214 protein-coding genes (2 of these 214 only partly in view) are annotated in these 221,296 nt (G+C 69.8%); 104 read left to right on the top strand and 110 right to left on the bottom strand.

Annotation, left to right across the window (positions count from 1 at the left end):
* Positions 1-740, bottom strand: partial view of an aldo/keto reductase gene (locus JUB13_RS03485; RefSeq protein ID WP_207477248.1) — the 5' portion only. Its footprint begins 310 nt before the window's first position; only the first 740 of its 1,050 coding nucleotides appear in the window; its start codon is at positions 738-740; its stop codon lies off the left edge, out of view.
* Positions 741-891: 151 nt separating this feature from the next.
* A complete protein-coding gene (locus JUB13_RS03480) occupies positions 892-1,743 on the bottom strand; it encodes an SDR family oxidoreductase (RefSeq protein WP_328702856.1) in 852 nt (283 codons plus the stop codon).
* 17 nt (positions 1,744-1,760) lie between these two features.
* On the opposite strand from JUB13_RS03480, the gene JUB13_RS03475 reads away from it, so the two are divergent.
* A complete protein-coding gene (locus JUB13_RS03475) occupies positions 1,761-1,925 on the top strand; it encodes a hypothetical protein (RefSeq protein WP_207477246.1) in 165 nt (54 codons plus the stop codon).
* A gap of 414 nt (positions 1,926-2,339) precedes the next feature.
* Entirely contained in the window at positions 2,340-3,365 is a 1,026-nt protein-coding gene (locus JUB13_RS03470; RefSeq protein ID WP_328702855.1) for an AraC family transcriptional regulator, read from the top strand.
* 405 nt (positions 3,366-3,770) lie between these two features.
* Here the strand turns inward: JUB13_RS03470 and JUB13_RS03465 are convergent, their stop codons facing one another.
* From JUB13_RS03465 to JUB13_RS03455, 3 genes are all read right to left on the bottom strand, one after another.
* On the bottom strand, positions 3,771-5,765 hold the full coding sequence (locus tag JUB13_RS03465) for a methyl-accepting chemotaxis protein (protein WP_207477242.1): 1,995 nt from the start codon (positions 5,763-5,765) through the stop codon (positions 3,771-3,773).
* 64 nt (positions 5,766-5,829) lie between these two features.
* Positions 5,830-6,273, bottom strand: coding sequence for a bacteriohemerythrin (locus JUB13_RS03460; protein ID WP_207477240.1), 444 nt, complete (start codon positions 6,271-6,273; stop codon positions 5,830-5,832).
* Between the two features lie 836 nt (positions 6,274-7,109).
* Entirely contained in the window at positions 7,110-7,619 is a 510-nt protein-coding gene (locus JUB13_RS03455; RefSeq protein WP_207477238.1) for an oxidoreductase, read from the bottom strand.
* 141 nt (positions 7,620-7,760) lie between these two features.
* Here JUB13_RS03455 and JUB13_RS03450 point away from each other — a divergent pair, with 141 nt between their 5' ends.
* The gene (locus JUB13_RS03450) at positions 7,761-8,573 is read left to right on the top strand and encodes a class I SAM-dependent methyltransferase (RefSeq protein ID WP_207477236.1); all 813 of its coding nucleotides are present in this window, start codon (positions 7,761-7,763) and stop codon (positions 8,571-8,573) included.
* A 3-nt stretch (positions 8,574-8,576) separates the two neighbouring features.
* Here the strand turns inward: JUB13_RS03450 and JUB13_RS03445 are convergent, their stop codons facing one another.
* The gene (locus tag JUB13_RS03445) at positions 8,577-10,025 is read right to left on the bottom strand and encodes a sensor histidine kinase (protein ID WP_207477234.1); all 1,449 of its coding nucleotides are present in this window, start codon (positions 10,023-10,025) and stop codon (positions 8,577-8,579) included.
* A 914-nt stretch (positions 10,026-10,939) separates the two neighbouring features.
* Here JUB13_RS03445 and JUB13_RS03440 point away from each other — a divergent pair.
* Positions 10,940-11,425, top strand: coding sequence for a response regulator (locus JUB13_RS03440; RefSeq protein WP_207477231.1), 486 nt, complete (start codon positions 10,940-10,942; stop codon positions 11,423-11,425).
* 944 nt (positions 11,426-12,369) lie between these two features.
* Positions 12,370-13,047, top strand: coding sequence for a DTW domain-containing protein (locus JUB13_RS03435; RefSeq protein ID WP_207477229.1), 678 nt, complete (start codon positions 12,370-12,372; stop codon positions 13,045-13,047).
* 17 nt (positions 13,048-13,064) lie between these two features.
* On the opposite strand, the gene JUB13_RS03430 is transcribed toward JUB13_RS03435, so the two are convergent.
* Positions 13,065-14,732: an isovaleryl-CoA dehydrogenase gene (locus tag JUB13_RS03430; RefSeq protein WP_207477226.1), complete on the bottom strand. Its 1,668-nt coding sequence runs from the start codon at positions 14,730-14,732 to the stop codon at positions 13,065-13,067.
* A 214-nt stretch (positions 14,733-14,946) separates the two neighbouring features.
* Between JUB13_RS03430 and JUB13_RS03425 the strand changes: the two genes are divergently transcribed.
* From JUB13_RS03425 to JUB13_RS03415, 3 genes are read left to right on the top strand one after another with little or no spacing between them, the layout of a single operon-like run.
* Positions 14,947-15,423: a (2Fe-2S)-binding protein gene (locus tag JUB13_RS03425; RefSeq protein ID WP_207477224.1), complete on the top strand. Its 477-nt coding sequence runs from the start codon at positions 14,947-14,949 to the stop codon at positions 15,421-15,423.
* On the top strand, positions 15,420-17,735 hold the full coding sequence (locus JUB13_RS03420; protein ID WP_207477222.1) for a xanthine dehydrogenase family protein molybdopterin-binding subunit: 2,316 nt from the start codon (positions 15,420-15,422) through the stop codon (positions 17,733-17,735). Before JUB13_RS03425 ends, JUB13_RS03420 begins: the two co-directional genes overlap by 4 nt.
* A 17-nt stretch (positions 17,736-17,752) precedes the next feature.
* Entirely contained in the window at positions 17,753-18,166 is a 414-nt protein-coding gene (locus JUB13_RS03415; RefSeq protein WP_207477220.1) for a hypothetical protein, read from the top strand.
* An 81-nt stretch (positions 18,167-18,247) separates the two neighbouring features.
* Here the strand turns inward: JUB13_RS03415 and JUB13_RS03410 are convergent, their stop codons facing one another.
* Positions 18,248-19,810 (bottom strand): sensor histidine kinase, encoded by a 1,563-nt coding sequence (locus tag JUB13_RS03410; RefSeq protein WP_207477219.1) that lies wholly within the window; start codon positions 19,808-19,810, stop codon positions 18,248-18,250.
* 208 nt (positions 19,811-20,018) lie between these two features.
* Here JUB13_RS03410 and JUB13_RS03405 point away from each other — a divergent pair, with 208 nt between their 5' ends.
* The 4 genes from JUB13_RS03405 (at position 20,019) to JUB13_RS03390 (ending at position 23,605) form a co-directional block, all read left to right on the top strand.
* A complete protein-coding gene (locus tag JUB13_RS03405) occupies positions 20,019-20,639 on the top strand; it encodes a phosphatase PAP2 family protein (RefSeq protein ID WP_207477217.1) in 621 nt (206 codons plus the stop codon).
* An 88-nt stretch (positions 20,640-20,727) separates the two neighbouring features.
* Positions 20,728-21,993 (top strand): GAF domain-containing sensor histidine kinase, encoded by a 1,266-nt coding sequence (locus JUB13_RS03400; protein WP_207477215.1) that lies wholly within the window; start codon positions 20,728-20,730, stop codon positions 21,991-21,993.
* The gene (locus JUB13_RS03395) at positions 21,981-22,727 is read left to right on the top strand and encodes a response regulator transcription factor (protein WP_207477213.1); all 747 of its coding nucleotides are present in this window, start codon (positions 21,981-21,983) and stop codon (positions 22,725-22,727) included. Before JUB13_RS03400 ends, JUB13_RS03395 begins: the two co-directional genes overlap by 13 nt.
* Before the next feature lie 5 nt (positions 22,728-22,732).
* A complete protein-coding gene (locus JUB13_RS03390) occupies positions 22,733-23,605 on the top strand; it encodes a glycosyltransferase family 2 protein (RefSeq protein WP_207477211.1) in 873 nt (290 codons plus the stop codon).
* Between the two features lie 28 nt (positions 23,606-23,633).
* Here JUB13_RS03390 and JUB13_RS03385 read toward each other — a convergent pair whose 3' ends face one another.
* Entirely contained in the window at positions 23,634-25,094 is a 1,461-nt protein-coding gene (locus JUB13_RS03385) for an MFS transporter (RefSeq protein WP_207477209.1), read from the bottom strand.
* 69 nt (positions 25,095-25,163) lie between these two features.
* On the bottom strand, positions 25,164-26,156 hold the full coding sequence (locus JUB13_RS03380) for a magnesium transporter CorA family protein (protein ID WP_207477207.1): 993 nt from the start codon (positions 26,154-26,156) through the stop codon (positions 25,164-25,166).
* Between the two features lie 273 nt (positions 26,157-26,429).
* On the opposite strand from JUB13_RS03380, the gene JUB13_RS03375 reads away from it, so the two are divergent.
* The 7 genes from JUB13_RS03375 (at position 26,430) to JUB13_RS03345 (ending at position 34,512) form a co-directional block, all read left to right on the top strand.
* A complete protein-coding gene (locus tag JUB13_RS03375; protein ID WP_207477205.1) occupies positions 26,430-27,548 on the top strand; it encodes a sugar ABC transporter substrate-binding protein in 1,119 nt (372 codons plus the stop codon).
* Positions 27,549-27,653: 105 nt separating this feature from the next.
* Positions 27,654-29,270: a sugar ABC transporter ATP-binding protein gene (locus tag JUB13_RS03370; RefSeq protein WP_207477204.1), complete on the top strand. Its 1,617-nt coding sequence runs from the start codon at positions 27,654-27,656 to the stop codon at positions 29,268-29,270.
* A complete protein-coding gene (locus tag JUB13_RS03365; protein WP_207477202.1) occupies positions 29,263-30,327 on the top strand; it encodes an ABC transporter permease in 1,065 nt (354 codons plus the stop codon). Before JUB13_RS03370 ends, JUB13_RS03365 begins: the two co-directional genes overlap by 8 nt.
* Positions 30,328-30,374: 47 nt before the next feature.
* Positions 30,375-31,325: an ABC transporter permease gene (locus JUB13_RS03360; protein ID WP_207477200.1), complete on the top strand. Its 951-nt coding sequence runs from the start codon at positions 30,375-30,377 to the stop codon at positions 31,323-31,325.
* Between the two features lie 2 nt (positions 31,326-31,327).
* Positions 31,328-32,284: an SMP-30/gluconolactonase/LRE family protein gene (locus JUB13_RS03355; protein WP_207477199.1), complete on the top strand. Its 957-nt coding sequence runs from the start codon at positions 31,328-31,330 to the stop codon at positions 32,282-32,284.
* Between the two features lie 54 nt (positions 32,285-32,338).
* A complete protein-coding gene (locus JUB13_RS03350) occupies positions 32,339-32,887 on the top strand; it encodes a GNAT family N-acetyltransferase (protein WP_207477198.1) in 549 nt (182 codons plus the stop codon).
* Between the two features lie 566 nt (positions 32,888-33,453).
* Positions 33,454-34,512: a glycosyltransferase gene (locus JUB13_RS03345; protein WP_207477197.1), complete on the top strand. Its 1,059-nt coding sequence runs from the start codon at positions 33,454-33,456 to the stop codon at positions 34,510-34,512.
* 148 nt (positions 34,513-34,660) lie between these two features.
* On the opposite strand, the gene fabI is transcribed toward JUB13_RS03345, so the two are convergent.
* From fabI to JUB13_RS03325, 4 genes are all read right to left on the bottom strand, one after another.
* Complete coding sequence (fabI, locus tag JUB13_RS03340; RefSeq protein WP_207477196.1) at positions 34,661-35,437, bottom strand: enoyl-ACP reductase FabI; 777 nt, start codon at positions 35,435-35,437, stop codon at positions 34,661-34,663.
* On the bottom strand, positions 35,434-36,651 hold the full coding sequence (locus JUB13_RS03335; protein ID WP_207477195.1) for an acetate/propionate family kinase: 1,218 nt from the start codon (positions 36,649-36,651) through the stop codon (positions 35,434-35,436). Before JUB13_RS03335 ends, fabI begins: the two co-directional genes overlap by 4 nt.
* A 129-nt stretch (positions 36,652-36,780) precedes the next feature.
* Complete coding sequence (locus tag JUB13_RS03330; RefSeq protein WP_207477194.1) at positions 36,781-38,205, bottom strand: bifunctional enoyl-CoA hydratase/phosphate acetyltransferase; 1,425 nt, start codon at positions 38,203-38,205, stop codon at positions 36,781-36,783.
* A 621-nt stretch (positions 38,206-38,826) separates the two neighbouring features.
* Positions 38,827-39,798 carry a 2-hydroxyacid dehydrogenase gene (locus JUB13_RS03325; protein ID WP_328702854.1) on the bottom strand — a complete coding sequence of 324 codons (972 nt, stop codon included), beginning with the start codon at positions 39,796-39,798 and terminating at the stop codon, positions 38,827-38,829.
* A 533-nt stretch (positions 39,799-40,331) separates the two neighbouring features.
* On the opposite strand from JUB13_RS03325, the gene JUB13_RS03320 reads away from it, so the two are divergent.
* Positions 40,332-40,532, top strand: a complete 201-nt coding sequence (locus JUB13_RS03320; protein WP_207477192.1) for a hypothetical protein — start codon at positions 40,332-40,334, stop codon at positions 40,530-40,532.
* A gap of 94 nt (positions 40,533-40,626) precedes the next feature.
* On the opposite strand, the gene JUB13_RS03315 is transcribed toward JUB13_RS03320, so the two are convergent.
* The 9 genes from JUB13_RS03315 to JUB13_RS03275 all read right to left on the bottom strand — a co-directional run bounded on the left by JUB13_RS03315 (position 40,627) and on the right by JUB13_RS03275 (position 50,726).
* Positions 40,627-41,205: an ABC transporter permease gene (locus tag JUB13_RS03315; protein ID WP_328702853.1), complete on the bottom strand. Its 579-nt coding sequence runs from the start codon at positions 41,203-41,205 to the stop codon at positions 40,627-40,629.
* A 156-nt stretch (positions 41,206-41,361) separates the two neighbouring features.
* Positions 41,362-42,240 carry an AEC family transporter gene (locus JUB13_RS03310; RefSeq protein WP_207477190.1) on the bottom strand — a complete coding sequence of 293 codons (879 nt, stop codon included), beginning with the start codon at positions 42,238-42,240 and terminating at the stop codon, positions 41,362-41,364.
* Positions 42,241-42,324: 84 nt separating this feature from the next.
* Positions 42,325-43,068 carry an SDR family oxidoreductase gene (locus JUB13_RS03305; protein ID WP_207477188.1) on the bottom strand — a complete coding sequence of 248 codons (744 nt, stop codon included), beginning with the start codon at positions 43,066-43,068 and terminating at the stop codon, positions 42,325-42,327.
* A 34-nt stretch (positions 43,069-43,102) separates the two neighbouring features.
* Positions 43,103-44,248, bottom strand: a complete 1,146-nt coding sequence (solA, locus tag JUB13_RS03300; protein WP_207477186.1) for an N-methyl-L-tryptophan oxidase — start codon at positions 44,246-44,248, stop codon at positions 43,103-43,105.
* 134 nt (positions 44,249-44,382) lie between these two features.
* Complete coding sequence (locus JUB13_RS03295) at positions 44,383-46,059, bottom strand: methyl-accepting chemotaxis protein (RefSeq protein WP_236024673.1); 1,677 nt, start codon at positions 46,057-46,059, stop codon at positions 44,383-44,385.
* A 364-nt stretch (positions 46,060-46,423) separates the two neighbouring features.
* The gene (locus JUB13_RS03290) at positions 46,424-47,512 is read right to left on the bottom strand and encodes a methyl-accepting chemotaxis protein (RefSeq protein ID WP_207477184.1); all 1,089 of its coding nucleotides are present in this window, start codon (positions 47,510-47,512) and stop codon (positions 46,424-46,426) included.
* A 299-nt stretch (positions 47,513-47,811) separates the two neighbouring features.
* Complete coding sequence (locus JUB13_RS03285; RefSeq protein ID WP_207477182.1) at positions 47,812-49,407, bottom strand: alpha-amylase family glycosyl hydrolase; 1,596 nt, start codon at positions 49,405-49,407, stop codon at positions 47,812-47,814.
* A 32-nt stretch (positions 49,408-49,439) separates the two neighbouring features.
* Positions 49,440-50,225 (bottom strand): SDR family oxidoreductase, encoded by a 786-nt coding sequence (locus JUB13_RS03280; protein WP_207477180.1) that lies wholly within the window; start codon positions 50,223-50,225, stop codon positions 49,440-49,442.
* Positions 50,226-50,312: 87 nt separating this feature from the next.
* Positions 50,313-50,726 carry a hypothetical protein gene (locus JUB13_RS03275; RefSeq protein WP_207477179.1) on the bottom strand — a complete coding sequence of 138 codons (414 nt, stop codon included), beginning with the start codon at positions 50,724-50,726 and terminating at the stop codon, positions 50,313-50,315.
* A gap of 101 nt (positions 50,727-50,827) precedes the next feature.
* Here JUB13_RS03275 and JUB13_RS03270 point away from each other — a divergent pair, with 101 nt between their 5' ends.
* The 4 genes from JUB13_RS03270 (at position 50,828) to JUB13_RS03255 (ending at position 53,642) form a co-directional block, all read left to right on the top strand.
* The gene (locus JUB13_RS03270; protein ID WP_207477177.1) at positions 50,828-51,016 is read left to right on the top strand and encodes a hypothetical protein; all 189 of its coding nucleotides are present in this window, start codon (positions 50,828-50,830) and stop codon (positions 51,014-51,016) included.
* 59 nt (positions 51,017-51,075) lie between these two features.
* Positions 51,076-51,798 carry a carbonic anhydrase gene (locus JUB13_RS03265; protein ID WP_207477174.1) on the top strand — a complete coding sequence of 241 codons (723 nt, stop codon included), beginning with the start codon at positions 51,076-51,078 and terminating at the stop codon, positions 51,796-51,798.
* Positions 51,799-51,880: 82 nt separating this feature from the next.
* Positions 51,881-52,804 (top strand): diacylglycerol/lipid kinase family protein, encoded by a 924-nt coding sequence (locus tag JUB13_RS31975; protein ID WP_207477173.1) that lies wholly within the window; start codon positions 51,881-51,883, stop codon positions 52,802-52,804.
* The gene (locus JUB13_RS03255) at positions 52,791-53,642 is read left to right on the top strand and encodes an inositol monophosphatase family protein (protein WP_207477171.1); all 852 of its coding nucleotides are present in this window, start codon (positions 52,791-52,793) and stop codon (positions 53,640-53,642) included. Before JUB13_RS31975 ends, JUB13_RS03255 begins: the two co-directional genes overlap by 14 nt.
* A gap of 65 nt (positions 53,643-53,707) precedes the next feature.
* Here the strand turns inward: JUB13_RS03255 and JUB13_RS03250 are convergent, their stop codons facing one another.
* From JUB13_RS03250 to JUB13_RS03240, 3 genes are all read right to left on the bottom strand, one after another.
* Entirely contained in the window at positions 53,708-54,913 is a 1,206-nt protein-coding gene (locus JUB13_RS03250) for an ABC transporter substrate-binding protein (protein ID WP_207477169.1), read from the bottom strand.
* A gap of 238 nt (positions 54,914-55,151) precedes the next feature.
* Positions 55,152-56,399, bottom strand: a complete 1,248-nt coding sequence (locus JUB13_RS03245) for an MFS transporter (protein ID WP_207477167.1) — start codon at positions 56,397-56,399, stop codon at positions 55,152-55,154.
* Positions 56,400-56,552: 153 nt separating this feature from the next.
* On the bottom strand, positions 56,553-57,407 hold the full coding sequence (locus tag JUB13_RS03240) for an oxidoreductase (protein ID WP_207477165.1): 855 nt from the start codon (positions 57,405-57,407) through the stop codon (positions 56,553-56,555).
* Between the two features lie 174 nt (positions 57,408-57,581).
* Between JUB13_RS03240 and JUB13_RS03235 the strand changes: the two genes are divergently transcribed.
* Positions 57,582-58,538, top strand: a complete 957-nt coding sequence (locus JUB13_RS03235) for a cation diffusion facilitator family transporter (protein WP_207477163.1) — start codon at positions 57,582-57,584, stop codon at positions 58,536-58,538.
* Between the two features lie 16 nt (positions 58,539-58,554).
* On the opposite strand, the gene JUB13_RS03230 is transcribed toward JUB13_RS03235, so the two are convergent.
* Positions 58,555-59,532, bottom strand: coding sequence for a helix-turn-helix transcriptional regulator (locus JUB13_RS03230; protein ID WP_236024672.1), 978 nt, complete (start codon positions 59,530-59,532; stop codon positions 58,555-58,557).
* Positions 59,533-59,556: 24 nt separating this feature from the next.
* On the opposite strand from JUB13_RS03230, the gene JUB13_RS32180 reads away from it, so the two are divergent.
* Entirely contained in the window at positions 59,557-59,754 is a 198-nt protein-coding gene (locus JUB13_RS32180) for a TOBE domain-containing protein (protein ID WP_207477161.1), read from the top strand.
* Here JUB13_RS32180 and JUB13_RS03220 read toward each other — a convergent pair.
* Genes JUB13_RS03220 through JUB13_RS03210 form a run of 3 tightly spaced genes read right to left on the bottom strand, consistent with a single transcriptional unit; the run spans position 59,705 to position 62,039 of the window.
* Positions 59,705-60,550 (bottom strand): substrate-binding domain-containing protein, encoded by an 846-nt coding sequence (locus tag JUB13_RS03220; RefSeq protein WP_207477159.1) that lies wholly within the window; start codon positions 60,548-60,550, stop codon positions 59,705-59,707. The two genes, JUB13_RS32180 and JUB13_RS03220, sit on opposite strands and share 50 nt — an antisense overlap.
* A gap of 50 nt (positions 60,551-60,600) precedes the next feature.
* On the bottom strand, positions 60,601-61,326 hold the full coding sequence (locus JUB13_RS03215) for an ATP-binding cassette domain-containing protein (RefSeq protein WP_207477157.1): 726 nt from the start codon (positions 61,324-61,326) through the stop codon (positions 60,601-60,603).
* An 8-nt stretch (positions 61,327-61,334) separates the two neighbouring features.
* The gene (locus JUB13_RS03210) at positions 61,335-62,039 is read right to left on the bottom strand and encodes an ABC transporter permease (RefSeq protein WP_207477155.1); all 705 of its coding nucleotides are present in this window, start codon (positions 62,037-62,039) and stop codon (positions 61,335-61,337) included.
* A gap of 295 nt (positions 62,040-62,334) precedes the next feature.
* On the opposite strand from JUB13_RS03210, the gene JUB13_RS03205 reads away from it, so the two are divergent.
* From JUB13_RS03205 to JUB13_RS03180, 6 genes are all read left to right on the top strand, one after another.
* Positions 62,335-63,387, top strand: coding sequence for an ABC transporter substrate-binding protein (locus tag JUB13_RS03205; protein WP_207477153.1), 1,053 nt, complete (start codon positions 62,335-62,337; stop codon positions 63,385-63,387).
* Positions 63,384-64,448 carry a FecCD family ABC transporter permease gene (locus JUB13_RS03200; protein ID WP_328702852.1) on the top strand — a complete coding sequence of 355 codons (1,065 nt, stop codon included), beginning with the start codon at positions 63,384-63,386 and terminating at the stop codon, positions 64,446-64,448. The genes JUB13_RS03205 and JUB13_RS03200 overlap by 4 nt, the downstream gene beginning before the upstream one ends.
* Complete coding sequence (locus JUB13_RS03195; RefSeq protein WP_207477151.1) at positions 64,445-65,227, top strand: ABC transporter ATP-binding protein; 783 nt, start codon at positions 64,445-64,447, stop codon at positions 65,225-65,227. Before JUB13_RS03200 ends, JUB13_RS03195 begins: the two co-directional genes overlap by 4 nt.
* A 392-nt stretch (positions 65,228-65,619) precedes the next feature.
* A complete protein-coding gene (locus JUB13_RS03190) occupies positions 65,620-66,543 on the top strand; it encodes a calcium-binding protein (RefSeq protein WP_207477149.1) in 924 nt (307 codons plus the stop codon).
* A 158-nt stretch (positions 66,544-66,701) separates the two neighbouring features.
* Positions 66,702-67,973 (top strand): MFS transporter, encoded by a 1,272-nt coding sequence (locus JUB13_RS03185; protein ID WP_207477147.1) that lies wholly within the window; start codon positions 66,702-66,704, stop codon positions 67,971-67,973.
* Between the two features lie 342 nt (positions 67,974-68,315).
* Positions 68,316-70,235: a calcium-binding protein gene (locus JUB13_RS03180; RefSeq protein WP_207477145.1), complete on the top strand. Its 1,920-nt coding sequence runs from the start codon at positions 68,316-68,318 to the stop codon at positions 70,233-70,235.
* Positions 70,236-70,362: 127 nt separating this feature from the next.
* Here the strand turns inward: JUB13_RS03180 and JUB13_RS03175 are convergent, their stop codons facing one another.
* The 3 genes from JUB13_RS03175 to JUB13_RS03165 all read right to left on the bottom strand — a co-directional run bounded on the left by JUB13_RS03175 (position 70,363) and on the right by JUB13_RS03165 (position 72,315).
* Positions 70,363-70,806: an SRPBCC family protein gene (locus tag JUB13_RS03175; protein ID WP_207477143.1), complete on the bottom strand. Its 444-nt coding sequence runs from the start codon at positions 70,804-70,806 to the stop codon at positions 70,363-70,365.
* 50 nt (positions 70,807-70,856) lie between these two features.
* Positions 70,857-71,342: a VOC family protein gene (locus JUB13_RS03170; RefSeq protein ID WP_207477141.1), complete on the bottom strand. Its 486-nt coding sequence runs from the start codon at positions 71,340-71,342 to the stop codon at positions 70,857-70,859.
* Positions 71,343-71,409: 67 nt separating this feature from the next.
* Positions 71,410-72,315 (bottom strand): LysR family transcriptional regulator, encoded by a 906-nt coding sequence (locus JUB13_RS03165; protein ID WP_207477139.1) that lies wholly within the window; start codon positions 72,313-72,315, stop codon positions 71,410-71,412.
* A gap of 105 nt (positions 72,316-72,420) precedes the next feature.
* On the opposite strand from JUB13_RS03165, the gene JUB13_RS03160 reads away from it, so the two are divergent.
* From JUB13_RS03160 to JUB13_RS03150, 3 genes are all read left to right on the top strand, one after another.
* Entirely contained in the window at positions 72,421-73,602 is a 1,182-nt protein-coding gene (locus tag JUB13_RS03160) for an MFS transporter (protein WP_207477137.1), read from the top strand.
* Between the two features lie 12 nt (positions 73,603-73,614).
* Positions 73,615-74,649 (top strand): aldo/keto reductase, encoded by a 1,035-nt coding sequence (locus JUB13_RS03155; RefSeq protein WP_207477135.1) that lies wholly within the window; start codon positions 73,615-73,617, stop codon positions 74,647-74,649.
* Between the two features lie 149 nt (positions 74,650-74,798).
* A complete protein-coding gene (locus JUB13_RS03150; RefSeq protein WP_207477133.1) occupies positions 74,799-74,972 on the top strand; it encodes a hypothetical protein in 174 nt (57 codons plus the stop codon).
* A 71-nt stretch (positions 74,973-75,043) separates the two neighbouring features.
* Here JUB13_RS03150 and JUB13_RS03145 read toward each other — a convergent pair whose 3' ends face one another.
* Complete coding sequence (locus tag JUB13_RS03145) at positions 75,044-75,934, bottom strand: NAD(P)-dependent oxidoreductase (protein ID WP_207477131.1); 891 nt, start codon at positions 75,932-75,934, stop codon at positions 75,044-75,046.
* A 204-nt stretch (positions 75,935-76,138) separates the two neighbouring features.
* On the opposite strand from JUB13_RS03145, the gene JUB13_RS03140 reads away from it, so the two are divergent.
* Positions 76,139-77,131, top strand: coding sequence for a C-terminal binding protein (locus JUB13_RS03140; RefSeq protein WP_207477129.1), 993 nt, complete (start codon positions 76,139-76,141; stop codon positions 77,129-77,131).
* A gap of 34 nt (positions 77,132-77,165) precedes the next feature.
* On the opposite strand, the gene JUB13_RS03135 is transcribed toward JUB13_RS03140, so the two are convergent.
* The 5 genes from JUB13_RS03135 to JUB13_RS03115 are packed head-to-tail and all read right to left on the bottom strand — an operon-like array spanning position 77,166 to position 82,275.
* Positions 77,166-78,239 (bottom strand): malate/lactate/ureidoglycolate dehydrogenase, encoded by a 1,074-nt coding sequence (locus JUB13_RS03135; RefSeq protein ID WP_328702851.1) that lies wholly within the window; start codon positions 78,237-78,239, stop codon positions 77,166-77,168.
* A 1-nt stretch (position 78,240) separates the two neighbouring features.
* Positions 78,241-79,515: a threonine synthase gene (locus JUB13_RS03130; RefSeq protein ID WP_207477127.1), complete on the bottom strand. Its 1,275-nt coding sequence runs from the start codon at positions 79,513-79,515 to the stop codon at positions 78,241-78,243.
* A gap of 60 nt (positions 79,516-79,575) precedes the next feature.
* The gene (locus JUB13_RS03125; RefSeq protein WP_207477125.1) at positions 79,576-80,460 is read right to left on the bottom strand and encodes an ABC transporter permease; all 885 of its coding nucleotides are present in this window, start codon (positions 80,458-80,460) and stop codon (positions 79,576-79,578) included.
* Positions 80,453-81,235: an ABC transporter ATP-binding protein gene (locus tag JUB13_RS03120; protein WP_207477123.1), complete on the bottom strand. Its 783-nt coding sequence runs from the start codon at positions 81,233-81,235 to the stop codon at positions 80,453-80,455. Before JUB13_RS03120 ends, JUB13_RS03125 begins: the two co-directional genes overlap by 8 nt.
* 35 nt (positions 81,236-81,270) lie before the next feature.
* Positions 81,271-82,275, bottom strand: coding sequence for an ABC transporter substrate-binding protein (locus JUB13_RS03115; protein ID WP_207477121.1), 1,005 nt, complete (start codon positions 82,273-82,275; stop codon positions 81,271-81,273).
* A 565-nt stretch (positions 82,276-82,840) separates the two neighbouring features.
* On the opposite strand from JUB13_RS03115, the gene JUB13_RS03110 reads away from it, so the two are divergent.
* From JUB13_RS03110 to JUB13_RS03100, 3 genes are all read left to right on the top strand, one after another.
* A complete protein-coding gene (locus JUB13_RS03110) occupies positions 82,841-83,434 on the top strand; it encodes a helix-turn-helix domain-containing protein (RefSeq protein ID WP_207477119.1) in 594 nt (197 codons plus the stop codon).
* 15 nt (positions 83,435-83,449) lie between these two features.
* Positions 83,450-84,004, top strand: coding sequence for a GNAT family N-acetyltransferase (locus JUB13_RS03105; protein ID WP_236024671.1), 555 nt, complete (start codon positions 83,450-83,452; stop codon positions 84,002-84,004).
* Positions 84,005-84,118: 114 nt separating this feature from the next.
* Complete coding sequence (locus JUB13_RS03100; protein WP_207477117.1) at positions 84,119-85,189, top strand: serine hydrolase domain-containing protein; 1,071 nt, start codon at positions 84,119-84,121, stop codon at positions 85,187-85,189.
* Positions 85,190-85,211: 22 nt separating this feature from the next.
* Here the strand turns inward: JUB13_RS03100 and JUB13_RS03095 are convergent, their stop codons facing one another.
* From JUB13_RS03095 to JUB13_RS03070, 6 genes are all read right to left on the bottom strand, one after another.
* On the bottom strand, positions 85,212-85,697 hold the full coding sequence (locus JUB13_RS03095; protein WP_207477115.1) for a PAS domain-containing protein: 486 nt from the start codon (positions 85,695-85,697) through the stop codon (positions 85,212-85,214).
* Between the two features lie 65 nt (positions 85,698-85,762).
* Positions 85,763-86,761, bottom strand: a complete 999-nt coding sequence (dctP, locus tag JUB13_RS03090) for a TRAP transporter substrate-binding protein DctP (protein ID WP_328702850.1) — start codon at positions 86,759-86,761, stop codon at positions 85,763-85,765.
* Between the two features lie 126 nt (positions 86,762-86,887).
* Positions 86,888-87,433: a ribosome recycling factor gene (gene frr / locus JUB13_RS03085; protein WP_207477113.1), complete on the bottom strand. Its 546-nt coding sequence runs from the start codon at positions 87,431-87,433 to the stop codon at positions 86,888-86,890.
* 46 nt (positions 87,434-87,479) lie between these two features.
* The gene (locus tag JUB13_RS03080; protein ID WP_207477112.1) at positions 87,480-87,695 is read right to left on the bottom strand and encodes a SlyX family protein; all 216 of its coding nucleotides are present in this window, start codon (positions 87,693-87,695) and stop codon (positions 87,480-87,482) included.
* Positions 87,696-87,771: 76 nt separating this feature from the next.
* The gene (locus JUB13_RS03075; RefSeq protein ID WP_207477111.1) at positions 87,772-88,509 is read right to left on the bottom strand and encodes a phosphodiester glycosidase family protein; all 738 of its coding nucleotides are present in this window, start codon (positions 88,507-88,509) and stop codon (positions 87,772-87,774) included.
* 5 nt (positions 88,510-88,514) lie between these two features.
* Positions 88,515-88,706: a hypothetical protein gene (locus JUB13_RS03070; protein ID WP_207477110.1), complete on the bottom strand. Its 192-nt coding sequence runs from the start codon at positions 88,704-88,706 to the stop codon at positions 88,515-88,517.
* A 141-nt stretch (positions 88,707-88,847) separates the two neighbouring features.
* On the opposite strand from JUB13_RS03070, the gene JUB13_RS03065 reads away from it, so the two are divergent.
* From JUB13_RS03065 to JUB13_RS03055, 3 genes are all read left to right on the top strand, one after another.
* Positions 88,848-89,042, top strand: a complete 195-nt coding sequence (locus JUB13_RS03065) for a hypothetical protein (RefSeq protein ID WP_207477109.1) — start codon at positions 88,848-88,850, stop codon at positions 89,040-89,042.
* An 82-nt stretch (positions 89,043-89,124) separates the two neighbouring features.
* Positions 89,125-90,075, top strand: coding sequence for an aminotransferase class IV (locus tag JUB13_RS03060; protein WP_236024670.1), 951 nt, complete (start codon positions 89,125-89,127; stop codon positions 90,073-90,075).
* Complete coding sequence (locus JUB13_RS03055; protein ID WP_207477108.1) at positions 90,075-90,809, top strand: sulfotransferase-like domain-containing protein; 735 nt, start codon at positions 90,075-90,077, stop codon at positions 90,807-90,809. The genes JUB13_RS03060 and JUB13_RS03055 overlap by 1 nt, the downstream gene beginning before the upstream one ends.
* A 52-nt stretch (positions 90,810-90,861) precedes the next feature.
* On the opposite strand, the gene JUB13_RS03050 is transcribed toward JUB13_RS03055, so the two are convergent.
* Positions 90,862-91,983, bottom strand: coding sequence for a branched-chain amino acid ABC transporter substrate-binding protein (locus tag JUB13_RS03050; protein ID WP_207477106.1), 1,122 nt, complete (start codon positions 91,981-91,983; stop codon positions 90,862-90,864).
* 271 nt (positions 91,984-92,254) lie between these two features.
* Here JUB13_RS03050 and JUB13_RS03045 point away from each other — a divergent pair, with 271 nt between their 5' ends.
* Positions 92,255-93,475: an epoxide hydrolase family protein gene (locus JUB13_RS03045; protein ID WP_207477105.1), complete on the top strand. Its 1,221-nt coding sequence runs from the start codon at positions 92,255-92,257 to the stop codon at positions 93,473-93,475.
* 84 nt (positions 93,476-93,559) lie between these two features.
* On the opposite strand, the gene JUB13_RS03040 is transcribed toward JUB13_RS03045, so the two are convergent.
* Positions 93,560-95,722: a methyl-accepting chemotaxis protein gene (locus JUB13_RS03040; RefSeq protein WP_207477103.1), complete on the bottom strand. Its 2,163-nt coding sequence runs from the start codon at positions 95,720-95,722 to the stop codon at positions 93,560-93,562.
* Between the two features lie 341 nt (positions 95,723-96,063).
* On the opposite strand from JUB13_RS03040, the gene JUB13_RS03035 reads away from it, so the two are divergent.
* Positions 96,064-97,074 (top strand): zinc-dependent alcohol dehydrogenase family protein, encoded by a 1,011-nt coding sequence (locus JUB13_RS03035; RefSeq protein WP_207477101.1) that lies wholly within the window; start codon positions 96,064-96,066, stop codon positions 97,072-97,074.
* 7 nt (positions 97,075-97,081) lie between these two features.
* Here JUB13_RS03035 and JUB13_RS03030 read toward each other — a convergent pair whose 3' ends face one another.
* Positions 97,082-97,711, bottom strand: a complete 630-nt coding sequence (locus JUB13_RS03030; protein WP_207477099.1) for a DsbA family protein — start codon at positions 97,709-97,711, stop codon at positions 97,082-97,084.
* Between the two features lie 144 nt (positions 97,712-97,855).
* Here JUB13_RS03030 and JUB13_RS03025 point away from each other — a divergent pair, with 144 nt between their 5' ends.
* Positions 97,856-98,761: an arginase family protein gene (locus JUB13_RS03025; RefSeq protein ID WP_207477097.1), complete on the top strand. Its 906-nt coding sequence runs from the start codon at positions 97,856-97,858 to the stop codon at positions 98,759-98,761.
* On the opposite strand, the gene JUB13_RS03020 is transcribed toward JUB13_RS03025, so the two are convergent.
* The 5 genes from JUB13_RS03020 to JUB13_RS03000 are packed head-to-tail and all read right to left on the bottom strand — an operon-like array spanning position 98,758 to position 103,013.
* Positions 98,758-99,279, bottom strand: coding sequence for a GNAT family N-acetyltransferase (locus JUB13_RS03020; RefSeq protein WP_207477096.1), 522 nt, complete (start codon positions 99,277-99,279; stop codon positions 98,758-98,760). The genes JUB13_RS03025 and JUB13_RS03020 overlap by 4 nt on opposite strands.
* Positions 99,276-100,079, bottom strand: coding sequence for a hypothetical protein (locus JUB13_RS03015; RefSeq protein ID WP_207477095.1), 804 nt, complete (start codon positions 100,077-100,079; stop codon positions 99,276-99,278). The genes JUB13_RS03020 and JUB13_RS03015 overlap by 4 nt, the downstream gene beginning before the upstream one ends.
* Positions 100,076-101,134 (bottom strand): GNAT family N-acetyltransferase, encoded by a 1,059-nt coding sequence (locus tag JUB13_RS03010; protein ID WP_207477094.1) that lies wholly within the window; start codon positions 101,132-101,134, stop codon positions 100,076-100,078. The genes JUB13_RS03015 and JUB13_RS03010 overlap by 4 nt, the downstream gene beginning before the upstream one ends.
* Positions 101,134-102,192 (bottom strand): glycosyltransferase, encoded by a 1,059-nt coding sequence (locus tag JUB13_RS03005; RefSeq protein ID WP_207477093.1) that lies wholly within the window; start codon positions 102,190-102,192, stop codon positions 101,134-101,136. The genes JUB13_RS03010 and JUB13_RS03005 overlap by 1 nt, the downstream gene beginning before the upstream one ends.
* Complete coding sequence (locus tag JUB13_RS03000) at positions 102,183-103,013, bottom strand: PIG-L deacetylase family protein (protein WP_207477092.1); 831 nt, start codon at positions 103,011-103,013, stop codon at positions 102,183-102,185. The genes JUB13_RS03005 and JUB13_RS03000 overlap by 10 nt, the downstream gene beginning before the upstream one ends.
* 198 nt (positions 103,014-103,211) lie before the next feature.
* Between JUB13_RS03000 and JUB13_RS02995 the strand changes: the two genes are divergently transcribed.
* The 3 genes from JUB13_RS02995 (at position 103,212) to JUB13_RS02985 (ending at position 105,049) form a co-directional block, all read left to right on the top strand.
* Positions 103,212-103,460 carry a DoxX family protein gene (locus tag JUB13_RS02995; protein WP_328702849.1) on the top strand — a complete coding sequence of 83 codons (249 nt, stop codon included), beginning with the start codon at positions 103,212-103,214 and terminating at the stop codon, positions 103,458-103,460.
* Positions 103,461-103,486: 26 nt separating this feature from the next.
* On the top strand, positions 103,487-104,494 hold the full coding sequence (locus JUB13_RS02990) for an LLM class flavin-dependent oxidoreductase (RefSeq protein WP_207477091.1): 1,008 nt from the start codon (positions 103,487-103,489) through the stop codon (positions 104,492-104,494).
* A 111-nt stretch (positions 104,495-104,605) separates the two neighbouring features.
* The gene (locus JUB13_RS02985) at positions 104,606-105,049 is read left to right on the top strand and encodes a GNAT family N-acetyltransferase (protein ID WP_207477089.1); all 444 of its coding nucleotides are present in this window, start codon (positions 104,606-104,608) and stop codon (positions 105,047-105,049) included.
* Positions 105,050-105,056: 7 nt separating this feature from the next.
* Here the strand turns inward: JUB13_RS02985 and JUB13_RS02980 are convergent, their stop codons facing one another.
* Positions 105,057-105,632 (bottom strand): hemerythrin domain-containing protein, encoded by a 576-nt coding sequence (locus JUB13_RS02980; protein WP_207477087.1) that lies wholly within the window; start codon positions 105,630-105,632, stop codon positions 105,057-105,059.
* 128 nt (positions 105,633-105,760) lie between these two features.
* Between JUB13_RS02980 and JUB13_RS02975 the strand changes: the two genes are divergently transcribed.
* A complete protein-coding gene (locus tag JUB13_RS02975) occupies positions 105,761-106,042 on the top strand; it encodes a DUF427 domain-containing protein (RefSeq protein WP_207477085.1) in 282 nt (93 codons plus the stop codon).
* Between the two features lie 31 nt (positions 106,043-106,073).
* Here the strand turns inward: JUB13_RS02975 and JUB13_RS02970 are convergent, their stop codons facing one another.
* Entirely contained in the window at positions 106,074-106,949 is an 876-nt protein-coding gene (locus tag JUB13_RS02970) for a LysR family transcriptional regulator (RefSeq protein WP_207477083.1), read from the bottom strand.
* 104 nt (positions 106,950-107,053) lie between these two features.
* Between JUB13_RS02970 and JUB13_RS02965 the strand changes: the two genes are divergently transcribed.
* Entirely contained in the window at positions 107,054-108,181 is a 1,128-nt protein-coding gene (locus tag JUB13_RS02965) for an alkene reductase (RefSeq protein WP_207477081.1), read from the top strand.
* 116 nt (positions 108,182-108,297) lie between these two features.
* Positions 108,298-109,146, top strand: coding sequence for an SDR family NAD(P)-dependent oxidoreductase (locus JUB13_RS02960; RefSeq protein WP_207477079.1), 849 nt, complete (start codon positions 108,298-108,300; stop codon positions 109,144-109,146).
* Here the strand turns inward: JUB13_RS02960 and JUB13_RS02955 are convergent.
* The gene (locus JUB13_RS02955; RefSeq protein ID WP_207477077.1) at positions 109,133-110,353 is read right to left on the bottom strand and encodes an MFS transporter; all 1,221 of its coding nucleotides are present in this window, start codon (positions 110,351-110,353) and stop codon (positions 109,133-109,135) included. The two genes, JUB13_RS02960 and JUB13_RS02955, sit on opposite strands and share 14 nt — an antisense overlap.
* A 210-nt stretch (positions 110,354-110,563) precedes the next feature.
* Between JUB13_RS02955 and JUB13_RS02950 the strand changes: the two genes are divergently transcribed.
* Positions 110,564-111,028, top strand: a complete 465-nt coding sequence (locus JUB13_RS02950) for a PaaI family thioesterase (protein ID WP_207477075.1) — start codon at positions 110,564-110,566, stop codon at positions 111,026-111,028.
* 10 nt (positions 111,029-111,038) lie between these two features.
* Here the strand turns inward: JUB13_RS02950 and JUB13_RS02945 are convergent, their stop codons facing one another.
* From JUB13_RS02945 to JUB13_RS02925, 5 genes are all read right to left on the bottom strand, one after another.
* The gene (locus JUB13_RS02945; protein ID WP_207477073.1) at positions 111,039-111,344 is read right to left on the bottom strand and encodes a DUF1289 domain-containing protein; all 306 of its coding nucleotides are present in this window, start codon (positions 111,342-111,344) and stop codon (positions 111,039-111,041) included.
* A complete protein-coding gene (locus JUB13_RS31130) occupies positions 111,341-112,498 on the bottom strand; it encodes a DUF2325 domain-containing protein (RefSeq protein ID WP_236024668.1) in 1,158 nt (385 codons plus the stop codon). The genes JUB13_RS02945 and JUB13_RS31130 overlap by 4 nt, the downstream gene beginning before the upstream one ends.
* A 157-nt stretch (positions 112,499-112,655) precedes the next feature.
* Positions 112,656-113,051: a YgaP family membrane protein gene (locus JUB13_RS02935; protein ID WP_236024667.1), complete on the bottom strand. Its 396-nt coding sequence runs from the start codon at positions 113,049-113,051 to the stop codon at positions 112,656-112,658.
* Positions 113,052-113,223: 172 nt separating this feature from the next.
* Positions 113,224-114,270: a metal-dependent hydrolase gene (locus JUB13_RS02930; RefSeq protein ID WP_207477071.1), complete on the bottom strand. Its 1,047-nt coding sequence runs from the start codon at positions 114,268-114,270 to the stop codon at positions 113,224-113,226.
* A gap of 38 nt (positions 114,271-114,308) precedes the next feature.
* Complete coding sequence (locus JUB13_RS02925) at positions 114,309-115,253, bottom strand: MBL fold metallo-hydrolase (protein ID WP_236024722.1); 945 nt, start codon at positions 115,251-115,253, stop codon at positions 114,309-114,311.
* 307 nt (positions 115,254-115,560) lie between these two features.
* On the opposite strand from JUB13_RS02925, the gene JUB13_RS02920 reads away from it, so the two are divergent.
* Both JUB13_RS02920 and JUB13_RS02915 read left to right on the top strand, forming a co-directional pair.
* Positions 115,561-116,517 (top strand): aldo/keto reductase, encoded by a 957-nt coding sequence (locus JUB13_RS02920; RefSeq protein ID WP_236024666.1) that lies wholly within the window; start codon positions 115,561-115,563, stop codon positions 116,515-116,517.
* A 28-nt stretch (positions 116,518-116,545) separates the two neighbouring features.
* A complete protein-coding gene (locus JUB13_RS02915; protein ID WP_207477065.1) occupies positions 116,546-117,382 on the top strand; it encodes an aldo/keto reductase in 837 nt (278 codons plus the stop codon).
* Here JUB13_RS02915 and JUB13_RS02910 read toward each other — a convergent pair.
* Entirely contained in the window at positions 117,379-118,524 is a 1,146-nt protein-coding gene (locus JUB13_RS02910) for a class I SAM-dependent DNA methyltransferase (protein WP_207477063.1), read from the bottom strand. The genes JUB13_RS02915 and JUB13_RS02910 overlap by 4 nt on opposite strands.
* 178 nt (positions 118,525-118,702) lie before the next feature.
* On the opposite strand from JUB13_RS02910, the gene JUB13_RS02905 reads away from it, so the two are divergent.
* Positions 118,703-119,140, top strand: coding sequence for a PRC-barrel domain-containing protein (locus JUB13_RS02905; protein WP_207477061.1), 438 nt, complete (start codon positions 118,703-118,705; stop codon positions 119,138-119,140).
* Positions 119,141-119,208: 68 nt separating this feature from the next.
* Here JUB13_RS02905 and JUB13_RS02900 read toward each other — a convergent pair whose 3' ends face one another.
* Positions 119,209-121,041, bottom strand: coding sequence for an FAD/NAD(P)-binding protein (locus tag JUB13_RS02900; protein WP_207477060.1), 1,833 nt, complete (start codon positions 121,039-121,041; stop codon positions 119,209-119,211).
* A 470-nt stretch (positions 121,042-121,511) separates the two neighbouring features.
* On the opposite strand from JUB13_RS02900, the gene JUB13_RS02895 reads away from it, so the two are divergent.
* Positions 121,512-122,075, top strand: a complete 564-nt coding sequence (locus tag JUB13_RS02895; protein WP_207477058.1) for a type 1 glutamine amidotransferase domain-containing protein — start codon at positions 121,512-121,514, stop codon at positions 122,073-122,075.
* A 71-nt stretch (positions 122,076-122,146) separates the two neighbouring features.
* Here JUB13_RS02895 and JUB13_RS02890 read toward each other — a convergent pair whose 3' ends face one another.
* The 3 genes from JUB13_RS02890 to JUB13_RS02880 form a co-directional block, all read right to left on the bottom strand.
* Entirely contained in the window at positions 122,147-122,323 is a 177-nt protein-coding gene (locus JUB13_RS02890) for a hypothetical protein (RefSeq protein WP_207477056.1), read from the bottom strand.
* Between the two features lie 54 nt (positions 122,324-122,377).
* Complete coding sequence (locus tag JUB13_RS02885; RefSeq protein WP_207477054.1) at positions 122,378-122,806, bottom strand: hypothetical protein; 429 nt, start codon at positions 122,804-122,806, stop codon at positions 122,378-122,380.
* Between the two features lie 106 nt (positions 122,807-122,912).
* Positions 122,913-123,362, bottom strand: a complete 450-nt coding sequence (locus JUB13_RS02880) for a hypothetical protein (RefSeq protein WP_207477052.1) — start codon at positions 123,360-123,362, stop codon at positions 122,913-122,915.
* A gap of 102 nt (positions 123,363-123,464) precedes the next feature.
* On the opposite strand from JUB13_RS02880, the gene JUB13_RS02875 reads away from it, so the two are divergent.
* Entirely contained in the window at positions 123,465-125,159 is a 1,695-nt protein-coding gene (locus tag JUB13_RS02875; protein ID WP_207477050.1) for a phospholipase D-like domain-containing protein, read from the top strand.
* 4 nt (positions 125,160-125,163) lie between these two features.
* Here the strand turns inward: JUB13_RS02875 and JUB13_RS02870 are convergent, their stop codons facing one another.
* The gene (locus JUB13_RS02870; RefSeq protein WP_207477048.1) at positions 125,164-126,399 is read right to left on the bottom strand and encodes a flavin monoamine oxidase family protein; all 1,236 of its coding nucleotides are present in this window, start codon (positions 126,397-126,399) and stop codon (positions 125,164-125,166) included.
* A gap of 146 nt (positions 126,400-126,545) precedes the next feature.
* Here JUB13_RS02870 and JUB13_RS02865 point away from each other — a divergent pair, with 146 nt between their 5' ends.
* Entirely contained in the window at positions 126,546-126,920 is a 375-nt protein-coding gene (locus JUB13_RS02865; protein WP_207477045.1) for a response regulator, read from the top strand.
* 192 nt (positions 126,921-127,112) lie between these two features.
* Positions 127,113-128,093 carry a HEAT repeat domain-containing protein gene (locus tag JUB13_RS02860; RefSeq protein ID WP_207477043.1) on the top strand — a complete coding sequence of 327 codons (981 nt, stop codon included), beginning with the start codon at positions 127,113-127,115 and terminating at the stop codon, positions 128,091-128,093.
* Between the two features lie 43 nt (positions 128,094-128,136).
* On the opposite strand, the gene JUB13_RS02855 is transcribed toward JUB13_RS02860, so the two are convergent.
* Complete coding sequence (locus tag JUB13_RS02855; protein WP_207477041.1) at positions 128,137-129,021, bottom strand: SMP-30/gluconolactonase/LRE family protein; 885 nt, start codon at positions 129,019-129,021, stop codon at positions 128,137-128,139.
* Positions 129,022-129,208: 187 nt separating this feature from the next.
* Between JUB13_RS02855 and JUB13_RS02850 the strand changes: the two genes are divergently transcribed.
* Together JUB13_RS02850 and JUB13_RS02845 are read left to right on the top strand one after the other, a co-directional pair.
* Entirely contained in the window at positions 129,209-130,144 is a 936-nt protein-coding gene (locus JUB13_RS02850) for an aldose 1-epimerase (RefSeq protein WP_207477039.1), read from the top strand.
* A 153-nt stretch (positions 130,145-130,297) separates the two neighbouring features.
* The gene (locus tag JUB13_RS02845; RefSeq protein WP_207477037.1) at positions 130,298-132,025 is read left to right on the top strand and encodes an IlvD/Edd family dehydratase; all 1,728 of its coding nucleotides are present in this window, start codon (positions 130,298-130,300) and stop codon (positions 132,023-132,025) included.
* Positions 132,026-132,037: 12 nt separating this feature from the next.
* On the opposite strand, the gene JUB13_RS02840 is transcribed toward JUB13_RS02845, so the two are convergent.
* Entirely contained in the window at positions 132,038-133,099 is a 1,062-nt protein-coding gene (locus JUB13_RS02840) for a LysR family transcriptional regulator (protein WP_207477035.1), read from the bottom strand.
* Positions 133,100-133,354: 255 nt separating this feature from the next.
* Here JUB13_RS02840 and JUB13_RS02835 point away from each other — a divergent pair, with 255 nt between their 5' ends.
* Both JUB13_RS02835 and JUB13_RS02830 read left to right on the top strand, forming a co-directional pair.
* Positions 133,355-133,714: a hypothetical protein gene (locus JUB13_RS02835; RefSeq protein ID WP_207477033.1), complete on the top strand. Its 360-nt coding sequence runs from the start codon at positions 133,355-133,357 to the stop codon at positions 133,712-133,714.
* Positions 133,715-133,873 (top strand): DUF6726 family protein, encoded by a 159-nt coding sequence (locus JUB13_RS02830; protein WP_207477031.1) that lies wholly within the window; start codon positions 133,715-133,717, stop codon positions 133,871-133,873.
* A gap of 36 nt (positions 133,874-133,909) precedes the next feature.
* Here the strand turns inward: JUB13_RS02830 and JUB13_RS02825 are convergent, their stop codons facing one another.
* The gene (locus JUB13_RS02825; RefSeq protein ID WP_207477029.1) at positions 133,910-135,238 is read right to left on the bottom strand and encodes a lipopolysaccharide biosynthesis protein; all 1,329 of its coding nucleotides are present in this window, start codon (positions 135,236-135,238) and stop codon (positions 133,910-133,912) included.
* A gap of 137 nt (positions 135,239-135,375) precedes the next feature.
* On the opposite strand from JUB13_RS02825, the gene JUB13_RS02820 reads away from it, so the two are divergent.
* From JUB13_RS02820 to JUB13_RS02810, 3 genes are all read left to right on the top strand, one after another.
* Entirely contained in the window at positions 135,376-136,989 is a 1,614-nt protein-coding gene (locus JUB13_RS02820; protein WP_207477027.1) for an FAD-dependent oxidoreductase, read from the top strand.
* Between the two features lie 22 nt (positions 136,990-137,011).
* Positions 137,012-137,779, top strand: coding sequence for a phosphocholine cytidylyltransferase family protein (locus tag JUB13_RS02815; RefSeq protein ID WP_207477025.1), 768 nt, complete (start codon positions 137,012-137,014; stop codon positions 137,777-137,779).
* A 139-nt stretch (positions 137,780-137,918) separates the two neighbouring features.
* Positions 137,919-138,812: an alpha/beta hydrolase gene (locus JUB13_RS02810; RefSeq protein ID WP_207477023.1), complete on the top strand. Its 894-nt coding sequence runs from the start codon at positions 137,919-137,921 to the stop codon at positions 138,810-138,812.
* Between the two features lie 190 nt (positions 138,813-139,002).
* Here the strand turns inward: JUB13_RS02810 and JUB13_RS02805 are convergent, their stop codons facing one another.
* The 3 genes from JUB13_RS02805 to JUB13_RS02795 all read right to left on the bottom strand — a co-directional run bounded on the left by JUB13_RS02805 (position 139,003) and on the right by JUB13_RS02795 (position 143,247).
* Positions 139,003-139,689 (bottom strand): nucleoside/nucleotide kinase family protein, encoded by a 687-nt coding sequence (locus JUB13_RS02805; protein ID WP_207477021.1) that lies wholly within the window; start codon positions 139,687-139,689, stop codon positions 139,003-139,005.
* A 215-nt stretch (positions 139,690-139,904) separates the two neighbouring features.
* Positions 139,905-142,130, bottom strand: coding sequence for an SF1B family DNA helicase RecD2 (recD2, locus tag JUB13_RS02800; RefSeq protein ID WP_456237104.1), 2,226 nt, complete (start codon positions 142,128-142,130; stop codon positions 139,905-139,907).
* A complete protein-coding gene (locus JUB13_RS02795) occupies positions 142,123-143,247 on the bottom strand; it encodes a competence protein CoiA family protein (protein WP_207477019.1) in 1,125 nt (374 codons plus the stop codon). Before JUB13_RS02795 ends, recD2 begins: the two co-directional genes overlap by 8 nt.
* A 488-nt stretch (positions 143,248-143,735) precedes the next feature.
* On the opposite strand from JUB13_RS02795, the gene JUB13_RS02790 reads away from it, so the two are divergent.
* Positions 143,736-144,083 (top strand): hypothetical protein, encoded by a 348-nt coding sequence (locus JUB13_RS02790; protein WP_207477017.1) that lies wholly within the window; start codon positions 143,736-143,738, stop codon positions 144,081-144,083.
* Positions 144,084-144,142: 59 nt separating this feature from the next.
* Here the strand turns inward: JUB13_RS02790 and JUB13_RS02785 are convergent, their stop codons facing one another.
* Positions 144,143-145,075, bottom strand: a complete 933-nt coding sequence (locus tag JUB13_RS02785; protein ID WP_207477015.1) for a LysR family transcriptional regulator — start codon at positions 145,073-145,075, stop codon at positions 144,143-144,145.
* A 137-nt stretch (positions 145,076-145,212) separates the two neighbouring features.
* Here JUB13_RS02785 and JUB13_RS02780 point away from each other — a divergent pair, with 137 nt between their 5' ends.
* Complete coding sequence (locus tag JUB13_RS02780; RefSeq protein ID WP_207477013.1) at positions 145,213-146,709, top strand: MFS transporter; 1,497 nt, start codon at positions 145,213-145,215, stop codon at positions 146,707-146,709.
* A gap of 9 nt (positions 146,710-146,718) precedes the next feature.
* Here the strand turns inward: JUB13_RS02780 and JUB13_RS02775 are convergent, their stop codons facing one another.
* From JUB13_RS02775 to JUB13_RS02745, 7 genes are all read right to left on the bottom strand, one after another.
* Complete coding sequence (locus JUB13_RS02775) at positions 146,719-147,603, bottom strand: nucleotidyltransferase family protein (RefSeq protein ID WP_328702848.1); 885 nt, start codon at positions 147,601-147,603, stop codon at positions 146,719-146,721.
* The gene (locus tag JUB13_RS02770) at positions 147,600-148,754 is read right to left on the bottom strand and encodes a dATP pyrophosphohydrolase (protein ID WP_236024665.1); all 1,155 of its coding nucleotides are present in this window, start codon (positions 148,752-148,754) and stop codon (positions 147,600-147,602) included. The genes JUB13_RS02775 and JUB13_RS02770 overlap by 4 nt, the downstream gene beginning before the upstream one ends.
* Positions 148,751-149,509, bottom strand: coding sequence for a sterol desaturase family protein (locus tag JUB13_RS02765; RefSeq protein ID WP_236024664.1), 759 nt, complete (start codon positions 149,507-149,509; stop codon positions 148,751-148,753). Before JUB13_RS02765 ends, JUB13_RS02770 begins: the two co-directional genes overlap by 4 nt.
* A gap of 70 nt (positions 149,510-149,579) precedes the next feature.
* Positions 149,580-150,683: an LptF/LptG family permease gene (locus JUB13_RS02760; protein ID WP_207477011.1), complete on the bottom strand. Its 1,104-nt coding sequence runs from the start codon at positions 150,681-150,683 to the stop codon at positions 149,580-149,582.
* Positions 150,680-151,867 (bottom strand): LptF/LptG family permease, encoded by a 1,188-nt coding sequence (locus JUB13_RS02755; RefSeq protein WP_207477009.1) that lies wholly within the window; start codon positions 151,865-151,867, stop codon positions 150,680-150,682. The genes JUB13_RS02760 and JUB13_RS02755 overlap by 4 nt, the downstream gene beginning before the upstream one ends.
* A 31-nt stretch (positions 151,868-151,898) precedes the next feature.
* Positions 151,899-152,354 (bottom strand): HIT family protein, encoded by a 456-nt coding sequence (locus tag JUB13_RS02750; RefSeq protein WP_236024662.1) that lies wholly within the window; start codon positions 152,352-152,354, stop codon positions 151,899-151,901.
* A 76-nt stretch (positions 152,355-152,430) separates the two neighbouring features.
* Positions 152,431-153,387: a metallophosphoesterase family protein gene (locus tag JUB13_RS02745; RefSeq protein ID WP_207477005.1), complete on the bottom strand. Its 957-nt coding sequence runs from the start codon at positions 153,385-153,387 to the stop codon at positions 152,431-152,433.
* Here JUB13_RS02745 and JUB13_RS02740 point away from each other — a divergent pair.
* From JUB13_RS02740 to JUB13_RS02730, 3 genes are read left to right on the top strand one after another with little or no spacing between them, the layout of a single operon-like run.
* Positions 153,367-154,539 (top strand): CDP-alcohol phosphatidyltransferase family protein, encoded by a 1,173-nt coding sequence (locus JUB13_RS02740; RefSeq protein WP_328702847.1) that lies wholly within the window; start codon positions 153,367-153,369, stop codon positions 154,537-154,539. The two genes, JUB13_RS02745 and JUB13_RS02740, sit on opposite strands and share 21 nt — an antisense overlap.
* Positions 154,539-155,492 carry a diacylglycerol kinase family protein gene (locus JUB13_RS02735; RefSeq protein ID WP_207477002.1) on the top strand — a complete coding sequence of 318 codons (954 nt, stop codon included), beginning with the start codon at positions 154,539-154,541 and terminating at the stop codon, positions 155,490-155,492. The genes JUB13_RS02740 and JUB13_RS02735 overlap by 1 nt, the downstream gene beginning before the upstream one ends.
* On the top strand, positions 155,489-156,418 hold the full coding sequence (locus JUB13_RS02730) for a hypothetical protein (RefSeq protein WP_207477000.1): 930 nt from the start codon (positions 155,489-155,491) through the stop codon (positions 156,416-156,418). Before JUB13_RS02735 ends, JUB13_RS02730 begins: the two co-directional genes overlap by 4 nt.
* Positions 156,419-156,465: 47 nt before the next feature.
* Here JUB13_RS02730 and spt read toward each other — a convergent pair whose 3' ends face one another.
* From spt to JUB13_RS02705, 5 genes are all read right to left on the bottom strand, one after another.
* On the bottom strand, positions 156,466-157,683 hold the full coding sequence (gene spt, locus JUB13_RS02725; protein ID WP_207476998.1) for a serine palmitoyltransferase: 1,218 nt from the start codon (positions 157,681-157,683) through the stop codon (positions 156,466-156,468).
* 10 nt (positions 157,684-157,693) lie between these two features.
* The gene (locus JUB13_RS02720; protein WP_207476996.1) at positions 157,694-157,939 is read right to left on the bottom strand and encodes an acyl carrier protein; all 246 of its coding nucleotides are present in this window, start codon (positions 157,937-157,939) and stop codon (positions 157,694-157,696) included.
* 173 nt (positions 157,940-158,112) lie between these two features.
* On the bottom strand, positions 158,113-159,057 hold the full coding sequence (locus JUB13_RS02715) for an NAD-dependent epimerase/dehydratase family protein (protein WP_207476994.1): 945 nt from the start codon (positions 159,055-159,057) through the stop codon (positions 158,113-158,115).
* Positions 159,054-160,772 (bottom strand): fatty acyl-AMP ligase, encoded by a 1,719-nt coding sequence (locus JUB13_RS02710; RefSeq protein WP_207476993.1) that lies wholly within the window; start codon positions 160,770-160,772, stop codon positions 159,054-159,056. Before JUB13_RS02710 ends, JUB13_RS02715 begins: the two co-directional genes overlap by 4 nt.
* A gap of 205 nt (positions 160,773-160,977) precedes the next feature.
* Entirely contained in the window at positions 160,978-161,700 is a 723-nt protein-coding gene (locus tag JUB13_RS02705) for an aspartyl/asparaginyl beta-hydroxylase domain-containing protein (protein ID WP_207476992.1), read from the bottom strand.
* 534 nt (positions 161,701-162,234) lie between these two features.
* Here JUB13_RS02705 and chvE point away from each other — a divergent pair.
* From chvE to JUB13_RS02685, 4 genes are all read left to right on the top strand, one after another.
* Positions 162,235-163,329 (top strand): multiple monosaccharide ABC transporter substrate-binding protein, encoded by a 1,095-nt coding sequence (gene chvE, locus JUB13_RS02700; protein WP_328702846.1) that lies wholly within the window; start codon positions 162,235-162,237, stop codon positions 163,327-163,329.
* 85 nt (positions 163,330-163,414) lie between these two features.
* A complete protein-coding gene (mmsA, locus tag JUB13_RS02695) occupies positions 163,415-164,950 on the top strand; it encodes a multiple monosaccharide ABC transporter ATP-binding protein (protein ID WP_207476990.1) in 1,536 nt (511 codons plus the stop codon).
* A complete protein-coding gene (gene mmsB, locus JUB13_RS02690) occupies positions 164,947-166,146 on the top strand; it encodes a multiple monosaccharide ABC transporter permease (protein WP_207476989.1) in 1,200 nt (399 codons plus the stop codon). The genes mmsA and mmsB overlap by 4 nt, the downstream gene beginning before the upstream one ends.
* A gap of 3 nt (positions 166,147-166,149) precedes the next feature.
* Positions 166,150-167,103, top strand: coding sequence for a Gfo/Idh/MocA family protein (locus JUB13_RS02685; protein WP_207476988.1), 954 nt, complete (start codon positions 166,150-166,152; stop codon positions 167,101-167,103).
* Positions 167,104-167,107: 4 nt separating this feature from the next.
* On the opposite strand, the gene JUB13_RS02680 is transcribed toward JUB13_RS02685, so the two are convergent.
* Entirely contained in the window at positions 167,108-168,877 is a 1,770-nt protein-coding gene (locus JUB13_RS02680; RefSeq protein WP_207476986.1) for a sodium:solute symporter family transporter, read from the bottom strand.
* A gap of 152 nt (positions 168,878-169,029) precedes the next feature.
* Positions 169,030-169,929, bottom strand: coding sequence for a DMT family transporter (locus tag JUB13_RS02675; protein WP_207476984.1), 900 nt, complete (start codon positions 169,927-169,929; stop codon positions 169,030-169,032).
* A gap of 262 nt (positions 169,930-170,191) precedes the next feature.
* Between JUB13_RS02675 and ettA the strand changes: the two genes are divergently transcribed.
* Positions 170,192-171,877, top strand: coding sequence for an energy-dependent translational throttle protein EttA (ettA, locus tag JUB13_RS02670; RefSeq protein WP_207476982.1), 1,686 nt, complete (start codon positions 170,192-170,194; stop codon positions 171,875-171,877).
* Between the two features lie 105 nt (positions 171,878-171,982).
* On the opposite strand, the gene JUB13_RS02665 is transcribed toward ettA, so the two are convergent.
* The 3 genes from JUB13_RS02665 to JUB13_RS02655 all read right to left on the bottom strand — a co-directional run bounded on the left by JUB13_RS02665 (position 171,983) and on the right by JUB13_RS02655 (position 174,506).
* Entirely contained in the window at positions 171,983-172,804 is an 822-nt protein-coding gene (locus JUB13_RS02665; protein ID WP_207476980.1) for a flagellin, read from the bottom strand.
* 172 nt (positions 172,805-172,976) lie between these two features.
* Positions 172,977-174,008 (bottom strand): Gfo/Idh/MocA family protein, encoded by a 1,032-nt coding sequence (locus JUB13_RS02660; RefSeq protein WP_207476978.1) that lies wholly within the window; start codon positions 174,006-174,008, stop codon positions 172,977-172,979.
* A 135-nt stretch (positions 174,009-174,143) separates the two neighbouring features.
* Positions 174,144-174,506 carry a hypothetical protein gene (locus JUB13_RS02655; protein WP_207476976.1) on the bottom strand — a complete coding sequence of 121 codons (363 nt, stop codon included), beginning with the start codon at positions 174,504-174,506 and terminating at the stop codon, positions 174,144-174,146.
* 76 nt (positions 174,507-174,582) lie between these two features.
* On the opposite strand from JUB13_RS02655, the gene thyA reads away from it, so the two are divergent.
* The 3 genes from thyA to dut are packed head-to-tail and all read left to right on the top strand — an operon-like array spanning position 174,583 to position 176,575.
* Positions 174,583-175,506: a thymidylate synthase gene (thyA, locus tag JUB13_RS02650; protein WP_207476973.1), complete on the top strand. Its 924-nt coding sequence runs from the start codon at positions 174,583-174,585 to the stop codon at positions 175,504-175,506.
* A 2-nt stretch (positions 175,507-175,508) separates the two neighbouring features.
* Positions 175,509-176,057: a dihydrofolate reductase gene (locus JUB13_RS02645; protein ID WP_207477430.1), complete on the top strand. Its 549-nt coding sequence runs from the start codon at positions 175,509-175,511 to the stop codon at positions 176,055-176,057.
* Positions 176,054-176,575: a dUTP diphosphatase gene (gene dut, locus JUB13_RS02640; protein WP_207476971.1), complete on the top strand. Its 522-nt coding sequence runs from the start codon at positions 176,054-176,056 to the stop codon at positions 176,573-176,575. Before JUB13_RS02645 ends, dut begins: the two co-directional genes overlap by 4 nt.
* A 9-nt stretch (positions 176,576-176,584) precedes the next feature.
* Here dut and JUB13_RS02635 read toward each other — a convergent pair whose 3' ends face one another.
* Complete coding sequence (locus JUB13_RS02635; RefSeq protein ID WP_207476969.1) at positions 176,585-177,256, bottom strand: response regulator; 672 nt, start codon at positions 177,254-177,256, stop codon at positions 176,585-176,587.
* The gene (locus JUB13_RS02630) at positions 177,253-178,692 is read right to left on the bottom strand and encodes a histidine kinase (protein WP_236024715.1); all 1,440 of its coding nucleotides are present in this window, start codon (positions 178,690-178,692) and stop codon (positions 177,253-177,255) included. Before JUB13_RS02630 ends, JUB13_RS02635 begins: the two co-directional genes overlap by 4 nt.
* 451 nt (positions 178,693-179,143) lie before the next feature.
* Between JUB13_RS02630 and JUB13_RS02625 the strand changes: the two genes are divergently transcribed.
* The 3 genes from JUB13_RS02625 to JUB13_RS02615 are packed head-to-tail and all read left to right on the top strand — an operon-like array spanning position 179,144 to position 181,907.
* Positions 179,144-179,581 (top strand): cupredoxin domain-containing protein, encoded by a 438-nt coding sequence (locus JUB13_RS02625; RefSeq protein WP_207476965.1) that lies wholly within the window; start codon positions 179,144-179,146, stop codon positions 179,579-179,581.
* Positions 179,578-180,819, top strand: coding sequence for an ABC transporter substrate-binding protein (locus JUB13_RS02620; protein ID WP_207476963.1), 1,242 nt, complete (start codon positions 179,578-179,580; stop codon positions 180,817-180,819). The genes JUB13_RS02625 and JUB13_RS02620 overlap by 4 nt, the downstream gene beginning before the upstream one ends.
* A gap of 44 nt (positions 180,820-180,863) precedes the next feature.
* Positions 180,864-181,907, top strand: coding sequence for a PQQ-dependent catabolism-associated beta-propeller protein (locus tag JUB13_RS02615; RefSeq protein WP_328702845.1), 1,044 nt, complete (start codon positions 180,864-180,866; stop codon positions 181,905-181,907).
* A gap of 106 nt (positions 181,908-182,013) precedes the next feature.
* On the opposite strand, the gene JUB13_RS02610 is transcribed toward JUB13_RS02615, so the two are convergent.
* On the bottom strand, positions 182,014-182,649 hold the full coding sequence (locus tag JUB13_RS02610) for an MlaC/ttg2D family ABC transporter substrate-binding protein (RefSeq protein WP_207476961.1): 636 nt from the start codon (positions 182,647-182,649) through the stop codon (positions 182,014-182,016).
* A gap of 31 nt (positions 182,650-182,680) precedes the next feature.
* Positions 182,681-183,481: an MlaA family lipoprotein gene (locus tag JUB13_RS02605; RefSeq protein ID WP_236024661.1), complete on the bottom strand. Its 801-nt coding sequence runs from the start codon at positions 183,479-183,481 to the stop codon at positions 182,681-182,683.
* A gap of 269 nt (positions 183,482-183,750) precedes the next feature.
* Between JUB13_RS02605 and JUB13_RS02600 the strand changes: the two genes are divergently transcribed.
* The 5 genes from JUB13_RS02600 (at position 183,751) to JUB13_RS02580 (ending at position 191,087) form a co-directional block, all read left to right on the top strand.
* Positions 183,751-184,734: an ArsR/SmtB family transcription factor gene (locus JUB13_RS02600; RefSeq protein ID WP_207476959.1), complete on the top strand. Its 984-nt coding sequence runs from the start codon at positions 183,751-183,753 to the stop codon at positions 184,732-184,734.
* Positions 184,731-185,663, top strand: coding sequence for a methylenetetrahydrofolate reductase (gene metF / locus JUB13_RS02595; RefSeq protein ID WP_207476957.1), 933 nt, complete (start codon positions 184,731-184,733; stop codon positions 185,661-185,663). Before JUB13_RS02600 ends, metF begins: the two co-directional genes overlap by 4 nt.
* A 34-nt stretch (positions 185,664-185,697) precedes the next feature.
* Positions 185,698-189,186: a methionine synthase gene (metH, locus tag JUB13_RS02590; protein WP_207476955.1), complete on the top strand. Its 3,489-nt coding sequence runs from the start codon at positions 185,698-185,700 to the stop codon at positions 189,184-189,186.
* 98 nt (positions 189,187-189,284) lie between these two features.
* Positions 189,285-189,791: a pentapeptide repeat-containing protein gene (locus JUB13_RS02585; RefSeq protein ID WP_207476953.1), complete on the top strand. Its 507-nt coding sequence runs from the start codon at positions 189,285-189,287 to the stop codon at positions 189,789-189,791.
* A 210-nt stretch (positions 189,792-190,001) separates the two neighbouring features.
* Positions 190,002-191,087 (top strand): GGDEF domain-containing protein, encoded by a 1,086-nt coding sequence (locus JUB13_RS02580; protein ID WP_207476951.1) that lies wholly within the window; start codon positions 190,002-190,004, stop codon positions 191,085-191,087.
* A gap of 23 nt (positions 191,088-191,110) precedes the next feature.
* Here JUB13_RS02580 and JUB13_RS02575 read toward each other — a convergent pair whose 3' ends face one another.
* Positions 191,111-191,497 carry a hypothetical protein gene (locus JUB13_RS02575; protein WP_207476949.1) on the bottom strand — a complete coding sequence of 129 codons (387 nt, stop codon included), beginning with the start codon at positions 191,495-191,497 and terminating at the stop codon, positions 191,111-191,113.
* A 52-nt stretch (positions 191,498-191,549) separates the two neighbouring features.
* Positions 191,550-191,933: a hypothetical protein gene (locus JUB13_RS02570; protein WP_207476947.1), complete on the bottom strand. Its 384-nt coding sequence runs from the start codon at positions 191,931-191,933 to the stop codon at positions 191,550-191,552.
* Between the two features lie 242 nt (positions 191,934-192,175).
* Here JUB13_RS02570 and JUB13_RS02565 point away from each other — a divergent pair, with 242 nt between their 5' ends.
* Positions 192,176-194,488, top strand: a complete 2,313-nt coding sequence (locus JUB13_RS02565; protein WP_207476946.1) for an ATP-dependent helicase — start codon at positions 192,176-192,178, stop codon at positions 194,486-194,488.
* Between the two features lie 42 nt (positions 194,489-194,530).
* On the opposite strand, the gene JUB13_RS02560 is transcribed toward JUB13_RS02565, so the two are convergent.
* From JUB13_RS02560 to crtI, 4 genes are all read right to left on the bottom strand, one after another.
* Entirely contained in the window at positions 194,531-195,643 is a 1,113-nt protein-coding gene (locus tag JUB13_RS02560) for a glycosyltransferase (RefSeq protein ID WP_207476944.1), read from the bottom strand.
* Positions 195,643-196,434, bottom strand: a complete 792-nt coding sequence (locus JUB13_RS02555) for a lysophospholipid acyltransferase family protein (protein WP_207476941.1) — start codon at positions 196,432-196,434, stop codon at positions 195,643-195,645. The genes JUB13_RS02560 and JUB13_RS02555 overlap by 1 nt, the downstream gene beginning before the upstream one ends.
* A gap of 81 nt (positions 196,435-196,515) precedes the next feature.
* Entirely contained in the window at positions 196,516-198,045 is a 1,530-nt protein-coding gene (locus tag JUB13_RS02550) for a phytoene desaturase family protein (RefSeq protein ID WP_207476940.1), read from the bottom strand.
* The gene (gene crtI, locus JUB13_RS02545) at positions 198,042-199,583 is read right to left on the bottom strand and encodes a phytoene desaturase family protein (protein WP_207476938.1); all 1,542 of its coding nucleotides are present in this window, start codon (positions 199,581-199,583) and stop codon (positions 198,042-198,044) included. Before crtI ends, JUB13_RS02550 begins: the two co-directional genes overlap by 4 nt.
* Before the next feature lie 118 nt (positions 199,584-199,701).
* On the opposite strand from crtI, the gene JUB13_RS02540 reads away from it, so the two are divergent.
* The 3 genes from JUB13_RS02540 (at position 199,702) to JUB13_RS02530 (ending at position 201,648) form a co-directional block, all read left to right on the top strand.
* Positions 199,702-201,171 carry an aldehyde dehydrogenase family protein gene (locus JUB13_RS02540; RefSeq protein WP_207476936.1) on the top strand — a complete coding sequence of 490 codons (1,470 nt, stop codon included), beginning with the start codon at positions 199,702-199,704 and terminating at the stop codon, positions 201,169-201,171.
* A gap of 85 nt (positions 201,172-201,256) precedes the next feature.
* Entirely contained in the window at positions 201,257-201,445 is a 189-nt protein-coding gene (locus JUB13_RS02535) for a hypothetical protein (RefSeq protein WP_207476934.1), read from the top strand.
* A 2-nt stretch (positions 201,446-201,447) separates the two neighbouring features.
* Positions 201,448-201,648, top strand: coding sequence for a hypothetical protein (locus tag JUB13_RS02530; protein WP_207476932.1), 201 nt, complete (start codon positions 201,448-201,450; stop codon positions 201,646-201,648).
* An 81-nt stretch (positions 201,649-201,729) separates the two neighbouring features.
* Here JUB13_RS02530 and JUB13_RS02525 read toward each other — a convergent pair whose 3' ends face one another.
* The 3 genes from JUB13_RS02525 to JUB13_RS31970 form a co-directional block, all read right to left on the bottom strand.
* Positions 201,730-202,158: a DUF2141 domain-containing protein gene (locus JUB13_RS02525; protein WP_207476930.1), complete on the bottom strand. Its 429-nt coding sequence runs from the start codon at positions 202,156-202,158 to the stop codon at positions 201,730-201,732.
* Complete coding sequence (locus tag JUB13_RS02520; RefSeq protein WP_207476928.1) at positions 202,155-202,685, bottom strand: DUF1499 domain-containing protein; 531 nt, start codon at positions 202,683-202,685, stop codon at positions 202,155-202,157. Before JUB13_RS02520 ends, JUB13_RS02525 begins: the two co-directional genes overlap by 4 nt.
* Positions 202,686-202,843: 158 nt before the next feature.
* Positions 202,844-203,434 (bottom strand): cold-shock protein, encoded by a 591-nt coding sequence (locus tag JUB13_RS31970; protein ID WP_207476926.1) that lies wholly within the window; start codon positions 203,432-203,434, stop codon positions 202,844-202,846.
* Between the two features lie 142 nt (positions 203,435-203,576).
* Between JUB13_RS31970 and JUB13_RS02510 the strand changes: the two genes are divergently transcribed.
* The 5 genes from JUB13_RS02510 to JUB13_RS02490 all read left to right on the top strand — a co-directional run bounded on the left by JUB13_RS02510 (position 203,577) and on the right by JUB13_RS02490 (position 206,867).
* A complete protein-coding gene (locus tag JUB13_RS02510) occupies positions 203,577-204,350 on the top strand; it encodes an enoyl-CoA hydratase/isomerase family protein (protein WP_207476924.1) in 774 nt (257 codons plus the stop codon).
* Positions 204,351-204,395: 45 nt separating this feature from the next.
* A complete protein-coding gene (locus tag JUB13_RS02505) occupies positions 204,396-204,974 on the top strand; it encodes a tyrosine phosphatase family protein (RefSeq protein WP_207476922.1) in 579 nt (192 codons plus the stop codon).
* 163 nt (positions 204,975-205,137) lie between these two features.
* Complete coding sequence (locus tag JUB13_RS02500; RefSeq protein WP_207476920.1) at positions 205,138-205,506, top strand: response regulator transcription factor; 369 nt, start codon at positions 205,138-205,140, stop codon at positions 205,504-205,506.
* A gap of 71 nt (positions 205,507-205,577) precedes the next feature.
* Complete coding sequence (locus JUB13_RS02495) at positions 205,578-205,997, top strand: response regulator (protein ID WP_207476918.1); 420 nt, start codon at positions 205,578-205,580, stop codon at positions 205,995-205,997.
* A gap of 75 nt (positions 205,998-206,072) precedes the next feature.
* Positions 206,073-206,867, top strand: coding sequence for a M48 family metallopeptidase (locus JUB13_RS02490; protein ID WP_207476917.1), 795 nt, complete (start codon positions 206,073-206,075; stop codon positions 206,865-206,867).
* Here the strand turns inward: JUB13_RS02490 and JUB13_RS02485 are convergent.
* Positions 206,849-207,229: a response regulator gene (locus tag JUB13_RS02485; protein WP_207476916.1), complete on the bottom strand. Its 381-nt coding sequence runs from the start codon at positions 207,227-207,229 to the stop codon at positions 206,849-206,851. The two genes, JUB13_RS02490 and JUB13_RS02485, sit on opposite strands and share 19 nt — an antisense overlap.
* A gap of 466 nt (positions 207,230-207,695) precedes the next feature.
* Here JUB13_RS02485 and JUB13_RS02480 point away from each other — a divergent pair, with 466 nt between their 5' ends.
* The 7 genes from JUB13_RS02480 (at position 207,696) to JUB13_RS02450 (ending at position 215,951) form a co-directional block, all read left to right on the top strand.
* Positions 207,696-208,913 (top strand): hypothetical protein, encoded by a 1,218-nt coding sequence (locus JUB13_RS02480; protein WP_207476915.1) that lies wholly within the window; start codon positions 207,696-207,698, stop codon positions 208,911-208,913.
* Between the two features lie 17 nt (positions 208,914-208,930).
* Positions 208,931-209,914, top strand: coding sequence for a 50S ribosomal protein L11 methyltransferase (locus JUB13_RS02475; protein WP_207476914.1), 984 nt, complete (start codon positions 208,931-208,933; stop codon positions 209,912-209,914).
* 45 nt (positions 209,915-209,959) lie between these two features.
* The gene (locus JUB13_RS02470) at positions 209,960-211,981 is read left to right on the top strand and encodes an aminopeptidase P family protein (protein ID WP_207476913.1); all 2,022 of its coding nucleotides are present in this window, start codon (positions 209,960-209,962) and stop codon (positions 211,979-211,981) included.
* Between the two features lie 240 nt (positions 211,982-212,221).
* Positions 212,222-212,587, top strand: a complete 366-nt coding sequence (locus JUB13_RS02465; protein WP_207476911.1) for a chemotaxis response regulator CheY — start codon at positions 212,222-212,224, stop codon at positions 212,585-212,587.
* Positions 212,588-212,591: 4 nt separating this feature from the next.
* On the top strand, positions 212,592-213,851 hold the full coding sequence (locus tag JUB13_RS02460) for a protein phosphatase CheZ (RefSeq protein ID WP_207476909.1): 1,260 nt from the start codon (positions 212,592-212,594) through the stop codon (positions 213,849-213,851).
* Between the two features lie 78 nt (positions 213,852-213,929).
* Positions 213,930-214,688: a hypothetical protein gene (locus tag JUB13_RS02455; protein ID WP_207477427.1), complete on the top strand. Its 759-nt coding sequence runs from the start codon at positions 213,930-213,932 to the stop codon at positions 214,686-214,688.
* A 39-nt stretch (positions 214,689-214,727) separates the two neighbouring features.
* Entirely contained in the window at positions 214,728-215,951 is a 1,224-nt protein-coding gene (locus JUB13_RS02450) for a TCR/Tet family MFS transporter (protein ID WP_207476907.1), read from the top strand.
* A gap of 10 nt (positions 215,952-215,961) precedes the next feature.
* On the opposite strand, the gene JUB13_RS02445 is transcribed toward JUB13_RS02450, so the two are convergent.
* From JUB13_RS02445 to JUB13_RS02430, 4 genes are all read right to left on the bottom strand, one after another.
* Positions 215,962-217,062, bottom strand: a complete 1,101-nt coding sequence (locus JUB13_RS02445; RefSeq protein WP_207476905.1) for an ABC transporter ATP-binding protein — start codon at positions 217,060-217,062, stop codon at positions 215,962-215,964.
* On the bottom strand, positions 217,055-217,723 hold the full coding sequence (gene modB, locus JUB13_RS02440) for a molybdate ABC transporter permease subunit (protein ID WP_207476903.1): 669 nt from the start codon (positions 217,721-217,723) through the stop codon (positions 217,055-217,057). The genes JUB13_RS02445 and modB overlap by 8 nt, the downstream gene beginning before the upstream one ends.
* 8 nt (positions 217,724-217,731) lie before the next feature.
* Positions 217,732-218,553: a molybdate ABC transporter substrate-binding protein gene (gene modA, locus JUB13_RS02435; protein WP_207476902.1), complete on the bottom strand. Its 822-nt coding sequence runs from the start codon at positions 218,551-218,553 to the stop codon at positions 217,732-217,734.
* A gap of 187 nt (positions 218,554-218,740) precedes the next feature.
* Positions 218,741-218,956: a hypothetical protein gene (locus tag JUB13_RS02430; RefSeq protein ID WP_207476901.1), complete on the bottom strand. Its 216-nt coding sequence runs from the start codon at positions 218,954-218,956 to the stop codon at positions 218,741-218,743.
* 159 nt (positions 218,957-219,115) lie between these two features.
* Here JUB13_RS02430 and JUB13_RS02425 point away from each other — a divergent pair, with 159 nt between their 5' ends.
* Positions 219,116-220,021 (top strand): LysR family transcriptional regulator, encoded by a 906-nt coding sequence (locus JUB13_RS02425; protein WP_207476900.1) that lies wholly within the window; start codon positions 219,116-219,118, stop codon positions 220,019-220,021.
* A 9-nt stretch (positions 220,022-220,030) separates the two neighbouring features.
* Here JUB13_RS02425 and ligA read toward each other — a convergent pair whose 3' ends face one another.
* Positions 220,031-221,296: the 3' portion of an NAD-dependent DNA ligase LigA gene (gene ligA, locus JUB13_RS02420; protein ID WP_207476899.1), read on the bottom strand. It continues 834 nt past the right edge of the window; 1,266 of the gene's 2,100 nt are visible here — the last part of the coding sequence; its start codon lies off the right edge, out of view; its stop codon occupies positions 220,031-220,033.

The following is a 221,296-nucleotide window of genomic DNA, read 5'->3' as shown; positions in this document are numbered from 1 at the left end:
GCGACGGGCGGAAAGTCGAAGGTCGTGCGTCGGCTGCCTTCTTCGGCTTGCTTTTTGCGACCGAACTTGCCACTGAGCAGGCCGCCGGCCAGCGGGCTCCACACGAGCAGGCCAAGCTTCTCAGCCTTGATGAGTGGAACGATTTCGCGTTCGAGATCGCGGCCGGCGAGTGTGTAGTAGTTCTGCGTCGTGGCGATCTTGGCGAGATTCAGGCGTTCGCTGTGCCCGAGCGCACGGGCCATCTGCCAGGCCGACCAGTTCGAGACGCCGACATAGCGGACCAGGCCCTGCCGAACGAGCGTGTCGATCGCGGCAAGGCTTTCCTCGATCGGCGTCACGGTGTCGATGTTGTGGAGCTGATAGAGATCGATGTGATCGACCCGAAGTCGCTTGAGGCTCGCCTTGACGCTGTCGAGAATGTGCCCCCGCGAATTCCCGTGGTCGTTCGGGCCGGGACCGACCGGGCCGCACACCTTCGTGGCGATCACCACGTCCTCGCGCCGGACGCCGAGGTTCTTCAACGATTGGCCGACCATCTCCTCCGAGGCGCCGTTCGAATAGATGTCGGCAGTGTCGATGAAGTTGATGCCGTGCTCGAAGGCACGGGCAATGAGCGCCTGTGCGTCTTCCTGTTGGACATTGCCCATATTCGCCCAGACGCCCTTGCCTCCGAAGGTCATTGTCCCCAGGCAGATTTCGGAAACGAATAGGCCCGTATTGCCAAGTGTCTTGTACTTCACGAAATTATCCTTTCCTGGATGGTGGGTGTATGGATCGAGACGCGCCTCCTCACGTTGGTTGAGATCTGCGCGTCCGAATTCTGATCACTGATGGTGATGCAAGAGCGGCGCTCTACCGCATCGGCGGCGTGAGCAAGCCAGTTGCTCCCATTCAGCCGAGACCACCGTTTGCGAAGACGTTCTGGCCGTCGATCCAGGCACCGTCCTGAGAGCAAAGAAGAGCGATGACGTTGGCGATGTCTTCCGGCAGGCCCAAGCGACCGAGCGGCGTCTGCTCGGGAATTCCTCGAAGTGCTTCTTCTCCATGCTGACGGAGGAGCTGAGTGTCGACGGCGCCGGGCGCTATGGAATTGACTGAGATGCCGCGGCCTGACAGCTCCTTCGCGAGGACGCTCGAAAAGAGCACTTGGGCACTTTTTGTGGCTGCATATGCGGCCGTAGCCGGCGGCGGCGTCTTTATGATGCTCGAACTCAGGCTGATGATCCGGCCGCCGACACGAGTGCGCCGCGCCGCTTCGCGCAACACGTTGAAGCTGCCCTTCACATTTGTGGCCATCATTCGATCGAATGCTGCGTCGGTCATTCGAGCAAAGGGGCCGACAATCATGATCCCGGCGTTGTTGACCACCACATCAACCCCGCCGAAAGCCCCGTCATTGGCATCGAAAAGGGCCTTGACCGCTGCGGGATCAGCGACGTCCGCTTGGCGAAGGATGGCGCGACCGCCTTCCGCCTCGATGTCGCGGACGACTTGGGCGGCGAGATCTCGGTTGGTGAGGTAGTTCACCGTCACGGCGTAGCCGTCGCGCGCCAGACGCTTGGCGGTGGCGGCGCCGATGCCCCGCGACGAGCCGGTGATGACGGCGGCCCGGCCGGCGCCAGGCAGGGGGAGCGGTCGGGCCGTGGAAGTCTGGGCCGAAGCCGCGCTCGTCAGCGCGAGAGCCGCCGGCGCGGCGACAGCGAGGGCCATGAACGTGCGGCGAGAGCTATCAGTATCGGGCACTTCGAAGATCTCCGTTCTTGAGGCTGTTGCATGACGTGCTCGAGTCGGCTGCGCCGGCGTTCGGCGCGTGGTGCGCCACTGCCGGGTTATCTGCTTGTGCGGAGCTGCCGCTGGTGCTGTCGAAGGACGACGAGGACGCGTCGGCTTGCAATCGGCAGGGCAATTCCGATCAGGACAAATGAGACTGGGGCGACCAGCAGCGCGAACCCGAGGCCATTGGGGCTTACTGCGGTGGTCATCGCTTCGCTGATCACACCGACGGTGAGAGGCCCGAGCGCGGGACCAAGGGACAGAAGCGATTAGCAGGCCGCAAAGGCGAGCCCGGTGAGCAGGCCCATCTGGGTATCGCTAAGTCGAAGATCCGCTCGGAACGTCTCAAGCAGGATGGGCCGTCGTGTTCAACTGACCTGGAAAAACAGGGGATAGGGATGGTGTAATAAGTATCCCTGGACCGCGCCTCCCATATACACATTTAACTTGGGCACCTTCAAATGGGTCTGATCGACTAGTTGACATCTATTGACCGTTCGGCGATTTCTGTCATGATCGTCGCGCTCCGGGCTTGTTTGGCGCCTTCAAGCTAGATGGAGTGCCCCGTGAACAGAATACCGGAACTCTCAAAAAATCTGCCCAATCCTACAAAGGGTGATACGTTGCCAGATGTGGGCCGCTGGCCTCGCAAGCAGCCGGAGGCTCGCGTGTCGTCATCGCTTCTTGCGGCGGTTACCGCCTATATCGAAGGCCAGGATGGCGGTGAGGGCCTTTTTCCGACGCCGATCGACGGCTTCAACATCGTCCGCTCTTGTCAGGCAATGATGCCGATGCGGGCGCTCTATCGCCCGTCGCTCTGCGTCGTGATCCAGGGAGGAAAAGAAATCCTCTTTGGTGACGACATGCTCTCCTACGGGCCGATGGAGTGCCTGGTCGTAAGCGTGGAACTGCCGGCCAGCGGGCGGATCGTCAAGGCGAGCCCCGACGCGCCCTATATCGGCGTCACCATAGATCTCGACGTGACTGCGCTGCGCGACGTGGTGGAACAGTTGGATGAGCCGCCTGTCCCGCCTACCAGCCCCGGTCCCTGCATGTTCGTGAGTCAGGTCGATGAGCCTCTGGCGAACTGCATCCAGCGTCTCGTCAGGATGTCCGGGACGCCGAAGGCGATCCCCATCCTCTATCCCTCCGTCATGCGCGAGATCTACTTCTGGCTTCTGAACAGCCCGCATGGAGGCGAGCTCTACAGGCTGGCCTTGCCGGAATCGAATATTGAGCGGGTCGTGAAAGCCATCTCCTTACTGCACACGAACTTCGCCCGGACGCTGCGTGTGGAGCAATTGGCCGAAGTCGCGCGAATGAGCCCGTCCTCGTTCCATCAACACTTCAAGGCGCTCACCTCGATGACACCGCTTCAGTTCCAGAAGCAGCTGCGCCTTCTCGAGGCGAGACGGCTGATGGTGGCGGAGGCTGCAGGCGTAGCGGAGGCTGCCTATCAAGTCGGCTACGAAAGCGCTTCGCAATTCAGCCGCGAATACTGCCGGATGTTCGGGGTTGCGCCAAAGCGCGATGCAATGAATCAGCAGCGCCTGTATAGAGAATACGCCAGCCGCACGGTCCGAACCGCATAAGTCGCGCGTCTCGAAGGCCGCTCTTTACAGTCGTTGCAAGGGCGGCCTTTTTTGATGATGAGCAGTCCTCGACGAAGAGATCCGGGAGCGATTCGCCGAGATTGAATGCGTGACGTGCGAATCCCGCCCTGAGCAAGTCCTTCCCAGCCATGTGTCTCGCCGCTGCGACGAAGCGTCCCGCCGAACTGCGTCGCTACGCGCATCGTGATCGCCATGCCGATGTCGTCCGAGCCCAATTCGGTAGCATCGGGCATGCCGACCCCATCGTCCTCGACCCGAAGCGGTTTCCCTTATGCGCCTCGTCATGGGCGCCCGAGGTCGCGTGAACCCGGCTCACCGACTCGTCGAGGGCCAAGAGCGCCGGCTCTTCCACGAGCCGGCGGCGCATGGTGCGCAGGCGCCGGATCAGCCGGCGAGCCTCTGCCGGGAGGCCACCAGGGATGCAAGCCAGCTCTCGACGACGATCGCCGCGCGGGGATCCAGGTCGAACCGCACATGCGCTGCGCCATTCTCCGCCGCCCGCAGGGTGCAGGGGATCGGGACCGGGCAGCCATGGACCTGCAGCATCCCGCGGGCACCGGGATCTCCCATCGCGCCGCCGGCGACGGTGGCGCCGCCCGGGCCGATGTTCACGACCCGGCCGGCGGCCCCGTCTGTGCCCTCCACCTGGAACGTGCAGGCGAGGTCCACCTCGAAGCGGTTGTCGCGGCGGCGGTCCGCCTCGCGGGTCGAGGTGCGAACGACGCGCACGAGGATGGATCGCAGCGTCTCTATGCTCCGGTTCACCTGGCCCGAGCAGCCCCGCAGCTCGATGGCCCGATGGCCAGTCATGACGGCGTCCTCGGAAACGCGTGCGATCAGCGTCGAGACTTCCTGCGCCGCGGCGCTCGCCTCGTGGACGTTCCGGCTGATCTCCTGGGTAGCGGCGCTCTGCTGCTCCATGGCTGCCGCGATGGCGCCCGAGGTGCTGTCGATCTCCTGCACGGTCCGGCCGATCGCGGCGACCGCGTCCACGGCCGCCCGCGTCGCCTCGCGGATCGCGGCGACGCGGGCGTTGATCTCCTCGGTCGAGCGGGAGGTCTGGTTGGCCAGGCTCTTGACCTCGGAGGCCACCACGGCGAAGCCCTTCCCGGCCTCGCCGGCGCGGGCGGCCTCGATCGTCGCGTTCAGCGCCAGCAGGTTGGTCTGCCCCGCGATTTCGCCAATCAGCCCCGCCATCTCGCTGATGCGGACGACCTCCTCGGACAGGGCCTGGATCGCCTCCTGCGTGCGCCGCCCGTTCTCGACCGCCTGGCTCGTCATGGTGCTGCTGTGTGTGACCTGGGCGGCGATCTCGCAGATCGATCCGGCGAGCTGCTTGGTGGCGGCGGCAACGGTCTGGGCGCTGGTCAGGGATTCGTCCGCGGCCGCGGAGACGCCCTGGGAGTGCTGGCTGACGCGCTCGGCCGATGCAGCCATCCCCTCGGCGCTGCCGGCCATGGCGTCGGTCAGCCTGGCGACGTCCTCGACCGCATGGCGCGCTTCGGTCTCGATCGTATTCGCCATCGCCTCGAGCGCCCTGCGCCTGGTCTCGTCCGCTTGGCGCTCGAGCTCCAGTCGCTCCTGGAGCGCGTAGGCCAGCTTGGCCCTGGTCGCGCGGAGCAGGGTGGTGACGTGCCGGAACTCTGCCGTATCCGGCATCTCGATCTCGTGGCCCGTGTCGTTGCGGGCGATCGCCTCGAAATGTGTCTCCATCCGGGCAAGGGACCGGCGGACGAGGCTCGCGACGCCAAAGCCCAGCGCAGCCGCGGCCGCAGTGCCGAAGAGGCCCGTCGCGGCCGCGGCGGCAGGCGCGCCGGAGAGGGCGAGCCACAGCGCGCCGCCGGTGGTCGCGGCGGACAGGCATCCCATGATTCCGAGCCTGCCTGTGACGCTCGCCGCACCCGGGCCGAGGGCGCGGGCGAGGCCGGGCCGGACCGCCTCCCCGTCCTGAATCCTCAAGTCTCCCTTGTTCCCGTTGCGGATGCCGGCATAGGCGTTCTCCGCCGCCGCGACCTGCGCGCGCGAGGGCTTGGTCCGGATCGAGATGTAGCCCTTGACTGCGCCACCCTTGATCACCGGCGTCACGTTGGCGCGCACCCAGTAGAAGTTCCCGCTCTTCGTGCGGTTCTTCACCAGCCCTTCCCAGGGGCGGCCGTCCCTGATCGTCGCCCAGAGGTCGGCAAAGGCCTGCACCGGCATGTGCGGGTGACGGACGAGGTTGTGGGGCGCGCCCAGGAGTTCCTCCTCGCTGAAGCCGCTGATTTCCACGAAGGCCCGGTTCACGAAGGCGATCCTGCCGCCTTCGTCGGTGCGCGACATCAGGACGATGCCGTCCGTGAGCTCCACTTCGCGGTCGGTGATCGGCTCGTTCAGGCGCATGGCATCTCCGCTGCTCTCGGATGTTTCCGGAATGGGTGAACGGGGCCGCGCCGCGTGGCAGGGCTCAGGCGACGGCGGGATCGGGAAGGGCTTCCCCCTCGGCCTCGGTCGGGATCTGGTCGACCGTGTAGGCCGCAAGCCGCTTGTCGAAGCGCATGATGTGGTCCGTTAGCCAGTGCCTGAGGAAATCCAGGAGGGGCTGATCGACGGGACGGCCCATCTCGAAGTCGTAGATGATGCGCGAGAGCGAGCCGATCAGCTGCGAGTGGTTCAGCCGGTGCTCGTCGATCCCGGGATAGCGGACGCGCTCCATGAAACGCTCCTCCCGCTCGAAATGCGCGGCCGTGTAGTCCGCGAGCTCGGACAGGATCTCTCCGATCAGCCCGGATTGACGGCCCGCGGCATGCGCCTCGGCGAGCTTGTTGATGATTTCGACGAGGTGACGGTGGTCGTCATCCACGGCCGAGTGGCCGATCAGGAGATCCCCCGGCCATTGAATCAGAGACATGGAGTGCACCGCCTGCTCGCTGTCGGCTGCAGCGATCGTCCCGCTGCGATCCGCCACCATGGGCTCCGGGGGCGCAATCGTCTTTGAGATGGCTCAAATGCATGGCGTGTGACGTCACCCCCGTTGGTGATCCGGCAAACGCCTGAGTCTCAGATCGGCATGGCCGCGGGTGCGCCGGCAGACGAACAGGCGGGCGATGGAACGGGCCAGGGGTGTGCAGCTGATCGCCCATTGAGGTGAGTTCCGCGGCGAAGGCCGCCAGGGCCGACGAAGAGTCCGGCCATGGCGCCGATCGCCGCCGCGATCGAAACGGCCGCTTGGGTCCTGTCCGGCTTTCTCTGGTTTTCCAATGCGAAGGTCGTGTCCTGATGGAATCCGCGCGTCCACGTCTTGCTGCTTGTCGGCGTGGCGCCTCGATCCAGTCGAGTGCTTCTGCCGGGTCGCGAGTGGCCGGAGCCCTGTTCCCGCGACCTGGAGAGTATCCCGGGCCGACGCCGGTGCAGTATGGAAGGTGGGTTCTTTCTGAAGAAGTCAGCGTCCTCTATTTCGAACAGGAGCGCCGTTCGGCTGCCGAGGAGGTCAAACCCGGTGAATACGTCACGGGCCTTCCGCTCGACCGGAAGTGCATGCTTGTCCTCGAGAGGGGCACATCAGAGCATTCGATGCATCTTCTCAGACCACGGTGTGCTCCAGTAGCCGTTGTGCTCGAGCTTGAGCGCAAAGTATTGTATTCGAAAGTTTTGTATCCAAACTCGGCGTTCTCGTGATAAGAAAAAAACAGCGCTAGAGGAAGCCCGCTGTGGCTGGCCTCCTTCTGGCACTCCCCTGGCCCATATTCATTTGAATGTGATGCGAGTGATCTGCCAGACCATTTTCGCGTCGGTCGTAGGATTGTTCATTTCGGGGCGCTTACGGGTGTCGTAAACGAGCCATGTCGGGCCCTTGTCACGCACACGCATCGGAGCACCGTCAATTCGTGTTGCGAGCAGAACCGGAACAATTTCCGTGTCCGACATGGGGACGTCGGCCTTGTAGTCGTTCAGCGCACGCACCTCGGCGACGCGCCCCTTGGCTCCCACGGCAGCCGCGAGATCTTTTAGCAGCACGCCGGAGTATTCCGCCGTTCCTTTGGTGAAATGATAGCCGGTGGTGAATTTGTGCTGTGGCAGGGCGTCCAGCATGGCCAAATCGAAGGTCGCTCCGGAGGGGCTGTTCGTCTCGGTAATGTCCCCATCTACGACAAGGATCGGTTCCGTCTTCGGCGAATCAAGAGCTGAAGCCGAGCCCAGTCCCGCGAATAACGTTCCCAAAACCACCGCGATCATCCGGATCACTTTTGTCCCCATGTCTGCGTTCCCCTGGATGGAGGAAGGGCCCTTCCGAAAGCCCTTCACGGCATCTGACGGTCACAACTTTTATATGCAATTGGTTAACCATCCTTGCTCTACGTTGTCGCACGTCGAGCGTCGGCTGGGGTGCGATCCGCAATGCAGTGGCCACAGTGTCCTGTTTGTAGCATCGGAAAGGCCGCGCCGCTTTTAGCCAAAGACTTCAACATCTCCTGCAACGATTATTTTGAAGGGGCGCGTACATATCCGCTCAGCGGATCTCTCGTCCATTTCGTGGAATGTTCCGAGTGTGGCTTTGCCTGGATCCCGGAACTGCATCTATGGACCCATAAGCAGTTCCGAGACGCAATTTATAATGAGGATTATATCCTGTGCGATCCGCATTTTGCGGAGATCCGGCCGCGTAAGCTTGCGGCGTGGCTGGCCACGTTCGCGCGTGGAATGCGGGTGCTTGATTACGGCGGAGGGGAGGGGGCCACCGCGCGCGAGCTGCGCCGCTTCGGGGTGGATGCGGTCTGCTGGGATCCGTTTTACATTTCCGCGCCGCCACCAAAGGGGCCGTTCGATCTCGTGACCGCATTCGAGGTCGTGGAGCACGTGCCCGATCAAGTCGGCTTGTTCTCTCGCCTGGCGGAGCTCTGCGGAGACGGTCTCCTTGTGTTCTCAACCTTGCTTCGGCCGCGAACGCAGAAGGGCGACTGGTGGTACGCCTGTGCCCGCAACGGACATGTCTCGCTGCATACCGAAGAGAGCCTGAGCCACGTTGCCGGCCTGGTTGGAATGCAGGTTCATACCTTGGATGGCCATACGCATGTGGCGGCAAGGCGAGGCAAGGCCATCGCTGCCACCGACCTGCCGGCGCCGATCGCCATCGGCGACGTGCCGAGCTATCGGCTGGAGCTCGAAACTGGCAAGTTCCATTCGGTCATGGGGGCGGACCCGGTCTCGTGACTTTCAGGCCATGGCGTGCCGTTGCCGCGTTCTGGCTGCGGGGAGTACCAGCGTGACCGTGGTTCCCAGCCCGGGCCGCGAATCCAGTTCGATTGCCCCGCCATGAAGTTCCATGATGGCTTGGCTCAATGGTAGCCCCAAACCCGTTCCATCATGCTTGCGGGCGAGGCCGCGGCTGACCTGGCCGAACCGCTCCATGGCTCGCGGGAGATCCTCGGGCGCGATCCCACCGCCATTGTCCTCGACCGAAATGCAAAGCGAGGAGTCAGCGCGCAACGCGGTTGAAACCTGAACGGACGAGCTCTCGGGTGAGAATTTGATGGCATTGTCCAAGAGATGTAGGAGCGCGTGCATCAAGCGTGCACGGTCCCCGGAAATCTCAATTGGCTTCGTTGGGCCAGTGGACTTAATCTGAATACCACGTCGATTCGCGCGATCTTGAACCATCGTGACGCATCGGTGGATCAATTCCACTGGATCTAGCCACTCCTCAGAAAGGCTGACCTGACCAGCGTCGAATTGCGCCAGTTCAAGGAGATCATTGACGATGCTCAGGAGCCGCCAGCCGGAGGTTGCGATTTCAGCGACGCATCCTCGACAGACCTCATCCGCCTTTCCGAGATGGCCCTCTGCGATCGCCTCCGCGAAGCCGATGATGCCATTGAGGGGCGTCCGCATCTCATGGCTCATATTCGCAATGAAGTCCGACTTCGATCGGTTCGCGATCTCGGCGCGTTCGAGCGCTGCGTCTGCCCGGGCCCGTGCGGCGCGTTCCGCTCGCTCGCTTGCCCGACTCCGAAGAACCTCGTGCACGGTGACGCCGAGCAGAATGGCAGCCGATGCGATGATCCCGATCAGGTGCAGGAATGCGGAGAGATCGCGGTCCTTGTCGGCGGAATGCCTCCACAGATCCTCGGTGCGCTCGCCTGTGGCCATATCCTGCGTCATGTCTCGGATGTGCGCCTCCAACTGCAGGAGGGTGTCCCGAAGGCCTTGGAGTTCTACGGCGTCGCGCCGTGCGCTGAGGACGCGCGGCTCCATCGCTTTGAAGCGCTCGAAGAGATCCTCGAGAATGGGGCGCCACGGCTGGATGCGGATTGCAGATCGGCTGTCGAGGCTGATTTCGAAGCGGCTCCAGATGACTTCGTATCTCTTCACTAAATCACGGTTTGTGACGGCCGGGTCACCCGACGCAAACCTCTCCAACGCTAACGCAAGGAGGAGCGTTTCCCGCTCGAGTTGATTCGTATTCCAGAGATTGATCTCAATGGACCTGCCCAGTTTAAGGCGGTCCTGACGGGTCTGGTACTGGCCAAACGCGAAGGATCCGGTGAGCGTCGCGATCGCGAACAGCGCCGCGCCGCATGATGCCCAGAACCGACGAGACAGCCCATGGCCGTTTGTTTCGTCAATGCGGAGCAGCGGCGTATTCCTTGGCTGGAGACGGCCCAATGCCGTCCTGAAGAATCGGAAGGATAAGGCACGCCTCTTAAGCGAGGCTTAACTTTGGCTAACTATTTACTCAGATGCTCTCGGCGGAGAAAGTTGGAAATAACATCGCGGCCCGTGTGGAACTTTAATAGATCCCTTGTAAACCTTGGCCCTGCTCTTTCGAAGAGCGTCCCGCGACTGAAGTGCCACGGTTCTTCTTTGGTGCCAATTGCTTCGACGATACGCTTTTCAGTCATCCCGCCCTCAAGTAAGGCCCAGTATCCTAGTATCGTCGGTCCGGGCCCATAAGCAATGGCAGGAATTCCACATGCCGTTTAGCGGCCCGGCGCGGCATGGCGGGGAGCAGCGCCTCCCCGCTGACAATGACGCGGATAGCATGGAGAAGGGATGCAAGGGCTAGAACTTTCGGTAGAAAGGCCCGTTGCTCCAGCATCCCGGGCCGCCTCTATTCTTCGGGAGACGAGACCCCGGACTTGAGTAGAAGTCCGCCCGCAGGCCGCGGTCGTACTCGTCAGGCAGGGGGCAGGCACCGATCAGCAGGAAGAGGACGGGGCGAGACGCTTCATGCAGGCCTTCGGCCAGGTCCTCGCGATCGCGGCGAGGAACCGGGCTTTTTCCTCGCCGGCGGGCTCCCTCCGTGCCGTCTCAGCAATCTGAACCATCAATGCTGTAACTTCTGGCTTCGGAAGACGCAGGCGTTGTCATGTCTTATCTTCGTTGATGACTTATGCGTAATAGGGTGCTGCTCGGCAAATGCAACGGCATGCTGGAGGCAATTTCGTCGCGGTGCATGATCAAGAATGCCGTTGTTTGGCCCGCTGTTGCCACTGTTAGAGCCCGATTGTCGGGTCGCTGCATCAGGCTGGTTTCCTGAGGCGAGGCGTATGTCCGCGCAAAGCGTTTGATCCGAACGAATGGGTGGCGAACCGCGCATCCAGCGCGGTAAGGTTGTTGCGATTGACGGGCACCAATCGAACCCGCCCTGTGTTGCTTCGGGGATGGCTGTCGTATCCAGGATCGAGCGCATGAAAATAAGAGTGCTAATTGTTGAGGACGATGCACTCATTGCGTTGGGTCATCAGATGGCGGTGAGGGAACTTGGTGCGATTCCAGTTGGAATAGCTGACAGCTACAGAGGCGCACTTGAGCTCGCACGCAGTCAGAACCCGCATGTAGCGTTGGTTGATATGCGACTTCGAGACGGACTGACAGGAAACGACGTGGCGCTGTCCCTGCATTCGAATCTCAGAGTGCTGCCGATCTTTCTCACGGCGAATCCTGCATATGTCTCGCCAGAAGCAAAGGCAATCTGTTTGGCGCTTATCCCAAAGCCTATTCCTTCTGCGACGCTGGCGGCTGCTCTTCGTGCAGCCGCAGCAGCAATCGACACGCAGATTTGAAGCAGCCTTTCTGGTCGGTTTTCTTCTCTTCCTTGGCAGGACGGGGCAAACTGGCTTTGCCTTTCAGGGACCTGGACGGGTAATCGGACGAGGTGACCCAGCGCTCCCGAGAACGGACCGACCTCCAGAGGATGTTCGCAGCCTGCAGCAGCGTCATCCTGGCCTGCATGCCATCCGTGCCAGAATCGGTGTTCGATACGGTCCTGAAATCGACTCGGAGATACCTTGCCGCGTCGCGTCCAGAACTGCGGCGACCCTGAGCGCTGTCTTCAACGCGACGGAAATGCGTTTGCGGGATTCGCCTATCAACTCGGACAGGCTGCTCTAGCTCGGATCCTCTTCATACTTCGTGCTTGGCCCCGAACCCTTGGCGCTATACCGAGCGCCAGAGTTGTATCCGTACATTTCTACCCTAACGGTTCGGGGCCCTGTCGTCGGCTTTTAGCCGGGCAAGGGGTACAGGCCGTCGTCGCGCCCGCGGAATTCCGATGATCTGCTCTTCCATGAATTTCGACCGCTTCATCGTCCGGTCGCTCCTGGTCTGTCGGGCATCAACAGCAGACGGAGGAGCTTTCCGGGTAACGTCACGTGTTCGAACGGTGGCCTGGCGCCACCACCGCGTGACCGTAGCTCCGCGCGGCTGTTGTTCCGCCCAAAGGAGATCAGCGGTGAGAAATCCCTTTATGAGTGCCTGGCTGAGCTGGGCGAACCAGGCCACCACCATGTGGACCAGCGCCATGGTGTCGGCCACCAGGCGCAATCAGGCCGCGTTCGCCAGGGAACTGGCCCGGCCGTCCAAAGCCCCCTCCAAAACCCCTGCCAAGACGGGGGGCGCGAAGCCGACCAGGCGCCCGAAGCGCTGACGGCGCGCTGACGGCGGCTGGGGACGCGGCGCGGCGGGTCGTCTATCCTGGCCACTCCGAACCGCCTTGCCCGAGCCGTCCATGCACCCCGATACATGCCCGACCTGCGGAAAACCCGGCGACATCTGCGTCTGCGGCGCCGTCTCGCCGACTCCGAACCGGGTCTTCCTGCTGATCCTCCAGCATCCCCAGGAGAAGGTCGAGCTGCTGGGCACCGCCCCGATCTCCCGTCTGCAGTTCCCGAACTCCATGGTCAGGGTTGGGCTGAGCTGGCCGAACCTGAAGCGGATCCTGGGGCGCGACGTCGACTACAAGCGCTGGGGTGTCCTCTATCTCGGCCCGGCTCGGACAGGCGAGGGCTCGCGCGCCGAGATCGCCGCGGTGGACAAGGCCGGAAACCCTCTGCCGGACAGCGAGGCGCGACTGGCGGCGTTGGAAGGGCTGATCGTCCTGGACGGCACCTGGAGCCAGGCCAAGACGCTCTGGTGGCGCAACGCGTGGCTCTTGAAATGCCAGCGCGTGGTGCTTCACCCGCGCTTCCGCTCGCTCTACGGAAAGGCCCGGCGCGAGCCCCGGCGCGAGAGCGTTTCGACCCTGGAGAGCGCCGCATTCGCCCTCTCGCGGCTGGAGGGGCAGCCCGCCATGCTCGACAGGGCGCTCGAAACCTTCTCGCTGCTTCTCGACCGGCTCAAGGCAGCGCGCCGGCCGCCCGGAGAGCATGTGCAGGACGTCACGCCCGGCGCCGGCGCGCCGGACTGACCGCCCGGGGCCGCACGTCATGCCGCCCCGGAGAGACGATCAAGGATCGCGTCCGTCACGGTGCCGGCGGGCAGCGTCCCGAAGGCGTGGCCCCAGTCGCCGCCCAGACGCGAGGCGCAGAACGCCTCGGAGATGGCGGCAGGGGCGTGGCGCAGCAGCAGGCCGGCCTGCAGCGCCAGCGCCAGCCGCTCGACCAGCCGGCGTGCCTGAGCCTCCAGCGCCTCCGGCCGGGCGAGCAACTCGCGCGTCGTCCGCACCCAGGCGTCCAGCCGTCCGTCGAGCCCGGCCGCGGCGCCCAGTTCGGCCTCCAGGGCCTCCAAGGCCGCCGGCTCCCGCCGCAGCGTGCGCAGCACATCCAGGCAGATCACGTTCCCCGAGCCTTCCCAGATCGCGTTCAGCGGCGCCTCGCGGTAGAGGCGCGGCATCGGCCCATCCTCGACGTAGCCGTTGCCGCCGTGGCACTCCAGCGCCTCGTAGACGTGGCCAGGGCAGCGCTTGGTCGTCCAGTACTTGGCGATGGCGACCGCCAGCCGGGCGAAGGCGCGTGCGTCCGGATCGGCCTCGCCCTCGTCGAAGGCGCGGGCGACACGCATCACCAGGGTAGTCGCGGCCTCGCTCTCGATCGCCAGGTCCGCGAGCACCTGTCCCATGAGCGGCTGATCGACCAGCCGCCGCCCGAAGGCCGCACGATGGTCGGCGTGGTGCATCGCCCGCGAGACCGCTGCGCGCATCAGTCCCGCCGCCGCGAAGCCGCAGTCCAGCCGCGTGTGGTGCACCATGTCCATGATGGCGGGGATGCCACGGCCGTCTTCGCCGACCATCACCGCCCAGGTGTCCTCGTATTCGATTTCGGCCGAGGCGTTGGAGCGGTTTCCCAGCTTATCCTTCAGCCGCTGGATCCGCAGGGCGTTGCGGGTGCCGTCCGGACGCCAGCGCGGGACCAGGAAGCAGGTCAGGCCGGCGTCCGTCTGCGCCAGCGTCAGGAAGGCGTCGGACATGGGGGCCGAGCAGAACCACTTGTGCCCGGTCAGCGCGTAGCTGCGACCCGGGCCGGCGGAGCTCAGCGGGCATGCGACGGTGGTGTTGGCCCGCACGTCCGATCCGCCCTGCTTCTCGGTCATGGCCATGCCGATGGTGGCGCCGGTCTTCTCGGCCGCGGGGACGCAGCGCGGGTCGTAGGTGTCGGAAAGTAGCCGCGGCAGCCATTCCCCCGCCAGCTCCGGCTGGCGCCTCAGCGCCGGCACGGCCGCGTATGTCATGGCGACGGGGCACAGGACGCCGGCCTCGGCCTGCGTCATCAGGTATCCCAAGGCGGCATGCGCGACATGGCCGCCGGGCCGCCCGGCAGTCCAAGCAAGGGCATGGATGCGGTGTTGGAACGCCGTTTCCATCAACGCGTGATAGGCTGGGTGGAACTCGACCTCGTCGATGCGTCGCCCCCAGCGGTCGAAGGTCCTCAGGACTGGCGGGCACCGGTTCGCGACGTCGCCGAGCTCCATCACCCGCTCGCTTCCAGCTTCCGCCCCGAGATCCGCCAGCGCCGCCTCGGCCCAGGCGGCGCCCTCGCGGCGCACCGCCTCGCGCAGCGCCGGATCGGTGCGCCAGAGGTCGCGCGGCGCGTAGTCGGGCGCTTGGTTCGTCACGCTATGGGTGGACAGCACCTCCGTCGGCGCGCGGCGGGGCATGGCGATCCTCCTCCTCTTCTTTCGGACGATCGTAGCACCGACTGGCCTGTCCGGTCGAAGGAGGCCACGGCGCGCTGGGAACACTCAGATCGGGGTACGCGTTAAGGCGGAACCGGGGCAGGTGCCGACGCCCGCGGCGACACGGGTCGGGCCGGTCGCGCACGGGGATGTGGGCCGGCGGTCCTCCCGATCCTGCGGGAAAGGTCGTACTTCCATGACAAGGCTGATCGTGAACGGTGTCGAACGTCGGTACGACGGCGACCCCGACATGCCGCTGCTCTGGTATCTCCGCGACGAGATCGGGCTGACGGGAACCAAGTTCGGCTGCGGCCAGGCCCTTTGCGGCGCCTGCACCGTCCATGTCGACGGGGCCGCCGCCTTCGCCTGCATCACGCCCGTCTCGACCGTGGACGGGGCGAGCATCACGACGATCGAGGGGCTCTCGGCCGATGGCGCGCACCCGGTCCAGGTCGCCTGGCGCGAGCTCAACGTCGCCCAGTGCGGGTACTGCCAGACCGGACAGATCATGCAGGCGGCGTCGCTGCTGGCGACCACTCCCGACCCGTCCGATGCCGACATCGACGCGGCCATGAGCGGCAATCTTTGTCGCTGCGGGACCTATGTCCGCATCCGCGCGGCCATCAAGCAGGCCGCGGGATCCATCAAGCAAGCCGCGGGAGACCAGAAATGATCCGCGCCCCCTCCGGCCCATCCAAAGGGACAGGTCCCTCCATCGTCAACATCAGCCGCCGCGGCTTCCTGGCGGGCGCCGGAGCGGGCGCCCTGGTCCTGGCAGTCGGGCTTCCCCGCCTGACCAGCGCCCAGGAGCAGAAGGCCTTCGGCGTCGACGCCATGCCGAACGGCTGGCGCGACGATCCCCGGGTCTTCGTCGCGATCGCTCCGGACGGCATCGTGACGGTAACCTGCCACCGCCAGGAGATGGGGCAGGGCGTGCGCACCTCCATCGCCATGGTGGTCGCCGACGAGCTGGAGGCCGACTGGTCGAAGATCCGCGTCGCCCAGGCCCCCGCGGACGAGGCCCGCTTTGGCAACCAGGACACCGACGGCTCGCGCAGCCTGCGCCACTTCTACATGCCCATGCGGCGGGCGGGCGCCGCGGCCCGCGCCATGCTTGAGCAGGCGGCCGCCGACCGATGGGGCGTCCCTGTGGCCGAGCTACGCGCCCGCAACCACGCCGTGGTGCACGAGGCCAGCGGGCGCTCGCTCGGCTACGGCGAGCTTGCTGCCGCCGCCTCGGCGCTGCCGGTGCCCGATCGCGACAGGGTTCGCCTCAAGGATCCAAAGGACTTCCGCTATATCGGGACCCAGAACGTCGGTCTGGTCGACAACTGGGACATCACGACCGGCAAGGCGCAGTACGGCATCGACACGCGGCTGGACGGCATGCTCTACGCGGTCGTCGCGCGGCCGCCGGTCTACGGCGGCAAGGTCGTCCGCTTCGATGCGGCCGAGACCATGAAGGTGCCCGGCGTCGTAAAGGTCGTCCCGATCGACACGCCGACGATCCCCTCCGAGTTCGCGCCCGTGGGCGGCGTCGCCGTCGTCGCGCGCAACACCTGGGCTGCCATGCAGGGGCGCGAACGCCTGAAGGTCGAGTGGGATGACGGCCCCAACGCGGGGTACTCGTCCGACAGCTACAGGGCGCAGCTCGAGCAGGCGGCGCGCCAGCCCGCCAAGGTCGTGCGCGCCCAAGGCGACGTGGACGAGGCCATGGGCCGGGCCAGGAGACGCGTCGAGGCCGAGTACTACATCCCCCATCTCGCCCAGGCCCCCATGGAGCCGCCGGCGGCCGTCGCGCGCATCGTCGATGGGCGCTGCGAGGCCTGGGCCTGCACGCAGGCGCCGCAGGTCACCCGCACCCGCCTGGCCGAGCAGGTCGGGCTTCCGGAGGAGAAGGTGACGGTGCATGTCACGCTGCTGGGCGGAGGCTTCGGACGCAAGTCGAAGCCCGACTACGTGCTGGAGGCGGGACTGCTGAGCAAGGCCATGGACGGGGCGCCGGTGAAGGTGACCTGGACGCGCGAGGACGACCTGCACCACGGCTACTACCACACGGTCTCGGTCGAGCGGCTGGAGGCCGGCCTCGACGACGACGGCCGGGCGGTCGCCTGGCTGCACCGCAGCGCCGCGCCGACAATCGGCTCGATCTTCGCGCCCGACCCCAAGCACGAGCTTCCGTTCGAGCTCGGCATGGGGCTCACCAACACGCCGTTCGACCTGCCGAACTATCGTGCGGAGAACCCGGAGGCCCCGGCCCATGTCCGCATCGGCTGGTTCCGGTCGGTGTCCAACATTCCCCATGCCTTCGCGATCCAGTCCTTCGTTGCCGAACTCGCCCATGCGGCCGGGCGCGACCACAAGGATTACCTGCTGGAGCTGATCGGCCCGCCGCGCCTGCTGGACCCGGTCGAGATCGGCGACGTCTGGAACTACGGCGAATCGCCAGAGAGATACCGCATCGACACCGGCCGGCTGCGGCGCGTGGTGGAGACCGCCGCCGACGGAATCGGCTGGGGGCGCCAGGTCCCGCGGGGACGGGGGCTGGGCCTCGCCGCCCACTACAGCTTCCTGACCTACGTCGCGGTCGCGGCCGAGGTGGAGGTGGCGTCGGATGGAGGGCTCTCCGTGCCGCGGGTCGACATCGCCGTCGATTGCGGGCCGCAGGTCAATCCCGAGCGGATCCGCGCCCAGATGGAGGGCGCGGTGATGATGGGCCTCGGCCTCGTCAGCACGGCCGAGGTGACCTTCAGGAACGGCCGGGCCCAGCAGGACAACTTCGACTCGTACGAACTCACGCGCATCGACAGGGCGCCGGGGGAGATCCGGGTCCACCTGCTGCCGGCGGCGGACCCCAACATGCCGCTCGGCGGGGTCGGGGAGCCGGGTGTCCCGCCGGTCGCGCCGGCCATCGTCAACGCGGCCTTCGCGGCCACGGGCAAGCGCATCCGCAGCCTGCCCGTCCGCGGGCAGCTCGCCGTCTGATCCGAGGAGGGGTTTCCATGAGGACCATCCTGACCGCCGCGACCGCGCTCGCGGCCATGCTCGCCGCCGGCGCGGCCGCGGCCTCGCCCTGCGGGGACCGGATCGCAGCCCTGGAGACGCGACTCGACAATGCGGCGGAGACGTCGATCTCCGCCTCCTCCAGCGGGAAGGGCGTGGCCGCGGCGCGCGAGGGCCAAGCCATGCAGGCCGAGAACGGGAACGCCGGGACCGGCGAGCCCACGGTCCCGTTCCAGGACCGGAAGCAGGAGAAGCAGTCGGCCGAGCAGGCTGCCGCGGCCGGTGGCGGCGGCGACCGCATCCTGCAGGCCAAGGCCACCCTGAACCGGGCGCGCAGCTTCGACCAGGAAGGCAATGCGTCGGCTTGCCAGGACGCGCTGGCCGAGCTGGAAGGCCAGCTCGAAGGGCGCTGATCCGCCTCGTCGGCGAAGGCGGCCGTCAGGATGCGGCCGCCAGGGTACCGCACTCAGGGTAGCGCAGTCAGGGCACCGCTATCAGTGCGCCGCCGTCAGGCGCCGCACCGCGGCATCGAAGGCGTCGGCATGGCGGTCCGTTGCCGGCGCGGTCGGGGCGGCGCGGTGCGGCAGCCGGATCGAGACGCGCGTTCCGGCGCCGGGCGCGCTCTCGATGCCGAATGTGCCCCCCAGCCTTTCGACCAGCCGGCTCGCGAGGGGCAGGCCGAGACCGAGGCCGCCGTGCCGGCGCGTGGCGCTGGTGTCGGCCTGGCCGAAGGCGGACAGGCATCGGGGAAGGTCGGCCGGGGAGATGCCGGGACCGTCGTCGCAAAGCGTGATCTCGACGCCGTCCTCCGAGCCCGGCCGGATCGCGAGGGTGACCTCGCCGCCGGGGCTGGTGAACTTCACGGCGTTCTCGATCAGCTTCGAGAGCGCGACGCGCAGCATGCGGCCGTCGGTCTCCACCGGGGCGAGGTCGGGCGCGATATCGACAGTCAGCCGCAGGCCCTTGCGCAGGGCCGCCGCCTCCAGCGCCGGCAGGAGCCCTCGGACCAGTCGCGCAAGGTCCGTGGCGGCCATGTCGGGCGCATCCGCACCGCTCTCGGCCCGGACGTAATCGAGCACGTCGTTGACGAGCTCCAGCAACCCGCGCGCCGACATGATGATGTCTTCGGCGTAGTCCGGCGAAGCCGCCGGGGCCTTCGACTGCGCTCCGGCGTCGCGCATCACTTCGGCGAAGCCGATGATGCCGTGCAGCGGGGTGCGCAGCTCGTGGCTGACCTGCATCAGGAAGCTCGACTTCGCCTCGCTCGCGGCCTCGGCGCGCGCGATGTCGGCGGTCAACCGCAGCATGCTCTCGTTCTGGCGTCGGACGACCCTGCTTCCCGTGGTCACGATGACGAGCGCCAGCAGGTACATGAGCAGCAGCGTCAGTGCCGTGATGCCGGACTGGACCAGCAGGTTCCAACGGGTCAGGCGCTTGAAGGGGGTGACATCGGAGTAGATCTCGAACACGTGGGACACCGCGTCCCCGTGGGGATAGAGGCGCACCGGGACGTAGCTCGACACGATATCGCGGTCCGAGACCGCGCCCTCGAAGGCATCGAACTCGTTCCTGAAGGTCAGCGCGCTCGCCGGGCGCCCCTGCACTGCCTGCCGGAAGCCGGCATTGGCGCCCTTGTCCTCGCCGATCTGGCTGGGGTCGCTGGAGTAGATCGTCAGACCGAGGTCGTCGTAGATCTTCACCTTGACGATCGACGTCTGCTGGACGGCCTTGCGGACGAGCGCGTCGAGCGCCGCCGGCCCCACGGCACCTTCAGTGGAGCGGCGCGTATACGCGCGCAGATCGGCCTGCAGGATGTTCGACAGCGCATGGGCGAGGGCGATGTTGCTGTTCTCGGCCTGCGCGCGGAGCTGCCCGACGGCCCAGTAGTCGTGCATCGCGACGAAGGCCACGAGCCCGCAGGCGAAGACGATGCCGCCGGCGGCGGCGAAGATCCGTGGGAGCGACAGGGCGTTGCGCGCCGCCCGCGCCGGCTTTCGGCGTGCGGCGGTGCTGGCCTCGGCATTCGATCGGCCCGCTGGGGGCGCAGAAAGCCGCATGTTCGCACCACTCCGCGACAGTCAGATGGCCCGTCCCGGTGCCGGGGACACCGCCATCACACCAGCGAGTGACTAAATAAATATGAATGAAATTCAAACTTTTCCCGTCGCTCCAGCCTTGCCTGTGCCGCCGTGAACCTTCGGGCAGTCGGACGGGTTTCGCATGCTGCGGGCGGCGCCGGGCCGTCCGGAACAGGGGGCGGGATCCATGACGGCGCTGCGACGGGGCGTGGCCGGTACCGCGATTGATGCGGTCATGCGGCTCGATGCAGCGACGCGTGTCTCGTGCCTGGACAGGGCCGGCGCCCTGGGCCCGCTGATCGCCCTCGGCCGCTACGGAATCAAGCGGCACGTCCTGATGCCGGGCTTCGCTGCGCTCTGGCTGCTCGGGCGCGAGCGCAACAGGCCGAAGCTGGAGGCTGCCGGCCGGCTCGGGCTCGTCTCGGTGGTCGGCACCGCGCTGGCCATCGATGCGGTGAAGCTCGCAATGGGCCGCGAGAGGCCGGACGCGGGCGCGGGACCGGATAGCTGGCGGCGTGGCGTGCGCTCGCGGTCCTTCCCTTCTGGCCATGCCGGCACCGTGTTCGCCGCAGCCACCGTCGCGGCCATCATGGCGGAGGACGTGGCCCTGGGGGGGACCGCCTACGCCACCGCGATGCTGCTGGCCTGGAGCCGCATGCTGTGCGATCGCCACTGGCTGTCCGACGTGGTCGCGGGCGCCGCCCTGGGAACAGCGGTCACCCTGGGCGCGCGGGCGGCGCTCCCGGAGCTGGACCCTCCCGCCGGCGGGGAGGCCGGCGGCGTTGGGCGCGCCGTCCCCGTCCCCTGAAGGCCCCCTGAGGTCGCCCTCCGAGGAGGGACTATCCAGCATGCCCCTTCCGGGCGCATCATCGCGGCCAAAAGCCAGGAGGGGATTGGTGGTCTCGGCGGATCTCGACGACGCGACGGTGATCACGCGCCTGCTGGAGATCTCCCGCGCGATCGCCGGCCTGACCGATGGCGACGAGATCCTGGCCGCGCTGGCCGCCGCGATCCGGCACCTGATCCCGCACGACCATCTCGACATCGCGCTGGTCGAGGAGCGGGCCTGGATCCACCGGGTCTACGAGGCCGGGCTGAAGACCGGCTGGAGCCGTCCGGGCGCTGCACCGCAGGACATCGCCCGCAGTCCGATCCGCGCCGTGCTCTGGGGGCAGGAGCCATTCCTGCTGACCGACGACGCGCTGGAGGACCCGCGCTTCCACTTCCAGGGAGCGCATGACGAGCCGATCTTCACGCACCGCCTGCGCAGCCGCATCCACGTGCCGCTGCGCGTGCAGGGCGACATCATCGGGGCGGTTAGCATCAGCGCTCATGACTCGCACGCCTATCACGGCCGCGACCTGGTCCTGGCGCAGCACTGCGCCGACCTGATCGCGCCCTATTTCTGGGCCATGAGCCGGGCCGAGCAGGCGCGCCGCGCGGCGGTGGCCGAGGCGCAGGCACGCACCCGCAAGGAAATCCTGCGCCAGGGCGTTCTGCGCCTGACCGAGGGAATGGAGCGCGAGCGCCAGCGCATCGCCATGGACATCCACGACCAGACGCTGGCGGACCTGGCCCGGATCGCCCGGGCCGTCGCCAAGCTGCGCGAACGCGGGCCGGCGAGCGACGCGGACCTCCTGGCCGTGGAGCGGGACGTCGCCACCTGCCTGCACGAGCTGCGCCGCATCGTCGAGGACCTGAAGCCCGGCGTCCTCAATGTCTTCGGCTTTGTCGAGGCCGTCGAGGCGCTGCTGGCATGGCAAGCCGGCGATCCCGACGCCGGCGACGAGGCGGCCTGCCGGTGGGAGGTGCGGGACCACAGCGGCGGCGCCGTCGACCGCCTGCCGGACACGGTGCGCACGGCGCTGTACCGGATCGTCCAGGAGGCCATCAACAATGCCGTGCGGCACAGCGGCGGCAGCTTCGTCGCCGTCCGCGTCGCGCAGGCGGAGGACGGTATCGCGGTGTCCGTCAGCGACGACGGCATCGGCCTGCCGGACGGAAAGCTGCGCGGAGCCACCGGCGGTCTCAGCCACATGACCACACGGGCCGAGCTGATCGGGGCGGGCCTGTCCATCGGCGCGGGCCCCTCCGGTCGCGGGGCGGCTGTCACCATCACCTTGCCGAGCCGGCGCGAAGGGCCAGCACCATGCGCATCCTGATCGCCGAGGACGACCCCCTCCACCGGGCGTTCCTGCGCACGACCATCGAGCAGATGCTGCCCGACGCGGCGGACATCCGCGAAGCAGCCGACGGGCAGGCCGCCATCTCCCTGGCGTGCGAGCACGCGGCCGAGGCGGCGGTCCTGGACCTGCAGCTTCCAAGCATCTCGGGCGCCGAGGCCGCAAAGGCGATCTGGCGCAACGATCCCACGGTCCGGATCCTGTTCTGGTCGAACTACGCCGACGAGGCCTACGTGCGCGGCGTGTCGAAGATCGTGCCCGCCCAGGCGGTGTACGGATACGTGCTGAAATCGGCCTCCGAGGAGCGCATGCGCTATGCCCTGCGCGGCATCTTCCTCGAGGAGCAGTGCGTGATCGACCGTGAGGTCTGGGGCATCCAGCAGCGCACGCGCAACCGGCGCGAGGCCCTGACCGAGCTCGAATACGAGGTGCTGGTGGACGTCGCCCTCGGCCTCACGGACAAGGCTATCAGCCAGCGCCGGAACCTGTCGATCCGCGGCGTCCAGAGCCGGCTGCACAGCCTTTACGAGAAGCTCGGCCTGCATGACGCCGCGCAGGGCGAGAGCGAGGGCGACGCGGTCTTCAATCCGCGTTCCCGCGCCGTCTTCATCGCGTTCTCGCGCGGGCTTCTGAATGCCGACGCCCTCGCCAAGGAGGATGCGCGCCTCTCATCGCGCGGCGTCGCCGGGCCCAGGACCGGCGCCCGGCGGTGACCGGCATGTATGCGGGCAGCATCATCATCCCCCTGCACGACCAGGCTCCGTGGGTCGCTGCGGCCCTGGACAGCGTCGAGGCCGCGATACGCTTCCACAACGGAAGGGCCGGGCTGCCCCGCGGCCGGTTCCGCGTCGTCGTGGTGGACGATGCGTCCGGGGACGGCGGCGCCGACGCGGTCCGCGGCTGGGCGGCGGCACCGAGGGAGGACCTGGAGCTGGTCCTGCTCTCCAATGCCCGAAACCTGGGGGCCTCGGCCACCCGCAACCGCGGCGTCGCGGCCTCCATGGGCGAGCTTCTGTGGTTCCTGGACGCGGACGATGCCTATCTGCCCTGCCATCTCGCCGTCGGCGCGGCGGTGCTGGAGCGGAACGCGGATGTGGGGGCGGTGCGCTCCGGCGTCGTGGTCGAGGGCCGGTCCGTGCATCCCGGCTGGCTGCCTGCCATCGCCGCCACGATCCCGAACACCCTCTGCGTGCGGCGCGCCTGCCACGATCTCGTCGGCGGCTGGCCCGAGCATGACTGCTTCCGGCGTGCCGGCGGCGAGGACGGCGCCTTCGATGCCATGCTCTGCCGCGCCTTCACCATCGCGCGCACCGACGCGCCGACGGCGCTCTACCGCTGGCGCAGCGGAAGCAGCCTCGACCGTCAGGCTGCCAAGCTCCAGGCGCCGCCCGAGGAGCGCCAGCGCTTCATGACGGAGGAGCTGGCCGGCCCGCGCGGGCCGGACTTGGCCGAGGGCATGAGGGTCACCGCGGCGCTCGTCCAGGAGGTCGCCGGGATTTGCGCCGCCAACCCGCATTTCCGGCCGCCGACCAATCCCGGGCCGGAGCCCTATGGCTTCGCGTTCGACGTCCCTCCGGAGTGGCTGGAATGATCCGTCGGCGCGCCGAGGGGGCGAGCGCTCACTCCGCGGGGTGGGGCACGGCGCTGATGGGACGGGCGACGCTCTCAAGCGCGCGGCGCTCAGCGGATACGCCGATCAGCAACTCGATGCCCGCCGCCGCGAGCATCAGCAGCGCCGCGATCAGGTACCCGATGACGACCTGGCCCGGATCGCCGGTCTCGATCAGCCGGCCGAAGAACCACGGGGCCGCGACGCCGCCCAGCAGCGTTCCCAGCGCGTAGAACAGCGCGATGGCGGTCGCCCGGGCCTCCAGCGGGAAGCTCTCGCTGACCGTGAGATAGGCAGAGCTGGCGGCGGCCGAGGCGAAGAAGAAGATCACGCTCCAGGCCAGCGTCTGCGTCGTCGCCGTCAGGAAGCCCTGTACGAACAGGTAGCCGGTCGCGGCCAGCAGCACGCCCGAGAGGGCGTAGGTTCCCGCGATCATCGGCTTGCGGCCAACCGTGTCGAACAGCGGGCCGAGGATCAGCGGGCCCGTGAAGTTTCCGACGGCGAAGGGCAGGATGTACCAGCCCACGGATTCGCTAGCGACGCCGTAGAACCGCGTCAGGATCAGCGCATAGGTGAAGAAGATCGCGTTGTAGAAGAAGGCCTGCGCGATCATCAGCGACAGTCCCAGCAGCGAACGGCGCCTGTATTCCGTGAACAGGACGCGGGCGACCGCGAGCATCCCGGTATCCGTGCCGGTGTGCAGGCGGATCGCGCGCCCCTCCGGCCTCGGCAGGTCGCCTCCCGCTGAACGGCGGGCATGGTCCTCGATGCGCTGGACGATGTCCTCGGCCTCGGCGATGTGCCCGCGGATCATCAGCCAGCGCGGGCTCTCGGGCAGGAATCTGCGCAGGAAGATGATGACCACGGCAAGCCCGCCGCCGATCGCGAAGGACAGGCGCCACCCCATGTCGGCGGGCAGGAAGCCGGGAGCAAGCAGCACGATGGATCCCATCGCGCCGAAAGCCGCGCCGACCCAGAAGCTGCCGTTGATGCCGAGGTCGGTGCGCCCGCGGTAGCGCGCTGGGATTAGTTCCTGGATGGCCGAGTTGATGGCCGCGTACTCGCCGCCGATCCCCGCCCCGGTCAGGAACCGGAACAGGGCGAAGCTCCAGAAATCCCAGGCGAATGCGTTCGCAAGCGTCGCCGTCGAGTAGACCGCCAGCGTGATGTAGAACAGCTTCTTTCGGCCCAGCCTGTCCGTGAGATAGCCGAAGAACAGCGCGCCGAGGACCGCCCCCAGGATGTAGGCCGCGCCGATCGCCCCGATGTCGCTCTCGGAGAAGCGCAGCGCCGGACTGTCCTTGAGCGCGCCCGCGATGGCGCCGGCAATGGTGACCTCGAGCCCGTCCAGGATCCAGGTGATGCCCAGCGCCGCCACGACCAGCGTGTGGAACCGGCTCCAGGGCAGCCGGTCGAGGCGGTTCGGGATGTCCGTCTCGACGATGCCCTTGAAAGCCCGGCGCCTGTGCATCCGATTCTCCGCGTCATCGCCTTTCTCGGAGGAGCAACAACCGGTGCCGCCGCGCGTCCCGCGAACCGCCTAGAGCCACTTGCGCCATTTGAAGAACATGTATGGGCCAATGGCGGAGAGCACCATGAGCAGCAGCGCCCAGGGATAGCCGAGGTGCCAGCCGAGTTCCGGCATGTGCTCGAAGTTCATGCCGTAGATGCTGGCTACGAGCGTCGGCGGCATGAAGACGACCGCGATGACCGAGAACAACTTGACGATGTTGTTCTGCTGCATGCCGACGAGGCCGAGCGTCGCGTTCAGCAGGAAGTCGACCTTGCCCGAGAGGAAGGTGTCGTATTCCCTGAGCGCCGTGACGTCCTGCTCGAGCGCGATGACCTTCCGTCCGAGATCGCCGTCGGCCCCCTGATCGCCTTCGCTGCGCAGGAAGGTCGAGAGCCGCTGCAGCGTCTGCAGGCTCTCGCGCAGGCGGAACACGACGTCATGGGCGTGCCCGACATCGTCTATGAGATCCTCGATGCGTCCCCCGGCGCGCGCCGCCTGCCGTCCCTGAGCCTGGGCGTTCGAGTGCCGGAAGATCTCGCGGCTGAGACGGTCGAGGTCTCCCCCGACGCGCTCGAGGATGTCGGCCGCACGGTCGATGATCGTCGCGAGCAGGCCCACCGCCACCTCGGCAGGATGATGAACCTCGATGAGCCCGCTCTCGCACCGGTTGCGGAAGATCTCGATGGATTGCGGGGTATCGTAGCGGACAGTGATCAGCAGGGCCCCCGAGAGGACGAAGGTGACGGGGACCGTCGCGGGATCGCGGCTGTCGGATCGCGCGACGACGACCGCCGTCATGTAGAGGGTGCCATCCACGCGGTAGAGCCGGCTCGACGTCTCGATCTCCGCCATCTCCTCGCGCGTCGGGATGTCGATGCCGAGCGCCCGCTCGAGCGCCAGCTCCTCCTCGCGGGTCGGTCCAATCACGTCCATCCAGATCACGTTTGGCGGTATCGCCCGCGCCGGGTCGACGGAGACGGGAGCCAGGCGCCCCGCCTCCGCCGTGTAGTAGTCGATCATGCGATGTCTCCTCGTGCCGTCTGATCAACGCACGGGGTGCTTCCGGGCTCCCGAACGGGAACGGCACCGCGGCACGGGGTTTCCGACCAGCCCTGCGCAGACCGTGCGAATGCACAGTGCAACCTGTGGGATCCCGCACAGCAATTGGCGGGGATGATTGTTGGATGGCCAAGCGGCGCGTCTATACTTCACGGCGGCGAAGGAGCGAGACATCCGCCCCCGCGCGTGATGGCCGCGACCGGAGTCCTAAGATCAACGGGGAGGATACCGGCAATGCTTGGTAGACACGTCGCGCGCGCCGCCGTGGTCGCTGCGGCCCTGGCCTGGGCGGGATCGGCCGCCGCGGGCCCGAAGGTGGTCTCCGGTCCGGGCGAGGATCCCAAGTGTTTCAAGCCCTGGGACCAGAAGACCGGATACCTGCAGTGGACGGCGCGCAAGCCGCCTTTCCGGGTGGCGCTCGTCAACGGCTTCGTCGGCAACACCTGGCGCATCCAGATGGTCCAGACGGCCAAAGCCTTCGCCGAGGATCCCTCGGTCAAGCCGCTGATCAAGGATTTCCGGGTCGTCTCCACCGGCACCGATGCCGCCGCCCAGCTCGGCGCCATCGAGGATTTCATCAACCAGGGCTTCGACGCGATCATCACCATCGCCGTCAGTCCCACCGGCTTCGACCGCGTGATCCGGGCGGCCAACCGCTCCGACGTCGTCCTGGTTCCCTTCGACAACGTCCTCGACACCAAGGACGTAATGCAGGTCAACGAGGACCAGCTCGAGATGGGCCGCATCCACGGCCGCTGGATCCTCGAGCAGGCCGGAAAGTCCGGAACCATCCTGGAGGTCCGCGGTCTGCCCGGCAACTCGGTCGACCGCGACCGGCACCTGGGCTTCCGCGAGGTTCTGGAGGCCCCGGGCAACAGCTACAAGATCGTCGAGGTCGTCGGCAACTGGGACGACGGCACGGCGCAGAAGGCCGTCGCCGACGCGCTCTCGGTCCACGGCAAGTTCGACGGCATGTTCGTGCAGGGCGGCACGACCGGCGCCGTCCGTGCGCTGATCGATGCGGGCCACCCCATGATCCCGGTGTCCGGCGAGGCCGAGAACGGCTTTCGCAAGCTGATCGCGGAGAAGAACATCAAGGGCCTTTCCGTGGGGCAGTCGCCGGGCCTGGTCGCCATCGCCATGAAGGCCGCACTGTCTGCGCTGCAGGGCAAGGTGATGCCGCAGCTCGTCTCCGTGCCGATCCCCATGGAGAGCTATAAGACGCTGGCCGCCGGCAAGAACTACTGGCCCGAGCTCGGCGACAACTTCTTCACCGGCAACGCCTTCCCGGATTGTGGCGTGAACCTCTCGGCAACCGAGATCATGGCGCAGACCAAGGAAGACAAGAAGTAATCGCTGGAGCGGCGGGGCCGGCATGTCCGGCCCCGTCCCGCAGCCTCCGGCGCGGCCAGGCAGGCTGCCGCCGGCAGCAGATCTCCCGCAGCCAGCCCAGGCCAAATGACAAGCATCGCGCCGCCACTCCTCGGTCTGTCTGCCGTCTCCAAACGCTATGGCGGGGTGCACGCGCTGCGTGGCGTCGACCTGGAGGGCAGGGCCGGCAGCATCCATGCCGTGCTTGGCGAGAACGGGGCCGGCAAGAGCACCCTCATGAAGATCGTGGCGGGCGTGGTCCGGCCCGACGAGGGCCAGATCCGGATCGACGGGCGCCCGGTCGCCTTCGCCTCGCCCAAGGATGCGGCGGCCCAGGGCATCGCCTGCATCTTCCAGGAGCTGTCGCTGGTCCCGGACCTGTCGATCGCGGACAATATCAGCATCACCAACCCGCCGCGGCGCTTCGGGTTGATCGACAGGCGGGCGCAGCGCCGGCGCGCCGAGGAGCTGCTGGCGCGCGTCGGGTGCGAGGACATCCACCCGCTGTCCCTGGTCAAGGACCTGCCCCTGTCGCGCCGGCAGATGGTCGAGATCGCGAAGGCCCTCGGCCGCGACCCTCGGATCCTGATCCTGGACGAGGGCACCTCTGCACTGACCGGCGGCGACGTCGAGCGCATCTACGCGATCGTGCGCCGGCTCCGGGACGAGGGCGTCCTGCTGCTCTACATCTCGCACCGCATGAACGAGATCCGGGATCTCGCGGATCGCTGCTCGGTGTTCCGAAACGGCGCGCATGTCGAGACCTTCGACACTGACGCGCGCAGCGACGACGAGATCGTGCGCATGATGGTCGGACGGGACATCCACACGGTCTTCCCGCCCAAGCGGGCGGAGGCCCGTGCCGGCGCGCCGGTCCTGGAGGTGCGGGGGCTGACCTGGGCGGAGCGCCTGCGCGACGTGTCCTTCGCGCTCCATCCCGGAGAGATCGTCGGGCTCGGCGGGCTCGAGGGCCAGGGCCAGCGCGAGCTGCTTCTGGCGCTGTTCGGTGTGCTGCGCGGCGTCGAGGGCGAGGTGTTGGTGGACGGCGTGCCGCGCCGGATCTCTGGTCCCGGGCAGGCGAAGTCCACGCCGATCGGCATGGCCCTGATCCCCGAGGACCGCAAGACCGAGGGGCTGATGTTGCCGATGTCGGTGGCCGACAACGTCACGGCCGCCTCGCTGTCCCGGCTGCGCCGCGGGCCCTTCATCGATGCCGAGGCCGAGCGCCGCAGCGTCGAGCGCATGGTCGAGCGCCTGCGGATCAAGGTCGACGACGTCCGCCGCCCGGTCTCCACCCTGTCGGGCGGCAACCAGCAGAAGGTCGTCATCGCGAAATGGCTGCTGAACGAGCCCCGGATCGTGCTGATGAACGATCCGACGCGCGGCATCGACGTGGGCACCAAGCAGGAGATCTACCAGCTCCTGCGCGACCTCGCCGATGCCGGAGCGGCGGTCCTTCTCTTCTCCACGGACTATGCCGAGCTGATCGGCTGCTGCGACCGGGTCCTGATGCTCTACGAGGGAAGGGTGGTGCGGGTGCTCGAAGGCGGGGAGATCGACGAGATGAACCTGGTCGCCGGCGCCTTCGACCTGTCTCTCGCCGCGCCGCCGGCTGCGGCGGGCGCGGCCGACGGAGGCCGAGCCCACGTGGACGGGGCGCGGAGCGATGCCGCCCGGGTGGACGCGCGAGGATCCCATGTCTGACCTGCGCCTGCGCCTTGCCCAGAACCGGGGGCTCATCGGCGCGATCCTGATGTTCGCGCTCCTCTACGGCCTCTATTCCGTCCTGCACCCGCGGGGCGGGTCCGGGCCTCTGCTGGTCCAGAACGCCAACGAATCCTTCGCCCTGGTGCTGGCCGCCATGGCGCAGACCCTGCCGGTCCTGACCGGCGGGCTGGACCTCTCCGTCGGTCCGCTGATGACGCTGGTCAACTGCCTGGCCTCGCAAGTGCTGAACGGCGGCCCGGCCGATCTCGCGCTCGGCATCGCCCTGTGCCTCGGGGCGGGGCTGCTCGGCGGTTTCGTGAATGGCTGCCTCGTGGTCTACGGGCGCGTGCAGCCCATCGTCGCGACGCTCGCCAGCGGCGCCGTCTTCACGGGGATCGCGCTGCTGCTGCGCCCGACCCCGGGTGGCGAGATCGACAAGGACCTGTCCTTCGGCCTGACCTATGACCTTGCCGAGCTGGCCGCGACCTTCGGCCTGTTCGACGACGGCAAGGCACCATGGTTCGCGCCCTTCGCGGGCCTGCCGACGCCGGTGCTGCTGGTCGTCGCCATCGTCGTCCTCGTCTGGCTGCCGTTCCGCGCGAGCGTGACGGGGCGGGGCTGCTACGCGGTCGGGTCCTCGGAGGGGGCGGCCTACATGTCGGGCATCGCGGTCGACCGGTCGCGCCTCGCGGCCTACATGCTGGCGGGGCTCTTCGCCGCGACGGCCGGGCTCTACCTGGCGCTGCAGACGGGATCCGGTAATGCCGACGCGCCACAGGCCGCCGCCTATACCCTGAACTCGATCGCCGCGGTGGTCATTGGCGGGACCTCCCTCTTCGGCGGCTCCGGAGGGGTGGTCGGCTCCATCTTCGGTGCGCTGGTGCTGCGGGCGATCTCCTTCAATTTCCGGGTCTTCGACCCCGGCTCCTGGCTCGGGGCGCTGGCCGACCCGCTGCTGCAGCCCTTCGTCGAGGGGCTGGTGCTGCTGCTGGCCGTGTCCCTGGGCGCGGCGCGCGTCCTGCGGGTGCGCAACCGCCTGCATCTCTTCGGCTAGGGCGGATCGCGCGAATCCGCTCGGACTTCAACGTGTTGGGAACGACGATGCGCCTTGCGCTGCCCACCTTCGACAGGCCTTCGCTGCTGGCCGCCGGGTCGATCCTCGTGATCCTCCTGGCCGGCTCGGCCTATACGCTGAGCATGGGCGGCGCCGCGACCTTCCTGACGCCGGGATACCTGCTTCAGCAGCTCCAGATCGCGTCCTTCCTGGGGCTGATCGCGGGCGGGCTGATGATGGTGATCCTGCTCGGCCACATCGACCTCTCGGTCCCGTGGACGCTGACAACGGCGGCCGTCATGGCGACGGCGGTCGGCGGGCCCGCGGCCATCCCGCTGGCGCTGGCCATCGGCTGCGCGGTCGGGGTGGTCAACGGGCTCGGCGTCGCCTATCTGCGCGTGCCTTCGATGATTTTCACGTTGGGCGTGAACACGGTGCTGCAGGGGTTGATGGTGCTGCACACCGGCGGCTATGCGCCGCAGAGCCAGGCCACCCCGCTGATGGCCTTCCTCGCGACCGGTCGGGTCCTCGGCCTGCCTGCGGCCGTGCTGGTCTGGATCGCGGTCTCGGCCGTGCTGGTGGTGATCCTGACCCGCACCCCCCTGGGTCGCGCCATCTACGCCGTCGGCAACCGCGAGGCCGCGGCCTACCTGTCGGGCATCGGCACCAACGCCGTGGTGATCACCTGCTTCGCCCTGTGCGGCATCTGCGCGGCGCTCGCGGGATGCATGCTCGCCGGCTACTCGGCAAAGGCCTATCAGGGCATGGGCAACGCCTACCTGCTGCCGGCCATCGCGGCGGTGGTGATCGGCGGGACCCATGTGCTCGGCGGGCGAGGAACCTATACCGGGACAGTGCTGGGAACGATCCTGATCGTGCTGCTGCAGAGCGTGCTCTCGGTGATGCAGATGCCCGATGCCGGACGCCAGATCATCTACGGACTCGTGATCATTGCCATGCTGCTCGCCTTCCGGCGCGCCGGCGGGACGGAGGGCTGAGCATGCACGATCCCAGCATGGAGACTCCCATGGCCGAGCCGGTGACGGCAGCCGCGAACGTTGCCCTGGCGGACGACCCGCGCTTCCGCAGCCTGGTATCGCCGGAAGCCCGGCTGCGACGGCTCTTCGGCGGGCTGTCCTGGGCCGAGGGGCCGGTCTGGTTCGCCGAGCACGGGATGCTGGTCTGCAGCGACATTCCCAACGACCGGATGCTGCGCTGGATCGAGGGGGTCGGGGTCAGCGTCTTCCGAGCCTCCGCGAACTTTCCCAACGGGAACACGCGCGACCGCCAGGGGCGGCTGGTCACCTGCGAGCATGGCCGGCGCTGCGTCTCCCGCACCGAGCCCGACGGCCGGGTGGTCGTTCTTGCCGACGCCTACCAGGGCCGTCGGCTGAACTCGCCCAACGACGCCGTCGTGGCCTCCGACGGGGCCATCTGGTTCACTGATCCACCCTACGGGATCCTCAGCGACTACGAGGGCCACCGGGCCGAGCCCGAGCTGGACGGCTGCCACGTCTTCCGCCTGGATCCCGCCACCGGCGAGCTGAGGATCGTGGCGGACGACTTCGTGAAGCCGAACGGCCTAGCCTTCTCGCCGGACGAGCGGACGCTCTACGTCGCCGACAGCGCCGCATCACACGACCCGGCGGCGCCGCACCACGTGCGGGCCGTCGAGCTGATCGACGGCGTTCGGCTGGGGCGGAGCCGCGTCCTGGCCGATATCGAGCCCGGCGTGCCTGACGGCCTGCGGGTCGACCTCCAGGGCCATGTCTGGATCTCGGCGGCCGACGGTGTCCACTGCTATGCCCCGGACGGGACGCGGCTGGGCCGGATCCGGGTGCCGGAGACCGTCGCGAACCTGACCTTCGGCGGTGCTCGGCGCAACCAACTCCTGATCACGGCGACGACCAGCGTCTACGCGATCGGTCTCGGCTGCCGCGGTGCCCAGGTGCCCTGAAGACGGCAGGCGCCGGCCTTCCGGCTCCGACCGGCGATCAGGTAGGCTGGACGCATGTTGCCGATCATCAGAACCCGGCGGCTCATCCTCCGGCCGCGTGACCTGCGGGACCTGGAATCCTGCATCGCAATGGATTCCGATCCCGAGGTGATGCGCTATGTCGGAGGAATGCCGGCGGACCCGCGCACGCACGCGGAGTGGCTGGTCCGCAGGATCGGCACGGTGTTTCCCGCAGGGCTCGGCTACTGGTCGCTTGTCCCGGAGGAGAACCCCGCCGGATTCCTCGGCTGGGTCTGCCTGATCCCCGCCGACGACGCGGATTCCCGTTCACCCGCGGAGATCGGCTGGCGGGTCGTGCGGCAGGCCTGGGGCAGGGGCTACGCTCCCGAGGCCGCCGCGGCGCTGCTGCGGCACGCCTTCGGCACGCTTGGTCTCGACCGGGTGATCGCAACGGCCCATCCCAGCAACACGCAGTCGTTCCGCGTCGCCGAGAAGATCGGCCTCGCCCCCCTCGGGGATAGCGACTATTTCGGCGAGCCCTGCAAGCTGTACGAGGCTCGGCCCGATTCGGAGCCGGTGCAGCCCATCGCGCCGATCGCCTGAACTCCCGCACGTTCGATCCTCCCGGTTTCGCGGAGCACGCGGCTGTCGGGCTGAGCATGGCCATGTCCGCGCGGCGCCTGGAGGAAGACCCGAAGACAGGTCTCCGTCACCCGATGAGGCATCGGCGCCACTGTGGAAGTGTCGGTCGGAACGATGCGTTCGCGCCGGAAACGCGGCGACCGCCGCTCTACTGGCAGGGCGCCGGCAGCAACGGGAGGGCTGTGGCAGGCGCGCGGTATTGCGATGCGTGATCGGGTAGTCTTTGCGCTGGCCGGTGGGGCGCCGTTCGAACGCCAGCCAGGGCTACTCACCCAGCCGGTGCTGGCCGCGCCCATGAATACAGCGAAGGAGGCATGGAAACTTGCGGCTGCTCGGTTCCGTGCTTCCGTTTAGCCTTCTGCCGAGGTTTTTCGCATTTGCCATCATGATAATGTGACCGCCGCTCTACTTGTGGCTGCCTATGGGGGCTTTCGATGGCTGCACCCGCTGGGCCGGCGCTTGAATCCGCAATGCACTCACATGACGTGAGCGAGCCTCTGTCCGCTTTGGCTTGGCCTGCCTACTCGATGGAGAAGCTGAACCCGTACCAGGGTCTGCTTTATCGGCGGATCAGCTCGTTAGGCATCAAGGTAAAGGAGCTCTCCTACTTCAGCTTCATCAAGGAACGGCCAGATGTCATCCATCTTCACTGGCCTGAGCGTGTCACCTGGGTCCGGCGCAGCCTCAGATTTGCCCGGCCGCTCCTGGTTCCGACCCGTGCCCTGTTGCTGCTGGCGGGCCTCCTGACGATGCGGGCCCGCGGGAGCCGTGTCGTCTGGACGGTGCACAATATGTCACCTCATGATGCCGGTGCGATCGGGAACGGGCTCTGGCGTCTGTATCTGCGGCTGCTCTCGACCCAGATCGACGGCGTGATTTCGATGAGCGAGCTGGCGGCGCGCACGCTCCGCGCGGAACACCGGTACCTCGCGAACAAGCCGCATACCGTGATCTGGCATGGTCACTACCGAGAGGTGCTGGGGGCCGGCCTCGACAAGACGCAAGCCCGGCTCCGGCTCGGGCTGCCGGCCGAAGGGCGGATCGTCACCTTCGTCGGCCAGATCAAGCCCTACAAGAATGTCGACACGCTTGTCCGCTGCTTCCGTGAGATCGAGGGCGACGACCTTCGGCTCCTGGTGACCGGGCTGCCCCGGGACGACCGTCTCCGCGCCAGCCTTGTAGAGCTTTCCGCCGGGGACCCGCGCATTCGGCTCGACCTCCGCTTCGTCGGGAACGATGTTCTGGAAACCTGCGTGCGGGCCGCCGACCTCGTCGCACTTCCGTATGCCGAAGTCCTGAACTCCGGATCCGCGCTGCTGGCGCTGTCCCTCGACCGGCCGGTGCTTGTGCCGGCCGCAGGCAGCCTGGTGGAACTGGCCGAGGCGGTCGGGAGAGACTGGGTCAGAACCTACGAGGGACCGTTCACGGCCCAGCATCTGATGCAGGCGCTGGACTCGTCCGGCAGGGTCGCCGGGCGCGCAGCCCCGCTCGAGGCGTTTGAGTGGGACACGATCGGCGAGCAGACGATCCGCTTCTACCGAAGCGTCGGCGCGCGGAGCCGGCGGGGCGGCAATCCACAGAGGTAGAAGCTCTCGGGCTCATACCCGTGGCAAGCGTCCTGTCGCGGTCGCCCTGGTTCCACTTCGCAGGACCCGCGGCGGTGGCGGAGGGGGCCGGCGGTGCCGATGCCCCCTCCGCCTCTCGGTGGTCCAGGGCTCTCTCCCGTTCCCGGGCTCAGCCGACCACGTGATAGCCGCCGTCGACGTAGGTGGTCGAACCCGTGACCAGCCGCCCGGCATCGGTGGCCAGGAGCGCGGTCGTCAGGCCGACATCCTCGATCTCAACCAGGCGATGGGCCGGAGCGGCGGCCTCGACGCGGCTCATCAGCTCGTCGAAATGGTCGATGCCGCTGGCCGCGCGGGTCTTGAGCGGACCCGGGGAGATCGCGTGCACCCGGATGCCCTTCGGGCCGAGCTCGGCCGCCATGTAGCGGGTCGTCGCCTCGAGCGCCGCCTTCACCGGGCCCATGATGTTGTAGTGGGGGACCACCTTCTCCGCGCCGTAGTAGCTCATGGTGAAGAGAGTGCCGCCGTCGCGCATCAGCGGCTCCGCCAGCCGCGCCATGCGGATGAAGGAGTGGCACGAGATGTCCATGGCGGTCGTGAACCCCTCGCGCGAGCAGTCGACGACGCGGCCATGCAGATCCGCCATGGGTGCGAAGGCGATGGAGTGCAGGGCGAAGTCCAGCTTGCCCCAGCGGCGCCCGATCTCCTCGAAGACGGCTTCGAGCTGGCCTGGGGCGGAGACGTCGCACGGCATCAGGATCGGCGCGCCCAGCTCCTCCGCGAGCGGCGCCACATAGGGCTTCGCCTTCTCGTTCAGGTAGGTCACCGCGAGGTCGGCGCCCAGGCGCCGGAAGGCGCGCGCGCAGCCATAGGCGATCGAGTGCTGGTTGGCGATGCCGACCACCAGGCCCTTCTTGCCCTTGAGGTCGATGGAGAGTTCGGTCATTGGACGAGTTCCTTGACTGGCTTGTGCGTTGCGGCGGGCGCCAGGATTCCAAGTGTCTCCATGGCGATCATCCGCTCTTCGTCGGTCGGGATGACCCAGGCGGACAGGCGGCTTCCCGGCCGGCTGATCCGCGAGGAGCCCGCGAAATTGGATTCGGGACAGAATTCCAGACCCAGCCAGCCGAGCCGGCGGCAGACCTCGGCGCGGATCTCGGGCGACCGTTCGCCGATGCCCGCCGTGAAGGCGATGCCGTCGAGGCCGCCCATGGTGTTGGCCAGGGCGCCGATCTCGCGCACGATGCGGTGCACGAACAGGTCGATGGCCTGGCGTGCCTCGGGCCTGTCCGAGGCGAGCAGGTCGCGCATGTCGTTGCTGATGCCGGAGACGCCCAGCAGGCCGGACTGGTTGTAGAGCAGCTTCCGGATCGCCGCGGGTGTCATGCCCTTGGCTTCCAGCAGGTGCAGCACGACGCCGGGATCCAGGCTGCCGCAGCGCGTGCCCATGGGCAGGCCGTCGATGGCCGTGAAGCCCATGGTGCTGTCGATGCTAACGCCGTTCTCGACCGCGCACAGGCTGGCGCCGCTGCCGAGATGGGCGATCACGACCTTGCCCGAGGCCAGCTCGGGCGCCAAACGCGCCAGCTCGCGGCTGACATAGGCGTAGGACAGCCCGTGGAAGCCGTACCGGCGGATGCCGTCCTCGTGCAGGGCGCGCGGCAGCGCGAACCGGCTGATCGCGTCGGAATGGCCGCGGTGGAAGGCCGTGTCGAAGCAGGCGACTTGCGGCAGGCCCGGATGGGCGAGGGCCAGCGCCCTGATGGCCGAGAGGTTGTGGGGCTGGTGCAGCGGCGCCAGCGGCACCAGGGCCTCCAGCTCGGCCATCACGTCGGGTGTGACCAGCACGGGATCCGCGAAGCGGCGCCCGCCGTGGACCACGCGGTGGCCGGCGGCGGCGATCCGGTCGCCTTCGAGGCGGCTCTCAATCCAGGCGATCAACTCGCCCAGGAGCTCTTCCTCGGTGGGATTCGCCGGCGGGTCCCAGCTTCGCTCCTCCACCGTCCGGCCGTGATGGTCCTTGGCGGTGAAGCTGGCATGGGTGCCGATGCCCGAGATCTGCCCGCGGAGCACGGCATCAAGTTCCGCGGCGCTTTGCCGGAACACCTCGAACTTGATCGAGGAGGATCCGGAGTTCAGGACGATGATGACGTCTGCCATGGCACGCTCCTGGAGAGGCTTCTGGCCTGGAGCGATCTGAGGTTCGCCGTGCCCCCCAGAACGCTAGCAACTGATTGAAGTCAGGGCGGATTCGCGAGATCCGGTGCCCGCACCGGATCGCGATCCGCTCTAGAGGGGCTTCTGGGCGCCTGCGACCAGCGCCATGACGGCGCAGGAGGCGAGGCGCGTCTGCACGCTGTCGGCGCGGCTGGTCAGCACGACCGGGACGCGGCAGCCGAGGACGATGCCGGCGGCATCGGCGCTGGCCAGGAAGGAGAGCTGCTTGGCCAGCATGTTTCCGGATTCGAGGTCGGGGACCAGCAGGATGTCGGGATCGCCGGCGACGGGGCTCGTGATCCCCTTGGTCCGGGCGGCCGCGGCGCTGATGGCGTTGTCGAAGGCCAGAGGCCCGTCCAGCACGCCCCCGGTGATCTGCCGGCGATCCGCCATCTTGCACAGGGCGGCCGCGTCCAGCGTGGACTGGATCTTCGGCGTCACCGTCTCCACGGCCGACAGGATGGCAACCTTGGGCACGTCGACGCCCAGGATGCGGGCCAGGTCGATCGCGTTCTGGACGATGTGGACCTTCGCCTCCAGGTCGGGCTCGATGTTGATGGCGGCGTCCGTGACGATCAGCGTCTTGTGGTAGGTCGGGACGCTCATCACGTAGGCATGCGAGATGCGGCGCGCCGTGCGCAGCCCGCCGTCCTTGCGGACGACCTCGCCCATCAGCTCGTCGGTATGCAGGCTGCCCTTCATGACGGCGGCGACGTCGCCGGACCGGGCCATGGCGACGCCCTTGGCGGCGGCGGCGTGGCTGTGCTCGACATCGACCAGCGTGCAGGCCGACAGGTCGAGGCCATGCTCCTCCGCGATGGCGCGGATCTTCGCGGCCGGGCCTACCAGATGCGGCACGATCAGGCCGTTGGCGGCGGCCAGGACGGCGCCCTGCAGGCTGTCGAGATCGCAGGGATGCACGACCGCCGTCGGGACCGGCGGCAGGTTGGCGCAGAGCTCCAGCAGCTTGGCGCAGGCATCGTGCCGGATCATGCGCACTTCGGGCAGCGCCATGCGATGGCGCCTGACCTTCTCGGTCGGGGCCAGCACCTGCGCCTCGCCGAGGATCAGCTCCTTCCCTTCCTGGTTGACGCAGCGGCAATCCAGGACGACGCGCTTCTTGTCCTCGACCTTCTCGCGCACGGTCACGGTCGCGGTGACCACGTCCCCGGGCTTCACCGGCCGCCGGAATTTCAGGTCCTGGCCGAGATAGATGGTGCCGGGGCCGGGCAGCACGGTGCCCAGGATCGTCGAGAAGAGCGAGCCGCTCAGCATGCCGTGGGCGATGACGCCATGGAACATGCTGGCGTCGGCATACTCCTTGTCCAGATGCGCAGGATTGACGTCGCCGGAGACCGTCGCGAACAGCTCGATGTCGTTCTGCGTGACCTCGCGGGTGACACTCGCGGTCTGCCCGACCACCAGCTCGTCGAAGGTCACGTTCTCGATGATATCCGACTGGGCCTGCGCCGTGGGGGTATGTTCGATCATGTTCATGATGGGATCTCAGCGCTGATGGACGTGGGTGCCGGGGGCCGCAGGAGCCTGCGGGCCGCCGGCCTCGGAAGTGCCCGCGATGGGCGCGTCGGTGAGGCATTCGGGATGGCGGGCGTGCCTGGTGGCCGGCCGGGCGCCATCGTGCGGCGGGGTGCCTGCGGCGGCCGGGATCTGGCCGCGAGACACGGCACGAGGGGCGAAGCCATGCCCGGTGCCCGTCGCTGCTTCTTCTCGCGTCACGGATCAGCCTCCAGGTGCCGGCATGCGGCATGAACCGCCGCGACTGCTGCTGGCCGTCGCTGCGGCGCCCGCGATCGGCGACCCTGGAGGTAGCGGTCCCGCACTTAATAATAAATGAATTTCAGCGGTCAGATATCGGTGTACGTATTGGTACGTATAAGACTATACGTGCAAATACTTACAATCCCTTCGTGGCGATGGCGACCATTGCTAATTCCTGACGCATCGAATCACACGGCGAGCTGCGGTGTTGCTTGTCGTGGTTTCTTGGGGGATCGTTCTCGTGAATGAATATGATTTGGCAGCCAAGCAAATTGCTTGTCCTGCGGGGCTTGCCAGAAAGGATGCCGCGGGCCCACCAGCGCCCGCGGCACGTCCTGATCAGGCGGTCCGGCCGGCCCAGGGCGTCTCGGGCACGGGGGTCAGCGGACCCTTGCCGGAGAACCAGGCCGCGAGATTGTCGACGACGAGCTGGCCCATGGCATTGCGCGTGTGCACCGAGCCCGAACCGACATGGGGCAGAAGCACGACATGCTCCATCTCGACCAGCTCGCTGGGGACGCGCGGCTCGTCCTCGAAGACGTCCAGCCCGGCGCTCAGGATGGTCCCGTCGCGCAGGGCGCGGATCAGCGCCGCCTCGTCCACGACGCTGCCGCGCGAGACGTTGATCAGGATGCCGGTGGGCCCCAGCGCCTGCAGGACCGAGGCATCGACGAGGTGCCGCGTGCCCGTGCCGCCGGGCGTGACGACCATCAGCACGTCGACCGCCGCGGCCAGCTCGGCCGGCGTGCCGTAAAAGGCATAGGGCAGGTCGTCCTGCCGATGACGGCCGTGATAGGCGATTGGAAGCCCGAACGCCTCGCAGCGCCTCGCGATAGCCTTGCCGATCCGGCCGAGGCCGAGAATGCCGACCTTGCGCTCGCGCAGCGTCGCCGTGAGCGGGAAGGACTTCTCGAGCCAGCGGCCGCTGCGCAGGAAGCGGTCGGCCTGAGGGAGCTGCCGCACGGTCGCCAGCAGCAGGCCGAGGGCGAGGTCGGCGACCTCGTCGGTCAGGACGTCCGGCGTGTTGGTCACCACGATGCCGCGGCGGGCCGCCGCCGCAACGTCTATGGAATCGTACCCGACCCCGTAGCTGGCGATGATTTCGAGGCGCGGCAGGTGCGCGAGATAGGCGTCGTCGATGCGGCCATGGGAGCTGCTGGTGGCGAGACCGCGGATGCGCGGGCCGATCCCGGCCAGATAGGCCGCGGGGTCGGCTGCCTCCCAAGGGCGGTGCGCGGTGAAGCTCGTGGCCACCCCGTCCATGACGAGCGGCGGCATGGGACCGCCCAGGAGTATTTCGACGTCCTTCACGCAGGCTCTCCTTTCTGGCGGGGCGGCTGAATGGCAGCTCCCCGTGCCCCGGACCGAGGCTACGGGCACGAAGCTTCCGGGATTTCACGCACGGCGCAAGTGCCGCGGGCACGACGCGGATGCAGGGCGGCTCCCATGGTGGACGCATGGATGTTGGTTATACCGACAACGCGACAGGTATGTTAAATCTTGAATATTGACTCGTTGGCGAGGTTGTTTGACGATCCGCCTTGCGACGAAGGTCGCCGCGGGAATTTTCGGCCCCTGCTTGCGCCGCGACACCAAACGCTAAGCGCCACGATCACCGGTCGTGGAACCTTGGAGAGACCGGATGACGTCCAAAACCATTGCGCCGGCCGACCGGCCGCGCGCCCTCTTTCCCCAAGCCTGCATCGCCACCCCCTGGATGTGTCCCGGGTCCTGTCACTGACCGCTGTGGTCAGAGGTCCCGTCTGAACCGGCCGTCGCGACCGGTCTCCACGCCCTCCATACAATGAAGGACGCCCGCGCGGCGCCCTTCGCAGGGGTATGAGATGCACGATTCCAATGCCTACGCCATCGAGGTCCAGGGCCGCGCGGCCGGGATCGTCGTCGCTCAGCGCGGCGGCTACACCTTCTTTGTGGCGGACCATGCCTTCCGCGAGCTCGACGGCCGGTTCTTCCGCCGCGTCGAGCAGGCTCAGCGCGCGGTCCGGCGCCTCGCGACCGAGCAGGCGCGCCCGCAGCATCACTGAGGTGCGGCATCACTGAGGTTTGGTGCGGGCGCTGGCCGGATCCGATCCCTGCGCCGGCGGCGCAGGGATCGGATCCGGCGGCCAGGGCTGGAGATCAGGATCCAGGAAAGGCCAGCCGGTACAGCCAGCGGGCCGCGGCGTCCAGGAGGAAGCCGAGCAGGCCGATGACGATGACCATGGCCATCAGTTCGGAACAGGCCGGTCGGTCTCGCGTATCGAGGATGAAGTAGCCGAGGCCGGCCGAGACGCCGAGCATCTCGCACGGCACCAGCACGACCCACACGACGCCGATGGCCAGCCGCAGCCCGACGAGGGCATGCCCGAGCACCCCGGGCAGGATCACGTGGCGCAGCATCTCCCAGCGAGTTGCGGCCCGGCTCGTGGCGAGGGCCAGCCAGCTCGGCTCCAGGCGCCGGACTCCCTCGGCCGTGTTCAGCAGGATCGGCCAGACCGCGGCGAAGGCCAGCAGGAAGTAGATCGGCCGGTCGCCGACGCCGAAGGCCATCACGGCGATCGGCATCCAGGAGAGCGGCGAGATCATCCGCAGGAACTGGAAGGCCGGTGAGGTGGCGGCGTTCAGCGCACCGATCAGGCCCACAGCGATGCCCACCGGAACCCCGACCGCGAGTGCGATCGCCAGCCCGACGAGAACGCGGCGGAGGCTGATGGCCACGTGGACGGGCAGGTCGGACTGGCCGAGGAGATCGACGAGGCTTGCCAGGCTGCTGGCGGGCGAGAAGCGCCGTGCGAAGCTGCCGGGCTCTGCCAGGAGATACGCGGTGCGGCGTGGTGTGGGCCGATCGAGCCCACCCCGCGGTCAGCTCAGGCTTCAGCCAGGAGCGAGGAAGACCAGGAGCACGGGCAGCAGGAGCATTGCAAGGACGGTGGAGGCGATCACCATGCTCGCGACGTCCTCCGGCGCGTTGTCGAACTTCGCGGCCCAGAGATAGTTGAAAACCGCCACGGGCATGGCGCTCTGTAGGATCACCACGCTGCGCATGGTTCCCTCAAGACCGAAGGCCGTTGCTGCGGCCCAGCCGGCCGCGGCGCCGGTCGCCAGCCGCAGTGCCGAAAGGGCCAGGGCCCGCACGGTCCCCTTCAGCCGCAGCCCGGCGAGCGCCACGCCCAGCGAGACCAGCATCAGCGGCACTGCGCAGTTGCCGAGAAGCCCTGTGGTGTTGGTGAGCCAGGCGGGGAGGGGAAGCCCGGTCGCACGCACCGCAAGGGCCACGATCACCACGGGCACCAGCGGCGTGCTCAGGAGCTGGCGCAGGTCGGCGCGCCCGGCCGCGATGGCGGGCCCGAGCGTGAACTGGAAGACCGCGAGCACGGTGAAGAACACGACCGCGTAGCCTATGCCGGTCTCCCCGAACGCGAAGAGGCAGATGGGTATGCCCATGTTGCCGGCATTGGGGAAGGCGAAGGCGGGCACATAGGGGCGCAGGGGCAGCCGCAGCGCCAGCATGGCCAGGGCGCCCGAGCCGCCGGCCAGGAGCACCGCGGTGGCGGCGGCGAGCGCCAGGGCCGTGACGTCGCTGGCCTCGGCCCGAAGGCGTGTCAGGGTCGAGAAGACCAGGCAGGGTGTCGCGACATTGACCACAAAGGTCGTCACGAACGCCCGATCGAAAGGCAGGCGCGCGCGGGTCCAGCCGAAGCCGAGCGCGGCCACGATGAAGACCGGGGCCATCACCGCAGCGATGGCGGACATGGGAACGGACGCCGTCAAGCGCAGGGGCCTCGTGCAAGGGAAGGCCGGCGCCGCGGCGGGCAGCCGGCCCGGGGGCGCGGGGGCTCAGCGGCCGCCGGAGATGTCGATGAGCGCGCCGTTGGCGTAGGAGGCGGCGTCGCTGAGAAGCCAGATGATCGCCTCGGCCACCTCCTCCGGGCGGCCCGGGCGGCCGAGCGGCGTGCCGGTTCCAAGCCGCCAGGCACGGTCCGGCTGCCCGCCGCTGGCATGAATGTCGGTCTCGATCAGCCCGGGGCGTACCGCGTTCACGCGCACGCCTTCCGGGCCCATTTCCCGCGACAGGCCGCGGGTCAGCGCGTCGATGGCGCCCTTGGAGCCTGCATAGTCGACGTATTCGTTGGGCGAGCCGAGCGTCGCCGCGATCGAACCGATCAGGACGATCGATCCGCCCCGGCCGCCCCGGCTGCGTGCAAGCCGCCGCGCCGCCTCGCGCGCGCAAAGATAGGCGCCGAGCACGTTCACCTCGAACATGCGGCGCAGCCGCGCGCCGTCCATGTCCATCAGCCGCATCGGCGGCGCGACGATGCCCGCGTTCACCACGACGCCGTCCAACGGTCCCAGGCGTTCGGTCGCCGCATCAAAGACGGAGATCACCTCCTCCTCGATTGCCACGTCGCCCTTGAACGCCGCCGCGCGTCCGCCGGCAGCTTCGACCGCGGAGACCGTGTCGGTGGCGGCCTCGGCGTTGCCGACATAGTTCACGCCGACCGACCAGCCGCGTTGGCCGGCGAGGATTGCGGCGGCCTTGCCGATGCCGCGGCTCGCCCCGGTGATCAGAATCGTCTTCATCGCTTTCTCCGAATGCCGACCGCCGGGTCGCCGTTCACGGCGCCGCAGCGGTTCCCGGGAACCGTCCCATCGCGAAGAGCGACAGGTCGTGCCGGGTCCTCCCCTCCGTCGCAAGATCGGCGAGGGTCTCGCCGATCACGCTTGCGAATTTAAAACCGTGACCCGAGCAGGGTGACGCGACGACGACCTCGGGCGCACCGGGCAGCGTGTCGATCACGAAATGCTCGTCCGGCGTATTGGTGAACAGGCAGGCCGCCAGGCGGAGGATCGGCCCGTCGGCGTCCGGGAACATGTGCCGGATACCGCGGCGCAGCACCTCCTCGTCCTCCGGCGTGGGCTCGCGTGACAGGGAATCCGCGTGGCCGTGCTGGCGGAGATGATTGTAGAGCCCGATCTTGAAGCCCGGAATGCCCCAGGTCGGGAACTGGTAGAAGTGCCCGAACTCCGTGAGGATGTTCGAGACCGGGAAGACGGCCGGGGTGAAGTGGGCGGGATCCCGTGGCAGGAACCACCCGAGCACCTGCCGCTCGGGCACCGCCCGCCCCTGCAGGGCGGGGACCAGGTCCGCGATCCAGGCGCCCGCCGAGGCGATCACCGTTCCAGCCTCGTAGCGATCCCGGTCGGTCACGACGACGACTCGCCCCTGTCCGGGCTCGATGGCGACGACCCGCTCGCGGCCGTGGATCTCGGCGCCCTTGGCGACGGCCAGAGAGGCATGGGCCAGGATTGCGCGCTCCGACGCGACGAACCCCGCGTCCGGCTGATAGACCGCCGCGTAGCCGTCGGGCAGCCGGTATCCCGGGAAGCGGCGGGCGGTCTCGGCGGCCGTCAGGACCTCGTGCGGGAGATCGTGCTCGCGGCAGGCGCGCAGGGAGCCCTGGACGACGCGGCTGTCCTCGGCGCCGCCGTCGATGCCCCCGGTCACGAAGAGAAGCTGCTCGCCCGCGAGCGACTCGGTCTCGCGCCACAGCGCGTAGGCGCGCCGCAGCAGCGGGACATAGTCTGGGTGCTCGAAATAAGCCAGCCGTATGATGCGGTTGAGCCCGTGCGACGACCCCATGGCGTGGCCGAGGTCGAAGCGCTCGATCCCCAGGACTTTCCGGCCGCGGCGCGCGAGGTGCCACAGGGCGGCGGATCCCATTCCGCCCACGCCGATCACGATGGCATCGAAGCTTTTCATCCTGCCCGTCCCGATGGCTGCTCCGGAGCGTTTCCGGGAGCAGCCATCCTAGAGCAGAATCCGCCCCGCCGTGATAGCACCGCGCGCAAGCCGGCCTTGCCGCGACCGCGCGCAAGCCGGCCATGCCGCTGTGGTCAGGCCGTGCGGATGCTGGCGAGGAAGCCCGTGACCTCGGATCTCAGCTTCTCGGCCTCGCTGGCCAGGCCCGAGGCGGCGCCGAGCACGCGGCGGGCCGCCGCTCCGCTGTCGGTCGCGGCCTGGTTCACGCCTGCGATGCTGCTCGACACGGCCTGGGTCCCGCGGGCCGCGTGCAGGACGTTCCCCGCGATGTCGCGGGCAGCCGCGCCCTGCTGCTCGACGGCGGCGGCAATCCCCGCCGCGATGTCGTGGATCCTCCCGATCGTCTGCCCGATACCCTCGATGGCGCCGCGTGCGCCGCTCGTGGCGTTCTGGATCTCCTGGACCTTGGCCTGGATCTCCTCGGTGGCGCGGGCGGTCTGGGTGGCCAGCGCCTTGACCTCGCTCGCCACCACGGCGAAGCCCTTGCCGGCCTCGCCGGCGCGCGCGGCCTCGATGGTGGCATTCAGCGCCAGAAGGTTCGTCTGGCCGGCGATGGAATTGATCAGCTCGACCACGTCGCCGATCTGCCGGGCAGCCTCGACCAAGCTGTTGATGGTCTCGCTGGTGCGCGAGGCCTCCTGCACGGCCGTGGCCGAGATGTCGGCTGAGCTCGAGACCTGGCGTCCGATCTCGGCAATGGAGGCGGACATCTCCTCGGTCGCGGCGGCGACGGTGTGCACGTTGTCCAGGGCTTGCCCAGAGGCGGCGGCGACCTCCGTCGCCTGACGGCTCGTCTGCTCGGCGCTAGCGGCCATGGAGGTGGCCGAGTCCTGCATGTCGGCAGCGGCCGTGGCAACGGCCTCCACCACGCCCTTCACCTTGGCCTCGAACCGGGCCGCGAGCTGCGTCATCTCCTTCCTGCGCGCGGCCTCGGCCAGGCGCTCGGCTTCCTCGCGCTCGGCGCGCAGGCGCTCGACCGCCAGGGCGTTGTCCTTGAAGACCTGCACCGCCTGCGCCATCTGGCCGATCTCGTCGGTCCGGCGGCGCCATGGGATCTCCACCGAGAGGTCGCCTTTCGCCAAGCGCTCCATGGCGCCGCGAATGCCTTTTAGCGGGCGGAACATGGCGCGCCCGATCAGGAGGCAGGCGCCGGCCACGGCGAGCGTGATCAGCGCGCTCATCCAGGCGATCCGCTGCGTCAGCGCATCGACCCCGGCGAAGAACTCGGCCTTGGGGATGCCGACATAGAGGATGCCCACGACCTTCCCTGCGGGATCCTTGATCGGGTCATAGGCCGTGAAGAAGCGCGTGCCCAGGATGTCGGTCTCGCCGCGGTAGGGGACGCCCTTTCCGAGCACGGCGTCGTGGACTGGGCCCGGCGCCAGCTTGGTTCCGACGGCACGGTTTCCGTCCGGCTTCTTCACGTTGGTCGCGATGCGGGTATCGCCCATGAAGACGGTTGCGGTCCCGCCGACCTGCTCGCGGATGCTGTCCACGGGATCGAAGAAGTCGTTCAGCACGACCTCGCCGGCCAGGAGCTTCCCGTCCGCGATGCGGAATTCCTGCCCATACTGGCGCAGGACGTTCCAGGCGACGCGCATGTTGGATTCCTGGCGCTCCTGCGCCTGCTGCCGGGCGTGCCCCCCGAGGAGGGCATCGCTCGCGACGTAGATGGCCGAGCTGAGGATCGCGAGTGCGACCATGACCATGGTTGCGACCCTGGCCGACAGGGGAAGGCTTCGAAGCAGCAAGATCCGTCCTCTGCGTTCAAGCGCGTCGGCATGCCGCAGAAGTCATTCCGGCGAGGTCCCCCAAGGGAGATGGGGCCTCGCTCGGCTAGCTGCGATGCCAATGCGGTTATTCCTGTAGCCAACCGTTTTCAATACCAACGGATGGCGACTATTTGCCGCAAGGATAATACGAAAGATCTAAAAAACTTCCAATATCTTCCACGAGGGACGTATTCCGTCGCGCTGCCGCATTTTGAAATCAAGGGCGCGGATTCGTGCCTGCCGTGGCAATGGCGTTGTGGTCGCGGCCGGCCAGCGATGCGGGGCGTCCCTGAAACTGGGTGCAGCGCAACGCCGCGTCGGCACACCGCGGCCGAGTCGCGCCTCAGCGCCGGAGTGTGGGCTGCTGGACGATCACGCCGAACCAGCCCTGGCCGTCATAGGCCTCGTAGCCCGGGGAGCGGTGGAAGGCGACGGCACTGCCGTCAGCGCCGTGGTACATGCCCGACGGACGCCCGCCGTCCTGAAGGTCAAGCTGTTCGGAGAGGACGCCGGTGCCATCCGAGGATGCGATCACGCGGTGCGCCCGGTCGACCAGCATGACCCGGCTGCGCGCGACCTCGCCCGGGCCAAGCCGGACCCCCCGGATGATCGCTTCGGCCTGGGGGCCCCAGTCGAAATGGATTCCGAGCACGCCGATCGGCCGGCCGTCGACGCGACCCGCCTCGCGCACGGCGGCGGCGAAGGTGGCGACCGGTGCGTTGCCGAGGCGGGGCTCCGCCACGATCTCGGCCACTGCGTAGTCGTCGCCGGAAAGAGTCTCCAGAGCCTCCCGGAACCACTTCTCGTTGGCGACGGAGGTGCCGGCCGCGGCGAAGCGGTCGGGCCGTCCATGGGCGATCACCTTGCCGTCGAGGTCGCACAGCCACAGGTCCAGGTAGACCGTATAGGCGCGAAGGATGACCCCGAGGCGCTGGGACGCATGGCTCGTCAGCGCCGGGTCCCCCGGGCTGGACGCCGCGTCCACCATGGCGCTGTCGGTCGCCCACCACCGCACGTCCGCGGTCCGCTCGTAGAGGTTCCGCGTGATCAGCTCGACAGCGTTCAGCGCCAGGTCGACCAGGCGCTGGCCCCGGAGCTGCTCGAGAATGCCGGCGCCGAGCTGCTCGAGCTCGCGCACGGCCTGGGTTACCTCGCCCTCCAACTCGGCCGTCACGTCCTCGATCTGGGAGGATACGCCCTTCACCTCGTTGGCGACGACGGCGAAGCCCTTGCCGGCCTCGCCGGCGCGTGCGGCTTCGATCAGCGCGTTCAGCGCCAGGATCTTCGTCTGTGAGGTGATGGCCTTGACGCGCTTCACCTTGTCCCGCACCGCGCGTCCGACGACACCCGTCAGGTCGATGATGCGCTCGGGCTCGACCTCACCGGCCTGCGCAGTGTCGGCGACATCGACCGCGTGCGGGGTGAGCAGCATTCGGTCCTCCTCTTGGAAGCAATCGCGGTTGGCCGATCTGGGAATTGGACTCAAAGGAGGCCGCGTGCTCCCGCTCCCGGCGGCCTATTTTTACCATCTCATACTGGTCGTCATGGGTTAAAAATTTATTTAATCTTCTCTGCCCATTTTGCGGTCATTTTGCCTTCTTTTCAGCGTTCGTGTCAGGGCTCGGCATCATCTTGTTCGGTCTGCGCGACCGTTCCGTTCGCGCGAGCGGCATTTCCATTCCGCCCGACGGACAGGCCATTGCTGCATCGGCCGGTGGCCGCAAGCGCGCTTCAGCCCTCGCAGGCGATCACCAGCCCCTCGTCGGGCCCGAGGCTGATCGTCCGCCCGATGGGCTCGTTCACCCGGCCGAGGCCGGTGGAAAGGCGGATATGTCCGGTCAGGGGACCACTGGGGATCTCGCAGGGCGCGGATCCCATGTTCAGCACGATGCGGAACCGTTCGCCGCCGTGCCGGCGCTCGTAGACCAGGACGTCGCCAATGGCGCCCACCGGCACATAGTCCCCGACCGAGAGCGCGGGCTCCGCCCGGCGGAGCCGCAGCAGCGCCTTCACCAGCGCGAGCATGGAGAAGGGGTCCGCATCCTGGGCCGCGACGTTGGTCCGCGCATGGTCCGGCGGCAGGGGCAGCCATGGCGCGCCGGTGGTGAAGCCGGCCCCCGGGCCGGCTGCCCAGGGCAGGGGCGCGCGCACGGGATCGCGGCCGAGCCCGAGCCCCGGCAGGTTCCGCTCCCACGGGTCCTGGACGAGATCCGGCGGGATCGCGACGTCCAGCATGCCGATCTCGTCCCCCTGGTAGATCGTCGGCGTCCCGCGCAGGGTCAGCAGCAGCATGGACGCGACGCGCGCCTGGGCGGGGCCGATCCGGCTCGCCACGCGCGAGCGGTCGTGGTTGCCGAGCACCCAGTTGGGCCAGCCGCCCGGGGGCAGGGCGGCTTCGTATGCGTCGATGAGCGCCGCCACCGCGGCAGCTTTCCAGGGAGTGGATATCAGGTGGAAGTTGAAGGGCAGGTGGAACCCGGCGAGATCGATCCCGTAATACGCCATCAGCCGATCGATCGGCAGGTAGGCCTCGCCGATCAGCAGCCGGTCGCCGGGAAACTCCTCGACGGCCCGGCGCATGGCCGCGATTGCCTCGTGCACCTCCGGCTGGTCCATGGTGTGGGCGCGCACGAGCCTGCGTGCCGGCGACATGCCTGGGCGCCAGTCCGGGCTGGGCGGATTGTCGCGCAGCCGCTCGTCCTCGACCAAGTGGTGGATCGCGTCCACCCGGAAGCCGTCGACCCCGCGCCGGAGCCAGAAGCGCAGGACATTGAGCATGGCCTCGCGCACGGCGGGGTTCCGCCAGTTCAGGTCCGGCTGCTCCTTGAGATAGGCGTGATAGTAGTACTGGCCGGTGCGCTCGTCCCATTCCCAGGCGCTGCCGCCGAACTCGGCGACCCAGTTGTTCGGCGGTCCCCCGTCGGGCGCGGGGTCGCGCCAGACGTACCAGTCGCGCAGCGGGTCCGTGCGCGAGGAGCGGCTCGCGGCGAACCAGGGGTGCCGGTCGGAGGTGTGATTGGGCACGTAGTCCAGGATCACCCTGAGCCCGCGGCCATGCGCCTCGGCGACCAGCCGGTCGAACTCCTCGAGCGTCCCGAAGGCCGGATCGATCCCGGTGTGGTCCGCGACGTCATAGCCGAAATCCGCCATGGGCGAGGGGTAGATCGGCGAGATCCAGACGGCGTCGACGCCGAGATCCACCAGATGGTCGAGCCGCGCCGTGATGCCGCGCAGGTCGCCGATCCCGTCCCCGTCGGAATCCTGGAACGAGCGCGGATAGACCTGATAGACGACGCCGCGCTGCCACCACGCATGGCCGTCGGACATGCGCCGCTTCCTTCCGCAGGTGGGTTTCGGGTTCAGCCGACCAGGAGCGACTGCGCCCCGTCGATCCAGACCGGCGTGCCTGTGATATGGCGCGAGCGCTCCGATGCCAGGAACAGGGCCAGTTCGGCCACCTCGAAGCTGTCGCCCGGCCTGCCGTCGGTCAGCGGGATCTTGCCCTCCGGGTATTCCACGGGCTCCTTCGCCTTCTCGGTGTTGCGCGCCTGGGTGTTCTCCTGGATCTCCGTGTCAATGGCGCCGGGGCAGATGGCATTGACCCGGATCCGGTGCCGGGCGAGTTCGAGCGCAAGCATCTGCACCATCGCGACCTGGGCAGCCTTGGTGCAGGAATAGGCCGTCGCCCCGGCATTGCTGAAGACCCGCGTGCCGTTGATCGAGGCCGTCACGATCACCGATCCGCCACCTGCGCGCTTCAGATGCGGGACGGCGTGGTGGAGCGTCAGGTAGGTACCGCGCAGGTTGACCGCGATGGTGCGGTCCCATTCGGCCGGCGCCAGCTCGTCGATGGGCGCCCAGACGCCATTGATCCCCGCATTGGCGAAGACGATGTCGAGCCGGCCATGGGCCCGGGCCAGACCGGCGATCGCGGCTTTCATGGCCTCGTCGTCGGCGACGTCGGCCACCAGCGGCTCGGCCCTGCCGCCCGCGCCGCGGATCTCCTCCACGGTCTGGCGGACCTCCTGCTCGGTATGGCTCAGCACGCCGACCACGGCGCCTTCACGGGCGAAGCGCACTGCTGCGGCCTTTCCGATACCCGATCCCGCGCCGGTGATCAGCGCGACCTTCCCCTGAAGCTCCATGGCTCCGGCTCCGCTCCTGCTCTGGGCCCGAGCCTCCTCAACCGGTGCGGCACCGCTGCGTTCCGGGCCGATCCGGGGATCGCCGCCTCAGGGTCCCTGGCAGCGCCGCATGTCCTCCGTCCGGACGAGAGGCATGAGCCCGGCCCCGCACAGCATCAGCCCTCCGATGCGCCCCTGATCGTCGACCGCCAGGTAGAGGTCGAGCTGCGCCGTCTCGAACTCGGCGGAATAGAGATGCTGCCCCTGGCCGAGATAGCGGCCGTACCGTACGGTCGTGAAAGGGCCGAAGGCCGCAAGGGTGCGAAGGCGCCAGGCCTCGATTGCCGCCGCATCGCGCAGCGCGAGGATCTCCGGCGAGAACAGCTCGGCGAGACCCTCGCCCGAGTTGACGGCCTGGGCCAGTCGCTGCGCAGCCCGCGTCCTCTCGCTGAGCCCGGCGCCGGTGCACAGGATCAGGGCGCCCGCCAGTGCGAGAGTGGCTTTCGCCGGCGCTCGCTGCATGGCCATCCTCCCCGCTGGCCCCGATGGCCCGGCCCCGGCGACGGGCGCCACCGTCGCCTGTTCTTCCCTCAGAAGACCAGACCGATGCGCGGAGCGCCACCATGAACCCGGGACCCGAAGATGCGCGCGGCACCCCATCCGGCGAGGCCAGGGCGGCGCGCCGCAGCCCCGACGACCTTCCGCCCCACGCGCAGGTCGACACGCCCGCCCGGCTGCGGGCGACGCAGGCGGTGCTGCTGGCGGTGCTCGCCCTCCTGTTGATCGGGCTCGCCTTCCTGCTGCTGGACTGATGCCGTCGGCGCACGACGGATCGACACCACATGCTCCACCCGATCGCGGAGGCAACAGCATGCGATTCTCCTCGCACAAGTCACCTGCCCATCCGGCGCGCCGGGCCTTCCTCTGGCTCGCGGCCCTCGGCGGCGCGAGTCTCGCCGCGCGGCCGGGGGTCGTGCTCGCAGCGAGCGAGAAGACCGATCTGACGCCAGACCAGGCGCTGGCGCGGCTCAAGGAAGGCAATGCCAACTTCGTCACCGACGCCCCGTACCGGGCGGCGCAGGGGCGGGAGCGGCGCCTCGAGATCGCGCGCGGTCAGAAGCCCTTCGCGGTGCTCGTCGGCTGCTCCGACAGCAGGGTACCGCCCGAGCTGCTGTTCGGCCGCGGCCTCGGGGAGCTGTTCATCGTCCGGGTTGCAGGGAACACCGTGGACAGGGCGGCGCTCGGAAGCATTGAATACGCCGTCGCCGAGCTGGGCGTGCCGCTCGTCGTCGTGCTCGGCCACGAACGCTGCGGCGCCGTCATGGCTGCCGTGGAGGTGTATCAGAAGGGAACCGTCCTGCCCGGTGCGATCGGCGAGATGGTGGAGCCGATCATCCCCGCGGTCGTGCGTGCCCGGGCTCAGGGCGGCGATCTCGTCGAGATGGCCGTGAAGGAGAACGCCCGCACAACCGCCGCGCGGCTGCGGACGGAGGGGCCGATCCTGGCCGAGGCCGTGGGCACCGGAAGACTGAAGATCGTGGCCGCGAGCTACGATCTCGACGATGGGCGGGTCGACTTCCTCGACGGGGCCTGAGCTCCGGGTGCGGCGCCGCACGCCGTGACGATGCGCCCCGGTGCCGGTTTCCAGTACCCGAATTCATTCTTGGAGGCCGGTAGTGCGTGTGACCGTGATCCACAACAGCGCGGCCGGCACCGGGAAGGCCGTTCCGGAGCGGCTCTGCGATGCCTTCGCGGCGGTCGGATACGAGGCCCGGTTCCACGCCGCGGGGGATCCCGGATGGATCGAGGCGCTGGCTTCGGACACGGACCTGATCGCCGTCGCCGGCGGCGACGGCACCGTCGTCAAGGTCATCAAGGCGATGCGGCGGCGGGACGTTCCGGTCGCGGTGCTGCCGGCGGGGACGGCGAACAACATCGCCCGCTCGCTCGGGATCTCGGGCCGGCCGGAGCAGGCCATTCGTGGCTGGCGCGATGCGCGGCCACGCTGGATCGACCTTGGCGTGGTTTCGGCGCCCTGGGGCGAGGGCATCCTGGCCGAGGGTCTGGGGCTCGGATGCGTGGCCCATGCGATGGCGGAGACCGACGACATGGACCTCGACGCCAGCGACGAGATCGTCCATGCGCGGGGGCAACTGCATGGCGCTCTGCTCGGGGCGCGTCCGCGCCGCTTCGACGTCTCCGTGGACGGGGCGGCGCTGCCGACCGAAGACGCGCTGTTCGTCGAGGTGCTGAACTTCCCGCTGGTGGGACCCAGGCTGGCGCTGGCGCCCGGGGCAGATCCGGGCGACGGATTCTTCGACGTCGTCTGGCTGGAAGCCGCGAGGCGCGACGAGTTTCTCGCATGGCTGTGCAGCGGGGCCATCGACCGCACGCCCGCCCCCGTGCGCGTCGCGCGCGGCCGGGCGGTCACCATTGCCTGGCGCGGCGAGATGATGCGGGTGGAGGACGGCTTCAGGGACCCCGAGGACGGCCGGGGGACGATCGAGCTCAGGGTCCATGCCCGCGCGCTGCGGATGCTGGTCCAGGAGCCGCCTGGGCAGCCGCAGGGAGCACAGGAGGGACCGAATGGCCGGGATTGACGGACCTGCCGGCGAGCAGGAGCTCCGGGAGATCGAGCAGACGGCGGTGGAGCTGGCGCGGCTGGCCGGCACCGAGATCGTCTCGGCGCTCGGACGCATGCTCGCCGTCGCCTACAAGAACCTGTCGGGGGACGACGCGTCCCTTCGGGATCCCGTCTCCGAGGTGGACAGGCACGCCGAGGAACTGATCCGGTCGAGGCTGGGCAAGCGCTTCCCGGATCATGCGATCCTCGGAGAGGAGTTCGAGGCGCACAAGGGGACCGGGGGCGAGTTCGTCTGGGTCGTCGATCCCGTCGACGGCACGGCGAATTTTGTAAACGGCTTCCCGCTGTTCGCAGCTTCGGTCGGCGTGCTCCGGCGCGGCGTGCCGGTCGCGGGCGCGGTCTGGTGCTCGACGACCCATGCCCTGAGATCCGGCGTCTATCATGCCCATCTCGGCGGTCCGCTCTGCTTCGAGGAGGAGCCGCTTGCCAGGCAGCCCAATCCGGCCGTCCGCCGGCGCCTGGTCGGCCTGCCCGAGACGGGAGTCGGGCTCGATCCGTCCTACGACGCCCGGAAGTCCGGATCCGCCGCCGTGGAATGCGCCTTCGTGGCGGCCGGCCTGCTGGCGGCCGCGCGGTTCGAGCGGCCGAACGTCTGGGATGTGGGAGCAGGCCTGGCGCTGGTCCGTGCCGCCGGGCTGGAGGCCTGGGGCCGGAACCGGAACGACTGGATGCCGCTCGACCGGTTGGGCGATCCGGTCGCGGAGGGCGGCATCCCTAGTCTGGAGGGATGGCGCCCCACCATCGTGATCGGGGGCGCCGAAGCCGCGCGCGCACTCCGCGCGGTCGGGGCGTAAAGCGGCGGCCTCTCCCGCCGGCACCGCGCCGCACAAGCGCGGCGCGGTGCCGGCCGATCGCGCCTTCAGCCCTTTACCAGCGGGCAGCCGCTCTTCGCGGGCTCGATGAAGGCCTGGTCCGCCGGGATCGTCTTCACGATCTCGAAGTACTGCCAGGGCGTCTTGGAATCAGCGGGTGCCCGGACCCGTGCCAGATACATGTCGTGGAACATGCGCCCATTGGCCGCAATCCGGCCGTTCTTCGCGAACATGTCGTTGACCGGCGTCTCGCGCATCTTCGCCGCGACCTTGTCGGGATCGTCCGTTCCGGCCGCCTTGACCGCCTGCAGGTAGTGCCGCACGGCGGAGTAGACGCCGGCCTGCACCATGGTCGGCTTCGCACGGGCGAGCTTCTCGAACTTCTCGGACCAGGCGCGGCTGTCCGCGTCACGATCCCAGTAGAAGCCGGTCGTCAGCATCAGCCCCTGGGCGACCTGCGGCCCGAGGGCATGGACGTCCGTGATGAACAGCAGCAGCCCGGCAAGGCTCTGGCCCGACTGGGTGATCCCGAACTCGGCGGCCTGCTTGATCGCGTTCGTCGCGTCCGAGCCCGCATTGGCAAGTCCGATGACGTCGGCGCCCGAGGCCTGGGCCTGCAGCAGATAGGACGAGAAATCGGGAGTCGCCAGGGGATGCCTGACCGTGCCGACCACCTCGCCGCCCAGGGCCTTCACCATCTTGGCGGTCTCGTTCTCCAGCGAATGGCCGAAGGCGTAGTCCGCGGTCAGGATGAACCACTTCTTCTTGCCCTGCTCGACCAGGGCGCGGCCAGTGCCGGCGGCCATGGCGTAGTTGTCATAGGCCCACTGGAATCCGTAGGGCGAGCAGGCCTTCCCGCTCAGGTCCGTCGAGCCCGGGCCGGACATCAGGAAGATCCGCTTCTTGTCGCGGGTGATCTCCTGGACGGCGAGGGCGGCCGCAGAGTTCGGAACATCCGCCACGACGTCCACCTGGCTGGCGTCGATCCACTCGCGGGTCGTGTTTGCCGCGATGTCGGCCTTGTTCTGATGGTCCGCCACGACGATCTCGATCGGCTTGCCGTCGATGGCATTGCCCATCTCCTCGGCCGCCATGCGGGCCGCGATCGCGGATCCCTCGCCTGCGAGGTCGGCGTAGATGCCCGAGCGGTCGTTCAGCACGCCGATCTTGACCTTGCCATCCGAGATCTGCGCCTGAGCCGTCCCGGCCATGCAGGCAAGAGCCACGCCCGCAAGCAACATCGTCCTCAACATCCCATCTCCTCCTCGCCATGCGGCCGGAATCGCCAAGGTCCGGCTCGTCGGCATCTTCGTGCCTTGAGGCCGGTGTTCGACCGGCGCCGCGTCCCCGCAGCCTAGCGTGTTCCTCCGTCCCGTCGAAGGCTAGAAAGGTGTATGCGGCAATAGTCCGCGGCTGGATTGCGCAGAGTCATAACAAACACCGCCGGTCCGGCGCCGCAAGGACGACCGGACGCGCAGTCCGGGACCGAGCCTAGCCGCCGGTGGTGGCGTCGTTCCGGGCCGGTGCCTGGGGCACCATGGCGGCGGTGGCCGGGCTGGAGGCCGGGACATCGGAGAAGCCGCCGGGGGCCGGCAGGCGCCGAAGCCGCAGGATGCGGTGCAGGACGAACAGCCCGAGCCCAGCCGCCACCAGCGCCAGGTAAAGGAAGAAGCCCCCCGGCCCCGCATGGTCGAGGGCTGCGGCGCCGGGCACCGGCCCCAGCATGGCGCCGGCCGCCCAGGCGACGAGCAGGCCGCTGACCGTCGGCACGATGCGCTCGGGCGGGACCACGTCGCTGGCATGGGCGACGCAGATGGCATAGCCGCAGAAGGCAAGGCCGCCCCAGGCCAGGAACCCCGCATAGACCAGGGCCGGCGCGGGCGTGTCCGGAAGTCCGGCCATCAGCAGGGACACCGCGGCCGTGCCGGCCGCGATGCCCGCGAGCACCAGCCGGCGGTCGATGCGGTCCGACAGCCAGCCGAGCGGCCACTGCATCACCGCGCTGCCGATCTGGAGCGCAACCAGGAGGCCGGCTGCCAGCTCCGGCCTCAGCCCGATGCGGGTGCCGTAGACCGGAGCCAGGGCCGCCATCGGCCCGTTGATGAGCCCGATGAAGAAGCAGCCGACCAGCGCCGAGGGCGCGGCCTCGAGCAGGTCCCTGAGGCGCAGCGCCGTCAGGTTCGGCGTCGCCGGCGTCTCGCCCATTGTGAAGGCCACCGGCAGCAGCGACAGGCACAGCAGGGCATTCACCACCATGAAGAGGCCGTCGCCGCCGATCGACCCCGCCGCCACGAGGAAGGGCGACAGGATCAGCGCCACGCGCGTGCTGATCATGTACTTGCTGAGGACCTGCCCGCGGTTGCCCGCATGGGACTTCGCGCTGATCCAGCCGTCGGCTACGGTGAAGAGGCCGGCCAGGACGGTGCCCGACAGCGCGCGCAGAAGCGTCCACGAGACGACGCCCGTCGCCTGGGTGAAGGCGAGCACGATGATCCCCGCGGCGGCGGCGAGGCTCGCGAAGGCCCGGATGTAGCCGAACTGCCTGACGAAGCGCGGCACGAAGAGGCAGCCGGCCACGAAGCCCGCCCCGTAGGCGGCGGCGACGAGGCCGATCTCGGTCGAGGCCATGCCCAGGAACTGCATGCGCAGGGGGAGCAGCGCCTGGAGCAGGCCGTTCGCACCCTGCAGGATGGAGGCCCCGACGATGATCGACAGGACGGAGTCGCGCTGGTTCAGCATGGATGGACGGAAAAGGCGGGCAAGCCGGGCGGGAATGGAGGCGCGGGCACCCGACCTCAGCCGGGGCGGGTCAATGTGGCCTGCGCCGAACGGCGCGGCAAGCGCGCTCCGCTCAGGTCAGCCGCGACTCCGGACCCTCTTCCCGGGGCGCTGTCAGCGCTCGTTTTCAGGGAAGTCGGCGCCGATGGCCGTGTCCTTCCATGCCTCGATCTCTGCCAGGGTTTCGCGCAGCTTGCCGGTGACGGCACCGAAGCCGAAGGCCCCGAGCACCAGGTGCTTCGGCGGCGCCTCCGCTTCGACGGCCTTGATGATCGCTTGCGCAGCCCGGACGGGATCGCCCGGCTGCCTGCCGCTGATGTCGGCGGTCGCCTGCTGGCGCTTGCCGACGGTGTCCTGGTAGTCGGCGATGGCGGGACGCGTCCGGTGCAGCGAGCGTCCGGCCCAGTCCGTGCGGAAGGGGCCGGGCTCGACGCAGGTGACGTGGATCCCCAGCGGCGCGACCTCTCGGCCGAGGGAGTCCGAAAGGCCCTCGACCGCATGCTTGGTCGCGGCGTAGTACCCTGACCCCTCGTAACCGACGAAGCCCGCAACCGAGGACAGGTTCACGACATGGCCGCGCCGACGTTCGCGCATGCCGGGAAGCACGGCGCGGATCATCGCCGCCAGCCCGAAGACATTGGCCTCGAACTGGGCGCGGATCTCGGCGTCGTCACCTTCCTCGATGGACGACTGGTATCCGTAGCCCGCGTTGTTCACCAGCACGTCGATGGACCCGAAGCGCATCTCGGCCGCCTTCACCGCCGCCGCGATCTGCTCCGTGCGGGTCACGTCGAGCGACAGGGCGAGCGCCCGGCCCTCGTGGCCGGCGGTGAGATCCCGCACCCGGTCGGCGTCCCGCGCGGTCACGACGGCGCGCCAGCCGCGCTCCAGGACGAGCTGGGCAAGCTCCCGGCCGAAGCCGGTCGAGCAGCCCGTGATGAACCAGACGGGATCGTTGGCGGACGCCATTGCTCACTCCCTCTCGAAATACGGAAAGCTATTTGAAACAGCGCAGCCGCCCTGCCGTCGCAGCCGGGACCGCGGTAACGCTCCCCATTCCGTTGCAGGATCGCCGCTGCGCGTGGTCCTGCAACGGAATTGGGGGCGCACGGTTCAGCTAATCCTGGACCGGCGGATGAATCCATGGCAACGCAGCACTCCTCGTCGAAGACAGTCGTCTATGCCGCGCTGGCGGGGAACTTCGCGATCGCCCTGGCGAAGTTCGCGGCAGCTGGCTGGACGGGCAGCTCGGCCATGCTCAGCGAGGGCGTTCATTCCCTTGTCGATACCGGCAACGAGATCCTGCTGCTGTACGGGATGCGCCGGGCCGCGCGTCCGCCCGACCGCGCCCATCCCCTGGGCCACGGCCGCGAACTCTATTTCTGGACCTTCATCGTGGCCCTGCTGGTCTTCGCGCTGGGCGCCGGCGTGTCCTTCTACGAGGGAATCGTCCACATGCGCCGGCCGGAGCCAGTCGAGGACGTGACGGTGACCTACATCGTGCTCGGCCTGTCCGTCCTGTTCGAAGGCGGGTCGTGGCTCGTCGCCCTGCGGGCCTTCCGCACGGCCAAGGGGCGGCGCGGATACATCGAGGCGGTACGGCGCAGCAAGGATCCGACGACCTTCACCGTGCTGTTCGAGGACAGCGCGGCGCTGATCGGCCTCGCCATCGCCTTTGCCGGCATCACCGCCGCCCAGGCCCTCGACCGGCCCGAACTCGACGGGCTGGCCTCGATCGGGATCGCGCTGGTGCTCGCCGCGACGGCCACGATCCTGGCCCGCGAGACCAAGGGCCTGCTGATCGGCGAGGCAGCCGACCCGGCCGTGCAGCGCTCGATCCTCGCCATCGCCGCCGAGGACCCGGCCGTGGACCACGCCAACGGCGTGCTGACGGTGCATCTCGCGCCGCATCAGGTGGTCGCCAATCTCAGCGTCGAGTTCGGCGATGCCGTGCCGGCCTCCGCCATCGAGGCTGCGGTGGAGCGCATCGAGACCCGGGTGAAGGCCCGGCACCCGGAGATCACAGCGCTTTTCGTGAAGCCGCAGCGCTCCGCGGTGTTCCGGAGCCGGCTCGGCCATGTCCTGGAGGTCGGCGACTGACCGCCGGACGCCCGGCTCAGTCAGGAGCGTTGTAGCGAACGGCGCCCAGGGAGGAGACGTCGTAGCCGCCGAGCTCGGCCGCGCGCTGGAGCGCATCGGGGCTCCGCGCGAAATCCAGCAGCGCCTGCATCGCGGGTTCGAAATAGTCCCGCCGCCGCATCACGAGATCGAAGCGCTCGCTGTACAGCGGCAGGAAACCCAGCCGCAGGCGGCGGGCCACGGCCGCGACGGCAAGGCCCGCATCAGCCTTTCCGTCGAGCACCGCGAAGCCGACCTCCATCTCGGTGCGCACGGCCTGGCCCACCGTGGCGAGCCGGCTGGGATCGATCCCGGCGCTGTCCAGCAGGTGCTCCAGCAGGATCTGCGCGCCGGAGCCGGGCTGCCGCAGAGCCAGCCGCGCTCCCCGTTCGGCCAGGTCGCCGAGGCCGGCGATCCCCAGCGGGTTCCCGGCAGGCAGGACCAGCCCCTGCTCGCGCTCCGCCCAGGCGATCGCCACCACGCCCAGCCCGCCGAGACGCTCCTCGATCGCCGGTGTGTTGTAGGTGCCGCTGGCGGGGTCCAGGACGTGGATACCTGCGGCCAGCGCCTCGCCGCGCGCGAGCCGGTCGAGACCATCCAGGCTGCCGCCCCCCAGCAGGGCCAGCCCGCATCCGGATTCGGTCGCGCACCATTCGAGGAACGGGTCGTGGCTTCCGGCGATCACGGGCGGTGACCCGGCCCGGCCCGCAGCGGACGGGCGCCCGCCGACGCCCTCGGCCAGCCAGGCATCGATCTCGCGACGGGGAAACAGCCACTTGCCGCCGACCCGCGTGCACGGGATCAGCCCGCGGCTGACGAGGTCGTAGATCTTGCGCTCCTTCAGTCGCACATAGGTCGCGACCTCGTGCGTGTTCATGAGCTCCGGCAGCCCGCCCGGCGACATCCCCGGGGCTGTGCCGGGGACAGCCTTCCCGGCCGCCGTGCCATTGCGGGCGCCTCGCGCCATCTCGTCCATGTCCTTCACCGATCGACGTCAGACATGAAACTCGGCGCCCGCAACCAGCTCAAGGGCAAGGTCCGCACCGTCGAGCATGGGCCCGTCTCCACCAGGGTGACTGTCGAGGTCGGTGTACAGCTCACCACCTCGACCATTACCTCCAAGGCCGCCGAGGATCTGGCGCTGCGGGTCACGAGCCGCTCTTGGCGGCGTTGGGGAAGAAGAGCTGCTCGCCGTTGATCTTGTACGAGGCGATGGCCTTCTGGCCCTTGTCCGACAGGATCCAGCCCACGAAGCTCTTCCCGAGATCGGCCTTCACGTGGAGATGCTTCTGCTGGCTCACCTGCATCACGCCATACTGGTTGAAGAGCCGCCTGTCGCCCTCGACCACGATCTCGAGGTCGCGGCCGTTCTGGAAGCTTAGCCAGGTGCCGCGGTCGGCCAGCGCATAGGCGCCCATGGCGGCGGCGGTGTTCAGGGTGGGGCCCATGCCGGACCCGGTCTCCTTGTACCAGCCGGCGCCGGATGCCTTCACGTCGATTCCGGCCTGCTGCCACAGGCGCTGCTCGGACTTGTGGGTGCCGCTGTCGTCGCCGCGCGAGGCGAAGGGCGCCTTGGTTTCCGCGATCCGCTTCAGGGCCGCCGTCACATCCTTGCCGCCCTTGACCCCTGCCGGGTCCGCCTTGGGGCCGATGACCACGAAGTCGTTGTACATCACGTCGTAGCGGCGCGCGGCGAAGCCCTCGGCGACGAACTTCTCCTCGGACGGCTTGTCGTGCACGAACAGCACGTCGGCATCGCCGCGCCGGCCCGTCTCGATCGCCTGGCCGGTGCCCTGCGCGACGACGCGGACCTCGATCCCCGTCTCGGCCTTGAAGAGCGGCAGGATATGGCCGAACAGCCCGGACTGCTCGGTCGAGGTGGTCGAGGCGACCGTGATGAACTTGTCCTGCGCGCCGGCGTGGGCGGGGACGCCGGCCGCAAGGCCGGCCACCAGGACTGCGCCGAACAGGCGGCCCGCGAACGCTCGGTGCATGACTGTCCTCTCCTTTTGGCTTTGTCTCGCCTTGGCTTCGTCGGGCGTGCCTACCAGGGCAGGTCTCCGCGCAGGAAGGCTGCGGCCGCCGGCGCGTGCGGGGCCTCGAAGAAGGCGCCGGCCGGCGCACGCTCGATCAGCCGCCCGCGGTCCATGAACAGGATCTCGTCGGCGAGGCGCCGCGCCTGGCCGAGATCGTGGGTGGTCATCACCACCTTGGTGCCCTCGGCATGGAAGGCGTCGATCATGGCCTCCACGGCCCGCGTCGCGGACGGGTCGAGATTGGCCGTCGGCTCGTCGAGGAAAAGCACCTCGGGCCTCAGGGCCCAGGCGCGAGCGAGGGCAAGGCGCTGCTGCTCGCCGCCCGAGAGGATGCGCGCCGGGCGGTCGGCGAGCGCGGTCATGCCGAAGCGCTCCAGCGCCGCGCGCGCCGCCGTGCGCCGGGCGGTCCAGCCGAGGCCCGCGAGGTTGAGGGCATGGATGATGTCGCCGAGGACGGACCGGCGCAGCATGACCGGCCGCTGCGCGACCAGGAGATGGCGCCGCGCCTTGAGGGAAGCGCCGGGGCCGAGCCATTCGACCTTGCCCTGAGTCGGGCTCAGCAGGCCGTGGCACAGGCGCAGGAACAGGCTCTTTCCGGCCCCGTTGGGCCCGAGGACGATCACGCGCCCGGGCCCGGAGAGCACGAGGTCGATCCCCTCGACGAGGCGCCGGCCGCCGACGTCGTAGGCGACGCCCGAGAGGCGCAGGGGCAGGATGGTGGGGCTTGCGCGCATGCGGCGCCTCACCCGGACCTGCGTTGGCCCACGAGGGCGACGAGATGTGCCGCGATGTTGATCGCCAGCGTCAGCGAGAGCAGCACCATGCCGAGACCCAGCGCCAGCGGCAGGTTCCCCTTGCCGGTCTCGAGCGTGATGGCGGTGGTCATGGTGCGGGTGGCGCCCGCGATATTGCCGCCGACGATCATCACGGCGCCGACCTCGGCGCTGGCCCGGCCGAAACCCGCCAGGATGCCGGTGATCAAGCTGTACCGGCCGTCCCACAGCAGCGTCGGGACCGCCCGCAGCGCCGAGGAGCCCAGCGATCGCAGGTGCTCCTCGTATTCCGCCCAGAGCGATTCGATCACCTGGCGGGCGATGGACAGGACGATCGGCAGGACGAGCACCGCCTGCGCCATCACCATGCCCGTCGGGGTGAACAGGAGGCCGAGAGTGCCGAGCGGGCCCGAACGCGAGAGCAGCAGGTAGATCACCAGGCCGGCGACCACCGGCGGCATGCCCATCAGCGCATTGAACAGCACCACGAGCGCGCCGCGTCCGGGAAAGCGGGCGATCGCCAGAAGCGCGCCCGCGGGCAGCCCGATCGCCACGGCGACGGCGACCGCCGTCAGCGTCACGCGCAGCGACAGGCCGACGATCTCCAGGAAGGCCGGATCGGCGCTGAGGACGAGGGCGGCCGCAGCAGCGAAAGCGTCGACGATCTCGTTCATTGGTCTCTGTGCGAAAACCTGCAGGATTTCCGGAAATCGGGAAATCCGTGGCGATCATGCACGGGCGGGTGGCACGTGGCTAGACGTCTTCTTCGCCGGCCGAGGCAGCGCCGGGTCGCCGGCCATCATTTAGGGTAATGCCGATGCGCCATCGCCTGCCGAGCGGGATATCGCGAAATCATGGAGCGAGTAGCCGCGACCAGCGGTGACAGCCGCCGTCGGGGCGCACCAGAGTCGCCCCATGCCGCGGGCGCCGAGCTGGGCCGGCTTGCGGCACCCCGACCCCGGACATGCCATGAAACCGATCAGAAGGCGCGACGCCTTGAAGCTCCCGGCTGGCCTTTTGGCCGGCGCAGCATTCGCATGGAGCGCCCATGCGGCACCGGTGGCCTTCACCGACGACGCCGGCCGGCAGGTCCGGATCCCGGCAGCGCCGCAGCGGATCTATGCCGCGGGGCACCCGGCCTCCATTCTGCTTTATGTCCTCGCTCCCGACAGGCTGCTCGGCTGGACGCGCCGTCCCGGCGCCCAGGCCGCCGCCTTCATGCCGGAACGCTATGCCGGCCTTCCCGAGCTCGGCCGCCTGACGGGGCGGGGCGACACCGCCAATGTCGAGACGGTGCTTGCCGCCGCGCCGGACCTGATCCTGGACTACGGCACGATCGCGCCGACCTACGTCTCGCTTGCCGACCGCGTGCAGCAGCAGACGGGGCTTCCCGTCGCCCTTTTCGACGGCCGGTTCGAGACGATCCCCGCGACGCTGCGCCGGCTGGGCTCGATCCTCGGCGTCGAGGACCGGGCCGGGCGGCTGGCCGCCTATGCCGAGCGTGTGGTGACCGAGGCCGGCGCCACGGCCGCCGCGGTTCCCGAGGCCGCGCGGCCGCGGGTCTACTACGCCCGCGGCGCCGACGGGCTGGAGACGGGGCTCGACGGCTCCATCAATGTCGAGCTGCTCGAGGTCGCCGGCGCGCGCAACGTCGCGGCCGCCGCCGGCCGGGGCGGCATCGCCGCCGTGTCGTTCGAGCAGATCCTGTCCTGGGACCCCGACATCGTCCTGACGATCGACCGGGCCTTCTTCGGATCCGTCAGGAGCGATCCGCGGTGGGCTGGCCTGCGCGCCGTGCGCGAGGGGCGCGTCTACCGCTCTCCCGACCTTCCCTTCGGCTGGTTCGACCAGCCACCCTCGGTGAACCGGCTGATCGGCGTGCGCTGGCTGCAGCGCGTGCTCTATCCGGGAGCGGCCCCAGGGGACGTGCGCCGCGACGCGGCCGAGTTCCATGCGCTCTTCTACCATCAGGAGCCGAGCGCGGCGCAGCTCGACCGGCTGCTGGAGGGGGCGGGCGCGTGAGTCCGGGCGAGGCCGCCGCGGACGGATCCGTATCCCCATCCCCGCGCACCCGGGGCGGGATCGGCGCGTTCACGGCCGCGTCCGTGGCGCTCTGCCTGCTGGCGGTGCTGGCGCTCGCTGTCGGGAAGTTCCCGGTGCACCCGTTGGACGTCGCCCGTGTCCTGGCCTCGGCGGTACTGGGTATGCCCAGCGACCTCGCGCCGGCGATCGACACTGTCGTCCTCCAGGTCCGGCTCCCTCGGGTGGCGTCGGCGCTGCTGGTCGGCGCGGCACTGGCCGCCGCGGGCTGCACCTACCAGGCGCTGTTCCGCAACCCGCTGGTCTCGCCCGACATCCTCGGGGTTTCCTCGGGCGCGGCGTTCGGCGCCGTGCTGGGGATCTTCCTGTCGCTTCCGGTGGCGGCGATCCAGGGGCTGGGCTTTGCCGGGGGCATCGCGGCCGTCGCCGCCGTCCTGGCGATCACGCGCGCGGTGCGGTCGAGCCATGACGCGGCTCTGGTGCTGGTGCTGGCGGGCGTGGTCGTGGGATCGCTGCTCGGCGCGGGCGTCTCGCTGCTGACTTGGCTGGCGGATCCCTACGACCAGCTTCCTGCGATCGCCTTCTGGCTTCTTGGGAGCCTCGCCTCGGTCAAGGCGCCGGATCTCGCCTCCCTGGCCCTGCCGGTGCTCGTCGGGCTGGTGCCGCTCGCGCTGTTGCGCTGGCGCGTCAACCTGATGTCGCTCGGCGAGGAGGAGGCGCGGGCGCTCGGCGTGGAGACGGGACGGATCCGCGCGGCGCTCATCGTGGCGGCGACGCTGATGACGGCGGCTGCTGTGTCGCAGGCGGGCGTCGTGGGCTGGGTCGGCCTCGTCGTGCCGCATCTCGCGCGGATGCTGGTCGGGCCGGACTTCGTCCGGCTGCTTCCCGCCTCGGCACTGCTGGGGGCCGCCTACCTGCTGGGGGTGGATACGGCCGCCCGCATGCTCGGCGCGACCGAGATCCCGCTGGGCGTCCTGAACGCCGCGCTCGGCGCGCCCTTCTTCCTGTGGCTGCTGGCGCGCACACGGCGGCCCTGGACATGAGCCTCGTCGCGGAGCGCATCGCCTTCGGCTATCCCGGCCGCCCGGTGGGCCGAGACGTCTCGCTGACCGTGGCGCGCGGCTCGGTCACGGTCCTGCTCGGTCCCAACGGCTGCGGCAAGACGACGTTGTTCCGCACCCTGCTGGGCCTCCTGCCCGCGCAGGGCGGCGCCGTTTTCGTGGATGGCGCCCGGCTGGCGGCACTTACCCGTCGGCAGGCCGCGCGGCGCATCGGCTATGTTCCGCAGGCCTTCGCGGGCTACTTCCCCTTCACGATCCGGGACACGGTCCTGATGGGGCGCGCGGTCCATCTCGGCACCTTCTCGACCCCAGGCGCGCGCGACCGCGAGGCGGCGGAAAAGGCGATGGAGGCCATGGGCATCGCCGGGATCGCCGACCAGCCCTACACGCGCGTGTCGGGCGGTCAGCGCCAGCTCGCACTGATCGCGCGCGCCCTTGCGCAGGAGGCGCCGTACCTCGTGATGGACGAGCCGACCGCGAGCCTCGATCTCTGCAACAGGGCCCGGGTCCTGGGGCTGATCCGGCGCTTGGCCGACAGGGGCATCGGCATCGTGCTCTCCACCCATGAGCCCGACCATGCCTTCGCCTGCGGGGACCAGGTTGCCCTCATGGCCGAGGGATCCCTTGTGGGCTGCGGCTCGCCGGCCGAGACGATCACCCCGGCGGCGCTACGGCGCGTCTACGGCGTGCCGGTCGAGGTCCTGCCCGTGCCAGGGCGGGCGGGGCGGAGCGTCTGCATTCCGGCGGAGGAGGGTCTTTGAGTTCCACGTGTCCCACCGTGGCCCAAGGCGTCCGGAGGACCGCTGCTGCGTCTTCTACCCCTTCGGGGATATCGCGAAATGATAGGGGGAATAGCCGCGCCCAGCGGTGACAGCCGCGCCGGACGCACACCAGACTGGCCCCGTGCCGTGAACGTCGACCTGGATCGACCTGCGGCGTCCCGACCCCCGGACGGGCGATTGGGGAAGGGAGGGCGGGGCCGTTCCCGCCAGGCGTGACGGCGCTCCGCGCGCGAAGCCGTCCGCCCGTCCCGGACCCGTCCGCCCCCAAGCCCCGCGCCGTCGCGGGGCTGACCGACGCAAGACGCGAGATCGCCGCCGGGCCATGCGCTGCCGCGCCCGACGGTGCCGGAACCGACCACAAGGAGGCCTGAATGGCCATCAGGAAGGGCAACAACTGGGCGAACACCATCCTCGGCACTTCGGGGAAGGACGAGATCTACGGCTTCGGGGGCAACGACCGGCTCTGGGGCGGTGCCGGCGAGGACTGGCTGCACGCCGGGATGGGGAACGACCGGCTGTGGGGGCAGGCGGGACCCGACCACCTGTTCGGCGGGTCCGGCAAGGACCTGCTGACCTGGAACCCCGGCCGCATCTCCGTCAACGATCATGTTGGCGACCCGCTCGGCACCCTGGACGGCGGTACGGGGCGAGACACGCTGCGGATCGTGAACAATACGACGGTGACGACCACCGTCTTCGATCCCGAGACGGGCGAGGTCTCGCAGCGGACGGTCCCGTCAGGAACGCTGATCTACCTCGACGACGAGATCCCGGCCTTCAACGGCGAGCACCGCACCGTGATGATGGGAGACCCGTCCTGGGAGACCGAAGGCGTGACCGCCATCGGCGCGACGCTCTCCGGGATCGAGCGGATCGAGGTCTCCGGCAACGGGCCGCTGACCTATCACAACGCTACCGACATGGCCCTGACGGTTCTGGGGACCCGGTTCCACGACAGCTTCATCGGCGGCAGCGGAGCCGAGACGCTGCAGGGCAGGGATGGCGGCGACACCTACGCCAGCGGTCTTGGCGACGACACGATCATCAGCGCGCGGACCGGAAGCGACACATTCCGCTACGAGGCGTGGGGCACGGACCACGACCGCATCCTGGGGTGGAACACCGGGGACGTCCTCGAGTTCTTCGGCTTCACCGGCGAAGGGACCCCGGTTCTCGACGTGGCCGAACATGCACGGCGGACGGTCTTCTCGTGGCACGACGACAATGGCGGCGCACACAGCGTGACCGTCGACGCGGTCGGGCTAACTGCCGGCCGCGACTACCTGTTCACCTAGCGGCGGACGCGGCTCGGAACGGGGGTGGCCCTGGTCCGGGCCGCGCCCTGCGTGCGGCGCGAAGGCGCCCTGCGCAAACCGGGGAGGCGCCTTTTCCGGCATGGCGTAGGCTGGCGACCGGTATCCCGCCAGCCCACGCCACCCGGAGACCCGCCCCGATGCTGCCCGGTCCGCCACACCGGACGCCGCCCGACGCGCCCCTAGATGCGACGCTCCACGCGCCGCCCGCCTCGACCCGGATCGCGGTAGGGACGGCCGAGTACCGGCGGACCATGGCGGCCGTCTTCTCCGTGGGCTTCTCGACCTTCGCGCTGCTCTACTGCGTGCAGCCGCTGCTGCCGGTCCTTGCCGACGAGTTCGCGGTGTCGCCGGCCGCCAGCAGCCTGACGCTGTCGGCCGCGACGGCCGTGCTGGCTTTCGCCATGCTGGTGTCGAGCTCGATCTCGGAGGCGTTCGGACGCAAGCGGGTGATGGCGGCCGCGCTCGTGGCCTCGGGGCTCACGACATTGGCGACCGCGGCGGTCGACGACTTCGCCCATCTGGTGGCGCTGCGCGCCCTGCTGGGGCTGGCGCTCAGCGGCCTGCCCGCGGTCGCCGTCGCCTATCTCACGGACGAGATCGAGGCGCGCTCCATCGGCGGCGCGATCGGACTCTACATTGCCGGGACGACGGTGGGCGGCATGGGCGGCCGGCTGATCACCGCGGCGGTGACGGACCTTGCGTCCTGGCGGGTCGCGGTCGCGACTCTCGGCTGCCTCGGCCTCGGGGCGGCGGTGATCCTGTGGCGCAGCCTGCCGGCCTCGCGGCACTTCCAGCCCAGCCGCGGCGGCACGGCGGGGCTGGCGCGCATGCTGGGGGCGCACCTGCGCGACCCCGGCCTGCGGCTTCTGTTCGTCTCGGCCTTCCTGCTGATGGGCGGCTTCGTCACGGTGTACAACTACGTGGGCTTCCGCCTGCTGGAGCCGCCCTACGGGCTCAGCCAGACCCTGGTCGGCCTCGTCTTCCTGGTTTATCTCGCCGGCACCATCTCCTCGGCCTGGATGGGCGGGCTGGCCGACCGCATGGGGCGCCGCCGCGTGCTGTGGAGCGCGATCCTACTGATGCTGGCGGGCCTCGGGATCACGCTGCTTCAGCCGCTTGCCCTGGTGATCCTCGGGGTCGCGGTCTTCACCTTCGGGTTCTTCGGCGCCCATTCGGTCGCCAGCAGCTGGGTCGGGCTGCGGGCCAGGGCGGGGCGGGCCCAGGCATCGGCGCTGTACCTGCTGTCCTACTACATGGGATCCAGCATCGCGGGATCGGTCGGTGGGCTGTTCTGGACCGCCGCGGGTTGGCCCGGCGTCGTGCTGCTGGTCGGCGGCCTGTCGGCCGCCGGCCTCGTCGTCGCGGCCCTGCTGACCCGGGTGCCGCCCGTCGCGCCGCAACAGGGATAGCCGCCTCCGGTCCCTTGGATCAGCACTGCAGCATCCAGATTAAGCCACGAGGGAGGCCCCTGGTGGCCAAAGTGTTATCTGTCGGCCTCCGCGTCCGTCATATCGTGTCGTTTCCAGCCGAATGACTGGAGGCAAAGGGCACGGGCAGGAGCACTGCATCCTTGCCCGCGGGGAGGCGCATGGCGCAGGCCGATCCGCCGGCCCCGACACTGCCATGTCGGGACCCCGTGACGGACGGAGCGTCCTGGCAGGTCGTCTCGACCGGTGAGCCGCTTGGACGGTTGAACCGACGCTGATGCCATATCCGGGCGGCCTGTCGGGAGCATTCCCGAGGGGGATCGCATGGCGACCAAGATCGGCACGTCCGCGGCGGATGTGATCAACGGCACGACCGATACCGACTGGCTGTTCGGCCGCGGCGGCGGCGACCTGATCCATGGCGGCGATGGCGCAGACGCATTGTGGGGCGAGGGTGATGGCGACGTTCTGTGGGGCGACGCCGGATCCGACTTTCTCTCGGGCGGGACAGGCAACGACCAGCTTGGCGGCGGAGGCGTCAACAACATCCTCCATGGCGAGGACGGGGACGACACGCTGCTCTACAGCCCCGGCAACATCAGGCTCGTGCCCGGCACCGACTATGGCGGGCAATGGATGGAGGGCGGGCGCGGCTACGACACGCTGCGCCTGGCCTCGGACGCGTTCTTCACCGGCGACGGGGGCTCCAGGATCCCTGCGCGGCTGTACATGACATCGGGAGAAGCCGCGACATTCCTCTATTTCACCAACCCGAACGGCCTCTGGGTGCCGGGCGGGGCCTTCACGGGAATCGAGAGGGTCGAGCTGAGGACCGCGTCCGACGTGTTCCTCACCTCCGGACCAGAGGGCCACGCGATGCTCGTGGTCGGGAGCCCGGATGACGACAGGTTCGAGCTTCGCGGCCGGCCGGCGGATATCGCAGGCGGTGCCGGCGCGCTCCGCATCGAGGGCGGCGGCGGCTCCGACATCTTCGACCTTCAGGCCGGCAGCGTTTCGATCGTCCTCAATCCCGGCGAGGCCGACGAGGTCACGGTCTCGAGCCTCAGTGACGGCGTCAAGCGTGTCCATGGCTTCGGCCAGGGGGACAGGCTCGCCATCGTTTCCCAAGCGGATCCCGTTGAGATGAGGGAGGTCGGAGGCCGGACGTTCATCAGCTCCACCCTTGAAGGTGTTGCCGGCAGCATCGTCATCGACGCGACCGGCCTGGTCCGGGACGAAAACACCTTTACCTTCGGCCCAGGCTCCGTCGCGCGCGGAGCGCCACCCGCGTGGCCCCGGACAGCCATGCCGGATGCCCCTCCGCCCAGGGATTTGCGGGGAACCCCCGAGGGTGAGACGATCGACGGCGGGTCCGAGCGTGAGCGGATCTTCGCGGGCGGCGGCAACGACCATGTCCGCGGCGGGAATGGAGACGATCTGGTCTATGGCGGCGGTGGCAACGACCGTCTGCTTGGCGAGCAGGGCTACGACCGCATCTTCGCCGGCGCTGGCAACGACTGGGTAGAATTCGGCCCCGATGGCGGCGACGCACATGGAGGGTCCGGGGACGACGTACTGATCTTCGATCCCGGCGCGGTCAACGTGAACCTTGCCCGGGCCTCGGGCCGCATCGACGGCGGCGACGGCTTCGACGTGCTGCGGGTCACCAACCGTGCGTTTGCAAGCTGGGGCGACGAACCCGTCGGTCCGGCAGTGATGAGCGTCCATCTGGCCGGAGCGGGGTCAAGCAACCTGAATGAACCGACTGTGTCCATCGGGGCATACAGTGACGATGGCATCACGGGCGCCAGGCTTAGGTTCTTCTCCATAGAACGGATCGAGGTGGCGACGTCCCGGACCGTCCATTACACGGCCGACGAGGGCAGCTCCCTTCCATCCATGCATTTCGTGTCGGGCACCGGCAATGACACGATCTTCAGCGGCGCCATCGACGAGGTGCTCGATGGCGGGCGCGGCGACGATTTCTTCCGGTTCGGAGGCGGCAACGACACCTTCATCAGCCGCATGGGCGATGCCGATACCTTCGAGGTCGGCTTTCACGACGGTACCGTGAGGATCCAAGGCTTCAACGGGGCCGGGGTTGCAGGTGGCGACAGGCTGACGATCAACGGGCCTGCCACGGTGACCAGGAGCCAGGGGGCGACCGTCTTCGACTGGAGCGACGGCCAGGCCATCGTGAACGCGGTCGGGCTGGTGGAAGGGGTCGACTACTTCTTCCTCTGATGCCGGCCGCGGGTGGAGGCCGGGGTTGAGGGGCCGGAGGACCTCCGCCACCTCAACCCCGGTGCCGGGCCGCTGCTCGACGATACGGCGGCCCGTCCTTCCATTGGCTCGTCCCGGATCGACGCTTCTACTGGCTGATCTCGGGCTCGACGAGCTTCGCGAGCTTGCGCAGGGATTCCTGCCAGCCGAGATAGCAGGCTTCGCGCGGGATCACGTCCGGAATGCCCTGCTGCTCGATGCTCACTTCGGTGCCGACCGAGACGGCCTTCAGGGTCACGGTGGTCGTCATCTCGCCCGGCAGGCTGGGATCGTCGAAGCTGTCGGTGTAGACGAGCCGCTCGCCAGGAACGAGCTCCTTGTAAGTGCCGCCGAAGGAATGGCTGCCACCGGTCGTGAAATTGCGGAACGACATCCTGTGTCTGCCGCCGGCCCTGGCGTCCAGTTCGTGAACCGTGCAGAGGAAGCCGTTGGGAGGGAGCCAGCTTGCAACCGCATCGGGTTCGACGAAGGCCCTGAAGACCTTTTCGGGTTTGGCGGTCAGGACGCGGTGCAGGTTGATCGTGCTGGGCATGCTCGTCTCCTTTCCCCTGGAATGGCCGAAGAAAGACCTCGTCCTTCGGCCTACGCCGATCTGGCCGCCGCAGCTTCGAGCGCGGCGATGTCGATCTTCGTCATCGTCATCATCGCCTCCATCGCACGCCTGGCCTCGTCGCGGTCGGAACTGGTCGTCAGCTCCATCAGCCGCTTCGGTGTGATCTGCCAGGAGAAGCCCCAGCGGTCCTTGCACCATCCGCAGGCGCTCTCGCTGCCGCCGTTGCCGACGATCGCATTCCAGTAGCGGTCGGTCTCTTCCTGATCCTCCGTCAGCACCATGAAGCTGACGGCTTCGTTCGGCTTGAAGTTCGGACCGCCGTTCAGGCCCAGGTAGGACTGGCCGAGCAGGGTAAACTCGACGGTCAGCTCATTGCCTTCCCGGCCGCCGGGATAGTCGGCCGCGGCCGCGTTCACCCGGCCGACATGGCTGTCGGGAAAGGTGGCGGCATAGAATTCCGCGGCCTTGCGCGCTTCGCCATGGTCGAACCACAGGCACGTGATAAACCCGGTCATGTACGAACTCCTCCCTTCTGTGGATGCGTGCTTGCGCCCTCTCTCCTCCCACCCAAGCCAGACGAGGCTAGTCCACCCGGCCGCGCTCGGCCAGGAAGTCGAGCAGCGCCCTCACCCGTGACGGCACCAGACCGCCCTGGCCGACATAGATGGCGTGGAACGCCTCGCGATCGCCGGGATTGAGATCCTCCAGCACGGGAACGAGTCTGCCGGCTGCGACGTCCTCCCGCACCGTGAAGGCCGCGAGCCGTGCAAGGCCGCTTCCCCCAAGCGCAAGCTGACGCAGGGCCTCCCCGTCGCTTGCCTGGACCCGCCCAAGCGTGGGCACAACGACCGACTCGGCGCCTTGGCGCAGCGGCCAGCCCTCCACCGCGCGGACATAGCTGAAGCCCAGCCGGTTATGGCGTTCGAGTTCGGCGATCGTCCTCGGCTCGCCGTGCCGGCGGAGATAGGCCGGTGCCGCGACGATCACCATCGGCGTCTCGCCGAGCTTGCGTGCAACGAGGCTCGAACTCTTCAGGGGACCCGCCCGGACCGCCACGTCGGTGCGCTCCGCCAGCAGGTCGATCACGGTATCCGTCTGGATCAGGTCGAGGCTGACGCCCGGGTGATGGTCCAGGAACTCCGGCAGGATCGGCGCAAGGATGTGCGTCGCGTAGGAGGCGCTGGTGTTGAGCCGGATTCGGCCGACCGGCTGCTCGCCGACGCCCGCGGCGCGCTCCGCATCCTCCATATCGGCCAGGATGCGCGTTGCCCGCTCGTAGAAGCTGCATCCCTCGGGCGTGAGCTGGAAGCGCCGCGTCGAGCGGTTGATCAGGCGGGTTCCGAGCCTGGCCTCCAGCCTGGCGATCAGCTTGCTGACGGCCGAGGGCGTCATTCGGCAGATGCGGGCTGCCGCAGAGAAACCGCCCTGCTCGACGACTTGGACGAACACCTCCATCTCGCCTGAGCGGTTGATCTCGGTGCGCGCCATTTGGGAATTCATTTCACAGATGATGTGACAGGCGGCACTCTACATCACCGAAGGCGCAGGGGCTAGGTTACGTCCCATTGTGTTCTCGAACGCGTGGGAGCGGACGTGCCTTTTGCGATCTATGCCTTGACGGCCGGAGCCTTCGGCATCGGCGTCACCGAATTCGTCATCATGGGACTGCTGCTCGAGGTCAGCGCCGATCTCGGCGTGTCAATCGCCCAGGCGGGGCTTCTTATCTCCGGCTATGCCCTCGGGGTCGTCGTCGGCGCCCCGGTGCTGACCGTGCTGTCCGGAAACTGGCCGCGCAAGACGGTGCTGCTCGCCCTGATGGCGATCTTCACGCTCGGCAACATCGCCTGTGCCATCGCATCCACCTACGGCCTCCTGATGGCCGCGCGGATCCTGACGGCCCTGGCACATGGCACCTTCTTCGGGGTCGGGGCGGTCGTGGCGACCGGCCTCGTACGCGAGGACAGGAAGGCCTCGGCCATCGCGGCGATGTTCACCGGGCTGACCGTCGCGAACATCCTCGGCGTGCCCTTCGGGACCTGGATCGGGCAGCAGCTTGGCTGGCGCGCGTCGTTCTGGGCGGTGGCGCTGGTCGGAGCGCTCGCACTGGCCGTCATCGGCGCGCTGGTGCCGAAGGACGGCCGAGCTCCCGAGCGCGCGGACTGGCGGGCAGACCTGCGCGTGATCCTGCGGGGACCTGTCCTGCTCGGCCTGCTGACGACGGTTCTCGGCTATGCCGGCGTCTTCGCGGTCTTCACCTACATCGCCCCCATGCTGACGCATATCGGCGGATTCACCGAGAGCGCGGTCTCGCCGATCCTGCTGGTCTTCGGTGGAGGCCTGGTCGTCGGAAACCTCGTCGGCGGAAAACTGGCGGATCGGCGGCTCCTGGCGACGGTCCTCGGATCCCTCGGGGCGCTCGGCCTGGTGCTCGCGCTCATGACGCCGGGCCTGCACAGCCGGGCCTCCGCCGTCCTCTTCACGGGGCTGCTCGGCGCCGCCGGCTTCGCCACCGTGGCGCCGCTGCAGATGTGGGTCCTGTCCAAGGCCGAGGGCGCTGGGCAGAGCCTTGCATCGAGCTTCAACATCGCTGCCTTCAACCTCGGGAACGCCATCGGCGCATGGGCCGGGGGCGCGGTGATCGATCACGGTCCCGGTCTCGCCTACGTGCCGCTGGTGGCGGCGCTGTTTCCGGCCGCTGCCGTGGCGGTAGCGCTGCTCGCCATGCGCCAGGGCCGCGTGCGGCCCGGGCGTCAAGCAAACGCAACCGCTTGCTGAAGGAGTGAGATCATGGAATATCGGTCGCTCGGGTCGTCCGGGTTGAAGGTTCCCGTTCTCAGCTTCGGCACGGGCACCTTCGGCGGCTCGGGGCCTCTTTTCGGTGCCTGGGGCAATACCGATGCCGCGCAGGCGCGCCGCCTCGTCGACATCTGCCTCGATGCCGGAGTCAACCTGTTCGACACGGCCGATGTCTATTCCGACGGGGCGTCGGAGGAGATCCTGGGCGCCGCGGTAAAGGGACGCCGGGCCTCGGTGCTGATCTCCACGAAAGCGGGCCTGCCGCTGGGCGACGGCCCCAACGACGCGGGCTCGTCGCGCTTCCGCCTGATCGCAGCCGTCGAGGGGGCGCTTCGCCGGCTCGGAACGGATTATATCGATCTGTTCCAGCTCCATGCCTTCGACGCCCGGACGCCCGTCGAGGAGGTGCTTTTCACCCTCGATACGCTCGTGAGGGCGGGGAAGATCCGTTACGTCGGCGTGTCGAACTTCGCGGGCTGGCAGATCATGAAGTCGCTCGCGGTCGCCGACCGGCACGGCTGGCCCCGCTATGTCGCCAACCAGGTCTACTACTCGCTCCTCGGCCGTGATTACGAATGGGACCTGATGCCGCTGGGCGCCGACCAGGGGCTTGGTGCCCTGGTCTGGAGCCCGCTCGGCTGGGGACGGCTCACGGGGAGGATCAGGCGCGGCGCGCCCCTGCCGGAAGGAAGTCGGTTGCACGACACGGCGAGCTTCGGTCCGCCCGTCGAGGACGACCGCCTGTTCCGCGTGGTGGATGCCTTGGAAGAGGTCTCGCTGGAGACCGGCAGGTCGGTCCCGCAGATCGCGCTCAACTGGCTGCTCCGCCGTCCGACCGTCTCGTCGGTGATCATCGGGGCGCGCAACGAGGCGCAGCTTCGCCAGAACCTCGGAGCCGCGGGTTGGGCGCTGACACCAGGGCAGATCGCAAGGCTCGACGACGCCAGCGCCGTCACCGCGCCCTATCCCCATTTCCCCTACCGGCGCCAGGAGGGCTTCGCGCGCCTCGATCCGCCTATGGCCTGAATGCCGGCCCGGCAGAACGAGCCGCGGGTTGGCGGGCGGACAGCCTTCGCAGAACGCGCACGCCCGGCGGCATCAGGAACGTTTCCCGGCGGCGTCGGTTGCAGGTGTCCGGACGCAGGTTCCGTCCGGAGGCAGGAACGGAGGAGCGCATGTCCGACACGCCAGAAGGCGAAAAGCCTCGGGACGACGTCACGCGCGGCAGCCCCAACAAGCCGGGGACGGAATCTCCGCACGACAAGGCCGAGGACGACCGCGCAAGGAACGAGATCGGCCAGATGGGCGAGAAATCGCCGCAGACCGACCCGGGCGGACAAACGGCCTGACCGCCCGAAATCGCGCTCAAGGCCGATGTGACGCATGACGGCGGGCGAGCGGGACCGGTGCGGGCCCGCCTTCAGTCGAGCGGCAGGCCGTTGCGCCGCCGGATCTCGCGGATCACCGCGCTGTGGTCGAGTTCGCCGTCGCCATGCGCGACGAGATCCGCGAAGAGGCCGTCCACCAGCCGCGCGACCGGAAGCTCCAGACCGAGGCCGGCCGCCAGCTCCATCGCGGTGCGCGTGTCCTTGAGCTGGTATTTGGACGGGCCGCCGGGGCGGAAGTCGCGCGCGATCATGCGCGGCGCGTGCAGCTTCAGGATCGTCGAATCCGCGAAGCCTCCCAGCAGGGCCTCGCGCAGCTTGGCCGGATCCGCGCCGCCGCGTTCGGCCAGCAGCACGGCCTCGGCCACGACCGCGACGGTGCTGGCGACGATCACCTGGTTCACGAGCTTGGCGAGCTCGCCGGTGCCTGCGGGCCCCACGCGGGTCGGCCGGCCCATGACCTCCAGCACCGCGCGGACCCGCTCGAAATCGGCCTCGTCCCCGCCTGCCATGATGGCGAGCGTGCCCTCGCTCGCGCCCTTCTCGCCGCCGGAGACCGGCGCATCGACATAGCCGAGGCCGCGGGCGGCGGCCGCCTCGGCCTGCCCGCGCGCGGTCTCGACGGGGATCGAGCTCATGACCACGAGCACGCTGCCCGGGCGCATGGCGCCGACGGCGCCGTCCGGCCCCAGGAGCACCGCATCGCATACCGGGCCCGAACTCAGCATGCAGATCGCCACGTGGGCATCGCGCACGGCCTCGTCCGGCGACGCGGCGATCCGGACCCCGAACGGGGCGAGCCTTTCGGCCTTTTCCGGCGAGCGGTTCCAGGCCCGCACGCCGTGCCCGGCCTCCGCGAGACGGCGGGCCATCTGGAAGCCCATGATCCCGGTGCCCAGGAACCCGATCTCCTGCCGTCCCGCCATGTCCGCCCCCAACTCCTCGGTCGCCACGCCGAGGGTCGCAGGCGCGTGGCCGCCCCGCAACCGGCATTAAGTCCAGGGCCCCCCGCGGCCCCCGCGCTCACGCGATTGCCAGGGTGCGGAATCCCCTGTACCACACGGCAGTATGAAGGGATCGGCGAATATGCCGATTCGTAAATGTGAAATAGCGGTGGGCAGGAGAACGCCATGCGCTTCGTCGTCGGGATCACCGACCATATGATTCCGCCGCCGGACCTCGAGGCCGCGGTGCTGGATGGCCTGGCGGAGATCGATTTCCTGAACTCCCGGCGCGAGGACGCGCTGGATCCGGAAAGGCTGGGCCGGCTGGATGCGCTGCTGGTCTGGGGCACGCCGCTCGGCCGCGGCAGCGTGGCGAAGCTCGCGCGCTGCCGCATCGTGGTCCGCTTCGGCGTCGGATACGAGAAGGTCGACGTGGCGGCGCTCCACGAGGCCGGCATCCCCTTCTGCAACAATCCCGACTACGGCACCGAGGAGGTCGCCGACCACGCGGTCGCGATGATCCTCTCGCTGCAGCGGCGGCTCTGGGAGCACGACGCCCGGGCGCGCGGCTACGAGGCGACCTGGCAGACCAACACCCTGTCGCCGCTGCTGCGCTCCGGCGCGGCGACGGTCGGCGTCGTCGGCGTCGGCCGCATCGGCACGGCGGTCGTGAACCGGCTGAAGCCCTTCGGGCACCGCATTCTCGGCTACGATCCCTACCAGCCCGCCGGGCACGAGAAGGCGGTCGGCTACCGACGGGTCCGACGCCTGGAGGAGCTGCTGGCGGAATCGGACGTGGTGACCTTCCACTGTCCCGCGACGGAGGAGACGCGCGGCCTGATCGGCGAGGCCTTGCTGGCCGCCATGAAGCCCGGGGCGATCCTGGTCAACACCGCGCGGGGCGAGCTCTTCGCCGGGCTCGACCCGATCGACGCGGCCCTGCGCTCCGGCCGGATCGCGGCGGTCGGGACCGACGTGCTGCCGACCGAGCCACCGAAGCCGCATGCCTTGCTCGATGCCTGGCGCCGGCGCGAGGACTGGCTCGCCGGCCGGCTGGTGGTGACGCCGCACAACGCCTTCCATTCGGACCTTGCGGCCGTCGAGATGCGGCGCAACGCCGCGGAGACGGTCCGTCTGTTCCTGGAGGACGGGACGCTGCGCAACCGCATCCTGCCCTGAACCCCTGATTTCCCCCGGCCCCTGAGCCGGCCACTCAGGGGCCGAGCAGCTCCGCGAGGTCCAGACCCTGCTCGGCCCCCAGCCGGGTCAGGGCCGCCAGCGTCCCGGGGTCCAGCGGCACACCCGATGCTGCCGCTGCCGCGCGGTGCTCGGCCTCGGGCTGGCCGGCGACGCGGACCCGGTCGAAGCCCGGGGCTGCCGGCGTGTCCAGCACGTAGTCCAGGACCGCGTCGGTAAGGCTTCGCCATTCGGGACCGGAGACACGCGCCGGATCGATCACGAAGGCGAGCGCGCTGTTGGCGACCCGTCCCGGGCGCAGGTTGTCGGGCAGCGAGGGAAGGCCCGAGGCCAGCGCGCCGGCCAGGATCTCGCAGGCCAGAGCAAGCCCGAACCCCTTGTGGCCGCCGAAGGGCAGCAGCGCGCCCTGGGGCTGGCCGAACATCACGGACGGGTCGGTGGTCGGCCTGCCCTCGGCATCCAGGATCAGCCCCTCGGCCACGGTTTCGCCCTTAGCGACCGCGATGCGGCACTTGTTGGCGGCGATGGCGCTGGTGGCGAGATCCAGCAGGAAAGGCGGGTGCCGGTCGGTCGCTGGCACCGCGATGCAGATGGGGTTCGTTCCCAGTCGCGGCCGTGCCCCGCCGTGCGGCGCCACCTGGGCACGGCTGACCACGTTGACGAAGAAGATCCCGATCATTCCCGCGGCCGCGCAACGCTCGCCATAGGCGCCGACCCGCCCGATATGGTGGGCGTTGCGCAGCGCCAGGATGCAGGCCCCGCCGCTCTGCGCCCGCGAGATCGCAAGGTCCGTCGCCTCGCGCGCGATCACCTGGCCGTAGCCGAAGCCGCCCTCGACCACGAGGAAGGGCGGCTCGTCCCGGACGATCTCGGCATGCCGGTTGGGGGAGAGGTGGCCGAGCCGCAGGCTGTTGACGTAGACCTCGACCTGCGTGACGCCATGGCTGGCATGCCCCGTCACATCCGCCTCGACGAGCCTCTGGGCCACCTCCGCCGCCTCCTCGGGGGCACTGCCATGGGCCGCGATGATGCCGGTGACGAAGCGCTCGAGCCGGTCGGGCGCGACCGACACGCTGGAAGCCGCCGCCACCTCAGAACCTCGACCAGTCGATGGGATGGTGGCGGTCCAGCGTGCGCTCGACCCGCGGCAGGGGATATTTGAGCCCGGTCGCGCAGTTGAAAAGCACGACCCGGTCCGAGCGGCCGACCCGACCGTCCGCCAGGGCCTGGCGATAGGCGGCGTAGGTCGCGGCGCCCTCCGGGCACAGCAGGAAGCCTTCCTCCCTGGCGACCTCGCCGAGCGCGGCCTGGATCGCGGAATCATCGACGGCGATCGCGAAGCCGCCGCTCTCGCGCACGGCGCGCAGGATCAGGAAGTCGCCCACGGCCTGCGGAACCCGGATGCCGGAGGCGATGGTGTGCGCGTCCTCCCAGCGGGGCGCGTGCTCCTCGCCCTTCTCCCAGGCGCGCACCATGGGTGCGCAGCCCGCGGCCTGGACGGCCACCATGCGGGGCCGCTTGGAACCGATGAAGCCGATCGCCTCCAGCTCGGCGAAGGCCTTCCACATGCCGATAAGCCCGGTCCCGCCGCCGGTCGGGTAGAAGATCACGTCGGGAACGTCCCAGCCGAGCTGCTCGGCCAGCTCCAGGCCCATGGTCTTCTTGCCCTCGATGCGGTAGGGCTCCTTCAGGGTCGAGACGTCGAACCAGCCGACCTTCTCCTTGCCGGCCCCTACGATCTTCCCGCAGTCGTCGATCAGCCCGTTCACGCGGTAGACGTCAGCGCCCTGCAGCGCGATTTCCGAGACGTTCACCTCGGGCGTGTCCTCTGGGCAGAAGATCGTCGTCCGGATCCCGGCGCGTGTCGCATAGGCCGCCAGCGCCGCGCCCGCGTTGCCGTTGGTCGGCATGGCCATGTGGCGCACGCCCAGCGCCTTGGCCATGGAGACCGCCATCACGAGGCCGCGCGCCTTGAAGGATCCCGTGGGCAGCCGTCCCTCGTCCTTCACCAGGATCGCGTCGGGATCCGCGCCCAGCCCTCGCGCGAGCTTCGGCAGCGGGATCAGTGGGGTCACCGCCTCGCCCAGCGATACGATGTCCTCCTTGCGGCGGACGGGCAGCAGCTCGCGGTAACGCCAGAGGTCGGCAGGCCTGCGGGCGAGCTCGTCCTTGCTCAGCGCCCGCCGCACCCCATCGAGGTCGTAGCGCACCAGCAGCGGCTTGCCCGCCTTCGAGAGGTTGTGGAGCGTGTCGGCCTCGTAGCGCTCGCCGGTATAGGAGCATTCAAGATGGGTCACGAAGCTCGGCCGGTCCGCGGTCAGGTTGGCGTCATGGGCCGGAAAATCGCGCCGGGCGGCAGTGGTCATGTCTTTCACCAGAGAGGAATACGGAAGCCCGATCGGGGTGGGAAGAGGGGACGGGGCGGCTCAGCGCCGCATGCCCCAGCGGTCGAGGGTGCGGCGCTCGATGGTGCCGAAGACGAGGCTTTCCACCACCAGCCCGATGGCGATGACCGTCAGCAGGCCCGCGAAGACCTCCGCGATCAGGAGCTGGTTGCGGTGCTCGAAGATGAACCAGCCGAGGCCACCGCCGCTCGACGAGGCGCCGAACACCAGCTCGGCCGCGATCAGCGTGCGCCAGGCGAAGGCCCAGCCCATCTTCAGACCCGACAGGATCGAGGGGAAGGCGGCCGGGACCAGTATGCCCGCAACGTAGCGCCAGCCCGTGAGCCCGAAGGTGTGGCCGGCCTTGCGCAGGGTCGGGCCGACGCTGCGAAACCCGGCATGGGCGTTCAGGGCGACGGCCCACAGCACCGAATGGGTGATCACGAAGACGAGGCTGGGCGTGCCGAGCCCGAACCACAGCAGCGCCAGAGGCAGAAGCGCGATCGCAGGCAGCGGATTGAACATGGCGGTCAGCGTCGTCAGCAGCGCGGCGCCGATCCGCGTCGAGGTGGCGAAGGTCGTCAGGATCGCCGCGAGCGCGACGCCGCCGGCATAGCCCATGGCCAGCGTCTCGAGCGAGGCGAGGGTGCGCAACGGCAGCACGCCCGAGACGGTGGCGGTCCACAGCGCCGCGACGGTCTGCGAGAAGGTCGGGAACAGAAGGTCGTCGTCGAGCCAGCGGCCGTAGCCTTCCCAGACCAGGGCAAGGGCCACCAGCACCGCCAGCCGCCAGAAGTCTTCCCGTGCCGCCAGCCGGTGCAGCCAGGGCAGCGACTGGGATACGTCGCCGATGGCACCCGGCGGCGCGGGGCGGTATTCGCGCTCTGGCCGCCAGGCCACGGTTCCGCCTGCGCTGGTCTCAGCCATGGGCTTCGCCGAACAGCATGCCGTGGATCCGCCGCTCGAGCTGTGCGAAGGCGGGCGTGCCGCGGTCGGCCTCGCCGAGCCCGCTTGCGTCGAGCTCGGCCCGGACCTGGCCGGGATGGGGTGTCATCACCAGGATGCGGTTGCCGATGACGATGGCCTCCTCGATGGAATGGGTGACGAAGAGCAGGGTGAAGCGGGTGTCTTCCCAGAGCTCGTTCAGCTCGCCCTGCATCTTGCGCCGGGTCAGGGCGTCCAGCGCGGCAAAGGGCTCGTCCATCAGCAGCATCGCGGGCTCGAGGGCGAGCGCGCGGGCGATCGCCACCCGCTGCTTCATGCCCCCGGACAGCGTGTGGGGATGGCTGTCGGCGAAGGCCGAAAGGCCGACCTTCGCGATGAAGGCATCCGCACGCTCCAGCGCGGTCCGGCGGTCGAAGCGGCCGCTGGTGATCATGGGGTAGGCGACGTTCGCCCGCACGGTCTTCCAGGGCAGGAGCTGGTCGAACTCCTGGAACACGACCATCCGGTCGGGCCCGGGATCCCGGACCTCCCGCCCGTCCAGCGTGATCGTCCCGGCGGCGGGGTGCAGGAATCCGGCGACGGCCCCCAGCAGGGTCGATTTGCCGCAGCCGGACGGACCCAGCAGGACGAAGCGGTCGCCCTTCAGGACGTCGAAGGAGACGTCGTACACGGCGGTCACGAGCCTGTCCGGCGTGCGGTACTGGATCGTCACGTCGCGAACGGCGAGCAGGGGCGATGCAGTCCCGGCGGAGGGCATGGGCTCCCCGCGCCGGGCGGATGAGGGCAGGGCGCTCAACTTCCGGCCTTTCCATGCAGCTCGGGAACGAACAGGTCCTTCCAGCTCGCGGGTTTCTCCTTGATCAGCCCGACTTGGTGCATGAACTCGGCGAACTTCATGGTGTTCTCGGGCGCCGAGGTGAAGCGGGTGGCCTTGTCCGTCACGAGGTTCTCGACGAAGGCGGGCTCCAGCTTCGAGTTCTCGGCCTTGATGTAGAGCGCGGCCGCCTCCTTCGGGTTCCTGGCGATGAAGTCGTTGGCGGCGTCGATCGCGGCGACGAAGGCGGCGACGGTCTTGGGATTGGCGTCGCGGAACTTCCCCGTCGCGTAGACGATGTTGAAGCTGTGCGGCCCGCCCAGAACGTCGTAGCTGCTGAGAACGCGGTGCACGCGCGGGTCCTGGAGCTGCTGCTCCTGGAAGGGAGGCGACGCGAAATGCGCCGTGACCTCGGACCGGCCGCCGAGCAGGGCGATCGTCGCGTCGGGATGCGACATGCTGACGGTGATGGGGTCGAGCTTGCCGTAGTTGTCCTTCCCGAACGCCTCGGCCGCTGCCATCTGCAGCAGGACGGCCTGGAACCCCACCTTCACGGCGGGCAGCGCGATGCGGTCCTTTTCACCGAAATCCGCCAGGGACTTCACCGCGGGGTTGCTGGTGTTCAGGTAGTTCGGCATGGACCCCAGCGACGTCACGCCGCGCACGTCGAGCCGTCCCTTCGTGCGGGCCCACATGGTGATCATCGGGGCGACGCCGGCCGAGGCGAAGTCCAGGTTCCCGGTCAACAGGGCATCGTTCATGGCGGCAGCCCCACTGACCTGCGTCCAGGTCACCTTCGGCTCCGGCAGGCCGGCCTCGCGGACGAACCGTTCCAGGAGCTTCTGCTCCTTGACGACGGTCATGGGCAGGTAGCCGATCCCGAACTGCTGGGCGATCCGGACCTCCGAGACCTCCTGCGCCAGCGCGCCGCCGCTCGCCAGGACCAGCGCGGCCAATGCCGCGACATTTCTCATCACGCCCATGTGGTTCCCCAATTTTTATCTATCCACGCCGTTATGGTTTTGTATTTCACCGGCGGCGGCACGGCAATAGATTCTCCATCCACCCGTATCAACGATTTCATTCTGTTAAAAATGTAAAGGCGGTCGACGCCGGACAGATGCGTGGAAGGCCCCGCCGGCCTGCAGCCGGCGGGGCCCGGAGGGAAGAGGGTTCTTGCTTGGTATTCAGGTGAAGCTAAACCCGGGGCCTGCGGGATGGACCGGGATCAATCGACGAGGGCAGGGCGAATACGGTCTGCACCGGGCGTGACGTCAGTATCCCTGCGGAATCCCGCCCCTCCCCAAGGAGCGGGCCATTGTGCCCGTCAATGGCGGGCGCGTCGCAGCAGTTTCATGACGCTCTTTAGGATCACGATGTTGCGGATGAGCTTGAGCATGGCCGATTCCTCTGTCCTGGGACTGCGCTCTCTCGCAACGGCAACCGCGGACGCGGCCGGCCGTTCCGCCGTCGAGCCTCCTACGCCGGCTATGAACCCCCAGCCATGATCTCATTGACTCCAGTATAATGGATATTCAATCTTGGATCATGGAAGAACAGGATCGTGATCTGAACCGGATGCTGGCCGGGCGCGTACGCCGGCTGCGCAGCGCGCGCGGGCTGACCTTGGACGAGCTGGCGGACCGCTCCGGTGTGAGCCGATCGATGATCTCGCTCGTCGAGCGCGGAGAGAGCAACCCGACCGCCGTGGTGCTCGACAGGATCAGCTCCGGCCTGGGGGTGACGTTGGCCTCGCTGTTCGAGCCCGAACGCAACACTGTCTCGCCCGTCGCCAGGCGCTCCGAGCAGCCGTTGTGGCGCGATCCCCAGACCGGTTACGTACGACGGAACCTCTCGCCGCCCGGGTTCCACTCGCCTATCGAGCTCGTGGAGGTCGATTTTCCGGCGGGTGGTCGCATCACCTACGAGACGGGGGTGCGCGAGGTCGGCATCGACCAGCAGGTCTGGGTCCTGGAGGGTGAGATCGACGTAGTCCTCGGCGACGAATGCCACCGTCTCCTGGCCGGAGACTGCTTTGCCATGCGGCTCGACCGTCCCATCACCTATCACAATTCCACGGACAGCCCGGCCCGCTACCTCGTGGTCCTGACCACGGAAGACCGGGGTCGCGCCCGCCGCTGAAGAGGAGAACGCACCTTGCGCGACACAGCCACAGACGCCGTCTCCGAGACCATCGGCGTCCGCGTTCTCGACGCGGGCGAGGTCGACGGGTTCGTGCCCGCCCTGTCCGAGGTGCTGATCGACTGCGTTCACGCCGGCGCCTCGGTCAGCTTCATGGCGCCGCTCACGCGCGAGCGGGCCGATGCGTTCTGGCGCAAGGTGGCCGAAGGCGTCCGGTCGGGCGAGCGTGCGCTGCTGGTCGCCGAGGACACCCGCGGCCACGTCGTGGGCACGGTGCAGCTCGTCCTCGGCCAGCCCGAGAATCAGCCGCATCGCGCGGATGTCGCGAAGATGCTGGTCCACTCCGCCTTCCGCCGACGCGGCATCGGGGCCATGCTGATGACCGCGGTCGAGAAGGCGGCGCTTACCGCCGGCAAGACGCTTCTTGTGCTCGACACCGTGCCGGAGCTCGATGGCGAACGTCTCTATCTGCGCCTGGGATGGACACCCGTCGGGCGTGTCCCCGGTTTCGCGCTGATGCCCGACGGGCGCCCCTGCGACACGGCCTTCCTCTACAAGAAGCTGGCCTGAAGCCTCCCTGCGATATGCCGGGAGAGGCCCGTTCCGGCGCTCGGCCGTGTGGGCGGACCTTGGCGCGGCGCCATCCCTCACCACCTTTCCTGAATGCGACACGGAAGCATTCCCATGGCCTTGGGCGGTTCCGGCGGACCTGCCGACCCGCTGCGGCGTCTGGTGATCGGCGCGGGCGCGGCGGCGCCGATCGCCCTTCTGATGCCGCGGGCGGGTCTGGCCTCGGCCGCGCGCCCCTTCGACCGCGCGGGGCTGGACCGGGCGCTGGCACGTGCCGCACGCTTCGACCAGATCCACGGCCTGATCGTCGCCCGCGACGGCGAGATGGTCGTTCGCGAGGCGTTCCGTGGGCCCGGTCTGGGGCGCCCGGTCAACGTCAAGTCGGTCTCCAAGACGATTGTCGCCTCGCTCGTCGGGGCCGCCATCGACCGCGGCGTGCTGCGCGGGCCAGAGCAGCGCCTGGCCGAGATCGCGCCCGACCTGATTCCGCGGAACGCAGACCCGCGGGTGCGCGACATCACCCTGGCGCAGCTCCTGACCATGCAGGCCGGGCTCGAGCGGACCTCGGGGCCGAACTACGGCCGCTGGGTCGAAAGCCGGAACTGGGTCGCCTTCGCCCTCAGCCGTCCCTTCGTCGCGGAGCCTGGGGGTGGCATGCTCTATTCGACCGGCAGCTACCACGTGCTCGGCGCGGTGCTCGCCCAGGCCGCCGGGCGCTCGTTGCTCGCGCTCGCCCGCGACTGGCTGGGCGATCCGCTGGGGATCGAGTTCCGGCCCTGGACCCGCGATCCGCAGGGCTTCTATCTCGGGGGCAACAACATGGTGCTCTCGCCCGAGGATCTCTTCCGCTTCGGAGAGATGTGGCGCAATGGCGGCCTCCGGGACGGCAGGCGGGTGCTGAGCGCCGCCTGGATCGAGGCATCCTGGATGCCGAGGACGCGCTCGCCGTTCTCGGGGGACCAGTACGGCTACGGCTGGTTCCTGGCCGAGATGGGCGGCAGGCCGGTCGCCTATGCACGCGGCTACGGCGGGCAGATGCTCTACCTTGTTCCCACGTTGGGGCTCACGGTGGTCGTCTCCTCCGACCCGACGCGGCCTGCGAGGTCCGAGGGCTATGTCGGGGATCTCGAGGCCATCCTGGCGGAGGAGATCATTCCGGCCGCCGAGCGCGGCGCGCCGGGGTAGCGCGCCGCGGCGTAGATCCTCGTCAGCGGCAGAAGCCCTCGCGCCCCTGCAGCGTGACGGGGTGGCCCTGCGCGTTCCGGGCGAAGTCCACCGCGCCCATCACCATGTCGACAGTCCGGCCGTCCCGCGCCAGCGGGAACGCCAGGCGCTCGTAGAAGACCAGCGAATCGACGGGGCGCGTGGCCATCCAGTGGATGATGCGCTTCTCGTCGCGTGCCCGGGCATAGCTTCTCCGCAGCCCCTCCACGAAGGGCGTGTTCGGGAAGCTGGAGAAGGTATATCCCGTGTGGTCCCGGCCCCAGATGTCCACGACCCGGGTTCCGATCAGTCGGAGCCTGAAGTCGTCCTCCACGACATCAGCCAGGACGATGTGGGGCAGCAGGGTACGCAGCGCGGCCGGGTCGATGTGCTGCCGGCCCGGCAGGCCGTCTGCCGTTGCGAGCGAGCGGTAATAGGCGTGGATCGCCTTAAGGGCCGGGCTGTGGATCTCGGGAACATCCTCGGTCAAGGGCACCTCCGAAGGTATTGGTTCCCGGCAGGGCCCCGACGTCAAGGCAGAGGAACCCGGGCGCCCTACAGCCTGCCCAGGAGCTCCAGGATCCGGGGGCCGCTCTCGGGCGCGGACTTCAGGAAGGCGTCGAGCACGGGCCGCTGCATGGCGTCCTTCCAGGCGGCCGTCTCCTCGGGGGTCTGGATCCGGATCCTCATCGTTTTGTCGCGCAGGCGGCCCACCGCCTGCGCCGCCTCGGTCTCGGTGGCCTCGATGGCCTCTGATTCGAGCTTGGCCGCTGCCGCCAGGATCGCCGGCCGGTGTTCCGGCGGCAGCCCGTCCCACCAGGCGGCATTCGCGAACAGATGGAAGTAGACCGTGCAGTAGGGCGCGACGAGGCCGTATTTCTGGACCTCGTAGAGGCGCCGGCTGTAGGCCGCCGACAGGTCGGTCAGCCCGGAGTCGAGGATGTGCGCTGCCAGCGCCTCGTAGATCTCGGAGCCCGGCATCGCGGTCGGAACGGCGCCTGCGGCCTTCAGCGCGCTGTCGGTCAACGCGTTGAGGCCCCGGATCTTCAGGCCCTTCAGGTCCCCGGGACGGACGATGGGCCGCTCGTCCGAGGTGAAGATCGCCTGTCGCGTCGTGTAGATCCAGGCGATGTTCCGCACACCCCGCGCCGCGAGCCGCTCGTCCAGGAAGCGCCGGGCGTCCGATGCGGCGAAGCGCCGGATGCGGTCGAGATCGGTGAAGTAGTAGGGGATCGTCAGGGCGCTCATCTCGGGGATGAGACCGCCCCACTGAAAGTTCACGCTGAGCGCCGCGTCCATGGTGCCGCGGGCGACCGCAGGGAAGTTGTCGCCGGCCCTGGCAGCCTGCTCGGATCCGAAGATCCGGACGTCGATCCCGCCCTCGGTGCGCGCCTCGATATCGGCGGCGAAGGCCTCGATCATCCGCGCAACGTGGTGGTCCGGCGGAAGCTGGTGGCTGATCCTCATCACGACGGGCGGCTGCGACTGCGCCAGTGCCGACGTCGCCAGGGCCGCGCCGACGGAGAACAGGAGGCCGGCGAGGATCCCTTTCACGGCAAGCCCCTTCCTGTCGTTCGCCGCTCCGAGGCGGGACGTCAATCTAGGTAGGCTGCAATCCGCGATGTCAACGGGCTCGGCCCAGCCGTCGGGGCGGTCCGAAGCCTGAGCCTCCGCGCCGGCTCAGGCCTCCAGGATCGCCGCCTGCTTGCGCGCAGCCATGCCGTCGATGGTCTCGACGAAACGATCGGTCAGCTCCTGGACCTTCTTCTGGAGGCTTCCGGCCACCGGGGTCTTCATGTCCTTCGCCCGCTTGATGGCATCATTGGTGTCGCGCCGAACTCCACGCACCGCGACCCGCGCCTCCTCGGCGTAGCGTGCCGCGAGCCGTGCCATCTCGGTCCGCCGCGCGGCGTCGAGCGGCGGCAGCATCAGGCGCAGCAACGTGCCGTCGACCACGGGGCTGAGGCCTAGGCCCGATTCGCGGATAGCCTTCTCGACGGCCTTGACGTTGCTGCGCTCCCAGACCGAGACTCCGAGCGTCCGCGCGTCCAGCACCGACAGGCTGGCGAGCGCCGTCAACGGCGTCGCGTCGCCATAGGCATCGACGCGCACGGGCTCCAGCAGCGCCGTGGAGGCGCGCCCCGTGCGCAGGCCGCCGAGGCGGGAGTCGAGCCTGTCGACGACGGCCTGCATCTCCTGCTCTGTCTTCCTGAGATCAATGTACATGGCGGCTCCGCGTCCGGTCGCTGGCGTCGGCTGGATTTGGCCTCGGTCAGTAGTGCGGCGGCGGCCTGTCGTCCTGGGGCGAGCGCTCCCATCCGCCTTCGAGGGCGAGCAGCCGCTCCGTCAGCCGGCGCAGCCTGGCGGTCAGGGCGTCGATGGCGCGGTCCTGGCGCGCCAGCACCGAGGAGAGCTCCTCGATGGTCCGTTCCTGGTGCGCGGCCCGGATCTCGAGATCCACGAGCCGCTGCTCGATGGGGTCGCTCATGGTGCACCGCGCGCTTCAAAGGGGAGGGCAGGCTAGTCGCCGGCGCGCCGCGCGCCAAGCCCCTGCGAAGGGGTGCTCAGCGGGCCGAGAAGACGAGGCTGTAGGGGACGTTGCGCGCCAGAAGGCCGTTCCGGAAGGTTTCGGAACCAACGCGGATGCTCAGTCGGGCCGAGCTGCCGCCGTCCAGCATCAGAATGTCGCTCGCCGCGTGGCGCTTGGCCAGATGATCGCGGAGCCCCTCGAAGGACAGGCCGGCCCATGCCTGCGGCGGCGTCGCGAAGACCAGGACATCTCCGTGCGTCGTTATCCCGAGACCGGCGCGCGCGTCCACCACCTCGGCGCCTCTTACGCCCACGGTCGGCCGGCCGCCTGCCAGCAGACGGGGCGAGGATTGCACCGCCAGGTCACGCTGCGCCCGCGGGTCGAAGACAGTTGAGCGTTGGATCGCGCAGCGGCCGCCCGCGCACCAGAAGACGGCATTGCCGCCTCTGCGCAGGGGAGCGATCTCGCGCTCCCCGGCGCGCAACAGGTAGACGGGTCGCCGCTGCGCGTCGAAGTAGCTGCCGTTGATCGTGACGCTCCAGGCAGTGCCGACATCCTCCCCGACCTCCCCAGGGCCGGAGACGCGCGCCAGTATCCGGCCCGGCGAGATCCGCGCGAGCAGCAGCTCCGCCGTCCCGCCGTCCGCCCGCGGGATCGTTTCGCGGACGACCTCGATCCCGGGCGCCCGGCTGACCACCTCCGCCCCGGCGGGGCAGGGCACGCCCAGCAGAGCGGCCAGGGCCAGACGCGTGAATCCCGCGGCCCTGGGCATCCGCATCAGGCGCGGGGGCGGCCCGGCTGTTCTGGGTGGTCGCCCGATTCCGGTGCCGGGCGCTCCGCCTGAGGGCGCGAGGGCGCCTTTTCCGGCAGCGGGGCCTGCGGGATGATGCCGGGCGAGGTCGCGATGTCGGGGATCTGGTTGCCGTCGGGGTCGTTCGCGAAGGTGGGCTTGTCCCGCGTTCCGGCCATGGGGCTCCTCCTTGGGCTCGATATTGGCTCAACGCGCGCGGCCGTGGTTCGGCACGCTTCGGCGTGAAGCCGGATTTAACCCGCGGCGGCTAGCGTCGCCCTGCGCGGCGCCCCGGGCGGCTCTGCGGATCAGGAGGAATCATGAAGCGTTGGGCCCCTTTCTTGCTGGGATGGATCGCTGCCTGGCTGGTCTGGCGGTTCCTGGCCGGCAATCCCAGGCTGCTGTCCTGGCTCGATTGGTTGGGTGTCCAGCCGCTGCGCTCGCTGGTCATGGTGCTCTGCGTCTTTGGCGCGGGGCAGCTCGCGCTGGCTTTGGCACGGCGGGTGTTCCGCTAAGGGCGGAGCATATCCGGGGCCGTGGCGCAGGGGAGCCAGTCCCGCGCGAAGCCCTTTGACCGCCGGCGCCGGACGGGCGAGCATGCCCGCCGTCTACGGCATCGGGAGCGGGCACGGAATGTCCAAGGAGAGCGCGCAGGGCTATGTGGACGACCCGCGGAACGAATCCGTGCTGGTCTATGTGGACGGAGCGTTCGTGCCGCGTGACGAGGCCCGGGTCTCGGTCTTCGACAGCGGCTTCGTCCTCGGCGATGGCGTCTGGGAGGGGCTGCGGCTGGTCCGCGGCAAGCTCCTGGCGCTGGACGATCATCTGGACCGCCTCTACGAGGGCGCCTCGGCGATCCGCCTCGACATCGGAATGGACCGCGCAGCCCTGACGGCGGTGGTCCGCGAGACCCTGGCGCGCAACGGGATGGAGGACGGCGCTCATGTGCGCCTGATGGTGACCCGGGGACGCAAGAAGACGCCGAACCAGGATCCCCGCTTCGTGCTCGGCGGCGCCACCATCGTGGTGGTCGCCGAATACAAGCGTCCCCGCCCCGAGGCCAAGGAGAAGGGCTTGGCGCTGTTCACCTCGACCTTCCGGTGCTCGACCCCGGACGTCTTCGACCTGCGCCTGAACTCCCACAGCCGTCTGAACCTGATCCAGGCCTTGATCCAGGCGATCGATGCCGGCGCCGACGAGGCCCTGATGCTCGACCCGCAGGGCTTCGTGGCGAGCTGCAACTCGACCAACTTCTTCATCGTGCGCCGCGGCGAGCTCTGGACATCGACTGGCCGCTGCAACTTCAAGGGAATCACCCGCGGCAAGGTCCTGGCGCTGATGCGCCAGGGCGGCGGCACGGCGCGCGAGACCGATTTCACCCTTGCGGAGACCTATTCCGCGGACGAGGCCTTCGTCACCGGCACGCTCGGCGGCATCACGCCGGTGACGCGCATCGACGGCCGCGTCATCGGGACCGGCCGGCCGGGACCGCTGACCCGGGACTTGGCTGCGCGCTACGAGGCCTACATGACCGGGGAGGGCGCGTGATGCCGGACAGCATCCGGATCGCCATGTGGTCCGGGCCCCGAAACATCTCGACGGCGATGATGCGGGCCTGGGAGAACCGCCCGGACACGGCCGTCGTGGACGAGCCTTTCTACGCCTTCTATCTGGCGGAAACGGGGCTGGACCATCCCGGCCGCGACGCTGTGCTGGCGAGCCAATCGGGCGACTGGCGGGAGGTCGCCGCCTCGCTGGTCGAGGATCCGGTGCCCGGCGGGAGGCGGATCCATTACCAGAAGCATATGACGCACCACATGCTGCCGGGCGTCGGGCTGGACTGGACGGACCGCGTGCGGAACGCCTTCCTGATCCGCGATCCAGTCGAGGTTGTGGCCTCGTACGTCCAGCGCCGCGGCAGCGTGGATCTCGCCGATATCGGTGTCGAGCGTCAGGCCGAGCTGTTCGACCGGGCTGCCGACCGGCTTGGTGAGGCTCCGCCGGTTGTGGATGCGCGCGACGTCCTCGTCGATCCCGGGACCGTGCTGCGGCGGCTGTGCGCGGCGCTGGACGTTCCTTTCACGGAAGCCATGCTGCGCTGGCCTGCGGGCCGGCGGCCGACCGATGGGGTCTGGGCGCCCCACTGGTATGCCTCGGTCGAGGCATCCACCGGCTTCGGCCCGCCGCCTCCGGAGCCGCCAGCCCTCCCGGCCGGGCTCGCCCGCGTGGCCGAGGCGGCGCGGCCCTACTACGAGCGCCTGCGCCGCTGGCGCCTGGTCTGAGCGCCGCGCCCCGGGCACAAGGAGGGGCCGCGCCGCGGCCCCCCCACCGGTCTCAGTTGGACGAGCGGGCCTGGGCGGCCTGGGCGTAGTCATACTTGCCGTCGCGCCACTCGTATACGACGAAGCCCGGCAGGGTGACGTCGCCCTTCTTGTCGAAGTCGACGGTGCCGATCACGGTCTCGAACTTGCCGTTGTTCAGGGCGTCCACGACCTTTTCGTAGTCGGTCGAGCCCGCGCTCCTGACGGCTTCGGCCCAGGCCTGGATAGCCGCATAAGTGTAGAGGGCATAGCCTTCGGCGCTGCGCCCCTTCGCCTGCATCGCCGCAACGACCGGCGCCGCGGCCTTGTTCCGCCGCGGGTCGGGGGCGAAGGTCATCAGCGTTCCATCGCCGGACTTGCCGGTGATCGCCCAGTACTCGTCGGTGAACAGGGCGTCGCCGCCGATCACGACCGCCTTCAGCCCCTGCTCGCGCATCTGACGCGTGATCAGGCCGACCTCGGTGTAGTAGCCGCCGGCGTAGAGGACGTCGATGCCTGCCTGCTTCAGCTTCGTGACGAGCGCGGTGTAGTCCCGCTCGCCGGCCGAGAAGGAGTCGACCAGCGCCGGCTTCTTCCCGCCGGCCTGCAGCGTCTTCAGGACCGTGTCGGTGACGCCCTTGCCCCAGGCGCTCTTGTCGTGGATCACTGCCACCTTGGCGTTGGGGAACTGCTTGATGATGTAGTTCGCGCCGACCTGGCCCTGCTGGTCGTCGCGGCCGCAGACACGGAAGATGCCCTTGCCCGGCCGCTGGTCCGTGAAGACCGGGTTCGTGGAGCCGGGCGAGATCTGGATGACGCGCTCTTCGTCATAGACCCTGCTCGCGGGGATCGAGGACCCCGAGCAGAAATGCCCTGCCACGAAGACGGCGCCTTCGGAGGCCAGCCGGTTCGCTACCGACACCGCCTGCTTCGGATCGCAGGCGTCATCGCCGATCAGCAGCCTCAAACGCTCGCCGTTGACCCCGCCCTTGGCGTTGATGTCGTCGATCGCCTGCTCGGCGCCGGCCCGGAACTGTTCGCCAAAGGCCGCCGACGAGCCGGTCATCGGAGCGGCGACGCCGATCCGGATCTCGGCCGCAGCGACACCCGAGACCAGGGCGTTCAGCACGATGCCGAGCATGAGGGTCTTCTTCATGGCGCATTCCCGCTTTCGGTTATCGGATGGGTGCCGACCCGCGGCGGCGCGGAATGCGGCGCGACGACAGGGCGAGGTGTCTGTCGGAACGCCGCGGTGCCATCGACTGCCAGCGGGTCGGCGTGCCGAGAATTCAGCGGCTGCGTTGCACGACGATTTCGACGGGAACCGATGCGGCTACATCTGAAATCGTGTCGCGCCCGGGTGAAATGGTCATGCAATCCGCGGCTGGGAGCGTCGCAGGCCCGGATCCTGCTTCAGGAGTGAAGACATGCAAGCGACCCCGGACAGCTTCGACAGCGAGACCAGCCTCCGAACCGTCAACGGTACGACGCCGACGGATGGAGCCGAGGCCATCAGGCCGGTCAAGGTCGCGATCCCGCAGGCGGCACTCGACGATCTCAGGCGGCGGCTCTCGGCGACGCGTTGGCCCGACAGGGAGCCGGTCGAGGACTGGAGCCAGGGCGTTCCGCTCGCGAGGGCGCAGGAGGTCGTGGCTTACTGGCGTGACCGCTACGACTGGCGCCGCTGCGAGGCGGCGCTGAATGCCCATCCCCAGTTCCGCACGCAGATCGACGGGCTGGGCATCCACTTCCTGCACGTGCGCTCACACCACGAGAATGCCCTGCCCATGCTCCTGATGCATGGCTGGCCGGGATCGGTGCTCGAATTCATGAAGATCATCGGGCCGCTGACCGATCCCGTCGCCCATGGCGGCCGCCCCGAGGACGCGTTCGACGTCGTTGTCCCGTCGCTGCCTGGCTTCGGCTTCTCGGACCAGCCTCGGGAGCCAGGCTGGGACCTGGTGCGGACGGCCAATGCCTTCGGCGTGCTCATGCAGCGGCTGGGATACCGTCGCTGGGTCGCGCAGGGCGGCGACTGGGGCGCTGCGATCGCCACGGTTATGGCGCAGCTCCGGCCCGCCGGGTTGCAGGCGGCGCATGTGAACTTCCCGCTTGTCTTCCCCGAGAAGCTGCCGGAACGGCCCACGCCCGAGGAGCAGCGCGCCATCGACGCCTGGAATGCCTTCTCGGGCGAACACTCGGGATATTTCCGCCAGCAGTCGACCCGCCCGCAGACGCTCGCCTATGCCCTGGCGGACTCGCCGGTCGGGCAGGCCATGTGGATCTACGAGAAGTTCCATACCTTCACGGACAACCGCGGCAATCCCACCGATGCCGTCCCGCTGGACGATATTCTGGACGGAATCACGCTCTACTGGCTGACCAACACGGCGGGATCCTCGGCCCGCACCTACTGGGAGAACATGCGCGGGGGGCCGACCATGCGCAGCTTCGGAAACATCGACCTGCCGATGGCGGGATCGCTCTTCCCTCGCGAAGTCCTGCAACCACCCCGCGCCTGGGCCGAGGCGGCCTGGACGAACCTGCTGCACTGGGGCGTGCTCGACCGCGGCGGCCACTTCGCCGCCATGGAGCAGCCCGGCCTCCTCGTCGACGAGCTGCGCGTGTCCTTCCGCAGCCTGCGCTGAATTCCGGAGCCCCAGAAGCGAGACGGCCCGCGCGGAGGGGCCACCCCCGCGCGGGCCGCCGGTGCCGGACCGTCCGTCCCGGGATCAGGCTGCCCTGACGCCCTCGACGAAGCGCGTCGACTCGTCGCGCAGCAGGGTCGACTGGGTGGTCAGGGCATTTGCGACCTGGAGCACGCGGTCGGCCGCGGCGCCGGCTTCCTGGCTGGAAGCCGTCAGCCCGCCGATGTTGCGCGACACCTCGTGCGTACCCTGCGCCGCCTGCTGGACGGTCCGCGCGATCTCGGCGGTGGCGGCGTCCTGCTCTTCCACCGCTGCGGCGATGGACGCTCCGATGGAGCTCATCTCCTCGATCACCGCGGCGATGGAGCGGATGTCGCTGATGGTCTCCCCGGTCGCGGTCTGGACGGCGGTGACCTGGGTCGAGATATCCTCGGTGGCCTTGGCCGTCTGGGTGGCCAGCGCCTTGACCTCGGAGGCGACGACGGCGAAGCCCTTGCCGGCCTCGCCGGCGCGGGCCGCCTCGATGGTGGCGTTCAGGGCAAGCAGGTTGGTCTGCGAGGCGATCTCGTTGATCAGGCTCACCACCTCGCCGATGCGCCTTGCGGCCTGGCTCAGGCCGGCCACGCGCTCGTCGGTGCGCCGCGCCTGGTCGACGGCCCGGCCGGCGACGCTGCCGGAATGGGCCACCTGCTGCCCGATCTCGGTGATCGAGGCGGCAAGCTCCTCGGCGGCTGCGGCGACGGTCTCCATGTCGGCCGAGCTGCGCTCGGCCGCGACCGCCACGGCCTGGGCCTGGCTGCCGGCACGCTCGGCGACCTCTGCCATGCTGCGGGCCGTCTCCTGCATCCGCGTCGTCTCGGTCGCGAAGGCCTCGACGATGCCGCCGACGGATCCCTCGAAGCGCCCGGCCAGCCCGTTCATGAGCTGGACGCGCTCGGCGCGCGCCCGCTCGGCGGCCGCGCGCTGCTCGGCACGGATGCGCTCGCGCTCGATCTCGTTCTGCCGGAAGACCTCGACCGCGCGGGCCATGTCGGCGATCTCATCGGTTCCGTCGAGGCCGGGCACGGTCAGATCCGTCTTGCCCTGGGCGATGCTGGCCATGGTGGAGCGCAGCGCCAGCAGCCCACCGACGAGCTTGCGCCCGACATAGAGCCAGATGATCAGGATCGAGCCGAGAATGCTGACCAGGCTGACGGCGATCTGGAGCGTCGTGCTGCTGGACAGGATCTCGGACGTCGAGGTCGTGGCCGCCCGCACCTCGGCGTCGCGGGCCGCGACCAGCTTGCCCGTCAGCGTGGCAAGCTCCGCCGACAGGCCGTGGTTCTGCGTCGTCAGCGTCGTGAGCCGGGCAATGATCTGCAGCTCCTCGGTCCGTAGGGCGGCGAAGCCCTCGTCGCCGGCTTCCTTCTCCAGAAGGGCGAGCGGCGCCTTCAGGGCCTCCCGGGAGCCCTCCGGCATCTGTGTGACAGCCTGCTGGACGCGCATGTAGCGGAGCAGCGACTGCGCCTTGAGGAGCTCGACCCTCTCGGCATCCAGGGTGGCGGCGACCTCGATCAGCCCGTTGCGGAGTTCGAGGCTGTTCTGCTCGATGGTCCGGACCGACTCCTCGGATTCGAACAGCTTGCGCAGCGCCTGGCCGCTCTCGCGCATGGCATCGACGGTGCTGGCGGGGTTCTCGATGACCTCGACCGCCTGCGTGCGGCCCGCGTTCGAGAGAGACTTCCATGGGGCGAGCAGCGCCAGCACCCTCGCGGACTGGGCGAAGATCTCAGGCTGGCGGGCGTTGCGCTCGGCGACGATGGCGATGCGGCGGCCAGTGGCGGCGTCGAGTTCGCCGAGATTGGCAAGGAGCTCCTGAGACGTCTTTCGGATCGCATCGAGATCGGCACCCGCGCTCAGGCGTCCGAGCTCGGCCAGGCGGCGCTCGAACTCCGTGCGCTCGACGGCGAGGCGCTCGGACTGGCGCTGGCGGTCCTCGGCATTCTCGGCGGCTGCGAGCGCCGGCGCGAGAGCGACCAGCCGCTCCGCCTGCATGGCCGTGCGCAGCGCCTCGGTCATGGCCGGCATGGCCTGGCCCGCGATCTCGTCGACCGTGCGGGAGAACTTCCCATAGCTCCAGAGCGCCACGGCGGCGGCGATCAGCGTGCCCGAAAGGACGGCGCCGATCGCAATGAACAGCTTCCCGCGCAGGCCCCAGTGCCGGCGAGCCTTCGCCGCGGCCGACGCCGCCTTGTCCTGCTGGACCATTCCTTTCCCCTTCTTCGTCCCTGATTCCTCGCGCCCGCAACGACGGCGGGCATATATTTTTTCGCGAATCATGCTAATCGATGAAATTTAACGGAACGTTATTCGACCGCCTTCGCTGGCGATCGGGCCGAGGATTGCTGGTATGCGCGCCTCGTCGATAAAGGACTTGCAGCGCGCGTGAACGGATCCGACCGTCGCGCGGCAATTTCAATAACAGCATTGAACGGTTTCTTGCCGGATCCGGCGCCGCTCAGAAAGGGAACCTCCGCGGCGTGCCGCGGTTCGCCGTCAATCAGGGCGGCTGAGGATGCAGGCCGCCCCGGATCAGGGAGGGATTTCGCGTGCGGCTCTACCGGCTCCCCAGGACCGATGGTATCGACGACCTCACGCTCGGCAGCGACGAGACGCCGCGGCCCGCGCGGGGTCAGGCGCTGGTGCGCATGCGCGCTGCATCGCTGAACTACCGCGACCTCGCGATCGCCCAGGGCCGCTACGGCACCGGCGGCGTCCCGAGGAATCTGGTGCCCCTGTCGGACGGGGCCGGCGAGGTTGTGGAAGTTGGCCCCGACGTGACACGCGTCAGGCCCGGCGACCGGGTCGCCGGGATCTTCATGCAATCCTGGATCGGCGGCGAGATCGCCGAGAGCGACCGCGCCTCCGCGCTGGGCGGCGCCATCGACGGCGTGCTGACCGAATACCGCCTGTTCGACGAGCAGGGGCTCGTCCACCTGCCCGAGCACCTCTCCTTCGAGGAGGGCGCCTCTCTCCCCTGCGCCGCCGTCACGGCCTGGAATGCGCTCTACGGGCTGCGGTCGCTACAGGCCGGCGAGACGGTGCTCGTGCTCGGGACCGGAGGCGTCTCGATCTTCGCCCTGCAGTTCGCCCATGCCGCAGGCGCACGCGTCATCGCGACCTCGTCCAGCGACGCGAAGCTCGAGCGCGCTCGGGCAATGGGCGCGGCGGAGGGCGTCAACTATGGCCGGCACCCGGACTGGGAGAAGGAAGTGCGCCGGCTGGCCGGCGGCCGCGGCGTCGACCATGTGGTGGAGGTCGGCGGGTCGGGGACGCTGCCGCGCTCCATCGCCGCATGCAGGCTGGGCGGAGCCGTGCATCTGATCGGCGTGCTGACCACCGGGCAGATGGATCCCGGCATGATCCTGGGTGCCGGCGTCACCGTGCGCGGCATCTATGTCGGCTCGCGCCAGATGTTCGAGGCGATGAACCGTGCGATCGCGCTGCACCGCCTCAAGCCCGTGATCGACGAGGTCTTCCCCTTCGAGCGGGCCAGGGACGCCTACCGCCACATCGAGGGCGCCTCCCATGTCGGGAAGGTCGTGATCGCGATCGCCTGAGCAGATCCTACGCCGCCAGGGCGCGGACGAGGCCCTCGGGATCGCCGAGGAAGGATCCGTGCGGCACAGGCAGCAGACGGCCGCCGCGCTCGGCGAGGAGCAGAGGCACGCCGCCGGACCCGTGGCGCATGCAAAGGGCCGCGGCCTCGTCGCGTTCTGCCCTGGCGGCCTCCGCGGTGGCCGGCGCGGCAAGCGCCGCGCGGAAAGCGTCCTCGGCGATTCCGAGCGCGGTTCCAAGCCCGGCCAGCACCGCCGGGTCGGTGACGTCCTGCCCCTCGTCGAACCGGGCTTTCTCGACCAGCAGGAACCATTCCACCGCGCGGTCCGGCGACTGCGCGTCCACGACCTGCTTGGCCAGTGCCGTGGTCCAGGAATCGTGGATGAGAGCGCGGTTGCCCACGATGCGCTCGCGATAGGCCTCGGAGAACCGGACGCCCGAGAGCCGGGCGATCCTCTGGTCGTGACTCCAGGCATAAGCCGCGAATTCGGCGGTGTTCGGAATCGCGTTGGCGCCGGTGAACAGCGCACGGTGGCGCAGGGAAACGACGATCCCCGCCGCAGCCGCGGCGCGGACCAGGGGCGAGGCACCATAGCACCAGCCGCACAGCGGGTCATGGACGAAGGTCAGCGCGGTCACGAGTGGCGGGCTCCTGCTGGCGGCGGGCGTCCAGGAATGCGACGCGGTCGGCTGCTTTGCAAGGGCCCACCCAGCCTTTCTGCAATACGGCGGGCAAGCGGCAGTTGTGGCAAGCTCTGGGAACCAGCCGCAGGGAGGGCCCAGATGACCAGCAGGCCCCTTGCCATCCTCGAAGCCCCGTCGGTCCTGGGGCTCTTTCCCGGAGGCGTCGAGACGCTGCCCGACGCCTTGCTCGCAGCCGGTCTCGCCGCGGGTATCGGTGCGAGGCACGCCGGCAGGGTCGCGCCGCCGCCCTACGACCCGGCACGCGATTCGCAGACCGGCCTGCTCAACCCGCGTGGCATCGCCGATTACTCGGCTGCGCTTGCCGACGCCCTGGGCCCGCTGCTGGATAGCAGCTCCGTTCCCGTGGTGCTCGGCGGCGACTGCTCGATCCTGCTCGGCTGCCTGCTCGCGCTCCGGCGCCGGGGGCGCTATGGCCTCCTGTTTCTCGACGGCCATGCCGACTTCTACCAGCCCGAGGCGGAACCCAAGGGCGAGGCGGCATCCATGGAACTCGCCCTCGCCACCGGCCGGGGCCCTGCGATCGTCGCGGATCTGGAAGGGCTCGGGCCACTGGTTCAGGACGCGGACGTGGTGGTGCTCGGCCGCCGGGACGCTGCCGAGGCGGACAGCCAAGGCAGCCAGCGCATCGAGGAGACGGGTATTGCGATGCTGGACCTCACCGCCGTCCGGACCATCGGGGCCGGGGCGGCTGCGGCGCGGGCGCTCGGGCACCTGAGCACCACTGCCGCAGCGGGCTTCTGGGTGCATCTGGATGCTGACGTCCTCGACGACGCGGTGATGCCTGCGGTCGACTACCGCATGCCGGATGGCCTGTCCTGGGGGGAGCTTTCGACGATCCTGGCTGCCGCTGCGGCGTCCGGCCGGATGGTCGGGATCGACGTGACGATCTTCAATCCGCGGTTCGATACCCAAGGCGATGTCGCGCGCAAATTCGTGGAAGCGCTGACGGCAGGGCTTGCAGCCCGGAGTGCCGGCCGCCGCTAAGGGGGAAGGTCCTTGGCCATGAGCCAGCCCTCCAGCTGGTGCTCCACGGCCAGACCGGCCTCGTCCGGGATCCAGTAGCGCTCCTCGATCGGCCGGACGGCCCGCCAGCCAAGCCGCTCGTAGAACCGGCGCGCGCCGCCGTTGGCGCGCTCGACCACGAGCTCGGCGCGCATGATGCCCCGCCGTCGCAGCTCGCTCTCGGCGGCCTCCATCAGGCGCCGCCCGATGCCCGCGCCCTGCAGCGGAGGAAATGTCCGCACTGCCCAGAGCACGGCGATACCCTCGGAGCGGCGCCGAACCAGGTCGAGCCATACCTGCGCCACCGGGAAGCCCGCGCTGACAGCCAGCAGCATCAACCCATCGCCCCGAAGCTGCGCCGCGAAGGCATCGCGGATCACGCTGCGCTGAGGACTGTGGAGGCCCATCCATTCCAGCGCGGGCAGGTCGTCCGCCGCAGCGGGGCGGATCACCGCCTCAAGCACGAAGCTGAACCGCTCCGGCTCGGGCGGCGTGCTCATTGCGGCTCCAGCCCGACGCGGCGGTAGAGCTCCGCCCGGTGCCGGTTCCAGTTCTCGCGGACCCAGTCGCTCGCCGGCCGGTCGTAGTAGCGCCAGGGCAGCGAGCGGCTGTTCAGGCCCACGAAATGCGCGCCCGCACGGCCGAGGACGGGCCGCTTCGGCCAGAAAGGCGAGCAGATCGCGACGTCCTCGGTCGAGACCACATGGGCCGGTGCGCCGCGGTCCAGCGCGACCACCTGGAGACCCTGCTCGTCGAGCTCGGATTCGAGCGGTGCGGGGTGCTCCTCGAGCACCGCGGCAAGCGCCGCCGTCAGATCGTAGCCGGGCGGAAGGCCGCGAATTCCGGTGTTGCGCGGCCGGGCGTCCGTCAGATTCGTGAACGCCCCGAGAGCCAGCTCCACATCCGCCGCAACGAGGCAGCGGGGCGCCGTCTCTTCCAGCCAGGCCGCCAGTGCCGCGGGCCGGTCCCACAGGATGCAGTCATTGTCCAGGGACAGCTCGTAGCGGCCGGGAAAACACCGCGGCGGAGCCAGCTTCCAGGCAACGCCCTCGGCCATGCCCGGACCGAGATGGGAACGCAGCGCGTCCGGCAGCGCGCCTGCGGCCATCCAGCGGACGCAATCCGGAACCGGCCCCGCCCGCGTCCGGGCCGACGCGACCGGAAGCGAGTTCACGACCACGACGTATCCCGCGTCGTCGCCGAACAGGCGCCAGGCACCCCAGACGGACAGGCGCAGCGCCTCGAAGCCCAGGGGGCTGACGTCGCCGATCGTCCAGCGCAGACCGATTGACGCGCTCATGCCGGCTCCTCACCGACCGGCCTGAAGCGTCGCACCCGGCTGGGCCGGTCCCGGGCGCCCCAGGCATATTTGTAGGGTTCGCGCCCGCGCAGGAAGTGAAACTCCCCGAGGCCCTCGCGGATCGCCTGTGCGACGGCATGGCCGACCGCCAGGACGCCGGGGCCCAGAGCCGACAGCTCGGGCTCGAACCCGCCGAGATAATAGTACGCGCGCAGCCTGTCGTGCAGCCCGTAATGGACTGCCGCCAGGCGGTCGCCGACCGTCACCCCGTACAGCCGCAGGAGGCCTGCCCGCGCCAGCGCCGGAACGGCGTCCCGGTGAAACGCCCGGACGGCGGGGTCTGAAAGAACGCCGGGCTCCCCGCGCAGGGACCAGCGCCGGGCATGCAGCTGGAACAGCGCTTCGAGCAGCGCAGGCGCCGTGGCGGGCGTCGCAGCGAGGAAGCCGAGGGGGCCCGCCCGCAGCGCTCGCGACCGGGTGTGGCGGAGATTGCGGACCTGCCGCGCCGGAAGCGCCGCCGAGAGATCCGGCTCCTCCCCCCGCGCTGTCGCCGGCAGGCTCAGGGTCGGGCAGCAGCCGTCCTCGCCGCCATCCTCCACGAGGCCGGGCGGCTGCGGCATAGCGGCCAGGGCGGCATGCTCGGACAGGGCGGGGAATTCGATCCGGCCGCAGCCCGTAAGAGCCGGAAGCGCGGCAACCAGCGGGGCGAGCGGAAGGTTCGGCCGTGCCAGCACGTCGAGCCAGTCGGTAATGCCGACGCCGAGAGGCAGGAGCCGGCCGTCCTCCTCCCGGTAGAGCGGCAGAATCCCCGCGAGGCCCCGGTCGTCGCGCACCGCCAGGGTCCACAGCTCCCCGTGCTCGAAGGCCCGCCACCAGGCAATCGCCCATGCGGGGTGCTGGAACGGGGTCGCGCCGGGAACCTCCCGCCACAGCGCCTCCCAGGCCGGCCGCACCGCGTCGAGGCCGTCGAGGGTGCGGATCGCCTCGATTCGAAGATCTCCGGGCCGCATCGGGGCATTCCCGTTCGCGCGGCCCTGCAGCAGGACGGGAGGCATCAGGCTGCCCCGGCCCTGGCCGCTCCGTCGGCAAGACGCCGATAGAGGTCCAGATAGCGATCGGTCGTCCGCTCGACAGCGAAGCGGGTACGGGCCGCTGCCCGGCAGGCGGCGGGATCGATGCTGTCCGCGGCGCGCGCGGCGTCGGCCAGCCCCGTGATATCCCCGGGCTCCACCAGGAACCCGGTGACACCGGGCTCGACGATCTCGGCCAGGGCGCCGCTGCGGTAGGCTACGACCGGGGTTCCATTGGCCATGGCCTCCATGGAGACCAAGGAACTGGTCTCCGGAACGAGGCTCGGCACCAGCAGGCACCGCGCTGCCGACAGCAGGCGCCGCTTGCGGGCGCCGCCGACCGGCCCGAGGAAGCGGCTGCCCGCGCCGAGGCGCGGCCAGATCTCCTCGGCGAAATGCCGCTCGTGGGCCTCATAAGGAAAGACCCGGCCCCCGATCAGCAGCGGCAGGCCGGCGAGTCGCGCCGCGTCGAGGGCATGGTGAAACCCCTTCTCGGGGCAGACGCGGCCCAGGGCCAGCGCGAAGCGCCTCCTCGTGGCCTTCACGGTGGGGCTCGCGTCGACCCCGTTTCCGATGGGGGGAAGCAGCCGGGCACCAGGTGGGCAGGCGCGTTGCTGGGTCTCCGACACGCAGACCATGTGAAGATCGGGCCGCGTTGCCGCGAAGGTATCGGCCGGATACCAGTCCGGGGGCAGGTGAAGGGTCGCAAGGGTCGTGATTCCGGGTGGCGGCAGGTAGGTCGCGAAGTCGATGCCGTGCAGGTGCACGAGGTCGACGGGATGCCGGGCCAGCGCTTCGGCGATCCGGCGGCGCACGGCGCCCTGGACTGCCGCACGCGTCGCATCGTCGATCCGCCCGCCCGGTGGCTGGACCGGCAGCAGCACGCCGGCGACGCGGGACCCCGTGCATGCGATCACCAGGGAACGGTGCCCTGCGGCGACCAATGCCCGGTCAAGCGCTGCCAGCACCTGCTCGGCGCCGCCCACGGCATCCGGCCCGACGGGCGCGAAGGGATAGGCCACGCTCAGCACCGTCAGCGCCATGCCGTGTCCTCCAGGCCGAGCGCATGCAGCGCCTCGGTCGCACAGGTTCGCCAGCGCAGGCTCGTCATGCCCCACGCGAACCGGTCATAATTGAGCGGCCCGGGATGGGGCGGCCGGGTGAAGTCGTAGACGGGAGCGGGGCGGAAGCGCTCCACGTCGTCGCGGAAGGGGGCCAGCGTTGTCGCCTGGCTCGCGTAGGCATCGATCATGCGCCGCTTCAGCGCACGTCCGTCGGGGGACAGGACGATTGTTCGCTCCGGGGCGTCCGCCCGGTTCAGAAAGGCTTGGAACCGCGTCGTCCCGTCCTCCGCGGCATGATAGGACGCCATTTCCTCGACATGCGGAGGCGCTGCGCCGGAGCGCCGCGCCAGCATCAGGGCCGCATGGACCGCAAAGGCGACGGCATCGTGGTCGGGATGTCCGCCCTCGTATGGATGTGTCAGGACGAGGCGGGGGCGCAGCGCCGTCAGCAGTGCCTCGATCTCCCGGGCAAGGCCCGCCATGCCGGGCGAGGCGCCCTGGTCCGGGTAGCCGAGGCCGATGACCCGTTCCATGGGCAGGCCTGCCAAGGCCATGGCGCGCGCAAGCTCGTGCCGGCGCAGCGCCGCATAATCCTGCCAGCTCGCGCAGCCGGCATTACGAACGTCCGGGCCGTTCCGCGGCGCGCCGTCGGTCGCCTGGACCACCACGGCGTCAGGCGTCCCGGCGAGCCTCGCGCCGGCGCCGATAGTCTCGTCATCGGGATGTGCGGCGATCACCAGGATCGAGCACCCCGGCTGGAGCGCCGGGGTGATTCTGGCATCTGTCAGGGTGTCGGGCACGCTGGCGCTCCGGTCCGCTGATCCGAGCCCGCTCTCGCGGGGCGCCGCCCTCAACAGCGGCACCGCGCGCGAGTGCCTCCCCGGCATCGCTCGTCGTGGGCGCAGATGTGATATGCCGAAGATGCACCTTCAGCACCGGCGCACCCGCTTCCAGATTAGGGAGGATAGGCCTGTCCTTCCGGACCGGATGCCGATGACGTGCGCTCGGAGCGCAACGAGGCCACCATGGCGACCTACGACGATCCGAGCGGCGCATGGCGCGGGCCGGCGTCACGCAGCGGCCGGGACGCGCTGCTCCTGATCGCGCGCCTGGCTTTCGGCGCGATCTTCGTGCAGAGCGGCTTCGGAAAGCTCGCCAACCTCTCGGGATTCGCCGCCGGGTTCTCGGCGGCGGACGCTGCGCCGTCGACCGGGTGCGAGGCAACGGCCGCTCCTGACCGATCCTGATGGCTGCAAACCAACGGAATATCGCAATGATACCCTTTTCCGTCCTCGACCTGTCCCCGGTCTCCGAGGGCGACACGCCCGCCGACGCCTTCCGCAACAGCCTGGAACTCGCGCGCCATGCCGAGCGCCTCGGCTACAAGCGGCACTGGCTGGCGGAGCACCACAACATGGTCGGCATCGCCAGCGCCGCGACGGCGGTGGTGATTGCCCACATCGCTGCCGGCACGTCGACGATCCGCGTCGGCGCCGGCGGCGTGATGCTGCCGAACCACTCCCCGCTGGTGATCGCCGAGCAGTTCGGCACCCTCGAATCCCTCCATCCCGGGCGCATCGATCTCGGCCTCGGCCGCGCTCCGGGTACGGACATGGCTACGGCCCGCGCCCTGCGCCGCGACATGCAGTCCGCCGACAGCTTCCCGCAGGACGTCGTCGAGCTGCAGGGCTATTTCCAGCCGGCCGTGCCGGGACAGAGGATCCGGGCGGTGCCGGGCGAGGGGTTGAGGGTGCCCATCTGGATCCTTGGATCCAGCCTGTTCGGCGCGCGCCTCGCGGCCGAGCTGGGCCTGCCCTTCGCCTTCGCATCCCATTTCGCGCCGGATCACCTGATGGAGGCGCTGGCGGTCTACCGCGGCCATTTCCGCCCGTCCGAGGAGCTTGCGCGGCCCTATGCCATGGCCGGGCTCACGGTGATCGCGGCCGAGACCGATGCCGAGGCGCGGCGGCTGTTCACCTCGCTGCAGCAGCAGTTCCTGAACCTGCGGCGCGGCATGCCCGGCCGGCTCCAGCCGCCGGTGGACAGCCTGGACGACCGCTGGTCGGACCTGGAGCGGGCTGGGGTCGACCATGCCCTGCGGCTGGCCGTCGTGGGCTCGCGGGAGACCGTGCGGCGGGGGCTTGCCGCCTTCATCAAGGAGACCGGCGTCGACGAGATCATGATCACTGCGCAGATCTTCGACCAGGCGGCGCGCCTGCGCTCCTACGAGATCGTGGCGGAGCTGCGCGGCGAGATGGCGGAGGAGGGGCACGCAGGCTGACCGGGGCGCCGCGGCTTCCGAGGCGGCGCACCCTTTCCCTGCGTCGCAGTTCCGGATAATTGTAGCTAAGGATGGTCCCTCGGCCGTCCGGGACCAGCATGGAGCTCAGCCTTGACGTTCCAGATCCGGCCAGTTGCGCCTGGCGACCGTGCGCAGTGGGAGCCGCTGTGGCGGGGCTATCAGACCTTCTACAAGGTGGCGCTGCCCGCGACGGTGACCGATCTCACCTGGTCGCGCTTCTTCGACGGGATCGAGCCCGTGCACGCGCTGGTGGCCGAGGAGGAGGGCCGCCTGATCGGCCTGGTCCACTACATCTACCACCGCAACACCTGGATGGCCGGCCCCGTCTGCTACCTGCAGGACCTGTTCACGGCCGAGGAGGCCCGCGGCAAGGGCGTCGGCCGGGCCCTGATCGAGGCAGTCTATGAGGCCGCCAGGGCGGCGGGCTCGCCCCGCGTCTACTGGCAGACGCACGAGACGAACGCGACGGCCATGGCGCTCTACGACAAGCTGGCCGACCGGTCGGGCTTCCTGGTCTACCGCCGGAACTTCTGAGGGCCCGCTACAGCAGCAGCGCCTTCTCGCGCTGCATGCTGCCGGACATCTTGGCCGCCTCGCGCTCGCCCATGACCTGGCGCAGCCGCGGGAAGTCGACCTCCTCCTCCTGGCGCACATGGCGGGCGATCAGGTCCCTCAGGGCATGCGCCCGTCCGATCCAGCGCGGATCGTCCTTGGGCATCTGCTCGAGCGCGAAAAGGTGCATCTTCATCTCGGCATGCTCGCCGTAGAGATGGTCTGCATCCTCGGCCTGCCGGGCCTCGTCATGCAGGAGCGGGTAGACGACGTTCTCCTCGGCCAGCGCATGGGCGCCGAGGCGCCGCTTCAGCCGCAGCAGAAGCTGAGTGCGGTCCATGACCGCGTCGTCCCGCGTATCGGCCATGCGGTCGAGCAGCGCCAGCAGCTTGCGATGGTCGTCCTCGAGTTCCGCGAAGGGGTCGCGGCCGGCCTTCACCCTGGCGGAGCCGGCGGCCTGCGCCATCAGCGGCGGCAGGACGCGGCTTGCGATCAGCGCCGCCACGGCGCCACCGGCGAATGCGGCCAGTCCGCCCGTGGACAGCCAGCGGGTACCCGTTCTCATGGCCCATCCTCCTGCTGATCCCTGGGGCCGAATGCCAACAGCGCAGAAGGGCCGCCGTTCCCTCGGCCGGTCTGGCCCGGCGATGACTGCAGCCCCATATCGGGTCGGCAGGTCCGATGGAGGTCCGCATGAAGGCTATCTGGAACGGCACCGTGGTCGCCGAGAGCGACGACACCGTGGTCGTCGAGGGCAACCACTACTTTCCCGACTCCGCCCTGCGGCACGACCTGGTCGTGCCGAGCGACACCCACAGCACCTGCCCCTGGAAGGGGGAGGCCAGCTACTACACGCTCAGGATCGACGGCGCCGAGAACAAGGATGCCGTCTGGTACTACCCGGATCCCAAGCCGGCGGCGAGCCAGATCCGTGGGCGGGTCGCCTTCTGGAAGGGCGTCAGGGTGGAGCCCTGACCCTGGGCGGGCAGGCGCTGGCGCGGCGTGCTCAGCGGCGCAGCGCCCGCTCGACCGCCGCCACGAAGACGCGCAGCTTCGGCGGGACGAGCCGCGCGCTCGGATAGACCGCCCAGATCGTCAACTCCTGCGGGAGCGTCGCATCGAGGGCGACGGGAACGAGCGCGCCCGCGCGGAATTCCTCGGCGACGTCCCAGGTGGACAGCAGTGCGATCCCGAAGCCGCCAAGGCAGGCCTCGCGCAGCGCTTCGATGCTGTTGCTGGCGAAGCGCCCGCCAACCCTGACGGTGCGCGGCCGGCCCTGCACCTCGAAGGGCCATGAGGTAGTGCCGCTGAGCACCAGGCATTCGTGATCCGCGAGGTCCTCGACCCGGGTCGGCGTTCCCGCCCGCGCGAGATAGGACGGGGCGGCGCAGAGCGTGCGCGGATTGGGCGCAAGCTGGCGGGCGATCAGGCTGGAATCGCGCAGGCGCCCGATGCGGATCGCGACGTCGATGCCGGCCGCCACGATGTCGACCACGCTGTCGGTCAGCTCGAGGTCGATGCGCAGACCCGGATTGGCGGCAAGGATGCCGGGAATGGCAGGCGATAGGATCTTGCGGCCGAAGGCGGCGGGAGCGGTGACCCGCAGCAGGCCGCCGACGCCCGATCCGGCCGAGGTGAGACTGGCGCGGGCGGCCTCCTCGACCTCCAGCATCGCCTGGGCATGGGGCAGGAACGTCTCCCCTTCCGGCGTCAGCGAGACCGACCGCGTCGTCCTGTGCATCAGCCGCGTTCCCAGGCGCCGCTCCAGCGCCGCAAGCCGCCGGCTCGCCACCATCGGGGTGACGCCCAGCCGCCGTGCCGCCCCGGAAAGGCTGCCGGCGGCTGCGGCCTGCACGAGCACCGCGAGTTCCTCCGTGTCCATGGATTATATCCTGATCCGATAAGCCGGCTTGTCCTGACCCGGGACTACACACGTCTATCGCGGAACTCTATTTCGGGAAAAGAATTCCCCGTTCGGAGATCCAAATGCCCTCTGCCAGCCTGTTCGCGCCGCTGCACCTCGGCGGCGTCGAACTGTCCCACCGGGTCGTGATGGCGCCGCTGACGCGCCTGCGCTCGCGCCAGCCCGGCGACGTGCCGCAGCCGCTGAACGCCCGCTACTACGGCCAGCGCGCCAGCAAGGGCGGCCTGATCATCACCGAGGCCACCGACATCTCGGCCGGGGCGCACGGCTATCCCGGCGCGCCCGGCATTTATTCGGACGAGCAGATCGCTGGCTGGCGGCTCGTGACGGATGCGGTGCATGCCAGGGGCGGCTTCATCTTCGCGCAGATCTGGCACACCGGGCGGGTCTCCCATTCCTCGCTCCGTCCCGACGGCGCTCAGCCGGTCGCCCCTTCGGCGGTGGCCGCGCCGGGCATGCACATGGACGCGCAGGGGCGGCCCGTTCCCTTCGAGGTGCCCCGCGCGCTCGGCGAGGACGAGATCCCGGCGATCATCGCGGATTTCCGGCGCGCCGCTGAGAACGCCCGTGTCGCCGGCTTCGATGGCGTGGAGATCCACGGCGCTAACGGGTACCTGCTGGACCAGTTCCTGCAGGACGGCACCAACCGCCGCGAGGACCGCTACGGCGGCCCGATCGAGAACCGGGCGCGCCTGCTGCTCGAGGTCGTCGATGCCGTGAGCGCCGCGTGGAGCGCCGACCGCGTCGGCGTCCGCCTGGCTCCGTGGGGGCGCGCCAACGGCATGCAGGACAGCGATCCCGAGGCGCTGTTCGGCCATGTCGCGGCGCAGCTCGGGACCCGCGGCCTCGCCTACCTGCATCTCGTCGAGCCGCGGGCCGACCAGAACAGCGACGTCAATGCCCTCGACCCCAACGCGCCGGATGCGGGCCAGCACTTCCGCAGCCGCTTCGGCGGCCCGGTGATCGGCGCCGGCGGCTTCACCGCCGAGACGGCCGGCAGGGCGGTTGCCGAGGGGCGCGCCGATGCGATCGCCTTCGGCCGCCTGTTCATCGCGAATCCCGATTTGCCGGAACGGATCCGGCGAGGGGCGGCGCTGAACCGCTACGACCGCTCGACCTTCTACGGCGGCGACGCGCGCGGCTACATCGACTATCCCGCGCTGGACGGATCGCAGGACGAGGCGGCCTGAGCCTCGTTCCGGTCACCGGGGGCCCCTTGGCGGGTGCGAGCGGGATCACCACCTCGGCCGGACGGGCGCCCCGGCGCGCCCGTCCGCCACCCCCGCCCAGGACAGGAGAGACCGTCATGAGCCAGCACCCCGCCATCGCATCTGGCCGCGCCGCCGTGATCACCGGGGCGGCCAGCGGCATCGGCCTTGCCGCAGCCCGGCGCTTCGCGGAGGCGGGAATGAAGGTCTGCCTCGCGGATATCGACGCGGCGGGCCTGGATGCCGCGGCCGAGGCGCTGCGCGCCGAGGTGCCGGGTGCCGAGATGATCACGGCGCCGACCGATGTCGCGAGCCTCGATTCCATGCGCGAGCTGAAGGCCCGCGCCTACGGCGCCTTCGGCGAGGTGGCGGTGCTGATGAACAACGCCGGGCGCGAGGGCGGCGGCGGGCTTTTCGGCGATCCCGGCCGCTGGCGCGACATCATCGAAACGAATCTCTGGGGCGTGGTGAACGGCATCCAGGTCTTCGCCCCCGCCATGATGGACCAGGGAGCGCCGGCCGCCATCGTCAGCACCGGATCGAAGCAGGGCATCACGACGCCACCGGGCGACACGGCCTACAACGTCAGCAAGGCCGGGGTGAAGGTCGCCACCGAGGCGCTCGCCCACGAGCTGCGCCAGGCGGAGGGCTGCCAAGTCACCGCGCATCTGCTGATCCCCGGCTTCACCTTCACGGGCTTCACCCGGGCGCGCGGCGTCACCGAGAAGCCTGCCGGCGCCTGGACGCCAGACCAGGTCGTGGACTTCATGCTCCAGGGCATGGGACGCGGCGACTTCTACATCCTGTGCCCGGACAACGACGTCACCCGGGAAATCGACGAGAAGCGCATCCTTTGGGCCGCCGAGGACGTGATCCGGAACCGTCCGGCGCTGTCCCGCTGGCACCCGGACTTCAAGGACGCCTTCGCCCGCTTCATGGAGTCCTGACGGCGGCGGGGCGTCGACGGCCGATCGCGGCGAGGGCCGCGAAGGCGAGCAGGATCGGGGGCAGCGTGACCCAGTTCACCGCATCCCATCCATAGCCCGCAAGGAGCTGGCCCGAGGAGAAGGACCCGACGGCCATCGTCCCAAAGACCAGGAAGTCGTTGAAGGACTGCACCTTGTGCCGCTCCTCCGGCCGGTGCGTCTCCAGCACCAGGGCAGAGGCGCCGACGAAGCCGAGATTCCAGCCGATGCCCAGCAGGATCAGCGCCGTCCAGAAGTGCCAGACGGAGATGCCCGCGAGGCCGGTGGCCGCGGCCGCCGCGGTGATCGCGAGGCCGGTCGCCACGACGGGGCGGGCACCGAACCGCGCGATCAGGCTGCCAGTGAAGAAGCTGGGGCCGTACATGGCGATGACATGCCACTGGATCGCCAGGTTGGAATCCGTGATCGGCAGGCCGCACATGCGCATGGCCAGCGGGGCCGAGGTCATGACCAGGTTCATCAGCGCGTAGGTGATGGCCCCGCACAGCACGGCCGCCACGAAGGCGGGCTGCCGCGCGATCTCCGCCAGCGGGCGCCCGGCGGAGCGGGCCGCCGTGACCGGCTTCGGCAGGTCGACGCCCGACAGCACCGCCATGGAAAGCAGGGCCGCCGCCGCCTGGCCGAGATAGCTTGCGGCGAACAGGTGCGGGGCCCAGAGATTCATGGTCAGGTTCACGAGCTGCGGGCCCAGAACCCCGGCGAAGATGCCGCCCGCCATCACCCAGGACAGCGCCTTGGGCCGGAAGGCGGGGCCGGCACCGTCGGCCGCAGCGAAGCGGAAGGACTGCACCACGGCCGCATAGAGGCCGCCCAGCAGCGTCGCCACGCAGAACAGCGCGAACGCCCCCCACAGGATGGCGAGCGCCCCGACGAGCCCGGCGGCGACCCCGCAGCCTGCGCCCGTCAGGAAGGCGGCCCGTCGGCCGTGTTGCCGGGCGATCCAGCCGGCGGGGAGGGTTCCCAGAGCCATTCCGACGACGAAGACCGAGAGCGGAACTGTCGCGTAGGCAGGGTCGGGCGCCAGGGTCGAGCCGACGATGGCGCCCGTCGCGAAGAGCACCGTCGCATTGGCACCACCGAGCGCCTGGGCAACGGCAAGCCGGATCACGTTGGCCATGGCGCGGTGCCCGGGCCCGTCGATCGCGGGCGGCACAGCCGCTCCCGTCATGATCCCATCCCCTCTCCGGCGGAGCCGCCCGAGGCGGTGCCGCGATTCCACGATTTCGGAGCGGAGAATGGCATGGCCGGGGCAGGCCCGCGCCCCCTTCTTTTGCTGGTCGGGCCCCCGCGGAGCGCGCGGGACGGCGGCTTTACGGCGCGGCCGGAGCGTGCGATGACGGCGCGTCGGACGAAGCCCGCCGCAGTATCGGATAGGACCATGAGCGATCGAGAAGACCAGGACGCCGGCCAGCCGCTGCTGGGCGCCGAGCCGCCCTCGGGCTTCCAGGGCGTGCTGGGCTACCGCCTGGCGGAGTGGCGGGACGGCGAGGCCGTGCTGACGATGGAGGTCGGCCCCCAGCACCTGAACCGGGCCGGGGTTGTCCATGGCGGCGTCTATGTCACGCTGATCGACACGGCCTCGGGCTTTTCCGGCTGCTTCTGCACGGTGCCGGGAAATGTCCGCCGCGTGCTGACCCTGTCGCTGACCACGAGCTTCCTCGGACAGGCGAGCGGCGGCGTCCTGCGCGCGGTGGGCAGCATCCGCGGCGGCGGCCGTCGGATCTTCGCCGCGACTGCCGAGGTGTTCGACGGGGACGGCAGGCTGCTGGCTATCGGCGAGGGCACCTTCCGGTACCGCAGCGGCAGCGAGAATTCCGAAGGCGTCCCCCTCCACGCCGATTGAGGCGCTGCCCTCAGCCGGCGACCAGCCGGATCCGCGCGTCGGCGCTGGTGCCTGCAATGGCGGCGCGTTTGTCACGCAGCGCCTCCAGCTTCGCTTCGAGCTTGCGGATCCGCTTGTCCAGCTTGCGCATCTCGCGCACACCCGCGACTGCGGCGATCTCGGTCCGGACGCGCGCGTTGATCTCGGCCTTCCGCTCGTCGGGAAGCTGCTTCCAGCCCTTGACCTCGGCGCGCGTTCGCAAGCAGCCCCGGCACAGGCCACCCTCGAAGCCGCAGCGCTTGACGCAGGGACTGCTTGTGTCGGCGGACGCTTTCATGCTCGACCTTCGGATTTCGCGAACAGAGCGCCGGCGCCGCGCACCGGCACGAAGGGCTTGTTGAGGCGCCGGCACAGGCGCTTGGCCCGCAGGCAGGCCTCGTGGCTGATGCAGTCGACGGGGCAGACGACCATGTCGGCCTGCTCGACCAGCCCGTCCAGCCGGCGCACGGTCTGCTCGAGCCCGCCGTCGTGGTGGAGCAGGCGGCCGTTGCGCCGCTCGACCAGAGAGCGCAGGTGCGGGATCGCGCCGGGCCGGCCGCCCAGGAACAGGATGCACTTGCCGTCGATGACGATGGCCGGGGCGGGGGCCGGGGAGGAGCCCGTCTCTGCCATACGGGGCTCGGCCGCGCGGGCAGCAGCGGCCGGCACGCCCTCGGATGCGGCGGCGCGGCCATCGATCAGCTTGCCCATGCGCTCCAGCGCTGCCTCGGCGACGCGCGCCCGGCTGCGTTCGGCCGCAACCCGCCGCTCGGCGAGTGCCAGCCGGCGCAGGAGATCCGCCTCGGCCGGGCGCGGGCCCGGCGGACGACGCGTCACCGCACCGACGGCGCCCGCGGCCCGGAGCTTGGCTTCGAGCGCCGCGATGCGCTCGTCGCGCTCGGCCTCGGCCTCGCGCTTGGCCCGGCGCAGCGCCGCCAACGCGTCCTCGAGCTCGGCGTTGCGCCGTTCGGCCTGGGCTAGCCTCCGGAGGCCCGAGCGCGCCTCGCTGCCGAGCAGGTGCGAGAGCATGTGCACCGTGCCGTAGGCCTCGGTCAGCAGGGCTTCCGGGACACCGCGGCGGCTCATCAGGGCCCAGTAGGCGCCGGCGATCCGGCCATTGACGGCGGCCGAGCGCCACATCTCCTCGAGCTCGTGGACCGGCGCCGCCGTGAAGCGGCGCACCTCGGGGCCCCAGGTGGTGTCCAGCACCTTGTTGATCAGCTTGGTCAGCCGGTCCGCGCGGCCCGACCCCGCAACCGCATGGCCGTGGATGCTGTAGTCGTCGGCGTCGGCGGCGGGTTTCAGCCCCGCCCGCGGCAGCAGGCGCCGGAGCGCCGCCATGCTGAGGCAGGTTCCGATGATCGAGCAGTGATAGCGCCCCGGAATCTCCCAGAGCTTCAGCCTGGGACCGCCGAGATCGGGAGAGGTCGAGCGCGGGCAGAGTTCGCACATGGCACGTCGCCGCCGCTGTTGCTGCCTTGGTGGTGCCGGCGCGGTGCGCCGGCGGAGGCAGCTTCCCCGCAGACAGGGCAGGCGGTCAACAAGAAAATGCAAATCATTCGCATTCGCGCCGCTGCCGTCGGCGCCGGCCCGATCGCCGGGGATCGCGTCAGGAGCGGTTGAGCCAGCGTTCGCGCAGCCGCTTCCAGTGTCGCTCCAGCCACAGGATGGACCGGCCGACCGGGCCCTGCAGGAAGGGGATGTCGACCGCCAGCAGCATCAGCCCCACGGGCAGCATCCAGAGCCCGAAGACGGGCAGAATCGACAGGACCGATCCAATGATGAGGACCACCCCCAGGGGCATGCGCACCCAACGGCCCTCGGGCTTGCGGAGCCAGCCGATGAGGCGGGAGACACGGTCCGGTACCTGGTCCTCGATGCGCTCGAAGGCCTGGTTCAGGGCTTCCTCGCCGCGGGGCGAAGCCCCGCTTTCGCCATCCCGAGACGACGCACCGTCGGGGGGATGTCCGCCTTGGGCGGCGGGCGCCTCGTAGACCCGGGCCAACGGGCGCCCGGTCAGGGGACGCGCCTCCGACGCCACGGTCTGGGCGGCGGGACCGGATTGGGGCTTCGATCCGTCGCTTCGAATGGGTGCCTCCTGCCGGGCTGAAAGGGTTGCCGCCTTCCAACGCCGTGGGGGCGCCCGTGTTCCCTGCAGCCCCGCGGCGGGCGGCGGTTCAGTCCCCGACGATCTCGGCCCAGAGGTCGACCACCACGGCACCCGAGACCGGCGGGCGTGCGCTGAACGGGTGAACCGGTCCGGACGGGGCGCCCGCGGCATCAAGCGGCGCGCGGATGCCCCAGAAGCCGAGATCGGCTCCGGCCGAACCGTAGCGGGTGTCCCGCGCCTCCACGACCGCGCCTCCGTCGGCGCCGGGAACCACCTGCCAGTGGAGGTTCCCCATGGCGAACCACGCGAAGAGACGGGCCTCGGGCGTGGCGGCCACCGCAGCGATGCGGGGATCGGCGTCGCGCGCGAACCGCTGCCACCGCACCGGCCGGTCGCTCAGGAACGAGCGGTAGCCCACCAGCACCGCCTCGGGCGTCTCGGCCACGATGCGGCGGTAGTATGGCTGGAACAGCGTCGGATACGCCGTCACGCGCGTCGCGTCGGGAAGGGTGTCCCGCGCCGCCGCCTCGATCCGGTCGTTGATTGACCATGCCATCAGCGTGTAGCCGGTCACCGCCACCAGCGCTGCGGCCGCGGCGTCCTGGGCGAGCCGTGGCCGGTTCCTGGCCAGGATTCCCACCAGCACGGCGGCCACGAGGAACAGGCTGTAGACGGGATCGATGATCGGCATCGCGTTGATGGCGAAGCGGAAGCGCGACAGCGGCGCCAGAAGCTGGGTCCCGTAGCTCGTGAAGAGGTCGATCGCCGGATGGGTGATCAGGGCCATGATGGCGAGATAGACCCAGGACCGCAGGCAGTCGGGCTGCTCGCCTGGCTGCTGTCCGGGTGGACCGGCCCGCCCGCGGCGGCCGGCCATGAGCCAGGCGAGCCAGCCGATGACGGGTCCGGCGAGCGGACCGAAGAAGACGGAGTGCGTGACGCCCCGGTGATGGAGCCAGGTCGCGAAGGTGCCGCCGATCCAGCCGGCGGCGACGTCGAGATCCGGCAGAAGGCCGATGACGGCCCCGGCCGCGATGGCGCGGCGTCCGAGCCGGCGGCGGAACCCCGCCTGTCCCACGGCGGCACCGAGCAGCATCTGGGTGAGGGTATCCATGGCGCGGGCCGTCCGGCTTCGGTCAGAAGGCGTGATGCCTAGCGCATCGTGCGGAAGCGCGCCACGCCGTCGCGTCCGGTCTCGGCGGCGATCGCGCCCTGGGCCGCGAGCAGAGCCAGGTGCGAGAGCGCCTCGCCCATCGCGAAGGGCAGGTCGTGCTCTCCCATGGTGCGCCGGAACATCACGCCCAGAAGCTCGAAGGCTGTGCAGCCGTCGCCCGCGCAGGCCTTGGCGACCTGGCGCAGCCGGTCGGCATGGTGCGCCTCGATGGCCCGGATCCGCGGCAGCAGACCGTCGAACGGCACCCCGTGGGACGGCAGGACCCTGACCCCGGCCGGCAAGTCGAGGAACGGACCGAAGGATCCCAGATAGGCCGCCAGCGGATTGGCTGCGGGCTCGCTCCAGACGACGCTGATGTTTGGCGTGATGTGGGGCAGGACGTGATCTCCCGCGATCAGAAGCCCGAGTTCGGCGCAGTAGAGGCACGCGAGTTCTGGGGAATGGCCGCGGCCGATGATCACGTGCCAGGTGCGCCCGCCGATCTCCAGGCTCTCGCCGCCGGCAATGGGAATGAAGGTGGCAGGAGGCTCGACCGCGCGGCGTCGGTAGAGATTGCCCCGCGCGCTCAGGCCTGCCGCCGCGGCGGCAGGCAGCCCGTGGCGCGCGAACAGCCGCGCTTGCCCGTCGCCGGCGATGGCGTCGGGCACGGCCCAAGCCTTGCGGGCGGTCTCGAACTCGGTGCGGGTCGTGACCAGCGGCACCCCGTGCGCTGAGGCGAACCAGCCGGCAAGGCCCATATGGTCGGGGTGGAAATGGGTCGCGATCAGGCGGCGCAGCGGCCTGCCGGCAGCAGGACCTTCGAGGATCCGGCGCCAGAGGTCCCGCGTCGGCCCGTTCGCCAGCCCCGCATCGACGAGCGTCCAGCCGTCACCGTCCTCCAGAAGCCAGAGATTCACGTGGTCGAGGGCGAAGGGCAGGGGCATGCGCACCCAGTGTACGCCTGGGGCGACCTGCCGCATGGTCCCCAGGGCGGGAACAGCGGCTCCGGGCCCGGCCGGGCGGGGCTGTTGGCGGCCGTCTTCTGTCGGGACGGGCAAGCGGAAGCTCCGTTATACGGATTGTTTGACACCTTCCTAACGAATCCCTCTGATGCCGTGAAGGATGGATCGCATGCGTTCCACGCGACGCCGCGCAGCGTCCGCGCCGTGGGACGCGACGCGCGACCGGCTGTTGGCGAGTGCCTCACCCCTATTCCTCCGCGGCGGGCAGGCCGAGGAGAAGGAGACGGATTTGGAAAAGCGAACCCTCGGCCAGACCGGAATCGCGGTGGCCCCGCTCTGCTTTGGCGGAAACGTGTTCGGATGGACGGTCGACGAGGCGGCATCGCACCGTCTGCTCGACGCTTTCGTCGAAGCCGGCTTCAACTTCATCGACACGGCGGACTCCTATTCGACCTGGGCACCCGGCAACCGTGGCGGCGAATCCGAGACGATCATCGGGACCTGGCTGAAGAGCCGGCGCAACCGCGACCAGGTCGTGATAGCCACCAAGGTCGGCTCGGAGATGGGGCCAGGCAGGAAGGGGCTGAGGCCGGCCTATATCCGGCAGGCGGTCGAGGATTCCCTGCGCCGTCTGCAGACCGACCGCATCGACCTCTATCAATCCCACTGGGACGATCCGGAGACGCCTTTCGAGGATACGCTCGGCGCGTACGGGGATCTGATCGACCAGGGGAAGGTGCGTGCCATCGGCGCCTCGAACCTGACGGCTCCGAGGCTGAGGGAGGCCCTGGATGTCAGCGCGCGTACGGGCCTGCCGCGCTACGAGACGCTGCAGCCGCGCTACAATCTCTACGACCGCTCCGGCTACGAGGGCGAGCTGGAAGCCGTGTGCCGCGATGCGGGACTCGGGGTGATCACCTACTACTCGCTCGCCAGCGGCTTCCTGACCGGCAAGTACCGCTCCGCCGCGGACGCCGGCAAGAGCGCGCGCGGCGAAGGCGTCGTCTCCAGGTACCTCGACGAGCGCGGCCGGGCCATTCTGGAGGCGCTGGACGAGGTGGCGGCGCAGCACAGGGCGACGCCGGCGCAGGTCGCCATTGCCTGGCTGATGGCCCGGCCGGGGATCACGGCGCCCATCGCCAGCGCGACGCGGCCGGAGCAACTCGCCGATCTCGCCGCCGCGGCACGTCTCGGGCTCGATGCCGCCGCCATGGCGCGGCTCGACGCGGCGAGCGCCTGGTCGTGATGCGGCCGTGGACCGGGAGACAACAGCGATGAAGCGAATAACCCTGCCGGATGGCGAGAGCGTTCCCGCGCTGGGCCAGGGGACCTGGATGATGGGGGAGGGACGGCGCAGCCGCGGCGAGGAGGTCGCGGCGCTCCAGGCCGGCATCGAGCGCGGGATGACCCTGATCGATACGGCCGAGATGTATGGCGACGGCGCGGCCGAGGAGGTCGTGGCCGAGGCGGTCGCCGGGCGGCGCGACGCGGTGTTCCTGGTCAGCAAGGTGCTGCCGGGGAACGCCTCGCGCGCGGGCGTCCGCCGCGCCTGCGAGGCCAGCCTGCGCCGGCTGCGCACGGACCGGATGGACCTCTACCTGTTGCACTGGCGCGGCCGCGTGCCGCTGGCCGAGACGGTCGAGGGGTTCGAGGCGCTGCGTGAGGCCGGCATGATCCGGCGCTGGGGCGTCTCGAACTTCGACCTCGAAGATCTGAAGGAGCTGGAGGGCGTGGCCGACCTCCGGAGCTGCGCCGCCAACCAGGTCCTCTACAACCCCGAGCACCGCGGGATCGAGTTCGACCTGATCCCCTGGCAGGCGGCGCGAGGGATGCCGGTGATGGCCTATTCGCCGGTGGGGCAGGGCGGCACCCTGCTGCGTTCGCGGGCCCTCGCGGCGGTGGCGGCACGGCACGGGGCGACGCCGGCCCAGGTCGCGCTGGCCTGGGCCATACGACACGAGGGGGTGATCGCGATCCCCAAAGCCGGCACTGCCGCGCATGCCGAGGAGAACGCCGCGGCCGCCGGGCTCGGCCTGACTCCCGATGATCTCGCCGAGATCGATGCCGCCCATCCGCCGCCCCGGCGCAAGCAGCCGCTGGCAATGCTCTAGGAGCGGGGGCGGCAGGCCAGGACCAGGTGACCCGGGATGGGTGCTCCGCGCTCCATGCGGATCGTCGTCGCCTCGAAGGCGAGGGGCTGCAGCCCCGCCATGGCCAGGGCGTCGCGAAGCCGGTCGGGCGCATGCCGGTACCGGCCGCTGGCGTGGAGCGTCCAGCCGGTCGCGCCGGCGCCGGCCGTGCCGTCCTCCGCGTCCTCGATGGAGACCGCGAGAATTCCGCCGGGGCGCAGTGCCGCCGCCGCGGCATGCAGCAGAGGAGCCGTGTCGCCGATATAGATCAGCACGTCGGCGGCAACGGCGACGTCCCAGGCCTCCGGCCGCGTCCGCATGAAGGCTGCGGCCTCCGCCTCGTGCAGCGCGTCGTAGACGCCCTTGCGGGCCGCCTCCGCCAGCATGCCGGGAGAGAGGTCCACTCCTTCGAGGCGGGTGGCGAGCGGGCGCAGCAGCGGTCCGCACAGCCCGGTTCCGCAGCCGATGTCGAGGATGGTGCCGGGCACCGGTCCATGGCCCGCCAGCAGTGCAGTCAGGTTCCGCGGCACGTCGTAGCCCAGCCCTGCGAGGTGCCGGTCGAAGCCGTCGGCCAGCCGGTCGAAAGTCAGCCGCACCCAGGAATCCCCGGGCAGGGCCGGCGCGGGCGCCCCGCCCAGCGCGGCCACGGTGTGGCCGGCCAGTGGATGCCCGGGATGGGCGGCTTCCCAGGCTCGGGCGCGCGCCACCGCCTCCTCCCCCTTTCCTGCGAGCTGCAGGCGGTACAGCGTGGAGCCTAGCAGTGCATGGGCCTCGTCCGGGCAGCCCGGCAGCGACAATGCCGTCGCCAGGGCGTCCGCGGCCTCGTCGTGGCGCCCCAGGGACAGCAGGGCCGCGCCAAGCTCGACCCGCGGAGCGGGATCGTCCGGCAGTGCCTCCGCCGCGGCCTCCAGCGGCAGCCATGCAAGCCCGGGGCGCCCCAGCGCGCGCTCGGAACGACCAAGCAGGAGCAGCGCCTGCGGATCCCGCGCGCGCAGGGTCAGCGCGCGGTCGGCGCAGCGCGCGGCTTGCGCGGCCTCGCCATCGCTGAGGAAGAGGAGGCCGAGTGCGATCCAGGCCGGCACGTCGGCGGGCGCCTCTGCAAGGCGCGTCGTGAGCGCCGCCATGTCCATATCTGCCCCGCCTGCCTGCCCGTACCGACCGTGGGGCGCGATCCTAGCGTCGGGCCGGCGACGGGGCGAGCGCAAGCGCCGCCTCGCCAGCTCAAGCGCTGCCGTGCGAGGGGAACCAAGGCGCATCGCGGCCGGTTCCCCAGCGGAACTCGCAAGCGCGACGGAGGCACACATGCGGACGAGTTTCCTGATACTTGCGGCCGCGCTGGCCGCGATCCCAGGGGGCCTGGCAGCCCAGACGGTCCTCGAGACCCAGCAGGAGCGCGGCGGTCAGCCGGTGCGGGATCCATTCGGTCCCGGAAACATGTCGGCCGAGGAGGCCGACCGCCTAATAGGCACGCGCGCGGTCGATCCCCAGGGGCGCGAAGTCGGCGACGTCGAGACGCTGCTGGTCGATCCCGACGGCCGCGTGCAGGCGGTGGTCCTGGAATGGGGCGGGCTGCTGGGGCTGGGCGAGCGGCGCGCCGTCGTGCCCTGGAACGAGATCCGTTTCGAAGGCGACCGCGCGACGGTCGCGCTGAGCCGCGAGCAGCTGGAGCGGCTGCCCGTCTACGATTCCGACGTCCCGTCGATCGCCGGCGTCGATCCGTCCCTGAAGCCGCTGCGCTGAGCCGGATCCCCGGCAAGCACCGGTGCGCCCCCGGCCTGAAGCCGGGGGCGCCAGGATCGCCGGGCGGCTCAGGTGAAGAGCCCGGATTCGCAGTACCAGCTGTCGAGTTCCAGCGGCACCCCTTCGGAAAGGCGCTGGAAGCGGGCGGCGCCGTAGACATGCCGCCGACGGTCGGCGCGCATGCGCACGCTGGCGAAGCGGCCGTCGGGAACCGGACTCTCCTCGAACCACAGGACATCGTCGGGCTCGCAGACGCCGTCCAGGAACCGTTCGAAGACCGCGGTCGCGACGCGCTCGAACGGCACCGAGCGGCCCCAGGGCCGCTCCTTCCGGACGATGACGACCGGTCGCGGCGCGAAGCGGATGGTGACGGTTCGCTCGGCGCACCTTCCGTTCTCGAGGGCGAGGCGTACCCGTTCCCTGACCACCCGCGCGCCAGACGAGGTCGCCAGCGGCGCCGGCGGCCAGGCGCTGTTCCTGCCTGAGCCGCCCGGTATCAGGTCGCGCCCTTCCAGGCGTTCCGCCACATGCCCTGCCAGGGTCACGATCTGGGCCCGGATCTCGGCCACGGCCGTGCTCTCCCAGAACCGCTCGCGCGTCAGCGGGCCGACGGCATAGAGGTTGGAATGCGCCCCTCCGTCCCCGCCGATCACGCGCCCTTCGGCCGTCGTGCCGATGCCGAGGCCGAGGTCCCCGGGCATCGCCAGGCCCGATGTCAGCATGGCGCTCAGCAACGGGTCCTCGGTGCGCGCGGGATCCATCGCAGGGCCCGTGCAGTTGATCACCCTGGCCACCGCGATGCTCGCCGGGACTCCGCCCCTGGATCGGTAGCCGACCGCGACGCCGTGCTCCTGAGGCTGGTACCGCTCGATCCGGCCCGTGTGGATCCGGAGCTGCCCGCGGGCGAGCGCGTCCGAGACCCGCGCGGCCACGCCAGGCGCCATGCGGTGCCGATGCACGTCCCACCACGGGCGCAGATGGCGCAGGAAGCGCCGCCGCTCGGCGTCCGGCAGGCCCTGCCAGATCGCGGGAAGATGCGGGCGCAGCGCGTCCACGGCGCTGCGCCAGTCGCCGCCCGCGGCCTCGGCGGCACGGGCCTCCTCGCGCAGCAGGCGCAGCAGTCCCGCGACGCCCCCGCCGAGGCGGCGCGGGTCTAGGGTCCGGGGTGCGATGAGGCCGGGGGTGTGCGGGCGCGGCAGCAGCCCGCGCCGCGAAAGCGCGTGCACGGGCCCCCGGTGTCCGTGGTCCAGCAGCGAGATCAGCGCGTCGACCATGCTGAGCCCTGTGCCGATGAGCAGGACGGGCGCTTCGGAGCCCAGCCCGTCGAGCGCTCCCGGCGCCCACGGATCGTTCCTGTAGAGAGGCGTGCGGTAGAAGGACGGGTCCTCCACCGGCGGCGGGACCGGCGGCAGGTTTCCGGCCGCCAGCGCGACCACCTCGGCCGCGTAGGTGCGGCCCATGGCGGTGGTGAGGCTCATCCCGCCCGGCGCCTCGGCCAGGGCGGTGACCTCGTCGGTCACGAGGTCGAGGCGCGAACGGCTCCCCTGGCGCCACACCGCCTCGCCCAGGAGGTGCTGGAGATAGGCGCCGTACAGCCGCCGCGAGACGAAGGCATCCTCGCCGACCTGATCCGGCAGGGAGGGGCAGAACCCCTTCGGCAGGGTCCGCAGCCAGTCCACGAAGTGGCCTGGACGGTCGGGGAAGGCGCTCATGCGGCCGGCCGGCGCGTTCAGGAGGTGGCCCGGGTTGGAGGTCGAATAGGCCATGCCGCGGGCGAAGGAGTGTCCCCGCTCGAAAAGGAGGACCTGAACGCCGTCGCGGCATCGCTCCATCAGGTGGATTGCCAGCAGCGAGCCGCAGAAGCCCGCTCCCACGATCGCGACCCTCGGCCTCGTGGTCATCGGACCGTTCTCCTGCGGGCGGAGGCGGGGAGCGGCCTGCGGCGCCGGTTGTACCATTGGTGCTGGGCCATTGCTGAACCTCCTGACAGGGGTTTCACGCAGTTCGACTCAGAAATCCGAGCGGCAATCTCTATAGATTTTGTAGGGATTTAGGGGCTGCTACGACTGCTGGAGGCTTCTCTGGCCATTGCCAAAGGCAAATTCTCACAGGCAGCCGGTCCGTCCGACTGGCGCGAGCCTGCGGCCATTCACCTTAACCGGCAAGGTCGAAGGCGGGGCAGTCTTGCTGATGGGATTACCCCCTGCGCTTCGACTTCATGCTGTAAGGAAGGTCCGAGTGGCCGGGCCGGAAAGGCGCCCGGGGGATCCGTGACGACTGTATATCCTGCACCCTGACCCGCCATTTCCGGGATCGGAACGATCCAGCGCGGGTGCCGTTGAGGGGCCATCCGCAACCAACGGAGCTGCCAATGACAGAATCCCTCTCCGGCCGGAAGATCGCCGTCCTTGCGACTGACGGCTTCGAGCAGGTCGAACTGACCGAGCCCGTGAAGGCCTTGCGCGCCGCCGGCGCCGATGCGCGTGTCGTCGCGCCGAAGGCGGGGGAGATCCAGGGCTGGAACCATCACGACCGCGGCGACAAGGTCCCGGTGGACGTCGCGCTCGACGCGGCCGATGCATCGACATTCGACGGCCTTCTCCTGCCGGGCGGCGTCATGAATCCCGACGCGTTGCGCATGGAGCCGCAGGCGGTCGAATTCGTTCGTCACTTCGTGCGGGCGGGCAAGCCGATCGCGGCGATCTGCCATGGGCCCTGGACCCTGATCGATGCCGACGGTGTGAAGGGCCACCGCATGACGTCCTGGCCTTCGCTGCGCAGGGATCTCGAGAATGCGGGCGCAAGCTGGGTCGACGAACAGGTGGTCGTCGATGGCGGCCTCGTCACCTCGCGCAAGCCCGACGACCTCGATGCCTTCAATGCCGAGATCGTGAAGCTGTTCGCCCGCGACACGCGGGACCTCGCGGCGGAGTAGGGTCTGAGTGGCGCCACCCCGGGCGTCACCCTGACCCGGGGTGCGGGCCAGGATGGCGCCTCTTCCCCGTGTCAGGGACGCGGGCCGGACACCTGCTCCGGCGGGGGCGGGGGCTCCATGGGCGGAACCGGGATCGGGCCCGGCGGCTCGTCCATGGGAGGGCGCGCGGGATCGCCCGGAAGCTCGGGGCCCGGCGGCGGCAGGTCGGGCGGCGTACGCTCGGGCGGGGTTGGAACCGGTCCGGTCATGAACGGCAATCCTTGTGTCGCATCCGGTTCTTCAACCGCGCCGGCCAAAGGTCATTACGAACCCGGAACGGCACTCAGGGCGCACAGGCGCAGTTCCGTGCGCGAAAGTACCCAGCCATCCAGGCGTACGGTGTCGCCACGCTCGAAGTCTCGCCGACAGGATTCTGCGACGATCTCCGCGAGATCCGCATCCGGCAGCCCCGCAAGGGCGGCCGCGCCGCCGGGGTGGCCGCCTGCGAGCGCGCGGGCGAGGATCCGCGGATCGGCCTCCCCGGGCTCGATCTCCAGGAACGCGCGGCCGACCCGCACGGCGCTGGCGCGCCGCGTCAGCAGGCCGCCGAGGCGGCGGGTCAGCACCTCCTCGGCAGGGGCGCCCGCCATGCCGATCGGCGTCGCGGCTGTGCCGATGCGCACCGTCGCCGCCGCGGCCGCGCCCACGACCGCCGTGCCGAGAAGCGCGCGCCGCCCGATCACCGTGCCCATGATCCGTTTCCCCGGTTCCCTTCGACCGCGACAGTCTGTCATGGCGGCAGGATCCGCGCCCCTCGGAAGGCGGGGCACCGCGGCCGGGGTAGCGATGCCGCGCCTTCTACAGGCAGTTCCGGACGATGCGATAGCACTGGCCGGGATCATCGCCCGCGCCGTAGCGGAGCTGCTGGACCACACCGTTGCGCACCGTGAAGGTCGCCTCGCAGGACCCGCCCGAACTCCCGCCGAACAGCGGGAAGCCCAGGCCCAAGCCAAGGCCGACGCCGCCCGATCCGCCGCCCACGCCGACCGAGGTGCTGGGGCCGCCGTAACCCACGCTGCGCGCGGCATAGGTCAGGAAGCGCGTTTCGCCCGCATCGGCGCTGCGCTCGGGCACGCCCGCGCAGGACAGCAGGCGCGCCTCGGGCATCCCGACCAGCCGGGTCTGGGCCGCGGTCGCCTGCTGACGGCTCTCGGTGTCGCCGGCGCAGCCGGCCAACAGCCCGGCCAGCAGTCCAAGCGCGACCGCGCGGCCGGACAGCGCGGGCGCGGCGGGGAAGGCGCGCGTCATTCGGGGATCTCCTAATCCGTCGTCGTTTAAACCCTTCCGTGCCATGGGGGGTTCCGCAACCGTCCGCAGGCTCTGCGTGTTGCAGGCGCAAAAGGAGTTTCCATGGATCTTCGTGTGCCGGACACGCGGGCGGCCGCGGGCGCGGGGCAGCCGGATCGGCTGCTGCGCCCGGGCGACACCTGCTGGCGCGTCGAGACGGCGCCCCGGGTGGCGCTGCTGGTCGATGCCGAGCGCTACTTCGATGCCCTCTACGAGGCGATGGGGCGGGCGCGCCATACGATCCGCATCATCGGCTGGGATTTCGACCCCCGCATCCGCCTGCGGCCCGACCGGCCGAAGGGCGAGGGCGGCGAGACGATCGAGGAGACCTTCCTGCGCTTGCTGGAGGCCAATCCGGATCTCTCGATCCAGGTGCTCTACTGGGACATGGCGCTCCCGATCGCGGCCCAGCGGCCCATGGTGCCGCTCGTCGTGCGCGACTGGCTGACGCCCGGGCGGCTCGCCTACCGGGCGGATTCCAACCACGCGCTGGGCGGCACGCACCACCAGAAGATCGTTGTGATCGACGATGCCCTGGCCTTCTGCGGCGGCATGGACATGGCTGCCGACCGGTGGGACACGGACGGCCATCTGGACGATGACCCCCGCCGGGTCGAGCCCGGCGGCAGGCCGTTCGAGCCCCACCACGACGTGATGATGATGGTGGACGGGGCGGCGGCAGGGGCCCTGGCCGATCTCTGGCGCGAGCGCTGGCGCCGCGGCACGGGCGAGGTGCTGCAGCCGACCCCCGCCGGATCGGATCCCTGGCCGCCCTCGGTCGAGCCCTATCTGCGCGACGTCCCCGTGGCCGTCGCGCGGACCGAACCCGGGCTGCCGGGCTACGAGGAAGTGCGCGAGATCGAGCGCCTGCACATCGAGGCGATCCTCTCCGCCAAGCGCAGCATCTACATCGAGAACCAGTACTTCGCCTGCACGCCGGTGGGCCTCGCGCTCGCCCGGAGGCTGCGCGAGCCGGACGGGCCGGAGGTGCTGGTCGTCTGCCCGGTGCACAGCCCGAGCTACTTCGACCACGCGGTGATGGATCCCACGCGCGACCGTCTGATCCGCCATCTCCGAAAGAACGACCGGCACGGCCGTTTCCGCGCGCTCGCGCCCCGTACCGAGGGCGGTGGTCCGATCATCGTGCATTCCAAGGTCACGATCGTCGACGGGCGGCTCCTGCGCATCGGCTCGGCGAACCTGAACAACCGCTCCATGGGCTTCGACACTGAGTGCGACCTCGCGATCGAGGCGGTTGGGCCGGATGCCGAGGCGCTGTCCCGCCGGATCCTGGCCTTCCGCAACCGCCTGATCGCGGAGCATCTCGGACTGCGCCCCGAGGTCCTGGCTCGGGAGATCCGCCGGCACGGCTCCATGATCGCCGCCGTCGATGCTCTGGTGCGGCCGAAGGGACGCAGCCTGAGGCCACTTGCGACGCGCGAGCTCGACACCTTCGCGCGCCTGCTGGTGGACTGGGCCGCGACCGACCCCTATCGCTCCATCACGGCCCATCTGCGGCGCAGGCAGGTGAATCTGCCCTTCGGCACCACGGCGGCAGCGGCCATGCTGCTGGTCGGTGGCGGCTTGGTGCTCGCGGCCGCGCTGGGCGCGCGGCGCGGGGCCGAGACGCCGCGCGGCGGGCGGGGACACGCCTCCCGGACGCCCAGGGGAGCGGCACGGCCGGTTACGCGCGAGCCCCAGCGCCAACCTGCGCGTCAGCCCGCCCGCCACGCCTCCGAGGGGCCGCGCCGGCCCTGACCCGTCATGCCCGGATCGCGGACGCTGCCGCCTGCGCTGCGGCAACGCCGCTGTCGTGGGCGCCGTGTGCGGTGCCATAGGCGTCGGCCGGCAGCGCCTCGCCGGCGATGAACAGCCGGTCCAGCACCGGTGCCGAGAGGGTCGCGCGCCCATCGGCGCCGCCTGGGCGGGCGAAGGAATAGGCGCCCAGCGAGCACGGGTCGGCGACCCAGGAAGAGGCTGCGGCGGGACGGAGCGCCGTGCGCACGGACGAGCCGAAGATCCCGGCCAGCTCGTCCAGGGCGAATGCGGCCAGTGCAGGCCGGCCGCTGGCCTCCAGGTCTCTCGCCAGCTCGCCGCCGAAATAGGCCTCGACCAACGGCCGACCCAGCGGTTCCACGATGTATGAGCCGGTCCGCGCCCGCTCGAAGCTGCCCAGCAGCGTCGTGTCGGGGGCGAGATCCCATGGCCGCCCCTCGACCTCCAGGAACAGCTTCGCCACATGCCCCATGTCGAGCCCGTCCAGTGCGGACAGGATGGCCGGCGGCAGGCCGGGGACGATGCGGATCGACCCCGCCTTCAGCACGCCGATGGGCACCGTCAGCACGACCGCCCCAGCCTCCAGGCGCCCGCGCGGGGTCTCGACCAGGCAGCGGCGGCCGGACAGGTCGATCGTCGTGACCGGCGCGCTGTAGACGACGTCCAGCCCGTCCGCGTGACGGGCGATCAGAGTGCCGTAGCCGGCCATCACGCGCCTGTTGGGGCCCTCAGCCTGATAGCGTGCGATATCGACCGCCGAGACCACGTCGATCCCGGCACCGTTGATGAACCCTGTGATCGCATCGAAGGCGGGCCGCCAGCGGGCCCCGTCCGGTGGAAGCACCGCGGCCACTGGAGCATCGGGACCTCGTCCGGCGGCGGCAACGGCGTCCCAGAACGCATCGAAGGCTCGGCCCATCTCCGCGCGGTCGGCCGGGGAGAGCTGATGGCGGCCCATCCGCTCTCCCCATTCGGGCTCCTTGGCGTCGATGGCGAAGCCAAGCTCGCGCGCGGCGGCAGCCCAGGCATTCCGCCGGGCATCATGGAGCCATTCGCAGCCGAGATCCGCGGGAAGCTGTCCGATTTCGACGGTATGGGCCCGTCCGCCCGGACGCCCCCGTGCCTCGATCACGACCGTGGCGATCCCGAGCTTGCGCAGCGTGCGTGCCGCGGCGAGCCCGGCCGCGCCTGCTCCGACCACCGCCACCTCGACGCTGATCATGATGTCTCCCTCGGCACTGGTATTGCGGAACCGCGAATTCGGACGGGTCGTTCCCTACTCTCGGAGAATGATCGGACCGACCGCTTGACGCCCAACTTGATTTCAGTCGTCATGAGGCGGACCTGACGCACAGGAGCGTTCCAGCCATGCAACGTAGTCTCGCCGATCTCCGCGTGCTGGTCGCCGAGGACGAGAGCCTCGTTGCGCTCGACGTCGAGTGCATGCTCCAGGATCTCGGCTGCCAGGTCGTCGGCCCTGTCGCCTCGGTGGAGGAGGCGGCCGAGCGCGCGGCCACTGAGAAACTCGATGCCGCCATCCTGGACGTGAACCTGCGCGGCCAGCGCAGCTATTCCATTGCCGAGCAGCTGGTTTCCCGAGGGATCCCCGTGATCCTGGCCTCGGGCTACGACGACGCCAAGCTGTTCCCCGAGAACCTGCGCTCGCTTCCGCGGCTGATGAAGCCCTATGACGAGGGCGCTCTGGCCCAGGCCGTGGCGGCGGCGCTGACCCCGGCGCAGTGACGCGGCGCTGCGGCGCGTCACGCGCGGTGACGGCGCACGGTCCCGCCGTGCTAAGGTCGGCGCAACGATCCGACCGCTCCCGGCCCTTCCGGCGTGACACGACGCAAGAATCCCAACCAGTTCGACCTTTTCGGCACGCCCCCGGCGTCTGAGGGCACAGCGCCTGACGGCCAAGGGCCGGTTCCAGGTGCCGTGGCCCCGAGTGGCAGGGACCCGGCCGGAAGCTCGGCCGAAACGCGCGCCGCCGGCGCTCCCGCGCCGCCGCGCGGCGTCGCCGAGCTGCGGGACGACGTGCTGATCGACCTGCTGACGCTGCATCTCTACGGCCGGCCACCGGCCGAGCCGTCCCTGACCGCCCTGGTCGAGGAGCTGGCCCGGCGCGGCGAGCGCCGGGCCATGCCGCTGCTGCTGCGGGCGTGCCGGATCTTCGCGGACGAGACCGCCGGCCAGGCCGCTCCCGAGCTGCTGGCGGCGCTCGGCGCGCTGGGCCGGATCGGCGTGGCCGAGGCGGGGGAGCCACTGGCCGGGCTGGTGTCGGAGGGGCGTTTCGGACCGGCGGGCACCGCTGCCGCGGTCGCGGCGCTCGCGGATCTCCGCCATCGCGGCGCGGCAGGGCTGATCCCCGGCCTCGCGGCCCATCCCGAGGCCGGCGTGCGCAAGGCCGCCTGCCGCTTGGCGGCGGCGCTCGGCCGTCCCGAGGACCTGGAGGCCGTGCTGCCGCTGGCCACCGATCCCGACCGCACGGTCGCCCGCGCTGCGGCGCTCACGCTCGGACGGCTCGGCCACCGGCCGGCCAAGGGCGCGCTGGAGGAGCTGCTGGTGCGATCCACGCCCTCGGACCTGCCCCTGGTCGTCGAGGCGCTGCTTCCCGTGGCCGACGAGGACACGGCCGTGGTTCTCGGCCGCGTCGCCGAGCGGTCGGACGAGGCGGGGCGGCTGGCCATCGCCGAAGCCCTGGGGCAGCTCGGCCAACTTCCGGCGGCGGTGGCGGTTCTCGGCCGCCTCGCCCGGGACGTGAAGCCGTCCGTACGCCTCGCCGTCGCGGCAGCGCTCGCTCTCCACGAACCCGACGAGCGCACGGGCGCGGTGCTCGGGGCGCTCGCCAGGGACCAGGACGCGGCGGTCCGCGCCGCCGCGGAGGAGGCGCTGAAGGCCTACGAGGCTGGCTGGTAGCGGGCGACCGGGGGGATGGGGGCGCGATGCGGCGCGGGATGCATCAGCCCGCGAAGAGGGGCTCGTGAATGCCGCGGATCCCGGTCTCGACCGCGAAGAGGCCGCCGGCCTGCGGCTCGCGCGCGAGCTGGCCGGCATCCAGTCCTTCGCGCGCCGTCGTGACATACAGCGTCGTCAGGTCCGGCCCGCCGAAAGCGGGGCAGGTGGTGCGGGATGCGGGCACCCGCACCTCCCGCTCGGGCGTGCCGTCCGGCGCGTAGCGCACGACGCGGCCCGCGCCCCATTCTGCGTTCCAGAGATAGCCCTCGGAATCGACCACCGACCCGTCGGGATTGCCGGGGCCGGGGGGAAGCGCGTGGAACAGCCGACGCTCGCCCAGGGCGCCCGTCGCCGGATCATAGGAATGCGCCCAGATCTTCCGCTCGGGCGTGTCCGTGAAGTAGAGCGTGCGCCCGTCGGGCGCGAAGCACAGGCTGTTGGAGATCCGAACCCCGGGAATTAGCCGCTCGACCGACAGGTCGGGGTTGAGGCGCCATACTGCGGAAAGGGCGGCGTGCGGCTCGTTCTCGTCCATTCCGCCGGCGACCAGCCGGCCCTGACGGTCGCAGCGCCCGTCATTCAGCCGGGTGCTCGGCTGGTCGGGCTCGAACGGATGCAGATGGCGCAGCGACCCCGAGACTGGATCCCAGAAGGCGAAATGGCCGGCGAAGCCGACGACCAGCGTGCCGTCGGCGCGGAAGGCGAAGCAGCCGATCCGGTCCGGGGCATCCCAGCTTTGCCCCTGGCCACTGGCGGGATCATAGGACCACAGGCGCCGGCCGTGGATGTCCGTCCAAAACAGGGCGCCGTGCGCTGCGGACCAGACCGGCCCCTCGCCGAGCCGGTTTGCGCAGTCCAGGACGAGGCGGGCCTCGGCGGCTTCAGGCATCTGGAATCTCCCGTCGGGCATAGGGCTCAAATCCGCCCCGGCCGCTATTAGCGCCCAAAGCGCCGGCACGGGAAAGGCCCCGGTTGGCGGAGACGCCGTGCCACGGCCGCGGCGTTGACCGTTGGGTTCTGCCATGCAAGCGTGCCGGACCGCCGAGAGCGGACCGAGACCAGGAGGATGCCGCCCCGTGGACGCTGCCGTGCCCGCCATCGTGGAGATCGCCGCCGGCCCGATCCGGCTCGAAGCCTGTCCTGAGCTCGGCGGCGCCATCACCGCTTTCTACGGGATGCATGAGGGGCGGCGCCTGGACTGGCTGCGTCCCGCGACCCCCGAGGCGCTGGCCGCGCGCGAGCCGCTCGGGATGGGCAGCTTCCCCATGATCCCCTTCTGCAATCGCATCCGCGGCGGCCGCTTCACCTTCGAGGGCAAGGAGGTGCGCATGGCTGCGAACCACGCACGCTCGCGCCATGCCCTCCACGGGCTTGCCTGGCAGCGATCCTGGTTGCTGGAAGCGGGCTCGGACGCGCGGATCGCGATGACGCTGGACCACGACCCCGACAAGGGCGTCGACCCCGATTCCGGCACCTGGCCCTGGCGGTTCTCCGCGCGCCAGAGCTACGCCCTCGCGCCCGACGCGCTGACGATCTCGATGGCCGTCACCAACACCGGCGGCGTGCCCATGCCTCTGGGCTTCGGCCACCATCCCTATTTTCCGAGGACCGCGCGGACCAGCCTCCGGGCTGGGGTTTCGGCCATGTGGGCCACCGACGACGAGGTGCTGCCGACCCGCCTGGAGCCGGGCGGGGTCGCCGACCGGCTGGCAGCCGGGCTGCCGCTGGCCGAGGCCGATCTCGACAACAACTTCACCGGATGGGACGGTCTGGCCGAGATCCGGTGGCCCGAGCGCGGCGCTGCGCTGCGCCTGACCGCCGGGGCGCCGCTGAAGTTCCTGGTGGTATACGCGCCCGGCGACCAGCCTCTGCTGGCCGTGGAGCCCGTCAGCAACTGCACGGACTGGCCGAACCTGCGCGAACTCGGCGCGGACAGTGTCGGCGGCATGATCCTGGAGCCCGGCGCCACGGCCGAGAGCTGGATCCGTCTGGAGCCGCGCCTGGAGGTCTGACCTCTCCCGGGTTCGTACCGAGGCCATCCCGTTTTTGGCATGGCTCGGGGCCGAGTACGAATTGGACGGTTATCTCAGCCCCTTGCTACCGTCCGTATGCCGAACGATCGCGGAAGAGTCCGCGCGGCCGGCGCACGGAAGCGGGAGCGAGGCATGAGCGAAAAGGGCCGCAGGCTGCGTAGCGCCGCCTGGTTCGGGCGGCGCGACAAGAACGGCTTCATGTACCGGAGCTGGATGAAGAATCAGGGGCATCCCCATGACCTCTTCGACGGGCGCCCGGTTATCGGCATCTGCAACACCTGGTCCGAGCTGACGCCCTGCAACGCGCATTTCCGCGAGCTCGCCGAATGGGTCAAGCGCGGCGTCTGGGAGGCCGGCGGCTTTCCGCTGGAGTTCCCCGTGATGTCCCTCGGGGAATCGCAGCTCCGCCCGACCGCCATGCTGTTCCGCAATCTCGCCTCCATGGACGTGGAGGAGTCGATCCGCGGCAATCCCATCGATGGCGTCGTGCTTCTGATGGGCTGCGACAAGACGACGCCGTCGCTGATGATGGGAGCGGCGTCCTGCGATCTGCCGACGATCGGCCTGTCGGGCGGCCCGATGCTCAGCGGCCGCTACAGGGGGCGCGAGCTCGGATCCGGCACCGGCATCTGGCAGATGTCCGAGGAGGTGCGGGCCGGCCGCATGTCGATGGACGAGTTCATCGCGACCGAAAGCTGCATGCACCGCTCCAAGGGCCATTGCATGACCATGGGAACGGCCTCGACCATGGCCTCGATGGTCGAGGCGCTCGGCATGAGCCTGCCGGGCTCGGCCGCGATTCCCGCGGTGGATGCCCGGCGCAACACGGTCGCCCAACTGACCGGGCGGCGCATCGTGGAGATGGTCAAGGAGGATCTCGTGATGTCGAGGATCCTGACCCGGGCGGCCTTCGAGAACGCGATCCGCGCGAATGCCGCGATCGGCGGCTCCACCAACGCCGTGATCCACCTGATGGCGCTGGCCGGCCGCATCGGCGTCGACCTGAAGCTCGACGACTGGGACCGGCTGGGCAGCCACGTCTCCTGCATCGTCGACCTGCAGCCCTCGGGGCGGCACCTGATGGAGGACTTCTTCTATGCCGGCGGAGTGCCGGCCGTGCTGCGGGAGCTGCTGGGCGCGGGCCTGCTGAACGCCGAGGCCCTGACCGTCAACGGCCGCACCATCGGCGAGAACGTGGCCGAGGCCGAAAACTGGAACCGTGAGGTGATCCACGCCTACGACCAGCCGTTCAAGCCGGAATCGGGGATCGCGGTCCTGCGCGGCAACCTGGCCCCATCGGGTGCGGTGATCAAGCCTTCGGCCGCCAGCCCGCACCTGCTGACCCATCGCGGGCGGGCGGTGGTCTTCTCGTCCATCGAGGACTTCCGCGCGCGCATCAACGACGAGGCGCTGGAGATCGACGAGACCTCCGTGATGGTGCTGCAGAACTGCGGCCCGAAGGGCTATCCCGGCATGGCCGAGGTCGGCAACATGCCGTTGCCCCCCAAGGTGCTGCGCAAGGGCATCACGGACATGGTCCGCATCTCGGATGCGCGCATGAGCGGGACAGCCTACGGAACCGTCGTGCTGCACGTCTCGCCCGAAGCCGCCGCGGGCGGTCCGCTGGCCCTGGTCAGGGATGGCGACTTCATCTCGCTGGACGTGCCGAACCGGACCGTGACGCTGGAGGTTCCGGACGAGGAGCTGGCCCGCCGCAGGGCGGCCTGGACGCAGCCCCCGCTCCCCGAGCGTGGCTGGGCCCGGCTCTACGTGGAGCGCGTCATGCAGGCCAGCGACGGGGCCGACTTCGACTTCCTGGTCGGCGGCAGCGGCGCCGCGGTGCCCCGCGACAGCCACTGAGGCCCGGCACGTTCAGCGCGGGACCGACCGGATCCCACCGCCGATTCCGAACTCCTGATCCGGCCCGGGCAGCCCGTCCCGCGCGACTGCGCCGAGCAGGTGCTGCTCGACCGCGGCGTACATCACCTGAGCCGGGGGCGAGAGCGGCCGCCCCCGGACGGTGACGAGGCCGAAGGGCTCGACGCTCAGCGGCTCGTCGAGCTGCAGGATGCGGAACGCGCCGGCCTTCAGGAACAGCTCGGCCACGGGGATCGCCAGCGGGGCGATGGCGTCCGTCTTCGCTGCCATCACCAGGGTCATCAGGATCGAGCCCGTGTTCAGCACCCGAGTCGGGGCCGGAAGGCCATGGCGGCGAAGCATCGCCTCCAGGCTGCGGCGAAGCAGCGAGCCCCTGGGCTGGAGCACCCATTCCTGGTCTGCGAGGTCCTGCGCGCTTACGCGGCTGCGCGCGGCAAGCGGGTGCTCGGCGCGCACCATCAGGCAGGCCTGCTCGGGCCCGATCTCGCGGTATTCCAGCGGCGCCGGGTCCAGTCCCGCGGGGATCCTGGCGATGGCGAAGTCCAACCGTGAAGCGAGGAGCCGCTCCACCAGCACGTCGCTGGTCTCGATATCCACCGAGACCTGGAGGCGCGGCATGCGCCTGCGGACGGCCCGGACGGATTCCACAACCGCATCGACCGCGGGCGCCATCACGGTGCCGATCGCTACCGTCCCGCCCTGGCCTGCGCTCAGCGCGGCGATCTCCTCGCCGGCCTGGCCGAGCTCCGAGAGCATGGTCCGGGTGCGGCGGATCAGCGCCTCGCCATAGGGCGTGGGCTCGACGCCGCGGGCCAGGCGCTCGAACAGCGGGACGCCGACGATCTTCTCGATCTCGCCCAGCATCTTCGATGCCGCGGGCTGCGACAGGTTCATCTCCTCGGCCGCCCGCTGCAGCTTGCGGTGGTCGTCCAGCGCCACGATCAGGTTCAGGTGCCGCAGCTTCAGCCGCGTGCGCAGAAGCCGCTCGGCCGGGGCGGGCCGCGGCGGCACGGAAGCGTCGCCCGCCGTGCCAGGCGGGACCACCCGTTCCGTCATGCCGTCCGATCCGTCATGGCTACCCTTGCGCGCATGGGCTGCAGTATCGTCCGGCGGCCCCGCCCGCGCCAGCCGGATCAAAGGCCCTGCCGCGGGTTGCCGTCCCCAGCGCGTGAGGATGCGGGGCCATGGCTGTTGAGCCCTGCCGGCGCCGCTCCGGGCAGCGGCTCGTGCCGGAAGGTCCGGCCGTCCTGGAAGATCCGGATCCTTCCGCCATCCAACCCGAAGGCTGGGGTTCTCATGACTGGGCTTCTCATGAGATGCTGTCTCCTGATCGCAGCGGCGGCCATCCCGGCGGCATCGCCGGGTCTGGCGCAGGGCGATCCCGGGAAGTACCGCGTCGTGGGCGGCGCGGGGCTGGTGACCTGCCAGGACTGGCTTCGGGCCCGCGAGAGCGGCGGCGTCGTGCTGGCGCAGATCGAGAGCTGGGTGGCGGGTTATCTCTCGGCCTACAACCGCCATGTGGCCCCCGACGGCAACATCCTGGCCGGACGGGACCCCCAGAGCCTTCTCGACTGGGGCGAGAAGTTCTGCCGGAAGAATCCGGCCATGACGATCGCCGCCGCGTCGGATGCGATGGTGTTCGAGCTGAACCGCGCCAAGGAGAAGAAGTGAATGCGATGGGTCTCCCTGCTCCTGATCGGGGCCAGCTTGTCGGGCTGCGGTGCCGTGGCACTGCCGTTCCGGGCGACGGCGGACGTCGCCCGCGTGGTTCCCGTCGTCGGTGATGCCGTCGCCGTCCCCTTCGACGCCGTAGGCGATACGATCGACTGAGAACCATAATCCCTTGCCGGGAACAGGACCCGCCGGTCAGGCGGTCGCTTGGCGCTCGGCCCGGCGGGCGGTGGCGCGCATCGTCACCACCGTGAAGCCCGCGGCCAGGACCGCGTTCAGCAGCGCCGTCGCGACCGACGCCCAGCCGGCGCCGATCAGCCCCATCAGGTGCAGCAGCCAGGCCATGGACGCGAAGAGCGTTCCATTGATCACGACCGACAGGCCGAGCAGCACGCCGGGCCGACCCAGGGCATAGAGCACGGGCTCGGCCGCGAAGACCGTCACCGAGATCGCCGTGCTCAGCATCAGGAGCGTCAGGACCGGAGTCGCGGCGACGAACTCCGCACCGAACAGGAGTCCGACGACCCAGTCCCCGGCCAGCACGATCACCAGGAACAGGGCGGCGCCCACGGCCCCGGCCATCATCCCCGACCTGACCGCGATGCGCCCGAGGCTGCGCCAGTCCCGTGCGGCGGCAAGGCGCGTCAGGTCCGGATAGATCGCCTGGTTCAGCAGATCGACCGGCTTGCCTAGTCCCGTCCCGATCTCGCGCGCGACCTTGTACAGCCCGGCCGCGGCCGGGCCCACCAGCCCGCCCACCAGGAAGACGGAGACGTAGTTCGGCACCAGCGCCAGGGTCGAATGGACGTTCGAGATCGCCATGAAGCGCCAGATGCCGGGATTGGGGCGCGAAAGGCCGCGCAGGTCGCGGGTGAACCCGGCCAGCAGCTCCTTGCCCGCGGCCTGCCGCCACGCCATCCAGATCGCCACGGCGGCGCCGGCATAGCCGGCGACGAACCACACGACCAGGTAACCCCCGAGCGGCGCCTCCAGAAGGAACGCGACCGCAGAACCGACAAGCCGGACGGCCGGGGTGACGACCACGTGCCGGGCCAGCAGGTCGAAGCGTCCGAACAGGCGCAGCATGCCCTTGGGCGTCGCGATCGCGTTGGCGAGGGCCAGGGGTGCAAAGCACTGCGCATAGAAGACGATGCGCTCGTCCCATTCCAGGAAGCCCGCGACCGCGGGCGCCAGCGCGACGGCGAGCAGCATCGCCAGCACCGCGCCGGCGACGTCCATCAGCGAGCCGGCCTTGAGCACGGCCTGGAAGGCGGGAAGATCCTCCGCGCCGAGATGCTTCACGCCGTAGTGGATCACCGCCTGGTTGGACTGCACCGTGGCAAAGCCCGACAGGAACTGAACATGGGTCTGCAGCAGGGCGAAATACCCGAACTCGACGGGGCCGAGGCCGCGGGCGATCACGGCGAAGGTGGCGAGCTGCATCACACCCGTCAGCACCTTGCTGCTCAGCAGCAGGCCGACATTCCTCAGGGCCCGCCCCAACATGCCCGCGGGCTGCGCCATTTCATCGTCCTTTCCGGGCCCCGTTGTTGCCTCGGATACTGAGTGCTAGGTTCAAAGTCCAGCCCCGGAAGGCCACAGGCCCGCCCGGTTCCCTCCGCCGATGCCGGGTCCATCCGGCCGGACCCTTCGCCGCCAGCATGCTGATCGATCTCAGAGAGCTCTCCGAGCCGCAAACCTTCGACGTGCCGGTCTGCATCGTCGGGGGCGGGGCGGCCGGAATCACCCTGGCGCGCCGCCTTCTCGCCCATGGGCACACGGTCATGCTGGTGGAGAGCGGCGGCATCGACTTCGAGCCCGGCATCCAGGCCCTGGCCGGCGGATCGTCGAGCGGCGAGCCCTACTACGATCCCGGTGACGTCAACCTGCGCATGCTCGGCGGAACCACCCCGATCTGGGGCGGCCGCTGCGCCGAGTTCGATCCCATCGACTTTGCGCCGCGCCCCTGGGTTCCCGACAGCGGCTGGCCCATAGCCCGGGACGAGCTGGCGTCCTATTACCGCGAGGCGGCGGCGGTGCTCGAGATCACGCCGCCGGCCGAGGGCCGCGCGGCGCTGATGCAGGCGCTGCCCGTGCTGCGCGCGCTCGACGGCGACACGCTGAGCGTCGGCTGCTGGAGCTTCGACGACAAGCCGAACCGCTTTACGCTGGCGAATATCCGCGACGTCGTCGACCATCCCCGGGCGAGGCTGCTGGTCCATGCGACGGCGACGGGGCTCGAGCTCTCGCCCGACGGGCGGCGCATCCTCTCGGTAACGGTCGCGGACATCCGCGGCGGCAAGGCCAGCATCCGCGCCGGGCGCTTCATCCTGGCCCTGGGCGGGATCGAGACGCCGCGCCTGATGCTGGCGTCCAACGCCGTGGCTCCGGCCGGCGTCGGCAACGACCACGACCTGGTCGGCCGCTATTTCATGGAGCATCCGCACGCGCGGGGCGGGCGGCTGGAAAGCGAGGCGGCCTGGCAGCTTCTGGCGGCGTTCGGCCGCACCCACCGGGTCGGAGGGACCCGCCATGCCGCCCTCCTGCGCCTGCCGGACGAGGCGCAGGCGCGTCTCGGCACGTTGAACTCGGCCTTCACCCTGGGCGCGCGCCAGGGCGAGCGCGACGCCCAGTTCTGGGCGATGAAGACCTACAACGCCATGAAGCACCGCCTGGACCCCTCGGCGACGAACCGGCGGCTGTGGCGCGCGGTCAAGGGTGGGGCGCTGTGGCTGCACGAGCGGGTCGATCCGCTGCGGCCATGGCTGCTGGTGAAGTCCCGCCGGCGCGAGCTCGCCCTGATCGTGCGCGCCGAGCAGGCGCCGAACCCCGACAGCCGGATCCGCCTGGGCGGTGAGCGCGACGCCCTGGGCGTGCCGCGGATCGATCTCGACTGGCGCCTGACCGAGCTGGACAGGCATTCCGTGCGCATGCTGGTGACGGCGATGGACCAGGCGCTGCGGGGCCGCGGGCTCGGCCGGGCCATCCCCGCGGCATGGCTCGAGGATCCGACGGTGCTGTGGCGGACCGATCCGCTGATCAGCGCCCACCCGATCGGGGGCTATCATCACATGGGCACGGCGCGCATGGCGGAGACGCCCGGTCGCGGCGTCGTCGACCGCGACTGCAAGGTGCACGGGATCGAGAACCTGTACGTGGCGGGCAGCGCCGTATTTCCGACCTCGGGTTGGGCCAACCCGACCTTCAGCATCGTCGCCCTGGCCTTGCGCCTCGCCGATCATCTGGATTCGTTGTCTCCGGCCTCCGTGCAGTGAGGCCGTTCGCAAGGAGCTTTTCGTGAAAGCCATCATTCTCAGCGCCGGGCAGGGCAAGCGGCTTCTGCCCCTGACAGAAACTCGCCCCAAATGCCTGCTGCCACTGGGCGGCCTCACCCTGCTCGAATGGCAGTTACGGGCGCTGTGGGCCAACGGCTTCGACGACGTCACGGTCGTCGTCGGCTTCGCCGCGGAGAGCGTGGAGGAGATGCTTCACGGCCTGGCGCTCCCGGGAATGCGGGTCCGGGCGCTGTTCAACCCGTTCTTCAGCGTCGCCGACAACATCGGCAGCTGCTACGTGGCGCTGTCCGAGATGACCGGCGACTTCCTGCTCGTGAACGGCGACACCGTCTTCGAGCCCGCCGTGCTTGCCCGGCTGCTCGCCCAGGCGACGGCGCCGGTGACGGTCACCATCGACCGCAAGGCGCAGTACGATGCCGACGACATGAAGGTGTGCCTGGACGGGGGGCGCCGGCTGCGCGCCATCGGCAAGACTCTGCACCTCGACAGCGTCGACGGAGAGTCCATTGGAATGCTGCTGTTCCGCGGCGATGGCGGGGCGCGCTTCGCCCGTTCCCTGCAGGAGGTCCTGCGCGAGCCCGACGGGCCGCGCCGCTGGTATCTCTCGGCGATCGACCGCCTGGCCCAGGCCGGGGACGGCGTCGAGGTCGTGTCCATCGAGGGCCTCCATTGGGGCGAGGTCGACTTCCCCGCCGATGCCGAGCGCGCACGGCGGCTTGTCGAGGGCTGGCTCGAATCCGGGCGCTTCGAGCGCGGCCGGACGCCCTGACACGGCGCCGGGGCGGCGTCCACGACCTGTATTGGAGTGATACACGCCGTTTTGCGGCTCACCGCAGGCGCCAGGCTGCATAGGATCGTCATCGCGGCGCGACGGATCACCCGTCGCCAGCGATGGAAGGGAAATCCCCATGCGCCTGGTCTCGACACTGGCGGCGATCGCCGCATCCGTTCTCATCGCCACGACCACGCCCGTCTCCGCGGAGAGCATCCTCGTCTCGGAGCGCTTCAACTCCGCGACGTTGGGCCGGGACTGGGCCTACAATCTCTACCTGCCCGACGGCTACGAGACCGGGCAGCTCCGCTATCCCGTCCTGTACCTGCTGCACGGGAATGCCGGGAACGAGAATGACTGGGCGGTCAGGGGCGGGATCCAGCGCACCGCCGACGACCTGATCTCCAGGGGCGAGATCCCGCCCTGCATCATCGTCATGCCCGCGGCCGGCGTCACCTGGTACGTCGACCGCGAGGAGAAGATGGAGACCGCCCTCATCCAGGACCTGATCCCGCAGGCCGAGGCGCGGTACCGCATCATCGGCGAGCGGTCCGCACGGGCGATCGCCGGACTCTCGATGGGGGGCTACGGCGCACTGCGCTTCGCCCTGAAGTACCCGGAAATGTTCGCCGCGGCAGGCTTGATGAGCCCGGCGATCTATGTGCCGGAGCCGCCTCCGACCTCGTCAGCGCGGAGGGTGCCGCCGTTCCAGACGAACGGGCAGTTCGATCCCGAGCTGTGGAAGTCGCTGAACTACCCGTCGCTGCTCGATGGGTTCTTCGCCAGGAACATCGTGATGCCGCTCTATCTCGATTCCGGCGACGACGACGAGTTCCAGATCGAGTACCACGCGGCCGTCCTTCACAAGCTCTGGCGCGACAGGGGATGGCCGGCGGAGTTCCGGGTGGCCGACGGGGTGCATGACTACAATGTCTGGAGCAATACGGTGGCCGAGGCATTGCGCTTCGTGTTCGGGCCGGTTCGCAGGCCCGAGCTGATCCGCTCGGCCGAGGCAGCCGGGCATCCGTGACGATGGAGGCTCCGGCTTCACGGTAGAGGAGGGCCGCTACCGATACGCGGCTCCGAGCCGACGAATATCCGGCGGCGCATGGAGGAATGCCCGGGCTTCGGCGCGGTGAGGAATTTCCGGACGAGCTGGCCCATCAGCGAGCACGAACGCGCATCCGGCGGCTGCGGCAATCGTGACGTCACGCGGTATGTCATCCGACTCGCACGACGAGGTCGGCGCGGTGGCGCGTGGCAGCGATGAGCTCCGCATTGCGCTGATCGCTTCCGAGGGACCAGGATCGGGCGAGATCGGGAGGCTTGCCGTAGGCGACGTGGCGACCGATGAGCCGCTGGATCCGGACGTCCTCGCCCGGCTCTAGATACCAGACCTCGTCCAGCAGCCCGCGGACGGCCGTCCAGGGCTCTTCCTCGATGAGCAGGTAGTTCCCTTCCGTGATGACGAGCGGCACGGTGGAGGGCACGGCGATGGCACCGGCGATCGGCTCCTCGAGCTCGCGTACGAACTCCGGCGCATAGACAACCGCTTCGCTGGAGTCACGCAGGCGCCGGAGCAATGCGACGTAACCGGCCGCATCGAACGTGTCGATCGCTCCCTTCCGATCGCGTCGTTCGAGGCGGACAAGCTCCCTGCTGGCCAGATGGAACCCGTCCATTGGAACCATCACGGCCTCGGACCCCAGGGCGGCGATCAAGGTTGTGGCCAAGGTGGACTTGCCTGCACCGGGTGCCCCGGTCAGTCCGAGGATATGCCGTTCGCCGGGGCGCACCAGGGCACGAGCCCTGTCGACGAGCGTCGCGAGATCCCCGTCATGCTCGGCCGGAGAAAGTCCGATGCGTCCAGTGCTTGCAGGGAATTGTCTAGGGCCGTTCTCGGTCATCCCGGATCGAACTCCTTGTTCGGCAAGGTAACGCGCCACAGATCGGAAGAGCGCCAGGATCCGCGCCTTCCAGGGGATTTGTCGCAGGCGGGCTGTCGCTCCAACTCCCGGCACGCGCCATCATCCCCACCAAACTCCTTGGGCCACGCACCGGTGCGGGGACCCTGACCGGCAGCCTGCCTCGGGCGCCGCCTCTCCGCACATTCTGGCGGAGCTCAGTTGCCCGGCAGGGACGGCCATGACATCCATTCCCGCAGCTTGGACCATCTCCGGTCTTGGTTCCGAGCCCTTACCGCTATTGCAAGTGCCTTCCGCTGCCCGACAAGCACGACCAAGCGTTTGCCACGCGTGACTCCCGTGTAGACCAAGTTGCGCCGGAGCATGGTCCAGTGCTGCATCGCCAACGGAATCACCACTGCAGGATATTCCGAGCCCTGGCTCTTATGGATGGTGGTGGCATAGGCAAGCGACACGCGGTCCAGCTCACCGAAGACATAGGCGACCTCCCGGCCCTCGAAATCGATCAGCACCTCGCTCTCATCAATGTCAATGGCTGCGATTATGCCGAGGTCTCCATTGTAAACCTCCTTGTCGTAATCGTTCTCCGTCTGCATCACCTTGTCCCCGACGCAGAAGGTCCACCCGAACCGCTCGACCCTGACCTCGCCCGGCGGGTTCAGGACGCGCTGGAGTTCGATATTGAGAGAACGCGCGCCGAGCCCTCCCCGATTCATGGGGGCGAGTACTTGGATGTCAGTGACGGGATCGAAGCCGAAGCGCTTCGGAATCCGATTCCTGACGACCTCCAGGACCTTGCGCACGCCGTCCTCGGGGTCGGTAGCGTCGACGAAGTAGAAGTCCGAACCTTCCGTGGGCTCCATATCCGGCATTTGGCCGCGGTTGATCCGGTGCGCGTTGACGATGATTCGGCTCTCGGCGGCCTGCCGGAACACCTCGGTGAGCCGTACAACCGGAACGGCTCCCGAACCGATCACGTCCGCCAGCACCTGACCCGGCCCGACCGATGGCAGTTGGTCGACGTCGCCCACCAGGAGCAGCGCCGCCTCGGGGGGCAGTGCCTTCACGAGGGCGTTCATCAGCACGATGTCTACCATCGAGGTCTCGTCGACCACGAGCAGGTCGCATTCCAGCGGGCTTTCCTCGCCCCGCCGGAAACCTCCACTTGCGGGATCGACCTCCAGCAGGCGGTGGATGGTCTTGGCTTCAAGGCCGGTGCTCTCCGTCAGCCGCTTCGCGGCGCGCCCGGTCGGCGCGCAGAGCAGAACCTTCGTACGCTTGGCTTGAAGCACCTTCAGGATCGAATTCACGATCGTCGTCTTGCCGACACCGGGACCGCCGGTGACCACGGTGACCTTCGACGAGACCGCCCGGCCAACGGCATCACGCTGGCTCGGCGCCAGAATCAGCCCGGTCTTCGCCTCGACCCATTCGAGCGCCTTGCCCAGATCTATTTCCGCCCAAGGCGGCGACCCCGCGGCGAGCGTCTTCAGCCGCTCTGCGACCGACTGCTCGGCCCGATACAGGCCGGCCAGGAAGACGCATCTCCGCCCATCGAGATCGTCCGCGATGACAGCTCCCTCCCGGAGCTCCTCCTCCATCGCGGAGGCAACCAGCCGCGCCTCCACCTCAAGCAGATTGCTCGCGAGGCGCTCCAGCTCCTCGACGGGCAGGCCGCAGTGGCCGTCGTCCATGGCCTTTCCCAGAGCGTAGCCGATGCCGGCGCGTACTCGGATGGCGGCAGTCTTCTCGATACCGAGCTTGACGGCGACTGCATCGGCGGTCCGGAAGCCGATTCCTCGGATATCGCGGGCCAGGCGGTAGGGATTCTCGGTGATCAGCCGAATCGCTTCCTGACCGTAGGTCTTGTAGATCCGCACCGCGCGCGAGGTGCCGACGCCGTTGGCGTGAAGGAACAGCATGATCTCGCGGATCGCGCGCTGGTCGGCCCAGCCCCGGATGATCCGCTCGGCCCTCTTGGGACCGATGCCTGTCACCTCGCGCAGACGGTCGGGCTCCTGTTCGATGACGTCGAATACCGTCTCGCTGAAGGCCCGGACGAGTTTTCGGGCGTAGACCGGGCCTATGCCTTTGATCATGCCGGAGCTCAGGTACTTCTCGATGCCCTCGACGGAGGTCGGCTGGGTCACCTTCAGGAAGTCCGCCTTGAACTGCAGTCCATGGACGCGGTCGTTGAACCAGTTGCCGCTTGCCTGGATCCACTCCCCGGCCGAGATCATGGCCGCGTGTCCGACCACGGTCAGGAGATCGCGGTGCCCACGCGCCTTGACGCGCAGCACGCAAAAGCCGCTCTCCGCGCTGTGGAACGTCACACGCTCCACGAGGCCGGCCAGCGGCTCCGTTACCGCCGGGGTAGTCGTGCTCGCACGCATGTCCGATACCAGATGCTCAAGCTCATTCAATCCGCGCGCCTTGCAGCAGCCTCCTGTGGAAATCGCGCGAATCTTCAGAGGACCGCGCAGATCTCCCGGTTGCCGACGTGGTGCGTATGACCCAGCGGGGACGTCCCTGTTCACCAGGTGTCCATGGCTCGCCGTCCAGCGTCCAGCAGCGTTGCCGTCCGGGAGTCAATAGCTCGGGGGCTATCCTGTGCAGGCCCTGGGGCGCATCATCCCAAGGGCAGAATGCCTGGAGCTCGGACATGGATCCCGGGCGTCGAGGTCGCCGGAGCACCGTCAGTTCGGGAATGACCCGCAGCAGCGTCGGTATCGCCGAGCGGTAGCCTTCGAGGAGGTCCGGCAGCTTGCCGAGATCCTTGGCCGGCAGGAAGCCGTTGGGCGCGAGGACGGGACTGGGCACGTTTGCGAAGCCGACGACCATGAGCAGGTCATGATGGCAGCGCCAGCAGGTCGCCGAGGCGCCGACCACCGAGAGCTTCGTCGCGTAGGCAGGCGGTCCTGCGAATTCGATGCCGCCGGTCAGCAGAAGCCTTGTAAACTCGGCCAGATCTGTGGTCCTGGCGAGACCGTTCCGATCCTTGCATGCCACGAAAGGCTCAACACGGCCGCCGCGTCGTGTCTCGAGCCGGAATAGTGGCAGATCTCGGCTCGCTTCATGGTCCGCGGGCATAAAGCCGGTTAGCCATGCACCCCGCACGCCGTCTGCGGCGTAGCGCATCTGCCTCGCTTCGATCTCGTCGATGGGGCAGTGAGAGAGTTGGATCTCGATGGCCACGCACCAGCCCTTGAAGGGATGCCGGACCAGGACATCGGCCCGCCAGCGATCGTCGGGGCCGCGCGCTTCAGTCGTCACTTCCAGACCGAGGGCCTCGGCAGCACGTGCCACTACGATCTTGGCGACGAGATGATCCGCACTCTCGTGGATGGCGCAGGCTGTGCCGGGAGCATGCCGGAAGAAGTACCATCCCGTTTTCGATGTGACGGGGATGACCGGTTTGCCGCAACACGCCGATCTGAGCCCGAAGTCACGATAATTGGTCTTTAGTTGATCCCATTCCTGAGCAGGCATGAACCAGGCGCCGAGACGTCTGCCTTCGGCTGTAAAAGCGAGCAGTGGCACGAAGACGCTCTGTCGCAACGGGACGTTTTTCTGACGCGCGGTGCGCCGTCGGCATCTTGCAGCATTGGGAGGTGCCGATCTATTCCACATAGGAACATATGCGAAACAAGCTCGTGCGTCAGCGGGAAGACCGCCGCGCGAGAGTCGCATTCTCCTCTGGTCCCGACAGGCAGTAGGAAGCCTCCGCGGGCTTGACTCAAGGCACATGCCGCTTCAGGCATCCGCTCAGACCCGTCGTTTCTACGCCTCTTAAATCTCGAATCCTGGCCAAGATCGATTCCCGAGCCGGTCGCGGAACATGTCGCGGCTTTTCGGCCGCGCATTGGCACCGAGCAGTGTCCGCGTTCTCGACGGCAAAGCTTGGCCGCGCGGGTGCGCCATGAGGACCTCCCCCAGCGCCGCTTTTCCGCTGCGGCAGATGGAAGGAGAACGTTTCGGCAGCCTTGCTGTTCGCCTCTGAATGCCGGCAAGCGAGGTATGAGTTTCCCATGAGAATTCCGGAAAATCCTGATCGCATCATTGCGGCATCGTTGATCCTCGCCGGCCTCGTGATCATCCTCCGCAAGAACTACCGAGCAGATGCCGCGGCATCTGACGGGCACTCGAAGGATGCTCGCCGGCTTCCTTCGGAGCCGAATCAGGTCAGGAGATCGGCATCACTGCGCGATGCGGCGCCGGTCGGTACTGCCCATCGGGGTGCCTATGGCCAGATTAGGCCCGCCGGACCCGAGGCCATGCGCGATCCGCCTTCGCGTCCATGGGATAAGGTCGATGAGGCCTCGGACGAATCATTTCCGGCTAGCGATCCGCCTGCGTACTATCCTGCAAGCGTCTGAAGCCGAACGCCCGGCCGCGTTTCCTCCTTCGGGCTTTGCATCCCTCTCGCGGCCCGCTCTCAGCCCGAGGAAGCCTCAGCGCCCGTGGGCAGGCCGATTGACGGCTCCGCACAGACGTCCCGAACGCAGCCGCGCAGCCAGCGATGTGCTGGATCGGCGTCCATCCGCGGGTGCCAGAGCAACGAGATCGTCACCTCCGGCACATGGACCGGCAGAGGAAAGCTGTGCATCCCCGCGCGCAGCCTTCCGGTGTGCCGTTCGGGAACGCTGGCGATCAGGTCGGAGGAACGGGCCAGAGCCAGCGCCGTCGAGAACCCGCCGACGATCGTGACGATCGCCCGGCGCAGTCCCAATGCCTTCAGGGCTTCATCGATCGGTCCGGTCTCACGCCCCCAGCGCGAGACGCCGATATGCTCCCCGGCCGCGTATCGCAGAGGCGAGATCTCACCCTGACTCAGTAGGTGTCCTGAGCGTACGGCGCCGATGAAGCGGTCGCGGAATAGGGCCTGCGCGCGCAGCTCCGGGCCGGTTTCCGCCCCGATGACTCCCGTTTCCAGATCGACGGTCCCCTGGCGGAGCGGCTCGCTGTCCTTGTTCGGCTTCTGGACGAATCGCAGGCGTACACCGGGCGCCTCCTCGCGCAGGCGGGCGAGGAGGTCCGGCCCGAAGGTCTCCACAAAGCCTTCGCTGGTCCGCAGCGTGAAGGACCGGACGAGCTGCCTCAGGTCCGGGTTCTCCGCCGGACGCAGAACCGAATGCGCATCCTCCACGAGCTGGCGGACCCGTTCGCGGAGCTCTGACGCGCGAGGCGTAGGAACCAGGCCGCGTCCGGCCCGGACCAGAAGCGGATCGCCCGTCGCCTCGCGCAGTCGCGCCAGGGCCCGGCTCATCGCCGACGGGCTCAGCCGCAGCCGCCGGGCGGCGCCCGCGACGCTGCCCTCCGCGAGCAGCACATCGAGCGTGGCGAGCAGGTTGAGGTCGGGAACTGCCATGCGCTGATCCTAGCACGCCCCGACGATGACATGGCGTCAGACGCACGGATGAAGTGCGATCCGTGCGCGTTCCGCCATCCCCTGGCTCCGGATAGGGTCCGGATCGCTCCGCTCGGGAGCGCCGGAGACGGGATTAAATGGTGAAGTCGATCGAGGACGGCCGGAGGGCGGCCAATGATGCGGAAGGCCGGCGGAGCCCTTCGACCGGCTGGGTTCTTGCCGGCCTTTCGTTGTCCACGCTGCTGGCCGCGCTCGGAACCAGTGTCGCCAATGTCGCCCTGCCGACGCTGGCACAGGCGTTCTCCGCCTCATTCCACGAGGTGCAGTGGGTCGTCCTCGCCTATCTTCTCGCCGTCACCACCCTGATCGTCAGCGTCGGCCGGCTCGGCGACATTCACGGCCGGCGACGGCTGCTTCTGGCGGGAATGGCCCTGTTCACCCTTGCCTCAGCCCTGTGCGGTCTTGCCCCCACCTTCTGGCTGCTCGTCGCTGCCAGGGCGGCGCAGGGCCTCGGTGCGGCCATCATGATGGCCCTTGGCCTGGCCCTTGTCGGCGACGCGGTTCCGAAGGCGAGGACCGGCAGCGCCATGGGGCTGCTCGGAGCGATGTCCGCCGTCGGCACGGCTCTCGGCCCGTCGCTCGGCGGTCTTCTGATCTCCGGCTTCGGCTGGCGCGCGATCTTCGTCCTCAATCTGCCGCTGGGCTTCCTGGCCCTGCTTCTCCTGCACCGCCATCTCCCCTCGGACCGTCTTGAAAGCGAGGGCGGACGCGACGCCTTCGATGTCGGGGGCACGCTGCTGCTAGCCCTGACGCTGGCGGCCTATGCGCTGGCCGTAACGGTCGGCCGCGGTCAATTCGGCGTGCTCAACATGGCGCTGCTGACGGCGGCACTTTTGGGGGGTGGCCTTTTCGTCCGGATCGAGACGCGGGCGGCATCTCCGTTGCTTCATCCGCGGGAGTTCGGCGATGCCGTGCTGAGTGCGAGCCTCGCCATGAGCGTGCTGGTCATGACGGTGATGATGACGACGCTCGTCGTTGGGCCCTTCCATCTCTCGCGTGCGCTGGGACTCGATGCGGCGTTCATCGGCATGGCCATGTCCGTCGGCCCGCTCGTCGCCGCGCTCGCAGGCCTGCCGGCGGGCCGGATGGTAGACCGCCACGGCGCGCAACGCATGACCGTCGCCGGTCTCGGCGCGGCAGCGGCCGGTTCCCTTGTCCTCGCCGTGATGCCGGTGTCGCTCGGCGTCGCCGGCTACATCGCCCCCATCCTCGTGATCACCGCGGGCTATTCGCTGTTCCAGGCCGCCAACAACACGGCCGTCCTGTCGGACGTCCAGCTGGGCCGGCGGGGTCTCGTCGCCGGCATGCTGAACCTGTCGCGCAATCTGGGGCTCTTCACCGGTGCAGCCGTCATGGGGGCCGTCTTCGCGGTCGCGTCGGGGGCGGACGACATCACGGCGGCGGGGCCGGACGCCGTTGCCGCCGGAACGCGGACCACCTTCGCCGTCGCGACGCTCCTGATCGTCGCCGCGCTCGCCATCGCGGCCAGGGGCCGGCTTCTGCGCGGCCTTGCGCGCGACGGCCGGGTGACGCCCGGCGGCAAAGCCGGGACCTCCGACGGCTTCCCGGTCTGAGCGGCCTGTCTAGGCGGCCGGGACCTCGCGCGCCTGCCGGCCGGCGAGGATCGCCTCGGCGAGCCGCAGGTCGTCGGGGCGGTCGACGTCCACCGCGGCTTCGGCGAAGGGCATCTCGACCACCCCCAGCGTCGTGCCGGTGAGCCGGCCGAGACGCCGCAGGGCGGTGTCCAGCCGCAGGCGGCCGAGCGCGAAGGCCAGCAAGGTCCCCGGGCCCAGCAGGCGGACCATGCGCCAGGGCTGCTTGCGGTCCTGCTCCACCCGGCGCCAGAAGGTCACGACGGCGCGCGCCGCGGGGCCGCGCAGCGCAAACAGGTTGCAGCCGCTGAAGGCGCCGTCCCGGAAGCGCAGATATGTGCGCCGGCTATGCGGGAAGGCTCCGCGGATCGTTTCGGCCCGGGCCAGGCCGGCCACCGCATCGGTTCCCGCCGGAAGCTGCGCGAGGAAATGCTCGACCATGGTCGGGGTCAGCAGCGGGTGGTCCGCGGTGGTGACGAGGCAGGGAAGGGCGGGATCGAGCGTGTCGAGCGCGGCGAGGACGCTGCGGCTGGGCGAGCCGGCGGCCGGCAGGATCCGCAGCGTTCCCCGGGCGAGCGCGGCGGCAAAGGCGGGATGGTCCTGCACCAGCGCCGGCTGCTCGATCAGCACGACGACGGGCCCCACGGCCGGGACGGCGGCGAGCGTGTCGAGCACCCGCGCCAGCATCGGAATACCCGCGACGGGCACCAGCGCCTTGTGGGAGACGCCGGCGGCCGCGGCGACGGGATCGGATGGGCCGCGGCTGCCGGCCAGGACGATCGCGCCGATGCGGTGCGGCTTGTCACCCGTCCCGGTTCGGGACGGCTTGTCACCCGTCCCGGTTCGGGACGGCTTGTCACCCGTCCCGGTACTCACAGCGCTTTTCCGTAGACGCGGTAGGTCTTGTAGGCGACGCCGCAAACGGCTTCGGCGATGGTCCGCATGGGCGCGTTGGCCTCGTCCACCCAGGACATCTCGATGCGTCGCAGACCCATGGCCGTTGCCTCACGGTGTGCCGCCGCGATGAGCTGGAAGATCAGCAGGCCGCCGAGGAAGGAACCGCCATAGCGCTGGCGCAGGCCCATCAGCGGCACCCGGGCGCTGCCCACGCCCGAAACCTTCAAGCGCCACAGCAGCTTGGCCCAGCCGAAGGGCAGCAGCTTGCCGTCCAGGTCCGCGATCGCCTCGTTCACGTTGGGCAGGCAGACGATGAATGCCGCGGGCTCGTCGTCGACCTCGGCGAACCAGACGAGCCGGGGGTCGATCAGCGGCTTCATCTGCCGCGCCATGTGGTCGACCTCGGCCTCCGTCAGCGGCACGAAGCCCCAGTTCCCGCTCCAGGCATCGTTGAAGATGCCGGTCAGCGTGCTGACCTCGCGCCGGTAGTCCTTCATCCGGAGCTGGCGGATCCTGACATTGGCGGGCAGCGGGCGCGCGATCAGGGCCCTGATCGACTTCGGCAGCTCGGGATTCTCGGACAGGAACGCCAGCAGGTCCTTCACGCCGGCATAGCCCGCCGCCTCGAGCAACGGGCCCAGATAGGGGCGGTCGTGCCCCATCATCAGCATGGGCGGCGTATCGAAGCCGTCGACCAGAAGCCCCGTCTCCTCGTTGATCGACAGGTTGAAGGGGCCGAAGGCCTGCCGGGCGCCGCGTTCGCGCAGCCACTGCTCCGCCTGCGCCATCAGGGAGGCGACCACGCCGGCATCGTCGATCGCCGCGATCAGCCCGAAATGGCCGATGCCGGGCTCGGCAAGACGGTCGATCTGCGCGCTGACGCGCCCGACGTCGCGCCCGCCACGCCGCGCGATCCAGAACGCCGCCTCGGCATGCTGGAAATAGGGGTTCTTCTCCGGCGACAGCGCCGCCCGGCGCTCCGCCATAAGGGGCGGAATCCAGGTCGGGTCGTCGCGGTGCAGGTCGAAGGGAACGCGGATGAACCGGTCCAGCTCCGCACGACCCGATACCGGCACGATCTCGACGTCCGGCGCCCCGGTCGCGGCGGGCCGCTCCATGAGCCCGGTCAAGACGACACCGCCTCCTCGCGCGGACCCGGGGGCCGATCGCGGGGCGGCGACCCCGTCAGTGTCGCCACCCAGGGATAACGCTTCGCCTCCTCGGCGTCATAGCCGAGGTTGAAGACAGTCGGGCTCCGCGGACGCTGCCGCGGTTCGCTGACGTAGCTGCCGGCGATCCTGTCGACGAGATGGCTGGTGATCCCGAAATTGCTGTTCTCGTCGTGGAAGTGGTGCGCGAGGTGCAGCTGCTTGATCCGGAGCAGGAGGCGGTTCCTGGGCTTCACGTTCAGGTGCTGCATGCAGTGGCAGAATTCGTAGATGCACATCAGCGTGGTCGCACAGGCCAGGGCCGCCGCGGCGCCCGGCAGGCCGTCCACGGCCCAGCCGATTGGAAGGGCCACCACGAGGATCATGGGCAGCGTATTGGCCAGCGAGCCGAACAGCACCCGCAAGTCGTGCGGGTCCTGGTGATGGTCGAAGTGGACGCGCTTCCACAGGGCGGCGGTCAGGCGCGACTTGTAGAGAAATCGGCCGTGCAGGATGAAGCGGTGCAGGCCGTATTCGACGAAGGGGTAGAGGACGACGATCACCAGCGCCGCCAGGGCGGTGCGCCAGCCGTCCTCCGTGAGGGCCACGGCGGCAATCGCTCCCGCGACCGCGATCGCGGCATAGACGTGGATCGCCCGGTGGCTGGCGTAGGCGACCAGCAGGTCGCGCAGGTTCATCTTGCCGAGGTCGTAGGTCCGTCCAGTCCAGTCCGACATGCTTGCCGCGTCTCCTCTATCCCGCCACCGCGCCCGCCGCGCCGGCCGCGGTCCCGGCTCGTCCCCGCGCTCACTCCTCCAGGTATAGGAAGATGGATCCGCCAATGCAGCCGAACAATGCAAGGGGTAGCCAGACGGCCAGGGTCGGGGGCAGGGCGCCCGCCTGCGCCAGTGCCGCGAGCAGGCCCTGGAATAGCAGGAACAATAGCCCCAGGCCCAGCCCGATCGCCATGCCTGTGCCGAATGTGCGGCTGCGGCGGATGCCGTGCAGTGCCGGATGGGCCAGCAGGAGCATGACGAAGCTCGACGCCGGGATGGCGAAGATCTGCTGCGCCTGGGTCTCGTAATAGCCGCGGTCCCGCAGGCCGGACCAGCGGCCCTGGATGATCTCCTTCAGGCGCTGCATCGACAGGAACCGGGTCGGGCTGTCGAGATAGACCAGGTTCTCGGGCGACGGCCCAGAAGGCCAGGGCAGGGCGTCGCGACGCTCGGTCCGCCCGGGATCGGCGACCGACAGCGTCTCGGCGTCGTACAGCGTCCAGGCGCCCTGGGGGGCGCCTTGCTGCGCGCCGTCCTGCCGCCCCTCGTCCCAGCGGGCCTCGCGGGCGACCGTCCGCCCCGTCGCCCGGCCCTGGTCGTCGCGGGTGACGATGGTGACGCCTTCAAGCCGATGGCCGCCGTCCAAGATCCGGCCGACCGAGACAATGCTGGAGCCGACGCGCATCCAGACCCGCGCGGGCGGGCGGGCCTGCTCGGCCGCGGGCGCCGGGCGCTGGGCCCACCAGTCCTGGAGCGCCTGCTCGGCGCGTGGAGCCACCTGGCCCATCAGCAGCAGGTGCAGGGCGACGATGACCGCCACGGCGGGCAGCAGGACGCCGAGCAGCCGCAGCGGCGAGGCCCCCGCGGCGCGCAGGGCCGTCACTTCGTTGTGCTGCACGAAGGACATGAAGGCCGTGACGGCGCCCACCAGGACCGCCAGCGGCACGAGCTGGTTCAGGATCAGCGGCAGGTTCAGCGCGACATAGGTCAGCAGGTCCGCCATCCCATGGCCGCGCTCCAGCACTTGGCTGGCCTTGTCCAGCAGGTCCAGGAGCTGCAGCAGCGAGGCCAGGGCGAGCAGCACCGCGAGGAACCGTCCGCCGAAGGCGCGCGTGAAGTAGCGCGTGAGCGTCACGGCCGCGGTCTCCACCGCGGCACGACCTGGCCGATCCAACGTGCCGCCGCGTCCACGGCGGCGAAGGCGGCGCCGAAGGGATCGGTCCCGGGGCGCCGCTCGGCCGTGAAGTGCAGGCCGAGACAGCCGCTGGCGAAGATGGCGAAGGGCAGCCACAGGCCGAGCAGCGGATTGACCCGGCCCAGATCCGCCAGGCTTTCGCCGAACTGGATCGTGTGGTGGTACAGCAGCAGGATCACCGCGGCCACGGCGATCCCCTGCCAGCGGAAGTTCCGTTTCGCGGCCATGCCCATCGGGACGGCCAGCATGGGAAGGAACAGGATGGAGGCGGCCCGGACCAGCCGGGCATCGAACTCCGAGCGGAGGCGGCTGTGCGGGACGGGCGACGCGGGATTCCGCCACTCGCTGCGCAGCTCGTCCATGGTCAGCTCGCGCTCGTTGTCCCCGCGGTCGCGGAAGGACGGGATGTTCTGCGAGAACGGCCGTCCCACCTGCAGGTTCTCGAAGGCGAGGACGGCGCCGGACCCGCCGGGCGGCGTGCGGATCTGGACGGCGTCCTGCAGGGTCAGCGCGATGTGCTGCCCGTCGGGGCTGCGCTGCAGCACGCCCCGCCGGGCGGTCGTTGTGACCTCGGTCCCGCCGGGCTCGGTCTGGTGGACGAAGACGTGCTCGAGCCAGGTGCCGGTGCTGTCCCAGCGGTCCGCATGGACCGTGTACCCGTCGCCGGCCTCGATGAAGGTGCCCGTGGTCACCGACGCGTCCCAGGCGGCGCTGGTGGCTGCGTAAAGGATGGCGCGGTACGCATAGCGCGAGTACGGCTGTACGTATCCGTAGAGCGTTATGCTGAACAGCGCCAGCAGAACGGCGAGGCCGAGTAACGGGCGGCTGAAGCGCCGGATCGACAGCCCGCATCCGCGCAGCACGTCCAGCTCGTTATCCTCGCTGAAGCGCGCTGCGACCAGGAAGATGCTGATGAAGAAGGCCGCCGGCAGCGCGAGGCCGAGATAGTGCGGCACCAGGTTGGCCGCCATGTTGAAGATCTGGCCGAACTCCTTGCCCTGCTGGGCGAGCAGGTCGAACAGGCGCAGGATCCGCTCGAGGATCAGCGCCGCCAGCACGAGTATCAGCGAAATACCGAGCGGCTTTGCCGTCTGGAGAAGGATGTAGCGGTCGATCAGGCGCAAGTGGGGCTTCCGGTCTGCGGGCTGGGCCCGGTCATGCCTGCGCTTGCGCGCCGGGCCCGGCCCAGCGTCCGCGCAGGGCCGCAACGATGCGGTCCAGCATCTCGGGCGCGGGCTCGACGGCGGAGCCCAGCGCCGGCTGCGCGGGCCAGCCGGCATCGGGGAACGCCGTTCCCTCGAAGCTGCGCGTGCCCTGGTAGCGCGGGATCACGTGGAAGTGGACATCCGGGTCGACCATCATCAGCATCAGATAGTTGATGCGCTCGTACGCGACAAATCCGCTCAGCAGCGCTTCCAACGCCGAGACGACGGGCTGCAGCTCGGCGAAAGCTCCGGGGCTGACCTCGCCGAAGGCCCTGACGGGTTCCCGGCAGGCCAGGACCAGGGATCCCAGCGTCACTTGCTGCGGCCGCACCAGGACCGACCAGTGCGCCGTCTCGGCGACCAGGGTCTGCGGGTGACCGAATTTCCGCATCGTCGCGTTGGTCATGGTCTCCATCCGCTTTACATGCGGCGCTTCCACCCTAAGCCCGCCCCGGAACCCAGGCAATGCCGAGCGCTGTCCGTCAGGCGGCCGCACGCGCCTCGTAGCCGATGGCGAAGCGCGAGGTGGTCTGGAAGCCTCCCTCGACAAAGCCCCGGACCTCCGCGCCGAGGTGCCAGCCGCCCTCCAGCCCCGCCACCGTGAAGCGGATCCAGCGGGCCGGCTGGGTATGGCCGTGCGCGGCGGCCGAGGCCGAGGGAACCCCGATGACGGGGATCGCGGCGTCGCCGGGGCCCGGCAGGTAGCCGAGATGCTCGCGATGATGGTGCCCGTGCAGCACGAGTTCGGCCCCACAACGCCGCAGGACGGCCTGGACCTCGCGCCGGTCCGTGAGCGCCGTCCGGGCGGTGCCGTGGATCATCATCGGGGGATGATGCATCAGCACCACGCGGAACAGCCCGTCCCGGCCCGCCCTGTCGAGCGCCTCGGCGAGGCGCGCCGCCTGGTCGCGTCCGACCGTGCCGATGGCCAGCAGCGGCGGGCTGGGCACGGCCGTGGACACCCCGATGAAGGCGACCGGCCCGCGCACCCGCACGAAAGGGAATCCGGCACCGCCGCCGTCGCTCTCCATCCAGGGCTGCCACAACCCGATGCCGGTCTGCCACGGCATGGCGACCGTCGCATCGTGGTTTCCGGGAACGACCGAGACGCCGTCGGGCGTCCCCAGCTGCTCGAGCCAGGCGCGCGCGCGTTCGAATTCATCGGGCAGGGCGATGTTGACGAGGTCCCCTGTCACGACGACGTGGTCGAGGGCATGTCCCGACATGTCGGCAAGCAGTGCGGCCAGGACGTCCGGCCGGTGGACACCGTGTCGCTTGCGCCGCCAGGAGAGGTACCCTAACAACCGCTTGCCGGCGAGATCGCGCAGGCGTCCCGGACGGCCGGATGGCAGCGGCAGGTGGGGATCGGAGAAGTGGGCGAAGCTCAGGATCTGCCGCATGGACGAGGCGAGGGGCTGGTGAACGGGACTGCCGAGCATGCATTGACCGATGCGGCGGCCGCTGTCGAGTCCGCGTCGGCCCCGGTCGCGCGGATCCTCGGGTCCAGCAGCCTGCGCCTGTGGGGGATGAGCTCCGCCGAACGGCTGCGCCGATCCCTCGCACGCGCCGGCGTGACCGACATCCGGCCATGGGACGGCCTGGTGCAGACCGGCCGGCGGCATCTGCTGGTCCGAGACGACCACGTCTTCGACGCCGTGCTGATCGCCGACCTCGCGCGCGCGGCAGATACCGTCCTGACGGGGGAGGACGGGCGCCCCGTGGCCGCCATCGTCGGCCCCGGACAGGCCGCGGCAGCGGCGGAGCTGCTGGCCGCCGGCGGTCCCGTGCCGGCCGGGCTGCGCACCGTCACGCCGGGCACGCTCAGCACCGCCTACAACAACGCCCTGCGCAAGCGCGAGGCGCCGTACCTGCTGCCCCTCGACGAGGGCTCCCTGCCCGCGGTCGAGCGCCGCATGTTCGCGGGCTCCTACAAGGGCGTCACCGACCTCGTCACCAAATACGTCTGGCCGGCGCCCGCGCTCCGGGTCACGCGCTGGTGCGCCGAGCACGGGATCACCCCCAACGCGGTGACGTGGCTCAGCCTAGTCCTGGTGATCCTGGCCATGGCGGCCTTCTGGCACGGCTGGTTCCTGCCTGGCTTGGCCATGGCCTGGGGTATGACCTTCCTCGACACCGTGGACGGCAAGCTCGCCCGCGTGACGCTGACCTCGACCAAGCTCGGCAACGTCTTCGACCACGGCATCGACCTGGTGCACCCGCCCTTCTGGTACTGGGCCTGGATGGTCGGCCTGTCGGCCGTGGGGCTGCCGCTGGAACAGACCTGGCTTGTCCTTGGCGTCGTCGTGGCGGGCTACGTCCTGCAGCGGCTGCAGGAAGGGCTGTTCATTGCCCTGTTCGGGATCGAGATCCACATCTGGCGGCGCTTCGACAGCTGGTTCCGCCTGATCACGGCGCGGCGCAATCCGAACCTGCTCCTGCTGACGGTCGGCGCGCTGGCCGGTCGCCCCGATCTCGGCATGCTTGCCGTGGCGTGGTGGACCGCGGCCTCGCTGCTGGTGCACACGGTCCAGATCGTCCAGGCCTTCATCGCGCGGCGCCACGGGCCGATCGCGTCCTGGCTGGCGCGCTGATGCGCATCGGGGTCGTCAGCAATCCGCGCAGCTTGCGCAACCGCAAGGGCGGCCTTGCCGGCCATTGCGCCGGCAACGGCGACGTGCCGCACGCGCAGCCCCGCACCCAGCAGGAGCTGGCCGAGGCGCTGTCCGATTTCCGTCGCAGGGAGGTCGGGGTGATCGCCGTCAGCGGCGGCGACGGCACCATCCGCGAGGTCCTCACCGCGCTGCCGCAGGCCTATGGCGAGTCGCTGCCGGATCTCGCCCTGCTGCCGGCCGGGCGGACCAACCTGCTGGCCCGCGCCCTCCACGGCGCGGGCCTCGGCTCCGGCGTCGGTGCCGAGGGACTCGCGCGGCTGGAGCAGGCCGCCCGCGCCGGCCGGCTGTCCCGGGTCGAGCTGCCGATGCTGGACGTCACCTGGCGCGACGGGTCGGCGCGCCGGCTCAGCGGCTTCCTGTTCGGTGCCGCCGGCTTCGCGGCAGGGACCAGGCTCGCCTACAGCCATGTGCATGCTGCAGGGATCAACAACGGCGCCGCGGTCGCGTTCAGCATCGCGGGGATGCTGGCGAAGGTGCTCTTCGGGTCCGACCGGAACGCCCTTCTGGCCGGCGAGCCGCTGGAGCTTTCAGTGGATGGCGGGCCCGTACGCGGCGGCAGCCATTTCGTGACGCTGGCGACGACGCTCGACCGGCTGATGCTCGGCCTCCGGCCCTTCTGGGGCGAGGGAAGTGGCCCGCTCCGCTGGCTCGACATCGCGGCGCCGCCGCGGCGCTTGATGGCCGCGCTCCTGCCCGTGCTGCGCGGCCGGCCGCGGCCGTGGATGGCCGAGGCGGGCTATGCCAGCGGCCGGGCGGACGCGCTGGATCTCGACTTCGCCCAGCCCTTCGTGGTCGACGGCGAGCTGTACGATCCCGGTGCGGCCGGGATCCGCCTGACGGCCGAGCGCCGGATCGGGATCGTGGCCCCTTGACCGGGCGGCTCGCCGCGCTGGTCGCAGCCGAGCTGGCGGATCCCGCGCCGGACGCCGCCCGGGCGGTTGGCTCCGCGATCCTCGACCGCCACGGGGCGAGCGTCGCGGCGATCCTCTTCTACGGCTCCTGCCTGCGCACCGGCGACACCAGCGGCCTGCTCGACTTCTATGTGCTCACGGACTCGCTGCGGACCTATCACGGCCGCTTCTGGCCGGCCCTGCTGAATGCGCTGCTGCCCCCCTCGGTCTCCTATCTCGAGGTCCCGTGGGACGGCGGCGTGCTGCGCGCCAAGGTGGCCGTGATGGAAACCCGCGCCTTCGCGCGTGCCGTGCGCGGCGACGGCATCGACACCACGATCTGGGCGCGCTTCTGCCAGCCCGTGGCCCTGGTCCATGCCCGGGACGAGGCGGCCAGCGCATTCGTGGTCGATGCGATCGCCGCGGCGCTTGCCGCCGCTGCGGGCTGGGCGGTCCGCCTCGGGCCCGACGCGGCATCGCCTGCGGGCTACTGGACGGGCCTATTCCGCAGCACATACGGCGCCGAGCTGCGCGCCGAGCGCGGCAACCGTCCGGATCTGATCTACGGCTGGGCCGCGGAGCGCTATGACGGCCTGCTGCCCGCAGCGCTGGAGGCGGCGGGCGTCCGCTTCGCGGCGGAGCCCGACGGACGAATCCGTCCGCAGGTCGCCGCGCGCGGGCGGGCGCTGCGCGGCTGGCGGCTGCGGCGTCGCGCCGGCAAGCTGCTAAACCTGATGCGGCTGGCGAAGGCGGCTTTCACCTTCGAGAACGGCGTCGACTACATTCTGTGGAAGCTGGAGCGGCACGCCGGCCGGCCCATCGCCGTCACGCCATGGCAGCGCCGGCACCCGCTGCTCGCGGCACCTGCGCTGCTCTGGCGCCTCTATCGGGACGGCGTCATCCGCTGAGCCGGGAGAAGGCCACACGGGGGCGCAAGGCCCCAGTGTGGCCGGGTTCAGCGCACCGCGCGCCGCGCCGGCGGCTCGATGACGCCCAGGCTCTGGCCGATGCTGGTGATCGCCGAGATCGCCTCGTCGATCTGGTCGGGGCGGTGGGCCGCGCTGACGCTTGACCGCAGCAGGGGATAGTTGTCGGGCGTCGCGGGCGGCAGCGCCAGGTTCAGGTAGATCCCGGCATCGAGCAGCGCGTTCCAGAAGGCGATCGCGATCTCGGTCGAGGGCATCCGGATCGACACGATGGGGTTCGGCTGCGGCCCCAGGATGAAGCCTTCCGCCGTCAGCCCGTCATAGAGCCGGTTGGCGTTCATGTGCAGCCGGTCGCGCAGCGCCGAATCCGACTCGATGCGGGTCAGCGCCTGGAGAACGGAGGCGACCACCGAGGGCGGCAGCGACGCCGTGAACATGTAGGGCCGGCAGGCCACCCGCAGCACGTCGAAGTCCGGCAGGTTGGACACGCAGAAGCCGCCGACGGCACCGAGGCTCTTGCTGAAGGTGCCGACGATGAAATCGACATCGTCCTCGACCCCGGTGGCCTGGGACAGACCACGCCCACCGGAGCCGAGAACGCCCATCGAGTGGGCCTCGTCCACCAGCAGGTAGGCGCCCCAGTCGCGCTTGACCGCGGCGATCTCCTTCAGCGGGGCCGTGTCGCCCAGCATGCTGTAGATGCCCTCGACGACGATCAGGCGGTCGCCCGGCACGTCCCGCAGCCGGCGCAGGCGACGCGCGAGGTCCTTGGGATCGTTGTGACGGAAGCGGATGACCTCGGCATGGCCGAGCCTGCACCCGTCGTAGATGCTGGCATGGCTGTCGGCGTCGATCAGGATGTGATCGCCCCGACCGGCGATGGTCGACAGGATTCCGAGATTGGCCTGGTAGCCCGTCGAGAACAGCATTGCCGAACGGCGGCCGTAGAAGGTCGCCAAACGCCGCTCGAGCTCGGCATGGTCGCCGTAGGTCCCGTTGGCGATCCGCGATCCCGTGGTGCCGGTGCCGGCCGCGCGGACGGCCTCGACCGCCTTGTCGATGCTCGCGGGGTCGAAGGTCAGGCCCAGGTAGTTGTTGGTGCCGAGCAGGATCATCCGCTTGCCCTTCGACAGGGCCTCGCTCGGCGACAGGACTTCGTCGAAGCACACGGAGAAGGGGTCGCCGCCGGCGGCGCGAAGCGCGTCGTAGGAGGCCTGGAGGGGCTTGAACTTGTTGAGGATGCTCATGTCTTTCGACTCACCGCCCCTTGAGGTCCGTGATGACGTCGGCGAGGTCGCGGATCGTCTCGACTTCGGCCAGCTTGTCCATGGGGACCGAGACGTCGAACCGGTCCTCGATGGCCATCACGAAATTCATGACCGCGAGCGAGTCGAGACCGAGATCACGAGCGATGTTGGTGTCGAGGCTGACCTCACGCGGGGCCTGGGGGAGGCTGCTAATCATCTCGACGATGATCTCGGCGACTTGGTGCTGCGCATTCATGCGGGGCGTCTGGGTTGCGGGCCGTGAAAGGGCGGGTTCGTCGGGGCCGGCAAGCGGCTTTGGCTTAACGAGAATGTAATAGGACCGATCAAATACCTTCAACCGGTCTAAACCGACCGTGGCAAAAGAGAGCGCGGGTGTGGCCGATGTGCTGCGGCCCGGCGGAGGGCTGTCTATAGCCACTGCGCATCTCGATACCAGCGCACGGTTTCGGCAAAGCCCTGGGGCAGCGGCACCCGCGGCTCCCAGAGCCCGGCGGGAGGCTGCCGGTCGGCGGCCGAGGACCAATCCGGGTGCAGGATCTCGCGGGCCTTTCCCGAGGTCAGGAATGGGCTCGCGCCGAGAAGCCGCCCGATGGCGCCCAGGGCGCTTCCCGCGGCCTGGATCAGCGGGCGCGGAACCGTCACCAAGCGCGCCGTGCCACCCACCGCGCGGATGGCCTCCTCGGCCACGGTACGCCACGGGTAACCCTCGCGCCGGGCATCGGTGACCTCGAAGGTCCGGCCGGACGGGCCGCCCGCGCAGAGCGCAGCGACCGCTTCGGCCGCGTCGTCGACATGGATCAGGCAGACCCGGGAGTCCGGTCCGTGGAAGATGGGAACCACCGGCCCTCGTGCGGCGCGGAAGACCCGCAGCGTCTCGCTGTCCCAGGGACCATAGACCGCAGGCGGGCGGACGATCACCCAGGGCGCGCCGCCGCAGGCTGAGACTGCCTCGACCTCGCCCGCGCGCTTGCTGGCGGCATAATCAGACAAATGGGGTTCCCGGGCCGCCATGGTGGAGACGTGGACGAGGCGCGCCGCGGGTGCGGCGGCGGCGAGCGCCGCGGCGACCTTTCCGCTGCCGGCCGCGTTCACCGCCATGAAGTCGGAGCGGCCGCGCGCCTTGACAAGGCCTGCCGCATGCACGACGGCATCGGCCCCGCGCATGAGGCGGCGCAGCGCGTCCGCGTCGTCGAGGTCGCCGAAGACCAGCTCGAGCTCATGCTCGGGCGCTGCGAGCTGGCCGCGCTGGCGGCGGACGAGGAGGCGGACACGCCACCCGCGCCGGAGCAGGGCGGCGACCACCGCGCGGCCGAGGAAGCCCGTGCCGCCCGTTACCGCCGCAAGGCGCCTCACCGGACCTCTCCGAAGCTCCCGGCCAGGAAGAGCTGCCGCGCCCGGCTGCGGGCAAGCTTGCCCGACGATGTCTGGGGAAGGCTGTGCGGCGGCACCAGGACGATCTCGGCCTCCGCGCCGTGTTCCGCCCTCAGGGCTCCCGAGACGGCCGACTGCAGGGCCCCGCGGGCCTCGGGGTCGAGCGGCCGGCACTGGACGAGCACGATGATCCGCTCGGCGGTGCCGTCGTCGATCGAGAAGGCCGCGGCGTCGCCGCTGCGCAGCCCGTCCAGGCGCTCGGCGCTCCATTCCAGGTCCTGGGGCCAGATGTTGCGCCCGTTGACGATGATCAGGTCCTTGGCCCGGCCCGTGATCACCAGCGACCCTCCGATCTGGTAGCCGAGATCACCGGTGTCGAGCCAGCCCTCGGCCGACAGGACGCGGTGCGTCTCGTCCGGCCGATCCCAGTAATCCCGCATCAGGCTGGGGCCGCGGACGAAGATGCGCCCGACCTGCCGCTCGCCCAGGGACCGGCCTTCGGCATCGCGGATCTCGATGTCGTGGCCCGGCAGCGGCGGCCCGCACAGGACGAAGTCGCGGCTGCGCGCCGTCCCGTCGGCCGGGGCCGCGGCCAGATGCTCGCGCTCGAGGCGGTCGATGTCGACCCGGTCCACCTCGACGCCTCGGTCGAGCGGCGCGAAGCTGATCGCCAGCGTCGCCTCCGCCATGCCGTAGCTCGGCACGAAGGCGCGGGAATCGAAGCCGAAGGGCGCGAAGGTCTCAGAGAAGCCGGCCAGGATGTCGGGGCGGATCATGTCGCCGCCGATGCCCGCGGCGCGCCAGGACGACAGGTCGAGCGTCCCGGGCGCCAGCCCGGCTGCGCGGCGCGAGGCGAGCTGATAGCCGAAGCCGGGGCCGTAGGAGACCGTGGCCCGGCTGCGCGAGATCAGCGTCAGCCACGTCAGGGGGCGGCGCGCGAACTCGCGAGTCGGCAGGTAGTCCGCCGAGACCTGGGTCGCGACGGGGGTCAGCAGGAAGCCGACCAGCCCCATGTCGTGATAGAAGGGAAGCCAGGACACGCAGCGGTCGCCGGGGCGCAGGTGCAGCCCGTGCCGCGCGATGGCGCGCACATTGCTCAGCAGCGCGCGGTGGGTCACCGTGACCCCGAGCGGGAAGCGCGTGCTGCCCGACGAGAACTGGATGTAGGCCACGTCATCGGGATCGAGGGCAGGAAGCGCCGTCTCGTCGGGCTCGCCCCCGCCGAAGACGGTCAGGTCGCCGACGGCGCGCAGCCCCAGTTCCTCCGTCGCCTCGGCGATCCACTCGGCGAGCACCGGGGGCGCCAGCACGCCGGAGACACCTGCGGCGGTGAGCATGCCCCGGATGTGCTCGACATAGACGCTGCGGCCGCCGAAGGCCATGGGGAGCGGCATCGGCGCGGGGACGAGCCCTGCGTAAATGCAGGCGAAGAAGGCGCGGACGAAATCGCCGTCCGTCTCGGCGATCAGCGCGATCCGCTCCCCCTTCGAGAACCCCGCCCGCAGCATCCGGCCGGCCAGTGCACGCGCCTGCGTGCGGAGCTGCCCGAAGCCCAGGCTCTCCAGCAGCTCCGCGCGTCCGGAATAGAAATTGAGCCCCCGCTGCCCTTGGGCTGCATAGTCCAGCGCCGCCCCAAGCGTTTCGAAGTCCCCGAGCCTGCTCGGAAGCTGGCATTCGGTCGGCGTAGCTGACGGCATAAATGAGGATTCCCGCGCGTTCCTGGTCTTCTAAGGCCGCTCCCGGCGCACCGCCGCGGCCCGAGATACTCTGTCCGATACGATGCCGTCGCCACAGCCCGGCGCCGATAGTGGAGGATCAGCCGGGCGCCCGCAAGCACTGGACCGCACCGCAGCGATGTGCCGCGACCCGGTCCTCGGGGTTTCCTGGCGATGTGCCGTCTGCTCAGCCGACGCGTCTGGCCCTGGTCGTTGCGAACATGGGTCCGAGCTCGTGGAAGGGCCGGATGGCGAGTCCGGGGTTGGGGTAGTAGTCGACGAAGAGGTTGACGCGGGGCCTCTTGCCCTCGTGGCGGACGGCGTGCTTCCAGCGGTTGTTGAAGTCGTAGACATGGCCGCGGACCATGGAGAACTTGCGCTCGCCGACGAGGTAGACGACGTTGGGCGGCACGATCAGCGGAATGTGCAGGCGGTGGGCGCGCGCGGCCATGGGCTGGCCGTCGACATGGGGCTTGACCTTGCCGCCGGGCTGCAGGCGCACCAGGGCGACGCGGGTGACCACGCCGTGCGGCGTGCGCAGCTTCGCGATCGCGCGCTCGACCACCGGCTCGACCACCGCGCGCAGGGCGAACCAGTCGGGATAGGCATAGACCGGGCCCAGGTCCGTGTCCTCGCGCTCGAGCGGCATGAACGGGCTCGGGTCGATGCCCTTCTGCAGCCCCCAGGCGTGGATCAGGTCCTCGACATAGGCGTAGTGCACCGAATTGGCCCCGGGATGCCATTCGTGCTTGAACACGATCGCCTGCGTCACCGAATGCGCCCCGTCCGCGAACAGCTCCTGGCGCAGCGGATTGCGGCTCCAGTCCTCCTCGCTCAGACCCTCCACGTAGCTCAGAAGCGGCTCCAGATCGATCGATCCAAGATCGCGGTACGGAACCCCGATATCCATCGTTTCTTCTTCCAGTTCGATTGGCGCGCGACAGGGCCATCCGGTGCAGGACCAGCCGGTCCGGAGCCATGCGCCCGCGCGGGATCGCTCCCGCGGTGCAGCATGCAGCGGATTGTTTGCGGGCGGCCCGGCCGCGATAAAGCGCGCACGGCCGAAAACAGAATTCGCCGGTCTTGAAAACTGCAGCGGGCTGGAGTTCCGGCACGCCGTTCGGGCCTGCCGGCGTCGGGATCCGCCGTGCGCCCGACGATCCGAGGCTAGGGCGCCGGTCTGTCTCAGAGAAGCCGCCAAGCCTTGGAAAGACCTGTCGTGAATCCTGACCAGTCACGGCCCGAAGCGTGCATTCGTGCAGGGCGGAACCATAACGAATGCGGCATGCGATCCAGCCTGAATCGCATTTGACTGTTATGCGGGCCGCAGTGACGCTGATTGTCCTGCGCCCCAGCAATGGAGACCGGCAAAGACCCGGCAGGCAGGCGCCCGCGGCGGCGCGCCTTCGATCGCAGAGCCAATAACCGACAAGGGAGAGAAACCGTGAACTCAGTGACCTCGGTGCTGGCCAGATCACTGCTGGCCAGATCCGTGCTGGCCGCACTGGCTGTGGGGCTCGTGACCCTGACGCCCCAGGCCCGGGCCCAGGACAAGGGCACGATCGCGATCTCCATGCCCACGAAGTCCTCGGCCCGTTGGATCGACGACGGCAACAACATGGTCAAAGTCTTCAAGGACAAGGGCTACAGGACCGATCTCCAGTACGCCGAGGACGACATCCCGAACCAGCTCGCCCAGATCGAGAACATGATCACCAAGGGCGCCAAGGTTCTGGTGATCGCCGCGATCGACGGCACCACGCTGAGCGACGCGCTGAAGAACGCGGCCGACAAGGGGATCAAGGTGATCGCCTACGACCGCCTGATCCGCAATTCACCCCATGTCGACTACTATGCGACCTTCGACAACTTCCAGGTCGGCGTCCTGCAGGCGAGCTACATCGAGCAGGCGCTGGGCCTCAAGGAAGGGAAGGGACCCTTCAACATCGAGCTGTTCGGCGGCTCGCCGGACGACAACAACGCCTACTTCTTCTACAACGGCGCCATGTCGGTGCTGAAGCCCTACATCGACAGCGGCAAGCTCGTCGTCCCGAGCGGGCAGTTGGGCATGGAAAAGGTCTCGACCCTGCGCTGGGACGGCGCCGTTGCCCAGGCGCGCATGGATAACCTGCTGAGCGCCTATTACGGAAACCGCAAGCTGCACGCCGTGCTCTCGCCCTATGACGGGCTCAGCATCGGGATCATCTCGTCGCTCAGGGGCGTCGGCTACGGAAGCAGCGACCTGCCCATGCCCGTGGTCACCGGCCAGGACGCCGAGGTGCCCTCGGTCAAGGCGATCCTGCGCGGCGAGCAGACCTCGACTGTCTTCAAGGACACGCGCGAGCTCGCCAAGGTCACCGCCGAGATGGTGGACGCCATGATGTCCGGCGGCCAGGTGCCGGTGAACGACACCAAGACCTACGAGAATGGCGTGAAGACCGTGCCGGCCTACCTGCTGAAGCCGGTCAGCGTCGACAAGGCCAACTGGAAGCAGGTCCTCGTGGACAGCGGCTACTACAAGGAGGCGCAGATCCGCTGACGGCCCCGGCGGAGCCCCGCGTCCGGGGCTTCCGCCCGTATCGAACGGGCCGGATCCACCGGATCGGTCGCAACCCGAGGTGCCGATGAACGCGATCCTGGAGATGCGGGGGATCACGAAGACGTTTCCGGGCGTGAGAGCGCTCGACAACGTCAATCTCGTGGTCCGGGAGGGCGAGATCCATGCCCTGGTCGGCGAGAACGGCGCCGGCAAGTCGACCCTGATGAAGGTCCTGAGCGGCGTCTATCCCTACGGCTCCTATACCGGCGAGATCCACTTCCAGGGCCAGGAGCGCCGCTTCCGCGGCATCGCCGACAGCGAGAGCGCGGGCATCATCATCATCCACCAGGAGCTTGCCCTGGTTCCGCTGCTCTCGATCACCGAGAACATCTTCCTCGGCAACGAACCGGCCCGCTACGGCATCATCGACTGGGACGCCGCGACGGAACGGACGCGGGCGCTGCTGCGCAAGGTGGGGCTCCGGGAATCCCCGGCGACGCTGGTCGGCGACCTGGGAGTCGGAAAGCAGCAGCTCGTCGAGATCGCGAAGGCCCTGTCCAAGGAGGTCCGGCTCCTGATCCTGGACGAGCCGACCGCAAGCCTGAACGAAAGCGACAGCGAGGCCCTTCTTTCGCTGCTGCTGGAGTTCAAGGCCCATGGCATCGCCTCGATCCTGATCTCCCACAAGCTGAACGAGGTCTCCAGGGTCGCGGATTCCGTCACCGTGCTGCGCGACGGCATGACGGTCGAGACGCTGGATTGCCGGGCCGAGCCGGTCAGCGAGGACCACGTGATCCGCCGCATGGTCGGGCGCGAGCTGGCGGACCGCTATCCCCGCCGCCAGCCGAGGGTCGGCGAGGTGCTGTTCGAGGTCCGCGACTGGACGGCGCACCACCCGCTCGATGCAGAGCGGGTGGTGGTCAAGGGCGTGAACATGGCGGTGCGCCGAGGCGAGGTCGTGGGCATCGCGGGGCTGATGGGCGCGGGGCGGACCGAGTTCGCGATGAGCGTCTTCGGCCGGTCCTATGGGCGGCGGATCAGCGGACAGGCGTTCATCGAGGGGCGGGAGGTCGATCTGGGCACGGTGCCCAGGGCGATCGGCAATGGTCTCGCCTACGTCACCGAGGACCGCAAGCACCTGGGGCTGATCCTGAACGAGGATGTCGTCCACAACGTCACGCTGGCCAATCTCGACGGCGTGGCGAGCCGCTCCGTGATCGACGAGATGCGGGAGCTGGAGGTCGCCAACGACTACCGGCGGCGGCTGAACATCCGGTGCTCGGACGTGTCCCAGACGACGCTCAACCTGTCCGGCGGTAACCAGCAGAAGGTCGTGCTGAGCAAGTGGCTCTTCGCGGAGCCCCGGGTCCTGTTCCTGGACGAGCCGACCCGTGGCATCGACGTGGGCGCCAAGTACGAGATCTACACCATCATCAACCAGCTCGCCGCGGCCGGAAAGGCCGTGGTCGTGATCTCGTCGGAGATGCCCGAGCTGCTCGGCATCTGCGACCGGATCTATGTGATGAGCGAGGGGCGCTTCGTCGCCGAGATGCCCGCAGCCGAGGCCACTCAGGAAAAGATCATGCGCGCCATCATGAAGGGCGAGGAGAAGGTTCCATGACGTCGGAAATCCAGGGGGCGCTGAAGCCGGAACGGGCCGCGCCCTTCGCCTTCGCCCGGAGGCACCTGCGCGAGTACGGGATCCTGATGGCTTTGATCGCCATCATGGCCTTCTTCGGGATCGTGACCGACGGGACGCTTCTGAACCCGCTGAACCTGACGAACCTCGTCCTGCAGAACAGCTACATCGTGATCATGGCGCTGGGGATGCTGCTGGTCATCGTGACCGGGCACATCGACCTTTCCGTGGGATCGGTGGTCGCCTTCGTGGGGGCGCTGGCCGCAGTGATGATGGTCCAGTACGACATGCACTTCGTGCCGGTGACGATCCTCAGCCTGCTCGTCGGGGCCGCCATCGGCGCCGCCCAGGGCTCGTGCGTCGCCTTCTTCAAGGTCCCGTCCTTCATCGTGACCCTGGCGGGCATGCTGGTCTTCCGCGGCCTGGCGCTGACGCTGCTCGACGGCCGGTCGGTGGGTCCCTTCCCGGCGGAGTTCCAGCGGCTGAGCTCCGGCTTCATCGGGGATGCCTTCGCGGGACTGACGCCCATCCACCTGACCTCGCTGCTGCTGGCGGTCGCCGCCGCCGCGGCGCTGGTCTTCATGAGCGCCCGCGGCCGGGCGAAAAAGCTGAGATACGCAGTCGAGCAGGAGCCCTTCGCCCTCTTCCTTGCGAAGAACGCCGTCATCGCGGGGGTGATCGTCTGGCTGGGCTACCTTCTGGCCTCGTACCGGGGCTTTCCCAACGTCCTGCTGATCATGATCACGCTGATCGTCCTCTACACCTTCGTGACCATGCGTACGACGGTCGGCCGGCGCATATACGCGATCGGCGGGAACGAGAAGGCGGCCAAGCTCTCGGGCATCAACACCGAGCGGCTGACCTTCTACGCCTTCGTCAACATGGGCGTGCTGGCGGCGCTCGCCGGGCTGATCTTCGCGGCGCGGCTGAACACCGCGACCCCCAAGGCGGGACTGTCCTTCGAGCTCGACGTGATCGCGGCCTGCTTCATCGGCGGCGCCTCGGCATCGGGCGGGGTGGGGCGGGTGACCGGCGCGGTGATCGGGGCCTTCATCATGGGCGTGATGAACAACGGCATGTCGATCCTGGGGATCGGCATCGACTGGCAGCAGGTCATCAAGGGCCTCGTGCTGCTCGCGGCGGTGTTCCTGGATGTCTACAACAAGAAGCGGGCCTGACCGGTGAGCGCGTCCCAGGGAGCCCGCAAGGTCGGGATCGTCGGCGTCGGAAAGATCGCGCTCGACCAGCATATTCCTTCGATCGAGGAGACCCAGCTCTTCGCGCTCGGTGCGTTGGTCAGCCAGCGGGGCATCGGGCGCCCGGGGGTTCCGACCTTCCGGAGCCTGGGCGAGATGCTTGCGGCCTGCCCGGACGTCGAGGCGGTCGCCATCTGCACGCCGCCCGACATCCGCCACGGCCTCGCGCGCGAGGCGCTGGCCGCCGGGCGCCACGTTCTCCTGGAGAAGCCGCCGGCCGCCACGACGACCGAGCTGCGCGACCTGGTCGCCGCCGCGCGGGACACGCGCCGGACCCTCTTCGCGACTTGGCATTCGCAGCACAACGCGGCGGTCGAGGCGGCCCGGGCACGGCTCGCGGGGCGGCAGGTCCGGAGCATTCAGGTGACGTGGAAGGAGGATGTCCGCCGCTGGCACCCCGGCCAGGAGTGGATCTGGCAGGCCGGCGGGTTCGGCGTTTTCGACCCCGGTATCAACGCCCTGTCGATCCTGACGCGCATCCTGCCCTTCCCGCTCTTCGTGGAGCGGGCCGAGCTCCTGTTCCCCGCGGGGCGGGACACGCCAATCGCGGCCTCGCTGTCCTTCCGCGCGCCCGCGGAGGCCGGGCTGCGCGAGGCCGGCGCCGAGTTCGATTGGCGCCAGGAGGGCGAGCAGACCTGGACCATCGCCGTCGAGACCGCCGAGGGCACGCTGCTGCAGCTGAGTCGTGGCGGCGCATGCCTTGCAGTCGATGGGCGCGTGGTGGCCGAGGAGGCGGAGGCCGAGTACCGGCACATCTACCGCCGCTTCCATGCGCTGATCGAGGCCGGCGAGAGCGACGTGGACGCGGCGCCGCTGCACCTCGTGGCCGACGCCTTCCTGGTCGGAAGGCGCTGCGAGACCGCCCCCTTCGTCTGGTGACGGCCTACTCCGCCGGGATCCTCGCAGCGCCGGGCCGCCCCGGCGCATCCGCGCCCCCGTGCTGCGCGCGCACCTCGGCGCCGCGTTCCGTCAGCAGGCTGACGGCAACGGCCGCCAGGAGACCCGCCGGCACACCGAAGGCGCCCGCGGCGATCCCGTCGATGCCGAGAAGGGGCGCCGCGCCCAGCATCTCGGTGCGGATGAGGTACCAGAGCGCCGTGCCGAAGCCCGTCACCATGCCCGCAACGGCGCCGGCGGCGGTTGCGCGCCGCCACCAGAGCCCCAGCAGCAGAGCCGGCAGCAGCCCCGCGGCCGCCAGCGAGAAGGACCACGCCACCAGCGTCAGCATCGCGAAGGGCGCGCCAGCCGTCGCATAGGCCGCCAGCGCGGTGAGCCCAGCCATGGACAGGCGCAGCGCGCGCACGCGCCGCGCTGCGGGCGCACGAGGATCCAGCAGGCGGAACCACACGTCGTGGCCCGCCGCGGCACCCAGCGTCGCCACGAGACCCGAGGCCGTCGACAGGGCGGCCGCCAGGGCGCCGGCGGCCAGCAGGACTCCGAAGACCGGCGGCAGCCCCGCCATGTCGGGCGCGGCCATCACGACGAGGTCGGGATGGATGGTGACGTCGCCTGCGGCAAGCGGCGCTGGGTTCGAAGCCCCCCCGTGGGCGCTCCTGCAGGCATCCAGCACGGCGCCCGCGGTCGTGGGCAGCTTCCCGCAGACCGACACCATACCGAGCCGGCCGTATTCGTAGACCCAGCGCGGCAGCGCCCGCGCGCCGTCAAGCGAATCCACGCGGGCTCCGACCACCGAGCCCTGGATTTCGCTGCGCGCGAAGGCGGCATAAAGCGGGGCGGTCAGGTAGATCGCCACGACGAAGAGGAGCGCCCAGCCGCCGGCCCGACGCGCCGACCCCGCCGAGGGAGCCGCCAGGAAGCGTTGTAGAAGGTGCGGCAGCGCGGCCGTGCCGAGGGCCAGGGCCAGGGCCAGCGAGATGAAGTTCAGGGGCGTGCGCCCGCCGGATTCGGCCGCCCCGGTCATCACCTCGGCGAGCGGAATGGCGCCTTCGGGCGCCGCGGCCGAGATCACGGCGGCCGGCACCAGGTATGCCGTCGCAATGGCCGCGAACTGCGCCACCTGCGTCCAGGTGACCGAGCGCAGCCCGCCCGGCAGCGTGCAGGCGAGGACCAGCAATGCGCCCAGCCACACGGCCGCGCCGAAGGGCAGGCCCAGGAACCGGGTGGCGACGGCGGCCGCGCCGGCGAGCTGTGCCATCAGGAAGGCGAAGGAGCACCAGGCCAGCACCGTCACGGCGGCCACGCGCACCACGGATCCGCCGAATCGCCCCGCGAGGAAGTCGGGAACGCTTGCCGCACCGCTGCGGCGAAGCCCTGGCGCGATCGCCAGGGCCGCAAGCGCGAGGCCTCCCGCCCAGCCGAGCAGGAAGGCGAGCCCGCTGCTGCCCTGCACGTAGAGTGTTCCGGCGAGACCGACGAACATGGCCGCGGAGACCCAGTCGGCAGCGGTCGCGAGGCCGTTCGGCAGGGCGCCGACGCGCCGGTCCGCGACCAGGAGATCCTCGGGCGTACGGCCGCGCGATCCCAGTGCCACGGCGACATAGACCAGCGCAGGAACAGCCAGCAGGGCAAGCATAAGGGGCGCGGCCGATGTCCCTGCTCCGGCAAGCAGCACGGCACCACCGAGCAGAAGCGCCAGCCCGACCGGGGGCAACGCCCAGAGCCCTTTCAGCATCCCGCTCGCACGTCCCGGCATCGCCTTCCCTCAATTTCGGGTCAGGCCACAACACTAGGCGTGGAGCCTCCCCCACGAAATCGCACGAAGGGGCGGGGCGGCCGGAGCGGTGGGGGGATGTCTGGGATTAGCGCGTCTGAGGCAATGGCTGCCGCCGGGGGCCTGCCGCCCGGTCAGCGCGCGGGCTTCAAGCTCACGAGCAGGACCCCGGCCAGGACCAGCACGGCTCCGGCCGCCTGGACCGTGGAGAGCATCTCGCCCATGAACACGCTGTCCATGCCGATGGCGGCGACCGGTCCCAGCGCGCCCAGCACGGCAACGCTGTTCGCCCCGACGCGGCGCAGGGCCTCGGCCGTCATGAAAATCGGCAGCACCGTGCACACCGTCGCCATCACGGCCGCCATCAGGTACACGACGCCCGGAAGCTGCAATGCCGAAAGCGGTCTGATCGCCAGGAACTGGGCCAGGCAGAAGGCGCAGGCGACGGTGGTCGCCCAGGCCGTGAACCGCATGGATCCGACCCGCCGCACGACGTCGCTTCCGGCCACGAGATAGACGGCGTAGGCGGCGCTGCTGCCGAAGACCAGCGCCGCGCCAAGGGTGAAGTCCCGATTCTCGCCGGTGCTGGCCTGGGCGACCACGAGCGCGATCCCGCCATAGGTCAAGGCCAGGGCCAGAACGGCGCGCGCGGTGATCGGCCGCTTCAGGAACAGTGCCGAGAGCAGGACCACGATGGTCGGATAGGCGAAGAGGATCAGGCGTCCGGTCCCGGCCGTGACGTACTGCAGTCCCATAAAGTCGAGGAAGCTGGCGAGATAATAGCCGAGGAAACCGAGACCGCAGATCAGCGCCACGTCGCGCGGGCTTACGGGCGCGGCCTTGCGGTCGCGCTGCGCCCACAGGCCCATGGCCAGAAAGAAGGGCAGCGAAAGGCCCATGCGCAGTGCCAGCAGCGTCACGGGCTCGGCGCCATGGGCGTAGGAGAGTTTGATCAGCAGCGGGCGGATGGAGAAGGCGAGCACCGCGCCCGCCGCGAGCGCGAGGCCCGTCAGGCGGTTCCCGGAACCTGCCATCGCCGCTGGGTCTGCGGCCGGGGCGGCTGCCCTTGCTGTATCCGTCAAGCTCCTGGTCCCGTCCCGGTATAGATAGCTCTGCAGCTTAGGGCCCGCGCCGCGCGCCGCCGTTGCGAATTCCGGTGGTCATCCATGCCGGACGGGCAGGGGTGCGGTTCCGCTGCCCGAGTCGCGCATGAGCCCGTCGTTGCGCTCGCATTGCCGGGAGCCATGCGGTACAAGGGCCGTTCTTCCGTCCTGGCAGGGTTTTCCGGAGAGGCGCATGGCGTCCTATCAATACGTTTATGTCATGAAGGGGCTGACCAAGATCTACCCCGGCGGGAAGAAGGTGCTGGACGGTGTCTGGCTCAGCTTCTACCCGGGCGCCAAGATCGGCGTCATCGGCCCGAACGGCGCCGGCAAGTCGACCCTGATGAAGATCATGGCCGGCCTCGACAAGGACTACAACGGCGAGGCCTGGGCCGCCGAAGGCGCCAAGGTCGGCTACCTGCCGCAGGAGCCGCAGCTCGATCCCACCAAGACGGTCCACGAGAACGTCATGGAGGCGCTGAAGGAGACCAAAGGCCTTCTCGACCGGTTCGAGGCCGTCTCCATGCGCCTCGGCGAGGTCGAGGATCCCGACGAGATGACGGCGCTGATCGACGAGCAGGCCGCGCTCCAGGAGAAGATCGAGGCTGCGAACGCCTGGGACATCGACCGGACCGTCGAGATCGCCATGGACGCGCTGCGCTGCCCGCCGGGCGATGCGAGCGTCGAGAAGCTCTCGGGCGGCGAGAAGCGCCGCGTGGCGCTGGCCCGCCTGCTGCTCGAGAAGCCCGATCTTCTGCTGCTCGACGAGCCCACCAACCATCTCGACGCCGAGAGCGTCGCCTGGCTCGAGCGGCATCTCCAGGAGTATGCCGGGACCGTGGTGCTGGTCACCCACGACCGCTACTTCCTCGACAACGTGACGGGCTGGATCCTGGAGCTCGATCGCGGGCAGGGGATCCCCTACGAGGGCAACTACTCGTCCTGGCTGGAGCAGAAGCAGAAGCGGCTCGAGCAGGAGGCCAAGACCGAGCAGGCCCGCCAGCGCACCCTCGCCGCCGAGCTGGAGTGGATCCGGCAGTCCCCCAAGGCCCGGCAGGCCAAGAGCAAGGCCCGCATCTCGGCCTATGAGAGCCTGCTGGCCGAGGCCAACAAGAGCCAGCAGATCTCGGAGCCGCAGATCATCATTCCGGCGCCGCCGCGCCTGGGCAGCTTGGTGATCGAGGCCGAGCACCTGAAGAAGGGCTTCGGGGACCGGCTTCTGATCGAGGATCTGAGCTTCCGCCTGCCTGCAGGCGGCATCGTCGGCGTGATCGGCCCCAACGGCGCCGGCAAGACCACGCTGTTCCGCATGATCACCGCTCAGGACCAGCCGGACGACGGCACCTTCCGTGTCGGCGACACGGTGAAGCTCGGCTATGTCGACCAGAGCCGAGACAGCCTCGCGCCCAACAAGACCGTCTGGGAGGAGATCTCGGACGGGCTGGACGTGATCGAGCTCGGCAAGAAGACGATGCCGAGCCGCGCCTACGTGGCGGCCTTCAACTTCCGGGGCCCCGACCAGCAGAAGAAGGTCGGGCAGCTCTCGGGCGGCGAGCGGAACCGCGTGCATCTCGCCAAAATGCTGAAGTCCGGCGCCAACGTTCTGCTCCTCGACGAGCCCACCAACGATCTCGACGTCGATACGCTGCGCGCTCTCGAGGACGCGCTGGAGAGCTTCCCGGGCTGTGCGGTGGTGATCAGCCACGACCGCTGGTTCCTGGACCGCATCGCGACCCATATCCTCGCCTTCGAGGGCGAAAGCCAGGTCGTGTGGTTCGAGGGCAACTTCCAGGACTACGAGGCCGACAAGAAGCGCCGCATGGGCGCCGAGGCCGACCAGCCGCACCGCATCAAGTACAAGCCGCTCGTGCGGGGCTGATGCCGGCCGTCTGTGCGGGACCCGCGTCCCGCGCGGCGGCCCTTTGAAGGCGGAGGAACGGGGACCCAACGGGTCCCCGTTTTCGCTTCCTGCGGGGACGCGCGCTTACTGGAACAGGCCGAGCAGGGACTGCGGAGCCTGGTTCGCGATGGACAGGGCCTGCGAGGCAAGCTGCTGCTTGACCTGCAGGGACTGCAGCAGCGCGCTTTCCTTCGCGAGGTCGGCGTCGACGATGGCGCCCATGCCGGTCTTCGTCGCGTCGTTGATCGCCTTGTTGAAGTTGATCTGGTTGCCGACGCGCCGGGCGTCCGCCGCCAGCTGGTTCATCGAGATACCCAGGTTGGTCTCGGCTGCGCCGAGGCCGCCGCTGGTGCCGATGAGGGTCGCCGCGTCCGAGTAGGTGCTCGCAGCGGTCAGCGAGTTGTACACCTTCGCCATCATGTCCTGGGCAGCGACGGTGATGTTGCCGCCCTGGACGTTGGAGATCAGCGACTGGTTGGATGCCCCCGCGCCGATCAGCGTGACGTTGTTGTACTGGGCGTCGTTGATGAAGTTGTAGATGTCGTTCTTGAGCGTGTTGTACTGGTTCTCGTAGTTCGTGCGGTCCGCACCGGTCATGGCCTGGTCCGCCAGCTTCGTGAGCACGGTGCGGATGTCGATGAGCGCCTTGGAGATGTTCTCGCCGGCCTTGACGGCGACGTCGATCATGCCCTTGCCGACCGAGAGGCGCTCGTTCACGGCGTTCAGAGCCGCCATGTCGCCGCGCAGGCCCTCGGCGACCGCGTAGGACGCACCGTCGTCATAGGCGTCGGAGACGTTGTAGCCGGTGCTGATCCGCTTGTTGGTCGCCTGCAGCGCCTCGCCGACGCCGTTGAGGTTGCGCAGCGCGACCATCGCGCCGACGTTGGTATTGATCGAGTTGCTCATGGCTGTCCCCGCATGGAGAGAATGTCTTGCCAGGAGCTAATTCAAGGGGCGTGCCAGTCTGTTAAGTCATTGAAAAGGCAAGGAGTCGCCTGGTCCCTGGCCGGCCGTGCAACGACCGCACCGGGCAAAGAGTGCCGGGCGCGGGAACTTCGTGCCGGTCCGGAAGGGGAAATCAGGCCCCCGGCAACGCCACGACCCCGGGCGAGCGGCCGGCCGCGATCAGCGCGTCGATCAGCCTGTGGACCTTCAGCGCCTCCTCGCCGCTGACGCGGGGCGTGCGTGCGGTCCGGACGGCCCGCACGAAATCCGCCATGACCGAGCGGTGATAGTCGTGCGGGAAGGCCATGGGATCGGCGCCGGTTCCGCCGGCGCTGGCATCCGGGGCGTGGCTGGTGCGCCGGCCGTCCTGGTGGAAGACCTCCAGCGAGGTGCCGGCCAGCACGGCCGTTCCATTCCGGCAGATCATCTCGATCCGCTCCGGAAAGCCGGGAAAGGCGGCGGTGGTCGCGTCGATCGTCCCCAAGGCCCCGTTGGCGAAGCGTGCCGCGGCGCAGACCATGTCCTCGGTCTCCATCCGGTGCACCGGGCTGGTGGTCGCATAGCCCGTGACCTCGACGACCGGGCCCGCGAGGCTCAGCATCAGGTCCAGCGTATGGATGCCCTGGGAGATCAGCACGCCGCCGCCGTCCCGTGCGAAGGTCCCGCGGCCGGGCTCGTCATAGTAGGCCTGCGGCCGCCAGAGCCGGATCTGGGTCGAGCATCCCACGACGGGACCGAGCTCGCCCGAGGCGAGCAGCCCGGACAGCGCCTCGGCCGCCGGACGGAAGCGGTGCTGGAGCACGATCCCCAGCGTGACGCCCGCGCGGCGGCAGGTCTCGACCAGCTCGACGGCACGATCCGTCGTGATCTCTACCGGCTTCTCCAACAGCACGTGCTTCCCGGCCGCGGCGCATCGCCGGACGATGTCCAGATGCGTGTTGGCCGGCGTCAGGACCAGCACGGCCTGCACGGAAGGGTCGTCCAGCAGCGTCTCCAGCCGGCCGCAGAGCGGAAAGGGAAAGCGGCGGCCGAAATCGGCACGGCGCCGCTCGCTCGGGCTGAAGGCGTGGACCACCTCTACCTCGTCGGCGAGGTCGAGAAGGCCCTTGGCATGGGGCGTCACGGCCATTCCGAGGCCGATGATGCCGATCCTGAGCTTCTCCATGCCGCGCATCCTCTCCATCGCAAGAGCAAGGGTCCGCCGCCAGGCTTTCCGGCGGCTTCGCGCCGACGCTAGCCGCCGACCGCAGAGGTGGCAAGACGAGCGGCCGCGCCCGGATCGGTCCGGGTCGGCATCCCCTCAGTACGAGTGGGACCGGACGCCGTCGATCGCGAGGCCGCCGCGCGTGTAGACGACCTGGACCCGGCAGTCGTCGTCCATGTTCGCCACCAGGAAGCCGGTCCGCCCGCGCAGGCGCGTCCATGCGATGTAGCCGACGATCATCTCCTGCCTCCCGCCGCCCCAGACAGGCTGATAGGACACGCTCTCCACCTGGTCGGGCGGGACGCCGGCATCGGCGATCACGCGTGCGGCCGCCGCGTTGCAGGGGTGCGGGTACAGCGCCGCGATTCGCCGGAGCATGTCGGCCGGAGGCGGGGGCTGGGGCTGCACCGCGCAGGACACGCCGCCCAGCAGCGCCAGGATCAGAACCGGTATCCTCATGAATTGCGCTCCTGTAGGAGGCCGCCGCGGAAAGCGGGGCGCGCCTTCTTGCGGCCGGGGGGGGCGGTGGGGCAGCATGGCGCTCCCGCTCCGCCCGCCGGTGACCGCAGTGAACCATCCCGAAGGCCAGTACCTCGATCTCCTCCGCCTGATCCTGGAATCCGGGGACGACCGCCAGGACCGCACGGGGGTGGGGGCGCGCAGCATCTTCGGCGCAATGATGCGCTTCGACCTCGGCCGCGGGTTCCCGCTGATCACCACCAAGCGCGTCTTCTGGAAGAGCTGCTTTCGCGAGATGCTCTGGTTCCTGACCGGCGGGACCAACATCCGCCCCCTGGTGGCCGAGGGCGTTCACATCTGGACGGACTGGCCTCTCAAGGCCTACCGCGAGGCGACCGGGGAAGCGATCGATCGCGACGCATTCGAGCGCCGGATCGTCGAGGACGAGGCCTTCGCCGCACGCTGGGGCGAGCTGGGGCCCGTCTACGGGAAGCAATGGCGGCGCTGGACCGGGCCCGACGGGCGCGAGCACGACCAGATCGCGGGACTGATCGATGGCATCCGGCGCAACCCGGCGTCGCGCAGGCTGCTGTTCCATGCCTGGAACGTCGCCGAGATCGACCGCATGGCGCTTCCGCCCTGCCATATGGTCTACCAGTTCCATGTCTCCCGCGGGCGCCTTTCCTGCCTGCTCTACCAGCGCTCGGCCGATGTCCTGCTCGGCCTGCCGTTCAATCTCGCCGGCGCGTCGCTGCTGACCCACATGCTGGCCCAGCAATGCGACCTGGAACCGGGGGAGCTCGTCTGGTCCGGCGGTGACGTCCATCTCTACCACAACCACCTGGAGCAGGCGCGCCTGCAGCTCGGCCGGGAGCCGCGGCCCTTCCCGCGGCTGAACCTGCTGCGCCGCCCGGACGATATCGACGGCTACCGGATCGAGGACCTGGAGGTGGTGGGATACGATCCGCATCCGCACATCAAGGCCGAGGTCGCGGTTTGACCATGGCGCAGGACACGCCCGCCAATCTGCCGGGAGAGCCGGCCGTGGTGCTGGTGGCGGCGACCGCCCGGGGCGGCGCGCTCGGCCTCGACGGGCGCATGCCCTGGCATCTTCCCGCGGATCTCCGGCACTTCAGGGCCGCCACGCTGGGCAGGCCCGTGGTGATGGGCCGCAAGACCTTCGACTCCCTGGGCCGTCCGCTGCCGGGCCGCACCAACATCGTCGTGACCCGGAACCCCGAGGCGGAGTTCGAGGGCGCGCTGACGGCGCCGTCGCTCGATGCGGCGCTGGACCTGGCCCGCAAGGTCGCGCGCCGGGACGGCGTGGCCGAGATCGCGGTAATTGGCGGCGGCGAGATCTACCGGCAGGCCCTGCCGCTCGCCGACCGCGTCCTGCTGACCGAGATCGACCTGGACACCGCGGCCGACACCTGGTTTCCGGCGCTTCCGCCCGCCGAGTGGAGGGAGACCGCGCGCGAGCCCCATCCCGCCGAGGATGGGCGGCCCGCCTATGCCTTCGTGACCTACGAAAGACGCCGAGACCCCGCATGAAGATCGAACTGAAGCGCATGGACCCGGACCGCTGGGCGCGCATCCGCGCCGCCCATGCCGAGCTTCCGCCGGATCTGGACGTGGTTCCGCGCCGACATTCCGACATGGCGGCGGGCTACGACCTGATCGCCTGCATCGACGAGCCCATGGCGTTCCGGGTGGGCGACCGCCCGGTCATGGTGCCGACGGGCATCGCGATCCATATCGGCGAGGCCGGGATCGATGCGGAGCTGCACCCGCGATCGGGGCTCGCCACCAAGCAGGGGCTAGTGCTCGCCAACCTCACCGGCGTGGTGGATGCCGACTACCAGGGGCAGATCATGGTCGGACTCGTGCGGCTCCATCCCGGCACGGAGGGCGGCGAGACGGTGCTCGTGAAGCCCGGGGACCGCATCGCGCAGCTCGTACTCAAGCGCGTGGTGCAGGCGGAATGGGTCGTCGTCGACGACTTCACCAGCGCGACGGCCCGTGGCGCCGGCGGCTTCGGCTCCACGGGGATCGGCGGCACCAAGACCTGAGGAGCCTTCCTAGTCCGTTGCGGGCGGCGCGGCGGAGCCAACCTCGGGCGAGGCCAGCCCGCGGGAGACGCCGCATTCGATCGCGATGCGGATGAGCTCGGCCGTGCGCGAGACGCCGAGCTTCGTCTTGATCATGCCGCAGGTGTTGGCGACGGTCTTGTAGCTGATGCCGATGGATTCGGCGATCTGCGGGAGTCCCTTGCCTTCGCCGAGCAGGCGCAGGATCTCCAGCTCGCGCCGCGAGAGGTCGTCCAGGCGCCCCGGCGAGCCCGCGACGTTCTGGAGGGCGAGCTGCTGGGCGAGCTCGCGCTCCAGGTAGCGCTCGCCGGCGGTGACGCGCCGCATGGCCTCGAGGAGTTCCTCGGGGGCCGCGTTCTTGCTCACGAAGCCGGCGGCGCCGGCCTCGAGGGCCCGGGTCACATAGATGGCCTCCGCATGCATGCTGAAGACCAGTATCGGCGTCGCGGGCGCCTCGGCCCGCAACCGGCGGATCAGCTCCAGCCCGCCGAGTCCCGGCAGGTTCAGGTCGAGCACGACGAGCCGGGGTGGGCGGGCGCGGAACAGGGAGAGCGCCTCGCGCCCGCTCGCCGCCTCAACCACCTCCACCTCTGGGTCCGAGGCGAAGAGGCGGCACAGGCCGCCGCGGACGATGGCGTGATCGTCCACCACGAGAACTCTCATGCCGCCTCCCCTGCCGCGCTGACGGCGCGGCCGCCGACGGGCGCCTCCTGCCGTGCCGCGTGCTCTGCTGGGCCTGCGCCAGGCGCCGGCGGCAGCACGGCGCGGACCAGGAAGCCTCCTTCGGAGCGGTCCGTGGTCTCCAGCGTGCCGCCAAGCCCCTGGACCCGCTCTGCCATCCCCAGCAGCCCGAAGCCCCCGCGCCGGACCTCGGCCGTGCCGCTTCCGTCGTCGACGACCTCGACTACGGTGCGGGCTCGGGATGCCGCTGCGCCATGGGCGGCCGCGGCGCGATCCGCACCCTCGCGACTGACCCGGACGGTGATCGTGGTGGGCGACCCGTGCCTTACGGCGTTGCTCAGCGCCTCCTGCACCACACGGTAGACCGTCGTCTCGGCGAGATCGCCGATCCCTTCGCAGTCCTCGTCCACCTGCAGGCGGTAATCGATGCCAGGCTGGCGGCGGCGCCAGAAGGTCACGAGATCGCCGAGCGCGGCCTCCAGGCCGAACTCGTCGAGACCGGCGGGACGCAGCCGGCCGAGCATGCTGCGGACCTGCTCCTGCATGTGGGACGCCGCCTCCGAGATGCCCTGCACGGCCGCCGGGATCTCGGCTGTCCGCCCGGCCTCTGCCAGCCGGACGATCGCCGCGGCGTCGACCTTCACCGCGAAGAGGCACGGGCCGAACTCGTCATGGAGGTCGCGCGCGATGTCGCGGCGCTCCGCCTCCTGCAGGGTCAGGAGCTTCTCGCCGAGGCGCCGGTTCTCGGCCTTCTCGGCGGTCAACTTGCCGGCCATGTCGTTGAAGCCGCGATAGAGCCGCGCGAGCTCGGGAGCGAGGCGGTGCTCGTCGCGCGCGGTGAAGTCGCCGCGCCCGATCGCGCGGAACGCCTCGCCGAGCTCGTCGAGAGGGCGCAGCGCGCGGCCGACGAACACATGGATGGCCATGAAGGTGACGGCGCAGAACAGCAGCAGGCTCAGCACCGTGGCGCAGAAGGCCTCCCATGCCTCGCCGATCTCGTTCTGGGGATCGGACTGGATCACAAGAGTCTCGGACCGCCCGTCACCGAGCGCGACTACGAGTTGGGCGCTCGGGGGATCGGGGGCGATGAGCCGCGCGAACAGCGCGGGCGCGGCGCCCAGAGTGGTCACTTCCGTCGGCGGCGGGGCCGAGGACAGGCCTGTGCCGGCCAGCCGGAGGCGGACGTGGCGGTTCCCGTCGAAGGCGGCGACCACGCTGCGCAGCTCGGCCAGGGGGTCGTCCCGGCCGGTGGTTCCGGTCAGCACGTTCTCCGCGGCGCGCAGAGCCACGCCGACGGCCGCGCGCATCTCGGTGCGCACGCGGTGAGATGCGCTGTAGGCGGCAACGACGCTGGCCAGCAGCAGGCTGGCCCCCATGCCGATCGCGACGAGGCAGATCAGGCTGAGCCGTAGCGACATCCTGCGCACGCCTGGATTCCTTCCGAAGCCCTTGGCCAAGTCCTCGGCCGGCGGGCAGGATGCCACAGTGCCGGAGCGCACGTCATCGATACGGCGCGATTGTCGGCTCCCCAAATGGTTTCGGGAAAAATTCCCGACGAGATCGGGAACTGCGCCCCTGGGAGCGGCGTCCCCGCCGATCCCAGACTGTCTTCCTCCCGCAGGATCGCGGGGAGTGCCGCCGCGACGGATGCGGCACGCGAGAGCCGATCGGAATGATCGTGCGCCTGTCCTTGTTCGACAGGCGTATAGGCTTTCTGCTGCGCGTGTAAAGGCGGGATCTATCCAAGATCCCGGCATCGTGGCCGCCTATTATACCAATGAGCAATATCGCGATCTCTTGCGATTTCCTTCATTGTTCGGAGCCGGGTTCGGCGGCCGCCGAACCCCAAGACAAGGGGAGGATGCAACCGTGAGAGTCCTGATCGCCGGAGTCTGCGCGCTCTGGGTGAGCGTCGCCGTGTCGCAGGCCGCGGCGCAGGTGGCGCCCTCGGCGGAGCGGGCGGAGCGCCTCGACGAGCTGGTGCTTGGCACCAAGGACAACGACTATGCGATCTCCAGGAAGGATTTTCAGCTCCAGGCCGGCAAGTACTATCGCCTGAAGGTCACCTCGGCGGGCTTCAAGGAGTACATGTTCCGGGCGCCGGAGCTGTTCCGCAATGCTTGGATCAGGCAGGTGGTCGTGAACGACCTGGAGGTCCATACCAATTGGATCCATGGCCTCGAATTCGACGATCAGGGGACCATGGAGATCTTTTTTATTCCCCAGCGCGGAGGCGAATACCCGTGGTTCGTCGAGGGCTTCGAATCCAACGGCATGGCCGGCAAGTTCGTCGTCAAGTACCAATGAGCGGCCGCGGCAGGGTTCTCGGGATCCTGGCGCTCGGGCTTCTGCTGGCGCTTCCGGCGCAGGGGCAGCAGGGGGCTGGCGCCGGGGCCGGCGGCACCCAGAGCTCGGCGGCCGGCGATGCCCAGACGATTCGCGTCGGCTATCTCGCCACGCGCGAGGAGCCGCGGGTCCCGCTGAGCTTCCTGAACCCCGAGATCGAGGACGACGGCGTGCAGGGCGCCCGTCTCGGCATCGCGGACAACGCCAGCACCGGCCGCTTCCTGAAGCAGCGCTTCGAACTCGTCGAGGTCGTCGTCCCGCCTGGAACGTCGCCCGCGGACGGGCTGCGCCAGCTTGCCCAGGAGGGCGTGCGGCTGGTCGTATCCGATCTCCGGCGCGACGCGCTGCTCGAGGTCGCCGGCCTGCCGGAGGCGCGCGAGATCACGCTCTTCAACGCGCGCGCAAAGGACGATGACCTGCGCAATGCCGAATGCCGGCCCAATGTCCTGCACACCGTTCCCAGCCGGCGCATGCTGGCCGACGCCCTGGGCCAGTACCTGGTCTGGAAGAAATGGACGGACTGGCGCCTGATTGTCGGTCCCGCGCCGGGCGACCAGCTCTTCGCCGAGGCGGTGCGGCGCAGCGCCAAGCGTTTCGGCGCCAGGATCGTCCAGGACGATCCCTGGACCTTCGAGATCGGCAACCGACGCGTCGACACCGGGCATGTCACTGTCCAGTCCGCCATCCCCACCGCCACCCAGGGCCGCGACTACCAGATCCTGGTGGTCGCCGACGAGGAGGACGGGTTCGGGGAGTATCTGCCCTATCGCACCTGGCTGCCGCGCCCCGTGGCCGGAACCCAGGGGCTGGTGCCCACGGCCTGGTCGCGCGTGCACGAGCAGTGGGGCGCGACGCAGCTTCAGTCGCGCTTCGAGCGCCAAGCCGGGCGCTGGATGACCGAGCGCGACTACGCCGTGTGGATGGCGGTGCGGGCCGTCGGCGAGGCGGCGACGCGCACGCGCAGCGCCGATCCGGCCCAACTCGCCGCCTTCATCCGGAGCCCGGACTTCGGGCTGGCCGCGTTCAAGGGGCAGGCGCTGACCTTCCGCGAATGGGACGGCCAGCTTCGTCAGCCCGTGCTGGTGACCGCGCCGCGGATGCTGGTCTCGGTCTCGCCCCAGGACGGTTTCCTGCATCAGACCTCGACCCTGGACACGCTGGGCGACGACCGGCCCGAGAGCGGCTGCCGGAACCGCTAGGCGCAGGTACGCAAGACAAGAAGCTCAGAGGGAGGACCCATACGATGCCGCATTCCCGAAGCACGGCCGGAAGCGTGGCCGGAAGCCTGGCGCGAGCCCCCGCCGCGGCGGCCGGACGCGGCGCCGTGGCCCGAACGGGGCTGGGCGCGCTGCTGGCGCTGGCCATGGCCGCTCCGGCAGCGGCCGAGACGGTCTACGTGTCCAACGAGAAGGACAACACGATCTCGGTGATCGACGCAGCCAAGCTCGAGGTCGTGAACACCATCAAGGTCGGGCGGCGGCCGCGCGGCATCACGCTGAGCGGCGACGGCAAGTCGCTCTACGTCTGCGTGGGCGACGACAACCGGATCGACGTGATCGACCTGCAGAGCCAGCAGGTGGTGGACCGGCTGCCCTCGGGCCCGGACCCCGAGCTGTTCGTCCTACATCCGGAGGGCCGGCTGCTCTACGTCGCGAACGAGGACGACAATATGGTCTCGGTGGTCGACACCCAGGCCAAGCGAATCGTCACCGAGATCCAGGTGGGGGTGGAGCCGGAAGGCATGGGGATCAGCCCGGACGGCAAGGTGCTGGTGAACACCTCCGAGACCACCAACATGGCGCATTTCATCGACACGGCGAGCAACGAGATCACCGACAACGTGCTGGTGGACTCGCGCCCGAGGGTCGCGCGCTTCACGCCCGACGGGCGGCATGTCTGGGTGTCGGCTGAGATCGGCGGGACGGTCAGCGTGATCGACGTCGCGACGCGGCAGATCACCAAGAAGATCGAGTTCGAGGTGCGCGGCCTGCGGCGCGAGGCGATCCAGCCGGTGGACGTGCGGTTCACGAAGGACGGGAAGCGGGCCTTCGTGGCGCTGGGGCCGGCGAACCGGGTCGCGGAGATCGACCCGGCGACGCTGGAGGTCAAGAAGTACCACTTGGTCGGACAGCGGGTGTGGAACCTGGCGCTGTCCGGGGACGAGACGCGGCTCTACACGACCAACGGGGTCAGCAACGACGTCTCGGTGATCGACCTCGAGAAGGACCGCGTCATCAAGAGCCTCGGCGTGGGCGGCGCGCCCTGGGGCGTCATCGTGAAGTCCTAAGCGGCAGACCTCGGATGCCGGCGCGGAGCCGGTTGGAACCGGACGAATTGGAAAGGGCCGCCCGATCGGGCGGCCCTTTCTCGATGCGATCCCGGACCGGGACGTGTCAGCCGGCGCGCACCCGCTGGCGAAGCGCCTGGAGCAGCGCCTCGACCTGGCCGCCGCCGCGCTGGATCACCGAGGCGAATTCGTTGCGCTGGGTTACGCTCATGCTGACGTTCTCGACCGCGACGTCGATCACCTTGCGGCGTCCGTCGCGATCGCGCACGCGCCAGTCCACCGCGACGGGCGGGGCGTTGGCCGGCACGATCTGGCTGCTGACGATCGTGTCCGTCTCGCCCTCGGCGCGGGTGCCGAGAATCTTCAGGTTCTGGTCCACCGCCAGGTCCTGGCCGGCGTACTGGGCGAACCGGTCGGCGTAGATGTCGACGATCATCCGCTCGACCAGCTGCAGGTATTCCTGCTGCTGCTGCGGTGTGGCCTGCTGCCAGTAGCGGCCGAGCACGAAGCGCCCGATATAGGGCACGTCGAAGCCTTCCTGCAGGATCGCCCTGAACTCGCGCCGGATCTCGTCGCGGCTCACGTTCTGCTGGGTCAGCACGCCGATTGCGCGCTGGCCGAGATCCTGGATGAATTTCGCGCCGGCGGCGCCGCGATCGGCGGACTGGGCCAGGGCGGGTGGCGCAGCCCAGCCCGCGATCGCGAGCAGGGCTGCACAGGCAAGGAAGAAGCGTCTGGTCATGGCACCAAAGGTCGGGTGTCGGTTCCGGATGTCAACGTGCCGGAGTGGCCGGTGTGTCTTCGAACTCCGGGAACTCCGTGGTGCCCCCGGGGGCTGAGCGGCCGTCACGGATCTCCGAGGCCCTGCGCTGCCTGTAGAGGCTGCGGAACTGGGCATAGGGATCGATCGAGTTGCGCCGGACGTCGTCGATCACGCCGCGGTACTCGTTGCGGGCATCGAGGCCGGTCGTCGCGCCGCGGGTGATCGGAACCCACCCGTAACCGTTGTTCTCGGCCAAGATGTTGACGGGGTCGCTGAACCACTCGACGCCGATCCCCGTCGCGTCGCGCAGGCTGGACGGTCCCAGGATCGGCAGGACGAGATAGGCTCCTTCAGGCAGGCCCCAGACGCCCAGCGTCTGGCCGAAATCCTCGTGCTGGTAGGGGTATCCCATGCCGTCGGCGACGTCGAACAGGCCGCCGACGCCCCCGACCGTGTTGATCACGAAGCGGCTGCCGGCATTCTTCGCACCCTCCCAGTCGCCCTGCAGGAGCTGGTTGGCGAGCACGAGCGGGCTGGAGAGGTTGCGCAGGAAATTGCGCACGGAACGCTCGACCGGATCGGGGAGCACCGTCCGATAGATCTCGGCGGCCGGGTTGATGATCAGGAAATCGGCGATCTGGTTGAAGCCGTAGACGGTCCGGTTGAGACCTTCGAGCGGATCGTTGGCGTCGTCGGCTGCGGCGGTCGTTTCGCGGCCGGCCGTGGCGCACCCGGCGAGCGGCATGGCCAGCAGCGTGAGGACGAGGGCGGCCACACGGCCGAAGCTGGTCCGGGTACGGAGCGATGTCATGGGATTTCGCGTGCTCTTGTTCGGGGAGGGAGGGCGGCACGACAGGACAGGCCCGGGTATCCGGGCCAACATTCACACATTCGAGGTATCACACCGCGCCGGGATTTTCCAGCCACCGCAGGATGCACCGCCAATGCGACAGATCCCGGATCCTCGCATGCGTCCGGCATAGGGCGCGCACCGGCCGTTGTGCGGCCGAAAGCTGTTTACCCAGCATAAAGATATCTTTATATATGGCATCTGTTCTCGACGTACTGTCTGGTTCCGCCATGGATGACCTGCTGGGAGCTCTGAAGGCCGCGGCCGAGCCCACCCGGCTCCGCCTGCTGGCTCTCTGCGCCCGCGGCGAGCTGAGCGTCACGGAGCTGACCCAGATCCTGGGCCAGAGCCAGCCGCGCGTCTCGCGGCATCTGAAGCTTCTGTGCGGTGCCGGGCTGCTCGACCGCTTCCGGGAAGGAACCTGGGCCTTCTACCGGCTTGCTGAGCGGGGATCGGCCGCGGCGCTGGCGCGCACCCTGGTCGGCGCCATCCCGGACAGCGATCCCGTGCTCGCGCGCGATCTCGACCGGCTGGAGCGCATCAAGCGCAGCCGCGCCGAGGCTGCCGCCTCCTACTTCCGGGAGAATGCCCAGCGCTGGCATGAGATCCGCGGCCTGCACGTCCCCGAGCGCGAGGTGGAGGCGACGCTGCTGGGGCTGCTGCCGGCCGAGGGCATCGACGACCTGCTCGACATCGGGACCGGAACCGGGCGCATGATCGAGCTGCTGGCGCCGCGCGTCCGGCACGCCATCGGCATCGACACCTCGCGCGAGATGCTGGCGGTCGCCCGGGCCAATCTGGAGCGCGCCGGGCTGCTGGCCCGTTGCCAGGTCCGCCAGGGCGACATGTACCAGCTTCCCTATGACGACGGGTCCTTCGACGCCATCCTGCTGCACCAGGTCCTGCACTACGCCGAGGATCCCTCGGCCGCACTGGCCGAGGCGGCGCGCGTCCTGCGGCCGGGCGGCCGGCTCGTTGCCGTGGACTTCGCGGCGCACGAGCTGGAGACGCTGCGCACGGAGCACGCCCATCGCCGCCTCGGTTTCGAGGAATCGGAGGTGCAGGCCTGGCTGCGGGCGGCGGGACTCGTGCCCGCCGAGCCGCTCCGCCTCCCCGGTGCCGCGCTTACCGTCGTGGTCTGGCCGGCGAGCCGGCCGGACGTCCCCGCATCCCGTCCTTCCCCCCTCCTGACGACCACCGGAGTGTCGCCATGACCCCTGCCTTCGCCGATCCCGGCGGGCCCCCGGCCAGCACCTCGGCAAGCCCGTCGGTCAGCTTCGAGTTCTTCCCGCCCAAGACGGAGAAGATGGAGCAGACCCTGTGGCAGGCCATCGGCAAGCTCGCGCCGCTCCAGCCGTCCTTCGTCTCGGTCACCTACGGGGCCGGCGGCTCGACCCGCGAGCGCACGCACGCGACGGTGACGCGGATCCAGTCGGAGACCGGGATCGCCGCAGCGGCGCACCTGACCTGCGTCGCTGCGAGCCGCGACGAGATCGACGCGATCGCCCGCACCTATTGGGAAGCGGGGATCCGCCACGTCGTCGCCCTGCGCGGCGATCCGCCCGGCGGGCTGCTGTCGGGCGCCGCCTACGAGCCGCATCCCGGCGGCTATGCCTATGCCTGCGACCTCGTCGCCGGGCTGCGCCGCGTCGCCGATTTCGAGATCTCGGTCGCGGCCTATCCCGAGACGCATCCCCAGGCGCGGGACGCGGCCTCGGATCTCGACAACCTGAAGCGCAAGATCGACGCAGGGGCGACCCGCGCCATCACGCAGTTCTTCTTCGACAACGACGCCTATCTGCGCTTCGTCGACAGGGCGGCGGCGGCGGGGATCACCGTGCCCATCGTCCCCGGCATCCTTCCCATCACCAACTTCGCCCGCGCGGTCGAGTTCGCGCGGAGCTGCAACGCGCGGATGCCCGAGGGCATGGCCCAGCTCTTCGACGGGCTCGACGATGATCCCGAGACGCGCCAGCTCGTCGCGGCCACCGTCGCGGCCGAACAGTGCCGCTCGCTCCAGGCGCGCGGCGTCAGGGATTTCCATTTCTACACGCTGAACCGGGCCGAGCTGACGGTGGCGATCTGCAGGATGCTCGGCATCCGCGCGTCCTCGCAGCGCATGCCCGAGCCGGTCGCCAACTGACGCGCCGCCAGTCCTCTTTCCTACGGAACATTCCATGGCCGATCTCCTCGACGTTCTCCGCGACCGCGTCCTGCTCTGCGACGGAGGCATGGGCAGCCGCGTCCAGGCGCTGGACCTCGAGGTCGAGCGCGACTACTGGGGCAAGGAGAACTGCACCGACGTGCTCGTGCTGTCGCGCCCCGACCTCGTCCGCGACATCCATCGCGGCTATTTCGAGGCCGGGGCCGACATGGTGGAGACGAACACCTTCGGCGCGTCGCCGGTGACGCTGGCCGAGTTCGACCTGCAGGACCGGGCCTACGAGATCAACCGCCGCGCGGGCGAACTCGCGCGCGAGGCGGCCGAGGGCTTCGCCGACGGCCGCCCGCGCTTCGTGCTGGGATCGGTCGGGCCGGGCACGCGGCTGCCCACGCTCGGCCATATCGGCTACCGGCCCCTCGAGGAGGCGCTGACGGTCCAGGCCGAGGGGCTGATCGCCGGCGGCGTCGACGCGATCCTGATCGAGACCTGCCAGGACACGCTGCAGATCAAGGCCGCGGTAAACGCCTGCAAGATCGCGCGGAAGCGGGCGGGCAGGGATGTTCCGGTCTTCGTCCAGGTGACGGTGGAGACGACCGGCACGCTGCTGGTCGGACCCGACATCGGCGCCGCCGCGACGGTCATCAATGCCCTGGACGTCCCGCTGATCGGCCTGAACTGCGCGACCGGGCCGGCCGAGATGGCCGAGCACCTGCGCTGGCTGTCCGAGACCTGGGAGGGCCTGATCTCCGTCCAGCCCAATGCCGGCCTGCCAGAGCTCGTCGACGGGCGCACCCACTACCCGCTCCAGGCCGACGAGTTCGCGCTGTGGCACGAGCGCTTCGTGACCGAGTTCGGCGTGAACCTGATCGGCGGCTGCTGCGGCACCTCCATCAGCCATATCCAGGCGGCCGACGCCATGCTGCGCCGCCTCGCCGGCGATGCCGCGCGGCCGGCCGTGCGCACGCGCACCGCGCACTGGGTGCCGTCCGTCGCCTCGCTCTACAGCGCCGTGCCGCTGCGCCAGGAGAACGCCTACCTGTCGATCGGCGAGCGCTGCAATGCCAACGGCTCGAAGCGCTGGCGCGAGCTGCAGGAACGCCACGACTGGGATGGCTGCGTCGACATGGCCCGCGAGCAGGTGCGCGAGGGATCCCACGCGCTCGACATTTGCACGGCCTTCGTCGGGCGCGACGAGATCGCCGAGATGAACGAGGTGGTCACCCGCTTCACGGGGTCCGTGACCGCTCCGCTGGTGATCGATTCCACCGAGCTCGCGGTGATCGAGAACGCGCTCGAGCGCCACGGCGGCAAGCCGATCATCAACTCCATCAACTTCGAGGACGGCGAGGAGCCGGCGGCGCGGCGCCTGGAGCTCGCGCGGAAGTTCGGTGCGGCGGTGGTCGCCCTGACCATCGACGAGGAGGGGATGGCCAAGACCGCCGAGCGCAAGCTCGAGGTGGCCCGGCGGCTCTACGACTTCGCGGTGAACCGGTACGGGCTTCCGCCCGAGGACCTGCTGTTCGACCCCCTGACCTTCACCATCGCGACCGGCAACGAGGACGACCGCAAGCTCGGCATCGAGACGCTGGAAGCGATCGCGATGATCGCCAAGGAGATGCCGCGCTGCCAGATCATCCTGGGGCTCTCCAACATCTCCTTCGGGCTTTCGGCGGCGGCACGGCACGTCCTTAACTCCGTGTTCCTGGACCACGCCGTGCGCCGGGGCATGACCGGCGCGATCGTTCACGTCTCCAAGATCCTGCCGCTGCACGCGATCCCCGCGAAGGAGGTCGAGACCGCCGAGGACCTGATCTTCGACCGTCGGCGCGAGGGCTACGATCCCCTGCAGGCCTTCATCGGCCTCTTCGAGGGGCGCAAGGCGTCGGACGCCAAGCGCAAGGAGCGCCCGGCGGAGGTCGAGGAGCGGCTAAAGCAGCGCATCGTCGATGGCGACCGGACCGGGCTCGAGGCCGACCTTGAGGAGGCCATGACCCGGCACCGGCCGCTCGACATCATCAACACCTTCCTTCTGGACGGCATGAAGGTGGTGGGCGACCTGTTCGGGGCCGGCAAGATGCAGCTTCCGTTCGTGCTGCAGTCCGCCGAGACGATGAAGGCGGCGGTCGCCTACCTGGAACCCTTCATGGAGCGGGTCGACGGCCAGCAGAAGGGAACCATCGTGCTCGCCACGGTGAAGGGCGATGTCCACGACATCGGCAAGAACCTCGTCGACATCATCCTGACCAACAACGGCTACAAGGTCGTCAATCTCGGCATCAAGCAGCCGATCCAGACGATCATCCAGGCCGCGCGCGAGCACGGGGCGCAGGCTGTCGGCATGTCCGGCCTGCTGGTGAAGTCCACGGTGGTCATGCGCGACAACCTGGAGGAGATGACGCGCGAGGGGCTTTCGATGCCCGTCCTGCTCGGCGGCGCGGCGCTGACCCGCGCCTATGTCGAGGAGGACTGCGTGCGCTCCTACGGGCCGGGGCGCGTCGCCTATGCGGGGGATGCCTTCGACGGGCTCGCCCTGATGGACAGGATCGTCGACGGGCAGTTCGACGACTATCTGGCGGCGGTCCAGGCCAAGCGCCGCAGCCGGCCCGTGAACACCAAGCGCCAGATCGGCCGCGCGACGCAGGCCGACACCGGCCCCGTCGACTTCGAGGCGGCGCGGACCCGCCGCGCACGCCTGTCCGAGCCGGTGCCGACGCCGCCCTTCTGGGGCCCCAAGGTGATCGAGCGCGTCAACCTGAAGACGCTGGTGCCCTACCTGAACGAGCGCATGCTCTACCAGCTCCAGTGGGGCTATCGGAAGGACGGCCGGACGCTCGACGAGTTCAAGGAATGGGCCAAGGTCGAACTGCGGCCGATCCTGTTCCGCATGCTCGAGCGCTGCGCCCGCGAGGAGATCCTTCGGCCCCAGGCGGTGTACGGCTACTGGAAGGCTGCGGGGCACGGCAACGACGTTGTCCTGTTCGCGGAGGACGGCGAGCGAGAGGTCGCCCGCTTCACCCTGCCGCGCCAGGCCAAGGAGGACGGCGAGTGCATCGCCGACTTCTTCCGCGACATCTCCGAGGGACCGGGCCGGCGCGACGTGATCGGCCTTCAGGTCGTCACCATGGGGCAGCAGGCCTCGGATGTCGCGCGCGACTGGTTCGAGAAGAACCTCTACCAGGACTACCTGTACCTCCACGGCATCGGCGTCGAGATGGCCGAGGCCATGGCCGAGTACGTCCACAAGCGCATCCGGACCGAGCTCGGCTTCGCCGCCGAAGACGCGCCCGACATGGAGAAGCTGCTGCAGCAGGGGTATCGAGGATCGCGCTACAGCTTCGGCTATCCCGCTTGCCCAAATCTTGAGGATCAAGGCCAGCTCCTGAGCCTGCTGGGCTCCGAGCGGATAGGCGTGGAGCTGTCGGACGAGTACCAGCTCCATCCCGAGCAGAGCACCTCGGCCATCGTCACCCTGAACTCGAACGCGAAGTACTTCTCGGTCTGAGAGTGCCGCCCTATTCCTACGGCGAACCGGCGCCTGCGGCACGATGCGGCAGGCGCCGGTCCTTTTCGCACCGGGCGATCGTGCCTATATCCCGTGGCATGTCGGCCCGCCTCGCCGCGACCGCGGCCCTTCTTGCTGCCTGCCTCTTCGCCGTTCCAACGCCAGCCCTAGCCGAGTGCGCCAATGCGGCGGCGCCCGGCGTGAACTGGCGGCGCTGCCTGCTCGACGGGCGCGACCTCACCGGCGTCGACCTGACCGGGGCGATGCTGCGCGACGCCAGCTTCCAGCGCTCCGATCTGTCCCAGGCCACGTTGGCCAAGGCCGACGCCTTCCGCGCGAAGTTCCTCAGCGCGCGAGCCAAGGGAGCCCGCTTCGACGAGGCCCGTCTGACCGAGGCCGACTTCACCCGCGCGGATCTGACCGGCGCCTCCTTCGCCGGCGCGGACCTGCGGAACAGCCGGTTCTTCGACTCCGTCCTGCGGGACGCGGACCTGACCGGCGCGATGCTGCTGGGCGCGCAGTTCCGCAACACCGATTTGAGCGGCGCGCGCTGGACCGACGGCAAGAGGATCTGCGCGCCGCGCTCGATCGGCCAATGCAACTGATCGCCGGTGCGACTGATCGATCGGTTCAGCCGGCCTCCCGGCGCGCTTGCCCGCCTGGGCCGGACGGCATAGGATGCAGCCGCTGCGTGAAATACCTGATAAATCCGTGAAATGGCATGCCGGCGCGCATATGCGGACCCCGTGTGTGCATCGCGTTCAAGGTTCGGTCATACATATCAATGTAGCTTGGTCGGAAGGGGAGGACCGGGCTTGGACCGCGAAGGTTTGACCGAAGACGGCCTCGAAGCGGCGACGCGTCTCGCCGAGCAGGCCATGGCGCGCATGGCGCGCGAGCGGGTCGCCCCGACACCCGAGAATTTCGCGGTCTGGTACGCTCATTACAGCGGCCGGGCCCCGGACCTGAGCCGCGCCATCGAGATCCTGGCCAGCAGCGGACAGGCCTTCTCGACGCAGCGCTCGGCCGATCTCTACGACCGGTTCGTCGGCGGCCGGCGCGAGACCGAGGCGGTCCGCGCCGCGGGCCTCAGCATCCAGACCATGCTCGACGAGCTGCTGAGCCAGCTCGAGGCGTTCGACAGCGGCACCTCGCGATACGGGGCCGTGCTGGAGACTGCCCGCGGCCGGCTCGATCCCGGAGGAGGCTCAGTGGGAGGGGCCGCGATGGGGCCCGGCGGCGTGGACCAGCTTCGGCAGCTGCTGGCCCTGGTCGCCGGCGAGACGCGCCGCATGGTCGACCAGAACCAGAGCCTTCAGAGCCAGCTCTCCAGCAGCAACGAGCAGCTCAGCGAGCTGCGCCGGAATCTCGACAACGTCAGGCGCGAGGCCGTCACCGACGCGCTGACGGGCCTGTTCAACCGCAAGCATTTCGATGGCGAGCTGCGCCGTCTCGCCACCGAGGCCATGGAGGTCGGCGCTCCGGTGTCGCTGCTGATGATCGACATCGACCATTTCAAGCGCTTCAACGACACCTGGGGGCATACCGTCGGCGACACGGTGCTGGCGCTGGTAGCCCGCACCATCCGCGACTGCATCCGCGACACCGAGATGGCGGCGCGCTACGGCGGCGAGGAGTTCGCCGTGATCGCTCCCGGCACCGACCTGGCCATGGCCGTCCGGATGGGCGAGCGGATCCGCGATGCCGTCTCGAAGAAGCAGGTCGTAAACCGGTCGCGGAACCAGTCGCTGGGGTCCATCACGCTGTCGGTCGGGATCGCCGAGTACCGTCCCGGCGAGCCGCTGGCCGCTCTGGTGCAGCGCGCGGACGAGGCGCTCTACGCCGCCAAGCGCCAGGGCCGCGACCAGGTCGTCAGCGCCGCGCAGCCCACCGCACTCTGATCCCCTCCCGGGCCGGCGGGGGTTCAGCGCAGGCTTCCGAGATCCTCGCGCTTGCGCCTTTCGAGCTCGGCCCGCAGCTTCGCGTCGCAGGGAACGGAGCGGACCTGCTCCAGCGCCTGCTGAGCGACCGCCTCGCCGTAGCGGCCGAGCAGGGCGATCTGCTCCTCGCCCAGGCGCGAACGGGTCCGGAGAGCCTGCATCACCGCGCCCACATGCGGGTTCGGATCCTGGCCGCAGTGAAGCGCCACCGCCGCCGTCGCCGCGAAGCGGCGCACGGCCGTGCCGTGCGGTCCGGACAGGAGCTGCGCCATGGCGCGGTCGTCCATTGCGGGCGGGACCTGCTGGGCGGACGCGGTGCCGGAGAGGCTCAGCAGCGCGGTGGCGATGGCGAGGGCTGTGCGGGTCGTCATGGATGCGCGGCGGGCCGGCCGGCTGGCCGGTGCCGCCAGGTCAGGTGTGGCGTCAGCTGCGGCGCGGGCGCGCCGGGCCGCGCCCGCGTGCGTTGACGGCGTTCAGGAAGCTGGTCGCCTGGGGTGCGGCCTCGGTCGCCGGGACATCGGGACGGGGCGGGCGCATCCGGGGAAGCTGCCCGGTGCTCGCGGCGAAATCCTGGGCCGCCTCTGCGGCCTCGTCGGCGATCTGCTGCCTGACCTGAGCTTCGAGCGTCGCGAAGGCGCGGGCGGCGAAGTCCATCCCGATCTGCGAGCGCGTCGCCTGCACCTGGCGCAGCGCCTTGCTGACGAGCGTGCACTCGAGCGCCGTCGAACCCGAGAAATGGTCGAGCACGTCAGCCAGGATCCCGATGGCCTGGATCGTACGCTCGTCGTCGAGCCTCAGCGGCGGCATGATGCCTCTCGGCTAGTATCCGTCCCATGAGAATAGGCATGCCGGTCCGGGACGGCAAGGCACCGCATTCGGGACGGCGTCGCGGCCTGGCGGCCCTGCGTGCGGCCGGACCTCCGCCAGCCCGCCATGCGCCGGCCGCGAACGCGCCATCGAGGTAGGGTTGCCCGGCCGGGGTTGCCCGGGCAGCCCCGATTGTTCATGGTACGTCCTCGCCCGGCTCCCGGGCTTCATTGGCACTGAGCATGTCCGATCCATTCCATCACGACGATCCTCTGGGCGACGACTCGGCCGCCATGCCGGCGCCGACCCATCCCGCGGTGCGGGCGGCCGGCTATCTCCAGGGCCTGAACGGCGCGCAGCGGGAAGCGGTCGAGGCGCTGGACGGGCCGGTCCTGGTGCTGGCGGGCGCGGGCACCGGCAAGACCCGCGTCCTGACGACGCGCCTTGCCCATCTGCTGGCGACGCGCAAGGCGACGCCCTGGCAGGTGCTGACGGTGACTTTCACCAACAAGGCTGCCCGCGAGATGCGCGAGCGGGTGGACCGCCTGCTCGGCGCGCCGACCGAGGGATGGTGGCTCGGCACCTTCCATGCCCTGGCGGCGCGGATCCTGCGCGCCCATGCCGAGCTGGTCGGGCTGAAGTCCAGCTTCACGATCCTCGATTCGGACGATCAGCTCCGGCTGGTGAAGCAGCTCGTGGCGGCCGAGGGCATCGATGACAAGCGCACGCCTGCGCGCGCCATCTTGGGCGCCATCGAGCGCTGGAAGGACCGCGGCCTGACGCCGGCCAAGCTCAAGGCCGAGGATGCCGGCGACATGGCGGGGGGCCGTCTGGTCGCGCTGTATCGGGCCTACCAGGAGCGCCTGAAGACGCTGAACGCCTGCGACTTCGGCGACCTTCTCCTGCACAACCTGACGATCTTCCAGGAGCATCCGGAGATCCTGGCCGACTACCACCGGCGCTTCCGCTACATCCTGGTCGACGAGTACCAGGACACCAACGTCGCCCAGTACCTGTGGCTGCGCCTGCTGGCCCAGGGGCACCGCAACATCTGCTGCGTCGGCGACGACGACCAGTCGATCTATGGCTGGCGGGGCGCCGAGGTCGGCAACATCCTGCGCTTCGAGCACGACTTCCCGGGCGCGCTGGTGATCCGGCTGGAGCAGAACTACCGTTCCACCGGGCACATCCTGGGCGCGGCCTCGGGGGTGATCGCCCACAACCGCGGGCGGCTCGGCAAGACCCTGTGGACGGAGGCCGAGAGCGGCGACAAGGTGCAGGTGCGGGCCGTCTGGGACGCGGAGGAGGAGGCCCGCTGGGTCGGCGACGAGATCGAGGCGCTGAACCGCCGCGGCACGGAGCTCTCGCAGATCGCCATCCTGGTGCGTGCGGGCTTCCAGACCCGCGAGTTCGAGGAGCGGTTCATCACGCTCGGGCTGCCCTACCGGGTCGTCGGCGGCCCGCGCTTCTACGAGCGGCAGGAGATCCGCGATGCGCTGGCCTATCTGCGCCTGATCGTGGTGCCCGAGGACGACCTGGCCTTCGAGCGCATCGTGAACGTGCCCAAGCGGGGCATCGGTCCCGCGACGCTGCAGCTCGTCAACCAGCATGCCCGCTCCCGCGGCATCGCGGCGAGCGAGGCCGCCTGGGACCTGACCCAGACCGACGAGATCAAGGGGAAGACGCGGGCGACCCTGCGCGCGCTGCTGGACGACTTCTTCCGATGGCGCGCCCTCGCGCAGTCGATGCCCCATCCGGAGCTCGCCCGGCTGGTGCTCGACGAATCCGGCTACACCGCCATGTGGCAGGCTGACAAGACGCCGGAGGCGCCGGGCCGGCTGGAGAACCTGAAGGAGCTGATCTCGGCGCTGGAGGAGTTCGAGAGCCTGCCCGGCTTCCTGGAGCATGTCAGCCTTGTGATGGAGAACGCGGAGCGCAGCCAGGGCGAGATGGTCACCGTGATGACGCTGCACGGCGCCAAGGGGCTGGAGTTCGACTACGTGTTCCTGCCGGGCTGGGAGGAGGGCCTGTTCCCCAGCCAGCGCTCCATGGACGATACCGGTATCGCGGGGCTGGAGGAGGAAAGACGGCTCGCCTATGTGGGCCTGACGCGCGCCCGCCGGCGGGCCTATGTGCTCCATGCCGCCAACCGGCGCGTTCACGGAAGCTGGACCTCGGCGATCCCGTCGCGCTTCGTCGAGGAGCTGCCGTCGGACCATGTCGAGGCCGAGGCCGCGCCAGGCCTCTTCGGCGGCGGGGCGGGGAGCTACGGCGGCGGGTTCGGGGGCATGCGCGACAGCTTCCAGGCGGACTGGCAGCGTGCCGCGCGACGGGCCCCGCAGCGTGCGCCGGTGATCGAGGGCACCGCCTTCGAGGTCGGGGCGCGCAGCCGGCCCGCGCAGCCCTTCGGGCGCGGCGCCCGGGTCTTCCACCAGAAGTTCGGCTACGGGACGGTCGTGGCCGTCGACCACGACAAGCTCGAGGTCGACTTCGACCAGGCCGGCAGCAAGAAGGTCATGGACAGCTTCGTCGTCCCGGCCGAGCAGGCGGGCTAAGTTCGGCGACACGCGCCGGGGGCTCGCCCCGGCGCGTCGGCCTCACGCCTGGGGCTCGTAGCTCCGCCCGCGCCAGGCGACGGGGTGGCTCCGCCGGGCGCGCAGCAATGCGGTCCATTGCAGCGCCAGCATCGCCAGCACGCCGAAGGGCTGCAGCAGCGCGCCCCGCAGGTCCGGCTCGAAGCGGCGCGCCAGCAGGACCCGCTGGCCGAGGCTTGCCGCGGCGGCCAGCCCGGCCGGCAGGGCGGCGGAATCTGGTCCCGCCAGCAGCAGGATCCAAGGCAGGACATGGCCGCCCAGCAGCAGCGCGGTCCAGACGGGCAGGGCGACGGGGCGCGCCATCCCCTCGGTCGCGTTCTTCGAGAATCCCTCCCAGGTCTCGGCGAAGCCCCGGTACATCCGGCATGAGGCGATCGGCGCCGCATCGAACAGGTCTGTGGCAATCCCGGCCCTTCGGAAGGCCCGTGGCAGCATGACGCCGTCATGCAGCGTCGCCGGCACCGCGCCGTGCCCGCCGGCGGCCTCGTAGGCGTCGCGCCGCGCGAGCATGAGCTGCCCGCATCCTGCCCCGAGGCCGGGTGCCCGGCTGCGGCGCATCCGCCCCATGGGAAGGTAGCCCAGCAGCAGCACGTGGATCATGGGCACCAGCAGCCGCTCCCCCGGGCTGCCGGTGACCTGGCGCGGAAAGCCGCTGACCAGCCCCGCCCCCGATCGTGCCAGGAAGGCGGCCGCACGGCCGACCGCGTCGGGCGCCAGGCGGACATCGGCATCCAGGAACAGCAGCACGTCATGGCGGGCCGCCCGGGCCAGGGCGCGGCAGGCATGCTGCTTGCCGACCCAGCCCGGCGGCAGCGGCGGCGCGCGCTCCAGCCGAACCCGCGGATCGCGCGCCGCGCGCTCCGCCACGACGGTGGCGGTCCCGTCGGTAGACCCGTCGTCCATCACGACGGCCTCGATGGCGACGCCGCGGCTGGCGAGCACGGCATCGAGACAGGCGCCGATATTGGCCTCCTCGTTGCGCGCCGGGATCAGCACGGACACCGCGATCCCCGGCGGCGGTGTTCCCGCGGGGCTGCGATAGGCCCGCAGGTTGGCGGCCGTCAGGACCAGGGGGATCAGCGCGAGGGCGAGGCACAGGATCGCCAGGACATCCATCAGCCCGGCGTCCCGTGCTCGCGGTGGAAGGTCTCGCCCTTCACCCAGGCCCGCCCGCGGCGCCAGAGGTCGTAGACGCCGCCGACCCCGGCCGAGCCCGCCAGCAGGCGCACGAAACGGTTGGGATCGCGGCTGAAGGAATCCCGGGCCAGGTCGTCCATGACGCGTTCGAGCGCCCGGGCGAGCACATCGGTCGCCTCGGCCGGCGGCAGGTGGGCCAGGGCCTCCGCGCCGATCGGCGAGCCGAAGCGCACCAGCGCCTCGGGCCGGCGCTCGGTCCAGAACGTGTACTCGACCGACATGGGCAGCAGCAGCAGGTCGGGTCTGCGCCGTGCCAGGTGCGCGATGCCCGGCATCAGGCGCACGGGACGCTGCCGGGGATCGGTGAACCGCCCCTCGGCCGTTACCCAGAGCATCGCCGCGGGATCGGCCAGGATCCGCTCCCCCGTGCGCAGGAAGGTGGCGGCCCCGCGCCGGCCGGGCTCCAGGCCGAAGAGGCCTAGGCGCGCCATGAAGCCGTAGCGGCGGAGCGCATCGGCGTCGATGGGGCCGAAGCCCGTGCGGTCCGGGAAAAGGCGCAGCGCCAGCGTGATCAGGAGCGCCGCATCCCACCAGGACGGGTGGTTCAGGTAGACCAGCACGGGCCGTCCGGTGGCAAGCGCGGGCGGGCCGGGCCGCGCCATCCGCAGCGCGTGGAAGTCGCGGCGCAGCGCCCTCGCCATGACGCCGCCGAAAAAGCGTATCATGGCGGGCGAGCGCATCGCCGCGGGATCGGCCGTCCCCTTCGCCATCGTCCCCTTCATTTCCCCTGCACCATCCCTGCCGCGCCGCTCGTATGCCACAGTTGCCTGCCGGCACGGAGCCGGCGGGGCTCAGGCGACCCGCGGCCGGACGGCGCCCCGCAGGTCGGCGTCGAGCGTATCGGCCGCTATCCACCCCGACATCATCACCATGGGCATGCCCGGGCCCGGATGCGCGGCGCCGCCCGCGAGGTAGAGCCCCTCGACCTCGCGCGAACGGTTGCCGGGCTTGAACGCCCCCATGAAGCGACCGTGGCTCGCGAGACCGTAGATGGCGCCGTTCAGAACCTTGTAGCGGTCGTGGATGTCCTGCGGCGTCAGCACGCGCTCTACCCTGATGCGGTCCTCCAGGTCCCGCAGGCCGGCCGTGCGCCTGAGCTTGTCGAAGACCACCCGGCGGTAGTCCGGCAGCATGCGGCGCCAGTCGTGGTGCGGCCTCAGCCAAGGCGTATGGACCAGGACGTACAGCGCCTCGCCTCCCGGCGGCGCGACGCCCGGCTCGGTGCGTGCCGGTGCGGCCAGATAGCAGGTGGGGTCGGGCGCCGGCTCGCCCTTGCCGTAGATCCAGTCGAACTCCTCCTCGGGGTCTCGGGAGAAGACGAAGTCGTGGTGCAGCAGATGGTCGTAGGCGCGGTCGAGACCGAGATAGAAGACGACGCCCGAGCAGGCCGGCTGGTACTTCCGGCGCGCCTTGAAGCGCTGGGCCGGCGCGCCGCCGACGAGCTCGTCGTAGGTGCGCACGGCGTCCATGTTCGAGACCACCGCGGAGACGGGGATGCGCTCGCCCTCGGCGGTCTCGATGCCGACCGCCTTGCCGCCGTCGACGATCACCCGCTTCACGTCGGTGCCGGTGCGGTAGGTGACGCCGAGCTCGCGGCCGAGGCTCTCCAGCGCCTCCGGCACGGCCCTGGTGCCGCCCATGGGGTACCAGACCCCGCCCTCGGTCTGCATATGGGCGATCGCGCAGAGCACGGCGGGCGCACCATAGGGCGAAGACCCGACATATTGGACGAAGTGATCCAACATCTGCGCGACCCGCTTGTCGGGGACGCGGCTCCGGATCGTTCCCGCGACCGAGCTGCCCATGCGCAGGGCGAGGACGTCCGAGAGCGTCGAGGCGTTCAGGCTGTTCCGGAAGTTCATCGTGTCGCCGAGATCCTCCACCGACTTCCAGAAGAAGAACCGGTCCGAGATCCCGTGCAGCCGCTCGGAAAGCTTCAGGAAGCGGCGGTAGCCGTCCCCCTGGCCGGGCGCCAGCGCGTCGATGCGGCCCGCCATGGTCTCGATGTCCTCGACGAGGTCGAGCACGGTGCCGTCCTCGAAGAAGCAGCGCCACTGCGGGTCCAGCCGAACCAGGTCGAGCTCCTTGCGGAGGTCGCGGCCAGACTCGGCGAAGATCCGCGCCAGGACACGGGGCACCGTCAGGATCGTCGGGCCCATGTCGAAGCGGTAGCCGGCATCCTCGAGCACGGCGGCCTTGCCCCCGACCCAGGCGTTCTTGTCGAAGAGCACGACCTTGTGCCCGCGGGCCGCCAGCGTGGCCGCCGCCGCGAGCCCGCCGAGCCCGCCGCCGATCACCGCGACGGGAAGTGTGCCGCTCATGTTGCCCTCCGCAACGCAGGCAGTCCGAAGACCGAGGTGGAGGCCCGCGGCGATACCGCGAGGCCGAGATCGGCCGCCAGCAGGCGGCTGGTGATGCGTGCGCCCTCGAAGATAACGGGCAGCCCGCTGCCGGGATGCGTGCCCCCGCCCACGAGATAGAGGCCGTCCACGTCCTCGAAGCGGTTTCGCGGCCGAAGGTGCAGCATCTGACCCAGCGTATGTGCCAGGTTGAAGGTCGCGCCCAGATGCACCTGCATGTCGTCCTGCCAGTCCTGGGGCGTCACCACGCGCTCGTACCGGATCCGCGAGCGCAGCCCGGCGAGGCCCAGCGCCTCCAGCCGCGTGAGGACGAGGTCGCGGTAGGCCGGCGCGGCGGCCGACCAGTCCACGTGCCCCTTCAGGTGGCCGACCGGAACCAGGACGTAGAGGGTGCTGTGGCCGGGCGGAGCCAGACCCGGGTCGGTCGCGCAGGCGTTCTGCACGTAGATCGAGGGCTGGCGCGGCAGGACGCGGCCCTCCTCGATCTCCTTCAGGTTGCCGGCATAGTTCTCGGCCAGGAAGATGGTGTGGTGGTCCAGCTCCTCGTACCGCCCTTCGATGCCGAGATAGAGCATGAAGGTGGAGCAGGAGAACCGCTTCTCCTTCAGGCGCGAGTCGGTCCAGCGGCGGCGCAGCCTGTCGGGCACTAGGCTCGAGACGGTGCGCCCGAAATCCCCGTTGACCACCAGCGCGTCGGCCTTGTGGACGCCGGCTGCCGTCCGGACGCCCACGGCGCGGCGCCCCTCGAACAGGATCTCCTCCACCGGTTCGCCCAGGCGGATGTCGACGCCCTGCTCCCGGGCGATGCGGGCCATGGCCTCCATCACCGCGCTGCAGCCGCCCCGGGGATGGAAGACGCCGTGCTCGTACTCCAGGAAGGAGAGGATCGTGAACAGGCTGGGGCAGTTGAAGGGCGACATGCCCAGGTACTTGCTCTGGAACGAGAAGGCGAGGCGTACCCGGGGGTCCGAGAAGTAGCGCGCGAGATCGCGGTCGACGCTGTCCAGCGGGCGCAGCCAGCGCAGGGACTTCAGAACCGCCGGCGCGGCGAGATCGAGGACCGAGGCGAAGGGGCGCTCCAGGATGGGGCGGAAGGCTTCGAGCTTCGCGCGGTTCTCCTCCATGTAACGCGGCAGGTTCGCCGCGTCCGCGGGGCACAGGGTCGCGACACGCGCCTGCAGTTCCGCAAGGTCGGCGGTCGCGCGCAGCTCGCCGCCGCCCTCGAAGACCAGCCGGTACATGGGGTCGAGCCGGATCAGCTCCACCTCGTCGCGCAGGGACTTTCCGCAGGCCGCGAAGACCTCCTCCAGGATCCGCGGGTACAGGAAAAAGGTCGGACCGATGTCGAACCTGTAGCCCTGCGCCTCGATCGCGCCCGTGCGGCCGCCGACGCGGTCACGGCGTTCGTAGACCGTGACCTCGGCGCCAGAATTCGCCAGCAGCATGGCGGCCGCCAGTCCGCCCGGGCCGGCACCGAGGATCGCGATGCGCCTTTTCATGACTCCCCCTTGGTGGGACCGCCGGGCGGCCCTTGCCGGCGCGGCCGCCGGAACCGATTGTCTGTTCGCGCAGTGAGAGTGTTTCGCAGTCGGGAACGATCAAGGGGTAGTGGCGCCGATGGATGCCGACGACAGGACGACCGTGACGCTGGCACCGGTCGGGGCGGCCTGCGGCCGGGCACGTGCGGAGCAGCCTGGCTGGGCGTCCCTGTCCACCAAGGCGCGCCTGGCCGTATTTTCCCGCCTGCGCCGACATCTTGCCGCGCGGCCCGGGCCGATCGCCGGCGCGCTCGGCGATCGGCCCGGGCGCGCTCCCGGAGAGGGGCTGGCGCTGGAGCTGATCCCGATGCTCGATGCGATCCGCTTCCTGGAAAGGGAGGCGGCAGCCCTGCTGGCGCCGCGCCGGCTTGGCCGGCGCGGCCGGCCGTCCTGGCTCTTCGGGGTCGAGGCCGAGATCCGGCGCGAAGCCGTGGGCCTCGTCCTGGTCATCGCGCCGTCCAACTATCCCTTGTATCTTCCAGGCGTTCAGGTCCTTCAGGCGCTTGCCGCGGGCAACGCCGTCCTGGTGAAGCCGGCGGCCGGCTGCGCGCCGCCCATGATGGCCCTGCGAGAGGCGCTTGCCGGGGCGGGGCTGCCCACGGGCCTCTTCGAGGTCCTCGGCGATGATCCCGGCGAGGCCCGCGCGGCGGTGGAGGCGGGCGTCGACCTCGTCGTGCTGACGGGCTCGGCCGCGACCGGGCGCCGGGTGCTCGCCGACCTGGCCCCGCGGCTCACGCCGGCCATCCTGGAGCTTTCGGGCAACGATCCGGTCTTCGTGCTGGAGGGGGCGGATCTGCCCCTGGTCGCGGATGCCCTGGCCTACGGCCTGCGCCTAAATGGCGGGGCGACCTGCATCGCGCCGCGCCGCGCCTTCGTGCCGCGCGGCATGATGGCGGAGCTGGAGAAGCTGCTCGTTCCGCGCGCCGCGGCGATCCCGCCGGCGCCGGTCCCGGAGCCGGTGCGGCGGCGGCTTGCCGTCCTGACGGCCGAGGCCCGGGCGGCGGGCGCGCGGGCGCTAGGGGCATGGCCCGACCCGGATGCCCCCGCCATGGCGCCGCTGGTCGTCGCCGATGCCGCGCCGGATCTTGGCCTGCTGCGCGAGGACGTCTTCGCGCCGGTGGTGAGCCTGGTTCCGGTCACCGGTGCCGAGGAGGCGCTGGCCATGGACCGGCACTGCCCCTATGCACTGGGCGCATCCGTCTTCGGGCCCGAGGTGGCAGCACGCGCGCTGGCCATGCGGCTGCGGGCGGGCAGCGTCTGCATCAACGACCTGATCGTCCCGACCGCGGATCCGCGCCTGCCTTTCGGCGGGGCGCGGGAGAGCGGCTATGGCGCGACGCGCGGGGCGGAGGGGCTGCTCGCCCTGACGCGGACCAAGGCCGTCAGCCTGCGCCGCGGCCGGTTCCGACCGCATTTCGAGCTGCCGCGCCCCGCCGATGCCGATCTGTTCCGCGCCGCGCTCGGCCTCTCGCATGGCGGGGGAGCCGCGGCCATCGGGCATGCGGTCCGCATGTTCCGCGCCCTGGCGGGCCGGCGGCGCACCGGCTGAGGTCCTCAGCCTTTCCGCGCCTTGAGGGGAACGCCCCGGCGGGGGACCTGTTGGTGCCGTCACGGCATCCGCAAGGAGAGGATCGATGACGAACAAGATGCCCCCCGTTCCGCCCGCCGGTCGCAGTACCAAGGGGCCCGGCGACCACACCAACCCCGAGCGGCCTGCCGTGATGGGCAACGACCGCAGCCCGCCGAGCAACCTTGCCGAGCAGGACAGGCAGGGCAACGTGAAGCAGAACACCACCCACCAGGGTTACCAGCAGGACCGCTGACCATGTCCAGGACCACCGGCAACACCGACCGCCACCATGGCGGCCCCGGCTCCAGCCAGCAGAACGCGGACAAGCCGCGGGACGTCGAGATCGACGGGCGGCCGGAGCCCGGCGCGCCCACCAATCCCGACCGCAGCCGCGTTGGAACCGGGGGCGGGGAGCGCGACCGCCATCACACCCACGACCCCCGCACGAAGTCCTGATCACGGCACGCCGCGTGCGGCCGTATCGCGGGACGGGCCCCTCGGGGCCCGTTTTCGCGTCGAGGGTGCAGAATCCAGGAATCAGAAATAGCGCAGGGTCAGGCGCGCGCGGGTCTCGGGGTCGCGCACCGTCACGGCGGCGTCGCCGAAGCGTGGCGGGCCGAACCGGATGGGCGCGTCATTGCTGAACCCCAGACCTTCAAGAGGGTAGCCAACGAAGTTCCGGTCCAGGTCCATGTTCGCGTTCTCGTCATGGATTGCCTGGATGGCATAGATGCCGGGCGGCACACCCTCCAGCCGCGCGACGATACTTTGGCCGCGCGCGGGCACGCGCGAGACCCAGGGGCACTCGCGGCCGAGAAAGAGGCTTTCTGGGCAGACCGCGACGAGGATCTGGCCCGTGGCGTTGCGCAGGCCCTCGACGACGACCTCGACGGTCGCCGCGCGCGCCGGCAGGGCTCCCGTGGCGGCAAGCATCAGGCCCGCGGCTGCGGCCGCCAAGGGTCTCATCGCCGGATCTCCTCCTCCACCGTCTGCAGCAACGCGCGGAGGCGCGCCTCGTTCACGCCGAAATCGCTATGGCCGTAATGGGACCGGCTGAACGCCGCCAGGCTGGACCTGCCGGGAGCGAGCGGGATGAAGCGCACCGTGATCGTGTCGGGAAAGCGCAGCAGAGGCGTGCGCGCCTCGTAGTCCGCCTGCAACCCGTCCGCCGTCCCGCCGAGTTTGCGGATATTGGGCCGGGCGTCCACTGCGCGTTCCCATGCGGCACGCAGGTCCTCGGCCGCGACGGTGAATTCCGGGCTCGTTGCATGCTCCCGGCCGGCGCAGTACCCGGGCGGGCACATCAGGACCCGGTTGGGCGGCCCGTCGGCCAGCGCTTCCGGCCGCGTGAAGTCGACCGGCAGCCGCGAAGGCGCGCCGAACAGTGCCGCCCAGACCCCGTCGCGGCCCACGGCGACAGCCAGTCCCCCATAAGCCAGGACGGGGACCGCAAGGATGGCCAGGGCTATGGCGGCGGGACGCTTGGCGTTCATGACGCTGCGAGGCTTCGTTCGTGGCGAGATGAGGTCAAGAGAGAGCGCGGCGATGCGGGATCCCGCCTGCGCCGCCCGTGCCGGATGCCCCTGAAAGCAGCGAGGCCGCACCGCCCTGCGGCGGTGCGGCCTCGCGAGGTCCGCTAAACGAGCCCCGCTCAGATCGTCTCGACCGAGACGGCCTCCGGACCCTTCTGGCCCTGCCGCACCTGCGCGCGCACGCGCTGGTTCTCGGCGAGGTCATGCAGGCCGGACCGGCCCAGGGCACTGGCATGGACGAAGATGTCCTTGCCGCCGGAATCCGGGGAGATGAAGCCGAACCCCTTGGTTGCGTTGAACCACTTCACGGTGCCGTCCACGCTCTCCGTGGGGCCGTCGTCGAAGTCGCGGCGCGGGCGCGGGGCGCGCTCGCCGAACCCGCCGCGGTCGCCGCCGCCGAAGCCCGGCCGGTCGTTGCGCCGCGGCCGGGCGGCCGCGGTCGACACGTCGACGCTGTGCAGCGCGCCGACCTGGGGACCCTTGTTGCCCTGGACCAGGTCGACAACCACCGTCGCCCCGTCGGGAAGGCTGTCATGCCCGGCGGCCTCGACGACGGAGGCGGGCAGGAAGGCGTCGGGAGAACCGTCCTCGAAGGCGACGAAGCCGAAGCCCTTCTCGGGGTTGAACCACTTCACGGTTGCAGGCACATCGGACGCGATCGGCGTCGACTGGCGGAAGAAGTTGTTGCGGGGCGGATTGGAAAAACGCATCGGTACCTAGTAACTCCAGCGAAAATAGCGAACGCGCCGGGCGCGCCCCCCCCGAAGTGGGAGTGCCGTGACACCGGCGCAAGCCCGCTTGTCTTCTCGGGATCATGGACTACGATCGCGCGGCCGTCGAGGAAGGAATCGCATGGTCCCGAGACACCTATCCGCCGAGCGCCGCGGCCCTGTTCTCGTGGTCCGGATCGACCGTCCCGAGAAGCGGAACGCGCTCAGCGTCGGACTGCTCGAAGCCCTGCGGACCACTTTCGAAGGGGCGGCGGCCGAGGATGGAATCCGCCTTGCCGTCCTGACGGGAGCGGGGGACCGCAGCTTCGCCGCGGGCGGCGACCTGCGCGAGCTGGACGCGGTGCGTGGCCGCGCCGAGGCCGAGACGATGGCGGCGACCGCCCGCGCGGCGCTTGACGCCGTGCGGCGCCTTCCCGTGCCGGTCGTCGCGGCGCTCAACGGAGACGCGCTCGGCGGCGGCGCCGAACTGGCCATGGCCTGCGACTTCCGCGTGGCGGCGCATCATGCCCGGCTGGGTTTCGTCCAGGGCCGGCTGAACCTTTCCACCGGCTGGGGAGGCGGGATCGACCTGATCCGCCTGGTCGGACCCTCGGCGGCGCTGCGCCTGCTGACCGCGGCGGAGATCCTGGACGCCTCTGCCGCCCGCGCCTGCGGCCTGGTCGACAGCGTGGCCGATCCCGGCCAGGACCTGGACGCGGCCGTGGAAGCCTTTGCGGCGCCGATCCTGGCGCGGCCCGCGCATGTGCTGCGCTCGGTCAAGGCGCTGGTCCGCGCCGCGCGGGAGGGCGCGCCGCGCGCCGAGCTGGATGCGGTGGAGCATACCCGCTTCGTCGAATGCTGGCTTCACGAAGACCACTGGGAGGCCGCATCGCGCGTCCTCGCCCGCGGGAGCTGAAGTGCCGGCAGCCCTGTTTGAAGTTCCCCGGCACCGGAGCCTTTCATGTTCGTCCCCTTTGGAATAACGGTCTGCGGCCTCGACGAGCTCGAAGGCCACTGCGAGACCGGCGCGACCCATGTGCTCTCGATCCTAGACCCCGGCAGGGAAGAGCCGACCGCCTTCGGGCGGTATGGCGAGCATCGTCGCCTGCAGCTCCACTTCCACGATGTGATCGAACCCCTTCCGGGACAGGTCCAGCCCGGGCCCGAACACGTCGAGGCGCTGCTCGCCTTCGGCCGTGAACTCGGCGACGATGCGGCGCGAGCGTCGCATCTGCTGGTGCACTGCCATGCCGGCATCTCGCGCTCGACGGCCGCCATGACGCTGCTGTTGGCCCAGGCAAGGCCGGACAGGCCGGCCTCCGAGGCCATGGCCGAGGTGGCCCGCATCCGGGTCAAGGCGTGGCCCAATCTCCGGATGATCGAGATCGGAGACCGGCTGCTGAACCGCCGCGGCGAACTCGTCGCTGCGGCCCATGCGCGTTACCGCGCCATGACAATGGCGCGCCCCGAACTCGCACGCTTCATGATCGAGAACGGCCGCGCACGAGAGGTCCCCGACGATCTTAAGTCGTCCTTCTAGAGAGGGGTTCTCCCCGCAAGCGGTATGCTCCCTATACCGAAGAGGACTTCGTTCACGGAAGGGTGCGGGAGCATATCCGGAAAGGAACGTTGCCGAACCGTGGAGTTTCGCATGCCGCGTCCCGGACATCGGGCTCCCTACCGGGCAGGGGTGGATTGACGCCGTGGCCCGGATCCTGGTGATCGAGGACGAACCTCTCAGCCGGCGCCTGATGGTGACCTGCCTGAAGAACGTTGGGCACGACGTGGTCGAGGCGGAAAACGGGTCGCGGGGGATCGAGCGTCTCGGGCGCGAGGCGTTCGATCTCGTCGTCACGGACATCTTCATGCCCGTCGGCGATGGGCTGGAGGTCGTGCGTCATGTCAGGATCGCGCGCCCGGACATTCCGGTGATGGTCGTGTCGGCGGGCAGCGATTTGAACGGCGACGATTTTCTGCCAGCCGCCCGCGCGCTAGGCGCTGCCGCGACGCTCGACAAGCCCTTCGCGCCGGGTGACTTCCTGTCGGTGGTCAACCGCCTGCTGCCCGCATAGGGTTGTGCTGTTAACGCGATCTCAACCGTCACGATGCAACGCTCGCGGGATTGAGGCATCGGAACGGGAAGATGGCGGAGCAGGGACCCGGAGTGGTACGGCGCGTGCTGGTGGCCGGCTACAACGATATGAACCGGGCAATGGTCGAGGCGGCCCTCGGGCGCATGGGCGTCACGGTCGAGAGCTCGGCAGATCCGCTGCGCGCCGCTGACGCGGTCCGCGCGCGGAACTTCGATCTCGTGCTTCTAGACCTGCCCGATGCTGTTGCGGACAGCCTTGCCGCCCTGCGACGCATCCGCGCCGTCCCGGGCGACAGGGGGCTTGTCCCGGTGGTGGTCCTGTGCAACCTGATGAAGGCGGACGACCGTTTCGCCCTCATCGCCGAGGGGGCCGACGGCTTCCTCCGCAAGCCGTTGAACTGGCCGGCTCTGGCCGGGACAATTCAGGCTCTGGCCGCCATGGACGATCTCCCGCTCCGCCGGAGCGCCTGAGGAACCGAAGGCGCTTCGGCATCGTTGCACGGGTGCGTCCGATCCCGTTCCATCATGCACCGAAGAGTCGTCTCCATGCTCAGCACACTCCGCCGCGCATCCGCTGCCCGCAGCCGTCGGGCCGCCGCGCTGCTCGTCGCCGCCGCGGCATCGCTGTCGGGCTGCGTTGACGGCGGCACCGGGTTCGGGCTGAACCTGGTCTCGCAGGAGCAGCTCGCCGACATGGGCCGGCAGAGCTGGGAGCAGATCACCCAGGAGACGCCTTCCTCGCGGGATGCGACGCTGAATGCGGCGGCGCGCAACGTGTCGGCACGGATCCTCAGCGCCGCCGGGCAGAACCCGCAGCAATGGGAGGTGCGGGTCTTCGCCTCGCCCGATGCGAACGCCTTCGCGCTGCCGGGCAACAAGATCGGTGTCTATGAGGGATTGTTCCGTTTCGCGAAGAACGAGGACCAGCTCGCCGCCGTGATCGGGCACGAGGTCGGTCACAACCTGCGCCAGCATGCGGCGGAGCGGGTGAGCACCCAGCTCGCCACCGAGGCTGGAACGCAGATCCTGAGCTCTGCCCTGGCGCTCGGCGGGATGGGAGGGGCGCAGGAGATCTCGGCGCTTCTCGGGGCCGGCGCCCAGTACGGGCTGATCCTGCCCTACTCGCGGAACCAGGAGCTGGACGCCGACCGGGTCGGGCTGGAGCTGATGGCCCGTGCCGGCTACGATCCGCGGCAGGCGGTGGAGCTGTGGCGCAACATGGCGCAGTCCGGCGAGCGCCAGCCCGAGTTCGTGTCGACGCACCCGGGCCCGGAGAACCGGATCCGGCAGCTCGAGGCGCTGATGCCCGAGGCGCTCGCGATCTACCGCAGCTCGCGCTGAAGCAGGGGGGACACCGCTTCCAGGGCATGGCGAAGCTGCGCGGCCGTGTAGGGCTTCGCGAGGAAGGCCGAGGCTCCGGTCGCCAGGGCGTCCGCGGGCCGGGTGCAGGCGCTGCACACGATCACCGGGATCCCATATGACCGCACGAGCCGCTGCGCGGCCCACAGGCCGTCGGAGCCCTCGGCCAGCCTGACGTCCACGAGGGCGAGCTCGACATTGTGCCGAACCGCGGCCGCAACGGCATCCTCGGCGGTCGCGGCGATGGCTGCGACCTCGTAGCCGAGATCGACCAGGGCTGCCTCCAGGGCGAGCGCGATCAGAAGCTCGTCCTCCGCGACGACCACCCGGACTCGCCGGGTCATCGCCGCCCCGGAATCTTCTGGCACCCAAGGACAAGGTGGGCGCCGGTGAATCCATCGTGCGTCGCACGGTGGTTCATCGCTTCCACTGTCTCCAGTCCCTTGTCCTGGACGGCCCGCATCAGGAAAACCACGCTCCCGATCGCCACGACTAACCCCTATTCGGTATGGAAGCGCGCGAAGCTATCACTACGCTCGGCCTGAATCGCGCTCCTAAAAGGTGTTAGGTCGAAGGGCCATGCAGTCTGCATGTCTTGCCATAAGCGCTATCTGCGCGAGTTTTGTTCGCATAGCGAAGAATTCGGCCCCGTGCCCGGGCTGCTGCTGCCGTTCACGTCTTGGCGGCCTCTGCGGCAGGAGCAGGCACCTCTTCGGCTTCCTTCGGCGCGCCGGAGGATGCGGTTGCGAACTCCGGTTTTTCGGCGTTTTGCAGGCGACGCCCGGAGGCCGATCCGCTAATGTCCCTGACGTGAGCAGGGGGCGCAGCTACGACTACGAGGTCCAGGTCTGCCGCGAAGGCCGCTGGACGATCGAAGCCATCCTCGCCGACGAGGCGCAGGCGGTGCAGACCGCGCGCATGCGCCTTGCCACGGGCGCAGTCGAGGAGGTCAAGGTCGTGCGCAGCCGCACCATGATGGGCGGCTTCACGACCAAGAAGGAAATCCTCAACGAGAAGCGCCCGGCGACGAAGGAGCCGCCGCTGATCGTGACCGGCAACGCGGACGGCGCGCCGCTGTGCTGCGAGCTCGAGGAGCTCTACCTCCTGCCGGCGCGCATGGTGATGGGACGCCTGCTGCGGCTCTTCCTCGAGAAGTTCCAGGTCACCCCGACCGAGCTCCTCCACAACTGGACCTATGCCCGCAAGCTCGCCGATACGGGCACGCTGATGTCCACGGCGCTGTACCAGGTCGCGCAGGTCCATGCGAAGGTGCTCGACGTCCCCGTCAAGTCGCGCCTGTCCGAGCTGCAGCCCCTGGCCGACCGTGCGCTCGCCCGCGCCCGGGACTTCGCGGCCGAGCGGCGTCGCGTGCAGCTTCCGGCCTTCGAGGCCGGCAATCTTGCGACCATCGGGCGGCGCATCGAGGCCGAACTGCCGCCCGAGGAGGGCGGTTTCTTCTTCCGGGCGCTGCTGTGCCAGTACCTGACGTCGGCCGGCTCCATCGGCGCCAAGGGAGAGCTGGCGCTCGACCTTCTCATGCCGGACCTCGATCCCAGGCTGGCGATGCCGATCGAGGGGGTCGTCGCGGATTCGCTGGCCACGGCCGATGCCGTCAAGGATCTCCTGGGCCCCCAGCGGAACCTCGGGACGTCGCTCGCCGCCCTCGCGAACTTCCTGAACGGCCGCGGCGCGCCCGCGGGCGCGCCCACGACCTTCGGGCGCATCGGCGCCCTGATCGCGGAGGGGCGTGCGGTCCAGTGCCGGGACGTGCTGCTGGAACGGCTCCTGACCGAGCTGTCGCGCGACACCAATCCACTCGACCGCGGCAATCCCGAGGGCGAGCCCAAGCTCCTGGAGGCCGTGATCGCCGGACTCCGCACCGCCGACGGTGCGCTGCTCGGCGGCAAGCGGGCCCAGATCGCCGTCGCCCGCCGGCAGATCCGGATCCGCCAGGACCACCTGCGGCGCTTGGGCCTGCATGACCAGGCCGATGCCATCGGCGCCGAATTCCGCAAACTCACCATCTGACTTCCTGGAACAGTTCCATGCCAGCCCCGAGTCCCGCGCTCTGGCGCGTCGCCCTGACCGTCCCGCAATCGAGCGTCCCCGCTTTCGCCGATGCCCTGGCCGACGCCGTCGTGGCCCTGTCCACCTTCGAGATCCAGGAGGGGCCCGAAGGTGCCTGGCTCGTCGAGGGCACGGCGCAGGGCGAGCCCGACCGCGCGGCGCTCGTGGCGCGCGTCGCGGTCTTGGCCGAGGCGCTGGGTCTGCCCGAGCCGGCGCTCGACATCGAGCCGCTTCCGGCCCTGGACTGGCTGACCCGCAGCTATCAGAGCTTCCCTCCGATCAAGGCCGGCCGCTTCTTCGTCTACGGCTCGCACTGGGAGGGCGGCGTTCCCGCCTCGTCGCTGGGCCTGCTGGTGGATGCCGCGACGGCCTTCGGGTCGGGCGAGCACGCGACGACGCGCGGCTGCCTGCTGGCCCTCGACCGGCTCGCCAAGTCGCGGCGTCCCCGCCGCCTGCTCGACATGGGGTGCGGGTCGGGAATCCTGGCCATGGCCATGGCCAGGATCTGGCATCGCCCCGTGGTCGCGGTCGACATCGACGAGGAATCCGTGCGCGTGACGCGCCTGAACGCCCAGCGCAACGAGGTCGGAGCGCTGATCGAGGCGCAGGCGGGCAACGGCTACGGCGCGCCGCTCGTTGCGCGGCGAGGCCCCTACGACGTGATCGCCGCGAACATCCTGGCGCGGCCGCTCGCCCGGATGGCGCCGGAGCTGAAGCGCCATCTCGCCCCGGGAGGCGTCGCCGTGCTGTCGGGGCTGCTCAACCGCCAGCGCAACTGGGTGCTGGCTGCCCATCGGCGCCAGGGGCTGCGGCTCGTGCGGGAGTACCGCCTCGGCGACTGGACGACGCTGGTCCTGCAGGCGCCGCAGGCGGGCGCCGGCCGCGTAGGTGGCACGGCGCGGGCGGCCGGCGCCAGCGATTGGCTGCGCGACAGCCCCGGGCTTGCCGCCCCCGCGCCGTGACCCGATACTCGCCGGCAGCCGGCACAGGGCCAAGGAAAGGGGATCATGTCTGAAGACCATCGCAGCGACGCGGAGCTGGACACGCTGCTGAAGCGCGCCGGCCTGTCCTTGGACGCGGCCGCGGTCCGTGAGCTCGTCCAGGGCGTCGCCGCCGCCCCGCGCGGCGAGGACCCCGATGCCTGGATGGTCCTGCTGGGCGCGCAGGAGGCTCTGCCGGCGGAGCTGGTCGCGCGGCTGCGCGTGCTGCGCGACCGCGTCGGCGCCGCTCCGCGAGAGCCGGACGTGCCCGCGCGTGTCGCCGCGCTGCGCGCCGAGCTGGAACGCCGCGGCCTTGCCGGGTTCGTGATCCCACGGGCCGACGAGCACCAGGGCGAGTATGTCCCTCTGCGCGCGGAGCGCCTGGCATGGGCGACCGGCTTCAAGGGATCCGCGGGGCTGGCCGTGATCCTGCGCGATCGGGCGGCACTCTTCGTCGACGGCCGGTATACCCTGCAGGTGCGGGCGGAAGCGCCGTCCGGGATCTTCGAGTTCCTGCATCTCGTCGAGGACCCGCACGCCGACTGGGTCGCCCGCTCGCTGCCGGCGGGAAGCCGGCTCGGCTACGATCCCTGGCTGCATACCGTGGGCTGGGTCGAGCGGATGCGGTCCGCGCTGGCCCGCTCCGGCGCCGAGCTGGTCGCCTGTGCGGACAACCCCGTGGATGCCGTCTGGACCGCTCAGCCTCCGGCGCCCATTGCGCCGGTGCGGCCCTGGGACCTCCGCTTCGCCGGCCGCTCCTCGGAGGAGAAGCGGACCGAGCTCGCCGCCGGCCTGCGCCGCGACGGGGTCGCAGCCGCGGTGATCACCCAGCCCGACGGGATCGCCTGGCTCCTGAACATCAGGGGCGGCGACGTGCCCCACACGCCGCTGCCGCTGTCCTTTGCGATCCTGCGCGAGGACGGCGGGGTGGACCTCTTCATCGACGGGCGCAAGCTGGTCCCGGATCTCGGCCGCCATCTCGGCAACGCCGTCTCGGTCCGCGCGCCCGAGGAGTTCGGGCCCGCACTGGACGCCCTCGGCGCCGCCGGCGCGCGGGTCCAGGTGGATACGGCGGTCGCCGCCGTCTGGATCCTTGACCGGCTCACCCAGGCCGGCGCGCGGATCGAGCGCGCGGCCGAGCCGACGATCCTGCCCAAGGCGCGCAAGAACGCGGTGGAGCTCGACGGCATCCGCGCGGCGCACCGGCGCGACGGCATCGCCGTCGCGCGCTTCCTGGCCTGGCTCTCCCGCACGGCCCCCTCCGGGCGCCTCGGGGAGATCGAGGCGGCCGAGAAGCTGCGATCGTTCCGCTCGGCCAACGAGCTGTACCGCGACCTCAGCTTCCAGACGATCTCGGGCGCTGGGCCCAACGGGGCCATCGTCCATTACCGGGTCTCCCCCGAGACCGAGCGCCGGCTCGAGGCCGGATCGCTGTTCCTGATCGACAGCGGCGCCCAGTATCTCGACGGGACCACGGACATCACGCGCACCGTCGCCGTGGGCGAGCCGTCGCCAGAGATGCGCGAGCGCTTCACCCTGGTCCTCAAGGGCCACATCGCGCTGGCGACCGCACGCTTCCCCAGGGGGACAACGGGCGCCCAGCTCGACGTCCTCGCGCGCCAGTTCCTGTGGAAGGCCGGGCTCGATTTCGACCACGGCACCGGACATGGCGTTGGCTGCTATCTCTCCGTGCACGAGGGGCCGCAGCGGATCTCGAAGGTCGCCAGCACGGTCGCGCTCGACCCCGGCATGGTGCTCTCCAACGAGCCCGGCTACTACAAGACGGACGCCTACGGGATCCGGATCGAGAATCTGGTGGCAGTCAGGCCGTGCGAGGACCTGCCCGCGGCCGAGCGGCCGATGTACGAGTTCGAGACGCTGACGCTCGCCCCGATCGATGCCACGCTGATAGAGCCGAGCCTGCTGACCTCGGCCGAGATCGCATGGCTCGACGCATATCACCTGGGCGTGCGGGAGGTCCTGCTGCCCCATCTCGAAGGCGAAGACGCGGCGTGGCTCGTCGCGGCGACCGGGCCGCTCGCGATCTGAGGCAGCCGGCCGGAGCGGTCCCGTCAGCAGCCGCTGACGGTGGCGGTGGGCGCGGCCCTGTCGCGCCCGCCGGCCCGCGGCCGCATTGATCGCATTCGTCCCTTATGCGAAGTTCCATGGCGCCCATCCGCGGGCGGTGCGAAGACGATTCCGCGGGCCGGCATGAACCCAAATTTAACAATAGCGCGGCAAGTTGGGCGGAATCCGCTGCGTCGCGGCGTAACTTGATCGGAGCTGGATATGAAGATCCTTGTGGTCGACGACTATGCAACCATGCGGCGCATTGTCCGCAATCTGCTGACGCAGATCGGTTACAATGACGTCGACGAGGCCGGAGACGGCGTCAGCGCGCTTCAGAAGCTGCGCGCGGACAAATTCGGCCTGGTGATCTCGGACTGGAACATGGAGCCGATGACCGGCCTGCAGCTCCTCAAGGAGATCCGTGCCGACAACAAGCTCTCGGGCACGCCCTTCATCATGGTCACCGCCGAGAGCAAGACCGAGAACGTGGTCGCGGCCAAAGAGGCCGGGGTCAACAACTACATCGTCAAGCCGTTCAACGCCGAGACGCTGAAGCAGAAGATCCAGTCCGTCATCGGAGGCTAATTCCGTGGACGATCGGCCGGTCCAGCTCACGGAAGACGAGTACGAGCACATCGAGGAGACGATCGCCCGTTCCGCGAAAGGACGGGCGTTCCTCCGGCGATTCGCCAGCCTTACCCGGGGCGGCATCGCCGACGACATGCGCCGGATCCTCGACCAGATGCGGACCGTGCTGAACGTCCATCAGGACGGTGCCCAGGCGGCGCAGCACGTGGGGGTCCTGCGGCGCGAACTCCAGGAGATGGCAGCCTCGATCGAGCATGCCCGCCGGGAGATCGCGGCCCTGCGACCGCCAGGCGCCGACACCGACAGGTTCGTCTCTGCGACCAACGAGCTCGACGCGATCGTCATCTCGACCGAGCGGGCCAGCTTCGACATCCTGAACTCCGCCGAGCGCCTGATGGATCTCGGGAGCCGGCTGCGCCGGGCAGGGGCCGACGCCGAACTGTGCTCGGACATCGAGACCGAGGTCACGAACATCTTCACCGCCTGCTCCTTCCAGGACCTGACGGGACAGCGGACGAGCAAGGTGATCAATGCGCTGCGCTATATCGAGCAGCGCATCAACGCCATGATCGCGATCTGGGACAACGACGGCAGCGTCGTGCCCCCACCCCCGCCGGAGCCCGGAAGGGCTGCCGTCCCGGATTCCCACCTTCTGCACGGGCCCGCATTGCCCGGTCAGGGGGTCAGCCAGGACGACGTGGACGCGATGTTCTCGACGCTGATGCCCGACCCGGCGGCGGAGACCGCCGCGGGCGACGACGGGGGCTGGAACGTCGAGGAGCCGGCAGAGGATCCCGGGGCGTCGGTCTGGGACGCGCAGGACGAGGACGAGGCCGCGGCCGGCCAGCACGCCGTGGATGCGGCCCCTGTCCCGGAGCCGGAGGCCGACTGGCTGGCCGAAGCCGCCCCCGAGGCGGACGAGGCCGCCTGGATGGCCGCGGTGTCCGAGGCGGAAGCCGCACCGGAGGTCGTGCCGGAGGCGGAGCCCGCCGCGAAGGCGCGCAAGCCGAAGACGGCGAAGCCCGCCCCCGTGGCGGAGGCCGAGCCGCCGAAGGCCGCAGCCCAGCCCAAGGCGGCGCCACCCAAGGCGGTGACGCCGAAGATGTCGCCTCCGCCCGCAGCGACGCTGCCGCCGCCCGCGGCGGCGAAGGCTCCCGCGGCTGCGCCGAAACCGGCGCCCGCCGCCACGGCGAAGCCACCGGACCCTGGACCTGCCGCCGGACCTCTCGACCAGTCCGCGATCGACGCGCTCTTCGGATAGGCCCAAAGCCTTTATTTGCATGAATCCTGGCGGCTGCGGCATGCGCCGCACCCGTCGCAGAGGCGAGAAACCAGCGTGATGAATCCGCAAGGCTCGAAGACCCGCCGCCCCTTCATGGCGGAGCTGCAGCAGCTCAAGCGGCTGGGGGCCGCCCTGTCGGGCGAGGGGCAGGCCGCCGAAGCCCTCGGCAACGGCGCTGCCAATGGCGCGGTTACGACCGTCGCCGAGGTGGACCAGACCGAAGTGCTGTCCGCCATCGCGGATCTCAGCGCGAAGCTGGACCGCTTCATCAACAATGATCAGATCGAGATCGAGAAGATCCAGATCGAGATCTCCGACATTGCCGGGCGCATCAAGGCGACCAAGGCCGAGATGGCCGCGCTGCGCCATCCCCTGGCGGACGAGGATCGTTTCCAGGCGGCGTCCGAGGAGCTGACGGCCGTGGTCTCGGCGACCGAGAGCGCGACCCACACGATCATGTCGGCCGCCGAGGAGATCGACGGCATCGTTCATGAGCTCAAGAGCACGCTTCCGTCCGACAGCTACAACGCAGGGCGGGTCCACGATCTTGCCGAGCAGGTCACCAAGATCTACGAGGCCTGCAACTTTCAGGACCTGACCGGGCAGCGCATCAACAAGGTGGTCCGGGCGCTCTCCTTCATCGAGGAGCGCGTCGAGGCGATGATGAGCGTCTGGAACAAGAAGGAGTTCGAGTTGATGCCGCTGCCGCCCGGCCTCTACAAGAGGGACGACGGGCTGGACCTGCATGGCCCCAACGAGGTGAATGCCAACAAGGGCATGATCAGCCAGGCCGACATCGACGCGCTCTTCGGCTGAGTTCCGTCGGGGCCGGCGCGTCGCAGCGGGACATGAGGCATGGCAGCGCCATCCGCGGCTGGCCCGCGCCGTGCGGCGCTGGCCTTCATCTTCGTCACCATCGTGCTCGACGTGCTGGCACTCGGGATCATAGTCCCGGTGCTGCCCCGGCTGGTCGTCGAAATGACCGGGGACACCGTCTCCGGGGCCGAGATGTTCGGCCTGTTCGGGACGGCCTGGGCCGTGATGCAGTTCCTGGCCTCGCCCGTGCTCGGCGCCCTGTCGGACCGGTTCGGGCGACGCCGGGTGCTCCTGCTGTCCAGCTTCGGCCTCGGCCTCGACTATGTGCTGATGGCGCTGGCGCCGACGCTCGGCTGGCTTTTCCTGGGCCGTGTGATCTCCGGCGTCACGGCCGCGGGCTTCGCGACGGCTGGCGCCTACATCGCCGATGTCACGCCACCTGAGCGAAGGGCTGCCAGCTTCGGGCTGCTCGGTGCCGCGTTCGGGCTCGGTTTCGTCCTGGGGCCCGCTGCGGGCGGGGTCCTGGGCGGGATCGACCCGCGGCTGCCGTTCTGGGCGGCGGCCGGGCTGACGCTCCTGAACGCCGCGTACGGCTTCTTCATTCTCCCGGAATCCCTGCCGCGCGAGCAGCGGGCGGCCTTTTCCTGGCGCCGGGCTAACCCCGTCGGTGCGCTCGGGCTGCTGCGCGGGCATCCCGGCCTGCTCGGCATCGCGGCGGTCGTGTTCCTCTACAACCTCGCCCACGAGGCGCTGCCCAACGTGTTCGTGCTTTACACGGGCTACCGGTACGGTTGGGACGAGACGCGGATCGGGCTGACCCTCGCAGCCGTCGGGGTGTTCAGCGCGATCGTGCAGGGCGGGCTCGTGCGGGTCGCGGTGGCGCGCCTCGGCGAACGGCGGACACTGATCCTGGGCCTGTCTTGCGGCGCCCTGGGCATGGCTGCCTTCGGAGCGGCGGCGACGGCCACGATGTTCTGGGCAGCGATCCCGGCCCTCGCGCTCTGGGGCCTTTCCGGACCGGCGGCCCAGGGCCTGATGAGCCGGCGCGTCGAGCCCGGCGAGCAGGGACGGCTGCAGGGCGCGCTGACGGCCCTGCACGCGTTGGCGGGGCTGGCAGGACCTGGCCTCTTCACCCTGGCCTTCGCCCGCGGCATCGATGAGGCCGGCGCGCAGGTGCCAGGGGCGCCCTTCCTCCTGGCGGCCCTTCTCCTGGGCGCCTCCGCCGCGCTGGCCTGGCTGATCGCGGGACGCTCGCGCGGCTGATCGCGGGATATCAGATCCGGGGCATCAGATGGATGCTGTCGGCCAGCAGCGAGACCGTGACTTCCACCCCGACGGACACGGCGTTCCGATGTGCGACATGGACGGGCACCGAGAGCGCGAGGGGGGCATCCGGCGAACCATCCGCGAGGACCACCATGCTCGCATTTTCGCCGAGCGGCACAAACTCGGCGACGCGGCCAGCCACGGGATTCTCGCGCTCACCGCGCGACGGGCGGTCCCGCCGGTGCAGGAGGACGCCGGAGGCCGGGATGCACCAGGGCACCACCGAGCCGGCCGCGACGTCCGCCCGCGGCGCCGCCTCGAGCACATGGCCGCGCCACGCGACCAGGGTGCAGGTCTCGCGATGCTCCAGAACCCGGCCCTCGAAAATGTTGCGGATGTCGATCAGCCGCGCGACGTCGGGGCTCGCCGGCCGCGCCATGACCTCGAGCGGCGGCCCCTCCTGGAGCGTGCGGCCCCGGTGCAGGATGCACAGCCGGTCCGACAGGAGGGCGGCCTCCTCCAGGTCATGGGTGACGAGCACCACCGGCATGCCGAGCGTTCCGTGCAGCTCGGCGAGTTCGCGGTAGAGACGCTTGCGGGTCGCCCTGTCGACGGCCGAGAAGGGCTCGTCGAGCAGCAACACGGCCGGGTCGCGGGCGAGCGCGCGGGCCACTGCCACGCGCTGCTGCTGCCCGCCCGAGAGCGCCGCTGGCCGGCGCTCCTCGAGGCCGCCGAGATGAACGCGCTCCAGGATAGCGCGGCCACGGGCGTCGCGCTCGGCGCGCGAGACACCCTGCATCGCGGCTGTCACGTTCTCCAGCGCCGTCATGTGCGGAAACAGCGCGTAGTTCTGGAACACGAATCCGACCCGGCGCCGATGGGCCGGACGGTCGATCCGCGCATCATCGTCGAACCAGGTTTCGCCGCCGCACAGGATCCGGCCCATGGCCGGCCGGTGGAGGCCCGCGATGCAGCGCAGGACCGTCGACTTGCCGCTTCCCGAGGGCCCGACGAGCGCCAGCAGCTCGCCCGGCGCGCAGGCGAGCGCGACATCCAGCGGGATGGGGGAATCCTGCCGAAGGCTGACCGACAGCGCGGGATCAGGCACGGCGGCGGCCCACCCGCCCGGACAGGACATAGGTGATCCCCAGCGCGGCTAGCGAGCTTGCCAGCAGGAAGGCCGACATGGCTCCCGCGGCTCCTTCGTCGAAGGCCTGCACCCGGTCGTAGATCGCGATCGCGATGGTCTTGGTCTCTCCGGGAAGGCTCCCGCCGACCATCAGCACGACACCGAACTCCCCGAGCGTGTGCGCGAAGGTCATCACCATGCCGGTCACGATCCCGGGCCATGCGAGCGGCAGGTCGATACGCCGCAGCACCTGCAGGGGCGCCATGCCCGAGCATGCGGCGGCCTCCCGCACCTCGCCGGGCACGGCCTCGAAGGCGCGCTGCATGGGCTGGATCGCGAAGGGAAGGTTTACGAGAACCGAGGCCGCGAGCAGCCCCTCGAAGGTGAAGACGAGCGTGCTGCCGAACATGGCCTCATAGAGGCGCCCCGCCGGCGAGCTCCCGCCGAACGCGACCAGCAGGTAGTAGCCGAGGACCGTCGGCGGCAGCACGAGGGGAAGCGTCAGCAGAGCTTCGACGAAGCCGCGACCGCGGAAGCGCCCCCAGGCGAGCAGGCGGCCCAGGACGATCCCGATCGGCAGAAGGACGAGGCAGGTGGCGCCGCCGAGCCGCAGCGAAAGGCCGAGCGCCGTCCAGTCCACGGATGCCCTCAGGAGCCTTCGCCGGGCAGGACGAAGCCGTACCGGCGGAACACCGCCCGGGCCTCGGCCTCCTGGAGATAGGCGTAGAAGCGCCGCGCGGTGTCGCCGGCTTTCTGCAGAAGCACCATACGCTGGCGGAGAGGCGCGTGCCATTCCTGCGGGAGCAGCACGAAGGAGCCGCGGTCGCCGACGCCATCGGCCAGCGCCAGGGAATAGGCGAAGATGCCGCCCTGGGCGGAGCCGGTCATGGCGAACTGGGCAGCCTGGGATACGTTCTCGCCGAGAACGAGGCTCGGCTGCACGGCGTCCCAGACGCCCTGGGAGCGCAGCGCCTCCTCGGCCGCCCGGCCATAGGGCGCGTGCTCGGGATTGGCGATGGCAAAGCGTTTCACGCGGCCGTCCCGCACGGCCGCCGCAAGGCCGCGCAGGGAGTCGGCGGTCGAATAGGGCGAACCCTTGGGAACGAAGAGGACGATGCGGCCGACGGCGTAGAGAGCGCCGCGGTCGGCTGTCAGCCCTGCGTCGGCGAGGCGCAGCACGAAGTTCTCGTCGGCCGACAGGAACAGCTCGAACGGCGCGCCCTGCTGGATCTGGCGCGCGAAGTTGCCCGAGGAGCCGAAGGCCAAGCGCAGGTCCTGCCCCGTGGCCCCGCGAAAGCGGTCCGCGATCTCCTCGAGCGCGAATTTCAGGTCGGAGGCCGCTGCGATCACGGGGACAGGCTCGGCGGCCCGTGCGGGCGCGATGGCGCCGCACAGCACGGCCGCGAAAAGTGCCAGGGAGGCGAGGAGGCCGCCGCGGTGGGATCGGGCATGTGAGGCGCCAGCAGCCATGCATCCTCCGGACGACGATCGGTCCCTTGGACTATAGCGGTTGGTCCCGAGCGTTCCAACCGGCTCGCATGCGTGCCGGAGCGTGGATTGCGGCGCGGGACATCGCGGGGGATGTCGGCCGCCGTGCCCGGCGGGGTGCGCCGCCGGCGCGGTGCGGACGCAACGGGCGTCCGCACCGCGTGGAAGGTCAGTTGTTCGAGTAGGGGCCGGTCGTCGAGGTGTCGATCGCGACGGCGTCGCCATTCGTCGACTGGGTCGCCGGGGCCGAGGTGGTCCGGGTGTCCTGGGTCTGGATGGTGCCCTGGGTCGTCGGGAACATCGGGTTCGGCGTGCCTTCGCCCGCGACGGCGGTGCCGGCGGTCAGCAGGGTGGCGAGGACGACGGCGTTGGAGATGATCTTCATGATTCTTTCCTTTCTCTCGTCGGGGGCTTCGGTGGACCGCGCCGCCTCGACAGGAAGGAAGATATGCATGCGGTGGCGGATCATAATCCCGCCGCTGCTTGACAGATTGTTCGACGACATTGACCAATCCGCAGGGAACAAATCCCGGAGGATCACCGATTGGACCGGCTCACCGCCATCGAGGCATTCGTCCGCGTCGCGGAGCGCGGCGGGTTCACGCAGGCGGCGAAGACGCTGCGCATCTCGCGCGCCATGGTCAGCAAGCATGTCCAGGATCTCGAGGATCTGCTGGGCGCGAGGCTGCTGCAGCGAACGACCCGGCGGGTCGGGCTGACGGAGGCGGGGCAGGTCTATTTCGAGCGATGCCAGCGGATCCTCGCCGATCTCGCCGAGGCGGACGCGGCCGTGGGCGAGCTGCAGGGCCAGCCGCGCGGCACGCTGCGACTGAACGCCCCGATGTCCTTCGGCGTCCTGCATCTGGCGCCGGCGATCGCCGACTTCACGGCCGTGCATCCGCAGGTCAAGGTCGACATGACGCTGAGCGACGGTCTCGTCGACCTGGTCGAGGACGGCTATGACCTCGCCATCCGCATCGGCGCGCTCGCCGACAGCTCGCTGATGGCGCGGCGTCTTGCCCCGTCGCGCGTCGTGCTCTGCGCCACTCCCGCCTATGTCGACGTCCATGGCGAGCCGCGGGAGCCCGACGAACTTGCCGCGCACAACTGCCTGACCTTCGCGGGAATGCGCGACGAGTGGGGCTTCGACGGACCGGCCGGCCACGTTTCGGTGCGGGTCTCGGGCGCGCTCCGCGCCAACAGCGGGGAGGCCCTGGCGGCGGCTGCGCTCCGCGGGCAGGGAATCGTGCGGCTGCCGACCTTCATCGTCGGCGAGGACCTGAAGGCCGGACGGCTGGTGCCGCTGATGCCGGGCTACCAGCCGCCGGGGACGACGATCTCCGCGTTGTACCCCCACGCCCGGCATCTGGCCGCCAAGGTCCGGAGCTTCGTGGACTTCCTGGTCGCACGTTTCGGCGAGACGCCGGAATGGGACGCCTGGATGCCCTGAGGCCGGGGGTCAGGTTGCGGAGACGAGGTCCAGCCACTCCTGCTCCGTCAGCGTCGTGACGCCGAGGTCGCGCGCCTTCTGGGCCTTGCTGCCGGCATCGGCGCCGACCACCAGGTAGTCCGTCTTCGCGGAGACCGAGCCCGCGACCTTGGCGCCCAGGGCCTCGGCCCTTGCCTTCGCCTCGCTGCGCGTCACGCTCTCCAGCGTTCCCGTGAAGACGACGGTCTTGCCGGCGATCGGCGAGGCCTGGACGCGCGGCGGGTCGTAGTCCAGCACCTCGACGCCGGCCTCGCGCAGGTCGGCGATGACCTTGCGGTTGTGCTCCTCGTGGAAGAAGGCGATCAGGTCGTCCGCCATGGACTGGCCGATGCCGCCGATGGACAGGAGCTCCCCCATGGCCTCGGACCCGATCGTCCGCGCGCCCTCCATCCCGTCCATCAGCCTGTCGAGCGACAGATAGTGGCGTGCCAGGAGCCTGGCGGTGGCCTGCCCGATCTGCGGGATGCCGAGCGCGAAGACGAAGCGGTCGAGCCCGATGCGCCGGCGCGCCTCGATGCTGGCGAAGAGCTTCTCGACCGAGCGGGCGCCCCAGCCCTCGCGTTCCTCGAGGCGCGGGAAGTCCCGCCCGTTGGTCTCCTGCAGGCGGAAGATGTCCGAGGGGCCGCGGACGCGGCCCTCGTTCCAGAACTCGCGGATGATCTTCTCGCCGAGCCCTTCGATGTCGAAGGCGTCCCGCGACACGAAGTGGCGCAGCCGCTCCACTGCCTGGGCCGAGCAGATCAGACCTCCCGTGCAGCGGCGCACGACCTCGCCCTCGGGACGGACCGCGTCGCTGCCGCAGACCGGGCAGATATGGGGGAATACGTAGGGCACGCTGCCTTCGGGGCGCAGTTCAGGCACCACGGCCACCACCTGCGGGATCACGTCGCCCGCGCGCTGGATCACCACCTGGTCGCCCACGCGGATGTCCTTGCGCTGGATCTCGTCCTCGTTGTGCAACGTCGCGCGGCTGACCACCACTCCGCCCACGGTGACCGGCTCCAGCTCGGCGACGGGCGTCAGGGCGCCCGTACGGCCGACCTGGATGGTGATCTCGCGCAGGCGGGTCTGGGCGCGCTCGGCGGGGAACTTGTGGGCGATCGCCCAGCGCGGCGCGCGGCTGACGAAGCCCAGCCGCTCCTGCCAATCCAGCCGGTCCACCTTGTAGACGACGCCGTCGATGTCGAAGGACAGCGAGGGACGCAGCACCTGGATCCGCTCGTAATAGGCGAGGAT

Origin of the sequence: Arenibaculum pallidiluteum (genome assembly GCF_017355985.1) — a bacterium.
Lineage (GTDB): Bacteria > Pseudomonadota > Alphaproteobacteria > Azospirillales > Azospirillaceae > Arenibaculum > Arenibaculum pallidiluteum.
This window is presented reverse-complemented; position numbering and strand designations above follow the sequence as displayed.

Excerpts from the sequence above, each read along its gene's own strand:
- JUB13_RS03075 (WP_207477111.1), bottom strand. The coding sequence starts at position 88,509 with ATGCCCAGGGCCGCGGGATTCACGCGTCTGGCCCTGGCCGCTCTGCTG.
- JUB13_RS02895 (WP_207477058.1), top strand. The coding sequence starts at position 121,512 with ATGACAGAATCCCTCTCCGGCCGGAAGATCGCCGTCCTTGCGACTGAC.
- modA (WP_207476902.1), bottom strand. The coding sequence starts at position 218,553 with ATGGCTGCTGGCGCCTCACATGCCCGATCCCACCGCGGCGGCCTCCTC.
- JUB13_RS02610 (WP_207476961.1), bottom strand. The coding sequence starts at position 182,649 with ATGACCAGACGCTTCTTCCTTGCCTGTGCAGCCCTGCTCGCGATCGCG.
- JUB13_RS02910 (WP_207477063.1), bottom strand. The coding sequence starts at position 118,524 with ATGGCGGCGCTCACGACGCGCCTTGCAGAGGCGCCCGCCGACGTGCCG.
- JUB13_RS02605 (WP_236024661.1), bottom strand. The coding sequence starts at position 183,481 with ATGACATCGCTCCGTACCCGGACCAGCTTCGGCCGTGTGGCCGCCCTC.
- JUB13_RS03100 (WP_207477117.1), top strand. The coding sequence starts at position 84,119 with ATGGCCTTGGGCGGTTCCGGCGGACCTGCCGACCCGCTGCGGCGTCTG.
- JUB13_RS02655 (WP_207476976.1), bottom strand. The coding sequence starts at position 174,506 with ATGAGGATACCGGTTCTGATCCTGGCGCTGCTGGGCGGCGTGTCCTGC.
- JUB13_RS03080 (WP_207477112.1), bottom strand. The coding sequence starts at position 87,695 with ATGAGCGACCCCATCGAGCAGCGGCTCGTGGATCTCGAGATCCGGGCC.
- JUB13_RS02735 (WP_207477002.1), top strand. The coding sequence starts at position 154,539 with ATGCGCATCGGGGTCGTCAGCAATCCGCGCAGCTTGCGCAACCGCAAG.
- JUB13_RS03330 (WP_207477194.1), bottom strand. The coding sequence starts at position 38,205 with ATGAACATGATCGAACATACCCCCACGGCGCAGGCCCAGTCGGATATC.
- JUB13_RS03170 (WP_207477141.1), bottom strand. The coding sequence starts at position 71,342 with ATGACCGGGTTTATCACGTGCCTGTGGTTCGACCATGGCGAAGCGCGC.
- JUB13_RS03165 (WP_207477139.1), bottom strand. The coding sequence starts at position 72,315 with ATGGCGCGCACCGAGATCAACCGCTCAGGCGAGATGGAGGTGTTCGTC.
- JUB13_RS02535 (WP_207476934.1), top strand. The coding sequence starts at position 201,257 with ATGACGAACAAGATGCCCCCCGTTCCGCCCGCCGGTCGCAGTACCAAG.
- JUB13_RS02880 (WP_207477052.1), bottom strand. The coding sequence starts at position 123,362 with ATGACGCGCGCCTTCCCCGCCGCGCCCGCGCTGTCCGGCCGCGCGGTC.
- JUB13_RS03250 (WP_207477169.1), bottom strand. The coding sequence starts at position 54,913 with ATGTTGAGGACGATGTTGCTTGCGGGCGTGGCTCTTGCCTGCATGGCC.
- JUB13_RS02925 (WP_236024722.1), bottom strand. The coding sequence starts at position 115,253 with ATGCCCCTGCCCTTCGCCCTCGACCACGTGAATCTCTGGCTTCTGGAG.
- JUB13_RS03070 (WP_207477110.1), bottom strand. The coding sequence starts at position 88,706 with ATGGCCGGAACGCGGGACAAGCCCACCTTCGCGAACGACCCCGACGGC.
- JUB13_RS02835 (WP_207477033.1), top strand. The coding sequence starts at position 133,355 with ATGAGATGCTGTCTCCTGATCGCAGCGGCGGCCATCCCGGCGGCATCG.
- JUB13_RS02525 (WP_207476930.1), bottom strand. The coding sequence starts at position 202,158 with ATGAGACCCTTGGCGGCCGCAGCCGCGGGCCTGATGCTTGCCGCCACG.
- JUB13_RS02620 (WP_207476963.1), top strand. The coding sequence starts at position 179,578 with ATGAGCGGCCGCGGCAGGGTTCTCGGGATCCTGGCGCTCGGGCTTCTG.
- JUB13_RS02575 (WP_207476949.1), bottom strand. The coding sequence starts at position 191,497 with ATGACGACCCGCACAGCCCTCGCCATCGCCACCGCGCTGCTGAGCCTC.
- JUB13_RS02840 (WP_207477035.1), bottom strand. The coding sequence starts at position 133,099 with ATGACGGAACGGGTGGTCCCGCCTGGCACGGCGGGCGACGCTTCCGTG.
- thyA (WP_207476973.1), top strand. The coding sequence starts at position 174,583 with ATGGCGCTCCCGCTCCGCCCGCCGGTGACCGCAGTGAACCATCCCGAA.
- JUB13_RS03115 (WP_207477121.1), bottom strand. The coding sequence starts at position 82,275 with ATGGGCGTGATGAGAAATGTCGCGGCATTGGCCGCGCTGGTCCTGGCG.
- JUB13_RS03230 (WP_236024672.1), bottom strand. The coding sequence starts at position 59,532 with ATGGACGAGATGGCGCGAGGCGCCCGCAATGGCACGGCGGCCGGGAAG.
- JUB13_RS02600 (WP_207476959.1), top strand. The coding sequence starts at position 183,751 with ATGGATGACCTGCTGGGAGCTCTGAAGGCCGCGGCCGAGCCCACCCGG.
- JUB13_RS02630 (WP_236024715.1), bottom strand. The coding sequence starts at position 178,692 with ATGTCGCTACGGCTCAGCCTGATCTGCCTCGTCGCGATCGGCATGGGG.
- JUB13_RS02680 (WP_207476986.1), bottom strand. The coding sequence starts at position 168,877 with ATGCCGGGACGTGCGAGCGGGATGCTGAAAGGGCTCTGGGCGTTGCCC.
- JUB13_RS02675 (WP_207476984.1), bottom strand. The coding sequence starts at position 169,929 with ATGGCAGGTTCCGGGAACCGCCTGACGGGCCTCGCGCTCGCGGCGGGC.
- JUB13_RS03240 (WP_207477165.1), bottom strand. The coding sequence starts at position 57,407 with ATGGCGTCCGCCAACGATCCCGTCTGGTTCATCACGGGCTGCTCGACC.
- JUB13_RS02705 (WP_207476992.1), bottom strand. The coding sequence starts at position 161,700 with ATGGATATCGGGGTTCCGTACCGCGATCTTGGATCGATCGATCTGGAG.
- JUB13_RS02520 (WP_207476928.1), bottom strand. The coding sequence starts at position 202,685 with ATGAACGCCAAGCGTCCCGCCGCCATAGCCCTGGCCATCCTTGCGGTC.
- JUB13_RS02930 (WP_207477071.1), bottom strand. The coding sequence starts at position 114,270 with ATGGATACCCTCACCCAGATGCTGCTCGGTGCCGCCGTGGGACAGGCG.
- frr (WP_207477113.1), bottom strand. The coding sequence starts at position 87,433 with ATGTACATTGATCTCAGGAAGACAGAGCAGGAGATGCAGGCCGTCGTC.
- JUB13_RS03125 (WP_207477125.1), bottom strand. The coding sequence starts at position 80,460 with ATGGCTGAGACCAGCGCAGGCGGAACCGTGGCCTGGCGGCCAGAGCGC.
- JUB13_RS03410 (WP_207477219.1), bottom strand. The coding sequence starts at position 19,810 with ATGCGGCTTTCTGCGCCCCCAGCGGGCCGATCGAATGCCGAGGCCAGC.
- JUB13_RS03420 (WP_207477222.1), top strand. The coding sequence starts at position 15,420 with ATGATCCGCGCCCCCTCCGGCCCATCCAAAGGGACAGGTCCCTCCATC.
- JUB13_RS03465 (WP_207477242.1), bottom strand. The coding sequence starts at position 5,765 with ATGCGCCTGAACGAGCCGATCACCGACCGCGAAGTGGAGCTCACGGAC.
- JUB13_RS02955 (WP_207477077.1), bottom strand. The coding sequence starts at position 110,353 with ATGACGGGAGCGGCTGTGCCGCCCGCGATCGACGGGCCCGGGCACCGC.
- JUB13_RS31130 (WP_236024668.1), bottom strand. The coding sequence starts at position 112,498 with ATGTGCGAACTCTGCCCGCGCTCGACCTCTCCCGATCTCGGCGGTCCC.
- JUB13_RS02970 (WP_207477083.1), bottom strand. The coding sequence starts at position 106,949 with ATGGACACGGAGGAACTCGCGGTGCTCGTGCAGGCCGCAGCCGCCGGC.
- JUB13_RS03190 (WP_207477149.1), top strand. The coding sequence starts at position 65,620 with ATGGCCATCAGGAAGGGCAACAACTGGGCGAACACCATCCTCGGCACT.
- JUB13_RS03440 (WP_207477231.1), top strand. The coding sequence starts at position 10,940 with ATGGGTGGCGAACCGCGCATCCAGCGCGGTAAGGTTGTTGCGATTGAC.
- JUB13_RS02990 (WP_207477091.1), top strand. The coding sequence starts at position 103,487 with ATGATACCCTTTTCCGTCCTCGACCTGTCCCCGGTCTCCGAGGGCGAC.
- JUB13_RS02720 (WP_207476996.1), bottom strand. The coding sequence starts at position 157,939 with ATGAATGCGCAGCACCAAGTCGCCGAGATCATCGTCGAGATGATTAGC.
- JUB13_RS02785 (WP_207477015.1), bottom strand. The coding sequence starts at position 145,075 with ATGGCAGTTCCCGACCTCAACCTGCTCGCCACGCTCGATGTGCTGCTC.
- JUB13_RS03050 (WP_207477106.1), bottom strand. The coding sequence starts at position 91,983 with ATGAAGAAGACCCTCATGCTCGGCATCGTGCTGAACGCCCTGGTCTCG.
- JUB13_RS03120 (WP_207477123.1), bottom strand. The coding sequence starts at position 81,235 with ATGCCCTCCGCCGGGACTGCATCGCCCCTGCTCGCCGTTCGCGACGTG.
- JUB13_RS02430 (WP_207476901.1), bottom strand. The coding sequence starts at position 218,956 with ATGAAGATCATCTCCAACGCCGTCGTCCTCGCCACCCTGCTGACCGCC.
- JUB13_RS02980 (WP_207477087.1), bottom strand. The coding sequence starts at position 105,632 with ATGAGAACGGGTACCCGCTGGCTGTCCACGGGCGGACTGGCCGCATTC.
- metH (WP_207476955.1), top strand. The coding sequence starts at position 185,698 with ATGGCCGATCTCCTCGACGTTCTCCGCGACCGCGTCCTGCTCTGCGAC.
- spt (WP_207476998.1), bottom strand. The coding sequence starts at position 157,683 with ATGAGCATCCTCAACAAGTTCAAGCCCCTCCAGGCCTCCTACGACGCG.
- JUB13_RS02810 (WP_207477023.1), top strand. The coding sequence starts at position 137,919 with ATGCGCCTGGTCTCGACACTGGCGGCGATCGCCGCATCCGTTCTCATC.
- JUB13_RS03305 (WP_207477188.1), bottom strand. The coding sequence starts at position 43,068 with ATGAAGACGATTCTGATCACCGGGGCGAGCCGCGGCATCGGCAAGGCC.
- JUB13_RS02865 (WP_207477045.1), top strand. The coding sequence starts at position 126,546 with ATGCAACGTAGTCTCGCCGATCTCCGCGTGCTGGTCGCCGAGGACGAG.
- JUB13_RS02905 (WP_207477061.1), top strand. The coding sequence starts at position 118,703 with ATGCGGACGAGTTTCCTGATACTTGCGGCCGCGCTGGCCGCGATCCCA.
- JUB13_RS03025 (WP_207477097.1), top strand. The coding sequence starts at position 97,856 with ATGACCAGCAGGCCCCTTGCCATCCTCGAAGCCCCGTCGGTCCTGGGG.
- mmsA (WP_207476990.1), top strand. The coding sequence starts at position 163,415 with ATGAACGCGATCCTGGAGATGCGGGGGATCACGAAGACGTTTCCGGGC.
- JUB13_RS02830 (WP_207477031.1), top strand. The coding sequence starts at position 133,715 with ATGCGATGGGTCTCCCTGCTCCTGATCGGGGCCAGCTTGTCGGGCTGC.
- JUB13_RS03285 (WP_207477182.1), bottom strand. The coding sequence starts at position 49,407 with ATGTCCGACGGCCATGCGTGGTGGCAGCGCGGCGTCGTCTATCAGGTC.
- JUB13_RS03380 (WP_207477207.1), bottom strand. The coding sequence starts at position 26,156 with ATGATCGACTACTACACGGCGGAGGCGGGGCGCCTGGCTCCCGTCTCC.
- JUB13_RS03290 (WP_207477184.1), bottom strand. The coding sequence starts at position 47,512 with ATGCTGCTCACCCCGCACGCGGTCGATGTCGCCGACACTGCGCAGGCC.
- JUB13_RS02765 (WP_236024664.1), bottom strand. The coding sequence starts at position 149,509 with ATGTCGGACTGGACTGGACGGACCTACGACCTCGGCAAGATGAACCTG.
- JUB13_RS03265 (WP_207477174.1), top strand. The coding sequence starts at position 51,076 with ATGCGATTCTCCTCGCACAAGTCACCTGCCCATCCGGCGCGCCGGGCC.
- JUB13_RS03365 (WP_207477202.1), top strand. The coding sequence starts at position 29,263 with ATGTCTGACCTGCGCCTGCGCCTTGCCCAGAACCGGGGGCTCATCGGC.
- JUB13_RS03060 (WP_236024670.1), top strand. The coding sequence starts at position 89,125 with ATGCCCGCCGTCTACGGCATCGGGAGCGGGCACGGAATGTCCAAGGAG.
- JUB13_RS03205 (WP_207477153.1), top strand. The coding sequence starts at position 62,335 with ATGAAACCGATCAGAAGGCGCGACGCCTTGAAGCTCCCGGCTGGCCTT.
- JUB13_RS02570 (WP_207476947.1), bottom strand. The coding sequence starts at position 191,933 with ATGCCGCCGCTGAGGCTCGACGACGAGCGTACGATCCAGGCCATCGGG.
- JUB13_RS02505 (WP_207476922.1), top strand. The coding sequence starts at position 204,396 with ATGTTCGTCCCCTTTGGAATAACGGTCTGCGGCCTCGACGAGCTCGAA.
- JUB13_RS03415 (WP_207477220.1), top strand. The coding sequence starts at position 17,753 with ATGAGGACCATCCTGACCGCCGCGACCGCGCTCGCGGCCATGCTCGCC.
- JUB13_RS02530 (WP_207476932.1), top strand. The coding sequence starts at position 201,448 with ATGTCCAGGACCACCGGCAACACCGACCGCCACCATGGCGGCCCCGGC.
- JUB13_RS02945 (WP_207477073.1), bottom strand. The coding sequence starts at position 111,344 with ATGAAAGCGTCCGCCGACACAAGCAGTCCCTGCGTCAAGCGCTGCGGC.
- JUB13_RS03185 (WP_207477147.1), top strand. The coding sequence starts at position 66,702 with ATGCTGCCCGGTCCGCCACACCGGACGCCGCCCGACGCGCCCCTAGAT.
- JUB13_RS02870 (WP_207477048.1), bottom strand. The coding sequence starts at position 126,399 with ATGATCAGCGTCGAGGTGGCGGTGGTCGGAGCAGGCGCGGCCGGGCTC.
- JUB13_RS02540 (WP_207476936.1), top strand. The coding sequence starts at position 199,702 with ATGGATGCCGACGACAGGACGACCGTGACGCTGGCACCGGTCGGGGCG.
- JUB13_RS03405 (WP_207477217.1), top strand. The coding sequence starts at position 20,019 with ATGACGGCGCTGCGACGGGGCGTGGCCGGTACCGCGATTGATGCGGTC.
- crtI (WP_207476938.1), bottom strand. The coding sequence starts at position 199,583 with ATGAAAAGGCGCATCGCGATCCTCGGTGCCGGCCCGGGCGGACTGGCG.
- JUB13_RS03450 (WP_207477236.1), top strand. The coding sequence starts at position 7,761 with ATGCAGTGGCCACAGTGTCCTGTTTGTAGCATCGGAAAGGCCGCGCCG.
- JUB13_RS02565 (WP_207476946.1), top strand. The coding sequence starts at position 192,176 with ATGTCCGATCCATTCCATCACGACGATCCTCTGGGCGACGACTCGGCC.
- JUB13_RS02855 (WP_207477041.1), bottom strand. The coding sequence starts at position 129,021 with ATGCCTGAAGCCGCCGAGGCCCGCCTCGTCCTGGACTGCGCAAACCGG.
- JUB13_RS02915 (WP_207477065.1), top strand. The coding sequence starts at position 116,546 with ATGAAGCGAATAACCCTGCCGGATGGCGAGAGCGTTCCCGCGCTGGGC.
- JUB13_RS02645 (WP_207477430.1), top strand. The coding sequence starts at position 175,509 with ATGGCGCAGGACACGCCCGCCAATCTGCCGGGAGAGCCGGCCGTGGTG.
- JUB13_RS03005 (WP_207477093.1), bottom strand. The coding sequence starts at position 102,192 with ATGGCGCTGACGGTGCTGAGCGTGGCCTATCCCTTCGCGCCCGTCGGG.
- JUB13_RS03175 (WP_207477143.1), bottom strand. The coding sequence starts at position 70,806 with ATGCCCAGCACGATCAACCTGCACCGCGTCCTGACCGCCAAACCCGAA.
- JUB13_RS02965 (WP_207477081.1), top strand. The coding sequence starts at position 107,054 with ATGCCCTCTGCCAGCCTGTTCGCGCCGCTGCACCTCGGCGGCGTCGAA.
- JUB13_RS03360 (WP_207477200.1), top strand. The coding sequence starts at position 30,375 with ATGCGCCTTGCGCTGCCCACCTTCGACAGGCCTTCGCTGCTGGCCGCC.
- JUB13_RS03215 (WP_207477157.1), bottom strand. The coding sequence starts at position 61,326 with ATGCGCGCAAGCCCCACCATCCTGCCCCTGCGCCTCTCGGGCGTCGCC.
- JUB13_RS03145 (WP_207477131.1), bottom strand. The coding sequence starts at position 75,934 with ATGGCGGGACGGCAGGAGATCGGGTTCCTGGGCACCGGGATCATGGGC.
- JUB13_RS03245 (WP_207477167.1), bottom strand. The coding sequence starts at position 56,399 with ATGCTGAACCAGCGCGACTCCGTCCTGTCGATCATCGTCGGGGCCTCC.
- JUB13_RS02585 (WP_207476953.1), top strand. The coding sequence starts at position 189,285 with ATGTCGGCCCGCCTCGCCGCGACCGCGGCCCTTCTTGCTGCCTGCCTC.
- JUB13_RS03335 (WP_207477195.1), bottom strand. The coding sequence starts at position 36,651 with ATGGCAGACGTCATCATCGTCCTGAACTCCGGATCCTCCTCGATCAAG.
- JUB13_RS02790 (WP_207477017.1), top strand. The coding sequence starts at position 143,736 with ATGAGAATTCCGGAAAATCCTGATCGCATCATTGCGGCATCGTTGATC.
- JUB13_RS02615 (WP_328702845.1), top strand. The coding sequence starts at position 180,864 with ATGCCGCATTCCCGAAGCACGGCCGGAAGCGTGGCCGGAAGCCTGGCG.
- JUB13_RS02900 (WP_207477060.1), bottom strand. The coding sequence starts at position 121,041 with ATGACCACGAGGCCGAGGGTCGCGATCGTGGGAGCGGGCTTCTGCGGC.
- JUB13_RS02510 (WP_207476924.1), top strand. The coding sequence starts at position 203,577 with ATGGTCCCGAGACACCTATCCGCCGAGCGCCGCGGCCCTGTTCTCGTG.
- JUB13_RS02465 (WP_207476911.1), top strand. The coding sequence starts at position 212,222 with ATGAAGATCCTTGTGGTCGACGACTATGCAACCATGCGGCGCATTGTC.
- JUB13_RS03220 (WP_207477159.1), bottom strand. The coding sequence starts at position 60,550 with ATGCACCGAGCGTTCGCGGGCCGCCTGTTCGGCGCAGTCCTGGTGGCC.
- JUB13_RS03140 (WP_207477129.1), top strand. The coding sequence starts at position 76,139 with ATGCGCTTCGTCGTCGGGATCACCGACCATATGATTCCGCCGCCGGAC.
- JUB13_RS02455 (WP_207477427.1), top strand. The coding sequence starts at position 213,930 with ATGAATCCGCAAGGCTCGAAGACCCGCCGCCCCTTCATGGCGGAGCTG.
- fabI (WP_207477196.1), bottom strand. The coding sequence starts at position 35,437 with ATGACCGAACTCTCCATCGACCTCAAGGGCAAGAAGGGCCTGGTGGTC.
- JUB13_RS02950 (WP_207477075.1), top strand. The coding sequence starts at position 110,564 with ATGAGCGATCGAGAAGACCAGGACGCCGGCCAGCCGCTGCTGGGCGCC.
- JUB13_RS03375 (WP_207477205.1), top strand. The coding sequence starts at position 26,430 with ATGCTTGGTAGACACGTCGCGCGCGCCGCCGTGGTCGCTGCGGCCCTG.
- JUB13_RS02820 (WP_207477027.1), top strand. The coding sequence starts at position 135,376 with ATGCTGATCGATCTCAGAGAGCTCTCCGAGCCGCAAACCTTCGACGTG.
- JUB13_RS03150 (WP_207477133.1), top strand. The coding sequence starts at position 74,799 with ATGTCCGACACGCCAGAAGGCGAAAAGCCTCGGGACGACGTCACGCGC.
- JUB13_RS03065 (WP_207477109.1), top strand. The coding sequence starts at position 88,848 with ATGAAGCGTTGGGCCCCTTTCTTGCTGGGATGGATCGCTGCCTGGCTG.
- JUB13_RS02885 (WP_207477054.1), bottom strand. The coding sequence starts at position 122,806 with ATGGGCACGGTGATCGGGCGGCGCGCGCTTCTCGGCACGGCGGTCGTG.
- JUB13_RS02875 (WP_207477050.1), top strand. The coding sequence starts at position 123,465 with ATGGATCTTCGTGTGCCGGACACGCGGGCGGCCGCGGGCGCGGGGCAG.
- JUB13_RS03235 (WP_207477163.1), top strand. The coding sequence starts at position 57,582 with ATGGCAACGCAGCACTCCTCGTCGAAGACAGTCGTCTATGCCGCGCTG.
- JUB13_RS02825 (WP_207477029.1), bottom strand. The coding sequence starts at position 135,238 with ATGGCGCAGCCCGCGGGCATGTTGGGGCGGGCCCTGAGGAATGTCGGC.
- JUB13_RS03395 (WP_207477213.1), top strand. The coding sequence starts at position 21,981 with ATGCGCATCCTGATCGCCGAGGACGACCCCCTCCACCGGGCGTTCCTG.
- JUB13_RS03430 (WP_207477226.1), bottom strand. The coding sequence starts at position 14,732 with ATGCCCCGCCGCGCGCCGACGGAGGTGCTGTCCACCCATAGCGTGACG.
- metF (WP_207476957.1), top strand. The coding sequence starts at position 184,731 with ATGACCCCTGCCTTCGCCGATCCCGGCGGGCCCCCGGCCAGCACCTCG.
- JUB13_RS03350 (WP_207477198.1), top strand. The coding sequence starts at position 32,339 with ATGTTGCCGATCATCAGAACCCGGCGGCTCATCCTCCGGCCGCGTGAC.
- JUB13_RS02475 (WP_207476914.1), top strand. The coding sequence starts at position 208,931 with ATGCCAGCCCCGAGTCCCGCGCTCTGGCGCGTCGCCCTGACCGTCCCG.
- JUB13_RS03310 (WP_207477190.1), bottom strand. The coding sequence starts at position 42,240 with ATGTCCGCCATCGCTGCGGTGATGGCCCCGGTCTTCATCGTGGCCGCG.
- JUB13_RS03195 (WP_207477151.1), top strand. The coding sequence starts at position 64,445 with ATGAGCCTCGTCGCGGAGCGCATCGCCTTCGGCTATCCCGGCCGCCCG.
- JUB13_RS03210 (WP_207477155.1), bottom strand. The coding sequence starts at position 62,039 with ATGAACGAGATCGTCGACGCTTTCGCTGCTGCGGCCGCCCTCGTCCTC.
- JUB13_RS02550 (WP_207476940.1), bottom strand. The coding sequence starts at position 198,045 with ATGAGCGGCACACTTCCCGTCGCGGTGATCGGCGGCGGGCTCGGCGGG.
- JUB13_RS03155 (WP_207477135.1), top strand. The coding sequence starts at position 73,615 with ATGGAATATCGGTCGCTCGGGTCGTCCGGGTTGAAGGTTCCCGTTCTC.
- JUB13_RS03020 (WP_207477096.1), bottom strand. The coding sequence starts at position 99,279 with ATGAGCACGCCGCCCGAGCCGGAGCGGTTCAGCTTCGTGCTTGAGGCG.
- JUB13_RS02555 (WP_207476941.1), bottom strand. The coding sequence starts at position 196,434 with ATGGCGAAGGGGACGGCCGATCCCGCGGCGATGCGCTCGCCCGCCATG.
- JUB13_RS03320 (WP_207477192.1), top strand. The coding sequence starts at position 40,332 with ATGCACGATTCCAATGCCTACGCCATCGAGGTCCAGGGCCGCGCGGCC.
- JUB13_RS03345 (WP_207477197.1), top strand. The coding sequence starts at position 33,454 with ATGGAGAAGCTGAACCCGTACCAGGGTCTGCTTTATCGGCGGATCAGC.
- JUB13_RS03055 (WP_207477108.1), top strand. The coding sequence starts at position 90,075 with ATGCCGGACAGCATCCGGATCGCCATGTGGTCCGGGCCCCGAAACATC.
- JUB13_RS03355 (WP_207477199.1), top strand. The coding sequence starts at position 31,328 with ATGCACGATCCCAGCATGGAGACTCCCATGGCCGAGCCGGTGACGGCA.
- JUB13_RS02845 (WP_207477037.1), top strand. The coding sequence starts at position 130,298 with ATGAGCGAAAAGGGCCGCAGGCTGCGTAGCGCCGCCTGGTTCGGGCGG.
- JUB13_RS03425 (WP_207477224.1), top strand. The coding sequence starts at position 14,947 with ATGACAAGGCTGATCGTGAACGGTGTCGAACGTCGGTACGACGGCGAC.
- JUB13_RS03255 (WP_207477171.1), top strand. The coding sequence starts at position 52,791 with ATGGCCGGGATTGACGGACCTGCCGGCGAGCAGGAGCTCCGGGAGATC.
- dut (WP_207476971.1), top strand. The coding sequence starts at position 176,054 with ATGAAGATCGAACTGAAGCGCATGGACCCGGACCGCTGGGCGCGCATC.
- JUB13_RS02890 (WP_207477056.1), bottom strand. The coding sequence starts at position 122,323 with ATGACCGGACCGGTTCCAACCCCGCCCGAGCGTACGCCGCCCGACCTG.
- JUB13_RS02750 (WP_236024662.1), bottom strand. The coding sequence starts at position 152,354 with ATGACCAACGCGACGATGCGGAAATTCGGTCACCCGCAGACCCTGGTC.
- JUB13_RS03045 (WP_207477105.1), top strand. The coding sequence starts at position 92,255 with ATGCAAGCGACCCCGGACAGCTTCGACAGCGAGACCAGCCTCCGAACC.
- JUB13_RS03460 (WP_207477240.1), bottom strand. The coding sequence starts at position 6,273 with ATGTCTCTGATTCAATGGCCGGGGGATCTCCTGATCGGCCACTCGGCC.
- JUB13_RS02470 (WP_207476913.1), top strand. The coding sequence starts at position 209,960 with ATGTCTGAAGACCATCGCAGCGACGCGGAGCTGGACACGCTGCTGAAG.
- JUB13_RS02660 (WP_207476978.1), bottom strand. The coding sequence starts at position 174,008 with ATGGAGAAGCTCAGGATCGGCATCATCGGCCTCGGAATGGCCGTGACG.
- JUB13_RS03275 (WP_207477179.1), bottom strand. The coding sequence starts at position 50,726 with ATGCAGCGAGCGCCGGCGAAAGCCACTCTCGCACTGGCGGGCGCCCTG.
- JUB13_RS02665 (WP_207476980.1), bottom strand. The coding sequence starts at position 172,804 with ATGAGCAACTCGATCAATACCAACGTCGGCGCGATGGTCGCGCTGCGC.
- JUB13_RS03370 (WP_207477204.1), top strand. The coding sequence starts at position 27,654 with ATGACAAGCATCGCGCCGCCACTCCTCGGTCTGTCTGCCGTCTCCAAA.
- ettA (WP_207476982.1), top strand. The coding sequence starts at position 170,192 with ATGGCGTCCTATCAATACGTTTATGTCATGAAGGGGCTGACCAAGATC.
- mmsB (WP_207476989.1), top strand. The coding sequence starts at position 164,947 with ATGACGTCGGAAATCCAGGGGGCGCTGAAGCCGGAACGGGCCGCGCCC.
- JUB13_RS03130 (WP_207477127.1), bottom strand. The coding sequence starts at position 79,515 with ATGACCACTGCCGCCCGGCGCGATTTTCCGGCCCATGACGCCAACCTG.
- JUB13_RS03040 (WP_207477103.1), bottom strand. The coding sequence starts at position 95,722 with ATGGTCCAGCAGGACAAGGCGGCGTCGGCCGCGGCGAAGGCTCGCCGG.
- JUB13_RS02745 (WP_207477005.1), bottom strand. The coding sequence starts at position 153,387 with ATGCTCGGCAGTCCCGTTCACCAGCCCCTCGCCTCGTCCATGCGGCAG.
- JUB13_RS03390 (WP_207477211.1), top strand. The coding sequence starts at position 22,733 with ATGTATGCGGGCAGCATCATCATCCCCCTGCACGACCAGGCTCCGTGG.
- JUB13_RS02710 (WP_207476993.1), bottom strand. The coding sequence starts at position 160,772 with ATGCCGTCAGCTACGCCGACCGAATGCCAGCTTCCGAGCAGGCTCGGG.
- solA (WP_207477186.1), bottom strand. The coding sequence starts at position 44,248 with ATGAAAAGCTTCGATGCCATCGTGATCGGCGTGGGCGGAATGGGATCC.
- JUB13_RS02960 (WP_207477079.1), top strand. The coding sequence starts at position 108,298 with ATGAGCCAGCACCCCGCCATCGCATCTGGCCGCGCCGCCGTGATCACC.
- JUB13_RS32180 (WP_207477161.1), top strand. The coding sequence starts at position 59,557 with ATGAAACTCGGCGCCCGCAACCAGCTCAAGGGCAAGGTCCGCACCGTC.
- JUB13_RS31970 (WP_207476926.1), bottom strand. The coding sequence starts at position 203,434 with ATGCGTTTTTCCAATCCGCCCCGCAACAACTTCTTCCGCCAGTCGACG.
- JUB13_RS02490 (WP_207476917.1), top strand. The coding sequence starts at position 206,073 with ATGCTCAGCACACTCCGCCGCGCATCCGCTGCCCGCAGCCGTCGGGCC.
- JUB13_RS02485 (WP_207476916.1), bottom strand. The coding sequence starts at position 207,229 with ATGACCCGGCGAGTCCGGGTGGTCGTCGCGGAGGACGAGCTTCTGATC.
- JUB13_RS02450 (WP_207476907.1), top strand. The coding sequence starts at position 214,728 with ATGGCAGCGCCATCCGCGGCTGGCCCGCGCCGTGCGGCGCTGGCCTTC.
- JUB13_RS02635 (WP_207476969.1), bottom strand. The coding sequence starts at position 177,256 with ATGAGAGTTCTCGTGGTGGACGATCACGCCATCGTCCGCGGCGGCCTG.
- JUB13_RS03010 (WP_207477094.1), bottom strand. The coding sequence starts at position 101,134 with ATGCCTCCCGTCCTGCTGCAGGGCCGCGCGAACGGGAATGCCCCGATG.
- JUB13_RS03455 (WP_207477238.1), bottom strand. The coding sequence starts at position 7,619 with ATGGGGACAAAAGTGATCCGGATGATCGCGGTGGTTTTGGGAACGTTA.
- JUB13_RS02780 (WP_207477013.1), top strand. The coding sequence starts at position 145,213 with ATGGTGAAGTCGATCGAGGACGGCCGGAGGGCGGCCAATGATGCGGAA.
- JUB13_RS03270 (WP_207477177.1), top strand. The coding sequence starts at position 50,828 with ATGAACCCGGGACCCGAAGATGCGCGCGGCACCCCATCCGGCGAGGCC.
- JUB13_RS03015 (WP_207477095.1), bottom strand. The coding sequence starts at position 100,079 with ATGAGCGCGTCAATCGGTCTGCGCTGGACGATCGGCGACGTCAGCCCC.
- JUB13_RS02495 (WP_207476918.1), top strand. The coding sequence starts at position 205,578 with ATGGCGGAGCAGGGACCCGGAGTGGTACGGCGCGTGCTGGTGGCCGGC.
- JUB13_RS03385 (WP_207477209.1), bottom strand. The coding sequence starts at position 25,094 with ATGCACAGGCGCCGGGCTTTCAAGGGCATCGTCGAGACGGACATCCCG.
- JUB13_RS03280 (WP_207477180.1), bottom strand. The coding sequence starts at position 50,225 with ATGGAGCTTCAGGGGAAGGTCGCGCTGATCACCGGCGCGGGATCGGGT.
- JUB13_RS03180 (WP_207477145.1), top strand. The coding sequence starts at position 68,316 with ATGGCGACCAAGATCGGCACGTCCGCGGCGGATGTGATCAACGGCACG.
- JUB13_RS03110 (WP_207477119.1), top strand. The coding sequence starts at position 82,841 with ATGGAAGAACAGGATCGTGATCTGAACCGGATGCTGGCCGGGCGCGTA.
- JUB13_RS02560 (WP_207476944.1), bottom strand. The coding sequence starts at position 195,643 with ATGGATGTCCTGGCGATCCTGTGCCTCGCCCTCGCGCTGATCCCCCTG.
- JUB13_RS02805 (WP_207477021.1), bottom strand. The coding sequence starts at position 139,689 with ATGACCGAGAACGGCCCTAGACAATTCCCTGCAAGCACTGGACGCATC.
- JUB13_RS03435 (WP_207477229.1), top strand. The coding sequence starts at position 12,370 with ATGCACCCCGATACATGCCCGACCTGCGGAAAACCCGGCGACATCTGC.
- JUB13_RS02975 (WP_207477085.1), top strand. The coding sequence starts at position 105,761 with ATGAAGGCTATCTGGAACGGCACCGTGGTCGCCGAGAGCGACGACACC.